This window comes from Trebonia kvetii (assembly GCF_007827045.1).
Lineage (GTDB): Bacteria > Actinomycetota > Actinomycetes > Streptosporangiales > Streptosporangiaceae > Trebonia > Trebonia kvetii.
The window spans coordinates 1,471,163-1,701,848 of record NZ_RPFW01000001.1 but is presented as its reverse complement, the minus strand read 5'-3'; the positions used below and the strand labels follow the sequence as shown (position 1 = coordinate 1,701,848).

Genomic DNA, 230,686 nt, shown 5'->3' with positions numbered 1-230,686 from the left:
CCGTACGCCGCCGCGCTGCTGTGGACGGTCGGCGCGGCTATCGGCGCCTCGGTCGTGGCCGAGACGGCACTGGGGGTCGTGAACCGCGGTGACTCCCGCCTCAGCGATGAGCGCGACCGGCAGATCGGCACGCTCGGCGACCGCGTCGGTTCGTCCTTCGTGGTGATCGGCGCGGTCGCGGCGATGCTCATGGCGATCGCCGGATGGGACCGGTTCTGGATCGCCAACGTGATCTACCTGTGCTTTTTCCTCTCGGCGATCCTGGGTTCCGTCACCAAGGTCATCGCCTACCGGACGGGCGTCCCGCAGTGGTGAAGCCGACAAGGGTCACGAACTCCCTCCGGGCCCTGCGGTTCGCCAGCGGTGAGATGACGCAGGCCGAGCTCGCCGACCGCATCGGCGTGACCAGGCAGACCATCATCGCCATCGAGCAGGGCCGGTATTCGCCGTCGCTTGAGATGGCCTTCCTTATCGCCCGCGTGTTCAAGGTGCCGCTCGATGACGTCTTCCATTACCCCGACACCTCCGAGGAGGACTCTCAATGAAAGCGATCGTCCAGGACGTGTACGGCTCCGCCGACGTCCTCAAGCTCCGTGAAATCGGCCGGCCGTCGCCCGGCGACGGTGAGGTCCTCGTCCAGGTCCGCGCCGCGAGCGCCGATCCCGGCGTGTGGCACATGATGACCGGCGTCCCCTATCTGATGCGGGTGATCGGGTTCGGCTTCCGGCGGCCGAAGGTGTCCGTGCGCGGCCTGGCCCTATCCGGGGTGGTCATCGCGGCAGGCCCGGGCGCTACCCGGTTCCAGCCGGGCGACGAGGTATTCGGCACCTGCAGGACCGGATCGTTCGCGGAGTACGCGGTGGCCAGGGAGGACCGGCTGGCGGCCAAGCCGGCGACCGTGACCTTCGAGCAGGCGGCCGCGCTGCCCGTCTCCGCGCTCACCGCGCTCCAGGCCGTGCGGGACCAGGCGAAGGTGCAGTCCGGACAGCGCGTCCTGATTACCGGCGCGGGAGGCGGCGTCGGGACATTCGCCGTGCAGCTCGCAACGGCGCGCGGCGCGAGCGTGACCGGCGTCTGCGGCCCGGCGAAGGCGGACCTGGTGCGGTCGGTCGGAGCCGACAGCGTGATCGACTACACCCGGCAGGAGATCGACGGCGACGGCAACCGCTACGACGTGATCATCGACATATCCGGCAGCCGCCCGCTGTCCGCGCTCCGCCGCGCCCTGGCGCCGCGCGGCGTTCTCGTCCTGACCGGCGGTGACCGCTACGACCGCCCCGTCATCGCGGGCATGGGCCGTCAACTGCGCGCTCCGTTCCTCTCCTTGTTCACCGGCCAGCGGCTGCGAGCCTTTATCGCCAGGGAGAGCGCCACCGACTACCAGGCCCTTGCGCAGCTCGCCGAGTCCGGCGCGATCACGCCTGTCATCGACCGCACCTACGCTCTCGCCGACGCCGCCGAGGCCATCAGGCAAATCGCGGCCGGCCATGCCACCGGCAAGGGCATCATCACCATCTGACGTTTCCCCGATCACCCGGCCCACTGGGCCGGCCACCTGGCCCCGGCAGGTGATGCGAGTGCCTGACTACCGGGCCCAGGCCTCGCCGAGCAGCGCGAGCCGAGGCTGTGGAGCACGTTGCCCTCGGCGGTGCGCGTCCCAATCTCCAACAGGAACGCCGACATAGCCAACACCCCGGTAACCGTAGACGTCACCTGTTGACCCGCAGTTCCTGACCGACGCAGGCACCGGGTAGGCGCCATCCGCGTGGCAGCCAACTCAGGCTGGCTGTAGCGGATCGCGCCTACAGGCGTGCGGCGAGCGGCCTAAACCGCCGGCAGGTTCGCCAGCGCCGCGTCGATCCGCTCCTGCGGCAGGTCGAAGTCGGTCATCTCGCCCGACAGGTACCGCTCGTAGGCGACCATGTCGAAATGCCCGTGACCGCACAGCGCGGTCAGGATGACCTTCTCCTCACCGCTCTCCGCGCACCTCTTCGCCTCCTCCACCACTGCGGCGATCGCGTGCGACGGCTCGGGCGCCGGGATGATGCCCTCTGCCCGCGCGAACGTGATCGCGGCGGCGAAGCACTCCCGCTGCGGCTTGGCGACCGCCTCGAACAGCCCGAGTTCGTACATGTGGGACAGCAGCGGCGACATGCCGTGGTAGCGCAGCCCGCCCGCGTGCACTGGGTCGGGGATGAACTGGTGCCCGAGCGTGTGCATCTTCAGCAGCGGCGTGAATCCCGCCGTGTCGCCGAAGTCGTAGGCGTAGATACCGCGGGTGAACGACGGGCATGCGGACGGCTCGACGGCCCGGATCACCGGGTTTATCCGCCCCGCCAGCTTTTCCCGCAGGAACGGGAAGAACAGCCCGGCGAAGTTCGACCCGCCGCCGGTACACCCTACGATCAGGTCAGGACCGGTCTCGCCGGCCATCCCGAACTGCGCCACGGCCTCCTGGCCGATCACGGTCTGGTGCATGAGCACGTGGTTCAGCACAGAACCGAGTGCGTAGCGCGTCTCCGCGGACCCGGCCGCGGCCTCGACCGCCTCCGAGATCGCGATGCCGAGCGATCCGGGCGAGTCCGGGTCGGCGGCAAGGACGGACAGTCCCGCCTGGGTGGCCCGCGACGGTGACGGGTGCACGGTCGCGCCCCAGGTCTGCATCATCGTGCGGCGGTAGGGCTTCTGGTCGTAGGAGGCGCGGACCATCCAGATCTCGCAGTCAAGCCCGTACTGTGCCGTCGCGAACGCCAGCGCGCTGCCCCACTGTCCCGCTCCTGTCTCCGTGGTGAGCCGCTTGGTGCCCTCAACCGAGTTGTAGTAGGCCTGCGGGACAGCGGTGTTCGGCTTGTGCGACCCGGCGGGGGAGACGCCCTCGTACTTGTAGTAGATCCGGGCGGGCGTGTTGAGCAGCTTCTCCAGCCGGCGGGCCCGGAACAGCGGCGTCGGCCGCCACAGCTTGTAGACGTCGATGACCTCGCCGGGAATGTCGACATACGGATCGGCGGTGACCTCCTGGCCGATCAGCTCCATCGGGAACAGCGGCGCGAGGTCGTCAGGCCCGACCGGCTGGAGCGTACCCGGGTGCAGCGGCGGCGGTGGCGGCGCGGGCAGGTCGGGGATGACGTTGTACCACTGGGCCGGTATCTGCGACTCATCAAGGATGAACTTTGTCCGCTCAGTCACGGTCTGCTCCATCTCTCGTTTGCGGATGCAGCACCTGATGCCTGTCAGGACACCAGTGAAGGCTGCGGCGCACGTCTTCCTCCGCACCATACGCCAGCGATGCGAGCACCAATAGCCCCGTGGGAATGGCCGACTAGCCGGTTCTGGCGCCAATGACCGGTGAGTTCTGCCCTCCGCGGGGATCTGTACAGACGGGGGCAGGACCGCCCGCCTTTTCCTCGAGGACGACGCAAAACGGAGTGGCATATGCAGACGACGACGCAAGCCGATCCGGGCAATGGAGCCGGCCCGGACAGTGAGGAGTTCGCGCTGCTGACCGATCAGTTCCGGTCGGAGCTGCTCGTCCACTGCTACCGGATGCTCGGCTCCGTTCAGGACGCCGAGGATCAGGTGCAGGAGACGCTGCTGCGCGCCTGGCGCAGCTATGGCAGCTTCGAGGGCCGTTCCTCGCTGCGCACCTGGCTGTACCGGATCGCGACCAACGCCTGCCTACGGGCGATGGAGCAGCGGCAGCGGCGCCCGCTGCCATCGGGACTAGGCGCGCCGAACGACGACCCGACGGGGCCCATCGGGCCGCCGGCGCCGGAGGTGACCTGGCTCGAGCCGTTCCCCGACGCGCTGCTGCGGCCGGAGTCGGCCGATCCCGCGGCGGTCACGGCTGCGCGCTCTGGCCTGCGGCTCGCGATGATCGCCGCGTTGCAGCGGCTGCCCGTCAGGCAGCGAACGGTGCTGATCCTGCGCGATGTGCTCGGCTGGCGGTCCGCCGAGGTCGCCGAGTTGCTCGGCGTCAGCGTGACCGCGGTCAACAGCGCGCTGCAGCGGGCCAGGGACCAGCTCAAGCGGGAGGCTCCCGAGGCGGACGAGATCAGCGAGCCGCCCGGCCAGGCGGACCGGGCGCTTATCGGCCGGTACGCGGCTGCCATCGAGAACGCCGACGTCGCGGCCCTCATCGAGTTGCTGCATGAGGACGCCACCCTCGAGATGCCGCCGATGACCGACTGGTTCCGCGGCCAGGACAACGTTGGCCTTTTCCTCGGCACCGAAGTGCTCACCGCTCCTGGCGTATTCACCGCGGTTCCGGCCGTCGCAAACGGCCAGCCCGCGCTCGCCATCTACCGTCGGGCGCAGGACGGCGCCCGACGCGCCTACTGCGTCCAGGTCCTCACCCTGCGCGGATCGCGCGTGGAAGGCATTGTCGCCTTCCTCGATCCCGGCCTGTTCGCCGCGTTCGGCCTCCCCGCCGAACTGCCCGCCGCTGGCGCGAACCTGGTGACCGGCCAGTGACCGTGCCCGATGCCGTGCGCTGGCCTGGCCGGGAGCATCGCCGCCTCAGCGAGGCTGTCGAATATGCCGACGTCGTGCTTAGCGCTGTCAGCGCGCGACTGCTGTCGAGCCCGACACCGTGCCGTGCGTGGAACCTTCGCATGCTCCTGGAACACGGCGACGACTCGCTCGCGGTCCTGCTTGAGGGCCTCACCGCTCAGCGGATCGCCGAGCCGCCAGCCGCCGCGCCGCCGGATCCTGCCCGTTCCGCTGCGGACCTGGTCGGTGCCTTCCGGCGTCGCGCCGCCGAGCTGCTCGACGCCTCGGCTCAGGCGGACAGCGGCTGCCTGGTCAGCGTCGAAGGCTACCCGCTGCCGATTGACTGCCTGCGGACGGTTGGCGTGCTGGAGATCGCCGTGCATGCATGGGACATCTCTCAGGCGTGCGGCCAGCGCCTCCCGCTTCCCGAGGACCTGGCCGCCTACCTGCTGACACAGGTCGGCCTGCTTGTCCCGCGCCTCGGCAGGGAGCCGCTGTTCTCCGCGCCCGTCCAGGCGCCCGCACGGTCCAGTTCCGGCGAGCGCCTCATCGCCTATCTCGGCCGCCCGGTCCGTCCCGCGTAGCGAACCAGACGCTCAGCAGCGTGCAGGCAACGAGGCCGCACTCTGCGTCGAGTGCGGCCCCGCTGGGTCTTCCGCTATTCGCGCTGGAAGGACAGTCCGAGGTTGACGTTGTGGATCCGCTGCACGTAGGCGGGGGCGGCCACGATGTAGAAGGCGTCGGTGAGCTCCTTGTTCTGGCCCTCGTTGAACACCCTCCAGGCCGGCTTGGAGCGGAGGAAGTTGTGCATAGGCAGCGAGAGGAACCCGGTGATCACCGCGAGGAACGAGCGCATCCGGTCCGAGCCGACGAACACCCGCTTGGCCGCGTTGGTGGCCCACATCCGGTAGGCGCGCACCCTGTCCTCCGCCTCGGGCACTCCGTAGGAGCACTTCGTGGCCGATCCGGTTATGCCAGGGCCGCTCGACCTTGCCAAGGTTGGCAGCGCGCAACTCGCCGAGGCGCCGGACCGGCTGCTCGCGGTGGCCGCTGACCTGCTGCTCTTGGGGGACACTGGGCGGGCCGGCCAGTACCTAGACGTGCTGGAGCGGGTTCAGCCGCCCGATCAGGCCGATCCCAGGCTCGCGGCCCGGTTCACCGCGATCCGCGCCTTCCAGCATGCCATGACCGGGCAGCTCGAGCTTGCCATCGACGAGGCGCACGCCGCCAGGGAGCTGCAGGAGCGCGTGCGGCCCTCCGACGAGTGGAATCTCGCGGTGCCGATGCTCCTGATGACGGTCCACAACTGCCTGGAGGACTTCGCGGCCGTTGAACGCTCGCGGGCCTGACAGAGCCGGAGCCGGTTCCCTCGTTCCGGTAGCAGGTGTGTCCTCCGCAGCGAAAGATCACCCCGGGGAGATGACGCCCACACGCGACGGCCAGGCAAAAGATCAGTAATGAGGTCCTGGTGAGGGTTGGCCGTCACCGCGCGGGAGGAGGCTGGTATGCGCATCGTGCTCGCCCTTGGCGGCAACGCGCTGCTGCGTCGCAGCGACCCGATAACGACAGAGGTGCAACGGCGGAACGTCAGGATCGCGGCGCATGCGATCGCGCCGCTCGCCGCGGAGCACGACGTCGTGGTGGTGCACGGCAACGGTCCGCAAGTGGGCCTGCTCTCGCTGCAGGCCGAGGCGTACGACGGCGCCGAGCCCTACCCGCTTGACGTGCTCGACGCCGGCACCCAGGGCATGATCGGCTACCTCATCCAGCAGGAACTGCGTGCCATGCTGCCGCCGGGCAGCCCAGTGGTGACCCTGCTCACCATGGTCGCGGTCGACCCGGCAGACCCGGCATTCGGCAACCCGACGAAGTTCGTCGGCCCGGAGTACGAGAAGGCGGCGGCCGACACGCTCGCCGCCGCCAAGGGATGGAGCTTCCGCCAGGACGGGGCCTCCTGGCGGCGGGTGGTGCCTTCGCCGCGGCCGGTGCAGATCCTGGAGATCCAGCCGGTCACCTGGCTGCTCGAGCGCGGCGCGGTGGTCATCTGCGCCGGCGGCGGTGGCATTCCCACGGTGCTGCCGACCGCGGGCTCAGGTGAGCTGCTCGGCGTCGAGGCGGTAATCGACAAGGACTTCGCCAGCGAACTGCTCGCCGAGGACGTGGGCGCCGACCTGTTCGTGATGGCGACCGATGTGGACGGCGTCTATCTCGACTGGGGCACCCCGGGCCAGCGCCGCCTCTCCCGGGTGACCGTGGAGGAACTGGCCGGGCACGAGTTCCCCGCCGGGTCCATGGGCCCGAAGGTCGAGGCCGCGGCACGGTTCGCGACGAGGACGGGCAAGCGGGCCGCGATCGGCGCGCTCGACGACATCGCGGAGATCGTCAGCGGGACGGCGGGCACCAGCGTGGTCGCGTCCCCTGCCGCCGTGGCTGGCGGCTGACATGGCCACCGAGCCGGTGTGGCTCCCGACTTCGTGTGGAAACGGTCGCATACCGCCGCTCCCAGTCTGCAGGCCGGGCACTGAGGCCAGCGGCGAGACTCCAGCAACCGGCTAACGATCGGAGGCATCCGGATGGCAGTCCAGTCCAGGCCCGCGGGCCCGCCGGAAGCGGTGGTCCAGCCCTGGTACACGCGCACCGCGGATGAGGCGCTCGCCGCCATTGGCGTCGATCCCGCGGTGGGGCTGTCCGCCGCGCGCACGGCCGAACTGCTCGCCGCGAACGGCCCCAACGCGCTGCCCGAGGAGAAGCCGGTGCCCGGCTGGCAGCGCTTCCTCGCCCAGTACCGCACCTACATGCAGATCATCCTGATCGTGGCCGCCGTGGTGTCGTTCGCGATCAAGGAGTGGAGCACAGGGATCGTGCTGATCGCGCTGACCGTGCTCAACGCGGTGGTCGGCCTGCGTCAGGAGGGCAAGGCGGAGAGCGCGATGAACGCGCTCAAGTCGATGATGAAGGCGACCGCGCGGGTGCGGCGAGACGGTACCGAGTCGCAAATTCCCGCCACGGACGTGGTCGTCGGCGATGTCGTGCTGCTCTCCGCCGGTGACGAGGTTCCCGCCGACGGGCGGATCATCGAGGCGAGCGCGCTGACGATCGACGAGGCCGCGCTGACCGGGGAGAGCACGCCGGCCGCCAAGAACGTGATCACCCTGCACGACGACGGGCTTGCGCCCGGCGATCAAACCAACATGGCCTTCATGAACACGCCGGTCACGCACGGCAGCGGACTCCTGCTCGTCACCGCCGTCGGTGCGGGCACCGAGGTGGGGAGGATCTCCGGACTGCTGTCCGCGACAGCCAGGGAGGAATCGCCGCTCACCAGGGAGCTCAACAGGCTCACCCTGTGGATCGCCGCCGCGGCCGGCTTGACGATGATCGTCATGTTCGCGCTCGGCCGCGCGCGCGGCCAGGCCTGGGACCACCTGTTCACCGCCGCGGTCTCGCTGGCGATCGCGGCCATACCCGAGGCCCTGCCGACGGTGGCCCAGGTCATCCTGTCCGTCGGGGGGACGGACCTGGCCAAGCGCAACGCCATCGTGAAGGATCTTCCCTCGGTGGAGACGCTCGGGTTCACCTCGGCGATCAACTCCGACAAGACTGGCACCCTGACCATGAACCAGATGACCGCCGTGGAGGTGCTCGACCCCACCGACCGGTACACGATCTCCGGCACCGGCTACGGCCTGGAGGGCACGGTCATGCACGCCGCGGGCAGCACGGCGACGATCGAGGACGCGATCCTTCCCTACCTGGTCGCGAGCGACGCGAAGCTGGTGGACGGGCACGTGGTCGGCGACCCGACCGAGGGCGCGCTGCTCGTACTCGGCGCCAAGGCCGGCCTCGACATCGACGCGACCCGTGCGGAGCTGCCCAGGCTCGCCACCCTGCCGTTCGACCCGTCGTACAAGCTGATGGCCACGTTCAACACCGCGAAGGACGCGACGGGACGTCCGGTGGTGCGCTGCTTCATCAAGGGCGCAGCTCCCGCGGTGATGGCGCGGGCGGCCTCGGCGCTTTCCGCGGGCACCCTCGTCCCGTGGGACGCGGCGCTGAGCGAGCGGGCGACGGCGGCGATGGAGCGGATGGAGAGCGAGGGCCGCCGGGTGATGTCGGCCGCGATCCGCGACCTCGACCCTGCCGAGTTCGACCCGAAGGGCGACCTGCTCGCCCTCGTCACCGACGTGACGATCACCAGCCTTGTCGCGATGGTCGACCCGCCGCGCGAGGAGTCGAAGGACGCGGTGGCGAGCGCCCAGGCGGCGCACATCCGGGTCCGGATGGTGACCGGCGACGACATGCTCACCGGCGCGGCGATCGCCAAGCAGCTCGGCATCGAGGGCGAGGCCATCCTCGGCGCCGACTTCGCCGCGATGTCGGAGGCGGAGCGGCTGGAGCGCATCGACGACATCGGCGTCGTGGGGCGGGTGGCGCCCGAGCACAAGGTGCTGCTGGCCAACACGCTGAAGCAGAAGGGCCACGTGGTGGCCATGACCGGGGACGGCGTCAACGACGCGCCCGCGATCAAGGCGGCCGACATCGGCATCGCCATGGGCAGCGGCACCGAGGTGGCCAAGAATGCCGGGCGGATGATCCTGTCCGACGACAACTTCGCCACCATCGTCTTCGCCGTCGAACAGGGCCGCAAGATCTACGACAACCTGACCAAGTACATCAGGTTCGTCCTCGTGCTCCTCGTGGTATTCGTGCTGACGTTCCTCGGTGCGACCCTGTTCAACATCGCGGCAGGCGAGCCGTTCACGCCGGCCCAGGTGCTGTGGATTCACTTCTTCGTCAACGCGCCGTTCGGCTTCGCGCTCGGCTTCGACAACGAGAGCCCGGGGCTCATGCTGCGACGGCCGCGACCGCGCGGCGAGTCGGTGCTGACCCGGAGCGTCATGGTCACCGTCGGCCTCGCCGGGCTCGCCATCACCATCGGCCTGCTGTCGATGATCGCGGTCGGCCAGCACCGGTTCGGCAGCGTCGCGGTCGGCCAGTCCATCGCGTTCACCTCGTTCGCGCTCTGCCTGATCGTGGCCGCGGTCGAGTGCCGGCACGAAACCGGCACCGTCCTCACGACGGACACCTTCGACAGCAGGCAGCTGAACTGGGTGATGCTCGGCGAGTTCATCCTCGCTGTGCTCGTCACCCAGATGGACGTGTTCAATCGCCTGCTCGGCACGGTGCCGCTGAACCTGCGCCAGTTCGGCTGGGCCCTGCTGCCCGCCATCGCGCTACTCGCGCTGTGGGAACTCGGAAAGCTCATCGCGCGGCGATCAGCCGCGCGATGAGCTTTCAACCTTCGGCCGGGGCTGGCACACAGCCGCCTCACGCCGTCGAACGCGGAAGACCTGCTCTTCGACGGGGTCCTGTGGATGGCCAGAGCCCAGGAGGAGCACGACGGGGTCAGTACCCGCCGATCCCGAGCACGTGTAGCAGGATGATGATCGCGAGCGCCGCCGCCGCGGCGAGCCCGGCAATGACCGCCGAGCGGCTGACCACGGGCAGCTTGCCACCCTGGCCAGCGGCGGGCGGTGGCGGTGCGGGGCGCGAGACTGGACGCGCGGCGGCCGCTGCGGGGAACGCTGATGCCGGCGTGTCCAGTACGTGCGGCGGTCGCGACACCGCGGTTTCCGGTACATGCGGCGGTCGCGAGGACGGTGCCTGTGCCGATGATGGCTGCGCCGACGGTGGCGGGGTGTACTCCCGGCGGGTCTGCGGGGCTGGCCTGTCGACGCGCGTGCCGTCGGCGGACGCGTGACCGGCGCCGGCGACTACCTCCAGCAATGCGGCGGCGAACTCGCCGCACCGTACGTACCGGTCGCCTGGCTCCTTCGCGAGCCCGCGGGCGAGTACCGCGTCCATGCCGGGCGGCAGGCCGCCGCGGTACTGCGACAGCGGCGGCACCGGGTCGTTCAGGTGCGCGAATAGCGTCGCCATGGTCTCCTGCCTACGGAACGGCAAGTGGCCGCTGAGCAGCGCGAACGCCATGCAAGCCAGGGAGTACTCGTCGCCGCGGCCGTCCACGGGCAGGCCCCTGATCTGCTCGGGGGCGCAGTAGTCGGGAGTACCGAGGAACGTTCCCGTGGCGGTGAGCCCGGAGACCGCCATCGCACGCTTGCTCAGCCCGAAGTCCGACAGGTAGGCGTGCTCGCCGCGACCGGGCACCACGTCCACCAGGATGTTGCCCGGCTTAACGTCCCTGTGCACAAGTCCCGCCGCGTGCGCCGCGTCAAGCGCCGAGGCGACCTGGCCGATGAACATCGCCGCCCGTTCTTGCTCAAGCACCCCGCCCTCCCGCTGCAGCAGGTCGGCCAGGTCACCCCCGGAGACAAACTTCGTGGCGATGTACAGCACACCGTCCACCTCGCCGGCTCCGTATACCGGGATGATGTGCGGTTCCTCGACCGAGGCCACCGCCTGTGACTCGCGCAGGAACCTGGCACGGAACTCCTGGTCGGCCGCGAGAGCCGGGGACAGGACCTTCAGCGCGGCCAGCCGCCCGAGCACCGCGTCACGCGCGCGGAAGACCACGGCCATCCCGCCGGCCCCGACCTGTTCCTCGATCACGTACCCGGCCAGCTGGCTGCCCGGAACCAGCCGCGCCATCACGGCATACTGCTCTGCGCTGAATTCGCCGCTCACCCACGCCTCCTCGCGGCGCGCATGAACCGCATGCCCGCCGGGGAAAGTGTGGCATCAAATGACGGGATATTCCGGGCACTTCGCCGTGCCGTTTCACCCGTCGGGTGCTGGGTAACTGCAAGCGATGGTGTACACATCAGGCCCGCCCGAAGACGCGCGGACCACAGCCGCCGACAGGCTGCGGGACATCGAGGCCGTTACCGACGCGGCACTGTCCCGGCTTGACGAGCAGGCGCTGCTCGACACGCTGCTCGATCGCGTGAAGAAGACCCTTCAGGTGGACACCGCCGCGGTCCTGCTGCTCGACCGTTCGGCCAGGCAGCTGGTCGCGACGGCCGCGAGCGGCCTCGAGGAAGAGGTCGTCCAGGGCGTCCGGGTGCCGCTCGGCGCGGGGTTCGCCGGCCGGATCGCGGCGTCCCGCGAGCCGGTCATCCTGACCGAGCTGAACGCGAGTACCGTCAGCAACCCGCTGCTTGCCGAGCGGGGTATCAAGTCGCTGCTCGGCGTGCCGCTGTTCGCCGCCGGCCGGGTCATCGGCGTGCTGCACGTCGGCTCGCTGAGCGGACGGCGGTTCACGCAGGAGGACACCGAACTGCTGCAGCTCGCGGCGGACCGGGCGGCGCTCGCGCTGCGTTCCCTGATGGCGCAGGACGACCAGCTGGCCGCCGTGGCACTGCACCGGAGCCTGCATCCCGCGGCGCTGCCTGAGTTGCCTGGTCACGAGCTCGCCGCCAGGTACGTGACAGGCACCGGCAACGTCGGCGGCGACTGGTATGACGTGTTCAAGCTGCCCGACGGCAAGCTCGGCATCGTCGTCGGCGACGTCGCGGGTTCCGGGTTGCAGGCGGCGGTCATCATGGGCAGGATGCGCAGCGCACTGCGCGCCTACGTCCTGGAGACCGCCGACCCCGCGGTCGCGCTGCGCCTGCTAGACAGGAAGATCCAGTATTTCGAGGCCGACGCGATGGCCACCGTGCTTTACGGGTTGTACGACCCGGCATCTGGGGAACTGCGGATCTCGTCCGCCGGTCATCCGCCGCCGGTCATCGCGCTGCCCGCCGAGCTTTCCGCCTGCGCGCTGCCCGTCCGCCCCGACCCGCCGATCGGCACCGCCGATGACCCGCCACGCCAGTCCGCCGTGCTGACGATCCCGCCGGGCGGCCTGCTCTGCTGCTACACCGATGGTCTCGTGGAGCGCCGCGACCGGGCGATCGACGAGGGTATCGGCCTCCTGGCGGACACGATGCGCCGGCAGCTCGAGACGCGGGACAGCCGGGCCGGCCGGCCCGTCTCCCTCGCGGATGACACCTGCGCCGCGGTCATGCGCGACCTGGTGGGACACGCCCCCGCCAGGGACGATGTCGCGGTGCTCATCCTGCACCGCAAGCCGTCCGGCTGAGCCCCGGTGCGGCGGGCTCAGCCGGACGAACACTACGGCAGGGTCCAGTGCTGGTTGGCCGAGTTCTTGCACGTGGCCAGGGTGAGCTGCGTCCCGTTGGTCTTGCGCGACGAGGGGTCGGTGAGGCACCGCCCGGTGCTCTTGACCACGTACTCGCCGCCTGACGTGCGCTGCCACACCTGGCTTGCCGCCGCCGAGCACGGCTTGAGCAGCGCGGTCTGGGACGCGGTGACGCACTGACCGAGCAGCTTCAGTTCGCCGTTGGCGGCGAAGGTGATCTGCTGCTGGCTCTTGCCGTCACACGTCCACAGGTCGATCTTGCCGTTCCTGGTGTGGGCGAGGTAGTCGTCGACGCACTTGGAGGCGAATCCCTTGATCGCGCCGGGCTGGGAGCCGACCGACCACTTGAACTTGATCGAGACCGAGCCGGCGTAGTAGGAGACCTTCACCGTCGGGTGGTACGTCCCGGCGGTGATACCGGGCGTGCCGGTGATCTTGCCGGTGTGCTTGCCGACCGACAGGCCGTGCGGCAGGCCTGACGCCGTGAAGGTGAGCGCGGCGTGCCCGTTGCCCGCCGTGCTGACCGTCAGGCTGACCTTGCTGCCGAGAAGGCTGGACTGCGGTGCGGGCGGAGTGGCGGTGAGGTTGAGCTTGCCGCTCATCACGCATCCGCCTGCCGCGTTGGACCACAGGCTCTGCATGGCGAAGTTGCCCGTCGCGAGCTTAAGGTTGCCGGCCGGGGCGTGGCCGCCCCACGCGGAGCCGCCCCACGCGCACTTGTCGGCGATTTCGCCGCCGCTGATCCCGTCCTTGCTGTCAAACCAGGCCGACTCTTGCGGATCGGTGGCGGTCTCCGCGCTCTCGTGGCCGCCGACCACGCTGAACCCGTCATAGGTGCCCGGGTTGTTGATGTAGCCCATGCCGCAGTCCGTCTTGGCGTCGGGCTGGAACGGCAGGGTGATCCAGGGCAGGAAGAGGTTGGCATTCGCGGTGTCGTAGTTGTACGTGTGGTAAGCGCAGTAGTTGAGCGTCGCCGATGAGGCCGGCAGCGGCTTGCCGCAGTTGCCCTCGAACTGCCCGAGCGAGGTCGTCTTGTAGCAGGTGCCAGACTGGGGCGCGACGATCACCTGCGAGTTGTCCGGGTCCTTGATGCCGAAGTACTTGAACGCCTTGTTTGCCTCGTTGCCCAGGTCGTTGAGCGACACCGTCTTGGGCGGCGTGCCCGCGTCAACGTGCGTGCCCGCGTATTCCGCCTTGCCGACGGACAGGTGACCCTTGCCGTCCGGGTACTGCATCATGGCCACCGACCAGTTGTCCTGCGGGGACTTGCCGACCCCCTTGAAGAACTTCTGCAGGTAGCTCGCCGCGGCCTTCTCTGCGGCGGCGGTCTTCCACTTGGGTCCCCAGAACAGCAGGTAGACGTGCGGCGAGTGCTGGACGCGACCCCCGTGGTACGTCAGGTTGCAGGCGGGTTCCGCGCAGGACGCCGCGGCGGCGCTTGCTGGCGCTGTGCCGGACCGTGCGGCCGGGGCCGCCGCGCTCACCGGGCGCACCGCGCCGCCGAGCGAGGTCGCCGTCACCATGTGCGTCGCGGCCGTCGCGGCGGCCGGGCTGGCTGTCGCGCCGGCCATCGCCGGCACGGTCAAGGCCAACGCGGCCGCGCTAAGGGCCGCACCCGCGGCCAGCAGTATCCGAGTTTTCACCACGCGTCTCTCCTGTAAGCCGTCTGGTATCGGCCGGCGGGCGGCCCCCCGGAGAGGCTTCCATAGGTGATAAGGAAACCGCAATCAATTCGACTTACTTGAATAACTGGTACAGAACGGGTTCGGGTAACTCAGATGGCGAATCATCTCCAACGGTGAACGTGTCCTGATATCAGCCGCGATGATGTTGTGACCCACACTTTTAGCCTGAATGTAACCCAACGTCTGGGGCGGGACTGGACAATGTGACCAGTCCGAACTCGGGTTGGCGCCGGAGGCGGGCATGGGTCGGGAGCCCGGCATGGGAGAGCCGGAATACCGAGGGTGGGGGATCTTTGCTGGTGGCAGCGGTTTTTCGGGAGCGCGCGCCCCTCGGCTAGATCATGGAGCGGCTAGCTGGGGGGAAACCACATGCTGTACGCCATCAGGCGGTCCTATTTGCGTGCCCGGAGAGCGGTGATCCGGCACCGGGCGCGCGCCGTCCGCCGGCTGGCAGTGGCACTGGCAGTGGCGGCGGCCGCCGCCGGGCTCTGCGTGGCCTGGTACGCGATCGCGCCGCCGGCCGTGCCCGCATTCCTGCTCATCGCGACGGCGTTCAATCTTGTCATCGGCGGGACCGAGGCCCGCTGGCGGCTCTACGGCTGGCGCACGCCGGTCGCCAGCGCGGAGATCGCCTGGCCAGAGCCGGTGCAGCCTGGCTCGGAAAAGCTGTCCTTCGACATCATCGTGCCGCTGCGCGATGAGGCGAACGTCATCGGCGATACCCTGCGCGGCCTGCTGCGCCAGACGCACCCGCGCTATCACATCGTGGTGTCGCTGTGCGACGACGACACGTCGACGATCGACGCGGTCCGCGCGGTCGTCAGAGAGAACCTGCTAGCCAACAACATCACGATCATCACCGACCATTACGCCAACCCGACCAAGGCGCAGCAGCTCAACAGGGCGCTCGACGTCTGCATGGGGGACGTGATCGGCGTGATCGACGCCGAGGACGACGTCGCCGAGGATCTCCTGGTCCACGCGGAGGCGCTACTGGCGCGCAGCGGCGCCGACGTCGTCCAAGGGGGCGTGCAGCTGATGAACCTGGGTTCGGGCCTCGGCAAGTGGTTCCAGGTGCACAACGTGCTCGAGTACTTCTTCTGGTTCACCAGCCGGATGGCCTTCCACGCGAGCACCGGGTTCGTGCCGCTCGGCGGTAACACCGTCTTCGTCCGCCGGGAGATGCTCGAGCGGGCGGGCGGCTGGCCGCTGTCGATCACCGAGGACTGCGCGCTCGGGGTGCGGCTGTCCACCGAGTTTGGCGCGAAGGTGGCCACCGCCTACAGCGCGCGGCTGACCACGCGCGAGGAGGCGCCGCCGTCCATATTCAACAAGGAGGCCGGCTCGCTGTTCTGGCAGCGGGACCGCTGGGTCCGCGGGTTCATCGAGGAGTTCCTCGTCGGCCGCTGGCTGAAGATGCCGACGCTGCGGCAGAGGGTGCTGGCCGGCTACATCCTGGCGACACCCATCCTGCAGGCCATCTCGTTCGTCATGCTGCCCGCCGCCATCGTCATTGGCCTGCTCACGAGCACGCCCGTAGGGGTGGCGCTGCTGCTGTTCACGCCCTATATCCCGATCGGGCTCACCCTGGTCACCCAGCTCATCGGGCTGCACGACTTCTGCGTGAAGTACGGCAAGAAGGCGAGCCCGTGGCATTACGCCTCGCTGATGTTCCTTTCGCCGCTGTACCAGGTGGTCCTCTCCGGCGCTGCGACTGTCGCCGTCTACAAGTACGCCACCGGCGACAAGACCTGGTACAAGACCGGCCGCGTCGCCGAGCACCGCGGCGTTTCCGGTTCGATGACCACGGCCGCGTGAGCGCCCGCACCGCAGTACTGCCCGCACCGGGCCCGGTCGCCGGGCGGGCACGGTCCATCGCGAGCGCGCTGCGCCGCGCCGCGCAAACGCTTGCACGGCGGCTGCGTGCCTGGGTCACCTGGCACCGGGCGCCGCTGATCGCGCTCGGCATCCCCCTGGTCCTCGTCATCGTCGCGACTGCCTGGAATCTCCAGGGCTGGCCCGGGTGGGTCGACGAGGACGAGGGCACGTACGTGGCCGAGGCGTGGGCGATGATCGATCCGCATCACCTGGCCAACTACACCTACTGGTACGACCACCCGCCGCTGGGCTGGGCGCAGCTCGCCGGGTACCTCTGGCTGACCGACGGGCTCGCGCGGTACTCGAGCGCCGTAGACGCAGGGCGCGAGTTCATGGTGCTGGTCACGGTGGCGAGCTGCGTGCTGCTCTACGTACTGTGCTGCAGGCTTGGCTTCCGCCGCACCGCCAGCTCGGTGACGGTGGCGCTTTTCGGCCTTTCGCCGCTCGCCGTCTACTACCACCGGCTGGTCTCGCTCGACAACATCGGCACCCTGTGGCTGCTCGCCGCACTGGTCGCCGCCGCCTCGCGGCGGCGCAACCTGAGCGCCGCGTTCTGGGCCGGAGTGTGGTCATCGGTGGCCGTGCTGAGCAAGGAGACGACCGCGATCTTGCTGCCTGTCGTGTTCTGGGTGCTCTGGCAGCAGGCACAGCCGCACACCCGCAAGTGGCACCTGTCGATCTACACCGTCACCTTCGCGCTGTTCAGCGCGTTCTACCCGCTGTACGCCGCGCTGCGCGGCGAGCTCTTCCCCGGCAGCGGTCACGTGTCGCTGCTGTGGGCGCTGTGGTGGCAGCTCGGCGGCCGCCAGGGCAGCGGGTTCCTGCTCACCAACGGCACGCTCGCCAACAGCCTGCTCACGCTGTGGCTCGGCACCGACCGCTGGCTGCTGCTCGCCGCCCTGATGCTGGTGCCGACCGGGATGCTCACCGGGCGGCTGCGCCCGTTCGCCTTCGGGCTGCTAGTCCAGACGGCCATGGCGCTGACCGGCGGATACCTGCCGTTCTTCTACGTCACGGCGATGATCCCGTTCGCCGCGCTGCTGATCGGCGGCGTGGCCGACACGCTGTGGGAGCCCGCGAACTCGCGTCTTGTCGAGGCGGCCTGCAGGCTCATCGTGCTCGCCGCCGCGGCCACCGCGCTGATCGTGGTGATACCCCAGTGGTCCGGGACCCTGGTGCGGCAGGCCGGGCGCAGCGGTGCGGCGAGCACGCTTGCCGCGACCGCCTGGGTAGAGCGCAACGTGCCGAAGCGAGACGTCGTGGTGGTGGACGACTACCTCTGGCTCGACCTGAAGCGGGCGGGACTCAACCCGCTGTGGGTGCAGAAGACCAGCTCGAACGCCCAGAGCCAGGGGGAGCTGGCCGACGGCTGGCGGTCCATCGGCTATGTGGTGATAAGCGACCAGATCGCCGGGACGATCGCGGGCATTCCGCTGCTGCAGCAGGCGGTGAACCACTCCGTTCCGGTCGCGAGGTTCGGCGACGGCCTCGTGGTGCGCAGGGTCGTTCCCTGACCATAGGACACACTAGAGCCATGATGCGCACCGTCGAGATCGGCAGCGCCGGCGATGACCGGCTGGCGGACTACACCCGGCTCACCGACGCCGGACTGCGGACGCACCTGGAGGCCGAGCACGGCCTGTTCATCGCGGAGGGCACCAAGGTCATCACCCGCGCCGTCGCCGCCGGATACCCGGTGCGCTCGATGCTGCTCGGCCGCGCCCGGCTCGGCGACCTGCCCGCGCTCGGCGAGGCCTGCCAGAGCATGCGGCAGGACGTGCCGGTGTTTGTCGTTCCCGACGATGTCGCCGAGAGCCTCACCGGGTTCCGGGTGCACCGGGGAGCGCTCGCGTCACTGTCGCGGCGGCCGCTTCCCGCGGTCCGCGACGTGGTCGGTGCGGTACGCCGGGTGGTCGTCCTCGAGGACCTGGTGGATCACGGCAACGTCGGGGCGATCTTCCGGTGCGCTGCCGCGCTCGGCGTGGACGCGGTGGTCCTGTCGCCGCGCTGCGCCGACCCGCTCTACCGGCGCGCGGTGAAGGTCTCCATGGGCGCGGTGTTCGCAATCCCCTATGCCCGGATGACCGGCTGGTACGACGGCCTCGCGGAACTGAAGGCCAGCGGCTTCCGGTTGCTCGCGCTCACCCCGGACGACCGGGCCGCGCCGATCGCCGGCGCGCTGTGCGCGGCCTCGCGGGTCGCGCTGCTCCTCGGCACCGAGGGAGACGGGCTGTCGGCGCGCTGGCAGGACGAGGCCGACCTGACGGTGCGCATCCCGATGAACCCGGCCGCGCGTGCCGCGGGCGTCGACTCGCTCAACGTGGTGGCCGCCGCCGCCATCGCCTGTCACCTGCTCACGCAGCCGGACTGAGGCCGTACCGCAGTTAGCGGCCGGTCCGCTCCAGGCCGAGCCAGGCCGCGAGGCAGTCGATCTCCGCGTCGATCGCGGCGGTCATGTCAGCGGTAAACGGAACGTCCTGATGGACCGCGCTGATCGTCAGCACCCCCGCCTTGCGGTCGGCGGTGGCGTCCAGCTTGCCGACCAGCCGGTCGCCATACAGGATCGGCAGCGCGTAGTAGCCCCAGCGCCGCTTCGCAGCCGGCTTGTACATCTCCAGCTGGTACTCGAAGTCGAAGATCTCCTGCGCGCGGACCCGGTCGTGCACCAGCCGGTCGAATGGCGACAGCAGCGCCGCCCGCCCGTCGAACGGTCCGCCAAGCGCATCGAGGTACGCCGGGTCGACCCGCCACCTGCCACGAACGCCGTCAACCTCAGCCGGCTCGCCCGCCTCGCCGGTCCCGATGGGCTCGACCAGGGTTGCCTGCCCGGTGCTGCGTGCGATGCCAAGGGCGCGCAGCCGCCTGCGTTCCCGTTCCCGCTTGGCCTCCTCGTGGGGGAGGCCCGGGTGGTCCGGGTAGACCCGCTCGGCCAGGTCCCACAGCCGTTCCTTGCCCCGGCGCCCGGCGACCGCGACCTCGCCGCGCTGCGCCATGAGATCCAGCAGCTTGGTGATGTTCTTGTTGTTGGTCCAGCCGGTGGACTGCCACGGCCTGGCACAGCTGTCTGGCAGCTCGCGCGACGGCAGCGGGCCGCCCGCGCGTAGCCGGGCGAGGATGTCACGGCGGCAAGCGTCGTTCGCCGCCACCCACTCGGCGTAGAAGACCTGCCAGTCCCGCAGTTCACCAGGGCCAGGCCAGGCTGTCATCTCCGCGCGGTACGCCGCGATGTCCTCGGCGGGCCGCAGGAATGCCTGGAGTTCGATCAGGTCCCTGCGGTCGAGCGCCGACCGCAGGTGCTCCGGGCGGTAGCCGGCGCCGAGCCTGGACCACGCCACCAGGTCGGCGCTCGGCGCCACGGCGCTGACCGGGTCGAGCTGCAGCGCGGTCAGGCGGCGGACCGCCGTGACTAGGTCAGGCGGGCACTCCGCGGTCAGCAGCTGCGCGCGCACCGCGATCCGTCGGGCGTCCTGCCGGCTGAGGCGGTGCACCATGCTCATGGAGAGAGCGTACGCGGGGGCGGTGACATCGAACCGGTTTCGGCGCCCGGTGGCAAAGAGCGCCACCGTACCGGGCGCCAAAACCGGGATGTCTCCCGGTGGGACGACCCCCCGTTCCGAATACTCTCGCCTTTGACCTTGCCTTTAGCGAAGCCGCGTCACGATGGAGTCGGCCTGCGCCAGTGTGACCGGCTGCTTGAGCTCGCTGACAGGTACCGTCCGCTGGCCGCCGTCCAGGAAGATCACCTGGTCCTTCATGCAGCCGCGCAGCTCGGGGTAGCGCGCCACGATGGCGTCCTGCTCCGCCTTCGACTGCTCCCACTGCTGCTGCGTCTGGGCGGCCCTGGCCTGCATGGCGGGCACAACCTTGTCCTCGAAGGCCTTCTTCACGCGCTTGCCGATGGCCCGCCCGGCGAAGCCGAGCGCAACGCCGAAGACCGCGCCGCCGATGTCTTCCGCGATGTTGTCGCCGCCGAGGTCGAAGTCATTGTCGCGCCGGCCGCTGTTCCAGTTCCGGCCGCGGCGGAGCTGGCGGTCGGATCCCTCGACGTTGTAGTGGTCGTAGTCGCCGTCGTCGCTTGAGCCCTGCGGCTGCCCCTGGTTCCAGCCCTGGGGCTGAGCCTGACCGCCGAAACCGAGCTGTGCGGCGCGCTGCATGGCCTGCTCCCGCGCGCCGTTCATCATGTCGAAAAACTCGCGGGCTGTGCGGACCTGATCGCCGCTGCCGCATTGAGGGCACAAGGACTGCCCTTGCTGGTATGCCACGGTCCCATGATGCGTCTTTTCTGCCTTGGCTGACAGGCCTATTAGGGAACGGCGCACACAACAGTAACGTGTGCCGGAGTGCCTGCCCGCACGGTCAGCCGCACCGGGGATGAGCATGGCGGGTCGCTAACGGTCCCGTCGGCGTTCTGCTGCTCGAGGTGCTTGCTCCGCCCGGTGACCGTGTAGCTGCCAGGGGCGAGGTTCACGCTGAACGTCCCCGACGCGCCGACCGTGACGTTGAGTGCGTCACCGCCGCTGCCGCGGAAGGTGATCACGCCAGACAACGGCCTGACCGGCGTGCTTGTCTTGCCGGGCTGTATCGGGCCGCCGACCATCTCGAACTTTCCCCGCACGGCGAGCAGGGCGGGCATGTAGCGGTCGACGGGAGCCTTCGACGCGGTCCCGGTGGGCGTCGCCTTCGCCGTCCCTGTCGCCTTCGCTGTTCCGGTCGCCGTCGCCGCTGCTGTCGCCGTGGCGGGCGCCTGAGCCGCCGTGGCCGAACTGGACGCCGCTGAGCATCCGGTCAGCCCGGTGATGACGAGCCCCGTGACGCCAAGCACCGCTATTCCCAGTGCCCCGATTCGTGGCACCGCTGGCCGCTGTCGCATCCTGTCCTCCGTACTCATTGGCATCACTTAAGCCTTAGATGCGGGCGAGCCCGCGCCGGTTCCGCCGGCCGGGCGGGTTCCTGCTTCCTGGTTGATCGAGGCCGTGCCGCGCGGAGAAAATGGCACACCATGAGTGGACATACCGTCTGGCACGGCGCGCCGACGGGGAACATGATCTCCGCGTCCCTGCTCACGCTGGCGCTGCCCGCGGCGGTGTGCGGCTTCGTGCGGCGAGTGCGCCGCCTACGGCGGCGGCGTGACGGCATACTTCTCGACGACCTCGGCCCGGCCTGACTAGGTTGAAGACCCATGACCGACGATTACGTTCCCGCTGATGAGGACGCGGCGATCAGGCTTGCGGTGGACGGCTGCCGGCTGCTTGCCGCCGCGGGGCAGGCCGACATGGTGTGGGGGCACCCAAGCGTCAGGGACCCGGATGGCCGCGGCGTCTGGATGAAGGCCTCCGGCTGGGGCTTCGAGGAGATCGACGCCAGCCGGATCGTGCTCGTCTCGCCCACCGGTGACGTGCTGGCCGGAACCGGGCCGCGGCACATCGAGTACCCGATTCACACCGAGATCATGGCGGCGAGGCCGGACCTGGGCGCGGTGGTGCACACGCACTCCGCCGCCGCCTGCCAGTTCGCCGCGCTCGGCGTGCCGCTGCTTCCGCTCGACCATGCGGGATCGCTGTTCTGCTATCCGGAGATTCCCCGATTCGGCGTGACCGGCGGGCTGATCAAGAACCGGTCGCTCGGCGAGGCGCTCGCCGCCGCGCTCGGTGACGCGATCGCCATCCTGCTGCCGCAGCACGGGATTGTCACGGCGGGGCCCGACCTGCCCGCCGCCGTGATGACCGCGGTGCTGCTCGACCGGGCCTGCCGCACCCAGCTCGACGCGATGGCGGCGGGGCCGGTGCGGGTGTGGGGACAGGAAGCGGACACCGTCGCCAAGCGTGCCGACGTGTGGGCGCCGGGGCAGCTGCGGGCGGGGTATGAGTACCTGCTGCGCCAGGCTCCTCGCCTGCCTCGCGAGGGCATAGGCGGAAGTTAGCAGGACAAAACTGTCCATGCAAGGAAAGGATGAGCATGCGTCTTCGCCATGTAATGGCTGCGTTGTTCAGCCAGGACCTCAACGTGGAGGACACCACGTTCGGCCTTCCCGCGGCGAACCTCAACGTCATCTACCCGGACGGCCAGCCGGCCTTCGACACGAACAACGCCGACGAGGTCAACTGGTCCGGCGAGATCGCGCTCGACGTGGAGTCGGCGCACGCCGTCGCGCCCGCGGCGACCATCGACCTGGTGGTCTCCATGAGCGACCAGGACGCCGACATCCTCAGCGCGCTGAAGTACGTGGTGGGTCACCATCTCGGCTCGGTGCTTTCGCAGAGCTACGGCGAGGCCGAGATCTGCCAGGGCCCGTCGATCACCAAGGCGGATGAGCTGCTATTCGCCGCCGCCGCTCTCCAGGGCATGTCGGTGTTCGCCTCCTCCGGTGACGACGGCGGCGCCCTGCCGACCTGCGACGGCACCTCGTTCTTTCGGTGGCACCAGCGCGGGCTCACCGCAGTGGGCGGCGATCACCGCGCTCGCCGACCAGGCCGCGCACCACCGGCTCGGCTTCCTCAACCCCGCCCTCTACCTGCTCTCGCACGGACCGAAGGCCGGCTACATCTTCCACGACGTGACCACCGGCAACAACAGCGTCTCGCTGACCGACGCGAACAACAACCCGGTGAACATCACCGGCTACTCGGCGGGCAACGTCTGGGACCCGGTGACCGGCATCGGCACGCCGGACGTGGCGCACCTGCTCAAGTTCCTGCACTAGCTCATCGGTTGGGCAAAGGTCCCCCGGCGCACCGCTTCGGGGGACCTTTCGCTTCGTTTCTGAGCCTCAGCGCTGTCAGCGGCCTCAGCCTCGCGGCAGCAGCTCCGCGAGCAGGGAGCCGACCCTGGCCGCGGGCTCCCGCGCGGCGGCGAGCACGTCCTTGTGGTCGATCGGCTCCTGCGACAGCCCCGCGGCCGGGTTGGTGACCAGCGAAATGCCTAGCACCTCGGCGCCCAGGTGCCGCGCGGCGATCGCCTCCATCACGGTGGACATGCCGACCAGATCGGCGCCAGCGGTGCGAAGCATCCTGATCTCGGCTGGCGTCTCGAAGTGCGGCCCGGGGAGTCCGGCGTAGACACCCTCGGGCAGTGCCGGGTCGAGTTCCCGCGCCATCGCGCGCAGCCGCCCGGAGTACACCTCAGTAAGGTCGGTGAACCGGGATGGCACCTGCGGCGGCAGCGGTCCCGTGAGCGGGGAGCGGCCGGTGAGGTTGATGTGGTCGCTGACCAGGACCGGCTGGCCCACCCCAAAGGCAGGGTTGATGCCGCCCGCCGCGTTGGTCAGCACGATGGTCCGGCACCCCGCCGCGACGGCCGTACGCACGCCGTGGGTGACCGCGTTCGGGTCGTGCCCTTCGTATAGATGAATGCGCCCCAGGTAAGCCAGGATGTGCAGTTTTCCCATTCGGATATACCGGACGGATGGTGCATGACCCTTTACGCTCGGTTGCGCAAAGCCGCCCAGGTCTGCGAGGGATATCTCCGCCACGGTGGTGCCGAGCGCGTCCGCTGCGGCGAGCCAGCCCGAGCCGAGGACAACTGCGGCGTCGAAACTCTCGGCACCGGTTTGGCCACGCAGCGCCGCGGCGCTCGCCTCGGCCAGCGCGAAGGGATCGGTTGTCATGGGCCGATCATCCCGCAGTTGGCCAGCGGATGTCACGGTGCGTGTTATAGGCCGGTGATCAGCGTCACAGAATGGCAGGTAAGCCACGAAGCCTTTCTTTGTGAAGTCACGGGCGGCCCATGTTTCTTTCTGGCATCGTTGATCAACGGCGGTGGATGGGTGCGATATATGCACGACATGGACCGAAGGGACTGCGTTGTCACGACATCGGACAGCGATGCTGGCGGAGCGACCGCGAGCGTCGGACGACGACTCGCTGACTCCTGTCGCTGGCCCGGCTGGCACCGGCCCCGCGAGCACCATCCCGGCAGGATCGCGGAGCACGCGCAAGAAGAAGCGCGGGCTGCTGCGGCGGACTGGCATCGCGGTGCCCGCGGCGTGTCTCGCCCTGCTGCTCGTCGTGGTGGTGTGGGGAGCGGCCAAGGTCATGAACCCGAAGGGCACCGGCGCGAGCAGCCTCTTTGAGTCCATCGACGGCCTCGGCAACAGCGGCTCGGTCGCGTTGCTCGAGCAGGAGCGGCAGACGCTGATCGCGATGACCGCCGCGTCGAAGACCCTCACGGTCGCGGCCAAGCCGGTGACGGCCAATCCCTCGGAGATCCTGGCGGCGGAGAACTCGAGCACGTCGACCTCGACCCAGACCACCGGCGGCACCGGCGTCACTACGCTGGCGGTGCCCGCGGACCCCACAGCCGCCGAGCAGACCGGCAAGAGCATGCTCGCGAGCTTCGGCTTCGACACGGCGACGCAGTGGCCCTGCCTGTACCAGCTGTGGCAGCGCGAGAGCGGCTGGAACGTGTACGCGGAAAATCCCTACTCCGGCGCGTACGGCATCCCGCAGTCGCTGCCCGGCAACAAGATGGCCTCGTCCGGCTCGGACTGGCAGACGAACCCCGCTACGCAAATCAATTGGGGTCTTGGCTACATTAAGTCGACCTACGGCACGCCCTGCGGCGCGTGGCAGAACGAGGTTAATTACGGCTACTACTGACCTGCATTGGCGATGTGAGCCGAGCGGAGAAATCACCTTAAATGGCGGATGTGATCTTGGTCACGTCTGCCATTTAGTTTGCCCAATTTATACGTTTAATCAACGCTTTTCCTTGCCCCGCCTGGGTTGCAAGATGAACTGTGATCTGTATCACGTACCATGACAACGTTTAACCCGGCGATTCTTTGGGATTTGCATTTGCGGAAGCACCCTGGCCGCGTGATGGTTACCACCTGGGTGGCCTGGCACCCTGACCCGTGCCAAGTCCGCGGCCCAGCGCATGCGCTTTCTCCGAATGCTGATTGCCGGAGGGGGAATCGCGCCCGCTCGTCAAGGGTGACGGCAGACGTTGACCGCACGGTGCGGTAACGCGTCCAACTGAAGGCTCTCCTTTGGCACGGCAACTGCCACGCCTCGGTTCGATCAACCTTTCTCGCAGGGTCACCGTTCTCGTCGTTGGAGGCGTGCTCTGCCTCACGGCGACCGGGACCGTGGCCGCCCTTGGACGGGCATCGCCAGCGTCGCCGATCGCGGCCGCTGATGTCAGTTACGTTCACTCACAGACCAATGGCCGCGCGGCCCGGGCGGCTCAGGCCGTCCTCACCAGCCAGATCGTCATCATGCGGGCGGCGGGCCGGGCCGCGGCCGCGCGGGCCGCGGCGAACGCCGCACGCGCGGCGGCCCAGCGCGCCGTGGCGGAGCGCGCGGCGGCGGAGCGCGCGGCCAGGGCTCGTGCCGCGGCGGCGCGCGCCGCCGCAGCACGAGAGGCGGCCAGGCAGGCCGCCGCTCAGGCGGCGGCACAGCGGGCCGCGGCCGAGCAGGCGGCGGCACAGCCGCCAGCGGTGCAGCAAGTCTCAGTGCAGCAGGTTCCCTCGGGGACGCCACAGCAGATCGCCGAGCAGATGCTCGCCGAATACGGCTGGGCGGGCCAGTTCTCCTGCCTCGACTCGCTGTGGCAGCAGGAAAGCGGCTGGAACGTGTACGCGGAAAACCCGAGTTCGGGCGCGTACGGGATTCCGCAGGCGCTGCCCGGAGGGAAGATGGCGTCCGCCGGCTCGGACTGGCAGACGAACCCGGCTACGCAGATCCGCTGGGGTCTTGGCTACATCCAGGGCAGCTACGGCTCCCCGTGCGCCGCATGGGGGCACGAGGAAGCTTTCGGCTGGTATTAGGCACAAGCGGGGCCCGGATCATCATCCGGGCCCCGTTCGTCATCCCCGGACGGCCGGCCGGCAGCCCGGAGATCCCGTGCGCGACAGCGAATATACGAACACGTTATGAATTCATCCAGTTACTCATTGTGAGAAAACGAGATGGATTTGCCGAAGTGGCTCAGCTCACACAGGTTACCGGCAGGTAACGGTAATCCAGGCGAGAGCGGCGATTCGTGCCTGCAATGGCTCACCGACTGTCCTGAACAGGGGAAACGGCGGAATGCCAGCGCAACGGGGGCGTGTTATACGACGCGATTGCAAACAACAGCACCTCGCCCGCGAGATCAATGGCCGCCCTGAGCGGCCGGCGCCTTGCCCCCGCGCCAGATCCGCGTGCCGATGCCTGCCGCGCCTTTTCCCTCCGCGCGGATGGTGGCGTCAGAGGTGGAAAGCGATCGCGCATAGCGCGAATGACCAAAGGTTCTCTTTTGGCAAGGCATTTCCCCCTGCCCTCGTTCTTCTCCGGCAAGCGTGCCCGGGTGGCGACGGTGGCCGCCGCCGGCACCCTCACCGTCGCGACGGCCATTTCCGCTGCCGCCGCCGTGCTCCCCGCCACCACCGCCGCGGCCTCGTCGAGCACCGCCACCGCCTCGCCGACCGCGTTCGATCACCGCCAGGTGACGATGGCGGCGCACGCCGTGCGGACCACCGACGCTCTCGCGGGCAAGCAGGTGGCGGCCTTCGACCACATGCGCGCCGCGGCCGAGCACCACGCCAGGGAAGTCGCCTCGAGCAAGGCGGCCGCCGCCAAGGCCGCCGCGGCGAAGGCTGCCGCGGCGAAGGCCGCCGCGCATAAGGCCGCGCTGGCGAAGGCTGGCGCTGCCAAGGCTGCCGCTGCCAAGGCTGCCCACCCCACCGGCTCGCCGCGGCAGATCGCGCAGCAGATGCTTGGCCAGTTCGGCTGGAAGGCAAGCCAGTTCTCCTGCCTGGAGCCGCTCTGGTACCACGAGAGTGGCTGGAACCCGAGCGCCATGAACCCGAGCTCAGGCGCGTACGGCATCCCGCAGGCGCTGCACGGATCGCTGATGGCCAGCGCCGGTTCCGACTGGCAGACCAACCCCGCCACGCAGATCCGCTGGGGACTCGGCTACATCCACGACCGCTACGGCTCGCCGTGCGGCGCGTGGACGCACGAGCAGTCCGCCAACTGGTACTGATCGGACCGCGATAGCAACGCAGCAGGCCCGGTTCCCTAGGGGAACCGGGCTTGCTGGCTTGTCTTGCGAGCCGGTCAGCTCGTGACGATCTGGAAGGTAGACAGTATCTTCTCGGCCGTGGGCAGCGTCTCCTGGTCGAAGTTGCTTGACGGCGACCGGAAGTAGAACGCGTAGTCTTGCGCCCCGGCGGAGGTCGGCGCGTGGTAGAAGATGTCGTCCGCGGTGTACTGGACTCCCGCTCCCTTGAAGTTCCAGTGGAACTTCCAGATTGCGCCGTTGGTGTGCCTGACCGGAACCGGATCGATGGCCTCCAGCTTGTAACCGGGGTACGTCCCGTTGCCCACGGCCTGCTTCTCGACGCTATGCGCCGCGACGACCATGTCCGGGGTGGCCTGCGACGTCATGTCGACCTCGAACTTCATGTTGTCGGGGCCGAGGAAGTCGGTGACCGGGCCGCTGCGCTGCTCCTTCCAGCCCGACGGAATGTCGATCGTGAATCCGGCGACGGCGGGACTTCCCGCGTCTGCCGCGGTCACCGTGTACGAGGTGAAGCCCGACGGGAGCACCGTAGACGGGTCGTTCAGCGCGTTGACCGACTTGTACTTGACCGGCGTGTCCGCCACCGAGGGTGCCGGGGTGCCCGTGCCGCCGGCGGTGCTCGTGTTGCCCGCGTTGGCGGCGTTCTCGTTGGTCTTGTTCTTGTTCAGTGCCAGCGCCGTCCCCACGCCGATCGCGGCCGCGATGATGACGGCCACCGCGAGCCAGATGACCCAGCGTGCCCCGCCCCGGCGCCGGCCCGCCCGGCCGCCGCCTGAGCCCGGCGCGTACTGCTGCGCGAGGTCCGGGTACTGCTGCGAGGGACCTGCGTACTGGCCGCCCTGGGGAGCGTACGGACCGGCGCCCGGCGTGTAGGGTGCCGTGCTGCCCGCGTACGCGGCCGCCGCCGCGTTGCCGTGCCCGTAGCCGGATCGCGGGTCCTGAGCCTGGGGGGCCGGGCGGGATGGCTGCGCCGGGCTCGCGGGGCTTGCCGGGCTCGCCGCGGAGAACGTCGGTGTCATCCGGTCGGATGGCTTCGAGGCGGTGAACGACGGCGTGGGCCGGGGAGGCGCAGGATTGCGCTGTTGCCCGGAGCCCGGCGGGACGGGCCGTGGCTGCGGCGGCGCCGCCGTGTCCTCCCGCGCCACCGGGATCGCGACCTGGGTGGGACGGTAGCCGAGCGGGCCGTCGTCGGCGATCACGGTCTCCGCGCCGCGGTCGCTCTCCGTGACCGGACGGGCGTCGAGCAGCGTGGCCGCGGGCTTCGCCTCTCCGGCCACGGCATCGGCGGCCGCCGGCTCCGCAGCCGCACCGGCCTCGTCCTCGGTCTCCGCCTTCGCCTTCGGCGCGACCTTGGCCGGTGCCGGTTCCTGTTGCGCCGCCTGCTCCGCGTCGCTGCCGGAGCCCGCCGCGCCCGGCGCGGCCACCGCCTTGGCGGCGAGTTCAGCATCGGCCTCGGCGGCGGCCGCGGCCGCGGCAGGCTCCTGCACGCCGGCTGCTTCGGGCGCCTCATCCCGCGAGGGACTCTTCGGCGGGGTCACCGGGGCGGACACCCCTGGGGCGGCCGGTGGTGGCACGAACTCGGCGAGTGCCGTCGGCGGGTGCGCCACGGCGGGCTTCTCGGCGGGCGCTTCGGTGAGCCGCGGCAGCACCTGTGCGAACATCCGCGCCGCTGCCCCCGCGGACGGCCGGGTGGACGGATCGCGGCGCAGCAGCGCGGCGATCAGCGGCGCGAGCTCGCCGGCGTGCGGCGCCACGGGTGCGTCCTCGTTGATGATCGCGGACATCGTGGTGATCGCGCCGCCGCGCTGCTCGTACGGCCCGCGCCCCTCCACGGCCGCGTAGAGCGTGGCACCGAGCGACCACAGGTCGGAGCCGGACGTGGCGTCGCCGCCCCGGATCCGCTCGGGCGCGGTGAACCCGGGTGAGCCCATGACCATCCCGGTCTGCGTGAGCCGGGGGTCGCCCTCGAACTGGGCGATGCCGAAGTCGGTAAGCACCGCGCGCTCGTCCCAGCTGTCGCCGATTTTGTCGGTCGCGATCAGGACGTTGCTCGGCTTCACGTCGCGGTGCAGCACGCCTGCGGTGTGCGCGGCCGCGAGCGCGGACAGCAGCTGCTGGCCGATCCGGCAGGTGCGCGCCGCGGAGAGCCGGCCCTCGACGGTGAGCACCGCGTCGAGTGACCGCGAAGGGACGAGTTCCATGACGATCCAGGGACGGCCGTCTTCCTCGGCGACGTCGTACACCGCGACCACGCCGCGGTGCGACAGGCGCGCGGCGGTCCGTGCCTCGCGCAGCGTGCGCTGGTAGGCGTTGCGCTTCTCGTCCTCGCCGATCATGGCCGAGATCACGACCTCTTTGACCGCCACGTCACGGTCAAGAAGCTGATCGCGCGCACGCCACACCACGCCCATGGCTCCACGTCCGATGGGGTGCTGCAGGTTGTATCGCCCGGCGATGACCCGTCCTGTCATAGGGGGCATAGCCGGACCATATCAGCGATTAGGGGTGGCTGCCGATTGACAGCAACGGGCCGGCGGCCTCGGCAAAGAAATCGTTGCCCTTGTCGTCGACAATGATGAAGGCGGGAAAGTCCTTGACCTCGATTTTCCACACCGCCTCCATGCCAAGTTCCGGGTATTCCAGCACTTCAACCTTGGTAATGCAGTCCTGCGCGAGTCGCGCGGCAGCGCCGCCGATCGAGCCGAGGTAGAAGCCGCCGTAGCGCTTGCACGCCTCCGTCACGGCCGCGGACCGGTTCCCCTTGGCCAGCATAACGAACGACCCTCCGGCTGCCTGGAACCGCTCCACGTAGGAGTCCATCCGGCCCGCCGTGGTCGGCCCGAAGGACCCCGACGCATAGCCCGCGGGAGTCTTCGCGGGACCCGCGTAGTAGACGGGGTGATCGCGCAGGTAATCGGGCATCGGCTCACCCGCGTCGAGCCGCTCGGCGATCTTCGCGTGGGCGATGTCCCTGGCGACGATCACCGTCCCGGTCAGCGAAAGCCGCGTCTTTACCGGGTACTTGGTCAGCTCGGCGCGAATCTCGGACATTGGCCTGTTGAGGTCGATGGCGACGACCTCCGCCGCGTCGTCGGTGACCGACGCGGGGTCGGGCAGGTACTGCGCCGGGTCGGTCTCGAGCTGCTCAAGGAAGACGCCGTCGCGGGTGATCTTGCCGAGCGCCTGCCGGTCAGCGGAACACGAGACGGCGATCGCCACCGGGCAGGACGCCCCGTGCCGCGGCAGCCTGATCACCCGCACGTCGTGGCAGAAGTACTTGCCGCCGAACTGCGCGCCGATCCCGATCTTCCTGGTGATGTCAAGAACGGTCTGCTCGAGCTCCAGGTCCCTGAAACCGTTGGCGTCAAGCGATCCCGCGGTGGGCAGGGTGTCGAGATACCGGGCTGAAGCATATTTGGCGGTCTTGAGCGCGAACTCCGCACTGGTGCCGCCGACCACGATGGCCAGGTGGTACGGCGGGCAGGCCGAGGTACCGATGGTCCGGATCTTCTCCTCGAGGAATGAGGCCATCCGGGCCGGGTTCAGCACCGCCTTCGTCTCCTGGTACAGGTACGACTTGTTAGCCGAGCCGCCGCCCTTGGCCATGAACAGGAACTTGTACGCGTCGCCATCCGTCGCGTAAAGCTCAATCTGTGCGGGCAGGTTCGACCCGGTGTTCTTCTCGTCCCACATGGTCAGCGGCGCCATCTGCGAGTAGCGCAGGTTGAGCTGGGTGTAAGCGTCGTACACCCCGCGGGCCAGGTGCTCCTCGTCACGCCCGTCGGTGAGCACTCCCTGGCCGCGCTTGCCCATCACGATGGCCGTCCCGGTGTCCTGGCACATGGGCAGGATGCCGCCGGCCGCGATGTTGGCGTTCTGCAGCAGGTCGCGCGCGACGTAGCGGTCGTTGGGCGAGGCCTCGGGGTCGTCGAGGATGGACCGCAGCTGCCGCAGGTGCGACGGGCGAAGCAGGTGGGCGATGTCCCGGAAGGCGGTCCGGCTCAGCAGCGTGAGCGCCTCAGGATCAACTGACAGGAACGACCGCCCGAACGCCTGCGTCGCCTCGACGCCGGCTTCGGCGATCTTCCGGTAGGTGGTCTCGTCGTGCCCGAGCGGCAGCAGATCCGTGTAGGAGAACTCAGCCATAGCTCAAGCTTAGGACCGCACGGCAGCCCCAACGGGCGTGAGTTTCGTCGCTATGGTTCTGCATGGATATTTTGCGGGCGTATACCGAACTTCCCGACTTGTTTGGGTATCCGCAACCTTGTATCGTGACGGTGTGCGGCGGCGCTGCGCCACGCGGTGCCCCCGTCCGCTGTGGACTTGCTCGCCACGCAGTGCCCCCGTCTGCGGAGGCTGAGCGGCGGCGCCGTCGCACTCGAACAGGCTTCAGCCTGTTCGAGTACCTCCGGTGCTCTTCCAAGATCTGTTCTCGTCTTTTGCCGTGGGGGACGACCCCCCACACCCCCCGATGCGCGCTGCGCGCGCAAGGCTTGGGTGGTTAGACCGGAGTCAGGGATGCGAAGGCCTTGCGGATGCGGGCGATCACTTCTTCGGGATTCTGGAAGAGCTCTCCCCACGTGAAGTGGACCACCTTGTAGCCAAGATCGCGCAACTGCTGGTCTCGTTTCAGCTGCCGGATGGCGGCGCGCTGATCGGAATACTTGATCGCGCCGTCCGCCTCGGCGATCACCCGGTGCCTGGGCCAGTAGAAATCCACGCTGTACCGGAAGTCCGGCCCGGTCACCGAGAACTGCAGCTCCGGAGCCTCCAGGCCGTGCTCATCGAAGACCACCCGAGCACACGACTCAAGTACCGATTCCGCGCCCGGGTCGGCGAACTCGACGACGCGCCGTGCCTTCCGGATGCCCGGCCACCGGGGACAGTCGTGACAGGTCGCAAGAAGCGCCGCCTTGGTGGTGAGATCCTCCCGCAGCGCCGAGTCGGCCGTCACGACCGCCGGCATGAAGGGCGAAACGCGCGCCAGGTCAACCACCGTCCGTGCCACCGAGGTCACCCGCGCCCCGAGTTGCTTGGTTACATGCCCATCGGGCAGCTCCGCCCTATGGAAGAAGATGCCGTCAGATTTGCGTCGGCCACTGCTCCTCATCCGCGTCCTGGTCATAGTCACCATGTCCGGCGGGGCTGGAAAGAGGTCAAGGCCGTGAATCAACGCGGCGGACTGATGACTGGCAACGCTGTCACGGCCAACCGAAGCGGCCGCCGCAATAACCAGGAGTGCATGGCCTCGCGCGGGACTCACGTTCGACCACTCGATGGCGGATCGCGTCGCGTAGACCGAGTACCAGACCCGAATCAGTCCTCCCGACCGGACGAGCGACCGGATTCGTCCATCAGACAGTCCCGCCCGCCGCCATTCGGCCGCGCTGAGAACCCTCATGTTACGTATTGCATCCAAATCTGCACGTTGCGTCACCATCTCATAATGCGTTCATTTCATGACGAAGTAAACGAATACCGAACGCACACGGCAAACCGCCCAGCCCTCGTCTTTGCTTAGGCGGCGACCACACATTGCTTACTCGGCGGCCAAAATCATCCACTCCTCTTAACTGGCAGCCATGCTTGCGCCCGATTTGCGGCAAATGTCGCACGCTCGGCTAAGCAGAGTGGTGATCGGAGACATTCCGCTAAGCAGAGTGGCGGGCGGTCGGCCCGGAGAAGGGGGCGGGTGGTCGGCCCGGAGAGGCCTGGAAAGGTCAGCGGTTGGCTAGGCGGGGGAGGAGGAGGGCGGCGCAGGTGATGGACGCTACGGTGGCGCCCGCCAGGACCGTCGCGTCGAGCCAGAGGTTGGTCGCGGTGCCGATGAGCAGGCCGCGCAAGGCCTCGACCTCGTAGGTCAGCGGGTTGACCTTGGAGATCACCTGGAGCCAGCCGGGCATGATCGACGCCGGGTAGAGCGCGGATGAGCTGAAGAAGAGCGGCATGGTGATGGCTTGTCCGATGCCCATGAGCCGGTCCCGCGCCACCACAAGCCCGGCGATGGACATGGACAGGCAGGAGAAGAAGGCCGACCCCAGGGCCAGAACAAGAGCCGCCCCGATGAGCCGGAGCGGGTTGGCGGTCAGGGACACTCCCAGGAGCGCCGCGATGATCACGATCATCACGCCCTGGACTAGCGAGCGGACGCCGGACGCGAATGCTTTCCCTGTTATCAGGGCCGAGCGGGGTGTCGGCGTGACCATGAGCTTGGTCAGCACGCCTGCGTCGCGTTCCCAGATGATCTGGATGCCGTAGAAGATCGCGATGAACAGGGCGGACTGCGCCATGATGCCCGGCGCCAGGTAGGCGAGGTAGGGAATCCCCGCTGGCGTCGGGATCGCGTGCACGCGGGTGAAGACCTCGCCGTAGATGAGCAGCCACAGCGCCGGCTGGATCGCCCGGGTGTACAGCTCGGTCCTGTCGTGCCTGATCTTGCGCAGTTCGACCCAGCACAGCGTCACGATGCGGCTGGACAGCCGGCCGACGGAAGAGATGAACCCGTCAGCCAAGCCGGCGGGCGGTGCGCCGGGCGCGGCGTACGTCACGGATGCCTCCTTCTTCTGCGGTCTTGTCGAGGGTGTCGCCGGTGTAGTGGCGGAATACGTCGTCGAGCGTGGCGTCCTCTCCTAGTCCGCCGCGCAGCGTCGCCGGAGTACCGGTGACTCGGATCTTGCCCCGGTGCATCAGCGAGATCCGGTCGCAGTAGCTGTCAGCCTCGTCCATGTAGTGGGTGGTCATCAGCACGGTCATCTGGTGTTCCGAACGGAGGCGTGCGATGTACTCCCAGACCACGCCGCGAGCGATGGGGTCGAGGCCGACGGTCGGCTCGTCGAGCACCAGCAGCCGCGGCGCGCTGATCAGGGACTGCGCGAGTTCGAGCCGTCTGATCATGCCGCCTGAGTAGGTGCCTGCCAGCCGCCCGGCGGCCTCGGTGAGTCCCATGGCGTCGAGCGCCTCGGAGACCCGCTGCCGGCGGAAGCGCCGCGGCACGTCGAACAGCCTGGCGAACAGCTCCACGTTTTCCACGCCGGTCAGGTTGGCGTCGGCGGACAGTGCCTGAGGCACGTAGCCGATGGCCCGCCTGACCCGCATCGGGTGCGCGGTCGCGTCAATGCCGAAGACACGGACCGTGCCGGTAAATGGCTTGAGCAGCGTGGTGAGCATCCTGATGGTGGTGGTCTTGCCCGCGCCGTTCGGCCCGAGCAGGCCGTACATCTCCCCGGGCGCTATCGCCAGGTTCACGTGGTCGACGGCCAGGTGCGTGGCGAACTGGTAGCTCAGGTCCACGCAGTCGACGGCGTTGGTCAGGGTCTCGGCAGGGGTGATCGAGGCGGCGCTGACGCTCACAACTTCTCCATCTGCTCGGCGAGCCGGGTCAGTGCGGGGATGGCGGCCACGAGGGCGCGCCGGTCGGAGTCGGACAGGACCCCGATGGCGCGGCCCGCGAGATCTGTCCTGATGTCCTGCCACTGCTCGATTCGCGCGGCGCCCGCCTCGGTGAGGGTCAGCCGGACCGAACGCCCGTCCGTCTCCACTCGATCCCGGCTGAGCAGGCCGTCCTCGGCGAGCTTGCTGACCATCGTGCTGACGCTGTTGGGTGCGAGCCGCAGTTCCGCCGCCGCCTCGGCGACGCCAATGCCCGGCCGCCTCGCGGCAAGTCGCAGCAGCTCAGAACGGGCGGGCGGTAGCGCCTGCGCCTGCACGGAGGCCCGGACCGCGCGGCGGGCCACCCGGCGCACGGCGCCGATCGCGGCGAGGAGTTCGGCCGCCTCGGCTTTGGCCGGCTTGGCCGGCAACGCCTGCGATGTGGCACTTACATCGTTCACAGAGCTAACTATAAATGCATAGCCCGTCACCGCCAAGAGGGGCACAGTGGTTACAGACGAGATAGATGTTCGTGATACCAAATCTAGTCACGGACAGTCATCATGTGTGTACTGGGATCTTGCGGGTAGCGGGTGGCGAATTCCGAAAACCCCGTGCGAGCGGATGGGTCTGAGGGGTGGAAGTGACTCCTGTTCATCGCACCCCGCCTCAGAGATCCGACGTGCCCGCCACCGCCAGGGTTGCCAGTGTTCGAAGGAGCGCACATGGCGACTACGTCAGAGACCACGACTAGCAGTCCGTACATCCGGAGTCTCATACCGGCCCGCATCGACCGATTGCCGTGGTCCAAATTCCACACCCAGCTGGTCGTGGCGCTGGGTGTCGCGTGGATTCTCGACGGTCTCGAGATCACCATCGCGAGCAGCGTCGGTCCCGACCTGACGTTGCACAACACGCTCAACATGTCAGCGGGCGCGGTCAGCGACATCGCCTGGTGGTACCTGATCGGCGAGGTAATCGGCGCCCTGTTCTTCGGCCAGTTGTCTGACAAACTCGGTCGGCGGAACCTGTTCATGATCACGCTTGGCGTGTACCTGGTCGGTAGCGGCCTCACCGCGGTGACGCCGAACGGCGGCCACTGGTTCATCTTCCTCTACGCCACCCGCATCATCGCGGGCATGGGCATCGGCGGCGAGTACGCCGCGATCAACTCGGCGATCGACGAGATGATCCCCGCCAGGTTCCGCGGCCGCGTCGACCTGGCCGTCAACGGCACCTACTGGGCGGGTGCGATCCTCGGCACGATCATCACCCTGTGGGCGCTCAACCACATCACGCCCGAGTGGGGCTGGCGGGTCGCCTATCTGGCAGGACCGATCCTCGCGCTGGTCATCATCTACGTCAGGCGTAGCCTGCCCGAGTCGCCGCGCTGGCAGATCATGCACGGCAGGCAGCGGGAGGCGGAGGCGTCGATCAAGCAGATCGAGGACCACGTGGCGGCGACCACGGGCAAACTCCCGCCGGTCGACGAGAGCAAGGAACTGGAGATCCGGCCCACCGAGAACATCGGCTACCTGCACCTGCTGCGGGTGATCTTCCAGCACTACCCGACCCGCGGCGTGCTCGTCGCCGCGCTGATGATCACCCAGTCCTTCCTCTACAACGCGATCTTCTTCACCTACGGCCTGGTACTGGAGTTCTTCTTCCACGTCAGTGCCACCAGCACCGCATACTACTTCTTCGCGTTCGCCGCGGGTAACCTGCTCGGCCCGCTCACCCTCGGCCGGCTGTTCGATACGGTAGGCCGCCGGAAGATGATCTCGGGCACGTACATCCTGGCCGGCATCCTCCTCGCGATCACGGCGGAGCTGTTCAGGCAGGGAGCGCTGAACGCGACCACGCAGACGCTCTGCTGGGCGGTGATCTTCTTCTTTGCCTCGGCAGGCGCGAGCGCCGGCTACCTGACCGCGAGCGAGGTCTTCCCCCTGGAGGTCCGCGCGAAGGCCATCGCGGTGTTCTTCGCCATCGCGCAGCTCTTCGGCGCGTTCGGCTCGCACTGGTACGGCCACCTGATCGGCAACGGCACCGACAGGAACAGCCTGTTCGTCGGCTACCTGGTCGGCGCCGGTGCGATGATCATCGGCGGTATCGTCGCGATCTTCTTCGGCGTCGACGCGGAGGGCAAGGCGCTGGAGGACATCGCCAAGCCGCTGTCGGTCATCGGCAAGCCGGCCACGGCCATCTTCCGGTCCGGCGCCGACCGGGAGGGGATCGACGACATAGCGGGGCCGGCGCCGATTCCCGGCCAGCGTTACGCCGAGCACGACGGTCCCGCGACCACCCGGCCGGACGACGATCCCCTCGCCTAGCCAAGAAGGAATCACAACCGCAAAGCGATAAGCAGAGCGGGAACACGAGTGCCGCAAACACCGGGCTTAGAAATTCAGCCAGTGCTTGCGGCACTCGTATTCGACGTCCTTGCCGCTGAAATGCGCCGCCTCTGAGCGCTTCACCGCCAGGTACGCCGTCGACCGCAGCGCCCCAAGCACGGACATCAGATAGGAGTCTGCCTCGAGCGCGTCGAGTGCCGCACCCAGTGAAGACGGCAGGCGGAATACAGAAAGCCGATCCCGTTCCGATGGATCGAGGACAGCTGGGTCGACAAGCAGCGGCTCGCCGGGATCGAGCGACCGGCGGATACCGTCGATTCCCGCGTAGATGAACGCGCCGAGGGTGAGATACGGGTTACCCGTGGAGTCCACCGGCTTGAGCTCGAGATTGACCGAGCCTGCCGAACCGATCGGCGAGCAGATCCGCAGCGCGGCCTCGCGGTTGTCCGGGCCGTAGCAGGCGAACGCGCCGGACCACATCTGCGGCGCGAGCCGCCGGTAGCTGTTGACGGTGCCGCAGCTCAGCGCCACTAGGCCAGGCAGGTGCGCGAGCACGCCCGCGAGAAAGTGATAGCCGAGAGAGGAGAGCCCGTACTGACCGGAGGGATCCGCGAAGGCGTTGGTTCCTGAAGCCCACAACGACGCGTGCAGGTGGGCGCCGTTGCCCGCCTGCTCCGGCAGCGGCTTGGCCGCGAAGCTGGCCCACAGCCCGTGCCGGATCGCGATGGCCCGCGCGGTCTCGCGCAGCAGGACATGGTTGTCCGCGGCGCGTAGCGCCGTCGCGTGCCTGATGGGTACCTCTTGCTGGCCGTGGCCAAGCTCGGGGTAATAGTGTTCGACCTCTAGACCCTGTTTGATCAGCGCATCGACGAGGTCGATCGTATAGTCGTGCGCCAGGTGGAAACCGGTAGCAGAGTAACAGAGGCTTTCGTCAATGGGGGTAAACGATGCGCCTTCGTGACGTCCAAGGCTGAATTCCGGCTCGAAAGAGGCCTGGAGTTCGTATCCTTCCGCGGCCAGTTCCGCGATCGCCTGCTTGAGAAAGGTGCGCGCGCACCCGTCCCATGGGGTCCCGTCCGGGCTGACCTGGTCGGCGAGCATGGCGGCCGCGCCCGGCGCGTACGGCAGCGTGACGAACGTGTCCGGGTCGGGCTTGATCCGGACCTCACCGACCGGTCCCATTCCCTCGACCGGGGACAGTTCGTCGACCATCGACATCGCCATCATCGCCCGGGTGTGCCCGATGCCCGATTCGATCCGCTCGGCAAGGCGGGCGGCCGCGGCGGATTTCCCCCGGACAATTCCGCCGTGATCGACGTAGAGAAACCGGACCAGCCTGATGTTTTCCCCTGCGGTCCGCCGCAGCACTTCCGTCATGGCGGAAAGGTATCGTCCTATCATGCCTCCGCGCTTCGCGCCTCGTGATCTTCGGGCTTCCGACGGCGACCGGGAGCGTGTCGTCGCGTTGCTGGGCGACGCACTCTCCGACGGCCGGCTTTCGCATGAGGAGTATTCCGAACGGATGCCGCTGGCTCTGACCGCGCGGACGCTGGGCGATCTGGCCGGGCTGACCGCCGATCTGACGGCGCCGGAACATCAGCCGGTCCAGCTTGACGATGGCCGGCCGGTCACGGCGCTGTTCGGCCCCGCGGAGCGGCGCGGGCGCTGGGTGGTGCCCGGCGCGATGACGTGCGTCGCCTCCGGCGGCGAGGTGGTGCTCGACATGCGCGAGGCGCTGCTGCAGGAGCATCACGTCGTGCTCACCGTCTACGCGTTCTTCGGCCGGGTGCGGCTGATCGTGCCCGCCGGGGTCGAGGTCGTGATGAACGGCACCGACATCCTCGGCCGCCAGCGTGGCGGCACGTCGCGCCGGGTGCCCACGTCGTCGGACGTGCCGGTGATCGAGGTCCGCGGCTACCTGGTCGCGAGCGAGGTGCTCGCCCGCACCCCGCCGCGCCCCCGCAGGTTCCTGCCGCCCTGGAGGAGAACTCCTTAGCCCGCGCTCGCCGCCGCGCGCTCGGGACCCCTGCCCTTCCCTCGTCGCTCCTCCCTCGTTCCTCGGTCGTCGCTCCTCAGTCCAGGTCAGGGGCGCGCGCTTTGACTCGCGCTCGGATTGCTCGCGCTCAGTCGTACTTGACGGCGCTGTAGGCGCTGAGCTTCCACAGGGCGTGCTCGCTGACGATCGAGCGGATCGTGCCCGACCGGGAGCGCATGACAAGAGAGTGCGTGGTGGCGCCGCCCGGCTTGTAGCGCACGCCTGCCATCAGTTCGCCGTCGGTGATGCCGGTGGCGGCGAAGAAGCAGTCCTCGGAAGAGACGAGATCGTCGGTGGTGAGCACCCGGTCGAGGTTGTGACCGGCGTCCAGCGCCCGGCGCCGCTCGTCATCGTCGCGCGGCGCGAGTTTGCCCTGGATCACGCCCCCCATGCACTTGAGCGCGCAGGCCGCGACGATGCCCTCGGGGGTGCCGCCGATGCCGAGCATCAGGTCGATGCCGGTGTCCGCGCGGGCCGCCATGATCGCGCCTGCCACGTCGCCGTCGGTGATCAGGTGGATCCGGGCGCCGGCCGCGCGGACCGCATGGATCAGGTCTTCATGCCTGGGCCGGTCGAGGATGACCACCGTGATGTCTTGCGGCGTGACGCCCTTCGCCTTCGCGACCGCCGCGATGTTCGCGCCGGGCGGCGCGTCGATGTCCACCACGTCCGCGGCTTCGTGCCCGGTGGCGAGCTTCTTCATGTAGAACACCGCGGACGGGTCGTACATCGAGCCGCGCTCGGCCACGGCGAGCACCGACACCGCGTTCGGCATGCCGTTCGCGCACAGCCGGGTGCCGTCGATCGGGTCGACGGCGACGTCGACCGCGGGGCCGGTGCCGTCGCCGACTTCCTCGCCGTTGAACAGCATCGGGGCGTGGTCCTTTTCGCCCTCTCCGATGACCACGACGCCCCGCATGGAGACGGAGTTGATCAGCGTGCGCATCGCGTTGACCGCCGCGCCGTCGGCGCCGTTCTTGTCGCCGCGCCCCACCCAGCGGGCGGCGGCCATCGCCGCGGCCTCGGTCACCCGGGCAAGCTCGAGTGCCAGGTTCCTGTTCGGCGCGTGGTCGGCGGGCTCGGGAGTGCCTGGCACGCCGGTCAGGTTGTCATCAGTCATGTCTTGTTACCCGCTCCGATCCTCGAGCCCAGCGCTTTACCTGGGCCCAGACGCTTAGTTGGGCTCAGCGTTCCATGCCTGGTCCAGTGCCCTGGTGAACAGTTCAGTCGGCTGCGCCCCCGACACGCCGAGCGCCATGTCGAACACGAAGAACGGGACGCCGCTGATCCCGAGCTGGCGCGCCTGCGCCTCATCCTGGCGCACCTCGTACGTGTAGGCGTCACCGTCGAGCACCTCGCTGACGGCTGCCGGATCGAGCCCGGCTTCCGCGGCGACTTCGGTGATCACCGCTCGGTCGAACACCTGCCTGGCCTGTGCGAAGTAGGCCTCGTTGACCCCGTCGAGCAGGTCCCGCTGCACGCCCTTGGCCAGTCCGAGGTGAATCACCCGGTGGATGTCGAACGTGTTGCCGATCGGCCGCTCTGGGTCGAAGCCGAGGCCCTCGGCATGCGCGAGGCCCGCCACGCGTTCCTCCGCCTGCCTGGCCTGAGCAGGCGACATGCCGTACTTCGTGCCGAGCATTTGCAGGTTGGTCTCGCCGCGGGACTCCCTGGGAAAGTCCGGGTCGAGTTCGAACGAGTGGAAGACCACCTCGACCTGGTCGCGATGCTCGAACGTGCCCAGCGCCTTCTCGAACCGCGCCTTGCCGACGTAACACCACGGGCAGACGACGTCGCTCCAGATATCCACGCGCATGGCTACAGCCTAGAATGCGGGCGGCCGGCAAGGTATCCCGCCCAGGTGTGACTTAAAAGGGGGCTTCCCCGTTCTTGTCATCCGGCAGGCCGCGATCCCCGGCCCTGGCACTCGCCGGCCCCGCATCCTCGGCCTCGCGGGCGGCCATGGCCGCGGTCAGCCTGGCGCGGGCGCCGTCAAGCCACTCGGCACAGATCGCCGCCAGTTTCTCGCCACGCTCCCACAGATCGAGCGACTGCTCGAGGGTGAGCCCGCCCGCTTCGAGCCGCCGTACCACGTTGGCGAGCTCGTCGCGTGCCTGCTCGTAGGAGATGGTTTCACGATCTGTCACGGGAAAAATCCTACTCGTGATCCGCGTGGACGGTCAGTTCGTCTTCGGCGAACCGAATGGTCAGAAGCTCGCCGCCGGAGACCTCCGCCGCCGAGCGGACGACGCCGCCGTCGGCGTGCTGCGCGATGGCGTAGCCCCGGCGCAGCGTTGCCGCGGGGGACAGGGCGAGCAGCCTGGCCTTGGTGTGCGCGATGTCGTCGCCCGCCCGGGTCAGGCTCGCGTCGAGGCACTGCCTGGCCCGCCGCGCGAGTGCGTCCACCTGCTCGGCCTGGCGTTCGATCTCGCGGACGGGATCGGCGATGGCGGGGCGCGACCTGGTGGCGTCGAGCCACGCCTGCTCGCGGTCGAGCCAGCCGCGCATGCACCGGCGGGCCCGGTCGCGCAGCTGAGTGACCAGAGCGAGCTGCTCGGCTACGTCGGGCACGATCCGCTTCGCGGCGTCCGTGGGCGTGGAGACGCGCAGGTCCGCTACGTGGTCGAGGAGCGGTGAGTCCTGCTCGTGCCCGATGGCCGAGACCACCGGGGTCCGGCAGGCGGCGACCGCTCGCAGCAGCGACTCGTCGGAGAAGGGGAGTAGGTCTTCGAGTGAGCCGCCGCCCCTGGCGATCACGATTACGTCGACCTCGGGGTCCGCGTCTAGCTTCTTGACCGCTTCGATGACCTCGCCGGCCGCGTACGGGCCCTGCACGGCGGACTGCTCGATCCGGAACCTGACGGCCGGCCAGCGTCGCTGCGCGTTCTGCACCACGTCACGTTCCGCCGCCGATCCACGGCCGCAGACCAGCCCGATGACGCCGGGCAGGAAGGGCAGCGGGCGCTTGCGCTCCCTGGAGAACAGCCCCTCGGCCGCGAGCTCCCTGCGGAGCTTTTCCAGCCGGGCGAGCAACTCGCCGATGCCCACCGCACGGATCTCGAGTGCGGTGAGGGCGAAGGAGCCGCGGGTGGCGTTGAAGTCCGGCTTGACGAAGATCACCACGCGGGCGCCCTCGGCCGGGTTCACCACTTCGAAGATCTGCCTGCTGCAGATCACCTGTGCCGAGACGGCCGCGATCGGGTCGCGCAGGGTGAGGAAGACAGTGTTGCCGCGCTTCTTGCACTCGGCGATCTGCCCTTCGACCCAGACCCGGCCGAGCTTGCCGATCCAGCCGCCGACAGCCTGCAGCACGGTGCGAACCGGCACTGGTGCTTCCGCGGATGTCTCAAGGGCCATGACTCAATTGTCTCTCGGGGGTACGACACGGCGTACGCCCCGCCGTCCCGGCGTGTCGGCCTGCTAGTTCGGCACGCCGGGACGGAGGAACGGGATCAGGCCTCGGACTCGACCTTGGCGATGCGGCGCTCGAACATGGCGACGACGTCCTCGCGCGCCGCGTGGCCCTTCTCGTAGGAGATGAGCTCGGCGAGCTGCTCGATCGAGAGGTTGCGGAGCCTGGCGCGCAGCGACGCGATCGACAGCTCGTCATAGTTGGCGATGGGAAGCGCGGCCGGCTCGGCCTCGCTACCCGCGGACGCCTCAGGCCCGACGGAGGCCTGGGGCTCGGCGACCGCCGCGGGCTCGGCCTCGGCGGTCGCCTCAGGCTCGGCCTCGGCGACTGCCGCGGCCTCCGGCTCAGCGGGGGCCTCGGACTCCACCGTGACCTCAGGGCCGACGGAAGCCGCTGGCTCTGCCACGGTTTCGGCTGCCACGGTCGCTGCCGTCGCGGGGACCTCGGGTTCTGCCGCTGCCTGTGGCGCGGCGTGCTTCGGGCGGATCCTGTCGGTGACCGAAAGCAGGGAGCCAATGCCGGCGAACATCGCCCGCAGCGCCGAGGCCGGGACGTCCTTCACGCGCTCGTTGACCGGGACGCGCATATCACACACTCCTCGGGAGAAAAACGATAGAGCTCCAGTCTGCCCGAGGAACCGCCGCGCCGTTGTGTCTTAATAAAGGTGCGACCTTCGCTTTTCTACCTTGGTACCAAAAATCGTCACCAAACGGACGCCGCACGTCTGCATGGGGTCATCCGCTAACAGCCGGGCGTCTGGCGGAGCGGCCGGCACGCTCGCCTACCATGGGAGGCATGTCTGAGACCCACCGACGGGTCCTGCTGGCAAAGCCTCGTGGCTACTGCGCAGGGGTCGACCGGGCCGTGCAAGCCGTGGAGATCGCGCTCGGCAAGTTCGGCGCACCGGTATACGTGCGCAAGCAGATCGTGCATAACACGCATGTGGTGAGCGAGCTCGAGAAGCGCGGCGCCATCTTCGTCGAAGAGACCGATGAGGTTCCCGAGGGCAGCGTGGTCGTATTCTCGGCGCACGGCATCGCGCCGCAGGTCCGCGACGAGGCGCGCCGGCGGAACCTGGTAGCCATCGACGCGACCTGCCCGCTCGTCACCAAGGTGCACAACGAGGCGAAGCGGTTCGCGGCCGGCGACTACGACATCCTGCTCATCGGCCACGAGGGCCACGAGGAAGTCATCGGCACCACCGGCGAGGCCCCGGAGTTCATCCACCTGGTGGACGGTCCCGGGGGTGCGGACGACGTCCAGGTGCGTGACCCCGCAAAGGTGGTCTGGCTTTCGCAGACCACGCTGTCTGTCGACGAGACGGTGCAGACGGTCTCGGCCCTCAAGACGCGATTCCCGCAGCTCATCGACCCGCCGAGCGACGACATCTGCTACGCCACGCAGAACAGGCAGGCCGCGGTCAAGGCGATCGCGCCCGACTGCGACGTGGTGATCGTCGTAGGCTCGCGTAACTCCTCCAATTCCGTCCGGCTTGTCGAGGTGGCCAAGGACGCGGGCGCGCGCGCCGCCTACCTGGTCGACGACGCGGGCGAGATGGACGAAAGGTGGCTGGCCGGCGTCACCACCGTGGGCCTGACAAGCGGCGCCTCGGTGCCCGAGGAACTGATCGCAGGGGTGCTCGGCAAGCTGGCCGCGCTCGGCTTCGGCGACGTCGAAGAGGTCGAGGCGATCAAGGAGCGGATGTCCTTCCAGCTCCCGCGCGAGCTCCGCAAGTAACTCCAGGATCATTCCGAACGGGTTCGTGCTTCGCCTACGGCAACGGGTCCGCCGTGACGAGTTCCGGCGCCGACAGCGGCCGCGCCGTCTCGGCCACCGCGTCTGGTGCGGTCAGTTCGGCCTCCACGACGCCGAGGGCCGCGAGCTTTCTCGCGCTGACCAGAACCCGCGTTTCCAGGGTCCCCACTGTCTTGTTGTAGGCGCCGACGGCGGACGTCAGCTCCTTGCCGAGGCGTTCCAGGTGTCCGCCCATGCCGGACAGCCTGTCGTACAGCTCCCTGCCGAGCTCGAACACGGCCCGCGCGTTCTCCGATAGCGCCTGCTGCTGCCAGGCGTACTGGACGGTGCGCAGCATCGAAATGAGTGTGGTCGGCGTCGCGATGTGCACCCGGCGGGCGAGCGCGTGTTCGAGCAGCGCCGGATCGTACTCGAGTGCGGGCGCGAGGAACGCCTCGCCGGGAATGAACATGACCACGAACTCCGGCGTCTCGGCGAGCGCCGACCAGTATGACTTGGAGCCGAGCTGGTCCACGTGCGCCTTCAGGTGCCTGGCGTGCGCGGCGATGCGCGCCTCGCGGGTCGCCTCGTCCGCCGCGGACGCGGCCTCCAGGTAGGCGGCGAGCGACACCTTGGAGTCGACAACCACGTTCTTGCCGCCGGCCAGTCGCACCACCATGTCCGGCCGCAGCCCGCCGTCGATGATGACCTGCTCGTCGAAGTCCACATGCGCCGCCATGCCCGCGAGCTCGACCACCCGGCGCAATTGGAGCTCACCCCACCGGCCGCGAGCCTCCGGCCGCTGCAGCGCGCTGACCAGCGCCCTAGTCTGCTCCCGAAGCTGGTCCGTGCCCTCCCTGGTGAACTTCACCTGCTGCGCGAGCTCGGTGTGCGACCTGATGCGCGCGTCGTCGGACTCCCGCAGCTGCCGCTCCACGCGGGCGAGTGTCTCCCGCATCGGCCCGACGAGCTGCTCGACGTCGAATCGCTGCGCGAGCTGTCCCTCGGCGAGTGCGGATTTCTCCGCCGCGGCCCGCTCGAGGATCGCCGCCCGCTCCTGGGCCGCGCGGGCCCGCTCTGTCGCGGTGGCGGCGACGGTGCCGAGCCGGTTGCGGGCGAGCAGGTAGCCGAGCGCGACGCCGATCGCGATCCCGGCAAGCAAGGCGAAGACGGTCATGGGTTCAGTATTCGACAGGGCACTGACAACCCAGAGGGTAGACACGCGAGGTAGCCGGAGAGAATAGGGAGCGTGCAGGCGGCCATCGAGGCGCGCGCGATCGGGCAGCGCGGACGTGCAAGGAGCGTTACGTTGCGTGACGCGTCGTTGACTATCGGGTGTGGTGAGCTGGTCGCCATCGTCGGCGGCGCGGGATCGGGCAAGACGACGCTGCTCGATGCCCTTTCCGGGCTGCGGCCGCCGTCCTCCGGCGTCGTCGTCAGGCAGAGCGCCGCATCGCAGATCGGTTATGTCCCTGACGCTGACACCCTCCCCAACGTGCTGCCGCTCGGCCGCGCGCTGCATTACACGGCGGGGCTCCGCGGCATCCGGGCGCCAGGCGGCCTGATCGACGGCATGCTCCGCCTCGCGAACCTGACGCGGAGCGCCGCCGTTGCTGTCGCCGACCTCGACCCGGGGGAGCGCAGGCGGGCCGCCATCGCGGCCGAACTGCTCGCCGGGCCCGAGCTGATGTTCCTCGAAGAGCCGACGGCTGGCCTCGACCCGGCCCAGGGCGCCGAAATCATGCGGCTGCTCCGCGGCCGCTGTGACGAGGGCATGACCGTGGTGCTCACGACGAACCGGCCGCTCGACGCCGTACGCTGCGACAAGGTTGCGGTCCTGGCCACCGGGGGGCACCTGGCCTACTACGGCACGCCGGAGGGCGCCTGCGGCTACTTCGGCGCGGACAGCCTCGATGAGATCTACGAACGGCTGGCGGGGCTCGGCGATCCCGCGATGGCGTGGTCGCGGCGCTTCTTCCATTTCTCGCAGACCAGGGCCGGGTTCCTGCCCGCCCTTGCTACGCCGCCCGCCCCGGGGCCCGCGGTCCTGCTGCCCGATGCGGCGGGGCCGCACTCGGCTGGCAGCCCGAGCGTGACGCTCACCGCGACCGACCCGGACGACGACATGGCCGGCCTGGTGCCGCACGCCAGGGACGAAATGCCCGCCGATGAGTGGCCAGGCGACGAGCGGAACTGGGCGGCGGAGCAAGCCGGCCCGTCAGGACCGGCTCAGCGGGACCCGGGCTCGGCGGGTCCGGCCGCGGCCGCCCAGGCCGGTCAGGCTGCGGTTCCCGCGTGCGGTCGCGGGACGGCGCGCGCCGCTCGCGTGCTGCGGCCTGCCCGCCAGCTGCCACTGCTCGCCGGACGGAACGCCGCGGTGCTCGCCAGGTCCGTGGCCGCCCGCGTGGTGTTCACGGGCCTCCCCCTGGCGCTGCTCGTCGCCATTGCGCTGCTGATCGGCTTGGGCGCGCTCGACGGTCATCCGGCCGCCTCGGCCTGGCTTGTGGCCGGCGGGTTCGGTCTCGGCCTTGGCTACGGGCTACCCCAGGTCCGCGACGAGCTCGGCGTGCTGCGCGCCGAACGCTTCGTCGGACTCAGCTCGACCGCCTACGTGCTGGCGAAGGCCGCCATCGTGCTGCCTCTCCTTGCGGTCGCCGACGCGGTCGTACTCCTGGTGCCCGCGGCCTCCTCCCGGCTGCCCGCCGGGTACGGCGCGGTCTACCTGACGGTCCTGCTTTCCTCGGTGGTCGCGTACTTCCTCGCCCTGCTGATTTCCGTGTCTCTCCAGGCGCCCGCACGGGCGCCGACTCCGGCCGGCGCGGCATCGGTTCCGCTTACCCTGCTCGTCGCCGCGCTCATCATCGTGCTCGACCGGGCGGCCTGGGAGAACTGGGTGCTGCTCGCGGCGCTCGCGGTGCTGCTGGTGATGGCGGCGAGCATCGTCATCGACCGCCGCAACCCCTGTCCGCGCAACGCCGGCTAGGCACGTCCCGCTGACCGCCGTGGCCTGTGCGGACGGCTTGATTCCGGGTCGTGCCTGGTCCGCCACTAGACTCGCGGTTCGTGAGCCTGTCTATCGGAATCGTCGGCCTGCCCAATGTCGGTAAGTCCACCCTGTTCAACGCGCTGACCAAGGCGGGGGCGCTCGCCGCGAACTACCCGTTCGCCACGATCGAGCCGAACGTCGGCGTGGTTGGCGTACCCGACCCGCGGCTCGGTGCCCTTGGGAAGCTGTACAGCTCGGCTCGGCTAGTGCCGGCGTCGGTGCGGTTCACCGACATCGCCGGCCTGGTGAAGGGTGCGTCGCAGGGCCAGGGGCTCGGCAACCAGTTCCTCGGTCACATCCGGGAGACCGACGCGATCTGCCAGGTCGTCCGGGTCTTCAACGACCCTGACGTGACCCGGGTGGAGGGCTCGGCGGAGCCGGAGGGCGACATCGAGACGGTCGTCACCGAGCTGATCCTCGCCGACCTGCAGACCCTGGAGAAGGCGGCCCCCAGGCTCGCGAAGGAGACGAAGTTCACCAAGGACCCGGAGAAACTGGAGACGGCGGCCGCCGCGCAAGCGGCGGTGGCGGTGCTCGATTCCGGCAAGACGCTGTTCGCCGGCGCCGCGGGCGCCGGGATCTCGCTTTCCGCGCTGCGGGAACTGCACCTGCTGACGGCCAAGCCGTTCCTGTACGTGTTCAACATGGACGTGGGCGAACTGTCGGACGAGGGCCTGAAGAAGCAGCTCGAAGACCTGGTGGCGCCCGCCGAGGCGATCTTTCTCGACGCGAAGACCGAGGCCGACCTCGCCGAGCTCTCCGACGAGGAGGCGGCCGAGCTGCTCGCGGAGGCCGGCCTTGGCGAGCCCGGCCTGTCCCAGCTGGCCAAGGCCGGCTTCCGCGCCCTCGGCCTGCAGACCTTCCTCACCGCTGGACCCAAGGAGTCCCGCGCCTGGGAGATCCCGATCGGCGCGACCGCCCCGGAGGCGGCAGGCGTGATCCACACCGACTTCCAGAAGGGCTTCATCAAGGCCGAGATCGTCTCCTACGACGACCTGATGTCCGCGGGCTCGGTCACCGCGGCCCGCGCCGCGGGCAAGGCCCGCATCGAGGGCAAGGAGTACATCATGCAAGACGGCGACGTGGTCGAATTTCGTCACAGTTAACCATCACGTTCGCCGACGGCCCGCAAGCTCTGGTAGACCCGATAGAAGGGGCAGGGTGATGACCAGCCTGGGGGCCTACCCACGCTGGATCTTCGCCGCCGATCGCTAAAGGATCCTGGGCATGCTGCAGCGGCACGCGGTTGCGCTCTTAGTCAGGTGAAGTCGTCATGCGGGCTGCGGGGGCCGCGCGGGGTTTGGCCGTGTCGGTGTCGGCCATGGCCGTGAGGAGGTCCAGGAGCGGGCCTACCCGGAGTCCTTCCTGGGCGCTGTGCCGGAATGGCGTTTCGGGGTTCACGGTGTACTGGGTGCGCCGCCCGACGCGGGCGCGGGTGATGTAGCCCTCGGCTGCCAGGTCGGCCACGATGGCCTGCACGGTGCGCTCGGTGAGGCCGACGATGGAGCTGATGTCGCGGATACGGGCCTGGGGGTTACGGGCAATCTCCACGAGCACATGTCCGTGCCCGGTCAGCAGCGTCCACCGGCTGCCGTGTTGCCCGTCAGCTTCCATACCACGACCGTAGCAACGCGAGTCAGTTAACGCGAGTTGAAACACATGAATTTTTTCACGTGCTTCTATTGACAGGTTACGCGGTCCGGGTCAGGCTTGGAGGAGACCGACCGGCCTCTTGAGTGCAGAGAAGACGCCGATGACCATGGACTTTGACCAGGAGCTCCCTTCTCCGGGGCGGGGCAGGGAAACCCGCCAGAACCAGCCAGCCGCCGCGCGGGCGAAGACCATGCCGCGCGAGCCGCAGCCGGTCGCGGGCACGCGGCCCGGCGAGAATGGCGCGGCGGGGCGCGGCGCTGCTAAGAACAGCCTCGCGGGCACACTGCGCGTGTCCGTCGAGGCCGGGGAGTGCGGGCCATTGATCACCGTGGCCGGAGAGGCTGACGTCACCACCGCCGCGCAGCTCGCCGACGTGATTACCGCTCAGCTGGCTACCGGAACGCTGTACCTGACGGTCGATACGGCGGAACTGAGCTTCGCGGACTCGATGACGATATCGATCTTGACAGGAGCCGCAAGGAGCCTGAAAGAGCTTGGGGGCGGGCTGGTGCTGCTCCGCCCGCAGAGCCACCTGACCAGGATTCTGGCGATCCTGGGTGCAGACCAAGTGCTCACCATTCACGGAGCAACTGACCTCCCGCCCGGCCACGAAGGCGGCATCGAGGACAGCCCATGACATTCGGCCGCGCGTTCGCCACGTGGTCTGACCTCCGGTTGGGATCTTCGAATTCCATGATCGCCTCCGCGGCGAAGGCAGGGCCGGCGGTGTGGGCCTGAGGGAGTGTCGATACCGGGCCCGGCCACCATGACCGGGACCGGCACCCGCCAAGGCCTGCGGCGCCCGAATAGAGTGCTCGCGAAGGAGCTCCGCCATGCTCTAGTGCGGGCTGCCCGCCAGCGCACGATCGAGGGCGAGCCGCCCAGCACCGAGGATTAGCTCGGTTCGCCGCCGTGATCGGAGGCCGTCCAGTCCAGCGTGACTGCGGCCGTCCAGGACTGCTGCGGCGAGCCGAGCTGCTTGCCGGTGAACGGCTCGAAATACTCGCCGATCCCCCCGGCGGCGATCTGGCTGAGTGAGTCGCTGCGGATCTCGTCCGCGCGGGCGGAGCAGCCGAGCATGTTCAGCGCCTCCCACAACAGCCAGTTGATGACCGGCCAGACCGGGCCGCGCCAGTAGTCGTGCGGCTGGAACCCCGACTCGGCGGGGGACGCGCTCGGCAGCAGGCGCCAGCGCAGGCGCGGATGGCCGCAGAAGTCTTCGGAATCGAGAAGCCGCAGCTGGGCAGCGCGCTGACCGCTGTCCGCGCTGCGGGCGAACAGCGGCGCGAAACCAGCGAACGTTCGCAGCCGGATGTCTTCCCCGGCGCGAACGTCGTAGTCGATGCACAGGCCGGTCTGAGTGTCGAAGCGGCTGGCCAGTCCTGCGCGGCCGCGGTCGAGCCAGCGGGTCAGCTGCTCGCGGTCGTCGTCGCCTGCCCCGGCTACGTCGGCTAGGTCAAGCAGCGCGGCGTTCGCCGCGATGAGGATGGCGCTGAAGAACACGTCCTTGATCAGGAACGGGTACTCGCGGTAGATCTGCGCGTCGTCGTACCGGTATTTCCGGAGCTGTTCGACCAGCCAGAGGAACCGGTCGTAGTCCCAGTTGGTGGGCCGCTGTGACGGGTCTGGAACCTCACTGGTGTCCACGCGAGTGTACGGGCCGGGCTTGGCTACCGTGATGCGCTCAAGCGCGCGGTCCCAGCGCGGAGAGTTGTCCGTGCCCTCCCACGGGTGAAAGGTCGTGACCAGTCCGGATGCCTCGGGGTCGCGGTGGGTGGCGAGATAGCGATGCCAGTTGACCATCCGCGGGTACAGCACCTGAATGCGCGAGCGAATCTCAGGCTGCCGTGCCTCTGGTGTCAGCTGCCAGATTCGCTGCAGCGCCAGGGCGTGCACCGGTGGCTGGCAGATCCCGGTCGTCTTCACCGGCGGCGCAGGCGCCGCCGGTGAGGCGGAAGTGTCCCACCACTCCGGTCCGGGAAAGTAAGGATGGTCTGGGCCCGCCCGGAACACGAGGTGCGGCACCATGCCGGTCGCCCACTGCGCCGCGAACAGCTGCTCGAGCTCGGTCATGGCCCGCTGGACGTCCAGGTGCGCCCATCCGATTGCGATGAAGGCGCTGTCCCAGCTCCACTGGTGTGGGTACAGAACGGGTGACGCTTTGGTCCAGCTGCCTGCGTCGTTGCCGTGCAGCACAGCGGCTGCTCGGTCGCGCAGCATTGCGCGAGTGTTGGCAGTCACGCTCATAGCGGGTCTTCTCCAGACGGAGAAATATCGGACGAAAGCGGCATCTACCACATTGGCAAGCGACGCTCTGCCCTGCCCTTTCCCTCATCGATGCCACGCTCTACCCAGCGACATGGGAGAAGCAGACACGACAGGTCGGCCAGCTACGTTTGTTGCCTAGCTCGATGGCGACGCGGCGGCCCGCGCGTCAGCCCACGTGCGGGCGTCTACCGCATCGAGGACAGCCAGCTGTGCCTGGTCCACGGCCCACGAAGCGTAATCCAGCGCGTCGGCGGCGTTCATCTCCGCGTCCTGGGCCTGCCGTTCGGCCCGGTTCACGTCATGCTGGTCGCGCTGGCGGCCGATGCGGTCCTGCAGAGCCTGCATCTTCGCCGCCGCATCGGCTTGCATCGACTTCCACTGACTTTGCGTCTGCTCGGCAGCCTGACCGCCTTTCTCCTTGACGGCACTCTGACGGGCGGCGATGTCGGCCTTGGCCTGGCTGATGTGCGCCTGAATCTGCTCATTCGTCTCGCGCCGGGCCTGGTCAGCGGAACTCTTCAATTCCGCTGCCCGCGCTTGCACGGCGTCTACCTGCTCAGAAATGCTCATGATCCCCCCACGAGTCAGCTGAGAGCGGCAACCAGCTTTGCTGGCGCTTACCCTCGCCCCTGGCCTTCCTGTTACCGCAGCGGCCCTGGGTCAAACGTCGCGGATCAGCAGGGCCCGCCCACGAACCCGGCCGGCACGACGTGCCCCCTCACCGCATCGCTGCCCACGCCCGCCAAGGCTTCGGGGCACAGGGTGTTGAGCCGCGCGCGCAGGTCAGCGATGTATGCGTCATTCCGTGAATGACCGTGAATCCCTCGATGATCAGCTGGCCGGCATCGTAAGTCCCCGGGTCGCGGGCCTGGTACGCCAGCGCTGAACCCGTAGTCGCGCGGCACGTGACATCCAGCGGGCTGGGCCGAAGCCCCAGCCCTGGAAGCTCGCCACCGCCGCCAGCCTCGCCAGGGATCTCCCGAGCAGGGTCAGAAGTACCAGAAGGAGTACATGCGGTGGCCGTGGGCTGCCGCGTGGCGTGCGACGGTGGCGAGCCCGCGCACGGCGTACTCGCCGTGCGTCCACGTCTCCGCTACCGCGTCCAGCGTCGCGGTGTCCGCAGCAGCCAGCGCGCGGGTGAGCGTGTCGGTGATCGTCACCAGGCCACCCTCCGCGACGCCGGCGTCCTCGTTGAAGACCTCGGCGATCTGGGCGCCGTTCCTGGGGTCGGCCGCGATCTCCTGGCTGGCCCGGCCGGTGAGCAGCGCCTCCAGATCGGCCAGCACCTGGGGCCGGAGACCATCGTCACGGTGGACAGGTGGCCCCCATCCGTCCTCCAGCACTGCGATCGCGGTCTCATCGTCGGGGGCCGCGAAGACCTCGTTCATCTCTCCCATGACTCCCAGATCATCCTCGCAAACACAGCAAGCCGCCAGGCCCTGAGCCTTCAGCGTCTGTAAGTGCCGTTGCAGTATTTAAACGTCATGCCGTGGAGTTCCGCTTCAACGTCTAGGGGTGCTGCCGATTTACGGACGATTCGCGCGCTTCGAGGTCGCGGGCGCCTCCTAGCCTCAGGCCTGATTGCATTGTCAGTGCCTGCGCCTAGTCTCTTCGCATTCACGCAGAATGCCTGCATCGGTTGCCCGGCAACACGTGAAACGAAATGGCTTGATGGGAGGCGGACTGTGGTGCGCTGGAGCAAGGGCGAACGCACGGTTCGGTACTTGGTCGAGCGGGCTCGCCTTGAGAGCTTCGTGGCGGATGACCTCGGCGGGCTGGCCGATGCGCTGATCGGCCGGGCGGCCCGGCGGGTCGAGACAACGGCGGCCGCAGCGCTCGCGGGCGGGGACATCGATGGCGCGTATGTCGCCGCCTATGATGCCTACCGGATGGCCGCAGAGTCGCTGCTGGCTCGGCAGGGCTTGCGCGCAACCGGGGGCGACGGGTCGCACATGGCAGTGGAGGATGCTGTCGTGGCTCAGTTAGTCGGGGGCCCGAACGAGCTTGAGTAGTGGTCGGCTGGTCACGATGTCGTGGAAGGAGCCCGTTCCTGAGGCGAGCCAGGAGGGGTCGCGGATCGCCGTCTGGACAGGCCTTCCGAGGCGCTCCTCAACACCGCTGAGCGCAGCGTAGAGCTCGTCGCGATCGGGATCGCCGAGAATCAGCACGTCGATATCCCCGACGGGACGCTGCCCGGCTTGACCTTCATGACGGGCAGCCCAGGACCCGTAAATGTAGGCCGCGGCGATCCCTGTCAGGGGCGAGAGGGCTTCGGCCAGGACGGCAGGGACTCCGAAGGCCCGGGTCAGCACCTCCGCCAGCCCGGAATAGTAAGGGCGGCCGTGTTTGCGCGGACGAGTCGCGTGCCGCCCACCTTGCGGGTGGTGACCAGCCCGGCTTGCTCAGCGCGCTGAATTTCCCTGAAGACCGACGGATGTGGAGTCTTCGTCCGGGATGCGATCTCAGTCAGGCTAAGTTCCAGGGCGGGATCGCCGAGCATGAGCGCCAGGATCTCGCCCTGCTGCTGGGAACGCAGGATAGGCAAGAGCGACGGCGCAGGTCCTCTATCCACAAAATGAAGGATACTCTTCAGTTTGCGGACAATGCACGAGGTTCGGGACGCGACTCATGCTTATCCGTGGCGCAACAGTGTGGAGTTCCGATTCAACATGTGAGCGTCAGGAAAGCAGCTACTGGCCGAACGTGAATCTCAGGTTCGCGTTGATCAGCTGATTTAGTCGCTTGCGCATGTGTCCGACCAGAGATGCGTCCGGCATGGGTTCATCGACCAGCAGTGTCCAGCGCAGATCTGTTCCGTACCCGCTCGCGTCGGGAGGCAGATCGAACCGCACGATCGCATCAGGCCGCTTGATCCACAGGGACGACCACACAACGAGGCCTGGCTCGCTGGTCTCAACCAGACGAGGACGTTGCTCGTCGTCCAGCAGTTCTAGCCACGGCCGCGCGGGGTCTCGGTCGGGCTGGGTCAGTGCCTCGAACATGACGTGCGGCGGTGCCGGCTGATTTCGCTTGCGGCTCCCAGCTTCGAGCATGGCATCAGCTTATGAACACGGCACCGGCAGGCAACTCGCCCTGTAACGGCCGCCACTCCCGCCTGAGCAAGCCGAACACCCACGAGTCCGATACCTCGCCCTTCACGACGCAGTCTTCCCGCAACGTCCCTTCACGCACGAATCCGACCTTCTCAAGCACACGGGCAGATGCCAGGTTGCGCGTGTCGGTCTCGGCCTGGACGCGATTCAGGTCGAGTGTGTCGAACGCCCACCGCAGCAGAGCGCGTGCGGCCTCCGTCGCGTAGCCGTGCCCCCAGGCCGCATCGCTGAGGCAGTAGCCCAACGACGCGCTGCGGTAGTCCGGGTTCCATCGGGTCAGACCGCACCAGCCGATGAAGGCTCCGTCTGAAGAGCGGTCCATGGCCAGGCGTGCCCCGGTGCCTTCATCTGCCATCTGCCGGCAAGCCGCGATGAACCGCTCGGCGCGCGCGGGTTCGCTCCACGGCGGCGCGTCCCAGTAGCGCAGCACATAGGCGCTGCTGTGCAGTGCGAAGAGGGCATCCGCGTCCGCGTCGGTGAAGGGACGCAGTCGCAGGCGGTCGGTGTGCAGCGTGGGGGTGGGCAGGGACATGGATGCCATTATCAAGGTTGTGTTCCGACCTGGCTGTTGACGCAGGTATCGATGACCGACTGCGGATAGACGCCAGGACCTTCCGTGCTCTCGAATGACTGGAGGACAGTATGGCAGTCATAGCTCTTGCCGCCGTAGAGGACAGTTCCAGGCTGGCCGTGGCCGCGGAAGGCGTGCAGGAGGATCAGGGTGCTCGCGGCGATCACCGCGAGCACGACAGCGACGGAGAAGACGCGGCTCACGGAGCCATTATGAGTGCCGGTTACCCGAGGCGCCCTTGGAAGGCCGCGAGACCCATGTCTCCAACCTTTGCATCAGCCGAAGGCGCGTCGCCGGGTGAAATCGGTCGGAAGCATAGTGCGTTATGCCAGGATGGGCCCCATGCCTCTGATTGCCCCAGCGGCTCGGGTTCTGCCTACCGACAGGGGTTGATGGGTGAAGACCATCCTCTTGTCCGGCGCAATATCGATGATCGTCGCACTGGCCGGGACGCTGCCCGCGATCACGATCTTGCGCAGGCGGAAGCTTGGCCAGCAGGTCAGGACTGGTGAGCATGCGCCGGCGCACCAGAGCAAGAGCGGCACGCCCACGATGGGCGGCATTGTCATCATCATCGCCTCGCTGATCGGCTACATGCTCGGCCACTTGCTCACCGGCGACCCGATGACGGCTTCCGGGGTGCTGGTGCTGTCCCTGATGACCGGCCTGGGCTTCGTCGGCTTCGTCGATGACTTCCTCAAGCTGTTCATGCGCCGCAGCCTCGGCCTGCGCAGCAGAGCCAAGCTGCTCGGGCAGGTCATCGTAGGGGTGATCTTCGCGCTGCTGGCGATCCGCTTCCCCAACGCCTACGATCTCACCCCGGCCTCGGAGCATCTGTCGTTCAATGCCGACTTCGGTGTGTCCATCGGTGCTGTGCTGTTCGTGATCTGGGTGCTGATCATGATCACGGCAACCTCGAACGGAGTGAACCTAACTGACGGCCTGGACGGGCAGGCGACCGGCGCCTCGATCCTCGTACTCGCCGCCTACGTCCTGATCGGGAACTGGCAGCTGCGCAACGAGTGCACTCCCGACATCATGCAGAACTGTTACGCGGTCCGCGACCCCCTGGACGCGGCGGTGGTCGCCGCGGCTGTGCTTGGGGCCTGCATCGGGTTCCTTTGGTGGAACGCGCTGCCGGCCAAGATTTTCATGGGTGACACCGGAGCGCTGGCTCTCGGCGGGGTGCTGGCCGGCCTGGCCATCGTCACCCGCACGGAGCTACTGCTGCTGATCCTGGGCGGGCTGTTCGCGATCATCACCATGTCGGTGGTCATCCAGGTGGGCTCGTACAAGCTGCGTCGCAAGCGGGTGTTCAAGATGACGCCCCTGCACCACCATTTCGAGCTAGTCGGCTGGGAAGAGTCGACGATCGTCTTCCGCTTCTGGCTCATCGCCGCCATGTTCGTCGCCCTCGGCCTGGGCATCTTCTACATCAGCTGGTTCCCTAGCTGAGGTCCGCCCGCAGCTGTGGGCCCCCGTCTCCGCGTTCCCGCCGCTTGTTACGCTATGTAGTTAAACGAACGCATGATGAGATCGCATGGGGGTTAGCGATGGCTGAGGATGATGTTGCGGCTCAGGCCGACCTGCAGCTTTGGCAACGACTTCCTGCGCAGAACGCCCGTGATGTAGCGATCTGCAAGCTATGCGCCGCTCTCGTGTACAACAAGAAGCCGACGAGAGATCACCATCTTGCATGGCACGAGCAGCTCGTCCCCGGAAGCACATCGCGAGGCAATGCGGACTGAAGCGCTCGCCTCCCCGCGAGCATTGCCGAGTAGCCCAATCGAATGATCGAGGATTTGGGAGTTCATCAGTTATTTGCCTTGACGTCCGTCACGCTCAGCGTGCCCGATTGATTGAGCGCCTTTGCTCGGTCTGAGTGCCGTCGAGCGCTGTGAGAGGACTGAGGGCATGAACATGGACAAGGGCAGCAGGTCAGAGGATGACGCGGAGAGCGTGCCGCCGGGTACCGACTACCGGTCCGCGGCGCCTTTCAAGGCTTCCGTCAGCCGCAGGCGCTTCCTGCAGGTGGGCGGCGCGCTGGCGGGCGCGGCGGCGATCGGCGCCGGGGCCAGCCAGCTTCCCGGGCTAACGGGGAGGACACGAGCCGGGGCGGCGACGGGGACCATCGCGGATCTCAAGCACGTGGTGATCCTGATGCAGGAGAACCGCTCGTTCGACCACTACTACGGCACGCTCCAGGGCGTCAGGGGCTTCGCCGACAAGCAGGTGCTGAAGTACCAGAATGGCACCACGATTTTCCAGCAGCCCGATAAGTCGCGCACCGACCTCGGCTACCTGCTGCCCTTCCACATGGACTCCACAACTGTGGACGCGCAGAACGCGGGAGATCTTGACCATTCCTGGTCGGGCGACCACAGCGCGCGCAATGGCGGGCTGTGGAATGACTGGGTTCCGTCCAAGACCGAGCAGACCATGGGCTATTTCACCCGCAACGACCTGCCATTCAATTACGCGCTCGCCGATGCGTTCACCATCTGCGACGGCTATCACCAGTCGATACTCGGACCGACGAGCCCCAACCGGATGTACTTCTGGACGGGGACGTCAAGCGGCTGGACATCCAACCCGCCGGACTACACCGTGGAGTTCACGAACGTCACCACCTACCCGGAATTGCTTCTCAACGCGGGGATTTCGTGGCAGGTGTACACGAACCACGAGGTGGGCGACGGCAGCGGCGCCAACGGCTGGGTCGGCGACTACGGCGACAACCCGCTGTGGTTCTACCAGCAGTACCAGACCTCGATGAAGGCGACCACGACGGCCGGCCAGCAACTCGCCGTCCAAGGGGCGGTGCAGCCGTGGCAGGCCAACGCGGGCACGGCGCTCGGGCCGAACCACGTCAACCACGTGCTCGCCCAGTTCATTGCCGACTGCGCGGCGGGCACGATTCCGCAGGTTTCCTGGGTGGTCGCGCCCTACGAGTATTCGGAGCACCCAGCGGCGAGCCCGAGTTACGGCGCGCACTACACCAGGACCGTGCTCGAGGCACTGATGAGCAACCAGGCGCTGTGGGAGACCACGGCGCTGTTCATCACCTACGACGAGCACGACGGCTACTTCGACCACGTGCCGCCGCCCGCGCCGGAGACGAGCGTCACGAACGAGTTCATCGGCGGCCTGCCGATCGGCTTCGGGCCCCGGGTTCCGATGATCATCTGCTCGCCATGGACTCGCGGTGGCTTCGTCGACTCCAACACCTACGACCACACGTCCATGCTCAGGTTCCTCGAGACCTGGACGGGCGTGTCGGCGCCCAACATCACGGCCTGGCGCCGGTCGCTGACCGGCGACCTGACGGCGGCGTTCGACTTCACCAGCCCCGATTTCTCCATTCCGACGCTGCCCGACACGGTGCCGCTGATCACCCAGTCCGACGCCGAAAAGTCCTTCCCTGCCGTCAACCCGCCAGCGGAGGGCGCACAGACCGCCCCGGCGCAGGAGACGGGGACCCGGCCGCACCGGCCAAGCACCCACACTCCGCACGCCGACGTCGCGGTGAACCGCTCGGCCTTCACGGTGACCGCGACCATGTCGAGCACGGGCTACGTCGGCGTCTCGCTCGCCGTCTACCCCGACAAGTACCTGGCCGCCTCGGCGACCCCGTTCACCGTCGTCCAGGGCAGCAACAAGACCTACACCTGGACGGCGACCAAGAAGAACAAGTACGGGTACGCCTTCTCTGTCTACGGGCCCGACCGTTTCGTCCGCTCGTTCGCCGGTGCCATCGTCGCGGCGAGCACCACCACTGGTCAGGTCCCGCGCGTATCGGCAGGGCTGATCACCGGGACCGCGCCCTCGGTGCAGCTCACGCTCGCCAACGACGGCAGTACCGCGGTCGTCTACACGCTCACGGTCAACGCCTACGCGGGCACCACCCAACAGGTGACAGTGGGGGCGAACGGCTCGTCCACCGTCAACTGGCCGGTGGACTCCAACGGTTATTACGACGTGATCATCACCACGAATACGACCGACGGCTTCACCCGTCGCTATGCGGGCCGGATCGGCTAGCCGAATCGGCATCGAAATGCGCGAAAGTCCCGCCCGCGACCGCGCTCGCTGGGCGGGACTTCGCAGCCCTGGTCACAGACTGTAATGGGCGTTCCGTGGTGGTTGACATTGGTCCACGCTGATTACCTGCCACGATGGAAATTTTCGGCTCTTGTGATGAACCCCCGTGTTGGTCGTTGCGTATCAGTATGTAACGAGTTACCGTCGGTAGGGAGCTCCATAGCGGTGGCAGCAGGCGCCTGTAACGGATGTGACTGGATGTAACTCCAGTGCAGGCGGATGGCACTTCATTGAGCCAGATCGATGCGGTTTGTTCGGCTCTAATGCCGCGCGAGTGGTCGGTTTATGCCGCACAATGGAGCACGGGATCGGCAGTGCCTCGCCCCGCACCTGGGCTGCCAGGTAAGGGACGGGCGAAGGAGTGATGGTGCGAAGGCTCAGCGTTGCTAGCCCCGATAGCGGTGCGGAGTCACCCGTGTACGGTGACGAACCGGCGGATCGGGCCGGCCGCGGAGACTCGCTCTCCAGGGCGACCCGAGGCGCCCACTTTGCGACGCACCCGCCGTCCGTGGTCCGGGCCGGACGCGCCACCGCGGTGCTCGGCGCGCCGCCCGTCGCGGAGGCCCTGCTGCTAGTAGAATCGGCCGAGTCTGCCTGGCTTCCCGCGCCATCGTCGGCCGTGCCGCCCAGCGTGCACCAGCCGGGTTTCGACCTACCCGCGAAGACCGAGCTCGCCAGTCAGCTGCCCAGCTTCTTCCATGACAGCGGCGATCAGGCTTCCCACGTCGGCCCGCTCGTGTATAGGCTCGCGACTCCGGACAACTCGCGACATGTCGGTTGTCGACCAGCAAAACGGAAGATGGTATGTAAAGGACATCCGTGCATCCATGCAACCGATGGGGACCCCATGACCCGGCTCGCGTCATCGATGACTGCCCGTCGCGGCCGCAGGCTCCTCCGGAAGCGCACTGATGCCCACGGAAGGGAAGGATGATGTCCGTATCGCTCATCGTCGCGGCGGCACCGCAAGCGGCGATCAACACCAAGGGTCTCGTCGACTACCTACAGAGCCTTTTCGGCCCGCTATTTCTGGGCATCGTAGGTATCGTGGCACTGTTCTTCCTCTTCACCCGCGAGATCACCCGGTTCGTGCAGTTCATGGTGCTGGCAGTAGCGATCGCGGTGGTTTTCTACACACCGGGCATCGTGCAGACCCTGGCCAAAGGAATAGCGAACGCTCTTGGGGTTCACTGAGTTATTTCGCGCTGAGGAGTGCAGTCCTGTGGACCTGCCCACGTATACGAATATCTGGCGGATAGAAAAGCGGCTATACAAGCTTTATGACTTTAGGCTGCCCATGCCGCTGCCGATCAACTGGATCGCCGTATTCGCTGGGATCACGATCCCCTATATCGTCCTGCTCATCGCGATAGGACTGCCCTTCAACCACTCGCTGGTCTGGCTGTACGTGCTTCCGCCTGGGGTGCTCACCTGGCTCACCACCAGGCCGGTCATCGAGAACAAGCGACTGCCCGAACTGGTGGAGTCGCAGGCCAGGTATCTGGCCGAGCCGAGGACCTGGGTCAGGCTGACGCCGCTGAGCGAGAAGGACCGGATAGTCCTGACCGCCAGAGTCTGGCGGAAGGGCACGACCGCGGGCTCTCGCCCGGCAACTGCCGCCCGGCCCGCGGCGGCGGCCTTGCCGGCCGCTACGCAAGCCAGGCCGGAGCGCAACGGCGTCCTGCGGCCCACCTCGATCTTCCGGCCGGATTCCGCCTCAGCACAGGGCGTGGCCGCCGTGCGGCAAGCCGCACAGGGCGAGGCCGGCCGGCAGCGCCTGGCAGGCACAGACATCAGACCCAGAGTCCAGGAGCGTGCGCGCGCACAGGAGCGCGCACGGTCATCGGCGCGGGGGCACGGCCAGGTCAGGCTCGCGCCGGCGCTACCCACCAGTCGAGTCCCGGTGAGCCGTCCGGTCCCTCCCGGCCTACCTCCCGAGCCGCCGCAGTCATCCGGCCTGGCGGCACACGCGATGCCGGACGTCCTGCCATCCGCCGCGCAACGGCCCGCGTCCACGGTTCAGCCCGCCGCCCCGGCTCAGCCAGGGATCGCCCCGCGCCCGGCAAGCGCGCCGCCGCCCGCGGCCGCGCAGTGGCTGCTGAGCGCGCCGCAGGTTCAGGAATCCAGGCCCGCCGCGTCAGTTGTCCAGGCGGATGTAATTTCGCAATCGTTCGCACCGGCGTTGCCCCGAGTTCGGGCGGGTGCCAACGGAACGGCGGCTCCAGAGGTCTCGCACGATGGCCCAGGACGCCGCCGGCCCCCGGAGCAGCCCGCCGCGCACGACGCGCAGGGAGCCCGCTGGCCGGCCCAGCCGGCCGTCAAGGCTAAGCCGACGACGCAGGCCGAGCCACCCGTCCAGGCCACGCAGACCGTTCAGGCCGAGCCGGCAATGCCGGCTGAGCCAACCATCCAGGCCGGGCCGACAACGCAGGCCGAGCCAACCGTTCAGGCCGCGCAGTCCGTCAAAGCCGAGCCGTCTATGCCGGTCGAGCCAACTTCGTCGGGCCAGCCGACATCGCCGCCATCGCCCGTTTCGCCGGCCCCGTTTGCATCGCAAGCGGTGACAACGCCAGACTGGCCGGTTCCCGCGCGCCCGCTTCGTCCTGTCCAAGCCAATCCGGCCGACGCCGCCGCTGCCATCGCGATACCCGCGATGCCCCCGGCAGCGACGCCCCCGGCTGCGACGTCGCAGGCAGAGACGTCGCAGGCACCGCGGTTCGTCGCGCCGGTCCCCGCGCCTCCCGCGCCGCACGTCGCGCCGCCGGAGCAGCCCGCGGCCCTGATCCCGGAAGTCGTGCCGGCGCCGCTGGCCGCCGCGTCGGCTCCGGCTCCGCCCGTCGTCCGGCCTGCGCCGCAGGACCGGCCCATGACGGCTGCTCCCGCGCCCCCGGCTCCGTCCATCGCCCGGCCTGCGCCGCAGGACCGGCCCAGGCCGGCGGTACCGCAGGCTCCCACACCCCCGGCAACGCAGCCCGCCGGGCAGGCCAGTCTGCAGGCCACCGCTCCGGCCCCGCCCGGACAAGCACCAGCACCAGCACAAGAGCCAGCACCAGAGCCAGAACCGCTCTCGGCGCAGGCACAGGCGCCGGCGCCCCCGCCCACCGCGGTTCCCGCAGGTCCTGCTGTTCGGGTCCCGTCCATCGAACGGGCGCTCAGCGCGCCGTCAAGAGACCTGAACACGTCATGGCACGGCAAGGTCAAGGTCGTCACGGGCAACGGCGCGACTCCCGGCCCCGGCGCCCGCGACCAGGAGGCACTGGACAGGAACCGGGCGCGCCTCCCGATCGGCGAGCCGAAGCGGATCCTGGTACTCGGCTGCACCAGCGGTGCGGGCCAGTCGGTGACCGCGCTGATGACCGGTTCCATGCTGGCGAGCCTGCGCGAGCACCCGGTGGCCGCCGTTGACCTGCACGACGGCACGCTCGCCCGCTACCGCGCCCCGGCCGCCTGGCTCGAGGAACTGCTCGCCGGGAAGCCGCCGCAGCACATCGTGCCGACCAGGCCTGACGGATTGAACCCGACGCCGAAGCCGAGCGCCGCCCGGCTGGACGTGGTCGCCTCGCACGAGCCGCTGAAGGACGGCGACGAGATCAAGCTGCTCGTGCAGACGAACAGGCACTACCCGCTGAGCGTGCTCGACCCGGGCGCGGCGGGCCTGACCAGGCTGCTCAAGGTCACCGATCAGCTCGTGGTGGTGGTTCCGGCGAACGTGGACGCGGCGGGCGCGCTCGCCGACACCCGCGACTGGCTCGACAACAACGGACACGCAGACCTGGCCATGCAGTCGGTGACGGTGATCAACGGCGTGAGCCGCCGCTCGCTGCCGGACGTCGAGCACGCCGAGTCGGTCGCCCGCGGCCGCTCTCGCGCAATCGTCCGTGTCCCCTGGGATGACATGCTGCCGGTCGCGGCGACGGGCCCGGCCACGCTCCGCCCGCAGACGCGCGTCGCGTATACGGCTCTCGCCGGGGTGCTCGTTGCCGGATTGTCCGCCGCCCCGTCAAGGAAGAAGCAATGATCAGACGAACGGTTGCGGCGAACTCTCCCGCTCCCATGACCCAGCCAGCGGGCACCGCGGTAGCGCGGGAGACACCCCATGGGGAGATGAGCGCCTGGTGAGTGGGAAGAAGTCGAAGGGGCGCAGCCGCCTGGCGATCAGGTACTTCGATGATCGGGTGCTGCTTACCGACACGCACGCCTGGGCGTACTACCGCGTGCCGTCGGTGTCCTACGAGTTCACCACGCCTGACGAGCGCGAGACGCTCGCCACGAACATCACCGTGGCCCTCGCGGCGATCAGGATGCAGGACGCGGAGGTACACCTGCGGATCGCACACCGGCCGTACCCGGCGGTGGACTGGGCGACTGGGCTGGATGCCACGAGCGACGGCGGCCCTGGCTGGCGTGAGTACCTGGAGCAGATCTACCAGCACGTATGGGCGAAGGACTTCTGGTCCAAGGAGATCTACATCGGGGTCAGGCTCGGCCAGCGGTCGGTGCGCGCGCAGCTCACCGACGGCCTGTTCGGCAACTTCATGAATACTTACCGTGCCGCGGAGCGCGGCCGGGGCCCGGAAGAGGACGCGCTGCCGGCCGGCGAGGTCGGCAAGTGGACGGAGCAGGCGGAACGGCTCGGCCGTGCGCTCACCGCGTCGGCGCTCGCCGCCAGGCACGCGTCCGCACGCGAGGTCGCCTGGCTGTTCAGGCACACGCTGATGGGCTCGCTCGGCGACCCGCCGCCGTCCGCCACCCGCCGCCGGACGTGGAGCGCGGGCGAGATCGAGCAGCTCTACGAGGGCGTGGTGCACAACGGCCGCACGATGCTCAGGCTCGAGCAGGTCCAGGGGGATTCCTGGGCGGCGTTCCTCTCGTTCGCCAGGTTCCCCGACCTGATGGCGTTCCCCGACGGTGAGCCGTGGCTGCATTACGCCGACTCGCTACCGTTCCCGGTGGAGATCTCCTCCCGGATGCACCTGATCCCACCGGCCAAGGCGTCCAAGGACGTGTCGCGGCGGCTCGCGCACGCACGCGACATGGACGCGCACATCCGCGAGGCGGGCGCGGAGGCGCCGATCGCCCTGGCGGAGCAGATCGCCGCCGCCCGCATGCTGGAGCACGGCATCACGAAGGACCGGCTGCCGTTCGTCTACGGCTGGCACCGGCTGTTCGTGACCGCGCCGACCAGGGAGCTGTGCGTCCGCCGGGTGGAGGCGGTCACGGAGCACTACAGGGACATCGGCATTGACCTGGTGAACTCCACCGGCGACCAGTTCTCGCTGCTGTCGGAGTCGCTGCCCGGCGAGAAGGTCAGGCTCTCCTCGTACGTGCAGCGGCAGCCGCTTTACACCATCGCGGGCGGCATGCCGACCGCCACGGTGGAACTCGGCGACCGGATCGCCGAGGGCGTCGGCTGGATCGGCCCGTACATCGGCGAGACCCTCGGGCGCGCCCGCTCGGTCGTGCACTTCGACCCGATGGTCGCGGCGGCGCGGAACCGCCCGACGGCCGTCGCGATCACCGGCGAGCCCGGCGGCGGCAAGACCACGCTGGCGATGCTGCTCATCTACCAGCTCGCACTGCGCGGAGCCACGATCGCGGTCATCGACCCCAAGGGCGACGCGGAACCGCTTGCCGAGTTCCTGAGCAAGACCGGGCGCAAGGCGCGCGTGCTGCCGCTGTCGTCCGCGGCGGCCGGCCTGCTCGACCCGTTCTCCTTCGGCGACGACCCGGCAGTGAAGCGGACCATGGCGACGGAGACGCTGCGCCTGCTGCTGCCGAGGATGAGCGAGGAACGCGAGTCGGCCATGATCCAGGCGGTCGGCGCGGTGGCCACCGGGCCGCGGCCGAGCCTCGGCAAGGTCGTGCGGATGCTTGAGGAGTCCGACGATCCCGCCTGGAAGAACCTGGGTGCGGTGATGCGCTCCATTTCCGAGATGCGCCTTGCCCGGCTGTGCTTCTCGCCATCGGGCAGCCAGCAGATCGACGCCCAAGGCTGGACGACCGTGTTCACCCTCGGCGGGCTGACGCTGCCGGACACCACGACCGGCCGTGAGGACTACTCCTACGAGCAGCGGCTTTCCGTCGCGCTGCTCTACCTGGTCTCTCAGTTCGCCAGGCGGCTGATGAACAACATCGACCGCACCGCGCCGAAGGCGATCTTCCTCGACGAGGCGTGGGCCATCACATCGACTCCGGAGGGTGCCAAACTCGTCCCCGAGGTGTCCCGGATGGGACGCTCGCGGAACACCGCACTGATCCTCATCTCGCAGAACGCCGGTGACCTGCTCAGCGAGCAGGTGACCAACTGCATCTCCAGTGTTTTCGCGTTCCGTTCATCGGAGCGTGCCGAGGTGACGAACGTCTTGTCGCTCCTCGGTGTCGAGCCGTCCGAGGAGCACAAGGCCATCCTTCGTGCCCTCGGCAACGGCGAGTGCATCTTCCGTGACCTCGACGACCGCGCGGGCCGCATCGGCGTCGATCTCGTATCCGAACAACTACGGGACTGGATCGACACAAATCCGACACGAGCCCGTCGGCCACAGCCGGCGGCTTCAACCCCCCAGTAAGAACCGCCGAATACAGGAGCCTCCCGAGATGGCTGAACCCCACCCGCGAGCCGGCCGAACAAGGAGATGGCGGCCGGCACGTGCTCTACTGCTTGCTGCAGCGATCATCGCAATCGTGTTCAGCGGGCTTTTCCTCGGCCATGCCGCGAACGCCGCACCCCTCGCCAAGGCGGCACCCGCGGCGGCCGCTAGCACCGCGGAGCATGCCGCTCCGGCCACCACCACCGCCCGGCTGGCACCGGGTCAGCGCAACGCGCTCATCTCGCCGGCGCAGCCGGCTGGCGGCGTCTGCAGCGTCCCCGGCCTCGGCGACATCGGCGGCCTGATCGGACTGTGCAACGCCGGTAGTTCCGGCGTTTTCGGCGACGTGAACAACATCTGCACCCCGGGGTCGCCGCAGCCGGAACTTGCGACCTCGGGCATCGACTCCATGATCACCACACCCGGCAGCCAGACCATGGGCAAGACGCTGTACGACAACTACGGCGTCGCGGGGCAGTACTGGGCGGCGACCGGGCTGCACTGCTCCGACATGACCTCGCTGATCGGCAACAACGTCGCCGGCATGGTCTTCGACATGGCCAAATCGCTAGACCGGGTCACGATCACCATCTACCAGTCCGCCGCCGGAGCCGACATCCTGTCCTGGCTGAGCGGTTCGGTGGACCAGCTCATCACCGCGCTCGGCAGGGCGATCTACTTCCCGTTCCTGGCGCCCATGGTGATCATCGCGACCATCTGGCTGGCCTGGCAGGGCCTGGTACGCAAGCGGGCCACCAGGACCCTTGAGGGCACCATCTGGATGGTCATCGCCTGCGCCGCCGCGATCTGGCTGATCGGACGTCCCACCGACTTCACCAACGTCGGGACGACGGTATCGAACGGCGTCACCTCGGTGCTCAACACGGCATTCGCGAACCTGCCCGCGGAGAAGGCGAGCAACTGCCTGCCCGTGGCCAACGGCGACACCCAGTCGGTGACGGCGAACTACTCGTTCACCTCGGGCACCGGCCTGGTCGACAAGAACGCGAACGAGCTGTGGACGGTGCTTGTCTGCAAGCCGTGGCTGGACGGCGAACTGGGCAGCACGCAGTACGCGACGGGACCGGGCCAGCCGCAGACGGTCGTCAATCAGTACGGCAGGCAGTTGCTGTGGGCGCAGGCGGTCGCGGCCAACGAGGACGCCACAAGCACCGCCCTCGTAAAGGCGAAGCAGGCCACCTTCGACGGGATCGCGGCGCAACTGCAGCAGACCAACCCGGCGGTGTACTCGCTGTTCCAGGGTGATCAGTGGACCACCAGGCTGGAGATCGGGTTCGAGGCGCTGTTCGCGGCGGTGGCGGCTGGCCTGCTCGTCCTGCTGATAGCGCTCACGCTCATCATCTTGAAGCTCGGCTTCCTGCTGCTGCTCGTCGCCGGGCCGTTCTTCCTGATCGTCGGCATCCATCCAGGCTTCGGCCGGGTGATCGCGATCCGCTGGTTCGAGATGCTCGTCGGCGTGCTGATGAAACAGGTCGCGGTGGCGCTGACGCTCAGCGTCCTGCTGTACTGCTACTCCCTGATCATGAGCACCACCGACCAGGCGCTGCCCTGGGCGCTGAAGATCATGATGATCGCGCTGGTCACGGTCGCGGTGTTCATCTACCGCAAGCCGTTCCAGCACCTGTTCTCCTCAGTCGGCTACGGCATGCTCGGCGCCGATGAACGTGCCCAGGTGAGCTGGCGCGAGTCCGCCTTCGGCTTCCGCCGGGTCACCGCCAACGCGGCCGGCGCCGCCATGCCGAACGTCGGCGCCGCCCGTGCATCGCGCTGGGCGCGGCGCGGCGCGGCGGATGCGCCGTCGGCCGCCGAGGCGGCCGCCGGCGTCGGCGGTGTCGCCGCGGCCGGCGCCACGATCCCCGAGGGCATGCAGGTCGTGGCGGGGGCGGACAGTCACGGCACCGCCAGGCAGTGGCCCGAGGCCGGCGTCGGCACCGGCCGGACGGCGCCGCCGCTGCCGCTGCCGCCGCACGGCGGTCCGCCGGCCGGCAGTAGCAGCGGTCCGCCGGCCGGCTGGGCGCGCGGTGGCGCCGCGGGCACCGGCACGGCGCGCAGGCAGTCGCAGCCGCCGACGCGGCAGAACGGTACCGCGGCACCCGCGTCCCGCCCCTCGAACGGAACCAGCTGGCCGAATGGAGCCAGCCGAACCCGTTCGGGAGAGTCTTCCAATGGGGCGGGCGGGAGAGGGGCAAAGCCTCCCGCCGCGCCGTTCTGGTCACGATCGCGCCGGTCCAAGTAGCGGGGCAGGCCATGGAACTGACCACCGGGCAGCAGCGGCTGCTGTTCTTCGTCGTCGTGCTCGCGCTCGCCGGGCTCGGCTTCTACCTGCTCGACGGGCGGGGCTCCGGCGGTTCGCCCGGCGCCGCGTCGTCCCCGTCCGCCACGGCCTCATCGGCGCCGTCGGCGACGGGGACGGCGAGCGCGGGTGTGCCGCCCGCCACCGTTCCCGCGGCGACGCCCGTCTCGACGGCGGGCGGCGCGGAGATCTACCAGTGGCTGCCGTTCACGCCCGACGATCTCTCCGCCGCCGCGAAGACCACGCTCGAGTTCGCCACGGCCTACACCACCTGGAGCTACACGGAGGACACGACGGCCTATGCCGCGAAGCTGAACGGCCTGGTGACATCGGACGAGTTGCCGGTACTCGAGTCCGCGTACGCCACGCAGGGTGTGGCCGCGCAGCGGACGGGGCAAAAGCAGGTCTCGAAAGGCAGTGGCACCATCGACTCGATCCGCTCCTTCGCCGCCGGCACGATCACGTTCCTTGTGACGCTCAACCAGCAGGTGACATCCACGCAGCCGACGAGCACCCAGAGTGGCCAGTGGGCCGTCACGGTCCTCTCATCGGCTGGCGGCTGGCAGGTCAATGACATCGAGCTCGCCAAGCTGGGCAACTCATGAACAGGCGGGCACTCGGGCCGGCCATCGTCGGCCTCGCCGTCATGGCGCTTGTCGCCTTCCTCGTGGTGCCGATGCTGGTCGTCGGCGGTTCTGCGCTGCTGTTCGCCGGCGGTTCCGGTGTGAACTGCAATGCCACCGTGGCGAGCGCGCAGCAGCCAGCGGTGTCGGCCGAGGCGGCCAACTCGATCCCGTCGGACTACCTGAAGTGGTTCCAGCGGGTTGGCCTGCAGTACAGCGTGTCCTGGACGGTTCTGGCCGGCATCGGCAAGGTGGAAAGCGACGATGGGCGGACCAATCTGCCCGGCGTGAAGACCGGCTCGAACGCGTTCGGCGCGGCCGGGCCCATGCAGATCGGGATCCGCGGCGCGTCGGGCAACCAGTGGGGCGGCGCGGCGGTGCACAAGGCGTCCCTGGTGGTCAGCGGAGTCGCCACCGACGAGAACGGCGACGGCATCGCCTCGGTGTACGACGTGGCGGACGCCATCGCCGGAGCGGCCAAGTACCTGGTCGAGCACGGTGCGCAGCAGAACGTGCCCGCCGCGATCTTCGCCTACAACCACGCGACCTGGTACGTCCAGGAGGTGCTCAACTGGGCGTCGACCTACGCGTCCGGCGGGTTCACGGTCGCCGACGCCTCGCAGAACGGCGGCACCGCCAACGTGACCGGCGCCGGCAGCCAGTCGTGCACCCAGAACAGCGTGCTCGCCTCGTTCGTCGCGCCGAACACGATCGTGGCGACGGCCGTCAGCTACGCCGAGGAGCAGCTCGGCAAGCCGTACCTGTGGGGCGGCACCGGGCCGGCGGCCTATGACTGCTCAGGGCTGGTCATGATGGCCTACCGGGCGGCCGGGGTGAACATACCGCGCACCTCTCAGGACCAGTGGAAGGCTTTGCCGCACGTATCCGGGACCAAGGTGATCCCCGGTGACCTGGTGTTTTTCGCCGGTGCTGACGGCACGGTCAAGAAGCCTGGGCACGTCGGACTGGTGATCGGGAAGAACACGATGATCGAGGCCTATGCCACGGGCTTTCCGATCAGGATCTCCACCTTCGGCACGCCGCAGTCGCCGGGCGGCGAAGCCAAGGTCGTCGGTTTTGCCCAGCCCTGGCCGGGCAAGGCCAAATAAGCGGGCGGTTTCTGGCTGAACATCCGGATTCGGGGTACCGTCGCGCGCCGGTGTTACTCTGCCTGCTAGTAACGTTCCGCGCGAGGGAGATCACAGTGTGGAGTCGCGTGTGGGCTCTGCCGTCCGGTGCGGTGGGCCTCCTGGTGGCCGCCCTGTTCACGTCGGCATGTCACGGCGCGCCCGCGGCGCACCCGTCGTCCTCCGCTCCGGCGACGTCGGCGTCCGCGACGCCGTCGGTCACGCAAGCGGCGAATGCCGTATCCGGTCCGGTGGTGGCGCTCGGTGATTCCTACACCGCGGGCGCCATGCTGCCGATGGAACCGCACGCCACCCCGCCCGGCTGCCTGCGGTCGGCCAAGGCCTACCCAGTGCTCGTCGCCACGGCGCTGCACGCGCCGCTGACCGACGTGGCCTGCGCGAGCGCCGGGGTGAAGAACATGACCGCCGCGCAGCCGACCTACCTCGGCACGAACCCCGCGCAGTTCACCGCACTCGGCCCGGCCGACAGGGTGGTGCTGCTCACGCTCAGCGGAGACGACATGGGCTTCCTCAACGTGCTCAAGGAGTGCGTGAGCCTCTCGTTCGCCAACCCGATGGGGAGCCCGTGCCGGACGTACTACGGCGACACCTCGAACGCCCTGGTCGCGGCCGAGTCCGCGAAGATGACGCTCGTCCTGCAGGCCATCGCGCAACGGGCGCCGCGCGCGAGGATCGTCGTCGTGGGGTACCCGGACATGTTCCCGCAGTCCGGCGGCTGCTGGCCGCGCGTGCCCATCACCAGCGGCGACATCGCCTATCTGCGCGGGATTGAATTCCAGGTCAACGCGATGCTCGCCGCCGTGGCGCAGTCGGCGGGCGCGACGTTCGTCGACACCTACACGCCGACCATCGGGCACGACTTCTGCCAGCCCGAGTCGGTCAGGGATGTCGAGGGCCTGATCCCGGGCTCGCTTGCGCTGCCGTTCCACCCGAACGCCCGCGGCCAGGCGGCCATCGCCGCCGCAGTCCTCGGAGCCCTGTTACCCCCGTGACGCGTGGCGCCCACCGCGGCGCAGCGAGCGGCCGCGCTGGCGGGCCTCGGGGACCGCGCGTGACAGTTCCTCCGGCAGTTGCAGCAGCGGGTTGGCCGTGCTCGCCACCACGTCCTGCGCGAGCTCGGTGACCCGGGCGCCGCGCGCCCGCGACGCCCTGCGCAGCAGGTCGAATGCCTCGCGCGGGCGGAGCCTGTGCCGTTCGGCAAGCACGCCGATCGCCTGCTCCACCCGGACCCGGGCGGCGAGCGCGTGCTCGAGTTGTGCGACGGTGACAGCGAGACGCTCCGCCTCGCCTGCCTCGCCTGCCTCGCCCGCCTTGTCGTCGGTCCCCGGTGCGCCGCTCACGGCGGGTATCTTCCGCATCGGCCCGGTCCCGCGGTCGCGCGGCGCCGGCGCGGTGGGCGTCGGCGCGGTCCGCGCCGACTGCCTGCTGGCGCCACGCGGCGCGCCCCTCTCGTCGACGGCCTCCATGAGCCTGGTGTCGTCGTTGTCCGCCTGGTCGGCGGCGAACAGGTCGGCGAGCACCATGGCACTGGTCAGGTCGGCGACGTTCTCATCGCCGACGACCCAGCCACGCTCCGCCTTGCGGACGACCACATCGTCCTGCTGGTCGGCACCATGGTTACCGACACCGTGCGGACCGTTTGTGCTCATGCTTCTTACCTGCCTCCCCCTACCCAGCAACCTCGGGCTGCTCAGCAACCTCGAGGCTCCGCCAAGATTACCTGGTGTAACGTGGCGGGCCGAAAATGGGTAATGCCGGGACGGGGCAGAGGGTGCCGTGCTATCCGACCTGTGCGAGTTCCGCGAGCCTCTTCTGCACCTGCGCGGCCGACGGGTTGCACATCGTCGACCCGTCGGGGAACAGCAGGGTAGGAACGGTCTGGTTGCCGCCGTTGACGCTCTCCACGAACTTCGCGGCCTCCGGGTCGCGCTCGATGTCGACCTCGATGACCTCCACGCCGACCTTGCCGAGCTGCCGCTTGAGGTTCCTGCAGAACCCGCACCAGGTCGTCGTGTACATCGTCAGCGGCACTGTGGGCCTCCTCGTCGTTCCTGACCCAACCGCTGGAGTGGGGGGTCCGCTGGTCGTGCAACAACGGATCCGTGTCACTGTGTTCCCGCGGCTTCGGCGTCCCCGCGGATGCGGCACCATAGGACAGGTGGACGCCGATGCCCTGCTCGCCGCGCTCGACCCGGAGCAGCGGGCCGTGGCGCTGGCAGGCCAGGGTCCGGTCTGCGTGCTGGCGGGTGCGGGAACGGGCAAGACGCGGGCGATAACGCACCGCATTGCCTACGCGGTCGCGACCGGCACGGTCAACCCGGCGAACGTGCTCGCGCTGACGTTCACGGTCCGGGCCGCCGGTGAACTGCGCGGGCGGCTGCGCGCGCTCGGCGGCGGCGCCGAGGCGGTCAGGGCGGCCACGTTCCACTCGACGGCGCTGCGCCAGCTGACCTACTTCTGGCCGAAGGTGATCGGCGGCAGGCCGCCCCGGCTCGTGGAGTCGAAGCTGCCGCTGCTCCGCGAGGCGGCCTCCGGCCTCGGCCTGCGCGCGGACGGGGCGGCGCTATCCGAGGCGATCACCGAGATCGAGTGGGCGAAGGTCTGCCAGATTCATCCGGATTCCTACGTGTTCGCGGCGACCGAAGCGGGCCGCGCCCCGTCGATCGGCGTGCCAGACACCGGGCGGCTGTACGCGGCCTACGAGGCACTGCGCAGGGACCGGCAGCTGATCGATTTCGAGTCGGTCCTCGAGCTGACGGCGGCGATCCTGCTCACCGAGCCCGCCGTGGCCCGCGAGGTGCACGCCGCGTTCCGGTATTTCACCGTGGACGAGTTCCAGGACGTCAACCCGCTGCAGAAGCTGCTGCTCGACGCCTGGCTCGGCGGCAGGGACGAGCTGTGCGTGGTCGGCGACCCGCGGCAGACCATCTACTCGTTCACCGGTGCCACCTCCGAGTACCTGCGGTCGTTCGTGGCCGATTACCCGCAGGCGACGGTGGTCAGGCTGGTTCGCGACTACCGCTCGACGCCGCAAGTGGTGGTGGCGGCCAACCGGCTGGCCGCCGCTACTGGCGGGGACGACGCCCTGGTGGCGCAGCGGGCACACGGTCCCGAGCCGACGGTGACCAGGTATGCCGACGAGGAGGCGGAGGCGGCGGGCGTAGCGGCCGCCATCGCCGCCCTGACCGCACAGGGAGTCCCGCCCGAGGAGATCGCCGTCCTCGTCCGGATCAACGCCCACATGGAGCGGTTCGAGCGGGCGCTGGCGGAGGCGAAGCTGCCGTACGTGGTCCGCGGCGCCGAACGCTTCTACGAGCGGCCAGAGGTGCGCCAGGCCCTCGTGCTGCTGCGCGGTGCCGCCCGCGCGGCGGGCGCGGGCACCGACGCGACCGGGCTGCCTGGGGACCTGCCCGCGGCGGTGAGGCATGTGCTCGCCTCGGCGGGACTCACCGCCACCCCGCCCGCGGCGCGCGGGGCGGTGAGGGAACGCTGGGAATCCCTGGCCGCCATCGCCGGCCTCGCCGACACCCTGGCCGCATCGCGGCCGTCGGCGACCCTGGCCGAGTTCGCCGCGGAGATCGCCGAGCGCGCGGAGAGCGGGCACGCACCCACCGCGGCGGCGGTGACCCTGGCCACGATGCACGCGGCCAAGGGCCTTGAGTGGGACGCGGTTCTGCTGCCTGGACTGACGGAAGGCATAATGCCCATCGTGCATGCGCGAGGGGCCGAGGCCGTTGAGGAAGAGCGGCGACTGCTGTACGTCGCGGTCACCCGGGCGCGGGTCCACCTGGCGCTGTCCTGGGCGCCTGCCAGGACGCCGGGGGCGGAGGCGTCAAGGCAGCGCTCCCGCTTCCTCGCCGAGCTTCAGCCGGCGTCAAAGCCCGTGACGTCCAAGCCCGCGGCGTCAAAGTCCGCGACGGCCCGATCCTCGGTGGCACAGCCATGAGCGAGGCGCTCGACCAGCTGCTCGACCTGCTCGACCTGGAGCAGATCGAGGTCAACATCTTCCGCGGCCGCTCGCCGGACGAGACGGTGCAGCGGGTGTTCGGCGGCCAGGTCGCCGGGCAGGCGCTTGTCGCCGCCGGGCGGACCGTGCCCGAGGACCGTCCGGTCCACTCGCTGCACGCCTACTTCATCAGGCCTGGCGACCCGTCCGTTCCGCTCATCTACACCGTGGACCGGATGCGAGACGGGCGGACGTTCGCCACCAGGCGGGTGACCGCCATTCAGCACGGCAAGCCGATCTTCGCGCTCTCCGCCTCCTTCCATCACCCGGAAGCCGGCTTGGAGCACGCGGACCCGATGCCGGCGGTGCCGTCGCCCGAGGAACTGCGGCCCAACGCCGAGCGGCTCGCCGAGGCGCTCGGCACCCCGCTGCCGCCGTTCGTCCGCGACAGCCCGATCGACCTGCGTTCTGTCGGCCCGCTTTCCGCGGAGGTCTCCCGCGATCCGTCACTGCGCGGCCAGGGTAAGCACGGCAACTTCGTCTGGCTGCGCATGACGGAAAAGCTGCCCGACGACCCGCTGCTGCACGTGTGCCTGATGACCTACGTCTCGGACCTGACGCTGCTTGAGACCGTACTGCTCGAGCACGATGTGAGCTGGCTTGACGGCACGATCGCGAGTGCGAGCCTGGACCACGCGATGTGGTTTCACCGCCCGTTCCGCGCCGACTCGTGGCTGCTATACGCGCAGGAGAGCCCGATCGCGGCGGCCGGCCGCGGGCTGGCGCGCGGCCAGGTCTTCACCGCGGAGGGCGAACTGGTCGTTTCCGTCGTCCAGGAAGGCCTCATCCGCATCACGGGAAACCCGCACCCCTAAGAATGAAATCCCAGGTCAAAAATATGTTGCCCTCCCGTGAAGCCTTTCGTAGGCTTAGCGTCATGTTCGTGGGCACGAGCAGCCAACCCCTGGAAGGAGGTGCCTACGGTGGTTAACTTCACGCGAATCGACGCGGTCGCCGGCATGGGCGCCGCCTACACGGGTGTCCGCTCCCCGTGGGCCAACCTCGCCATCGCGGGGGCGACCCATGCCCGCATGCAGCACCTCGTCCTGTCAGTCGGTAACCCGGACGCGCGTGGCGTCTGGTTCCCGCCGGCCACGGCCACGACGATGCAGCGCACCCTCAGGGCTGCCCTGCTGCCGTCCGTCAGCGAAACCGTTAAGCAGACCGTCCAGAAGACCCGCATCAACGCTGGTGGTTACGGCGTATTGGGTCCGCATCCAGAACGGGAACCGGCCTAGAAAAGGCCGGCCAAGATCCCCGAAGGCCGCGGACCCGTAACCAGGGTCCGCGGCCCGATTTGTTTCAGGCCCGGTCCCGAGACCGACCAGTACAAACCGAGAGGGGATGGCACCGATGCAGTGGCCCGACGCCTCATCCGAGGCGGTCGCCGTGATCGAGCCGTACGTCGACAGGAACGCTGAGCAGGGCACGGCCGCGAGCGGGATCGCGGCACTCTTCAACCTCACCGATGTCCCCGTGGGTCTCGACCTGCCGTGCACGGACGACGCGGAGCTGTTCTTCGCCGAGGCGCCCGCGGACGTGGAGGCGGCAAAGGAACTCTGCCAGGGCTGCCGGATCCGGGTCGCGTGCCTGGAAGGCGCGCTGGACCGGCGCGAGCCGTGGGGTGTGTGGGGCGGGGAACTGCTCCTGCGCGGTGCGATCGTGCCGAGGAAGCGGCCGCGCGGCCGCCCGCGTAAGGCGGATGCCGAGCTTACCAAGACCGATGAGCGGGCAGCATAGCCGTCGCATCACTAGTGATGCGACGGATACGAACGGTCGATTCACCGGCGACGAGCGCGGTGTGCCCGCCGCCAGCCTGACGCTTGACCTTCCCGCAACGGAAGGCCGCAGGCTGGCGGCGCGGGCACTCGCCGTGTCACACGGTAACCAGTCGCACACGTGAAGCGACGATAACTATGAACACAAACACAAACAGACTAAAACGCACACAATGCGAGGTTGTAAGCCATGCACGTCCAGGAATATCTGGCGAGAGAACGACAGCAGGAGCGCCTCAAGCAGGCGCACGAGGAACGATCCGCCAATCAGGTCGCCGAGCTGCGGAAGCTGGAGCGCCGGCAGCGGCGCGCCGAGCGCCAACTGCTCTCCGCCTGGCAGCGCGTCGAGCGCCTGCGCTCGACCCTCGGGGCGGTCAGCTAACCCAGCGGTCAGCTAACACAACAGGAGTCACTCCGGGAGAACCCGGGACGCGCGAGGGCCGTCCCGGGTTCTCTGCTGTTTGCGGGGGACGAACCCCCGACACCCCCCATCAAAGCGTTCAAGGCGTCGGGGTGGGCGTCGCGTAGCCGGGAACCCAGCGGACCACCTCGGCGCGGAACGGGCCTTCGCACTCCAGCTGGCAGAGCACGCCGATGCCGGCGGTGGACACCCGGTGGATGAGCACGTACGAGGGCGGCAGGTTGAACTTGCGCGTGATGCCCGAGGTGCTCATGTCGGTGGCCCGCCCGGCCTGGTCGCGCATCCACTCCCTGGAGAACTTGAACGTCTCTACGGCTGACGGCTCGGCGAGCGGCCCGAGGAACCCACGCAGCGCATCCAGGTCCACCGCGATGCCTGGCCGCAGGAAGTTGTCTGCCCGCAGCACCCGCTCGACTTCGGCGATGTCCGGCGCCGGGTCGTGCATGATCCGCAGCAGCTTGCCGAAGATCGGCGGCAGCCCGTCGGGCAGCCGGTCCACCGCGCCGAAGTCGAGCACGCCGAGACGCCCGTCGGCGAGCAGCCGGAAGTTGCCCGGGTGCGGGTCGGCGTGCAGCAGCCCGGCCCGGGCGGGACCGGAGAACAGGAACCTGGTCAGCAGGATGCCTGCCCGGTCCCGTTCTTCCGTGGAACCGTTGCTGATGATCTTCGACAGCGGTGCGCCGTCCATCCACTCGGTCACCAGGACGTGATCGGTTTCTGTGACGACACCGGGCACATAGATGTCGGGGTCGCCGGCGTAGGCCGCCGCGAACGAGCGCTGCGCCGCCGCCTCCATGTGGTAGTCGAGCTCCTCGGCCACCCGGTCGCGCAGCTCGTCGAGCATCGGCTTGACCTCGAGCCCGGGCATCAGGATGCCGAAAAGCCGCCCCATCCTGGCGATCTGCGTGAAGTCGTTGATCAACGCACGGCCCGCGCCTGGGTACTGGATCTTGACGGCGACGGCGCGGCCGTCCTGCCAGACGGCCCGGTGCACCTGGCCGATCGAGGCCGCCGCGGCGGGCGTGTCATCGAAGGACTGGAACGAGTCCCGCCAGGCGTCTCCGAGGTCGGCGGAGAGCACCCGGTGCACTGTGGCCACGGGGAGCGGTGGCGCCGACTCCTGCAGCCTGGTCAGCGTCGCGCGGTACGGCCCGGCGAGTTCGGGCGGCAGTGCGGCCTCGAAGATCGACAGCGCCTGGCCGAGCTTCATCGCCCCGCCCTTGAGCTCGCCGAGCACCCGGAAGACCTGGTCGGCCGTCCGCTGCTGAATCTCCTGCGCGACGATCTCGGCGGATCTCCCCCCGATTCGCTTGCCGATGCCGAGCGCGGTCCGGCCGGCGAACCCGAGCGGCAGCCCAGCGAGCCTTGCTGTCCTGCCGACCGTGCCGCGCGGAATGTCGTCGCGACTGCTGGGCGGCACCTGGCTCTCGCCGTCATTCTCCGCCAATGAAAACCTCTTATCCCGAACGAGTGCGTGGTTCCAGCCTAATCGACCGGAATGTCAGTGGGAGGCGTCACGCTATGCCCATGAGACCTGCACTGAAGGTAGGGCTTCGGCCGCTGTGGCGGGACAGCGATACGCTCCAGATCGGCGTCGATCCGCGTCGCGCCCGGGCGCTGACCGGGCTCGGCAAGGCGGCGGCGGTCGTCAGCCTGCTTGACGGGTCGAGGGACACCGGGGAGGTGGTGCGGACCGCGGGCCGGTACGGCATCCGCGAGGAGGTCGCGCACCGGGTCATCGAGCTGCTTGCCTCGGCGGGCGTACTCGACGATTTCCCCGCGAGCACGCGGGCCGCGCTGCCCGACTACCTGCGCGCGCGGATCGGTCCCGAGCTGGCCTGCGCCGCGCTTGCCTACGGGCACGGCGACGGCGGCGCGGCGGTGCTCGCACGGCGCCGGGCGGCGTTCGCCAGGATCTACGGTGCGGGGCGGGTGGGCGCCTGTGTCGCTACGTTCCTCGCCGCGTCCGGTGTGGCCTGGGTCAGCTGCCTCGACACGGGGACGACGGAGCCTGCCGACGTGACGCCCGCGGGTCTCGGTGCGGCAGATATCGGGACAAGCCGGGCCGATGCGGTGGCCCGCGCGGTGCGCCGGGTGGCGCCCGAGGTACGCACCGCCGACGATCGCGGCAGGCTGCCCGATCTCGCGGTGATCTGCGGCCGGCCGGACCCGGTGCTGCTCGACGCGCTGATGCGCGACCGGGTGCCGCATCTGGTGGTGCGCGCGGAGGAGGCGATCGGGGTGGTGGGGCCGCTCGTGCTGCCCGGCCGGTGGACGTGCCTGCGCTGCGTGGACCTGAGTAAGGCGGCACACGACCCGGCCTGGCCGCGCATCCTCGCCCAGGCCAGCGGGGCCGACGCGCTCCCTGCCGGGATGGTGGCATGCGACACGGTGCTGGCCGCGGCGACGGCCGCGCTCGCGGCGGCGCAGGCGCTCACGTTCGTCGACCGGGTGTGCCACCCGGCCGCCGCCAACGGAACGCTCGAGGTGGTGCCGCCCGAATGGCAGTGGCAGCGGCGCGGCTGGCCACCGCACCCGGCCTGCAGCTGCGGCGCCTGAGGCAACGGCTGCCCGCGGGGCGGGCCGCCGTGCCCTAGGGCTCCTCGCCGTTCTCCAGGTCGGAGATGTCCAGGTCGGTGGCGCCGTTCAGGAACACGTCCGGGTTTTCCAGGTCCTCCGCGGTGGGCAGCAGGTCCGGGTGCGCCCAGATCGCGTCCCGCCCGTCCGCGCCGCGGGTGTCGGTCAGGCCGCTCCACAGCGCCGCGGCCTCACGCAGCATCCGTGGCCTGAGCTCGAGGCCGACGAGCGTGGCGAAGGTGCGCTCCGCGGGGCCGCCGGAGGCCCGGCGGCGCCTGATCGCCTCGGCGAGGGCGGCGGCATGCTCGAGCCGGTCGCCGGCCGCCGCGGACACAACCGTGGCGACCCAGCCCTCGACAAGCGCGAGCGCGGTTTCCAGGCGGGCCAGGGCAACCTTCTGCTGTGGGGTGTCTTCCGGCTGGAACAGGTTCCCGCCGGACAGCGCCTCACTCAGCGCCTGCTCCGGATTGGACATGTCCATCTCCGGCAAGGCGTCGCGCAGCCGGTTCATGTCCACGGAGATGCCCGCCGCATATGCCTCAACGGCGCCGAGCAGGTGCTGCCGCAGCCACGGCACGTGACCGAACAGCCGGTGGTGCGCCGCCTCGCGCAGGGCGAGGAACAGCCGCACTTCCCCGAGGTCGACGGACAGCCCCTCGCCGAACGCGGTGACGCCCGCCGGCAGCAGCGCCGCCGTTCCCTCGGGGGCAAGCGGCAGGCCGATGTCGGTGGAGGTGGCCATGTCGCCGGACAGCTCGCCGATGGCGTTGCCGATCTGGCCGCCGAGCATCGCGCCGCCGAGCTGCCGCAGCATCGGCGCGAGCGCGTTCATGCCGCCGATCCCGGAAAGCATGGCCCGCATCTCCGGTGGCACCTCGTCGAGTTGTGACGGGTCGACGGCCATCATCGAGCCCATCGCGTCGACCGCCTTGGCGGCGATCGGCTCGCACAGCGAGGACCAGACAGGGAAGGTGGCCTCGAGCCACTCAGACCGCGACCACGCCTCGATCTTCCTGATGCCGGACGGGAACGAGGTGACGCCGTCCAGCCACAGGTCGGCGAGCCTGATGGCGTCGGTCACCGCGGACCGCTCGTTGGCGAGCACGCTCGGATCGCCCTTGGCGGCGATCGCGTGCCTGGACAGGTTCTTGGCCAGCTCCCAGTTGACGGGGCCGCCGCTGTAGGACAGCATGTCCGCGAACTGGCGCAATGCGTCGGCGAACTGGTTCGGGTTCGCGCCGGGACCTCCAGGGCCCCCTTGGCCTGGCATACCGAAGCCGAACCCGCCGGGGCCCGGGTCACCAGGTCCGCCGCCTTGTCCCTTGCCGCCGGACGGGTCGTCGTCACCGGGCCTTCCGGGCGGCCCGAAGCCAAAGGGAGGACGCTCAGCCACGATGCACCCCCTTCGCTCTCGAATGGTCGGGCAGGATAGAAGGGTCTTGGGAAACACGCTATTCGGGAGCAGCCGATTTTGAGAAACCACGGACGGCAGGTTCGCCCTGAGCGCAGCGTTCGCCGTGAGCGTAGCACCGCCGCAGCGCTCCCTGCTGTGGCGGTGACCGGTGCCGCGCGGGGCGTCGGCCACGCGCTCGCGGTCAGGCTCGCCACTTCGCCGCTCGTCGGCCGGGTCGTGGCGATCGACGATCACCGCGGCGACGCCACCGGGGTGACCTGGCGGGTGGCTGACGTCAGGGATCCCACCATGTCCTCGCGGCTGTCCGGTGTCGACGTGGTTGTGCACACGGACGTGGACACGTCGGCGGACAGCGACCCGAGGCAGCGGCGGGCCCGCAATGTGCGCGGCGCGCAGACGGTGCTGACCGCCGCGGCGGCCGAGCGCGTCGGCCGGGTGGTCCTGGTGTCGAGCGCGATGGTGTACGGCGCACGGCCGGACAACCCGGTACCGCTGCCGGAGGACGCGCCGCTCCTCGCCGATTCCGGCGAGAGCCTGGCGGGGGACATGCTCGAGATCGAGGAGCTCGCCCGGCGCTCCCGCCGGGTCAACCCGGGTACCGCGGTGACCGTGGTCCGCCCTGCCGCGCTGGTCGGTGACGCCGTTGACACCTTGCTGACCAGGCATTTCGAGGCGCCGCGGCTGCTCGTGGTGCGCGGCTGCGCGCCGGGCTGGCAGTTCTGCCACGTCGATGACCTGGTGACCGCGCTCGAGTTGGCCGCGGCAGGCGCGGTTACCGGCGACTTCGCGGTGGGCTGCGACGGATCACTCACGCAGGCCGAGGTGGAGGCGCTCAGCGGCCTGAAGTCCCTTGAGCTGCCCGCCAGGCTGACCTTCAGCACCGCCCAGCGGCTGCACCGGCTCGGCGTGACCCCGGCGCCGTCGGCGGAGCTGCGGTACGTGGTGTACCCGTGGGTTGTCGACTGCGCGGCGCTCCGTGCGGCCGGCTGGCGCCCGTTCTACGACAACGCCGCCGCGCTGCAGGCGCTGCTCGCGGCGCGGGCCGGGCATCATGCCCTCGTCGGCCGCCGCATCGCGAGAAAGGACGCGGCCATCACCGCGGCAGGGGCCGCGGGCACCGCCGCCGCCGTCATCGGCACGGCCGCCATCGTGCGGCACGCGCGACGAAGGGCAGGTTCCAAGTAAGTCTCACGCAGGCTTCTCGCAGGAGGCGAATCGCCGGGAAAAGCGACGCGATGCCCAATGACTTTCACTCACATTCAGCCGCTGTCCAATTACAAATTGTGATCTACAGTAAAAAACAAGAAACCGGCGAAGGTCTAGACCGGCTGCTACACTAGCTCTCAGTTGCCTCTCAATGGCGATGGGGCGGTGGCAGCCTGAGCGATGGCGACTCACAGCATATTAGGCTGACGGTACGAACGGAGCTCGCACCCTCGCGCGTGCTTGTGATAATTCCTGGATGGGTTGACGAGATCGTGTTGGTAGAATTAGTTGGCGATTTGGGGGGAGATGTATGCGAGTAGTTGTTACCGGCGGCGCAGGCTTCATAGGGTCACACCTATGTGATGCGTTCCATGCTAATGGTGATGAAGTGTGGGTCATTGACGATCTTTCTTCTGGCCGCGCCAATCGGTTGCATGAAGGAGTTCGACTCTACCGGGAGAGCGTACGTAACGCATCTCGGCTATGCGAGTTGGTCACGGATATCCAACCAGAGTTGATTTGCCATCTGGCTGCGCAGGTGGATGTACGAGAATCCGTGGCGTCACCGGGTAAAGACGCCGAAGCCAATGTTCTTGGCACAATTAATGTTCTTGAAGCGGCGCGTGCCGTGGGCGCTCGTATGGTCTTTAGCTCGACCGGCGGGGCCATCTACGGTCAAGATGCGCCGGTCCCATCATCAGAAAGTACTTTCCCTGCACCCGGTTCTCCATATGGAGTAGCGAAGTACTGTTCCGAACAGTATGTCGGTCTTTACAACCGGCTATTCGGCTCGGAACATGCCGTGCTGCGCTTCTCAAACGTTTACGGTCCCCGGCAAGGATCCTTCGGCGAGGCGGGCGTGGTCTCGGTCTTTTGCGCCAACAGCATTCAGGGGAAGCCGATTACCATCTTTGGTGATGGAAAGCAGACAAGAGACTATGTCTATGTCGCTGACTGCGTGGCGGCCTTCATGGCGGCGGCAGACTACGGCAAGGCAGGCATCTGGAACATCGGGACCGGTACCGAGGTCGGTGTGCTGGAACTTGCCGAACTGGTAAACAGGTTTGCTAGGAGCGACAGCCAGCTGGTGTTCGCGCCGGCACGTGCCGGAGAGCTGACGCGCAGCGCGCTCGCCTGTGAGCTGGCCGCGCAGGATCTCGGCTGGCAGCCAGCCACCTCGCTTGCCGATGGAGTCCAGGCGGTGGTTAGGTGGTTTGAAGCTGGGGCGCCTGATCGGACTTCGCTTTAGGGGCGTACAGCCTGGCTCCTATGTAGCCAACCGCCGTCGTGCCTAGCCCTACGATGATCGCACCCGCCCGGCCGAGGCCAGCCGGATGACCACGGAACAGATCCGCGATACCGGTGAGAACGCCTAGCGGAAGCGTGCGTGTCACGTACCTGCGCTCGTTGGCCAGGCCATCGCCGGAGCCAACCCTTGCCGTTACTTGCGCCTTGGAAATTCCCTCCGCGTAGCAGCGGGAAAGGAAGTAGGAGAAGCGGCAGCGCTTATCGGAAACGAAGTGCCAGATCCTCACCCGATGATCCATCACGAGTACCGCATCTGGCGAGCGCTGAGCGAGCCGGATGCAGAACTCGGTCTCCTCACACCCGAGTGGGCGCTTGTTCGCGGTGCGGCCGATGCCTGTCTGAAAGCCGTCTACGATGTCAAACACTTCTCTGCGGAATGACATGTTGCCACCGAGGAGGTTACGGACCGCGGCGCCAGAAGGTGGCATCCCGAGATAATTGCAGCCGACAACCCAGTAGAACTCTTCCGGCATCCACCATGGGCGTGCGGTTTGCCAATTCGGTATTGTCAGGCCCCCCACGCCAGTGATAGCCGGGTCATTGTAAGTGTCCTCTATGATCTTCAGCCAGTCGGGGTGAGCCGTTGCATCGTCATCGAGAAAGGCAATAATATCGCCGCCTGCCAGAGCGACCCCGGTGTTGCGGGCGCCAGACAATCCCTTCGTGTCAGTGTTTTGCACCACTGTCACATCGGGCATCGCTGCCAAGAGCCTCTCGTAAAGCGGGCGGTTATAGTCAACCACAACGATGATCTCGGTACAGGGCAGGCGCTGGTCACGCAGTGATTGGATGGCGGCGCAGATCTGACTCCAGCGATCTTCCGTATAGACACAGATTACTACGGAGTAATCTCGTACCGACACAACGCTTCCCCCGAATCCACCGTCACGTGTAGTACCAGTAAGCACTGCAGGCCGATATAACACCCGTAGCTAGCGTAGGCCAAGCTGTTGTCCATGTGTGCCCTTATCCCAAGTTGTGACGAGAGACACTGGAAACGTGGCTCGCGGTAGTGCTACGCGGGCCGAGTGTGACCACGATCCTTGCTGGCGCCCGCTAGTGTGCCCCGCCGGAAATCTTCGACAAATATTCGGCCAGGGAGTGGAGTATCTCCTCGGCGGTCTTGGTCCAGGCGAAGGGACGCGGGTTCTCGTTCCACTGCCCGATCCAGTCGCGGATGTCGGCTTCCAGGGCCTGGACGGACTTGTGGACGCCGCGGCGGATTTTCTGGTCGGTGAGGTAGCCGAACCAGCGCTCGACCTGGTTGATCCAGCTGGACCCGGTCGGGGTGAAGTGGACGTGGAAGCGGGGATGGCGGGCGAGCCAGTCCTGGATGACCGGGGTCTTGTGGGTTCCGTAGTTGTCGCAGACCAGGTGGACGTCCAGGCCGGCCGGGACGTTCTTGTCGATCTTCTTGAGGAACTTCAGGAATTCCTGGTGGCGGTGGCGGCGGTGCAGCTCGCTGATCACGGTGCCGTCGGCGATGTCGAAGGCGGCGAACAGGCTGGTCACGCCGTGGCGGGCGTAGTCGTGGGTGCGCCGCTCGGGCATCCCGGGCATCATCGGCAGCACCGGCTGGGACCGGTCGAGGGCCTGGACCTGCGACTTCTCGTCCACGCAGAGCACCACGGCCTTCTCCGGCGGGTTGTGGTAGAGGCCGACGACGTCGACGACCTTCTCCACGAACAGCGGGTCGGTGCTCAGCTTGAACCCGTCGATGAGATGGGGCTTGAGGTCGAACTTCCGCCAGATCCGCCCGACGGTGGACTGCGACAGGCCGCTGCGGCGGGCCATCGAGGCCCGCGACCAGTGCGTGGCGTCCCGGGGGATCTCCTCCAGGGTGGCGGTGACGACCTCCTCGACCTTGTCCAGCAGGATGGACGGCGGCCGGCCGGGCCGCTTCTCATCGCCCAGCCCGTCCAGCCGGCCCGTGATGAACCGGCCCCGCCACCGGGCCACGTTGTGCTCGGTCGTCCGCAGCTCCGCGGCCACGGCCTTGTTCTCCCTGCCCTCCGCGCAGGCCAGCACGATACGCGCCCGCAGCGCCAGGACCTGCGACGTCTTCCCCCGCCGCGCCCAGCGGGCCAGCTGCTCCCGCTCGGCACCCGTAAGCACGAGCTCCGCCTTCCTGCGCCCGGGACGCGGGGTGTCCGCCAGTCCCGCCGTGCCGGACTTGGTGAACCGCGAGCGCCACTTCCGCACCGTCTCAACGGAAATCCCTAGCTCAGCTGCCACCCCGGAATTCCCCTCGGCCGAGCCCGAGCAGGCCAGCACGATCCCGGCACGCTCCTGCAGGCGGCGGTCACCGGAGCGCGCCAGCCGCTCAAGCTCAGCCCGGACCTCACCCGACAGCGCCAGCGGCGCAACAGGAAGCGACATAACAACAGTCTACGTATTTATGTCGCTAACCTCAGGCGGATCACACTAGCAAGGACCTTGACCGCCGAACGATTGATCAGCCGGCCGTAAGGGCACGGTCACGCGCCATGGTCAGGGTGAGCTGCCCCTCGACCAGACGCCGGAACTCTGCTGAGCCCGTCGAATGGTGAACGGTGAGCCGGGGCAGCCTGAAAAGATCTCCACCTGGCCTGGGCATCGTGTTCCTGACAGCGTATCCGTGGTGATAACCCAGCTCCCGAGCTACTCCTCTGACCCTTGCTGAGTAGCCGTATGGGTAAGCGAGCCCGGGAACCGCGATGCCGAGCCTGTCCTCTAGCCTCGCCTTGCTCGAGAGAAGTTCGTCGCGAAGGAGTGCCGCCGGAATTTGGTCGAGCTGGAAGTGCTGACAGCTGTGCCGCCAACCTCCATGTCAGCAGACACCACTTCGGCGACCTGGCTCCAGGAGAGCATGCGGCCCGGCCGCTTTGTGGCCGACTTGGAACCCGCGTCTTGCACCCACTCCGTGGTGACGAAAACTGTGGCAGTGCATCCATGTTCAACAAGGGCAGGAACAGCGTTTCCTATGGAAATCCTCGAAACCGTCGTCGAAAGTAAGTACGACTGTCCGGGGAGGAATCTCAGCACCGTCTCCGGCGTCGACGTGCGGGGATCCATCACATCACGGAGCAGGGACGCCGAGGTGAATGTACTTGGGACAGTCAAGGTTTCGGTCTTTTGTGCCAACAGCATTCAGGGGAATTCGCTCACCATCTAAGGTGAAGGCAAGGAAATACGCGACTATCTCTATGTTGAAGATTGCGTAACTGCCTTCATGGCGGCAGCAGGCTACGGCAAGGCAGGCATCTGGACCATCGGGACGGGGATCGAGGTCACCGTGCTGGAACTCGCTGCGCTGGTAAACAGGCTTACCGGGCGAGACAGTCAGCTGGTATTCAAACCAGCACGCAAGGGCGAATTGTCGCCTAGCGCGCTTGCCTGTAGGCTTGCCGCGCAGGATCTCGGCTGGCAGCGTGCCACATCGCTTTCCGATGGAGTACAGGCGGTGATCAGGTGGTTTGAAACTGGGGCGCCTGATCGGGCTTTGCGGTAGCCGTTTTCATCTTGACGCCCACGTAGCCGGCCGCGGTCATGCCCAGCCCCGCGATGATCGCACCGGCTCGGCCTAGACCTGATGGGTGACCGCGGAACACGTCCGTGACGCCTCTAAGCACACCAAGCGGAAGCGTACGCGTGGCGTACGCGCGTTCGTTGGACAGGCCATCGCCGCTGCCGACACTCGCGGTAACCTGGGACTTAGAGATCCCCTCCGCGTAGCAGCGGGAAAGGAAGTAGGAGAACCGGCAACGCTTGTCGGAGACAAAATGCCTGACCATCGCCCGATGGTCCATCACGAGAACAGTGCCAGGCGAACGCTGTGCGAGCCGAATACAGAAATCGGTTTCCTCGCAGCCGAGGGGTCGCTTGTCCGTAGTGCGCCCGATGCCCGCCTGGAAACCGTCGACGACATCGAACACCTCCCTGCGGAACGACATGTTTCCGCCGAGCAGGTTACGGACCGGGGCGCCTGAGGCCGGCATGCCGAGGTAATTGCAGCCGACGACCCAGTAGAACTCTTCCGGCATCCACCATGGACGCGCGGTCTGCCACTTCGGCAGGGTCAGGCCGCCGACTCCGATGATGGCCGGGTTGGCGAATGAGTCGTCTATGAACTTCAGCCAGTCGGGGTCAGCCGTTGCGTCATCATCGAGGAACACGATGATCTCGCCCCGCGCCAGGGCGGAGCCAGTGTTGCGGGCACCGGACAATCCCTTCGCGTCGGTGTTCTCCACTACCGTCACGTCAGGCATCGCAGCTGTGAGCCGCTCGTAAAGCGCACGGTTGTAATCGACGACCACGATGATTTCCGTACAGGCCAGGCTCTGCTCGCGAACTGATTGGATGGCGGCGCAGATTTGATCCCAACGGTCTTCTGTATAGACACAAATCAATACGGAGTAATCACGGGCAGGCATAACGGCGACCCCCAAGCACAGCCATCCCGATCAGTGCCAGAGGGCACTTCTCGCCGATCGAACGTCAGTTGCCAGGGTAGGCGACCTCTGGCTCATACGTGCGCGTATTTCCAGATTGAACCCAGAAGATCACAAGAAACGCTTGATGATGCTACAGGCACTAAGCGTGATCGCGACCTCTGTTTACGCCGGTCAATGTGGCCTTCGACCGGCGAACTACCGACCAGGCTGCCGTAAGCGCGCGATCACGCACCATGGTCAGGGCGATTTGCCCCTCGACGAGACGCTGGAACTCCGATAGGCCTGTGGAATGGTGAACCGTAAGCCGGGGCAGTCTGAAAAGGTCTGCACCCGGACTTGTCGTCGTATTACGGACAGCATAGCCGTGATCGTAACCGACCGCTCTGGCCATTTCCCTGACCCTTGAATTGGAGTAACCGTACGGGTAAGCGAGGCCAAGGACCGGGATGCCAAGTCTGTCCTCCAGCCTCGCCTTGCTCGTATAAAGCTCCTCACGGAGGAGTGCGGCCGGAATTTGGTCTAGCTGGGGGTGCTGGCAGCTGTGCGCTCCTGCCTCCATGCCGGCAGTCACCACCTCCGCGACCTGGCTCCAGGCGAGCATGCGGCCCGGCCGCTTCGCGGCTGACTCGGAGCCGGCGTCCTGGACCCAGCCTGTAGTGACGAAAACCGTCGCGGTGCAGCCGTGCTCGACAAGGGCAGGAACGGCATGCCTGTGAAAGTCCTCGAAACCGTCGTCAAAGGTAAGGACGACTGTCCGCGGCGGCGCTTGACCGCCCTCAGCAATCAGCGCCGCGAGCGCCCCCGCGGTCATGGTGGTGTAGCCGGCGTCGACGAGGTAGGACAGTTGCTCGCTGAATACGGCGGGAGACACCGCGAGGGAACCCCAAGCTTCCGCTGGCTCGTTGACCTCGTGGTACATGAGGACCGGTACTGACGATACCGAATCTGGGGTCACAGCGAGGTTTCTCCCTAGAGGGCTCTCTGGTCGGCATCCACCATGATGCGCGCCAGCTCCGGTGTGAGCACCTTTGGCCGCCATCCGAGAACCGACGCGGCCTTCGACGCGTCGCCGATGAGCGAATCGACTTCCGACGGGCGCAGGTACCGTTCGTCGAACTTCACGTACTTCTGCCAGTCAAGGCCGACATGCTCGAACGAGAACTGCAGGAAGTCCCTAATGGTATAGGCAGTGCCAGTGGCAAGAACGTAGTCGGCAGGCTCTGAGTGCTGGAGCATCGCCCACATGCCAGCGACATACTCCGGTGCATATCCCCAGTCACGCACGCTATCCAAGTTTCCGAGGAACAACTCTGACCGCTTGCCCGCCGCGATCTCGGCCACAGCCCGCGTGATCTTCCGCGTCACGAAAGTCTCCCCGCGTCTCGGGCTCTCGTGATTGAACAGTATGCCGTTTACCGCGAACATCCCGTATGCCTCGCGATAGTTGCGAGTCATCCAATGAGAGTAGACCTTCGCCACACCATAAGGGCTGCGTGGCCAAAATGGGGTTTGCTCGTTTTGCGGAGGCGGTGTAGCGCCGAACATCTCGGAGCTGCTCGCCTGGTAGAAGCGGCAATCGAGGCCGATCATCCGAATGGCTTCAAGAAGCCGGGTGGAACCTAGGCCTGTGGCCATTCCCGTGTATTCAGGTTCATCAAATGAGACCCGCACGTGACTTTGGGCGGCCAGGTTGTAGACCTCGGCAGGCCGGATGCTCTCCAGCAGAGTGACCAAGCGCGAACCGTCGGTTAGATCGGCGTAGTGCAGGAACAGGCGTCGATCGGGCTCGTGCTGGTCTTGATAGAGATGATCGATCCGGGCAGTATTGAAGCTACTCGTACGGCGCATAAAGCCATGCACCAGGTAGCCCTTCTCCAGGAGCAGCTCAGCAAGATACGAGCCATCTTGACCCGTGATCCCGGTTATGAGAGCAACCTTCGTCATCAGCCGATCATCCCTTCCCGCCCGGCGGGGAACCCCCTCCCCCGCCTCAAAGCGATCATAGCCTAGCTAGCAGCATGTGAAGGATCGTGAGGGCACAACCGCCTAGAAGGCGTCACGTCCACATCAAAAGTGATCATAAGGGCATTGGCCCGCGGCCGCCGTGACGCGGACTGCGACCGGGGCGGTGCAGGCGGCCAGCTACTGTCTGCCGCGTCATCCGCGAGGAGGTAGGATTAACATATGCGTCAGCGCGAAGAGATTCCCCGTGACTCGCTCATCTACGTGGCAGGCCACCAGGGCCTTGTCGGTTCTGCCATATGGCGACGGCTTAGCGATGCGGGTTGCGAACGCCTTGTGGGTTTCAGTTCCAGGGACGTTGACCTGCGCGAGCGTAGCGCGGTGGACCAGCTGTTCAGGGAGATCAAGCCAGACATCGTTATTGATGCCGCGGCGCGTGTCGGCGGAATTCTCGCTAACGCAAGCGAGCCCGCCGACTTTCTTGAAGACAACCTGAGAATTCAGGTTAACGTGCTGAGCGCCGCGCAACGCTTCGGCGTCCAACGACTGCTCTTCCTCGGCTCCAGCTGCATCTACCCGAAGTTCGCCGCGCAGCCGATCCGAGAAGACAGCCTGATGACTGGCGCACTCGAGCCGACCAATGATGCTTATGCCGTTGCAAAAATCGCGGGCATCATGCAAGTTCAGGCACTACGTCGGCAATATGGAGTGCGCTACATTTCCGCGATGCCAACGAACCTATATGGTCCGGGCGATAATTTCAGTCCGACCAAATCGCACGTACTTCCCGCGCTCATCCGGCGCATTCACGAGGCAAAGAACACCAATGCGGAAACAGTTACCATCTGGGGTACGGGAACCCCGCGTCGTGAATTTCTCTTCGTTGACGATCTGGCCGACGCGCTGGTGTTCTTGCTCGAGCACTACGATTCACCTGAGCCCATCAATGTCGGTGTCGGGATCGATGTCACCATCCGGGAGCTTGCGGAAACGATTGCTGACGTAGTGGGTTGGAACGGCAACCTGGTGTTCGACGAGACAAAACCCGATGGTACGCCTCGCAAGCTGCTTGATGTCTCTCGGCTTAATGAATTGGGGTGGCGAGCAAGCACGTCCATCCAGGTCGGCATTAAGCTTACTTACGATTGGTTTCTCTCGAACCAATCGAAAATGCGTGGAAAATGATGCGAATCTGAAGTCCACGCACATGCCGACCAAACGGCATGAACCTATATGTAGCCATCCCGGTCCAACGTGAGCCAGTGTGGCGGCACCAGATCACGGGACTTCATTTCTTCTTCCCTGTTGGAGAACCATGGCCGAGGAGCGATGACCGTGCGCGCTGCCCGCTCGCCAATGTAGCCTGCCCACCAGCTAAACGAACTGTTCGCGGTAACCAGCCCGTCTGCCCGAGAGAGAAGAAGCACTACCTCGAATGGGTTTGTCCCTGGTGGCGGATCGATCCAAAGCAGCTCGCCCATGCCGGCGAACTCTTCGCTCACCATGTCGGGCGAATCGGTCGACACATATGTGGGACCGTGAAAGCCCATCTGCCGCAGGTAGGACAAAGCCCGTTCGTAGTAAGCTCTGGTAGCGAGGCCATGGAAATCGCGTGTCCCGGGCCGCATGTAATCACCGCGGCGAACGTGCATCACGATAGCGCCGGTGCCCGGTTCGATCTTCTCGGACATCTCGCGGTACCAGTCGGAGGGCTTAGTCAATCGACTCATCCGAGCCCTGATCTCGGCTCCGTGATCATCGAAGTAGCGCCATGACTGGAAGTAGCCAATAAGTGTTGTGCCAGGTCCAACGTCGTGCAGCCGCCGATCGTAACCGAATGAATGTTCCATGAAGATTGATTTCCCTCGACCGGGGACAAGGGAAGGTACGTGATTGTGCCACAAGCGCGCCGAACGGGCCGGGTATCCAAGGAAGACTGGCAAATGGTACACATTCTCTGGCGGCGAGATAAGCCCATTGTCAAAAATGTCGAGTTCATACTCGTAATGAAAGCTACGTACCGGGTGCACATAATCGTAGTACGCCTTGTTCACATAGCAGGGCACCGATAGCCGACGAGCCTGTGCGAAGGCCGCGGCGTATGCGAACAACTGGTTACCAAGTCGCTCTACTGGGTAAAGCGTCAACCCGTCGGGCTTAACCTTTCTCCCGCGAGGCACCAACGCCCACATCTTCATTTCTGTCCCCATTCTCATCGTCTAATTTACAAAACACTACATTAAGACGGATCGGTTCGCCCTGCTCGGGGGCCTGCGTGCAGAATTAGGTCGCTCTTCAATGCCCTGCCGCCGACTGTGGAAGTGATTGGGTGTGATGTTAATCATTAATGAGATTCCCCCGCAGATGGGAGTCCGCCAAATGATGGTAGCGGTTCCCTTGCGCGACGCCTTGCTGAAGGGGCAAACTGTTGACCTGAGTTGGCTCAAACTAGTGCGCATCTTGGCTGCCGTGGCGAAGTGCCCGTCGGGCGCGGCGGCCAGGGCCACCGGGCCGCCTTGCTCGGCAATCGGCTGGCCCGGCCGGTTGAGCGAGGTGTCAAACGGGGTGACGCTGTCGGTGTCGCTGTTGGCGACGTACCCGCTCGTGGGTCTGGCCGCGGCGGCGGGTCGGGCCGTCGGGCCGCTGGCACCTGACGCGGCCGTGGCGCCGGTCAGGGCCAGCGCGGCCGCCGCAGCGGCCGGAACCGCCAGCGCACGGACAATACGCAGACGCATCGCGCACCTCCCAGCGCCTGTATTGCGCCAGCATCGCGGTCGCAGGGGAATAGAGGCTTAGTCCACCCAGCCGGGGGACGTCTGGCCCACCCGGAGCAGCCGATCGGCTGAGCCACGTCAGGCCAGGCCACTTTACGAGCCGCGCCTAGTACTACAACAGAGATCTGTGATGTCGTTCGGTGCGGCTGCGTGACTTGAGGCTTTCCGATGGCCAGGATTGCTGCATGCTTGGTGTCATGGAGGGCTCGCGGGCAGGTGCCGCAGATGCGCATGCCGCGTGGTCGGAGTCGTTTAACGAGCTGTTCGCGCAGGTTGCTGGTGTTTTCTCGAATGCGCATGTGCGCAGGCGCGGGCGGGCGTACGTGCTGGGCCTGCTGTCGCAGACGGAGCGGAAGAACTCCTGGCAGCTGGCGGAGTTCGCCGGGGAGCCGTCGCCGGACGGGCTGCAGCGGCTGCTGAACTTCTCGCCGTGGGACGAGGACGCCTGCCGGGACGCCATCGCGCGCTACGTGATGAGGGCTGTCGGGGATCCGGGCGCGGTCCTGGCGGTCGACGAGACGGGATTCCTTAAGAAAGGCCGGATGTCCGCCGGCGTGGCCAGGCAATATACCGGGACGGCGGGCCGGGTGGAGAACTGCCAGGTCGGCGTGTTCCTCGCGTACTGCGCGCCGGACGGGGCGCGGGCGCTGATCGACCGCGAGCTGTACATCCCGAGGAAATGGGCAGAGGACCGGGAGCGGTGCGCGGCGGCCGGGATCGGCGGCGACGTCACCTTCGCGACGAAGCCGAAGCTGGCGGAGGCCATGATCGGGCGCGCGGTGCAGGCGGGCGTCCCGTTTAAGTGGGTGGCGGGTGACGAGGCATACGGCGGCAACCCGGGCCTGCGGGAATGGCTGGAGGCAGAGAAGATCCCGTACGTGCTCGCGGTTGCGTGCAACGCCATGATCGAGACGAAGGCGGGCGCGAAGCGCGCCGATGAGCTGGCGGGGCTGGTCCCGGCGGGCGCATGGCAGCGGCTGAGCTGCGCCGACGGGTCCAAGGGGCCGCGGCTTTACGACTGGGCGCTGGTCGCGGCCGGCAGTGACGATCACTGGCTGCTGGCCCGCCGGTCCCTGCAACCCGGCGAGAAAGGCAACCTTGAGCTGGCCTTCTACCGCTGCTACTCGCCGCGGCCGGTCACGCTCGCCGAGCTCGCCGCGGTAGCGGGCGCGCGGTGGGGAGTGGAGGACTGCTTCGCCGAAGCCAAGGGGGAGGCCGGCCTGGACCACTACCAGGTCCGCCGCTACCGCGCCTGGTACCGGCACATCACCCTGTCCATGCTCGCGCACGCGTTCCTCGCCGTCGCCGCGCACGGCGCCCGCCCCGCCCCAGCACTCCCGCAGCCGCAGGAACCCGTCCCTGCCAGCGGAAACACTGACGGCGAGGGTACTGAAAAGGGGACCTGACCGCTGTGGACAACTTTTCGCCCCGCCAAGGACATACAGCCCGCCAGCCTTCATAACAGACGAAACCGGGCGTGACCTGATCCCGCTCACCGCCGCCGAGGCCCGCCGCCTGTTCAACCTCCAAACCCGCGTCGCCCGCCCTGCGGCATTCCACGAGCACTGGTCAGACTGGAGACGCCGCCGTCAGGCCGCCGCCCGCAAATCGCATTACGCCCGCCGAATCAGAGATCACGAGGCGCTGTTGTAGTACTAACGATCTTCAATTGCCTGGGTTACGGGTCTGGCGTGTGTCGCGGTGGTGGGTTATGCCGGTGTCATGAGGTATCCCGATGGCGGCGGGCTGACTGCTGCGGATCGTGCCCGCCGGGAGCAGGTGCGGCTGGCGGCGGCGGAGATGATCGAGGCCGGGGCGAGCGATGGTGAGGTCGCGCGGCGGTTGCGGGTGAGCCGGATGTCGGCGAACCGGTGGCGGCGGGCGCTGGCGGCCGGCGGCCGGGAGGCGCTGGCCTCCAAGGGGGCCGGCGGGGCGAAGTGCAAGCTGACGGAGGCCCAGGTCGCCGAGCTGGAAGCGGTGCTGGACGCGGGGCCCGCGGCGTGCGGTTATGAGGATCAGTGCTGGACCCTGGCCCGGATCGCCGATCAGGTGTGGCGGCGGTTCAGGGTGGAGTACACGCTGGGCGGGGTGCATGTGCTGCTGCACCGGATGGGGTGGAGCGTGCAGGTCCCGGCGCGGCGGGCGGCCGAGCGGGATGAGGCCGCGGTCGCCGCGTGGAAGCAGGAGACGTGGCCGGTCATAAAAGGGCGGCTGAGCAGCAGGGCGCCTGGCTGGTCTTCGAGGACGAGTCCGGGCAGGGTTTAAGGCCGCCGAAGGGCCGCACCTGGGGGCGGCGCGGCGCGACCCCGGTCGTCAAGGTGACCGGCGGCAGCAACAAGCGGGTGTCGCTGGCCGCGGTGATCGCCGTCAAGGCCGGGCAGCGGCCGCGGCTGATCTACCGCGTCCATTCCGGCCCCCGGCGCGGTGACAAGCGCAAGGGGTTCACCGAGACGGACTACGCCCGGCTGCTGGACGCCGCCCACCAGCAGCTCGGCGGGCCGCTCGTCCTGATCTGGGACAATCTCAATACGCACGTCAGCCGGGCGATGCGCGAGCTGATCGCGGCCCGGGACTGGCTCACCGTCTACCAGCTGCCGGCCTATGCCTCCGAGCTCAACCCGGTCGAGTCGGTGTGGTCGCACCTGAAAAGATCCCTGGCCAACCTGGTCAAGCATGACCTCGCCCAGCTCACCGCCCTGGCCAAGTCCCGGCTCCGCCGCATGCAGTACCAGCCCGGCCTGATCAACGGGTTCCTCACCGGAACCAGGCTTGATCTCACGTCCCTTGCGTAACCTCCGCAATTGAAGATCGTTAGTGCGCAAGGTCAGCTCTCACCAACTGCAAACCCAAAGGTCAGCGCAACCGGCTCCTACGAACCCGCGATCGTGAGCCCTCCTCAATGCGCTGCCGCCGGCTGTGGAAGTGAATGGTGTGATGTTCATCATTCATGAGATTCCCCCGCAGAGAGGAATCCGCCAGATGATAATAGCGGTTCTCTTGCGCGACGCCTTGCTGAAGGGGCAAACTAGTGAGACTGCAAGGAGGGTGGGTAAACGCCGTGGTCACCTTTGGCCCGACGTAACCCTTGGGGGGGGACGCGAAGCGTGGAAGCGCCGATTCTTATCGGTCAACTTGAGTTGACCGCGCCGATAACCGACATCCAATTGCCGCCCCGTGAGGATGGCCAAGTTTATACCGCTGTTCAACTGCTTGTCAGGATGGAGCACATACCTGTAGGTCACGTGCTTCTAACGATTCATGATCTTCGTGCTTCGGCTGTCTCGCATCAGATTTGGCAAACGCTTGGAAGTGTTATCAACGAAAGGCGGGGGCGTGTTGGACTGCCAGCCCTCCTTGAGATACCCCGCGACGGCATACCCGTAGAAAAACAACTTGGCGGCGAAGTGGTGAGCCGCCCCTTGGTCTCTGTCGTGGTTTGCACACGAGACAGACCGGGGAGCCTGATGAAGACGCTCAAGGATCTCGCTTCCCTCAACTACAGCTCGTTCGAGGTTGTTGTCGTCGACAATGCGCCTAGCTCTGACGCTACCCAGAATGCGGTACTTGATCGCTTCGGCGCTGACTCGCGGTTCCGGTATGTGTGCGAGCCGCGGCCCGGTCTTTCCCGGGCGCGCAACCGCGGCATCCTAGAGGCTGCTGGTGATTACGTTGCCTTTACTGACGACGATGTACGGGTCGACCAGTGGTGGCTCGATGGAATCATGAGAGGATTCCAAACGTCAGCTAACGTGGAGTGCGTAACGGGCATGATAGCGACCGCGGAGATCAACAACATGGTCCAGCTGTATTTCCACATCCGCGCAGGCTGGGGGACGAACTGCGAGCGGCGCCTGTTTGACCTATTCGAGCATTCTGATGCCTCACCGCTTTATCCGTACACGGTTGGCAGGTTCGGTGCAGGCGCCAATTTCGCGGTCACGCGTGCCGTGGTGAAGGAAATCGGCGGCTTCGACGAGGCACTCGGCGCGGGAGCACCCTCTGGGGGCGGCGAGGATCTCAACATGTTCATGCGGGTTATCCTGGGCGGCTACTGCCTGGTATATGAGCCATCGGCCGTCGTGTGGCACGAACACCGGGCCGACCTCCCCGCTTTGTCTAAGCAGATGCGAGCCTATGGGACAGGCCTCACTGCCGCGCTGACCGCCATCATGATCCAGAGCGCCAGGGCGCGGCGCGAACTTCCGACAAGAGTGCTGAAGGGCGTCGCCCACATGGCCAAGCTTCAGGGCGGGGTCCGGACGAATCAGAATTTGCCCCCAGGGCTGGTCGGACGAGAGATCATCGGCTATCTCATGGGTCCCTTGTTGTACATGAAAGGCTGGGGGAACCTAAGAAGGCTGAGGAAGTCACTTACCGTTATTGATTGAAACTAGAGGCCACTGAGACGAAGCGGGCTCCCATAAAAATGATGGATATTACCGTCAGCGTGATAGCGATACGCCGCGTCGTCAGTACATAGGCAATAAATCGACCGCTTCGGTCCATGCGGCTATAGTCCCAAGTCAGCCAGGCAATGCCTGCCAATATGGTAATCAAGCCGCCAAAGAGGGTGTGGCCGCCCAAGAGATTCACGATACTCATTTATTCGCCTCTCTGATGGTCGTCTTGCGTGCGACGGCGGGTAAGCAGTATCGCGAGCAGGCATGTGGCCGCCGGGATGATCAGCTCAATCATGGGATGCCAGAAATGAAGGACGACCGCCGTTAGCGCCAGCAACATCAGAGTGGAGAAGTTAAGAGCAACACCAACCATCAGGCACTCGCTCCACTTGGAGCCGGTCGCAAGGCGGTAGGCCAGGCTTCCCGGGCCAAGGAGTATCCCTCCGAGTGTCGCTACGAACTGAATGGGCTGGCCGATGCCGATGATCGGTGCCGCAATGGCAAGCACGGCCACTACCGTCGAGGCAGTGACGATCGTTACGCCGGTACGATCATTGGTCATCGCTTTACCTTGGCCTTTGAAGTCTTCGTGCTGACGACTTCTTAACCGTCGGATGCCGAATATACTGGAAAATTTCGGCATCACGGTTCTGGTACACGAGTTTGTAGTTCGATGAACGCGTGAGCATGTTATCCACCGTCCTGCCCCAGTTGGTGGGCAGTCCGCTAACCAACGAACCGAATGCTTGCTGGCCCGTCGTCATGATGACGTACCCGCCTTTCGGGTTGCCGGCGATAGCGGCGGTTATCTGGGTCAATGTTTGTGGTCCGATCGTGTCGACTCCCAAAGTATTGTAACTAAAAGTAGTTAGATCGACGTACTCCCATTCAATACCCCAGGTGAGGCTGACGAAATTGCTTCCCGGAGTTGCTATTCGGTAGAGCTCGTTGGTCGCGGTCAGTTCGTCGGGCCGCACCATCTCATAGAGCTCGTTCCCCCAGCGCGCGAAGAAGAACAACGGGGTCAATAGCAGCCCAAAGCAGGCGAGCGCCACTTGGCCGTGCCAGAACCGGGGAAGCTTGGAAATGAGAGCCGCTATCAGACAGATAGCTCCCGGCAGGCTGAAGAAGTAAACACGCAGGACTCCCTCGCCGCCGTAGTTCCCTCCGACGATTGTGGTGAAAGCGCCGAGGAACAAGAGTACGACGACTGCCCAGTCCCGGTCCCTGCTCCGCAGTCGCCAGACAAGCGCGCCGAGAGCGGCAAGTCCCCACACAGCCGCGGTCGTCAATAGCCGAATGTCGAGGATGAATCCGTGGGCCGCACTCCCAGTAACGCGCTGTGCTACCCCAGCGTTTACATTGCCACCCACGTTGCCCACGCCGCCGACAATCATGCTGATGTGCCCGGACCAGAAGGGCTCGGCGCCATAGCAGACCCAGCCAACGGCGATCAGCACCCCTACCATGACCATACCGCGGACTTGAGTCCGGCCAGCGATAACGAGGATTACGGAGGTGATGATGGCCATAATGGGCGTGAGCTGATGACCTGTGGCCATGGCAGCCATGAGGAGAACCAGCGCTCCCAGGTAGAAGCCACCGGCGGCTCGGCGTCTTCCCGGCTCGGGCCGAGGTGGTCTGCCCGACTGGGTTTGCCGATTAGGTCCGAAATCCTTGTTGGTTCGGCGCAGGAGTCGCCGCCAGGCCGGGCGGTCGTGCGCACGGAATGGCACGACGAGGATGAAGACGAAGGTTAGGTACAGGAGGTAGGTCAGTGCCTGGGGCGAGAAGTAGTCCTGGCCCACCCAGTTGGTCAGCGGGAACAGCCCTGCAGCGAGCCAGGCCTTCGGCGTCGACCGGAGCAACTCTTTAGCGATGCCGTAGATGGGCGGAAGGTAGAGCAAGTTGATGGCTACAGGCCACCACCGAATGAACGCCTCGGCCGAATTTACCCCGGCCACCTTGTCCAGCATTGCCACGCCTGCGAAAAATGATGGCCAGCTGAACCGAGCGTCGTAAGACTGCAACAGAGTACCAGTGTTGGCAATGTAGTTTGAGAATGCCGTGTGCAGATACGCTGACTGAAACCGTCCGTCTCCTTCAATTATTGAAGGGGCACCATTAACTAGGAATACCAGGATGGTCAAGTGAGTGCCGAGCAGAAGGGAACGGTACCGTTCCGCTCGCAAATTCCAAGCGAAGCTTATAATGAGCAAAGCGATAGCAAGCCAGTACAGCGGTGACAGAGCCTCAATGAGTCCATATGAGCCTATATCCACGACATTGCTGATTTTCAGCCCGGAAATCCCAACAGCTAGGGCGACAAAGCATACTGCGAAGCCGAGTAGCGTGCCGGTCTGCTTGGCTGGGCGATCTTCATTCCCTTGCAATGCGGACGGACGCGGCGGTGGCTTCCGCGTCGTGCTGGCCAATAGCTCAGGCCGGGTCAACGATGAACGTGGGTCCCAAGGAGGATTGGGCGAATTAGGGCGCATCGGATGTTGTGGGCGATTCGGCCTTTCGGGGGCGAAGGGCTCTGGCGAGCTATTTCCTCGCTCCTCGTATCGCATACAGATCCTTCGTTTCGCTTGGGCTCGACTTCTCGTCAGGCATTTCGTAGTGGGGGGCGCCGAAGCTGCGCGTGACGAACCGGGCACGTTGCGCGAAGGGCGCGGCCTTGACAAACGCACGACAGTCTACCGAGGTGCGCGTTGGGTAAGTCCAGCATAAGAACTATGTCTCACTCTACCCGCTTGCGATGCGATGATGGCGGGTTTGCGATTGCCATGATCTGATGATGGCTCCTGACGGGGCAAGCCGGGGCGGGGTCGACGCTCGGTCGCGCCGCGGGTTGATTGGAGATGCCGCCGTCCGAAGGATTGTGAAGCTTCATGTGCGGACGATAGAACCCCCGGCTCGGTATGCCCCGCGATCCCGCCGCGACGAGGACACCACCTGCACCGCCGTCGCACCCGACCCGGTTCCCACCCTGGTCCGCGCGTACGGAGGCATCAGGCCGCTCTACGGCCCAACTTACCGGAATTACGACTTCTCACGCGCCACCCCCGTTTGCATGATATAGTTTTTCTAATGATATGTAGATAAATGCGCGTATTGAAATGCTAAAGGATCGCAGATTGGTCGATATGCAGCAATCGCGACTGATGGCGATTCGTGGAATATTGCAGCAGAACCAAGATTTGCTGCGTAATGCGGGTAGTCTCGCAGCCACCACCGGCCTCACCTCTGTCTTCGGTTTCGCCTACTGGATTTACGCTGCGCATGTATTCCCACAGCAGGCGGTCGGTTACGGGTCCGCCGCGATATCTACGATGACTTTGCTAGGTACGATCGGCATGTTCGGCATCGGCACAATGCTCATTGGCGAGCTGCCGCGACGGGAGTCGCGGGGCGGACTCATTATGGCCGGGCTTGTCGTCTCTTTCGCTGGATCGCTCATACTTGGGGTCGGTTTCGCCATCGTTTCGCTGGCATTCGGCAACCGTTTCGCAGAGATTGGTGGAACGTTCGGCCGGATGGCGATTTTCTGCTTTGGAGTGGCCATAACCGGTGCCACTGTTGTCTTCGACGAAGCCACCATCGGGCTAATGCGGGGCGGCATCCAGTTGACCAGGAACGTGGTGGTCTCGATCGCAAAGATGGCGGCCCTGCCCTGCTGCGCGCTGATCCTGCACGACCTGTTCGGCGTCGGAATCGAGCTGTCCTGGGTACTGGGCACGCTGGTCTCAATAGTTCCTATCATCATCATAATCAGGCGTGATGGTACATCGATCCTTTACCGGCCAGACTGGGGGTCGTTCAGGCGACTCGGCAAGGTAACCCTGGCCCATAATTGGCTGAATCTCGCCATCAACATCCCGCCCAAGCTCATTCCTGTGCTTGTGGTCATCGTCGTTTCACCCTCATCCAACGCGGTCTACTACGTCGCCGCGATGTTGGTGGGCTTTCTCGGCATGGTGCCGACCCACCTATCGACAGTGCTCTTCGCCATCGCGTCCGCCGCACCAGAGAGGATCTCGGAGAAGCTTCGCTTCGTACTCCGCGCGTCGTTGATGATAGGGGTTCCCGGCGGATTGATTCTGGGGCTCAGCGGCCACTTCGTGCTGTCCATCTTCGGTTCCAGCTATGCGCGCCTGGGCACAGGGCCGTTGTGGCTGCTCATTGTCTGTCTCATTCCCGGGATACCCAACATCGTGTACATCGCGGTCTGCCGCGCTACCGGGCGGGTCAGCCAGGCGGCAGTCTTCCTCAGCATCGCCTCGGCCATACAGATGTCGGCCGTCGTGGTGGGCGGTCGGCTCGATGGTCTGTACGGGTTGTGCTACGGGATGCTGGCGGTCGCGACCCTGCAAGCGCTAGTGACGACCCCTGCTGTTCTCAGGGCCGCCTATGGCAGCGGCGCGTGGGTCCACTCCGCAAGTGTCTCGGCGACCGAGGGCGATCGGCTGTCGCATATCCGGGCCCTGGACGACGGACGGCGGCTCAGGCAGGAGGCCGGAATTGCCGCGCTCCTCGCACTCGCGACGACCGTGACACCCGACCAGCGCCGCCCTCATGGAGCGGTCGATGTCCGTAGCGCAACCGTCGCCCGCATGACACCAACCACACGAACTACACGTCAGGCATCGACCGATCACAACCGCGGTCGCCATCGGCATTCTGTCGTCCCCGTCACGGCGGCTAACCCTGCACCTACGGATACATCGTGGTCGCCAGGGGATGATGAGGCAGCCTTCCGCGCCCGGCAGCGGGCCGGCATGGCGGCACTCCTCGCGATCGCAACTCACGCTGCGCGGGTCTGAGCCAGCCCGACTTCGGACTTTTGTCAATGCCAACTCACTGTTATGACATTATTTATGGCTAACGTGTGAGTCGGACTCTGTCCAATGAGGTGCCCAGTGTCAGACGAGGATCCATGGGAGACGAGGCCGGAGGAGAATGATCCGACCGATGAGCGGGATGTGTGGCTGCCGCCGAGCCGTCCTGCCAGCCGCAGCACGAGGGCCACATCTTCTCGGTCGAACTTGCCGTTCCGGAGGAGACGAGGGTTCTGGTTCGGCATCGTCTGCTTGGTGGCTGCACTAGTCTTCGCCCCCGAAGCATGGCTGGCAGGGGGGTCTAAGCCCGCGAGTGCTACTTTGCAGCCCGTTCCCGCCGAGGCGCTCCAGGGCATCGAAGGCCAGGTGATTGCCGCTCAGTCGAGCCAAGGGGTCACTGGTCAGGTAGTTGGGATCGCAGGGCTGTGCCTTGCCGGCAGCAAGGGAGGGGGCCTCAACGGGACTCCTGCCATCCTCTCTACCTGCACTGGAACGGAGGATCAGCAACAGTGGACGCTTCTCGCGAACAAGGAAGTCGTGCTAGACGGCCGCTGCCTTGGGGTCAACCCCAAAAGCTCGAGGGCCGTGAGTCTGGTCGGGTTGTATACCTGCGGTAAGACCGCGTCAGAAATGTGGAAGGTGCAGGACAAGCACACGATCCGGAGCGTGAGTTCGGGCCTCTGCCTCGGCAGCTGGAAGAACAAGGACACCAACGGCAGTCTAGTCGGGGTTACTGAATGCCAGCCATCCGCGAAAGCCCAGATCTGGACTGTGCCTAGCTACGCTGCCGACCCATCCGGGTTGGCGATGCCCTTGGGTAATATCCCCGGCTGGCGGCAGGTCTTCATGGACAATTTCAATGAGAATGTGCCTCTCGGTAAGTTCCCGGCAGCGGTATCTAGCAAATGGGGCGACTACCTAGACGGCTGGCCAGATACAACCCACCATGGGACCTACGAGCCGACGCGGGTCGTAAGCATCCACAATGGCAGGATGAACCTGTTCCTGCATACGGTGGACGGGATCCATATGGTGGCTGCACCGTATCCGAGAATCCCCGGAGCGCCCGGCGCAGACGGAGGCCTGCTCTACGGGATGTACGAGGTCCGGTTCACGGCACAGCAGGTGAAAGGGTATAAGACCGCCTGGTTGCTGTGGCCGGATAGCGAAAACCAGCGGGATGGCGAGATTGACTTTCCGGAAGGAGACCTGCAGAAGAACATTCTCGCGTTCCTCCACCACGGGAACTCTGACCCGAAGTTGCAAGACAGTTTCGCGACTCCTTACACGTACGCTAATTGGCACACCGCGACCACCATATGGACCGCTGACGCGGTGATTTTTATGCTGGACGGGAAAGTCATCGGCGAGTCGACGGACAAGGCAATCATTCCACATAAGCCGATGCACTGGGTGCTGCAAACCGAGACGCGCACAGGTGGCGGCCCTCCGAGTGATACCGCGACTGCAAATGTCAAGATCGACTGGGTATCGGTCTGGCTCCCGCACAAGAATTGAGTTGCGCTAACCTCGATCTGACCCGAAAAATGGAGAGTTAGCGGGCGTGCGGCAGCAGCCGGCGGCGGTTCGTGCCGTCGGCTTCGAGGGGTGCTGGTGGCTAGGCGGGCTGGCTGGGGCCGGTCTGGTCTGGTTCGGGGCGTTTGCAGAGGGTGACCTCGTAGCCGAGGCTGGCGAGCTTGCCGACGTGGTGGCTGACCTGGCGGGCGGTGTCGCGCTGGCGTTCGTAGTAGTCCGGGCCGAGGTCCTGGTAGCGGCTGCCGGGCCTGGACAGCAGGGCGTGGTAGACGCGCATCTGGGTGTTGCCGGTGGCGACGCAGGCCTCGGCCTTGCCTCGCTTGGGAGAGTCGCCGGTGGCGGGCGCCCTCGCGGGTCTGGGTCTTGTCGGCGGCGACTGCGGTCTCGCCGGTGACGGCGCCGAGGTAGCGGTTGCCGTGCTTGTGCCGGGCGGGCGCGGCGCGCTTGCCGGACTGCTTGTCCAGCGGGGTGCGGCCGGCCCAGGAGGCCAGGTGGCCGGGGGTGGGGAACCTGCTCATGTCGGTGCCGGTCTCCGCGATGGCGTCCTAGGCGGCGCGCCTGCCCCAGCCGGGCATCGACTCCACTTGCTGGAGCTGAACTCATGCGGGGCCAGCAGCCGCTCGATGACCAGGGACAGCTTGCCGATCTCGGCGTTGATCGAGTCGATGCGCTCCAGCATGGCCTGCAGCAGCGCGGCGAGCTCGGGGGTGAAGAACTCCGCGCCCTCCAGGGCCTGCTCCAGCTGGGGGATCTTGCGGCGGGCGCGGGCCCGGGCCAGCTGGGCCAGCGCCCTCGGGCTGCGCTCGCTGGCGATGAGGTGGTCCATGATGTCCCGGCCGGTGACCCCGTGCAGGTCGCTGATCACCGACGACAGCTTCAGGTGGGCGTCTTCCAGCAGCTTCTCGCAGCGTTCCTTCTCCGCGGCGCGGGCCTGGACCAGCCGCCGCCGGTGTTGCTGTGTTGCGCATGAGCAAGACGCGGCCGGGCAGGGTGCCTCCTTAATCCCGGGGGCGGTGGTGCGCTCCCGGGCGGCGACTACCCTCCGCCCGGCACCCGCCGCTCTTCCGCGCCAGCCCCTTCGGCCCCGCTGGAACGTCCCACCTGCGGGGGTCACCTTCACGAGACGTCATCAGAGGTTCACTTGCGTTCACCCATCACCCGCGCGACGACCGGGTGCCACCGCCGGGCCGGGAAGCAGCAGCTTCCCGCCGGTCTTCTCCTCGCCCGCGCCCCCGGGTGGAACGGGCAGCGCTTCGGCTTTTACCCTGGGCTCCGCACCCCGCGGTTACCCGCAGCGCACGCCAGGGCGGAGACGGGCCAGCGCGCACTGACCCGGGTACTGCGCCTGAGGCCTAAACCGACCTCCAGCAGCGCCTCCCACTTGAACCCATGCACCATCACATCGCACGTAATCCGACGTCGACTCCATCCCGGCCCGCTCCACGCCCCAGACCCGCAGCCAGTCCGCCAGCTCCAGCAGCTGACGGCGAGTGGTGCCGAACCCCCGGGTCTCCTGCGCCCGGCCGCCCCGGCGGATGTCGCTGGGCCGGATCGTGACCATGACCAGTTGCTTGCCGATATCGATCCCCGCGGCCCGCTCACAGAACAGCGGCTCTTCCCCTGCCTCTTCCATCACCTTCTCCTAACATGGGGATGCGGAAAGGTGACGGCCGCCCGCGGGAGCGAAGGGCACGCGGAAATCTGGTGATCAGCCCCGTCATGTGCAATGTCTACCTGCACCGGCTGGAGCCTGAATGGGATGAGCGCGACGGGTTCTGTGCCCCTATGCCGATGACCTGGGTCGTGATGTGCTGGTCCGCAGCCGGGCTGAGGCCGCCCTGGAGCGGCTGACGGTCCTGCTGGCTGGCCTGGGCCAGGAGCCCAAGGCGGCCAAGACCACATCGTGCACCTGGAGGAAGAAGGCGAGGGCTTTAACTTCCTGGGCTTGTGCCACTGGCTGGTGCGCTCGCGGGGGCTGAACGGGAAGGAACCGGTGACGCTCCTTGCCCGCTGGCCCGCGGACAAGGCCATGCAGCATGCCCGCGACCGGATCAGGGAACTGACCGGCCGGTCCCGGCTGCTGCTGGACCCGAAGCAGATCGTGGAGGACCTGAGCCGGTTCCTGGGCGGCTGGGCCGCCTACTTCCGGTTCAGCAACTCCGCCGCCCGCTTCGAGAAGATCAGGAGCTATTCGCGGATGCGCATGGCGCTGTTCACCAGCAAGCGCAAACGCCGGTCATGGGAGTTCGGCTGGTCAGTTGTTGCCTACCAGTGCCCTGACCAACTCCGGGCCTTGCTACCCCAGCAGGCGGCCATCGCGAACAGGTTGACTGGTCCGGGAGGGGACACGCGGTATCTTTGTCGAGTGAGCCAGATCAGGCTGATCGCCATCAGGGATACCCCGCTGTCGGTGGACGAGGTGCGTAACGCGATCGCCGACCCCGCTGCCGGCGGAGAGGTGCTGTTCGTCGGCACCGTGCGGGACAAGGACGCGGACAAAGGCGTGACCGCACTCGCTTACTCTGCTCACCCCTCCGCCGAGGCGGAACTGCGCAAGGTCGCCGAGTCGATCGCGGCCAAGTACCCGGAAGCGATCGCGGTCGCAGCAGTGCACCGCATCGGTGAGCTTGCCATTGGCGACCTCGCGGTCGTCGTAGGCGTCTCCTGCGCGCACCGGGCGGAGGCCTTTCACGCCTGTCACGCTCTGATCGACGAGCTCAAGGTCACGGTTCCGGTCTGGAAGCACCAGCGGTTCACCGACGGCACCGATGAATGGGTTGGCAGCGCGTAATACCTTTCTCTCCGGCTGGTCATGAACTCTCTGCTATAGCGCGTAGTCTTCCGAGCATGTCCCGACGATCCCTGACGCTGGCCATCGCTGGCCTGGCCACCGTGATCGGCATCGTGATCACGGTGCTTGTCCCCGTTCCCTACGTGATCCTGGGTGCGGGGCCGACGCTCAACACGCTCGGCAAGGACTCCAAGGGTGCACCGCTCATCACAATCTCGGGACACCAGACGTATCCGGCCGCTGGGCACCTTAACATGGTGACGGTCAGCTATGAGGGCGGACCCGGCTCGAACCTCAACATCTTCCAGGCGCTGCGTTCCTGGCTCGACCCGTCGCAGGCCGTGGTCCCGGAGAGCGAGCTGTTCCCGCCCGGGCAGACCGCGCAGCAGACGCAGGCGCAGGACACCGCGCAGATGGCCTCGTCGCAGCAGCTGGCCACCGCCGCCGCGTTCACCCAGCTGCATATCAAGTACGAGACGCAGGTCGTGGTGCTGTCGACCGTCGCGGGATACCCGGCGAGCAAGGCGCTGAAGCCGGGCGACGTCATCCAGGAGGTCGATGGCAAGCCGGTGACCGGCCAGACCTCGCTGAGCTCGCTGATCACGTCGCGCCCGGCCGGCTCCACCCTGCAGCTCACGGTGCTGCGCGGCGGCAAGACGCTGACCGTTCCCGTGCAGAGCAAGTCCTCCGGGGGCACCCCGGTGATCGGCGTGCAGGTGCAGGAGCACTACAAGTTCCCCTTCACAGTGCAGATCAGCGTGGGTGACATCGGCGGGCCGAGCGCCGGGATGATGTTCGCGCTCGGCATTATCGACAAGCTCACCCCGGACAACCTGACAGGCGGCAAGTTCATCGCGGGCACCGGCGAGATCACCGCGGCGGGGCAGGTGCAGCCGATCGGCGGCATCCAGCAGAAGATGGTGGGGGCCAGGGACGCCGGCGCGACCGTCTTCCTCGCGCCGGCGGCCAACTGCGCCGACACCAAGGGCGCGGTGCCCGCCGGGCTGCGCGTCGTGAAGGTGGCGACGCTGTCGCAGGCCGTTTCCGACTTGGAGGCGATCAAGGCCGGCAAGTCCGTGCCGTCCTGCTGACCCGGCGGTGACGTTGCGCGGTTCCGTCGCACCGGGCCGCATTCATTTGCTTCACCAGCACAGGCGTAGGCTTCCGCTAACGGAGGCGAAGGGAGCACGTGGGGCTGTGGCACTGCGGGTACTCGTCGACGCGACCGACGTTCCCACCGACAGGGGCGCGCTCGGGCGCTACGTCGACGGGCTGATGGGCGCCTTGGCCTCGACCGGGGTGGATCTCGCCGTCGCCTGTCAGCGCTCCGACGAGGAGCGGTACGGACGGCTAGCGCCGGGCGCCACGATCGTGGCGGGGCCGGTGGCGCTCGGGCACCGCACGGAGCGGCTCGCCTGGGAGCAGAGCGGTCTGCCGGTGGTGGCCGAGCTGGTCGGTGCCGACGTCATCCATATGCCGAACTACACGATGCCGCTGCGTCCCGGGCTGCCGACCGTCGTGACCATTCATGACCTCGCGTTCTTCACTGACCCCGAGCGGTACACGCCGATCAGCGGCATGTCGCTGAAGTCCGCGACCAAGACGGCGGCCGTGCAGGCGACGCGGCTGATCGTGCCGTCCAACGCGACAAGGGACGAACTGGTCCGGGTGCTCGGCATCGATCCGGCCAAGATCGATGTCGCCTACCACGGAGTGGATCACCGGCTGTTCCACCGGCCGGACGAGATCCAGGTCAGCCGGGTCACCGCGCGGCTCGGGCTGCACGGCAAGCCCTACGTGGCATTCCTCGGCTCGCTGACGCCGCGCAAGAATGCCCTGGCGCTCGTCAGCGGCTGGGCGGCGGCGGTGGCCGATCTGCCCGCACCGCCGGCGCTCGTGCTCGGCGGCGGTGGCGGCTGGAGCCCGGAGCTTGACGAGGCCGTCGCGCAGGTGCCGCCGCACCTGCGGCTGATCCGTCCCGGCTACCTGCCCTTTGCCGACCTGCCCGGCTTCCTCGGCGGCGCGCTCGTGGTGGCTGCGCCGTCGCGCGGCGAGGGGTTCGGCCTGCAGGTGCTTGAGGCGATGGCCTGCGGTGCTCCGGTGCTGACGACCTACCGCACCGCGCTGCCTGAGGTCGGCGGGAACGCCGTGGCTTACACCGAGCCCGATGCTGACTCCATCGCCGTCGCGCTGCGCGCCCTGCTTGACGACCCGGAACGGCTAATGAGCCTCGGCGAGGCCGGCTATGCCAGGGCGCAGGAGTTCAGCTGGGAGGCATCGGCGGCTGCCCACGTGGCGTGCTACAAGAAAGCCGCGGACCAGCGGGTCCCGCGGCCCGCCTCCTGATCACGAAAACCGCCGCGCTTGGGTAACACGATTGCGAACTCGCGCATGTCGCGGAGCGTCACTCAGGTCCGGTAAGTATGCTGCACGAGTTGCCGGGGCGATCCGGCGGCTCCCGCTGTCCATGGAAACCAACCGCTTAAGGTGACACTACCTATGCCGCGTGAACCGCTAGAAGCGATAATGCTCGTCGGGGGCAAGGGCACCCGGCTGCGCCCGCTTACCTTGTCCGCGCCGAAGCCGCTGCTGCCCACCGCCGGAGTACCGTTCCTCGCCCATCAGCTGACCAGGGCGGCGGAGTGCGGTATCACGCATGTGGTGCTGGCGACTTCCTACCGCGCCGAGATGTTCACCGAGGCCTTCGGTACCGGCGAGGATTTCGGGCTGTCGATCGATTACGTCCATGAGTCCGAGCCGCTTGGCACCGGTGGCGGCATCCGCAACGCGGCCGCACTGCTCCGCGGTGGCCCTGACGATCCGATCGTTGTGCTGAACGGCGACGTCCTGACAGGACATGACCTTCCCGCGCAGGTTGACCTGCACAGGAAGAAGGACGCGGCGGTGACGCTGCACCTCGTTCCCGTCGAGGACCCCAGCCGGTACGGCTGCGTGCCCACCGACTCAAGCGGCCGGGTCACCGCGTTTCTGGAGAAGACACCGAACCCGGTGACCAACCAGATCAACGCCGGCTGCTACGTCTTCCGCCGGTCGGTGATCGACACGATCCCCGCTGGTCAGGTCGTGTCGGTAGAGCGCGAGACGTTCCCCGGTCTGATCGCCTCCGGCGCGGTTGTCATGGGCTACGCCGAGGCCGCCTACTGGCTGGACGTCGGCACTCCCGAGGCGTTCGTGCGCGGCTCGTGCGACGTCGTGCTAGGGGCGCTGCACTCGCCGGCCCTCGGCGGCACGCCGGGCGTGTGCCTAGTGCTCGGTGACGCCCGGGTGGCCCCGGACGCGCAGCTTTCCGGCGGGACGACCGTGGGGTACGGGGCCGTCATCCAGGCCGGCGCAATCGTCTCAGGCAGCGTGGTCTTCGACGGCGCCTCCATCGGCGCCGGGGCGGTCGTCCGCGACAGCATCATCGGACGCGACGCGACGATCGTCGGCGGTGCCTTGCTTGACGGCGTCGTCATCGGCGACGGCGCCTATGTTGGGCCGGGCAACGAGCTCACCAGGGGACTTCGGCTGTGGCCTGGGGCGCGCCTGGAAGATACGTCAGTGCGGTTCTCCTCCGACGCGTGATCATGCCGCCGCCCAGCCGGACGGCGGCGCGGCGACTGGTGGCCCGATTCGACGCGGGGCGCCACGTTAAGTCTGTACTGTGGCAGAAATCGGCGGCCAGCCATGCACTCCGCGAGGGCTCGCTGGCCGATGCGAGCAGCTTTGCGCACAATGTCAGACGACTGGTCGACTGAAGCGTCAGTGGGATAGAAAGGTCCTTACCTTCGATGAAGATCGAGACCCGTGCGAAGGCGGTAGCTAATGCTATCCTCCGCCTGGCGGGCGTTCAGCTAACTCGCCTCGATTCGTGTGCAGACCGTGAGTGGTTCTACCCGGCGGTAGAATCGTGCCAGATTCCTACGCTGCCTTTCCTCCTTGAACTTTTCTTCGGCAAGCGGAATACTGGCACATTTGTCGAAGTCGGCGCTTTTGACGGCATCACGTACAGCAATACGTGGGGGCTGGCGGAGCGAGGCTGGACGGGCGTGATGGCCGAGCCGGTTCCTGCGCTAGCCGCCAAGTGCCGCAAGAATCACCAAATTCATTCCAGTGTGAAAGTCATTCAAACGGCGGTCGGTTCCGAGCCCGGGGTTACCTCCCTGATCGTGGCCGGCGAGTTGACCACCGCGAATCACGCGCAAGCGACTGAGTACCGGGACATTGACTGGGCTCGGAAGTTGGTCACAGACACTTCAATCGAAGTGCCTGTGACCACGCTTGATGCCCTCTTGGAAGAGCAGAAGGCGCCAGCCGAGTTCGATCTCCTCGTGGTTGACGTTGAGGGGTCTGAAGCGGCGGTCTTCGCGGGCTTCGCCCTTTCGCGCTGGCTACCGAAAATGATTATCGTGGAGCTTGCGGACACGCACCCCGACCTGTCGACCACGGCGAACGCTGATGCCCGGCTTTCGACGCAAATCCTGACGGAGTGCTACCGGATCGTCTACAAGGATTCGATAAACACGATCTTTGTTTCTGAGCGCCTCTTCAGCGCAACGTACGAGCCGACGCAGGCCTAGCATGGACGACCTTGTGGCCCGTGGCCGCTGTCAGATTTCGGCGGGGCAGTCATGGCCGCGGTGCACCTCACCGGCGAGGCCGTGCAGTTGGCCGGGGCCGAGCGGCATGCCGGACTGGCCCTGTGGCCGGGAACCCGTCTTGAGGCGACCTCGGTGCGGTTCTCCTCGGACGCATAGCGGGGCCCAGTCATGGCAAGCCCAGCCGGGCCTTGCCTGACTGGGCCTTAAGATCGTGGCCGTGGCTGGTCGCGGGTTGCTGCTTGACTTCGGCGGCGTGATGACGTCATTCCTGTCCGGGCGGATGGCGGAGTTCTGCATCCAGGTGGGCCTGCCCGTCGGCGCGATCGTCACGGCGCTGACGCGGACGCCTGAGGGACGCTCCGTCACCGCGCTCGCGGAGGCCGGGATGGTCCCGCAACGGGATTTCGAGACGATGCTCGCGCCGCAGCTCGGGCTGCCAGCCGACGGGCTGATCGCACTTGACGGCGTCGGCGTGCCGCCGCGGGCCGAGACGGCTGACCTGGCGCAGCGGGCCCGGGCGTCGGGGAATCCCGTCGGCCTGCTCTCCAACTCGTGGGGCGGCGGCGGGCACGACGTCTACACCGGATACGACCTCGCGGCACTGTTCGACGTGGTGGTGATCTCCCACGTGGTCGGCCTGCGGAAGCCGGAGCCGCCGATCTTCGAGCGGGCCGCCGCGAAAGTCGGGGTCGCGCCGCGGGACTGCGTGTTCGTGGACGACACGCTCGCCAACGTGGCCACCGGACGGGAACTCGGCATGGCGGCGGTGCACTTCACCGGCCAGCCGGGGCAGGTCGCCGAGGTCGAGCAGCTGATCGGGCTGCGGGAATCCGGCGCCAGAGTAGCCGATGCCGGAGTGACCGATGCCGGACAGTGAGTGGGTGGCGCCCTTCGCCGTTGACGTCAGGGTCACGCTGTCGGTACAGGGCCGGGGCAGGGGCGACCCGACGTTCCAGGTCGACGAGGCGGGCGCGATCTGGCGGACCTCGCTGACCCCGGACGGACCTGGCACCATCCGCGTACTGCCCGGCCGGGTGAGCCCGGATACCTCACTGGCGGCCACCTCCGTGCGCGCGCAGGCCTGGGGTCCGGGGGCGGACTGGCTGCTCGGCGCGCTGCCCGGGTCTCTCGGCTTCTATGACGACATTTCCGGATTCGAGGCGGACGCGCATCCGGTGATCCGCGACGCGGCGCGCCGCAACCCGGGGCTGCGGATCGGCCGCTCCGGCCGCCTGATGGAGGCGCTCGTCCCGGCGATCCTCGAGCAAAAGGTGGTCGTCCTCGAGGCCCACCGCGCCTGGCGCATCCTGCTCGCCAAGTACGGCACGCCGCCGCCCGGGCCCGCGCCACGCGGCATGCGCGTCTTCCCCGCCCCCGAGATCTGGCGGCGCATCCCGTCATGGGACTGGCACCGGGCCGGGGTGGAGGGCGTCAGGTCCCAGACCATCATCAGGGCGGCGATGGTGGCCGACAGCCTGGAGCGGCTGCTCACGCTGTCCCATGAGGAGGCCGACCGCAAGCTCAGGACGATTCCGGGCATCGGCGTGTGGACCTCGGCAGAGGCGAGGCAGCGCGCGGCGGGTGACCCTGACGCCGTCTCCGTCGGCGACTACCACCTGAAGAACGTCGTCGGCTGGGCCCTGGCGGGCAAGGACCGGTCCTCCGACGAGGAGATGCTCGTGCTCCTGGAGCCGTTCAAGGGCCACCGGCACCGCGCCACGCGGCTGATCGGCCTCAGCCGCGGCACCGGAACCGGCGTCAAGGCCGCGGGCTCCGCTGGCAGCGGCGGCAGGGCAGGCATCGCCAGGTACGGCGCGGGCGGCCCGCAGCGCCGCGGCCCGCGGATGTCCGTCCGCGACTACCGCAACTTCTAGCGGGGCGGCACGCGCCCGTCGCCGTGCCACCGGAACGCTGGCCTTGGCTAGTTTCTAATCGGCATTACGTGTGCCTTATGGTTCAACATATGAGCGCTTCGAGCATCGATCCGGGTGAAAGCAACGGTGTCAGCGAGGCTGCCACGCGCCGAGCGCTGGCCCGGGCACGCGACGGCAAGTCGCTTGACCAATCTGAGTCGACGATCCTGCTCCACGCGAGAGGCGACGACCTGCGGGTGCTGCTCGGCTACGCGGCACGCACGCGCGACGCGGGACTCGAAGCGGCCGGCCGGCCGGGTGTCATCACCTACTCCAAGAAGGTGTTCATCCCGCTGACCCGGCTGTGCCGGGACCGCTGCGGCTACTGCACGTTCGCGACCGTGCCCGGCAAGCTCGACAGCCTCTTCCTCAGCCCGGACGAGGTCCTCCAGATCGCCAGGCAGGGCGCTGCCCTCGGCTGCAAGGAGGCGCTCTTCACCCTGGGAGACCGCCCGGAGGCCCGCTGGAAGCAGGCCAGGCAGTGGCTTGACGCGCACGGCTACGACGACACGCTCTCCTACGTCAGGGAAATGGCGATCCGCGTCCTCGAGGAGACGGGCCTGCTGCCGCACCTCAACCCCGGCGTGCTCAGCTGGGAGGACTTTCAGCGGCTGAAGCCGGTCGCACCGTCCATGGGGATGATGCTGGAAACCACGGCCGAGCGCCTGTTCACAGAGAAGGGCGCACCGCACTTTGGCTCGCCCGACAAGGACCCGGCGGTCCGGCTGCGCGTCCTTCGGGACGCCGGCCGCAGCAACGTGGCGTTCACCACTGGAATCCTCATCGGGATTGGCGAAACCCCGGCCGAGCGCGTGGATGCGATCTTCGCGCTGCAGGCGGTGGCCCGCGAGTACGGCGGGATCCAGGAAGTCATCGTCCAGAACTTCCGCGCCAAGCCAGACACGAAGATGCGCAGCACGCCCGACGCGGAACTCACCGACCTGGCCGCGACCATCGCCGTTACCCGGCTGGTCCTCGGGCCCGAGGCGCGTATCCAGGCGCCGCCGAACCTCGTGGGCCACGAGCACCGGCTCATTCTCGAGGCGGGCATCGACGACTGGGGCGGTGTCTCCCCTCTCACCCCGGACCATGTGAACCCGGAACGCCCCTGGCCGCAGCTGGACACGCTTGCCGAACTCACCGCGGCGGCAGGCTTCACGCTCCGGGAGCGGCTCACGGTGTACCCGCCCTACCTGCGCGAGCCATGGCTCCACCCGCAGGTCTCGGCCCACGTCGCGGCGCTCGCCGACCCGGTGACCGGCCTGGCCGATGAGTCCGCCGTGCTGCGGGGCAGGCCCTGGCAGGAGCCTGCCGGCGCCGCGGCCAGCGGCGGGCAGTTTCCCGCCCGCTTATGCTGAATCGATGAGCCAGGGCGTGACCGATACAGGACTTCCGTCGCCCAGCCGGGTGCGTGAATGGCTGCAGGCAGCGGACGCGAACCCGGCATCCGTGCCGGATGAGGGGTATGCGGTGCTGCTCGGCGCGGCGGGCGAGCAGCTGGAAGAACTGGCCCGGCTCGCCGACTCGCTACGTCAGCAGGCGGTGGGCGGCGCGCTCACCTATGTCGTGAACCGGAACCTTGACACGGCCGCGGTAGCCGGGGCGGACCAGGGGTCACGCGAGCGGCTTTCGGCCCTGGTGGCCGAGGCGCGCGAACTGGGCGCGACCGAGATCTGCATGCAGGGGCCGCTTGGCGACTCGAACGACGACTATCTTGACTTGATCGCCGCCGTCAAGGCATCCGCGCCGGAGATTCACCTGCACGCGTTCCGGCCCGCTGAGCTGCTCGACGGTGCTGACCGTCGCGGGATACCAGTTGAGAAGTTCCTGCTCGCCGCGCGGCAGGCGGGTCTGGGTTCGGTCCCAGGTACCGCCGCGCGCATCCTCGATGACGACGTCCGGGTGCGCATGCGGGGTGGTCCCGACCTCCCGGTGTCCCGCTGGGTCGAGGTGATTGAGGCCGCTCACCGGGCTGGTCTCCCTTCCACTTCCACGATGATCTTCGGGCACGTTGAGACCCCCGATCAGCAGGTGGCGCACCTGCGCCTGCTGGCGGACATCCAGGACCGAACCGGAGGGTTCACCGAGTTCATCGCGATGCCGTTCGTGCCCGCCGCTGCCGCGGCCACCGCTCCCGGCCTGGTTGGCGCGCATCTCCCGGGCCCGTCGTGGCGGCAGTCGCGGGCCCTGCACGCGGTGGCACGGCTGATGCTGCACGGGCGGATCGGCAACATCCAGGCCGCCTGGCCGAAGTTCGGCCTCGACGCGTCGGCTGAGTTGCTGCGCGGTGGTGCCAACGATCTTGGCGGGCTGCTGCTCGACGGCCGTCTTGCGCCGGACGCGGGAGCCGAGGCCGGCCTCGTGCTGACACTCGGCGACGTCGAACGTGTCGCGCGAGATCTCGGTCGCCCGCTGCGACAGCGATCCACAGGGTACGGCCGGGGCCATGCCGGTGCGTGACGCACCGGCTGCCGAATCGGTCGACGTGCTGATCGTGGGCGCGGGCTTCGCCGGGATCGGCATGGGGATCCAGCTCGCGCGGCGTGGCCGGGAGTCGTTCGTCATCATCGAGCAGGCGCACGATGTCGGCGGAACATGGCGGGACAACCGCTATCCCGGCGTGTCCTGCGATATCCCGTCGCACCTGTACTCGTTCTCCTTCCGCCAGAACCCCGGCTGGTCCCGCGTCTTCGCCGAGGGGCGCGAGATCCAGGAGTACCTTCGCGCGTGCGTTCGCGAAGAGGGGCTCCTTGACCACCTGCGGCTGAACTGCACCCTGTCGCACGCTCAGTGGAGCGACGATGACGGGCGCTGGCTCGTCCGCACGACGCAGGGTGAGTTCTGGGCCGCCAGCCTGGTCATCGCGACGGGCCGGCTGACCGAGCCGAAAATCCCCCTGATCAAGAACCTGGACGGCTTCGGCGGGCGCTGGTGGCACTCCGCCCGCTGGAACGCAAAGGTGTCCCTTGTCGGGAAGCGAGTCGGCCTGGTAGGCACCGGCGCTTCGGCGATCCAGATCTTGCCCCGGCTAGCGGGGGAGGCGAGCGAGATCGTGGTCTTCCAGCGTTCCGCCCCATACATCCTGCCGCGCGGCGACCGGGAATATAGCCGGGAGGAGATCGAGCGCTTCGCCGCTGACCCGCGAACGGTCACCGCCCTGCGCGACGAGCTTTTCGCCGAGGCCGAACGTGGCATCGGGGCGCGGCAGCGGCGGCACCCGGATATCGACCTGCTACGCCGGCGGGCCCTGGACCACCTCGCCGCCTCTGTCGGTGATGCGGGCCTGCGCCGCCTGCTGACCCCGGGCTACGAAATCGGTTGCAAGCGGATCCTGTTCTCCGACGACTACTACGCCGCTCTGCAGCTCGGCCATGTCCGGCAGGAGTCCTCTCCGCTGATCCGGATCGCGGACAGCAGCGGGGCAAGCGCCGGCCACGGCAACCGCACAGCCATCGCGGCCAGCGGGAACGCCTATGAGCTGGATGTGCTCGTGCTCGCCACCGGCTTCAACGTCGCCCGGCCGCACATTGCCGGGCACATCCGCGGGCGGCGCGACCGGCTGCTTGCCGATGAGTGGAGCACCGGCATGGTCGCGCACGCCTCCACGACCGTGCACGGCTTCCCGAATATGTACGTGCTCGACGGGCCGAACGCGGCGCTCGGCCACAACTCGGCCATCTACATGATCGAAACGCAGGTCGGCTACGTCCTGCGCGCTCTCGATCACCTCGCGGCCAGCGGCGCTGACGCGCTCGATGTCACCGCCGAGGCGGTGCAGTCCTACATGCGCGACATCGACGCGATGGCCCAGGACACGGTCTGGGTACAGGGCGGGTGCACCAGCTGGTACCGCGACGAGCGCACCGGCCGGGTGACGCTGCTGTGGCCGGACTCGGCGACGTCCTTCCGCGACCGCCTCGCCACCTTCGTGCCGGGGCAGTACGAGCACCTTTCCCGAGGGGGGCACTAAGATCCCCGCCGTCCCGCTCGCGGCGCGGGACGGGGCCGCGTCCGGCCTTGAGCGGGTCGCCGCGGCGATCGCGAGCAACGGCGTGTGCACCTTAGTCCGACAGGGCCTGCCCATCCTCGCTCGTTAGCCGGTGACGCGAAAACCAAGCGGATCCGGCTAACGAGCCGGTGATCACGGAAACTCTTATCCTGGCGGAAACAAAAACCCCGATCAGGGGGAAAAGTTTCCGTGATAATCCGAATTTCCGTGATCATCTCCGCCTGTGCCCGATGGATGTGACCTGCGGTGCTAGCGATGCGGTCGGCGAAACCTTATCGTGCGCGAATCGCGGAAAACTTAGAGTTACCAGTCTTGTCTCCGCTGAGGACGCGGCACGCGCATTACTTCTGCGACCATTCATCCCGGTGCGGCGAAAGACAAGAGATTGGGATGAAAGAATGCGTCTTGTATCCGGGATTCTGTTGATGATCGCGGGACCCGTCGTTGTCTGGTCCGGGTACCTGCGGGAGCCGGCCGCCAGCGCGTGCGCCAGGGCCAACAGCATCAACCTCGATCTCGGCAAGCCGGCCTCGTGCTCGACCACACCCTCGTTGCTCTGGTTCGCCGCGGGCGCCGTGCTCCTCGTGGCCGGCCTGCTGCTCGTGCTGGCCGGCCGGCGCCGCCCGGCCGGGCATGCCGACTATCACATTGCTCCCATTCAACGGGGAGAGTAGACAGGCTGTCGTGACGGAGTCGCAGATCGTTCCGCCGGGAAAGGGCAAGGTCGTCTCCGCGCGGGGAAGCGTAATGGCGTTCAAGGCGATCGCCGTGCAGACCGGCGGGGATTTCTCCTTGATGGAGCGGACCGTGCCCCCTCGCGGCCGCCGCCCGTTGCCGCACCGGCATGTGAACTGCTCCGAGGCATTCTGGGTGCTCGACGGGACGATCACGTTCGTGCTCGACGGCGCGGAACAGCGGGGTAGCCGCGACGACTTCCTCCTGGTGCCGCGCGGTGCGTCGCACACGTTCGGCAACGACGGCGACGAGCCCGCACGGCTGCTCGTCATGCACGCCCCGGCCATGGACGCCTACTTCGCCGAGCTCGAGGCGTTGTGGTCGAGGCCGGAACCGCCGGCCCCGGAGGAGGAGCGCGCCCTGATGGCTCGCTACGGCATGGAGCCCGGCTGACGGTCGTGCACGGTTGACGTGCACGTTTCACATACGGGCAGTTATGCGGCCTTTCACCGTGCTAGCTTCCCTGCCGTGATCGACGGGCCGGCCGGCACGATCGCGGCTCAAGCTTGCCCGGCTCAAGCTGGCCCGGCTAAGGCTGACCCGGCCCTATCGGATCAGGGTGAAGGCGGCCGGGTCGCGCGGCGGCCGCGCGGGCGCGGGCGCCGCCGGGTGACCGACGGCGACCGCCCCCATGGGCAGCCAGCCGTCGGGCAGCCGCAGCGCGCCGGCCGCGACGTCCTGGCAGAACAGGGTCGAGGAGATCCACGCGGAGCCGAGGTTCTCCACCGCCAGGGCGACGAGCAGGTTCTGCACCGCCGCGCCTGTCGATACGACGAACATGTCGCGCTCCGCCCGGGTCCTGCGGTCGTCCGGGTAGGCGTTCATGGCCGACAGCTCAAGGCACGGAACCACGATCAGCGGCGCGTGCCGCAGCGGCTCGCCGCGCCGTAGCCTGCGGGCGATCTGCTCCTCGGTGAACCCGTCGCCGCGCAGGTCGGCGACCCAGGCGTCCTGCATCGCGTCGAGCAGAGCGAGCCGGGCGGTCAGCGAGGACACGATCACGAACCGCCATGGCTGGCTGTGGTGCGGCGCCGGAGCGGTCACCGCGGCGGCGATCGCCCGGTTGACGGCGGCGAGGTCGACCGGCTGCCCGGTAAAGGCCCGGACGGTCCGCCTGGCGGGCAGCACGTCGGCCGCGCCGAGCCGGAACATGTCCTCGGCCGAGGGCCGGACAAGCGCCCGTGCCCCGGGCCCGTCGGCGTCAGTGACGAGCGCGCTAAGCCCGCGCACGATCGCGACGGGCACCTGCAGCGACTTGCCCTTGACCAGGTCTCCCGCGGCCGCGATCTCATCGGCGACCGCGGCCATCGTGACATCGAGTGTGTTGCCCCACGCGTCCGCCTCGCCCCGGTGATCGCGGATCGGCAGCACGCCCGCCGCGCCGATCGCCGTGTCGGTCTGCCCGGCCCGCCACGGCCTGCCGAAGGTGTCCGTGACGACCACGCCCACGTTCACCCCTGGCCGGGCGCGCAGCGCCTTGCGCAGCCGCCGCGCCGACTCGTCGGGATCCTCGGGCAGCAGCACCACAGTGCCTGGCGCGGTGTTGGACTCGTCCACGCCGGCCGCGGCCATCACGAACCCGTGCCTGGTCTGCGCGATCGTCGTCGGTCCGCGCCTGGCCACCACGCGCACGGTCTCGGCCGCGATCGCCTCATCGCGGCTCATCGCGGCGACCCTGCCCTCCGCCTTGCTGACCACCTTCGAGGTGACCACGAGGATGTCGCCGTCGAGCAGCCCGGGGCCGCCGGCGGCAGCCGCCGCGCGGGCGATCAGGCCCGCCAGGTCGGCCCCGGCCGCGATCTCCGGCATCCCGGGTACGCCGAGTATCTGCACCGCGTCCGGTGCGCCGCCGCGCGGCAGCGGACCCGACTGCGATCCTTGCGCAGGCGCCTTGGTCATGGGGTCAGTTCCTTCGCTAGGTCGATGGCCGCCTGGGCGATCGCGGCGGAGGACGGCACGTCGCGCATGTAAAGCGGCAGCGCGCGGACCGCGATGCCGAACAGCGCCGGGTCGTCGTCAAGCGCCTTTTCCACGGCGGCCTTGTCCTGCTCGTCGATCAGCCAGCCGTCGATGAGCCCCGCACCGTAATGAGCTGCGACCGCGGCGGCGGTGGTCTCCACGCCGATGGCGGTCAGGCAGGCGTCGGCCATGCCGCGGACCGGCGCGCCGCCGATGATCCCGGACACGCCCACCACGGTCTTCGCCTCGACCGCGGCCCTGATGCCGGGCACGGCGAGGATCGGGCCGATGGAGACCACCGGGTTGGACGGCGGGAACAGCACGAAGTCCGCCTCCGCGATCGCCTCGAGCACGCCTGGCCCGGGCGCGGCGGCGTCGGCGCCGACCGGGATGATCGCCTCCGCGGGGACGGCCGCGTGCAGCCTGACCCACCACTCCTGGAAGTGAATCAGCCCGGAATCGATCTTGACCTGCGTCTCGACCCGGTCGTCGGACATCGGAAGCAGCCGGATGCCCGGCTGCCAGCGGTCGCACAGGATGCGGGTCACCTCCGACAGCGGCCGGCCTTCAGCGAGCAGCTGGCTGCGCAGGATGTGCGTGGCGAAGTCCAGGTCACCGAGCGCGAACCAGGACGGTCCCGCGCCGTAGGCGGCGAGCTCGTCCCTGATGCGGAAGCTCTCGCCTGCCCGGCCCCAGCCCTGCTCCTCGTTGCTGCCGCCGCCGAGCGTGTACATCACGGAGTCCAGGTCGGGGCAGACGCGCAGGCCGGACAGGGTGATGTCGTCGGCGGTGTTGCCGATGACGGTGATCGTTGCCTCGGGGGCGGCCGCGAGCAGGCCGCGCAGGAAGCGCGCGGCGCCGATGCCGCCGGCAAGCACGGTTATCCGCATGGCTGTAAGTCTGTCAGGTCCGCCCGCCCGGCGGGGTGCGCGGGGCCGAGGCAATCACGGATCGCGACCGCCTCGGTGCACTGTGAAGTTTTTTGGAGAACTTACCGCACATCTTGGACAAGCAGGGGGCCACTATCACCTTTCTCGCTTGACTTAAAGCAAGACACGCGGGTGTAATTTCATTGGTGTGATTCTCACCGCCACGGGAATGGCGGTGGGCGTCAAAGGGGGCTCCGAGAGGGAGGATGCGCATGACTGAGGTCATCGTCCCGCTGGCGCAGGTTGAGATCCGTCCTGAGGACATGGATGACCTGGGCTGGCAGGACCGGGCGCTGTGCGCGCAGACGGACCCGGAGGCGTTCTTCCCAGAGAAGGGCGGCTCCACCCGGGAGGCCAAGCGGGTCTGCCGGAGTTGCGAGGTTCGTGCAGAGTGCCTTGAGTATGCGCTTGAGAACGATGAGAGATTCGGCATCTGGGGCGGGTTGTCCGAGCGTGAGCGCCGCCGCATCAAGCGGGAAGTCGGGTAGCCGGGCAACGGGACATCTGACCGTAATCCTGCCGGGGTCCTGCGGGCGCTGTAAAGTTCACAACGTCCCTGTGGGGAGGGCTAACCGGTACGTCTGCCGTCTCCCTGGGCGGCCCTCACCCCCGACCTGCGCTGGACCTCTTGTCAACTAATGCACCGCAAACCAGGCATGCCGTTACCGCGATCGTCATCGCGCACGACGGCGCTCGCTGGCTGCCCGGCCTGGTCCAGGCGCTCCGCGCGCAGACCTACCCGGTCGAGCAGACCGTCGCCGTGGACACGGGGAGCCGCGATCGCAGCGGGGCCGTCCTGGCCGAACTGATCGGCCAGGACTCGGTGTTCGGCATGGACCGGTCCACCGGCTACGGCGAAGCGGTCGAGGTCGCTCTCCGGCACGCGGCCAAGCGCCGTTCCGGACGGACCGACCCGAACATCAACCGGGTCGACTGGATCTGGCTGCTGCACGACGACTGCGAGCCCGCCCCCGACGCCCTGGAGCGGCTGCTGCGGGCGGCGAGCAGGGACCGCTCCGTCGCGGTACTCGGGCCGAAGGTGCTCGACGGCCAGGATCGCAGGACCCTCCGTGAGGCGGGCATCTCGATCGACCGCGCAGGGCGCCGGATCACCGGCATCGAACCGGGGGAGATCGACCAGGGTCAGCACGACCACAGGAAGGCCGTGCTCGCCGTCGGCTCCGCGGGCATGCTCGTCAGGCGCGACGTCTGGGAGCAAGTCGGCGGGTTCGACACCAGGCTCAAGCTGTTCCGCGACGACGTTGACTTCTGCTGGCGTGTCCAGGGGGCTGGCTACCGCGTGCAGGTGGTCACCGACGCGGTGCTGTACCACCGTGAGCTGTCCGCGCGGCGGCGCAGGCCGGTGGAGTACGGCAACGCGCGCCGGATCGACCGGCGCAACGCGCTGTTCGTGCTCGCCGTGAACCTTCCGCTGCTGCCCATGCTGCGGATCGTCGGCGGCAGCGTCGCCGGGTCCCTGGTCCGCGCCGCCTACTTCCTGCTCACCAAGCAGCTTGACCTGGCAGCCGCCCACGCTTTCGCGGTCGCCGGGCTGTTCGGGCACCCGGTCAGGCTCTTCCAGGGCCGCCGCCGCCGTGCCAGGGGACGCGCGGAGGGGTACGCCGCGGTCCGCCAGTTCATCCTGCCTGCGCGCACCCTGTTCCGGCTGGCGGAGAACATCGCCGGGCTGGTGTCGAACGGCCCGCCGCAGGCATCGGACGGCAGGCATCAGGCGAGCGCGGAAGAGTCGGAAGAGGACGAGCAGTTCGTCGACACGCAGTCAGTCGTGCGCCGGATCATCGGCCATCCCGGCGTGCAGCTCTTCGTCTCGCTGCTGATCGTCTCGCTGGCCGCCGAGCGCAGGCTGCTCGGCACCAGCCCGCTCGGCGGCGGTGCCCTGGTGCCCGCCTGGGGCGGCGCGTCGGCCCTGTGGCACGAGTACCTCGCGGGCTTCCACGCGGTCGGCGTGGGCTCCACCGCGTCCGCACCGCCCTACCTTGCAGTGGTCGCGGCGCTCGGCACCGTGCTCGGCGGCCAGGCATGGCTGGCGGTCGACGTCCTGCTGCTCGGCTGCGTGCCGCTGGCCGGCCTGACCGCGTACCTGGCCAGCCGCTTGCTGGTCACCGCCACCCCGGCCCGGGTGCTGCTCGCCGCCTCGTATGCGCTGCTCCCCGTCGCCTCCGGCGCCGTCGCCGCAGGCCGCCTCGGCACCGCGGTTGCCTTCATCGTGCTGCCGCTCGCCGCGGTCAGCGCCGGCCGGATGCTCACCGCGGCGCCCCGCCAGGCGCGCCGCGCGGCGTGGGCGACCGGATTGCTCGTCGCGCTCGCGGCCGCGTTCGCGCCGCTCGCCTGGGTTCTCGGGGTGGCGTTCGCGGTGGCCGCGGTGGCCGTGCGGCGCTGGCTCGTCGCCGGCGACCCAGTCAACGCGCTGATCGTCGCGGTCGTCCCGTTCCTGCTGCTCTTCCCCTGGTCGCTGCACCTGCTCGGCAGCCCGTCCGCCTTCCTCTCCGAGGCGGGCCTGTCCGCCCAGGGGCTGACCACGGCCAGGCTGTCACCCGCGGCGCTGCTGGCGCTCAGCCCCGGCGGCCCCGGCTTGCCGCCGCTGTGGGTCACGGCAGGGTTCGCGCTCGCCCTGCTCGCGACCGTGCTGCCCGCCCGGCGCACGGGGATGATCATCGCGGGCTGGGCCACGGCCATCGCGGGCCTGCTCACCGCGGTGCTCGTCAGCCGGGCCAGCGTGACGCCGGCGGCCGGCGGCCAGCCCGCCGCGGGCTGGCCTGGTGTCGCCCTCGCGGTCGCGGCTCTCGGGCTGCTCGTCGCGTCCGCGCCCGCCGCTCAGTGGCTCGCCATGATCATCCCGAACGGCAGCGGCAACCTCCCGCCCGCACCAGGCGACCCTCAGCCGCAGGCAGGCCCCGCGGGCGGCTACGGCCGGTCACGCAGGCTGCTCGCCTGCGTCGCGCTGGCCGCCGCCGCTACCGCGCCGCTGCTCGTCGCCGTCTACTGGGTCAAGGACGGCGTTCGCGGCCCGGTCGGCAGCATCAGCGCGCCGCTGCTGCCCGCCTTCGTGTCGGCCTCATCGACCGCCGCGTCCGGCCCGCAGTACCGGACGGTGATCCTGCGGCCCGCCGACGGTACATCTTCCGGCGGGGGCAGCGGCCTCGTCCGCGGCGGCCTCGACTACCTGGTCGTCCGGCAGGGCGACCCGACGCTCGGTGAGCCGGAACTGGCCGTCGCCCCGGCGGCCCAGGCGGCGCTGAGCCGGGAGGTCGCGGCCCTGGCCGCACCGGACGGCGCGGACGCAGGCGATCCCGGGCTCGTGCTCGGCGACTTTGGCATCAGGTACGTGCTGCTGCCTGGCCCGGTAGATCCCGTGCTCGCCCAGCGGCTCGACGCGGCGCTCGGCCTCGTGGCGTTGAGCAAGGCGCCGACCTATGACCTGTGGCAGGTGACAGGCCCGGTGGCGCGGGCGCGCGTGGTCGCGGCTGATGGCACGACGACGGCGCTGGCATCCGGCACGGTAAGCATGAGCGGCGCGAGTGCCCCGGCCAGCGGCGGCACCCTGGTGCTGGCCGAGCCGTACGGCGGCTGGACCGCGAAGCTGAACGGGCGGGCGCTCACGCCTGTCAAGACGCCCGTCGACGGGTGGGCTCAGGGCTTCGTGCTGCCGGCCGGCGGCGGCAAGCTCTCGCTGGCAAGGAACGATCTCGCGCGCGTCGCCTCACTGGTCGCCGAACTGCTCGCGCTGCTCGTCATCTGCGTGCTCGCCCTGCCCGGCAAGCGGGCCGATCCGGTGGAAGAGGCCGAGGCCCTGGCCGCCCTGCGGGAGGCCAGGCAGGGCAGGCGCGCGGCGGGCACGGCGGGGCGCGGCGAGCGGACACCGCGTTCTGCCGGCACGGGCCGCCGTGCGGCGCTCGCCAGTGCGGCTGCGGGCGCGGGCAGGCTCGGCCTTGCCCGCAAGCGCCTGCCGGGCCGGCGGGCCGTCGGCGCCGACGACGAGACGTTCGACACAGACAACGAAACCGGCACCCTGACGACGGCGGCAGACGACGCGATGGCAGTCACAGCCAGCGCCGCTGGCCTTGACCCCGCGGGTGGCGGTTCCCGGCGCGGGACAGGCACATCTCGCGAGCCGTGGGACATGACGGGCGACTGGGTGGCACGCTCCGCCGAGCAGGCGGACGCGAGGGCCTCCGAGTCCAGAAGCACCGGCTCTCGCGCCGCGGGCTCCTGGGACCCAGGCGACCCGTGGACGGATGACGATCTCGGTGCCACGACCCAGTGGGCGCGGCGCGACAGCGGATCTCAGCCGCAGGCGCAGGACGGCGAAACCGGCGCCACGACGGGCCGGAGACGCCAAGACGGCTGGGGGACCAGCCCGCGGCGCGCGCCAGGGGAGCCGGAGACGGAGTCCCCGCTCTCCTCGAACGGCACACAGCCGCACAGGGCCTGGGAAAACAGCGCGTGGGACAGTGGCCCGCAGCAGCCCGTCTCCGCGACGGGCTCGCGGCCAGCCGCCTCCAGCGACGGCCAGCCGCGCTACGCCTGGGACAGCGGCCCGCAGCGCCGCGTCTCGCCGACCGGCTCGCAGCCCGGCGTGCCGGGCGGCGACCAGTCGCGCGACTCATGGCCGAGCGGTCCGCAGCGGTCTCTCCCAGGGACCGGCCCGCAGCCAGCCACGTCGACGGGCGGTCAGCCGCGTTACCCGTGGCGGAGCGGCCCGCAGCGGTCCGTTCCCGAGACTGGCTCGCAGCCGGCCGCGCCGAACGGCGGTCAGCCGCGTGACCGGTGGCAGAGCGGCCCGCAGCGCTCCTTTCCTGGGACTGGCTCGCAGCCTGCCGCGCCCACGGGCGACGAGGCTGCGCAACGCGCGCCGTGGGAGTCTCCCGACTGGGGCGCGGACTCGGGCTGGGGGGCGACCACGGACCGCGGTGCCGCAGCGGACCGGGACGCGAGCAATGACTGGGGCGCCAGTCCCGAGCGTGAGGACAGCGCACCCTCCGTTCCCGAACCGGGGACTGGATCAGGGCCCTGGCCCGTCGCGTCGCGGCCCGCCAGGTCGGAGCGCGGTTCGCACCGGGCGTCCAAGCACGGCAAGCCGAGCCGCTGGCGCGGTGCAGGCGACCGATCGGGCGGTGAGTCCTGATGCGGCGCCTCGCCCTGCTCGGCGCGGTGCTGCTCGCCCTGGCCGCCGTGACCGGGGTCGCTTGGGCGACCCGGTCGGACGGGACGGGAACCAGCGCCAAGACGAGCGCACAGGCTGCCGCGGTGACCTCCGTCACCAGGTCCTGCCCGCCGCCCGCGTCCGGAACGGCGCGCATCGCGATGATCGCGATGCCGTCCCAGACGAAGGCCGCAAAGTCCTCGTCCGCAACGCCGGCCGGCAGCGCCACGCTCAGCATGGTCCTCGCCGAGCCGTCGGCCGGCGCCACCGCGCCGGCGACCAAGACCGCCAAGCCGTCGGCCAGCAAGGCGTCAGGCACCGCGACTTCCGGCACCGCGACTTCCGGCACCACGGCATCCCACGGCGGCAAGTCGAAGAGCAAGCCCTCGGCGAGCGCACGGCCAAGCGCGACGGGTCCGGTCTCGGTGTCCGCGCCTGGGACGGTGGCGCTGCTCAGCGAGCCGGGCACCGGCGGCTCGACGGTCGCGGCTACCGGCCAGATGGCGGAAGGCCTTGAGGCCGAGCAGTCGGACGCGTCCGGCATGGGCCTGGTGAGCTGCACCCACCCGGGCTCCGACATGTGGTTCGCGGGCACTGGTACGTCAGCGGGCGCCTCCGCCGTCCGGCTCTACCTGATGAACACCGCCACAGTCACGGCGAGCGTCGACGTGACCATCCTCACCGACACCGGCGAGCAGGAAGGCCTGAACAGCGCCGTCACGGTACCGCCGGGCCAGTCCGCGACCGTGGACATCACGCCATACGTGCACGGCTCGCAGGCGCTCGCGCTGCACGTGCAGGCGGCCATCGGCCAGGTGGCCGCGGCGGTCTGGGAGGGCGCCAAGGGCGGCGGGGCCTGGCTGCCGCAGGCGGCCGCGCCCGCGACGACCCTGGTCATCCCGGGACTGACCGTGGCGAGCAGCGCGGCACGACTCTTCGTGACCGTGCCCGGTTCGACCGACGCGCAGCTGACGGTAGTGGCCTACACGCCGGCGGGCAAGGCCGTTCAGTTCCCCGGCGCGCCGGTGGACGCGTCGGCTGGCGCGACGACCCCGCTCGCTCTCAGCTCCCTCGGCGCCTCGGTGGCCGGGCTGAAGCTCACCTCCAACGTGCCGATCGTGGCCGGAGTGCTTATTCCCGGTGCCGGGATCGGCTCGTTCACCAGCGCGGCCGCTCCGGTCGTCGAGCAAGGGGTGGTCGCGGGCAACCCGGCCGTCAAGGGCGACACGGTGGGCTTGCTGCTCACCGCGCCGTCCGCCGCCGCCCAGGTCAGCATCTCGGTGATCAGCTCCGACGGCACGGTCACGGCGCCGGCGGCCGATCAGTCGGTGACGGTGAAGGCCGGCCATTCCCTGGCAGTGGCGGTGCCCCGCCCGCCGGGCAGCAGAAAGCCGTTCGCGATCGTGATCAAGCCGCAGGCAGGATCGGGTCCGCTCTACGCGGTCCGGGTGGTGACCACGGGCACCGGAGGCCTGTCCGCGCCCGTGGCGTCGCTGCTGACGGTGCCGAGCGCGCTGACGTCGATCACCCTGCCCCCGGTGGGGAGCTCCTATCGCGCGGTGCTGCCCTAGGACGTGTGGTCAGTCGAGACCGCCGCGATAGCCAGGATCCACGGTTTCGGGGTCGAGGCCGAGGAAGCTGGCGAACTCCTCAACGACCACGTCGAATACCAGGTCGCTGAGCTCGCCGTCGCTGTCCGACCTGGCCATCAGGGGACGCCGGTAGACCACGATGCGCGCAGGCGTGGCCGGGCGTCCTGGGTCGCCCGAGTCCGGTGTCCCTGGCACTGTCCTGGCGAGCGGCAGCGGGCCGCTGTCGTCGACGAGTTCCTCGGCCTCGGGAACCTCTTGGACCGCGAACTCCACCCCGGCGAGCTCGGCCTCCCAGCGCGACTCGAGACGTGCCACGGCGTCGAGAACCATGTCATCGAACTGTTGTGACCTGGTTCTGTACAGCGGCACTGCCGGCGGTACGAGGCGGCCGCGCACGCCGCGACCATGCCGGTCCCGCCGCCGGAGCCGGGGCGGCTGAGCAGCGTCGTTCTCACCGCGGTGCATAGTTACCGAGAGTATCGCCGCCGCGTAGCCGGCTGGTAGCGCCGAGCCAGACAAAACGACACGATCGCGAACCATGCCCGGGTGGTGGCATAACAGCCTCCGGGTAGGTACCGTCAGCCGTTGTGAGCGATAGCGAATACCTGCGGGGGGTCCAGGGGGCTATCGTGACCTCAACGGATCTGGTGAGCGAGGTGGGCTGGTGAATTCCCGTTGCTGCTCACGTACCGCCTGTAAGCAGACTCCCGTCTACACGCTCACATACGTGTACAAGGACTCGACGGCCGTGCTCGGCCCGCTTGCGGCCTACGTTGACCCGCATTCGTGGGATCTGTGCGAGATGCACGCGGCCCGGCTCGTGGTCCCGCGCGGCTGGGACGTGGTCCGGCTGCCGCCAGACCCGGCCCAGGAGCGGGCCGATGACCTCGAGGCGCTCGCCAACATCGTGCGCGACGTGAGCCGCGCCGAGCGTGCCGCCGCGCCCCGTCCCGCGGCACAGCAGTATCCGGCGGCCCAGCCGTATCCAGGGGCGCAGCCGAGACAGGCGGCCTCCGCCCGCCAGGCGTCACCCGCGCCGCGCCAGGGGTCCCAGCAGCGGCCTGCCGCCGCGGAGCCGGTCGGCCAGGGTGTCGAAGTGGGCCGCCGCGGCCACCTGCGCGTGGTGCGGTCCGCGCCGGCGCCGCAGCCCGAGACCTAGCGCCGGGTCCGCTGCCCGGGTCCCTGCCGCCCCGGTCCTAGCCGCCCCACGGATCCCCAACCGATAGGTTTGGTCCTGGAAGGTTGAAGGGCTCACCAGGAGGCGGGGCGAAAGTGTCGGATCTGGACAAGATCTTCAAGGCTTATGACGTTCGGGGGCTGGCTCCCGACGAGCTTGACGAGGCCGTGGCCGAAGCGGTCGGCGCGGCGTTCGTGCGGCTGACCGGGGCCACGACCATTGTCACCCTGCACGACATGCGCACAAGCAGCGAGCCGCTTGCCGCCGCGGTCGGCCGCGGCGCGGTGTCGCAGGGGGCCGACGTGATCTCTGGCGGGCTCGGCTCGACAGACATGGTGTACTACGCGAGCGGGTTCCTCGACATTCCCGGCGTAATGATCACCGCGAGCCACAATCCGGCCAAGTACAACGGGATGAAGCTCTGCAAGGCGGGCGCCAAGCCGGTCGGCATCGAGACCGGGCTCGCCGAGATCAAGAAGATGGTCGCCGACGGCGTGCCCGGCTACCCGGGTGAGCCGGGCACGGTGACGAGCAAGGACCTGCTTCCCGGCTACGCCGAGTACCTCAAGAAGCTGGTGGACATCTCGAGCATCCGCCCGCTGAAGGTCGTGGTGGACGCGGGCAACGGGATGGGCGGCTACACGGTGCCGACCGTATTCGAGGGACTGCCGATCACGACGATCCCGCTGTACTTCGAGCTCGACGGCACGTTCCCCAATCACGAGGCGAACCCGATCGACCCGGAGAACCTGCGCGACCTGCAGGCGGCGGTCAGAGAGCACAGGGCCGACATCGGCCTGGCCTTCGACGGCGACGCCGACCGCTGCTTCGTCGTGGACGAGCGCGGCGAGATCGTCAGCCCGTCGGTGCTCACCGCGATGATCGCGAGCAGGGAACTGGCCAGGGAGCCGGGCGCGACCGTGATCCACAACCTGATCACCTCACAGGCGGTGCCCGAGGTGATCAGCGAGCACGGCGGCATCCCCGTGCGCACCAGGGTCGGCCACTCGTTCATCAAGGCGAAGATGGCCGAGACCAACGCGATCTTCGGCGGCGAGCACTCGGGCCACTTCTACTTCAGGGACTTCTGGTTCGCCGACTCGGGGATGCTGGCCGCGCTGCACACGCTGGCCGCACTTGGCCACGGCGACCGGCCGCTTTCCGCCATCCTCAGCGAGTTCGACCGCTACTCGGCCAGCGGCGAGATCAACAGCGAGGTCACCGACCAGGCGGGCACCACGCGGCGGGTCAAGGAGATCTACGCGCAGCAGCCGGGCGTGACCACCGACGAACTCGACGGCCTCACGGTCTCCGGCGACGGCTGGTGGTTCAACCTTCGCCCGTCCAACACCGAGCCACTGCTGCGGCTGAACGTCGAGGCGGCCAGCGAGGTCGAGACGGCGGCCATCCGTGACGAGGTGCTTGGCATCGTGCGTGGAACAGGAACCCGTTCGGAGTAAATGCTTCGCTACCGCGGCCCGGCGGCGGATCGCGGTAGCCTGCACGCCGTCACCGGCGGGCCTTGTGAGATGAATAAACGCAGCCGATGGACCAAAGAGGATTGATCATGGAACTCGAAGACTGGCTGATCGACATCATCGTCTGCCCGAAGTGCCGGGCCAGCCTGCGGGCCGATGACGCCGCGAGCGAGCTTGTGTGCACCGGATGCGCCCTCGCCTATCCTGTTCGCGACAACATCCCTGTCCTGCTCGTCGACGAGGCGCGCCAGTCGTGACCTGCTCATGAACACGCCGCACGGCGGTGCGTCGCTCGCCGCCTTCCGCCTCGATGACCTCGAGCTCGTGGAGGCGGGCGATCCGGGCGGGATGCTCCGCCAGGTCGCCTCGTCCGCCGCGCAGGTTCGCACCGCGCTCCGCGCGTGCGCCGAGGCCGACCTGTCCGCGGTGCATCCCGACACCCGGCCGCGCGCGATCGTGGTGGCCGGCTCCGGCGGTGCCGGCGGCGCGACGTTCGCCTGCGACGCGGTCGCGGCCATCTGCGGGACAGGAGCGCCGGTGCAGGTCACCGGCGTTTCCGGGTATCAGCTCCCCGGCTGGATCGGCGCGGCGGACCTGGTGATCGCCGTGTCGAGGTCCGGGCACACCGCCGAGGCGCTGGCGCTCGCCACCGAGGCGGCCAGGCGCGGCTGCGACCTGGTGGGCGTCGGCGCACCCGGTTCACCGCTCGCGGATCTCGCCGCACGGGCCAGGGGTACGTTCATCCCGGTGACCACGGTGGGCCCCGCTCGCGCGATGCCCTGGGCGCTCACCGTGCCGCTGCTGGTCATCGCGGCCAGGCTTGGCGTGGCACGGATGGACGACGCGGCATACGAGGCGGCGGCCGTGGCGATGGAGGACGTGTCGCACCAGTGCCGCCCGTCGAGTGAGTCCTTTGTCAACCCCGCCAAGTCGCTCGCGCTCGACCTGGTAGGGCGACTCCCGATGATCTGGGGCGGTTCGCCGCTTAGCGCGGCGGCGGCCCGCAGGTTCGCGTCGCAGCTCGCAGCGAACGCCAAGCACCCGGCGCTGATCGGCCTGCTGCCCGAGGCCGGGCACGACCAGGCCGCGGTGTTCGACGGGCCGTACGCGCCGGTGCCAGAGCCGGCCTTTCCCGAGGCGGAGGACATCGGCTCCTTCGGCGGCGGGGATTTCGCCGATTTCACGGACCCTGGCGGCTCGGACCTGGACGGTCCCTCGCTCGACGAGGCATCGCTGCGGCTTGTCCTGCTCGCGGACCCGGCGGGTGAGCATCCGACTGTGGCGCGCACCAGGGCGGCGGCGGCCGGGCTCGCCGAGGCCAGGGGGATCGACGTTTCCGAGATCACGATGGACGGCGGCGAGCCGCTGCGGCGGCTGGCGGTGACGGTCCAGTTGCTCGACTACGCGTCGGTGTACCTCGGGATCGCGGGCGGCATCGACCCGCTGGCGATCGCCGCGATCAAGGACCTGAGGGAGCTGGCGGGTCGCGAGTGATAAAAGCCGACAAAGCTTCGGAAGTCGTTAAGAGACCGGCGTCGCGGCTGGGTATGCTACGCCGGTGAAGTCCGTCGTCGCCGCGCTCGCGGCCAACCTGGGCATCGCGATCGCGAAGTTCGCGGCGTTCCTCATCACCGGGTCGGCGTCGATGCTCGCCGAGGCGGTGCACTCGGTGGCCGACACAGGCAACGAGGTGCTGCTGCTCGTCGGCCACGGCCGGTCGCGGCGCGCCAGGACGACGGAGCACCCGTTCGGCTTCGGCCGGGAGCGGTACTTCTATGCCTTCGTGGTCGCGGTGATGCTCTTCACCGTCGGCGCGGTCTTCTCCCTGTACGACGGCATCCACAAGATCATCAATCCGGGTCACCTGGAATCGCCGATCGTCGCGTACGTGGTGCTCGGTTTTTCCGCGGTGCTCGAGTCACTGTCGCTGCGCACCGCGATCGGAGAGGCGAACACTGCGCGGCAGGCCGGACACGGCTGGCGGCAGTTTGTGCACCTGACCAAGGTGCCGGAACTCCCCGTCGTGCTGCTCGAGGACAGCGCCGCGCTGACCGGACTCGGCTTCGCCTTCCTCGGCGTGCTGCTGTCCCAGCTGACCGGGGACACCCGCTGGGACGGCGCGGGCTCCGTCGCGGTGGGCCTGCTGCTCGGCTGCGCCGCGTTCATCGTCGGCTACGAGACCAAGAGCCTGCTGATCGGGGAGTCGGCCTCGCCGGAGACGTCGGCGCAGATCGTCGCCGCGGTGGAGAGCGGGCCAGAGAAGTTCCGGGTCATCCACCTGCGGACCTCGCACATCGGCCCGGAGACGCTGCTGGTCACGGCGAAGATCGGGGTACCCGCCGAGATCACGGCCAGGGAACTCACGGCGGGCATCAACGCGACGGAGGAGCGAATCCGCGCCGCGGTGCCGATCGCAGAGCTGATCTACCTGGAGCCCGACCTCTACCATCCGGAAGAGGCCGACGCCTCCGACCCGTCCGTCGCCATCGTCAGCGAAAGCCGCCGCCGCTTCCGGCTCAGGGCGTCCCGCCGTTCCTGAGATTGCTGGCGTTCCTGAGATTGCTGCCGCTCCTGAGGTTGCTGGCGCTCCTGAGGTTGCCGAGCGCGCGCAGCGCCCGCTCCTTCTCGAAGTCGAGCGCGCGGCCCGCACCCGGCCCCGCGGGAACGTGACCGGTGCGCCTGCCGAGGTCGGCGACGGCCGCGCGGGCCGCGGGGTCAGTCAGCACCCGCAGGCCGAAAGCGAGCGCGGCGGGCGTGATGTCGAACCGGCGCTCGATCGCCAGGGCGGCGGTGATTGCCGCCAGGTCCTCCTCGGTGAACTGGCGGTGCGCGGGCCCGCGTCCGGTGGGCCGGTCCCGCAGCGGCGGAAGCAGCCCGAGATCCTCCCGGTAGCGGAGCATCCGGGGGGACATGCCGAGCCGCGCGGCGGCCTCAGTGATGCGCATGAGTAACAATCTAACATTCTGCCGTCAAGAAAGCCGACCCCGGCGTGCGCGGCACCGCCCGGATACCGTACCGTCGGATTGGTCGCACGCCGCATTCCGAGGTCGTCTTCCGGGGGGACGACCCCCCGTAACCCCCCGGTGCGCGCCCGATGGCAAATCCCGCCATCGTATCGGGCGCGCGAGCGCCGGGGTGAATCCGTGACGATGGCAAACCCGAAGATCCAGAAGGAGTGAGCGCATGAGCGCCGAGCCGTACAAGGTGGCCGACATCTCGCTGGCCGCTTTCGGCCGTAAGGAAATCCAGCTTGCCGAGCACGAGATGCCCGGCCTGATGGCGACCCGTGCCGAGTACGCGGCGTCCCAGCCGCTGCGCGGCGCCCGGATCACCGGCTCGCTGCACATGACGATCCAGACCGCTGTGCTCATCGAGACCCTGGTCGCGCTCGGCGCGCAGGTCCGCTGGGCGTCGTGCAACATCTTCTCCACCCAGGACCACGCGGCGGCCGCTGTCGCGGTCGGCCCGGACGGCACGCCGGATGACCCCAAGGGCATCCCGGTGTTCGCCTGGAAGGGCGAGACGCTCGAAGAGTACTGGTGGTGCACCGACCAGGCGCTGACCTGGCCGGGCGGGCAGTCGCCGAACATGATCCTGGACGACGGCGGCGACGCGACGCTCTTCGTGCACAAGGGCGCCGAGTACGAGGCAGCGGGTGCGGTCCCGTCGGCGGCCGAGGGCGACTCCGAGGAGTGGCTGGTTATCCTCGACCGGCTGCGCAACTCGCTCGCCGACAAGCCGGGCAAGTGGACCAAGGCCGTCGCCGAGATCAAGGGCGTCACTGAGGAGACCACCACCGGCGTGCACCGCCTCTACGAGATGCACAAGGCCGGCTCGCTGGCGTTCCCGGCGATCAACGTCAACGACTCGGTGACCAAGTCGAAGTTCGACAACAAGTACGGCTGCCGTCACTCGCTGATCGACGGCATCAACCGCGGCACCGACGTGCTCATCGGCGGCAAGGTCGCGCTGGTCTGCGGCTACGGCGACGTGGGCAAGGGCTGCGCGGAGTCGCTGCGCGGCCAGGGTGCCCGGGTGATCATCACCGAGATCGACCCGATCTGCGCGCTGCAGGCGGCGATGGACGGCTACCAGGTCGCCACGATCGAGGACGTCATCGGCCAGGTCGACATCTTCGTCACCACGACCGGTAACAAGGACATCATCACCGCCGACCACATGGCGCAGATGAAGCACCAGGCCATCGTCGGCAACATCGGCCACTTCGACAACGAGATCGACATGACCGGCCTGGCCGCGACCCCCGGCGTCAAGCGGATCAACGTGAAGCCGCAGGTCGACGAGTGGACCTTCGCCGACGGCCACACGATCATCGTGCTGTCCGAGGGCCGCCTGCTCAACCTGGGCAACGCGACCGGCCACCCGTCGTTCGTGATGTCCAACTCGTTCACCAACCAGGTCATGGCGCAGATCGAGCTGTTCACCAAGCCCGAGGAGTACCCGGTCGGCGTCTACACGCTGCCAAAGCACCTGGACGAGAAGGTGGCCCGGCTCCACCTGGACGCGCTCGGCGTCAAGCTGACTGTCCTGACCAAGGAGCAGGCCGACTACATCGGCGTCCCGGTCGAGGGCCCGTACAAGCCGGACCACTACCGGTATTAATCCGCCGGCTAGCGCGACGATGAGCGCGACCGCAGCCTCCCGGGGGAGCGATTCCCCGGGAGGCCCGCGCGGGTACCGGCCCGTCCCCGGGCTCGCCGAGCTCGGGGACGGGCGTATCACCTATGCCGAACGGATGATGCCGCTCCTTGCCGCGCTCCGTTCCCGCTTCAGCGCGGACCGGCCGTTCGACGGGCTGACCGTGGCCGCCTGCCTGCACGTGACGGCGGAGACCGCGGTCTTCCTTCGTGCGCTGCGCGCGGGCGGCGCGACCATTCGGCTCGCCGCGTCCAACCCGCTGTCCACCCAGGACGACATCGCAGCGGCGCTCGCCGCCGACGACGGCGTCGAGGTGTTCGCCAAGTCAGGGGTGGACAGGGACGCGTACTACGAGCACATCGCGCTCGCCATCGGCGCAGGCACGGATGACGGCGCTGGCGGGTGGCAGGGGCCGGACCTGGTGCTCGACGACGGCGGCGACCTGATGTCCACGCTGCACACCATCGCGCCGCCTGCCGTGCTCGACCGGGTGCGCGGCGGGTGCGAGGGGACGACGACAGGCGTGCTACGGCTGCGCCGGATGGCCGCGGACGGCACGCTTGGCTTCCCCGTGGTCGCCGCGAGCGACACCCCGGTGACCAGGATCGTGGACAACACGCACGGCACCGCGCAGTCGGTCATCGACGGCCTGCTGCGCGCGAGCGGCGTGCTGCTCGCGGGCAAGACCGTCGTGGTCGCCGGGTTCGGCGCGTGCGGGTCAGGCATCGCCGAGTCCGCCAGGGCGCTCGGCGCCCGGGTCGTGATCACCGAGGTGGACGCGGTGCGCGCGCTCGACGCGGTGCTGCGCGGATTCCAGGTGCTGCCGATCGCCGACGCGGCGCCGATCGGCGAGATCTTCATCACCGCCACCGGGTCGGCCGAGGTGATCACCGCCGAGCACCTGGCGGTCATGCCGGACGGCGCGATCCTCGCCAATGCCGGCCACTTCGACGTGGAGATCGACGTCAGGGCGCTGGTCACGATGGCGGTCGCGGTGGAAACCGACGTGCGCCCGCACGCCGACGCCTATCACCTGCCCGACGGCCGCCGCCTCCTGCTGCTCGCGGAGGGCCGCGTCGTCAACCTCGTCGCCGCCGACGGGCACCCGCCGCAGGTGATGGACCTCGCGTTCGGCATCGAGGCGCTCACCCTAGCCCGTCTTGCGAGCGCGGAGCAGCGCCTGGCCCCCGGCGTCCACCAGGTCCCCGGCGACATCGACGCCGATGCGGCCCGCCTCGTCCTGACCGCCCTCGGCGCCAGGCTGGACACCCTGACCGAGGCCCAGCGCGCCTACCTAGCCAACTGGCACCTAGGCTCCTAGCCCCCCGGACGCCAGGCCCTCGGACTCGACGTCACCGTCACCCCCGCCGCCGCCTAACCCCGGAACCGCCCCTGACCAGGCCCGTGACCCAAGCCGCCACGGGCCCTTAAACCATGTCCGCGTTCGGTTGCTGATTCTCTCGGTCAGGCGAAGGCGGGACGAGCGCACGACACACGCGCGCGGACTGGCCAGGGAAAACGGTGGGGTGGGTACCGTGATGCGCGCGGCATGCCGAGGCACGCAGCATCCAGGCATGGACGATGGGCATGCACTGATACTGCAGCTGCGAGTGGTGGGCGGGGGTGAGCCGGTGGCTGGTGTGGTGTCGGCGCCCGACGGCAGGGAGCTTGACTTCACTGGATGGTCAGAGCTTTTCGCGGCGCTGCAGCTGCTCCTCGCGGAGCATCGGACAGCGCGGCAGCCGACCGCCAGGCGATCGCGGCGGGGTTGACGATGCCCCAGCGGGCGGCCTCGGCGCCGAGTGAGAGCAGGTCGCCGAGCGCGGTCCGGTAATCGCCGCAGGCGGCGTGCAGGCAGCCGCGCGCGTACTTGGCGACGTTGAAGGGGAAGACGGGAAGCAGGTCGCCGGTGAGCAGCCCGCGCTTCGCGAGCATCTCCCTGGCCTGCTCCGGTTCCCCGGCATCCAGTAGCGGTGGCACGAGGAACGCCGCGGCGAGGATCGCGACCCAGGTGTCCTCGGCGGCCAGGGCCTGCTCGCCGAAGGCGAGCGACTGCCTGATGTCGCCGTCGCGCGCGGCGAGGTGCGACGCGATGGACGCCGCGATCGCGGCCGCGACGGGCCGGCCGCGGCGCCGTGCGATGTCCTGCCACTCCGCCACTCCGGCCCACGCCTCGCGGCCGGCGTCGGCGAGCGAGAGCACGAGCACCGCCTCGGGCAGCGCCGTCGAGGTCAGCGACATGAGCCGGGACGCCGCGCGGACCGCGCCGCGGGCGTGGAGCAGCGCCCGTTCCCTGTCCGTGCCTGCCACCGTGAGCTCGATCGCCAGGTTGGCGTGGAGCTGCGGGTCGAGCGCGGTGCCCTGTTCCGCGCTCGCGAGCAGTTCCTCGACGAGCGGCCTGGTGACCGTGCGGGTGGACAGGTCCCAGCGCGCGATGTTCAGCAGCACCGCCTGCATGGAGGCGAGCACGCCGCTCGTCTCGCCGGGCTCTTCTCCGTCTGCGGTGCCTGGCAGCTCGGCGCTTGTCCGCTGGATCATCGCCACGGCCTGCGCGAACCTTCCGCACAGCGCCAGGGCCTCGCCGAGCGCGACCGCGATCTGGCCGCGAAGCGGCCAGCCGTCGGCCAGCGCCAGTGCCTCGCTGAGCTGGTCGATCGCGGTTGCCGGAGCGAGGAAGGTGCGCGCCGAGCCGAGCTCGTAGAGCACCTCTGCCCTGGCGCAGGCGGCGGGCGGCTCGGCGAGCGCCCGATCCAGGCACTGCGCGGCCACGTCGGGGGCGCCACGTCCCCTGGCGTCGGCGGCCGCGGCACGCAACCGGTCCACCACCCACGGGTCGCCCTCCGCGGCCGCGGCGAGCAGGTGCGTGGTGAGCTCGCCGACCGAGGCGCCCTCGGCGGCAAGCAGCCGGGCCGTGGCCTTGTGCCGCTGCTGCCGCACCGGCGCCGACAGGTCCTGGTAGACCGCCGACCGCACCAGGGGATGCGTGAACCGCAGCGACATCTCCCCGGTGACGAGCTGCTCGGCCATCAGCACGCCGACCGCGTCCGCGCATGCCCTCTCGTCAAGGCCGGCCAGCCGGCCGGCCCGTGCCGTGGTGGCCGAGGTGCCGAGCACGGCGATCGCCCGGGCGGCGGCCAGCACCGGCTCGGGCAGCCTGCCAAGACGCAGCAGCACGTGCCGTGACACCGACTCCGGCGTCAGCCGTCGCAGGTGCGGCACGTCCGCGTCGCCGCCGACCACGCCCTCGGCCCGCAGCGTCGTGAGCAGCCCGTGCAGCAACAGCGGATTGCCGCCGGTGAGCTCCTGGCAGGCGCCGGAGAAGGCGGGCGATGGCGGCTGGCCGAGCGTGCCTGCCACCAGGCGGGCACAGCCCTCGGCACTGAGCGGTCCCGGGCGCAACGTGCGCGCGCCGGGCTCGGCGCCGATCCCCGACGTCAGCGCCTTGTCCTGGGCGGTCGCCGATCGCGGCTCGCGGATCGTGACCGCGAGGAGCAACGGCAGCCCCTCTATCCGCCGCGCTAGGTAGGCGGCGAAGCGCTGCGACGGACCGTCGGCCCACTGCAGGTCATCGATCGCGAGCAGCAGCGGCACGCGCTGCGCGATGTCTGCGGCCAGCCAGTACAGGCCGTGCAGCACCGCGTACGAGTCCTCGTCGCCGGGCCCGGCGGGCTTGGTGAGCACCCGGATGGCGAACGCCGCGGCGTCGCCCTCGCCGCGGCCTGCTCGCCCGGCGCTGCCAGGCCGGCCCGCAGTTCGGCCTCGAAGAGCTGGCGGACTACGCCCCAGGCGTAGCCGTCCTCGTACTCGGCCGCACGCGCGGAAAGCATCGTCATCCCCGCGGCGGTGGCCAGGTCGCACCCGTGCCCGAGCAGCCTGCTCTTCCCGATGCCCGCGGCGCCCTCGATCAGCAGCACCGAACCGGAGCCGGCCCGCGCGGCGTCGACCGCCTGCTCGATCGCGGCGATCTCGCTTCCCCGGTCAAGCAGCAGCCCTCGTTGCGAGCTCCTGTGCTCCATGGCGACGAGCGTAAATGTGCCTGGCCCGCGGCGCCATGGCCTAGGAGGGCCGATGAATGTAACGCGAGGCGCGTTATTCAGAGGCGGGACACAGGGGAGTCAGAGGCGGGGTCGCAACCCGGTCGGTGGGTGGGGCCGCAATCGAGTCAGCGGCAGGTGCGGCAAAGCCGGTAACCGGGCTTGCAGCCCGGGGGAGCCGACGGGCCGGGGAGGAGCATCGGGCACTCGTTCGGTATCGGCCGTCCGTGCCGTGCCCCTGGTGAGCGCCAGCCAGCCGAGCAGGGCGAGCGGGTACGCGTAATAGCCGTACCTGGTCGACGGCGCGAGCGTGAAAAGGACTGTGTACAGCACAATGAGCCGGACCGTGGCGTCTCGCATGTCGCGCGGCGGGCGCAGCAGCAGCCAGCAGGCGAAGGCGATCACCGCGAGCAGCAGCAGCGCGTCCACGGTGAGGTGCCCGGCATGGCCGAGCTGGCTGATGAGATGACCGGGCAGCGGGCTCGACGCCACCGTCTTGTAGGTCGAGGTGCCGAGCGGGTAGTCGATCAGGTTCTGCCTGATCGCGTCCGGGGTGGCGAGGGCGTTCGGCGCCGCGGCCAGCGCGAGCAGGACAGCCGCGCCGACGACGGTGCCGGTGAACCTGGCCGCGGCCCGCAGCGATTCCCTGGGCCAGATCATCACCGCGAGCACCGGGACCACGGCCCACGCGGTGGACTTCATCGCGCAGGCGACGGCAAGCACAAGCGCGGCGCGCAGGAACCGGCCGCGCGCGGCAAGCGCGAGCGCCAGGCAGGTCAGCGCGATGATGGGGGGATCGGTGACCCCCACGGTCAGCGGGAACGCCACAAGCGGCGAGGCGACGGCGATCGCGGTGAGCCGGGCCACCGCCGTCCGGCTGACGGGGCGGGGCGCGATGGTCGCGAAAGCCAGGGCGAGCGCGGCGACGGTGACCAGCGAGGTCCAGATCCTTGGGTCGCCGAGCAGCAGGGGCAGTCCCGCCTTGCGGGGCAGCCCGAACAGCTCCATCAGCGGCAGGTATGGGTTGTAGTGCTGCCAGTCCGTGATCAGACTGGCGGGCAGGTACGGGGTGCCGTGGCTGACCAGGTAGTCCGCCGACCGGTTGATGACCACGACCTCGGCGGTGGAGGTGTCAGGCACCTTGAGCACCATCCAGACCAGCGGCGCCAGGAATGCGCCGAGCACGGCGGCGGCGAGCGGGAACAGCCACGTCCTCGTGAGGAGCAGCAGCATGGTCGCCACGGCGTAGCCGCCGCAGGCCCAGGCACCCCAGGTGCCGTCGGCGTGCCTGGTGAAGATCTCGGCGCCCGCGTACACCGTGAAGATCGCGAACCACGCAGTCATGGCCCGTCGGCTGGGCAGTGCGTGCTGCTCCCGGCCTGCCGGCTGCCCGGCAGGCGCCTCGCCAAGCTGCTCACCGGACGTCGTCTCCACGGCCTAGAGGATACGCGGGATATCCCACGTCGCCGCAGCTCTTGCCACGCCGCGGCGCTTGCCATCACCCCTCTTGCCGCAGCGCGGAGGCCCGATGGCGGTTCTTGCCATCGAGCCGCCGCGCGAGGACCTCGGGGGGTAGGGGGGCGTCCCCCCGGGAGATATTCGTGTGTTAGGCGCCCGATACGATGGCGGTTTTTGCCATCGGGCGCGCAACCCTGCGCGCCCAGCTCACGGCAGCTTCCAGTCGACGGGTTCTGCTCCTTGGCGCTCGAGCAGGGTGTTGGCGCGGCTGAACGGGCGGGTGCCGAAGAATCCGCTGTGCGCCGACATGGGACTCGGGTGGGCCGACTCGATGCGCGGCGTGTCGCCGAGCAGCGGGGCGAGGTTCCGCGCGTCGCGGCCCCACAGGATGGCGGCAAGCGGCAGGCCGCGCGCGGTGAGGGCACGGATCGCCTGCTCGGTCACCTCTTCCCAGCCCTGCCCCCGGTGGCTGCCCGGTTTGCCAGGCTCGACGGTGAGCACCCGGTTGAGCAGCAGGACGCCGCGCTCGGTCCAGGGCGTCAGGTCGCCATTCGATGGCGCGGGATAGCCGAGGTCCGCGGAGTACTCGCGGAAGATGTTGACGAGAGAGCCTGGCAGTCGCCGGACGCCAGGATCGACGGAAAAGCTCAGCCCGACCGGATGGCCGGGCGTGGGGTACGGGTCCTGGCCGACTATAAGCACCCGAACGTCGCCGAACGGCTGCTTGAAGGCGCGCAGCACCTGCTCGCCCGCGGGCAGGTAGCGCTTGCCCGCGGCGATCTGCTCGCGCAGGAAGCTCCCCATTCGGGTGATCTGACCCTCGACCGGTGCGAGCGCTTCCGCCCAGCCCGGTTCAACGACATTCGCCAACGGTTCGGCCACGTCGGCACTCTAGCGCGCAAACGCCGTCACGGCCATGCCCTCTGCCTCTGCATTGACCTTGTCGAAAATCCCCATAATTCCCTCGTTCAATGCATTCTCGTAATGCCGACGATTGGCGACATTTCATCCTTCTCGTCCGGTGGGCCGGACGCTGCAGGCGTACCCGGCGGCGTCCGCGGCTACCCGTGCCGACATGGAGACCCGCTGTGGATTTCGGTGGCGATCAGGCCGGATTCAACCGCCGCGGCGCCCGTGTCCCGGCACCGCTATGAGCGGGCATTCTGCGTGTTACCCCAATTATCCGCACGTTTATGATTGACTAAGAATTCGTCGGATACTGGCGATCGGCAAACACGCTTAAGGTGCTAATGCCGAGAAATGGGGAAATACCTGGATGAATTGCCTGGCGGCCAGATAAGCCGCCCGCCTGCAGGCCGGGTCCGGTGAGAGCGTCACCGTCGCTGGTCGGACGCGCCGTGGCCGAATGCCTGCTAAACGGGCTCCTGGGTGGTGCGGACCTGGTAAAAAGGGGTAACCTGCGCATGCGAGCGCGGGTTTACGCGGCGGGCGTCACCGTCTGCCGCCGAGGTCGCTCTGCTTAGAGCCAGACACATGGAACGATGTGGCCCATGAAAGGACGCGTGCTGGTCGTCGATGACGACGCGGCGCTCGCGGAGATGCTTGGCATCGTGCTCCGCGGTGAGGGGTTTGAGCCGACTTTCGTCGCCGACGGAGACAAGGCGCTTGAGGCCTTCCGCGACACCCGGCCTGACCTGGTGCTGCTTGACCTGATGCTGCCCGGTTCCGACGGCATCGACGTGTGCCGTCAGATCAGGGGCGAGTCAGGCGTGCCGATCGTGATGCTGACCGCGAAGACCGACACGGTGGACGTGGTGCTCGGCCTTGAGTCGGGGGCCGACGACTACATCATGAAGCCGTTTAAGTCCAAGGAGCTTGTCGCGCGGATCAGGGCGCGGCTGCGGCGCACGGACGAGCCGGCCCCGGAGATGCTGCAGATCGGCGACGTGTCGATCGACGTGGCTGGCCACTCGGTGAAGCGCAACGGCGAGACGCTGAGCCTGACGCCGCTCGAGTTCGACCTGCTGGTCGCGCTCGCACGCAAGCCGCGGCAGGTCTTCACCCGCGAGGTGCTGCTCGAGCAGGTCTGGGGTTACCGGCACGCTGCGGACACACGCCTGGTGAACGTCCACGTGCAGCGGCTGCGGGCGAAGATCGAGCGGGACCCCGAGCACCCGGAGATCGTGGTGACGGTGCGCGGTGTTGGCTACAAGGCGGGACCTGGCTGATCGGAGAATGGAGCGGTATTCGGTTAATCCCGACGCGGTCGGCACGCCCACCGCGCAAGTCCCGCCCATGCCCGCACACCCCGCGCCTGCCAAGCCACCGCCCGTTACCGCGTCGCAGCGCGACCGGCGTGACGTGCGCGAGGCCTGGGAAATGGCGCTGCGCCGTAAGAAGTGGGTGCGCTGGATCGTCAGCTGGCTTCCGCACCGGCTGACGATCGCCATCCGTTCGCTGCTGCGCCTCGAGCACCTGGTCATCGCGAAGGTCAGGCACCGCTGGCACCGTTCGCTGCAGTTGCGGGTGGTCGGCACCACGCTGGTGATCTCCGCCACGATGATCGCTATCCTCGGCTTCTTCCTGACCGAGCAGATCAACGACGGCCTGCTTGTCAACGCGGAGACCTCGGCGCGGGCGCAGGTGCTGACCGCGCTGAACACGGCGCGGTCACTTCCCGACCTGAACCAGCAGCCGGCCAGCGGCCAGAGCGCGATGCAGTTCATGCGCAAAACCGGACAGCTGCTACAGCCGACCAACGGCACCGCCAGCTACACCGTGGTGGTCGCGCCAAGCGCCAACCTGGCGGAGCAGGCGGGCGTCCCGCAGTGGGCGACGAGCATCGCCGCGGGAGCCTCCCTGCCAGCCGCCCTTCTCGACGAGGTGCAGCAGGAGCAGACGGAAGTCAGGAACGGCAAGGTGGAGAACCTGCTGTTCTACACGCCGACCGCGCTCACCTTCGACGGCCAGCGCTCCGGCACCCCGGCGATCGCGTTCGGCGTGCCGCTCGGCAACTGGTACCAGCTCTACTTCGTGTTCCCGCTCAACGACGAACAGCAGACACTCCAGCTCGTGCAGACGACGCTCATCGGGGTGGGCATCGCGCTCGTGGCGCTGCTCGCGGCGATCGCCTCGCTGGTGACCAGGTGGGTGGTGCTGCCGGTCCGGCACGCGGCCCGGGCCGCGCAACGGCTGTCAGACGGACATCTCGAGGAACGGATGACCGTCGGCGGCGCGGACGACCTCGCCGCGCTCGCCACTTCGTTCAACGACATGGCCATCAGCCTGCAGGAGAAGCTGTTCCAGCTCGAGGAGCTGTCCAAGGCGCAGCGGCAGTTCGTCTCCGACGTCTCGCACGAGCTGCGGACCCCGATGACCACGATCAGGATGGCCGCGGAGATCCTCTTCGAATCGCGGGAGGACCTCGACGCGGCCGCCGCGCGCAGCGCCGAGCTGCTGCAGAGCCAGATCGAGCGGTTCGAGGTGCTGCTCACTGACCTGCTCGAGATCAGCAGACACGACTCCAACGTCGCGACGCTTGACCCTGAGCCGGCCGACGTGTCCGACATCGTGCGCCGCAGCGCCGACGACGCGCAGCAGCTCGCGGAGCGCCGGGGCTGCCGCATCGAGTTCCGGCTGCCCGCCGCGGCCTGCATGGCCGAGGTTGACCGGCGCCGGGTGGAGCGGATCCTGCGCAACCTACTCGTCAACGCCGTGGAGCACGGCGAGGGACGAGACGTCGTCGTCACGGTGGCGGCCGACATGAACGCCGTCGCGATCGCGGTTCGCGACCACGGTGTCGGGCTCGCCGCCGGTGAGGAGCAGCTGGTGTTCGAGCGCTTCTGGCGCGCTGACCCGGCGCGCGCCAGGACGACGGGAGGCACCGGACTCGGCCTGGCCATCGCGCTCGAGGACGCGCGACTGCACGGCGGCTGGCTCCAGGCCTGGGGTGAGAAGGGCCGCGGCTCGGTGTTCCGGCTGACCCTGCCGCGGACGGCGGGTGAACCCCTGGCGGGCTCACCGCTGCCGCTCGGCCCCGACGAGGCGGAGGTCATCCCAACCGCCGTCACCAGGCTGGAAGCGGACCTGGCAGGGGGTGCCCGTGGCTAGGACCAAGCCGGTGCTCGCCGCGGTCGCCGCGCTCGCCGCGGCCGCGCTGACTGTGTCCGGGTGCGTGTCGATGCCCACCGCGGGCCCCGTGCAGTCCTACCCGGTCACCCAGGCGGCAGAGGCGCAGAACCAGCTGTACGTCCAGATCCAGCCGCAGCCCCCCCGCGCGGACTGGAATCCGCAGCAGATCGTCCAGGGCTTCCTCACGGCCTCAGCCAGCTTCGGCAGCTACAGCGACATCGCCAAGGAGTACCTGACGCCGGAGGAGCGGGCGGTATGGAACCCGTTCTGGTCGGCGATCGTGTACAAGAGTGGTCCCAACGTCAAGGACCCGGTGTATACCTCGCCGAAGGGCAAGGCCAAAGAGACCGCGACGGTGCAGGTCACCGGCAAGGTCCAGGCGTACCTGACGGGGAAGGGCGGCAGCTACTCGGTCCCCTCCGCCTCCGCCCCCGACCAGGCGGCGATTCCGCAGACGAGTTTCAGCCTGGTGAAGCTGAACAACCAGTGGCGAATCAAGGACGCGCCGCAGGAACTGCTGCTTACCAGCGACTCCTTCCAGAACGACTACCAGCCGACCAAGCTGTACTTCTTCGATCCCGCGGGCAAGATCCTCGTTCCCGACCCGGTATACGTGCCGCTGCAGGCCGGCGGCCCCCGCCTGCTGATCACCGGGCTCGTGAACGACCTCATCTCGCCGCCCAAGGACTGGCTCTCCGGCGGCGCGACCAAGACGGCATTCCCGGCGGGCACCAAGATCAGACGCGTCACGATCGACGGCCCGACCGCGATCATCAACCTTGGCGGCACCATCGCCAAGACGAGCAAGTCGTCGCTCACCGAGGTAATGCAGCAGGTCTCGTCGCAGCTTCTGTGGACGCTGCTCAGTGCCACGCAGAGCGGGCAGGCGGTGCAGTCGGTCGCGGTCGAAGTTGACGGCAAGCCGTGGACTCCGCCCAAGGCCCAGGGCAACCCGGTGCAGCAACTCCAGGTTTCCCCCACGTACAACCCCGCGAACGGCCCGAGCCTCCCGGTGTTCTACGCCATCGACAAGGCGGGCTACCTGACCAGGCGCGCGAGCACGCACGACAGGCCGGTTCCGCTCGTGCACATCGGCACCAACTTCGACCAGATCGCCGTCTCCCCGTCGGGCAAGTACATCGCCGCGCTGCGTAATAGCGTCCTGTACACCGCACCCACGGGTGACCCGCTGGTCAAGCGCGGCTCCGGGTACCTAGCGATCAGCTGGGACAACAGCGATCAGCTATGGGCGTCGACACAGACCCAGATCTTCATGCTCCGGGGTGCGGCGAACCCGCGGCAGCCGTTCGGGCAGCCGGTTCCCGTGACCATACGCGACCCATACGAGCTTCAGACGGGCCCCCCGTACACCGAGCTGAGGGTCGCACCGGACGGCGTCCGGGTCGCCCTCATCAGCGGAGGCCTCGCGCTCCGGTTCGGCGCGATCGACATGCAGGAGGAGGGCCAGCGGGCCGGCCAGGTGAGCATCACGATCACGCTCTCACAGGTCAAGGACGTCCCGGCCAGCGGCTTCTTTGCCCCGTCCGGGCTGACCTGGTACGGGTCCGATTCTGTGATCACGCTTACCGATGCGGCGGGACCCGCGGTGACTGAATATCCGGTCAGCGGTGCTTCCGCCACGCCCATCCCGGCAGACACGGACCTCCAGTCGATCACGGCGAGCTACAACCACCCGCTGATTGCCAGCCTGCCGCACGGCCAGCTGGTGGAGCTGGTCGGTGCCAAGCTGAACGGCGCCTGGATGCCGATCCACGACGGCGGCTATGCGCCGGCTTACCCCGGCTGACCAGCCAATCTCTGGAACCGCTGAGAACCTGCTCAGTAAAACATCGTTATGCATCCGTTATACAGGGGTTCAGCACTAATGTCCCACCTGACAATTTGGCTCGGGAGGACTAGCGTTCACTCATGGCACTCGCCCGGGTCCGTGGTTGCGCCGGGCAGGCTCTCCTCGCCGCGCTGGTGGCAGGAGGGTCTATTCAGCAAGCCGATGCCAGCCGCAGGCAAAACGGCCCACGTAAGGCGACTTCTCGTCGACCGATCACGGTGCGGCTTAGAAGTAAGTCCTGCCTCGCCGGGAGACACAAGGCGTCTTCCGATACCGAGAGAAGGGCAGTAGTGGCCATGGAAGGCCGCGAACCCCTCAGCAGGCGGATGTGGGGTCGAAGACCAGGTCGGCCGGGCGAGTGTCCATCGAGCCCTTCCTATTCTGGCGGATTGGGAAGTTTCAGACCTCCCCTGTACGGACAGGACACAAGGGTTCTCTCAGGTCACATACGCCGAAGGGGGATCGAGATGGAAATCACCTTCAAAGGCAGGCACACCAGCGTTCCGGAGCGTTTCCGCAGGCATGCGGGCGCCAAGCTGGCCAAGCTAGAGAAGCTCGATCACAACGCAATCCGAATCGACGTCGAGGTTTCAACGGAGCGCAACCCTAGGCAGGCAGACCGAAGCGAACGCGTCGAGCTCACGGTCAGGTCCAGGGGGCCCGCCATCCGGGCTGAGGCGGCCGCGGACGACCGGTATGCGGCCCTCGACCTGGCGTTCACCAAGCTCGAGGGCCGGCTGCGCAAGGCGGCAGAACGGCGCAAGGTCCGCAGCGGCGGCCTCAGTGTCCGCTCCACCGACGCGCTCACCGCGGTGACTGCGGCGCCCGCCGCGGCCGCCGCCATGGCGGCCGACGCTGCCGCGCTCGCGGACATCCCCATCCCGGCGATCCCCGCGCCGGACGACGCGGCCATGCTCAAGGGCATGCCGGTCGGCCGCAAGGCCAGCGGGAAGCTCGCCACCCGCCCGAACGGGCGGCCGGGACGGCCCGGCGGCCGGCGCCCGGAGGCCGTGGTGCCGCTGCCGGCGATGCCCGAAGACGATGCCGGGCTGGACTTCGACGGCTTCCGCGACGGGGCCGAGGCCCAGGAATCCGTATCAGGCGTGCTGCCGATGGACATGGTGGGCGATGGTCCGCTGATCGTCAGGGAGAAGTTCCACGCCTCGCACCCGATGACGATCGATGACGCGCTCCTGCAGATGGAGCTCGTCGGCCACGACTTCTTCGCCTACCACGACAGCGGTTGCGGCAAGTTCAGCGTGGTGTACCGGCGCCGTGGCTACGACTACGGAGTCATCCGCCTCGTGGAGGAGTAGCGCACAGCCACTGGTTAAGTGCCCCCCTGACAAGTAACCTCAAGCAGAGGGAAACTAACCTTAAGTGGCTGCAAGCTAACCCAAGCCACAACACCCAGAGCAATGACAAAGCACAACAAGGCTCTAACCTCAGCCACAGCACCAAAGGCGCTGCGGTCTGTGCAGCGCCTGCTAGGCAACCACAGGGCCTTAACCCCAGCCACCACACGGGGGGGGTACCGCGCCTTTCGCGGCACCCCCCCTGCGGGGGGCTATGGGGGCGGCGCCCCCCATGCGCGGGGGGCGCAGGGGGGTCGTCCCCCCGCAAAGTGAGAGGAGTTCCAGTGACGGGCACACCCGCGTACGCGAAGCCTGGGGTTGGCTCGCTGCCCAAGCAGCCGTCCGTGGACGCGCCCGCCACCGCGGAGCAGCCGGCTCAAGCCGGTGACGCGATCCGCGTGCTGATCGCAGACGACCACGCGTTCTTCCGCCGTGGCCTGGAAGTGGTCCTGCAGGGCGAAGCAGGTCTTGATCTGGTCGGCGAGGCCTCCGATGGCGCGGAAGCGGTACAGCTGGCCGGCGAGGTCGTACCCGATGTGGTGCTTATGGACATCCGGATGCCGAAGATCACCGGCATCGAGGCCGCCCGCCAGATGAAGGAGGTCGCCCCGTCGGCCAAGATCGTGATGCTCACGATCAGCGACGAGGAGGAGGACCTGTTCGAGGCGATCCGCGCGGGCGCGAGCGGCTACCTGCTCAAGGACATACCGCTTGACGAGCTCGCCGACTCGGTGCGCGCCGTGTACGGCGGCCAGTCCCTGATCAACCCGTCGATGGCGGGCAAGCTGCTCACCGAGTTCGCGACCCTGGCCAGGCGGGACGCCGAGGAGGAGCCGGCCAAGCACGCGCCGGCACCGAAGCTGACCGAGCGCGAGATGGAGGTGCTCCGGCTGGTGGCGCGCGGCATGAACAACCGCGACATCGCCAAGGAGCTGTTCATCTCCGAGAACACGGTCAAGAACCACGTGCGCAACATCCTGGAGAAGCTGCAGATCCACTCCCGGATGGAAGCCGTGATGATCGCGGTCCGCGAGAAGCTGATCGAGATTAGCTGAACCCGAGCCTTGCCAGCTCACTGGCAAGCGGCTGGGCGAACGGAGTCGGCTGAACCCGTTCGGCGATGACGTTGTCGCATCCCGTCCACTGGGCGGCCTCGGCGAGCGCACGGGCCATGGGCACGACGGCTGCGGGCTTTTCGACGAACACGTTTCGCGCGATCAGCGTCTTGCCGCTGCGTGCCGGGTCCACCCAGCCGGCGATCTGGCCGCCGGCCAGCAGCGGCATCGTGAAGTAGCCGCGCTCGCGCTTCTCCTTGGGCACGTACGGCTCGAACAGGTGCCGGTAGCCGAACATCCGCAGCGTCCGCTTCCTGTCCCAGACCAGCGAGTCGAACGGGGAGAGCAGGGTGGTGCGGTGGGTGCCCCGCCCGCCGGCGGCCAGCCAGGCAAGCGCCGCGGGGTCAGCCCAGGCGCGGAGAGACCGCTTGGCGCCGGGGACAGTCACCGGGACGAGACCGGCGGCGGCCGCCGCCTCGTCCAGCCGCTCGCTGTCCCGCAGCTGCAGCCCGTACCCGTTCAGCCGCTGGTATTCCATGAAGTCCGCGTGCGTGGCGACACCGAGCGCCCGGGAGACCGTGCTGAGGAGATGCGACAGGCACTCAGCGTCGGTCGGCTCGAGTCCGAGCAGCTCCGCGGGGATGACCCGGTCCGGCAGGTCGTAGATCCGCCGCCAGCCGGTGCGGCGCACGCAGACCGCCCGGCCGGTGTCGAGCAGCCACTCGGCGGCGATCTTCACTTCCGACCAGTCCCACCACGGGCCGCCCGCCTTCGCGCCGCCGAGCTGCGTCGCCGTCAGCGGCCCCTCGTCCCGCAGCCGGCCGAGCACCTGCTCGCAGGCATCCTCCGACACCTTGTGCCACCGCTGACCGCGCGCGGCGATCGACCGCCGCCGCCAGGCGTAGTAGGGCCAGTCCGCGACCGGCAGAATGCAGGCCGCGTGGGCCCAGTACTCGAACGTCGTCGGGTTCCTGGCCGGCCAGTACGCCCGCTCCACCGCGTCCCTGCCGACCGCCCCGAGCCGCGCGTACGCGACAAGCTCGTGCGACCGCGCCAGCACGCTGATCGTGTCGAGCTGGACCGCGCTCACCCGCCGCAGCATCCCGGTCACGCCGCCGCGCCGGGCGACGGCACCGAGGAAACCCTGAGCGTAAAGGGTGATCCGCCGCACCTCGTCGGCGCTCAGCTGAAGGTCAGCGCCGGTAGCTCTCGCATCATCATCCAGAACGGTTGCGGCTGTCTCTCCCACGTCCATGACTCTAGACGCGGGGTAGGACATTTTGTCCTTAGTGACGGTCGCCCGACCCTCCCGCGTGATCGCCGCGGGGCAGGTCCACCCTTCACTAAGGAATGATTCAGAGGCTCGCCTTGTTGGGACGACCCTGGACTGGAAGGTCCTAGTACCAGTCGGTGTGCATCGCCTTGGAGAACAGGAGGATGAGGCAGCCGACGATCGCGATGGCGGTGCCTACCCAGAACACGATCCAGTTCGGCCCGGGGACGAACGCGATGCCGCCGATGATGAACCCGACGATGACAACGGTGGTACCGACCCAGGAGATGGGCCTGCCCGAGTTGTGCGGCATGTGGCCGGCACTGTGGGCAACCGCGCCCGTGGTACCCGTGCCCTCCACGATGCCTACTGTCGCCTGCTCGGCCACGACTCCTCCTCAACCCGATGCCCTGCCTATGCTGGGGTTGTCACGAAAATACCCCAACGGGTCTCGGGACTCGGTAGCGGGCCCCCATCTCGCCTACGATGGCAGGCGGGGACTTGTCGCGCCCCGGGAACGGCGGACCTGCGCCCGGCCGTTGACCAAGTAATCCGTTTACGTCCAGTTGAGTACTGCCGCAAGGAGCACGAACCGAAGTGCCTTCGATCCTAGACAGCATCCTCCGCGCCGGCGAGGGCAAGACCCTGCGTCAGCTGAAGCGGATCAGCGAGCAGATCAACTCCGTTGAGGACGACTTCGTCGCGATGAGCGACGCCGATCTGCGCGGGATGACGGAAGAGTTCAAGCAGCGGCTCGCCGACGGCGAGACGCTCGACGAGATCCTGCCCGAGGCGTTCGCCACGGTGCGTGAGGCGGCCCGCAGGACGCTGGGCCAGCGCGCCTTCGACGTGCAGCTCATGGGCGGCGCCGCGCTGCACCTCGGCAACATCGCCGAGATGCGCACTGGTGAGGGCAAGACGCTCACCGGCGTGTTCCCCGCCTACCTGAACGCCCTGGCCGGCAAGGGCGTGCACGTCGTCACGACCAACGACTACCTGGCCAAGCGCGACTCCGAGTGGATGGGCCGGGTGCACCGCTTCCTCGGCCTCGAGGTCGGGGTGATTCTCGCCGACATGACGCCCGCCGAGCGGGTCAAGGCGTACGCAGCCGACGTCACCTACGGGACGAACAACGAGTTCGGCTTCGACTATCTGCGCGACAACATGTCCTGGTCACTTGAGGAGTGCGTGCAGCGCGGCCACAATTTCGCGATCGTCGACGAAGTGGACTCGATCCTGGTCGACGAGGCTCGCACGCCGCTGATCATCTCCGGTCCCGCTGAGCAGAACTCGCGCTGGTACACCGAGTTCGCCAAGATCGCGCCGCGGCTGCGCCGCGGCGAGGATGGCGAGGGCGACTACGAGGTCGACGAGAAGAAGCGGACCGTCGGCATCATGGAGTCCGGGGTGGAGAAGGTCGAGGACTGGCTCGGCATCGACAACCTGTACGACCCTGTCAACACGCCGCTGGTGTCCTTCCTGAACAACGCGCTCAAGGCCAAGGAGCTGTTCAAGAAGGACAAGGACTACGTCGTGATGAACGGCGAGGTCCTCATCGTGGACGAGTTCACCGGCCGCATCCTGCACGGCCGCCGCTACAACGAGGGCATGCACCAGGCCATCGAGGCCAAGGAGAGCGTGCAGATCAAGGACGAGAACCAGACGTTCGCGACGATCACGCTGCAGAACTACTTCCGGCTCTACGGCAAGCTCGCGGGCATGACCGGTACGGCCATGACCGAGGCCGCCGAGTTCATGCAGATCTACAAGCTCGGCGTGATCCCGATCCCGACCAACAAGCCGATGATCCGCGCCGACGAGACCGACGTGATCTACCAGACCGCGCAGGCCAAGTACGACTCGGTGGTGGAGGACATCGCGGAGCGGCACGCCGAGGGGCAGCCGGTCCTCGTCGGCACGGTAAGCGTCGAGAAGTCGGAGATCCTCTCGGTGCTGCTCAAGCGGCGTGGCATCCAGCACCACGTGCTGAACGCGAAGTACCACGAGCAGGAGGCGATGATCGTCGCCCAGTCCGGGCGGCTCGGCGCCGTCACGGTGGCGACGAACATGGCGGGCCGCGGCACCGACATCATGCTCGGCGGCAACCCCGAGTTCATCGCCGACCTGGAACTGCACCAGCGCGGCCTGTCGCCGGTCGACACCCCGGAGGATTACGAGGCCGCATGGCCGGAGGCGGTCGCCAAGGCGAAGGCGGCCGTGGTGGCCGAGCACGAGCAGGTGGTGGCGGCCGGCGGGCTGTACGTCCTCGGCACCGAGCGGCACGAGTCGCGCCGGATCGACAACCAGCTCCGCGGCCGGTCCGGCCGGCAGGGCGACCCGGGCAAGTCCCGGTTCTACCTGTCGCTCGAGGACGACCTGATGCGGATGTTCAACTCCGACCGGGTCGGCGCGATCATGGACCGGCTGAACATCCCGGCCGACGTCCCGGTTGAGAACTCGGTGGTCTCGCGCGCGATCAGGTCCGCGCAGAGCCAGGTCGAGTCGCAGAACTTCGAGATCCGTAAGGACGTGCTGAAGTACGACGACGTGCTCAACAGGCAGCGCACGGTGATCTATGGCGAGCGGCGCAAGGTCCTGGAGGGCGCGGACCTGCACGAGCAGGTCCGGTCGATGATCGACGAGGTCATCGCCTCCTACGCGGCCGCGGCCACCGCCGACGGGTACCCGGAGGAGTGGGACCTGGAGAAGATGTGGCGCGCGTTCAAGCAGCTCTTCCCGATCACGCTGAAGATCGACACGCTGCTCGAGGAGGCCGGCGGTGACAAGTCGGGCCTGAACACCGAGCTCATCACCGAAATGGTGCAGGAGAACGCGCAGGAGGCCTACGACCGCCGCGAGGCCGAGCTCACGCCCGACCTCATGCGCGAGATCGAGCGGCGCGTGGTGCTCTCGGTTCTCGACCGCAAGTGGCGCGAGCACCTGTACGAGATGGACTACCTCCGCGAGGGCATCGGCCTGCGCGCGATGGCGCAGCGCGACCCGCTGGTCGAGTACCAGCGGGAGGGCTTCGACATGTTCAACGCGATGATGGACGGCATCAGGGAAGAGTCGGTCGGCAACCTCTTCAACCTCCAGTTCGAGATTCAGGAGAACCCGATCGTCGAGGAGGTCGGCGCCGGCGCCCAGCTCGCGTTCGGCGGCGCGCTCCCCGGCCTGACCGCCCCGGCTCCCGCCGCGCAGGCTCCGGGGGCTCCCGCGCGTCCGGCTCCCGTCATCCCGCCCGAGCCGGCCGCGCCGGCCGCGCCGCCGGCGGCGTTCGGCCGCAGCAGGGGCAGGCATGCCGCCGACGGGCGCGGTCACGCCACCGCGGCCGGCCGGGGCGAGGCCGCGGCCAAGAGTGGCGTCGGCGCACATGCCGCCCCGGACGTCACGGCGCAGGACGAGACCGATGTGGCGGAAGTGACAGACAGCCGGCCGGAGCCGGTGCTCCCCGTCGGCCTCGCGCCGCGCCGCCCGCGCAACCTCCAGTACTCGGCGCCGTCGGAGGACGGCAGCGTGGAGCGGCACGGTGACGCCGCCGCCGACCCGTACGCCAGTGTCGGCCGCAACGACCTGTGCCCGTGCGGTTCCGGCCGCAAGTACAAGCGCTGCCACGGCGGCCGTCAGGGCTAGCCTTACGCCGCCTCAATGGCGGTGCACAGCCACCGCGTGGCGGGCGCGTCCCGCCGTGCGGTGGCCGCCTGTGCGGCGCGTTCCAGGCGGACGGCGAGCGCCCGCGTGCGCGGGCCCGTCTCGACGATCAGCGTCATCTCCACGACGCCGGCGGCGGGCGTGCTCGTCAGCACTCTCCGGATCCGTGGCCGCCTGCTGGCGGTGAACAGCGGGAACAGGCGGTGCAGGTGAATGCTCGCCCGCTTGGACAGCAGCGGCGCGAGCTGACGGGCGGGCCTGGCCCCGGCTAGCGTCTCCACGATGAGCAGCGCGAACTGGTGCGGCGCCGGCTGGCACTGCGCGGCCGGGGCGGAGCGTCCTGCGTCGCCGCGAGGCGGGGGTGAGCACGGCGACAGGCCGGGGCCGGCCACGTAGTCAGGCGACCAGTCGCTTGGCACCTCCACCGGTTGCAGCGCCGCGAGCTCTTGGTCGGGCGGCGCGGCGGGCGCCAAGACTTGCTCACCGAGCATGATTCCCCCATGAGACGAACGAGGCCGTGGCAACTGCCTGCCACAACTTCTACTCCCCGCCACCGACATTCCGCGTCCGGCGGCACCGGACGCCCGCCTGCCCTGTCCGCGATCACCCTGTCCGCCAATCGCCGCATTACCCCGATCGCAACGCTGTGCCGATCGCTAGGCTTTGCCCGTGGACGCGGCAAAGCTATATCCCTTCCCGGCCAACGCGGGCCGGTCCGCGAACATGAAGGCAAACCGCAGGACCGACACCAAGCCCGAGCTGGCGCTGCGTGCCGCATTGCACGCGAAGGGTTACCGCTACCGCAAGGACTTCCGGCTCGACCTGCCGCTGCGCCGAGTACGCCCGGACATCGCGTTCACCCGCCGCAAGGTCGCCGTGTTCGTGGACGGCTGCTTCTGGCACGCCTGCCCCGATCACGGCAGCAGGCCGAAGAACAACGACTGGTACTGGTCGCCGAAGCTGGCGAGGAACGTGGAACGCGACCGCGCCGCCGACGACGCCCTCGCGCACGCCGGCTGGACGGTGGTCCGGCTGTGGGAACACGTGCCAGTCGAGGACGCCGTGGCCGCTGTGATCGCCGCAGTCGGCACGCCGCGGGATGCGCCCTCTTTGCCGTGCCCGCCCACGGCGGGCACGGCGCTGTAGATAGCATTCCGCCATGCGGGTCTACCTGCCCTCCACCCTGCCGGGGCTGGCCGTGATCCTCGCCAGGGGCGAGGCGGAGGCGGGGCCGCTGCGCGCGTTCGCGGTGACGCCCGCGCTGCGCGAGGCCTACGCGAGCGGCGACGAAGAGGAACTCGAGTACGTGGCGATGGTGGCCGCCGCCAGGGAATCGCTGCGGATGCTCAACGTCGACCAAAAGGCGCCGCGCCGCCGCGTGGTCTTGGCCGCCGATGTTCCCGACGTGCACGTCAGCTGGCAGCCCTACGATGACGAGGCGGCCGCGGTGCTTGTCGGCGCCGCCATTCCGCTCGCGGACATCGCCTCCGGCCATGTAGACGAGCTTGCGGCCGTCTCCGACGTGGCCGCGGCGGCCGACGCGATCAGCGCCGCCGATGCCGGCGACGACGACGCCTCCTTCACTGTCGACTCGGCCGAGGCGCACGAGCTCGCCTGGTACGCCACCCAGGAGCTCGAGTATCTGACAGCCGAGTAGTCCGCCGCTGATTCGCCGCCTCCGCGCGGGGAAAGTGCCGGACATGGATGCTGTGACTCGGGTTCCGCTGCCGGTCAACGAGCCGGTGCGGCAGTACCAGCCGGGCAGCGCGGACCGCTCCGCGCTCGAGGCGCGAATCAAGGATCTGGCCGGGCAGCGGGCGGAGCTGACGATGACCATCGGCGGCCGCACCGTCATGGGTTCCGGTGAGCGGATCGCGGTGGTCCAGCCGCACAATCACCGCCGGGTCCTTGGCGAGCTCGGTAACGCGACTGACGCGGAGGTGGCGGAGGCGATCGCGGCCGCGGCGGCGGCCGCGAAGCCGTGGCGGGCGCTGTCCTTCGACGACCGCGCGGCCGTCTTCCTGCGCGCGGCCGACCTGCTCGCCGGGCCGTGGCGCGCGACGCTGAACGCGGCGACCGTCCTCGGCCAGTCCAAGTCGGTCTTCCAGGCCGAGATCGACGCCGCCTGCGAGCTGATCGACTTCCTGCGGTACAACGTCGCGTTCGCCAGGCAGTTGCTCGCCGAGCAGCCCGCATCGAGCCCGGGCACCTGGAACCGGATGGAGTACCGGCCGCTCGAGGGGTTCGTGCTCGCGATCACGCCGTTCAACTTCACCGCGATCGCCGGGAACCTGCCGACCGCGCCCGCCCTGCTCGGCAACGTGGTGGTGTGGAAGCCGTCGCCGACTCAGCAGCTCGCGGCGCACTACACCATGGCACTGCTGACGGCGGCCGGCTTGCCGCCCGGCGTGATCAACATGGTGACCGGTGACGGCCAGGCGGTCTCCCGGGTCGCGCTGTCCCACCCCGGCCTGGCCGGGATTCACTTCACCGGCTCGACCGGCACCTTCCAGCACCTGTGGCGCACGGTGGGGGAGAACATCGCGAGCTTCCGCGACTATCCGCGGCTCGTCGGCGAGACCGGCGGCAAGGACTTCGTGATCGTGCATCCCTCGGCCGATCCCGCCTCGATCGTGACCACGCTGGTCCGCGGCGCCTTCGAGTACCAGGGCCAGAAGTGCTCCGCCGCCTCGCGCGCCTACCTGCCGCGGTCGCTGTGGGACGGGGTCAGGGACGAGCTCGTCTCCGCCGCGCAAGCGATCCGCTATGGCGACGTGGCCGAGGACCTGTCGCTGTTCGGCGGCGCGGTGATCGACGCACGCGCGTTCGGCAAGCACCGCGACGCGTTCGACCGGGCCCGCTCCCGCCCGTCGGTCTCCTTCCTCACCGGCGGCCAGTCCAGCGATGAGACCGGCTACTTCGTCGCCCCGACCGTGCTTGACTGCTCCGATCCCGCCGACGAGGTGTTCACCATCGAATACTTCGGCCCGATACTCGCGGTGCACGTCTACGACGACGCGAACTACCCTGCGATGCTCACCCAGGCCGCGGACGTGGCGCAGTATGCGCTCACCGGCTCCATCCTCGCCACCGACCGCCACGCGATCGCGGAGGCAGCGGAGGCGCTGCGGTACAGCGCGGGCAACTTCTACATCAACGACAAGCCCACGGGCGCGGTGGTCGGCCAGCAGCCGTTCGGCGGTGCCAGGGCAAGCGGCACCGACGACAAGGCCGGCTCGGTGTTCAATCTCATCCGCTGGGTCTCCGCCCGGTCCATCAAGGAGACGTTTGTCCCGCCCACCGACTACCGTTATCCGCACATGGGGTAGTTCAGGGCGGAGGTCGTCATTCACCGGCTGGTGCTGTGGAACATCGACCTGACGCTGCTCGACGTGACCAGGGTCACCAGGGCGGCGTACGCCGAGGCGTTCGCGGCCGTGACCGGCCGGCCGCTTGTGCAGCTGCCGCAGATGGTGGGGCAGACCGAGCCGGAGATATTCTTCGACGCGCTCGGCAGGAACGGCGTCAGCCTGCGCGCGGACGGCGAGTCGGAGCGGCTGCTCGTGCCGTTCGGCGCGGAGTTCGCGACCCGGCTTGCCGCGCGGAAGCCGGAACTGTCGCAGCAGGGCCATCTCATGCCTGGCGCGCAGGAGGCACTGACGGCCGTGGCGGGGATCGGCGGTGTGGTCCAGTCGGTGCTCACCGGCTCCAGCCGCCCGAACGCCACGCTCAAGCTGCGCGCCTTCCGCCTCGACCGGCACCTGGACCTTGGGATCGGCGGGTTCGCGGGCTCCGAGCCCTACCCGAAGGGCGCCTTGCTGCGCGCGACGCGGCTGCGCGCCGAGGAGAAGTACGGGGTTAGCTTCGCAGAGCGGGCGACGATCTACATCGCGGACTCGCCGCGTGACGTCGAGGCGGCGAAGGTCGGCGGCGCCACCTCGGTGGCCGTCGCCAGCGGGCGCGCCTCCACAGCCGAGCTTCGCGAAGCGGGCGCGGACCTCGTGCTCCCCGATCTCACCAGCCCCATGCCGCTCATCACCCTCATCAGGGCCCTGCCCTGAGCGGGAAATCGTCACGAGTGCGATGAAAGCGGACATTTAGCCGTATCGGATTGTGCCTGAATGTGCGCTATCCGTGCTCTGTGACGTGGCGATGTTGGTCCGGTCACATTGCGCCCCCGGTTGCGATGGCATGATGCTGGATCCATGACTGAGACCGACACCGATGGTGCCGCCGCAGGCAAGGGATACGGCGCGACGCTCTGGGTGCCCGACGCCCAGACCGTAAGGAACGCCAGGATCAGCCATTACCTCGGCTGGCTCGCTCAGCGCGGCGCCGGCCTGGACACCGCCTGGTCGGCCGACGCCGACCCCATGGATCCCGAGCACGCTCCCGCGGCCTACCGGCGGCTATGGCAGTGGTCGGTCGACAATCCCGGCGAGTTCTGGACCTCGATCTGGGACTACTTCGAGGTCCTCGGCGACCGCCCGCAGGCCGGCCCCGCCCTGACCGGCACCACGATGCCCGACGTGCACTGGTTCCCGGGAGCCACGCTGAACTACGCGCGCAACGCGCTCCGCACCGCGGCAAGCAACCCGGATCAGGCGGCGATCATCTACTCCTCGGAACGGGGGCGCGATGGCTCACTCAGCTACCGTGAACTCGCTGACGAGGTGGGCCGCGTCGCGGCGGGGCTGCGCGGTCTCGGCGTCGGCAAGGGCGACCGGGTGGTAGCGCTGCTGCCCAACATTCCCGAAGCGGTCATCGGCCTGCTCGCGGCGGCGTCCATCGGCGCGATCTGGTCGTCCTGCTCCCCGGACTTCGGCATCCGCAGCGTGGTCGACCGCTGGTCGCAGATCGAGCCTGCCGTGCTGATCGCCGTGGACGGCTACGCGTACAACGGCAAGCAGTACCCGCGGTCGGACGTGGTGGCGGACATCGCGGCCCAGCTGCCGAGCCTGCGTGCGGTTGTCATGGTCGGCCTGCTCGGCCCCGCCGCAGAAAACCCCGCCGCAGAAAACCCAGCCGAGGCCAGCCCGCCCGCGCTGCCGCGGGGCGTTGCCCTTGTCGACTGGCGGGGTTTCGGCGAGGCGGCAGAGCCGGAATTCGCGGAACTGCCCTTCGAGCACCCGCTCTGGGTCGTCTATTCCTCCGGAACCACCGGCCTGCCCAAGCCGATCGTGCACGGTCAGGGCGGGATCGTGCTTGAGCACCTGAAATCCCTCGCCTTCCACCTGAACCTGGGGCCGGGCGACCGCTTCTCCTGGTACACCACCACCGGCTGGATGATGTGGAACTTCCAGGTCGGAGGGCTGCTCGCGGGCACGACCATCGTGCTCTACGACGGCGCGGCTGCCTACCCGGCCGCGGACCGGCTGTGGCGGCTCGCCGCCGACACCGGGCTCAGCTATCTCGGTGTCGGCGCCCCGTACCTGATGGCGGGCCTGAAGGCCGGGCTCGTGCCGCGGGAGGACTGCGACCTGACGAGCCTCCGGGGTATCGGCTCCACCGGCTCGCCGCTGCCCCCGGAGGGCTTCGACTGGGTCTACCGGCAGGTCAAGCCGGATGTTCAGCTCGGCTCCCTGTCCGGGGGAACGGACGTGTGCACCGGGTTCGTCGGGCACGCGCCGCTGCTGCCGATCCGCACGGGAATCATCTCCGGGCCGGCGCTCGGCGCCAAGGTCGAGGCCTTCGACGACCATGGCAAGCCGGTCATCGGCGAGGTCGGCGAGCTGGTGATCACCGAGCCGATGCCGTCGATGCCGGTCTTCTTCTGGAACGACCCCGACGGGACGCGATACCGGGAGAGCTATTTCGCCGACTACCCCGGCGTCTGGCGGCACGGTGACTGGATCGAGATGCGCGCCGACGGCTCGTGCGTGATCTACGGCCGGTCGGACGCCACGCTCAACCGGGGCGGCGTCCGCATGGGCACCAGCGAGTTCTACCGGGTCGTCGAGGCTTTCCCCGAGGTCGCCGACTCGCTCGTGGTGGACACGGGGCGCCTGGGCGCAGACGGCAGGCTGATCCTGTTCGTGCAGCTCGCGCAGGGCCAGGAGCTCACCGACGAACTCGCCGGGCGGATCAAGAGCGCGCTGCGTCAGCAGCTTTCTCCCCGGCACGTCCCCGATGAGCTGCACGTGGTCCCCGGTGTGCCGAGAACGCTGTCCGGCAAGAAGCTCGAGGTCCCGGTGCGGAAGATCCTGCTCGGCACCCCCGTGGAGCGGGCAGCCGATCCGAGCGCCCTGGCAAATCCGGATGTGCTCGCTTCGTACATTCCTGGGCCTAGGCTGTAAGCAAGGAGGGCATCAGGGCGCCTCGGGTCGCGCCCCAGCTTGCGATGCGAATGTGATCCTCATCTCACACAGCGACGGTCACGCGAACGAGCCGTTTTCATCCCCATCGCGCAGGCCTGGCGGTTTTCCAGGTCAACGACGAGGATGAGAGGGGTTTGCAGCGGGCCTTCGCATGCCCGTGCACACGGCCGGCACAACGAGGTGCCGGCTGGCCATCACAAAGGAGTGAAAGGCAATGCCGGAACGCGCGGCCGAGGCCAGGCTGGCCTTGGACGACACCAGGGAGGAACTGATCGCCAAGGCGGTCGCGCTGTGGACCTCGGTGCACAGCGTCGCCAAGGAGAGTGCTGCCGCGCATGGCGCGGCGGACGAGGCTGCCGACCCGCCCGGCGACCCAGGACTGGCGGTGGGCGGCAACCTTCCCGGCTTCCTTGCCGCGTATTACCGGCGCGTCGCCGTCGAGGACCTGATCGTGGCCGGCCCGGCGCGGCTTGCCCTGACGGCGCATTGGCATGCGGCGCTCGGCGCCAACCGGCCCCAGGGCCGCGCGGTCGTCAGGGTCCGCCCCGAGGCCGGCGCCTCGCTCACCGGAGCGGGGACCGTGGTCGACATCGTCACCGACGACATGCCGTACCTGGTCGACTCCGTCACAATGGAACTGAACAGGCACGGCGTCGACATCCGGCTCATCGTGCACCCGCTGCTCACCGTGCACAGGGACGTGACCGGGGCGGCGCACGGGACGGCGCCGACGAGCGCCGACGCCGAAGCGGATGCCGTACCCGAGTCCTGGATCCACGTCGAGCTCGGCCCGGTCAGCGATCACGAGGTCCTCGGCGCCGACCTGCGCCGGGTACTCGACGACCTGCGGGTCGCGATGGAGGACCAGCGCCGCATGCGCTCGGCCGCCCGCGACCTGGTCGAGATGCTCGCCGACACCGGAGGCACCGAGGGGACAGAGGCGAGCGAACTGCTCGCCTGGCTGTCCGCGGGCCACTTCACCTTCCTCGGCTACCGCCGGTACGACCTGGTCGGCGGCGAGCAGCCGGAGCTCAAAGCCGTGCCAGGCACCGGCCTCGGCATCCTCAGGCATGACACCCTCGACTCCTTCGCGGTCACCCCGCAGGGCGAGCGCCAGGAGCGAGTGCTCGTGCTCGCGAAGTCGTCGACCATGTCGACCGTCTACCGGCCCAGCTACCTGGATTACGTGGCGGTCCGCAGGTTCAGCCAGACGGGCGAGGTGATCGGCGAATACCGGTTCCTCGGCCTCTACTCCCAGGCCGCCTACACCGAGTCGGTCACTCGCATCCCGGTGCTCAGGCGCCGGGTCGACCGGATGCTTGACATCGCCGGCGTCCCCGCGGACAGCCATGACGGCAAGGCGCTGATCGAGATACTCGAGGGCTACCCGCGTGAGGAACTGTTCGAGATCAGCGCGGAGCAGCTCGCCCCCATCGCCTTGGCGGTGCTCAGTCTCGGCGAGCGCAAGCAGGTTCGCCTGTTTGTGCGCCCCGACCCCTACGGCCGCTACGTCTCCTGCCTGGTGTACCTGCCGCGTGACCGGTACACCACCCAGGTCAGGCTGCGCGCGCAGGAGATCCTGCGCGCCGCCTTCGGCGGATCCTCCGTCGACTACAGCGCCATGGTGGGCAACTCCGCACTCGCCCGGCTGCACGTCGTGGTGCACGCCGAGCCGGGCAAGCCGCTCGCCACGGTCGACCAGGCCGAGCTGCAGGTGAAGGTAGCCGCGGCGGTCCGTTCCTGGGACGAGGACCTGGCCGCGGAGGCGGAGCGCAGGCTAGGACCGGAACGCGCCGCCACCATGCTGTGGACCTGCGCGGACGGCATCCCCGAGACCTACAAGGCGGACACCGCCCCCGCCCCGGCGGTCGCGGACCTCGACGTGGTGCGCCAGCTGCGCGAGGACGGCGCGCCGTTCGCGATCCGCCTGTCGGTCGGGCACGGCGGCGAGCCGGCCAGCGTCGCGGACGGCGACTGCTGGCGGCTGCGCATCATCCGGCTCTCCCCGATGACGCTGTCGGACGTGCTTCCGCAGCTGCAGCACATGGGGCTGGAGGTGCTCGACGAGCACCCGTACGAGTTCAGTGCCGACACGCACCCGTTCTGGATCTACGACTTCGGCCTTCGCCCGCGCGGACGGGTTGCTCGCGCGGACACCGATGCCGACGCGGTCCGCTCCGGCTTCGAGACGGCGCTGACCGCGCTGTGGCAGGGGCTGACCGAGGACGACGAGTTCAACGGCCTGGTCCTGGACGCCGAGCTGACCTGGCGGCAGATCGTGGTGCTGCGCGCGTATGCGCGATACCTGCGGCAGGCGGGCACCCAGTTCAGCCAGAACTACCTGCAGCGAGTGCTGCGCGCCAACCCGGGCATCACCCGGCTGCTGGTGCGGCTCTTTGAGTCCCGGTTCGATCCGGCGCTGCAGGAAGGCGCAGAGGAGCGCTGCACGGCGATCACCGAGGAGCTGCGCGGTGCGCTCGATGAGGTGGTCAGCCTCGACCACGACCGCATACTCCGCTCCTACCTGGCTCTCATCGAGGCCACGCTGCGCACGAACTACTTCGCCGCGGACGACAAGCCGTACCTGGTGTTCAAGCTCGCCTCCAGGCAGCTGAACCTGCTGCCGGTGCCGCGGCCGAGGTTCGAGATCTTCGTGTACTCGCCGCGGCTCGAGGCGGTCCACCTGCGGTTCGGCGCGGTCGCCCGTGGCGGCCTGCGCTGGTCGGAGCGGCCAGAGGACTTCCGCACCGAGGTGCTCGGCCTGGTCAAGGCGCAGGAGGTGAAGAACTCGGTCATCGTGCCGTCCGGCGCGAAGGGCGGGTTCGTCTGCAAGCGGCTGCCCGATCCCGCCGACAGGGATGCCTTCCAGGCCGAGGTGCTCGGCTGCTACCAGGCGTTTATCGGCGCGATGCTCGAAATCACCGACAACATCGTTGGCGACGCCGTGGCACCGCCGCCGCGCGTGGTCCGTCTCGACGGCGACGACCCCTACCTGGTGGTCGCCGCCGACAAGGGGACCGCGACGTTCTCCGACGTGGCGAACGAGATCGCGGGCAGGTACGGCTACTGGCTCGGCGACGCATTCGCCTCCGGCGGCTCCGAGGGCTACGACCACAAGAAGATGGGCATCACCGCCCGCGGCGCTTGGGAGTCGGTCCGCTGGCACTTCGCGGCGCTGCACCTGGACCCGGATGCCGACGACTTCACGGCCGTCGGCGTGGGCGACATGTCGGGCGACGTGTTCGGCAACGGGATGCTGCTATCGCGGCACCTGAAGCTGGTCGCGGCGTTCGACCACCGGCACCTGTTCCTCGACCCGGACCCGGACCCGGCGACGAGCTTCGCGGAACGGCAGCGGCTCTTCGACCTGCCGCGCTCGTCGTGGGCGGACTACGACACGTCGCTGATCTCGGCCGGTGGGGGCGTCTGGCCCCGCTCGGCTAAGTCGGTGCCCGTCTCCGCGCAGGCACGCGCGGCGCTCGGCCTCGACGGCTCGGTCACGGCGCTGTCGCCAGACGAGCTGATCTCGGCGATCCTGCGCGCGCCGGTCGACCTGCTGTGGAACGGCGGCATCGGGACCTACGTGAAGGCGTCGCACGAGACGCACGCCGACGCGGGCGACCGGTCCAACGACGCCGTGCGGGTGGACGGCGCGGCCCTGCGGGCGCGGGTGGTGGCCGAGGGCGGCAACCTCGGGCTCACCCAGGCCGGGCGGATCGAGTACGCGCTCGGCGGCGGCCTGGTGAACACCGACTTCATCGACAACTCCGCGGGCGTGGACACCTCCGACCACGAGGTGAACATCAAGATCCTGCTGGCCGGCGCGATCGCCGCCGGGGAGATCCGCACCGACGAGCGCGGCGGGCTGCTGCACGGCATGACCGACGAGGTCGCCGCGCACGTGCTGCGGCACAACGACGGGCAGAACATGGCGCTCGCCGTGGCCAGGCACCAGGCATCCTCGATGCTCAGTGTGCACGGCAGGTACCTGCGCCAGCTCGTCAGGGACGGCCGGGTCTCGCTGGAGACCGACGGCCTGCCCGGCGAGAAGGAGGTCGCCGCCCGGCGGTCCGCCGGCGGCGGGCTGACCACGCCGGAACTCGCGGTGCTGCTCGCCCAGACCAAGATAGGGGCGGGGCAGGAGGTGCTTGCCTCCGACCTGCCCGACGACCCGTACCTGCGATCCGCGCTGTCCGGCTACTTCCCGGTACCGCTGCGCGAGCGGTTCGCCGATCAGCTCGGCGGTCACCGGCTGCGCCGCGAGATCATCACGACCGAGGTGATCAACGAGATGGTCGACACCGGCGGGTCGACCTTCCTGTTCCGGCTCGGCGAGGAGACGGGCCTCCCGGTGCCGGACATCACCCGGGCCTGGCTGGTGGCCAGGGAGGTCTTCGGCATGCCGGCGTTCTGGCGGCAGGTGAGGGGGCTGGCCGGGACGGTGGACGTAGACGCGCGGGTCGCGGCGATCCTTGAGGGGCGCAAGCTAGTGGAACGGGCAGCTCGCTGGCTGCTCATGAACAGGCGGTCGTCGTTCGGCATCGCCGAGACAGTGAGCTTCTTCGCGGCCGGGGTCGATGCGGTCCGCTCCGCGATTCCCAAGCTGCTGTCGGGCCGGGATCTCTCCGGGTTCGAGGAGCGGCGGGCCTCTTTCGCCGAGCGCGGCGTGCCGGCCGGGCTCGCGGACGAGGTCGCGGCCATGGTGCCGTCGTACTCCGCCTTCGACATCGTCACCGCGGCCGCCGCGACCTCGCACGGCATCGACGAGACCGCGGCGGTGTACTTCCTGCTCGCTGACCGGCTGCAGCTCGGCAGGCTCCGCGACCTGGTGGTCGCGCTGCCGCGCGACGACCGCTGGACGACCGCCGCCCGCTCCGCGCTGCGCGACGAGCTGTACGGCGTGCACGCCGGGCTGACCAGGGACGTGCTGGCGGTCGGCGGGGGGTCCGCGGCGGAACGCGTGGCGGCGTGGGAGTCGCTCAACGCGGCCGCGGTGTCCCGGGCCGCGGCGACACTCGCCGAGATCTGGGAGAGCGACCGGTTCACCTTCGCCACCCTGTCGGTGGGCGTCCGGGTGATCCGCGCGCTGGTGGCGCCCGACTCCTGACGGGCAGTGGTTTCGCGGGCTGGCTGCGCAAGCCAGCCCGCGAGGCCTGCCGGCTCGAATGCGCCGCCTGACGGGTATTCGCGTAGGCTTTCCGGCATGGCAGCTACCGATCCCACCGATGAGATATCGGAACTGTCGTCCAAGCTCGACACCATCGAAGCCGTGGTCGATCCTGAGGCGATGCGTACCGAGGCCGCCGACCTGCGCGAGCAGGCCGCCGACCCCTCGCTCTGGGAGGACCAGTCGCGCGCCCAGGAGGTCACCAGGCGGCTCTCCTACCTTGAGGGGGAACTCGGCCGTCTCGAGGCGCTGCGCCAGCGGCTCGATGACACCCGCGTCCTGTTCGAGCTTGCCGACGACGAGCACGACCAGGACACCAAGGACGAGGCGGCCGCCGAACTCGCCGCGGTGCGCAAGGACATCGACACTCTCGAGGTCCGCACCCTGCTGAACGGCGAGTACGACGCCCGCGAGGCGCTCATCACGATCAATTCCCAGGCGGGCGGTGCCGACGCGGAGGACTTCGCGGGCAACCTGCAGCGCATGTACCTGCGCTGGGCGGAGCGGCACAAGTACCCGACGGAGATCTACGACGTCTCCTACGGCGAGGCGGGCATCAAGTCCACCACGTTCGCGGTGAAGGCGCCCTACGCCTACGGGACGCTCCGCGGCGAGCAGGGCACGCACCGCATGGTCCGCATCTCCAAGTACGACAACCAGGGCCGCCGCCAGACCAGCTTCGCCGGCGTGGACGTGCTTCCCGTGGTGGGGCAGACCGACCACGTGGACATCCCGGACGACGAGATCCGGGTCGACGTCTTCCGCTCCTCCGGCCCCGGCGGCCAGGGCGTCAACACGACCGACTCGGCGGTCCGGATCACCCACCTGCCGACCGGCATCGTGGTCTCCTGCCAGAACGAGCGGTCGCAGATCCAGAACAGGGCCTCCGCGATGGCCGTTCTGGCGTCCAAGCTGCTTGAGCGCCGCCGCGAGGAGGAGGCGCAGGAGATGGCGGCGCTGAAGGGCGACGGCGGCCGGGCCTGGGGTTCGCAGATCCGCAACTACGTCCTCTACCCGTACCAGATGGTCAAGGACCAGCGGACGGGCCAGGAGACCTCGCAGGCGGAGACTGTGCTCGACGGTGAGATTGATGACTTCATCGACGCCGAGATCCGCTGGCTGCGCAAGTCGGAGCGGGAAGAGCAGTAGTCCGGCGCGGCTGCTGGACGCTATGGGAGCACGTGCGTCGCGATCAGCAGGCCGAGCAGGAGCAGCAGGGCCGCGGCGACGAGGAGTTGCGGCGTCAGGGCAGGGCCGTGGTGGTGGATCTCGGCGCGCGCCGCACGGCATACCGGACAGCGGCCCTCGACTACCGGGTTGGTGCAGTGAGCGCAGATCAGGTGCTCGCAGCTCATCTCATACCCCTTCCGGAAGCGGTGCCCCGGGCGCACTTGGCGTGATCTGGAGCCTTAGCTGCCAGTTTCCCCCTAGACTGTTCCCTGGCTAAGCCAGGTTACCCGCAAGTTGCCCGGCTAAGCCGGAAATACCCGTGTGGCGGTCGGACCGGCGCAAACGCGTCGTCTGACCAGGCATTGCCGGCCCCCCATTGAGGCAGGCATTAAGGCGTCGAGAGATCCTGTGATGGTCCCGTGATTGAGTTTCAAAACGTCACCAAGATCTACCCGAACCAGAATCGGGCCGCCCTGGAGAGCGTCGACATGACGATCAACAAGGGAGAGTTCGTCTTCCTCGTCGGCCCGTCAGGGTCGGGCAAGTCCTCGTTCCTGCGGCTCATCCTCCGCGAGGAGCGGCCGAACGACGGACGCATCATGGTGGCCGGCAACGACCTGGCAAAACTGACCAACTGGAAGGTCCCCGCGCTGCGCCGCAAGATCGGCTGCGTCTTCCAGGACTTCCGGCTGCTGCCGAGCAAGACCGTCGAGCAGAACGTCGCGTTCGCGCTCGAGGTGATCGGCAAGCCGCGGCGGTTCATCAAGCGCGTGGTGCCCGAGGTGCTCGACCTCGTGGGCCTGGAGGGCAAGCACGACCGGATGCCCGACGAACTCTCCGGTGGCGAGCAGCAGCGGGTCGCGATGGCCAGGGCGTTCGTCAACCGGCCGATGATCCTGCTGGCCGACGAGCCCACGGGAAACATCGACCCGGCGACCTCAATCGGCATCATGAAGGTGCTCGACCGGATCAACCGGACGGGGACGACGGTCGTCATGGCGACGCACGACGCCGCGATCGTCGACTCGATGCGCAAGCGCGTCATCGAGCTCGAGTACGGCAAGGTGGTCCGCGACCAGAACCGCGGTGTCTACGGGCAGAACTACTAGCGGCGCCTGAACCGGCGTGTCTGGCCGGTTTCATTACCGCCTGCTTACCGAGTGCCGCGCCAGACGGCACATGACTTACCAGGGATGAGATAAGGCCAGTATGCGTTCAAACTTCGTGTTCCAGGAGATCTGGGTCGGGCTGCGCCGTAACCTCACCATGACCGTCGCGCTGATCGTCGTGGTGGCGATCAGCCTGTCGCTGCTCGGCACCGGCCTGCTGTTCGTCAAGCAGGTCGACAGCACGCGCACGTACTGGCAGAGCAAGGTCGAGATCTCGGTTTACCTGTGCTACGCGGACAGCGCCAACCCGAACTGCCACGGCGCGGTGACGGACGCCCAGACGACGGCCCTCCAGCAGCGGCTGCACTCGATGCCGCAGGTGCAGAGCGTCACCTACGTGTCGCAGGCACAAGCGTGGGCCCTGTACAAGCAGGCGTTCTCCAACGACCAGTCGTACGTGACCATGATCAAGGAGACGGACATGCCGCCGTCGCTTGAGGTCAAGCTGGTCAACCCGTCGGCGGATTACAACGTCGTCTCCAGCGCGGTCACCGGGGCGGCGGGCGTGGACTCGGTGATCGACGAGATGAACATCCTGGACAAGTTCTACCGGCTGCTTGACGGCCTGCGGAACGCGGTCGTCATCGTGGCGCTGATCCTGGTCGTCGCCGCCGTCCTGCTTGTCGCCAACACCATCCGGTTGTCGGCCTTCAACAGGCGGCGGGAAACCGGCATCATGCGGTTGGTCGGCGCGTCCAACTTCTACATCCAGCTGCCGTTCCTGCTCGAGGGCGTGATCGCCGGCCTGCTCGGCTGGGTGCTTGCGGCCGCCCTGCTCATCGGGGTGAAGTCGCTGCTGCTCAACAACCTCCAGCAGTACTTCAATTACAACGTCGGCCTCTCGACCGCCGACCTGATCGAGGTCATCGTGCTTGCGATGGTCGTCGGGATTGCGCTCTGCGGCGTGACGTCGTTCGTTACGCTCCGCCGCTATCTGCGGGTCTAACCGCGGCCGCCATGGCGGTCCGGCAGGAGCGCACCCAGCGCCCTCGGCGGGCGGCCACCGGCGTACGGTAGCCGCAGGAAGTCCGACAGGAGAGACGTGGCACGCGAGCAGGGAAACAAGATCATCGCCTCGAACCGGCGCGCCAGGCACGATTACGCCATCGAGGACACGCTGGAGGCCGGCGTCGCGCTCACCGGCACCGAGGTCAAATCCCTGCGCGCCGGCCGCGCTTCACTTGCCGATGGGTTCGCACTGGTCTCAGACGGGGAAGTCTGGCTGCATAACGTTCACATTCCTGAGTACACCCAGGGCACGTGGACGAACCACTTGCCGAAGCGGACCAGGAAGCTGTTGCTTCACCGGGGGGAGATCGAGCGGCTGGTCCGTAAGACGTCAGAGCAGGGCCTGACGCTGGTCCCGCTGTCGCTTTACTTCAAGGACGGCAAAGTCAAGGTGGAGCTCGCACTTGCCCGCGGTAAACGGACATACGATAAGAGACAGGACCTGGCCAAGCGTGACGCGGCCAGGGAGGTTGAGCGTGCCTGGCGGCGACGACGGTGATTCCGGAGGCGGACGGTGACTGCGCGCTCTCATGAGCAAGGGAGCCACTCCGGCCGTCCCCGCGGTAGTGGCTTCCCCTTTACCGTCCCCGGCCTGTCTGGCCTCCCTGGACGTCGCAGCAGGACTGCCAACGCCGCGGATACCCGCGCCTGGCCCGATGAGGCGGGGGCGGCTCCAGGGGAGGACCAGCTTCCCGCGGACGCCCGGCAACTTCCCGCTCCAGGTTTCACGCCGGACTCCGGCGCTGCGCCCACTGCGCCCACTGCGCCCACTGCGCCCAGTACGGGGTTCGCGCCGGGCGAGGCGACTCCGCCGGGCCAGGGCACGCAGGTGCCGGATCAGGGCACGCTGCCGGATCAGGCTCCGCCGCGTCCGCCCGGCGCGCCCGCGCCGGGCCGCGCATCCGGCGGCCGCCGTGGGCACCGGCATCGCAAGCCCGTCGGCCGTGGGTCTTTCCTGTCGCGCAAGCAGCGTCTCGCGGCGATCTCCCTGCTTGTCGTCGCCACGTTCTGCGTCGGCTTCACCAATGGCTTCGGCAGTGAGGCGTCCGCGGAGCCGACCGTGCAGGCGTTCCTGTTCGACTGGCAGTCGGGGCATTACGCGGAGGCCGCCGCCCTCACCACCGGGGGCGCCGCGCTGGTGTCCACCCAGCTCGCGGCGGCGTACAGCAACCTCGACGCGAGCAACCGGTTCTTCGCGATGGGCAAGGTCACGCAGCACGGTGACAAAGCTATCGCCAGCTTCCGTGCCACCGTGGACCTCGCGCAGGCCGGGCAGCAGTGGGTCTACACCGGGCAGTTCAAGCTGATCTCGCGTGACGGTCACTGGCTCGTCGACTGGGCGCCGTCGGTCATCAACCCGGGGCTCGGTGCCGGTGACCGGCTCGCCGTGGTGACCGCGTACCCGCAGCGGGCCGGGATCCAGGACATGGGCGGCCGGCCGCTGATCGTCAAGTCGGCCGACTACCGGATCGGCGTCCGCCCCGGCGAGCTGAAGAACGCCACGGCGACGGCCCAGGATTTCAGCGACGTCACCGGACTTAGCGAGCAGCAGGTGGTCGGCCAGATTAAGGCCGCGCCGCCGAGCGACTTCCTGTCCCTGCTCACACTGAGCCCGGCCGAGTTCACCGCGCTGTGGCCCAGGTTGTCCAAGGTGCCAGGTCTCAGCCATCAGCTGCGGAACGAACGGCTGTTCTCCTCGCCCGCGCAGGAGGCTGTCGGCCAGGTCGGCACGGAAGACTCCGCCGAGCTGCGTGCCGAGGGCGCGGCCTACCAGCCGGGCATGACCGTTGGCCTGGGCGGCCTGCAGCAGCTCTACCAGGACGAGCTGACCGGCACGCCGACGACTTCGGTCGTGGTGGTGAACGCGGCAGGCCACACGGTCGCCACCCTGTGGAATTCACCCGGCGGTCACGCGGGCACACCGGTGCGGACCACGCTCGACAGCAAGCAGCAGACCGCCGCCATGACGGCGCTCGCCGCGCAATCGAATTCCGCCGAGATCGTCGCGCTCGACGCGCGCACCGGGGCCATCAGGGTCCTCGCCTCCCGTCAGGGGAGCCAGGGGACGCTGCCGTCGGGCGGCACGCTCGACGCGAAGGTAGAGCCGGGCATGGCGTTCAGCATCGTGTCCGCGGCGGCGCTGCTGTCTAAGGGCATCGGCATGAAGCACCCGCTGCCCTGCGAGCCGGTCGCCAACGTCGGCGGTCAGACCTTTACCTATCAGCTGGTGACGTCGACCACCGCGACGCTCGCCTCGGACTTCGCCGACGGGTGCGGCACCGCCTTCGCGAACATGTCGCGGACCCTGACACCGCAGCAGCTCACGGCCGCGGAGCGGGCCTTCGGCATCGGCGCCAAGTGGCAGCTGCCGCTGTCGGCGTTCTCCGGGTCCGCCCCCGTGGTATCGGGCGCGGCGGACGTGGCGGCGCAGGCGACGGGGGCCGGGGGCGTGCTGATGAGCCCGCTCGGCATGGCCACCGTGGCGGCCGAGGTCGCGGCGGGCACCGGGCACTCGCCGGTGCTGCTTTCCACCGACCAGTCCACCACCTGGCAGGCACCGCTGTCCGGCAAGCAGCTCACCGAACTCAGGGCGCTGATGCGGCTGGCGGTCAAGAAGGGCTCGGCGCACGCGGCCAACATCTCTGGTGCGCCGGTGTACGGCCAGGCCGGAGTGGTCAAGGCGGGCAAGCACTCGTACCTGAGCTGGTTCGTCGGCTACCGGGGCGGCCTGGCCATCTCCGTGCTCGAGACCGGCAGCACACCGCACCAGGCGGCGGCCGCCCTGGCGGGCGCCTTCCTCAAGGCGATCGGCTGAATCGCACTCGACGCCACCCCGGGTTGGCGCACAGCCACCCCGGTGTGGCACACTAGCTCCCGTGACGTCCGGCCTGATTATTATCGGCAGGCGCGTCGGCAGCTAGGGCAGAGCCCTAGTCGCGGCCAGCGGTAAAGGAACGCTGATCTCGATGCCGACGCGCAGACCTCTCGCGTATTCGCGAGGGGTCTTTTTGTTTGCCAGGAAACGCGCCGGCCCACCACAACAACACCGAAGAAACGGACAGAGACGATGCTCGACGACCAGTTTCACGTCTACGACACCACCCTGCGCGACGGCGCGCAGCAGGAGGGCCTGAACCTCACCGTCGCCGACAAACTGGTGATCGCGCGGCACCTGGACCGTCTCGGCGTCGGGTTCATCGAGGGCGGCTGGCCGGGCGCGATCCCGAAGGACACCGAGTTCTTCCGCCGTGCGCAGACCGAGCTCGACCTCAGGCACGCCACGCTCGCGGCGTTCGGTGCCACCCGCAAGGCCGGCGTTGCCGCCGCGCACGACCCCCAGGTGGCCGCGCTCCGCGAGTCCCGGGCACCCGTCGTGACGCTGGTCGCCAAGAGTCACGACCGCCACGTGGAGCTCGCGCTGCGGACCACGCTCGAGGAGAACCTCGCGATGATCGCGGACACGGTCCGGCACCTGCGGGCGGAGGGGCAGCGGGTCTTCCTCGACGCCGAGCACTTCTTCGACGGCTACCGGTCCAACCCGGCCTACGCGATCGAGTGCCTCAGGGCCGCCGCCGAGGCCGGCGCGGATGTCATCGCCCTGTGCGACACCAACGGCGGCATGATGCCCACCGAGCTCGGCGACATCGTGCACGCGGTCGCGGAACGCAGCGGCGCGCGGCTCGGCATCCACTGCCACGACGACACCGGCTGCGGCGTCGCCAACACCCTGGTCGCGGTCGAGGCCGGCGTCACGCACGTGCAGGGCACCGCGAACGGCTACGGCGAGCGGTCGGGCAACGCGAACCTGTTCAGCGTGGTCGCAGGCCTCCAGCTCAAGAAGGGCAAGCGGGTACTCGACGGCGAGGGCATCAGGGAGATGACCAGGATCGCGCACGCGATCAGCGAGGTCACGAACGTCACGCCGCACACCCACCAGCCCTACGTCGGCCTATCCGCGTTCGCGCACAAGGCGGGGCTGCACGCCAGCGCGATCCGCGTCGACCCGATGCTCTACCAGCACATCGACCCGGCCCTGGTCGGCAACGACATGCGCATGCTCGTCTCGGACATGGCGGGCCGGGCGTCCATTGAGCTGAAGGGGCGCGAGCTTGGCTTCGACCTGTCCGGTGACAAGGAGGTCATCGGCCGGGTGACCGACAAGGTCAAGGAGCTTGAGGCGCACGGCTACTCCTTCGAGGCCGCGGACGCCAGCTTCGAGCTGCTGCTCCGCGACGAGCTCGCCGGCGAGCGCAAGCGCCACTTCACCGTCGAGTCCTGGCGGGTCATCGTGGAGCGGCGCGAGGACGGTGCCGTGACCAGCGAGGCCACCGTCAGGCTGACGGCGAAGGGCGAGCGCGTCGTTGCCGTCGGCGAGGGCAACGGCCCGGTGAACGCGCTGGACCGGGCGCTGCGCGCCGCCCTTGAGCAGACCTTCCCCGAGCTGGCCACCCTGGAGCTGACCGACTTCAAGGTCCGCATCCTGGAGGGCTCGTCGGGCACCGGCGCGATCACCCGGGTGCTGATCGAGTCGAGCAACGCCGAGGGCGAGACCTGGTCCACGGTCGGTGTCGACGAGAACGTCATCTCCGCCTCCTGGCACGCCCTGGAGGAGGCCGTCAGCTACGGCCTGCTCCGCGCCGGCCGCGTGCCCGATTAGAGCCCTGAGGCGCGCCCGGAGCGGCACCCACCAGTGCATTCTCCGGGCCGTCCCGCCTCGGCTGGCTCACGAGGCACAGCCGGGCGGCGACGGTCGCCGCGGTCGTGACTTACCCACAAGACAAACACGAAACGGCATCAGTCGCGCGTCTCAGCATCATGCGGATGGTGGATAGTTCTCCACACTCCGGTGTGGAGAACTATCCACCATCTTTCGCCGACGCCTGCTGGGCACGGAACCGCTTTTGGTTGAGTGCGAAGTTCGCGACTATTGTTGCGTAGTGCGTAATTCGGGGCGGCGCGGGGCGGTGGGCCCCGCGCGATGGGCGGTATCGGCGCACTTCCTGATCATGGGCTGGTGTTCCGGCGTGTGGCTGGCCCGCGTCCCGGCCGCCAAGACGCAGGCGCACCTGTCGGACGGCACCCTGGGCATCGCGCTGTTCGCGGTCCCCGTCGGCCTCGTGCTCGGCGCGGCGCTCGCCGAGCGGCTTGTCGACCGGGCGGGCAGCTCCGTCCTGGTCCGCGTCACCGGCCTGGCAAGCTGCGTGGGAACGACGCTCCCCGGCTTCGCGCATAACCTGCCCGTGCTGATGGCGGCCCTGTTTGTCATCGGCGTGGCCGTCGGGACCCTCGACGTCTCGCAGAACGCCCAGGGCGTCCGCGTCGAGGCCGCCTACGGCCGTCCGGTGATGACGTCGATGCACGCCTTCTACAGCCTCGGGGCGATCCTCGGCTCGCTGGCGGGCGGCGGCTTCGCCCTGGCGGGTATCGGCCTGCTGCCCTCTCTGGCCGCGGCGGGGATCACCGGGCTGATCGTCGACGCCACCGCCGGATTCTGGCTGCTCCCCGAGACCCCGGAGCCACCAAACGAGCCGCGTGGCACACAAGGCCAGCTCTATTGGCCCGATGGCACACAAGGCCAGAACGATTCTGGCCTTGCGGCACCCAGGGCCAGTTCGGAAGCGCTGGCAACTGTCCCTTCAAGCACGCAAGTCACTCCAGCAGTCGTGGACCGCCGGCAGGTGCGGCGCTTGGTCCTCGCGCTCGGCGTGCTCGGCATCTGCGGCCTGATCTGCGAGGGCGCGGCGGGCGACTGGTCGGCCGTCTATCTTAGGGACAACCTGGGCACCAGTGCCGGCCTCGCGGCCTTCGGCTTCGCTGCCTTCTCCGTCACCATGACCGTCGGCAGGGCGGTCGGCGACCGGCTCATCCACCGCTTCGGGGTTGTCACGGTGATCAGGACGAGCGGCGTGATCGCCACCGCGGGCATCGCCTTGGCGCTCTCTACCCGGGTTCCCGCCGTGACCATCGCCGGGTTCACCGCATTCGGGGCCGGCCTGTCCATCGTCGTTCCGCAGGTGTTCGCGGCAGGCGGTCGCGCCGACCCGGAGCGTCCAGGCTCGGGCCTGGCCCGGGTGGTCGGCCTCGGCTACACGGGCATGGCGGCGGGCCCGGCCATCATCGGCGTGGTCGCGAACCAGATCGGCCTCCACCTGGCGCTGGTCGTCCTGGTCGTGCTCGCCGCCTGGATCGCGGTAGCTGCCTCCGCCCTAGGGGAACCACGGAACCGTTCGGGAAAACTCATATCCCCGATCGCGGACCAGAAGGCCGCGGGCATACCTTAAGCACATGGATGACAGGGAGATCATGTCGCAGATCAGTGAGCTGATCACCACGGAGCATGACCTGCGCGGCCAGCTCGCGCGCGGCGAGCTCACCTCGGAACAGGAGCGGGAGCGCCTTCGTTCTGCTGAGGAGGCGCTCGATCAGTGCTGGGATCTGCTGCGCCAGCGCCGGGCGAAGCGCGAGTTCGGGGAGAGTCCCGAGGGTGCGGCGGTCCGGTCGGTGTCCGAGGTGGAGGGATATCAGCAGTAGCAGCCCCGGGTCAGGATCGGCGCTCCCCGCGAGAGCCACGGGCAAGTAGGCTCGAAGCGACAAGCGAAGCGAAGGAGCATCGTGCGTATCGCGAGGTTCGCCAAGGGCGACGGCGTCGCTTACGGCGTCGTTGAGGGTGAGTCCGGCCAGCAGCAAACGATCGCGGAGCTGTACGGCCACCCGTTCGGTGTCGATCCGGCAGGAGTGCGGCTCACCGGCGAGCGCTATCCGCTGGCCGAGGTGCGGCTGCTCGCGCCCGTCCTGCCGTCCAAGGTGGTGGCCGTCGGCAAGAACTATGCCGAGCACGTCAAGGAGATGGGAGGAAACGAGCTCCCCGCCGAGCCGGTCCTGTTCCTCAAGCCGTCCACGTCGGTCACCGGTCCAGGCGACAGGATCGCGTATCCGGTGAAGATCACCGAGCGGGTGGACTACGAGGGCGAGCTCGCCGTGATCATCGGCAGGCTCTGCAGGGACGTGCCGCGGGAGCGGGCAGCCGAGGTCATCTTCGGCTACACCTGCGCGAACGACGTGACCGCGCGGGATCTGCAGGCCAAGGACGGCCAGTGGACCAGGGCGAAGGGCTTCGACACGTTCTGCCCGCTCGGGCCGTGGATGGAGACCGGGGCCGACCCCGCCGACCTCGGCATCACCACGACGGTCAACGGCGCGGTCAAGCAGCACGCCAGGACGTCCGAGCTGCTGTGGGACGTGCCGTCGCTCATCCAGTTCGTGTCGTCGGTGATGACGCTGCTGCCCGGTGACGTGCTGCTGACCGGCACGCCCGAGGGTGTCGGCCCGCTGGTCGACGGTGACGAGGTGTCGGTGACGATCGAGTCGGTCGGCACCCTGACCAACCGCGTGGTCATCCGCGACTGAGCCCGGTTGGCCGGGGCCGGCGTCTGAACCTGGCCCCGGCTAGCGCTCACCTGGCCGGGAAGTGCTTGCCCAGGTGCGCGAGCTGCCGCTCGGTGTGCCCCCTGGGGCAACTGTGGTCGCTGTATGGGTAGACCGCGATCTCCTTGTCCGCCGTGATCTCGTTGTACGCGGCGAAGACGGTCGACGGCGGGCAGATGTCGTCCATCAGGCCCACGCTCACCAGCGTGGTGGCCGTGATCCTGCGCGCGAGCAGTGCGCAGTCCACGTACCGCAGCGTGTTCAGGGCCGGCTCGATGAGCTTGGTGTTCTCGGCGAGGAACTCGGGGATCTCGGTGTACGGCGCGTGCGGCGCGAGCGTGATCGCCCGCTGGATGTCGCAGAGGAACGGCACGTCGGCGTGGCAGACCCGGACCACGTCCGGGCGCAGCGCCGCGGCGGCGAGCGCGAGCGCCCCGCCCTGGCTGCCGCCGGTCACCGCGATGCCGGGACCGGCGCCGGAGCCTGCCAGCTTGATCGCGGTGTCGATCGCTAGCGCGGCGTCGGTGAACAGCCGGGTGTAGTAGTAATCCTCGGGGCGCGTGATACCCCTGGTCATCACGAGCGAGTTCTCCGGCCCGGTCCCGGTGCCGCCGTCCGGCGTCGCACCGCTGGTCCACCGGCCGCCCTGGCCGCGCGTGTCCATGACGAGCAGCGCGTAGCCGAGCGCGGGCAGCAGCACGTGCTCGGCGGGCACGCCGCGCCCGCCGCCGTACCCGATGAACTTGACGACCATGGGCGCCGCGGCGTTGCCGCGCGGACGGAAGTGCCAGGCCCTGATCCGGTCGCCGCCGCCCCCGGAGAACTCGACGTCGTCCACCTGGAACGGGTCGTACAGCCCGGGCTGGTGCGGCGTGCGAGTGAGCGGCTCGGCGAGTGCTCGTGCCTCTGCGATACGCCCGGCCCACCAGTCGTCGAGCCCGTCGGGCTCCTGTGTGCTCGTGCGGTACTCGCGCAGCCGCTCGAGCGGCATGTCATACCAGGGCATAAGAGAACCTTAGCTCTCGGCGATCTTGAACACCTTGATCCCGAACGGTTGCAGCGTGACCCTGTTCACGATCTCGGTCTCGCCGAGCGCGGTCAGCCCCGCGGGGAGCACCCTGTCGCCGGTCGTGCCGAGCACCGGCTTGACCGTCAGCTCCTCGTCGGCGTGGCTGGAGATGACCGCGAACCGCGTGCCGTCGCGGTGCACGAGCACGTCACAGGCGACGTCCGGGTCCTCGACCGTCACCGACCTGCGGACGCCCGCGTGCGTGGCGAGCGCGCCGTACAGCGCGACCGTGGCGTCCGGGTTGACCCGGGCGACGGCGGCGGCCATGTACTCGAGCGGGTAGGTGCACAGGATCAGCGAGCCGCGGCCGACCTGCCGCCGCAGCAGCGCGGGGCGGCCGTGCGCGTCGGTGGCGATGACCTCCGCCGTGGTGGGCGTGACGGGCAGGTAGGCGCGCACGTGCTCGTTGCCCCCGACGGGGAAGGTGAGCGAGGTGCCCCTGGTCAGGCCGCCGAAGTCCCTGGTGAAGGTGAGCTCAACGAGGTCGTCGGTGATCGGGTCCACCATGCCCACGTCGAGCTGGTGCTTCACGCCGAACAGGTCGTTCATCGACCCGTAGGACGGGCCGCGGTGCCAGGACACGTCGCCGGCGCTGTAGGACACGTAGACCGTCGCGCCGTCGTTCGCCAGCTTCTCAAGCGCCGCGGCGGTGGGGGCGAGGATCTGCTTGGCGGACGGGACGAGGTACAGCCGCGCTCCCGGCTCGATGCCGGCCGTCTCGCGGGTCAGCTGCGGTGGCAGGTCGGCAAGCCGGGCGGAGATGTACGCCTGGTGCAGCGACTTGGCGACCGCGACGTGGCTGTCCGGCGAGGTGAAGGGGTACTGGTTGTCCAGGTAGCTGGACACGACGAGCGCGGTGTCGGTGTCCGCGCGCTCGCAGTTCGCGAAGTCGATGGCGTCGAGCGTCCGCGCGAAGGCTTTCATCTCGGTGAGCGTGGCCTTGGGCGTGCCGTGGGCATCGGTGAGCCCGAAGTTCTGCTCGAACGCGTGGTGCCGGTACGGGTCCTGCTGCGGGAGCGCGAAGTCGGTGTTGTTCCAGGCGATCCAGCCGGTGGCGCCGGCCAGCAGGGTGCTGTGCATCAGGTGCCTGTAGTACACGGCGGCGTTGGCGTCGGAGGCGAAGTCGGAGCTGACGCCGAACTCCTCCATGATCACCGGCTTGCCGAAGGTGCCGGAGAGCTCGCAGGCGACGGCGGCGGCGTAGCGCTGCCGCACCGGGTCGTCGCCGACCGGGTAGATGTGCGGCCCGAGGAAGTCGACGAGCTGCGAAACCTCGGCGAGCCTGAAGCCGTTGTCGTTGCCGGTGACCTCGATGCCCCAGGCGCCGTCGCCGAGCGAGAAGGGCTGGTGCCCGCCGGCCGCGCGCACCGCGTCCTTGATGATCCGCGCCCAGGTGTCGACGATCTTGTGGTCGGTGCTCGCGCCGCCGTACAACGGCATCTCGTTGGACACCAGCCAGCCCGCGACGGCCGGGTGGTCCGCGAAGCGGCGCACCATCTCCGCCGCGAACCAGGCCTGCCGGCCGACCAGCCATATGTCCTCGTACAGGTCTCTGCCGCCGCGCCAGGCCGGGTCCCAGTTCTCGCCGGACATGTGGCCGACGATGAAGGTGGGGATGGTCTGCAGGCCCTGGTCGCTGTGCCGGTCCAGGAAGTCGGCGTAGCGCGCCGTCATCGTCTCGTCGATCTCGTACGGGCCTGGCATGAAGTCGGGCCAGTAGAAGAACGACCTGGTCATGGTCAGGCCGTGCCGCCTGAGCACGGCCAGCTCCGCGCCGATGACCGACGGGTCGTAGCTGCGCCACATCAGCGGACCGCCGGTCCGCGACCAGAAGTTCGCGCCAAGCCAGTTCACGGGCGTATCGCCAGTGCTGACCTTCGATGTGTTCCTGCGCACGCTCGGCCTCCTCGCCGGGTAGTTGACGCCTCTTCCGCCGGGTAGGCCTGTCGGCCTGGACTATACCGGTTTAGCGGGCCATCGTCCACGGTAAGCACTTCCCCGGGACGCGTCCCGGATTTACCCTTGGACTTTCCGCGGAGTTTCCGGGACGCGTCCCGGAAACATCCCGGTTATGCTTAACCGGGATAGTGAACGCGTGAGGGGACCGGATGAAACGGCCGACGATCACCGACATCGCCCAGCGGGCCGGCGTTACCAAGGCCGCCGTGTCGTTTGCGCTCAATGGCCAGCCGGGTGTGTCCGCGGCGACCAGGGAGCGCATCCTCGCGATCGCCGAGGAGATCGGCTTCCAGCCGAGCAGCGCCGCCCGTGCGCTGACCGTGGGCAAGGCCGGAGTGCTCGGCCTGGTTATCGACCGGCCGGCCAGGACGCTCGGTATCGAGCCGTTCTTCATGCAGCTGATCTCCGGCATCCAGGCCGATCTCGCCGCGCACCAGGTCACCCTCCAGTTCACCATGACCGAGGACCCCGACGCGGAGATCGAGCTCTACCGGCAGTGGTGGGCGCAGCGCCGGGTGGACGGCGTGTTCATCGTCGACCTGCAGGTTGACGACCGCCGGATCCCGGTCATCGAGAAGATGCGCATGCCCGCGGTCGTGGTCGGCACGCCGCGCGGCGCCGGCTCGCTGCCCGCGATCTGGCAGGACGACCGCGCCGCCGTCGAGGTCGTGGTCCGCTACCTCGCCGAGCAGGGGCACCGGCGCATCGCCCGGGTGGGCGGCCGGTCCACGTACTGGCACTCGGTGCTCCGCCGCGACGCGTTCGAGGCGGCCGCGGCCATCGCCGGGCTCACCGCCTTCTCCGTCGAGGCCGACTACACCGCGGAGCACGCCGCGCATGCCACGGTCAGCCTGCTCGGCAGCGCCGAGCCGCCGACCGCGATCCTGTACGACAGCGACGTGATGGCCGCCGCAGGTCTCGGCATGGCACAGCGCATGGGCGCGAGCGTGCCCGGCGGTGTGTCGATTATCTCGTGGGATGACTCCGCTCTGTGTGAGCTCATGCACCCAGCGCTTACCGCGTTGCAGCGGGACATCGCCGGTACCGGTACGACCGCGGCGCGGGTGCTGCGCGAAATGGTGGCCGGCGGTCACCCGGAGAGCGTGGCGGAAGCCCTGCCAGCACTGCAGGCTAGGGCGAGCTCCGGATCGGCGGTGCCGTCGGAGCTTCCGCTGCCCGGCCGCACCCGCAGGACCGCGTAGCCGGCGCGCCAGACTCGCACGTTTTTCCTCATCTCTGATCACGGTTTGCACCAGTTTGGACAACGTTCGTCCTGACCTGCGGGTATCCTCAGCGCGACCTCGTCGGAACGTGGCCGAAACCCGATTGCGATCCGAGCGATACAAAGACGGCCCTTTACGTGGATGCCACTTTGGGTTAACACTTAACCGGTATAGCCCACCTGTTCAACGGCGACACCGAGGCAGACGGGGCGGAGTGATCTCCGCCCGCCGCGGCGCCGTCGCATCAAGAACGGACAAAAGTCCCGGATTCGGGAGCCATCCGGCAGTGGTTGGCACGCGCCTTAACCGGCACGCTACGGCTAACTGCCTCAGGTGACCCCGCGAATCCAGGGTCAAAGCAGGACTTGCTAGTGAGGAGGAATGAGCAGGTGAGACCTACAACAAGTAGGACGGCCAAGCGGGTGCGTTACGGCTCCGCCGCCATCGCCGTGCTCGCGCTGGGAACGGCCAGCGCTTGCAGCAGCAGCACGTCAACGAACAGCACCGCCCCGTCGGCCTCGACCTCGGCTTCGGCCTCGGCGAGTGGCTCGGCGTCGGCGACGACCGGGGGTACCCTTAGCTTCCCGAGGAACGAGACCCTCTACACCAGCGGCACCGCCTACGGGCCGCCGGTGAACTGGAACCCGCTCGACACCGGTGCCTTCGCGACCGGTACGCAGGGGCTCATCTACGAACCGCTGTACCTGTACGACCCGATCAAGGGTAAGTACCTCCCGTGGCTCGCCACCGGCGACGAAGCAGCCGGCTGGCAGGGCAGCAAGTACGTCATCAACGTGCGTTCCGGCGTCAATTGGAGCGACGGTCAGCCGATGACCGCCGCGGACGTCGCCTACTCGATCAACCTGGCGCGTAACAACACGGCCGACCCGTACTCGGCCAACGTCGCCACGGTCGCGAGCGCGGTCGCCAGCGGCAGCACGGTCACCGTGACCTTCAAGGGCACGCCCGGCTACACCGAGTTCACGGACTACCTGTGGAAGGCCCCCGTTCTCCCGCAGCACATCTGGTCCAAGATCCCGGCAAGCAAGATCGCGACCGACGCCAACACCAGCCCTGTTGGCACCGGCCCGATGACGCTGAACACCGCCAACACCCAGGAAGTGGCGTACCAGACCAAGTCGGACTGGTGGGGCACCGCCGCCCTCGGCTACTCGTTCAAGTTCAAGTACCTCGTCGACATGGTCAACAGCTCCAACAGCCAGGAGCTCGGCCAGCTCACCGCGGGCAACGTCGACTGGTCGAACAACTACCTGCCTGGCATCAACATGCTCACCCAGGCGCAGGGCGGCAACGGCGGTTACACGCTCAAGTTCTACGGGAACGCCGCGTCGCACTACATGCTGTCGGGCAACACGGTGTGGCTCGAGCCGAACACCACCAAGGCCCCGTTCAACAACGTCAACTTCCGCAAGGCGATGGCCGCCGCGCTGAACCCGTCGGCGATCGCCCAGGCGGTCTATGGCGGCATCGCGTCCCCGTCCACCCCGACGGGTCTGCTGCCCACGCTGAACGGCTTCATCGATCAGTCCGTGGTCAGCCAGAACGCCACCACCTACGACCCGAACAAGGCCAAGTCGCTGCTGGCGTCGTCCGGCTACAACGGGCGCACCCTCACCCTCGAGGCCCCGCAGGGCTGGTCCGACTGGAACAGCGCGCAGACGGTCATCGCGCAGGAGCTGAACGCGGTCGGCATCAAGGTGCAGGTCACCCAGCCGTCGTTCAACCAGCGCACGGCTGACATCACCAATGGCACCTACGACCTGGCGCTTGACAACAACGCTGGCCTGGACTCCTCCCCGTGGTCCTACTTCCAGCGCGTCTTCCAGCTTCCGATCCAGAAGGAGCAGTCCGCCCAGCTCAACTGGGAGCGGATCAACTCGCCGGCGGACTGGAACCTGGTGCAGCAGGCGGCCGCAACCGCGCCGTCTGACACCGCCAAGCTGAACCAGATCTACTCCACGCTGGAGAAGGACTTCCTGCAGCAGCAGCCGGAGATCCCGCTCTGGTACAACGGCATCTGGTTCCAGGGCAACACCCAGTACTGGTCCAACTTCCCGTCAAGCACGAGCAGCGACAACCAGAACATCCCGGCCATGTGGAACGGTTACATCGGTGCCATGACCACAGTGCCCGCCCTTGCTCAGCTCAAGCCGACTCCGCAGACGGCGAGCTGACACTGGCAATAGATCGCGATAATCACTAGCGGTCCGCTCGGCGACCCGTTCGCCAGCCCTCCGGGTTCCCTCACCCGGGCACAAGGGCCGGCGAGCGGGTCGCAGGGCCGTTGATTCGTAACCCCCGGGAGACTGCCAGTGCGGCGCTATCTCAGTAGGAAAATCATTACGTACCTGGTGGCGTTCTTCATCGGCGTCACCGTTGACTGGGCGCTCCCGCACTTCATGCCGGGCGACCCGATCCAGGGAATGCTCGCCAAGTACAACGTGGCGAACACCGCGGGGTACCAGGCGCTCTACGCGCAGTTCCAGGCGTCCTACGGACTCAACGTGTCGCTGTGGCAGCAGTACCTGAACTTCTGGCACGGCGTGCTGACCGGCGACTTCGGGCAGAGCATCTTCGCTCAGGGGGCCACGGTCGCCTCGCTTGTCTTCTCGGCGATGCCGTACACGCTCGCCTTGCTCGTCCCGGCCGTGCTGCTGTCTTACGTCCTGGGGAACCGGCTGGGCGCCGCGGCCGCACGCCGCAAGGTGCTCGACAACTCCGTCCTGCCGCTCGGCTACGTGCTGCAGGCGCTCCCCTACCCGTGGTTCGCCCTGGTGGTCGTCTACCTGTTCGGCCCGCTGTGGCACCTGTTCCCGACGTCCCTTGGCTACGACCAGGGGCTCATTCCGCACTTCGACTGGACGTTCATCGCCTCCGCGCTCGACCACTGGTTCCTGCCGTTCCTCACGGTGTTCCTGGTGAGCCTCGGCGGCTGGGCGATCGGCATGCGGAACCTGGTCATCTACGAGCTTGAGAACGACTCCTCCCGCTACCTGCGCGCCCTTGGCTCAAGCGAGCGGGTGGTCCGCAGATACGCGTACCGGAACGCGTCGCTGCCGCAGCTTTCCGGGCTCGCGCTCTCTCTCGGTGTGGTCATCGGCGGCAACATCGTCACCGAGGTCGCCTTCCAGTACCCCGGCCTCGGCAACCTGATATTCAAGGCGATCGGTGCCCAGGACTACTTCCTGCTGCAGGGCATCTTCATCTTCATCGTCATCGGCGTCCTGCTCGCGAACTTCATCATTGACCTTGTGTTCATCTCGGTCGACCCGAGGACGCGGCTGAGCATGCAGGGGGCAACGGCATGAGCGAGTCCATCAGCCAAGCTCCGGCTCCGGAGATCGCTGCCACCGGCCTGCCGGCCGGGCCGGCCGGGGCGACCGCGCTCCCCAAGCGCAACGAGTTCATTCACTACGGGCTGCGGAACCCGAAGCTGCTCTTCGGTCTCATTGTGGAGGTCCTCCTCGTCCTGGCGGCGATCATCGCACCGTTCTTCGCCAAGTACGCGCCGCTGGCAACCACCAACATGGCTGTGCAGCACCCCGGCGGGGCCTTCTGGCTGGGCACCGACCTCAACGGCTATGACATGTACTCGCAGCTCACCAACGGCCTGCGGGAGTCCTATCTGATCGGCGCGCTCGGCGCGGCGTTCGCCACGGCCGTCGGCCTGGTGATCGGCTTCCTCGCCGGCTGGCGCGGCGGCTGGCTGGACGAGATCCTGCAGCTGATCACCAACGTCCTGGTGATGATCCCCAGCCTCGTGCTGCTCATCGTGATCGGTTCCTACCTGACCTCGCGGAGCATCCTGTTCGAGGGCGCGTTCATCGGCCTGACGACCTGGCCGTGGGTGGCCAGGGCGGTCAGGGCGCAGACGTTCACGCTGCGCAGCCGCGAGTACGTCGACCTGGCCCGGCTGTCCGGGAAGCGGCCGGTGTCGATCATCGTCAAGGAAATCGCGCCGAACATGGCGTCCTACCTGTTCCTCGTCGTCATCCTGCTGTTCGGCAGCTCCATGCTGATCGCGGCCAGCTACGACTTCCTCGGGCTCGGCCCGAGCCAGACCGTCTCGCTCGGCTACATGATGAACCAGGCAGCCAACAACTCGGCGCTCTTTTATCACATGTGGTGGGTGTTCATCCCGCCGGGCGCGGTGCTGGCCCTGATGGTCGTCGCGCTGCTGATCGCGAACGTCGGCCTCGATGAGGTCTTCAACCCGAAGCTGAGGGAGTCATGAGCGTTAACGTTGAGAACCTCTCGGTGGCTTACCGCAGCCGCCGGGGCGACGTGACCGCCGTCGACAACGTCAGCTTCTCCCTAGCCGACGGGGAGATCATGGGCCTGGCGGGTGAGTCGGGTAGCGGCAAGTCCACCCTCGGGAACGCGCTGGTCTACCTGGACCCGCGAATGAAGACGACCGGCGGCAAGGTCTCCGTGGATCGCAGGGAGCTGCCGATCGCGGACAACGGCGCCATGCGCCACCGGCGGATGACCGAGGTATCGCTGGTACCGCAGTACGCGATGTCCGCGCTCACCCCGACGCGGAAGATCGGCAGGATGATCAGCGACCTGCTCAAGTCCCATCACGTGAAGGACCGGGCAGCCGTCATGACAGAGCTCTGGCGCCGCCTAGAGCTGATCGGACTGAAGGAGGACGTGCTGAGCAAGTACTCCTTCGAGCTGTCGGGCGGCATGCGGCAGCGCGTGACGATCATCATGTCCACGCTGCTCAACCCGTCACTGCTGGTCGCCGATGAGGTGACGTCCGCGCTCGACGTGTCCAGCCAGCGTGCGGTGGGCGAGATGCTGACCGAGTTCCGCGATCGCGGCTACATCAAGTCGGCCATCACGATCACCCACGACCTGGCGATCCTGGCGCAGATCGCCGACTCCATCGCGATCATGTACGCGGGCCGGCTGGCGGAGCGGGCGCCGACCTCGGTGCTCGTGGACAGTCCGCTGCACCCCTACACCCAGGCGCTGCTCAACTCGCTGCCCGCGGTGGGGGTGCGGCACGACCAGGTGACGCTGACCGGCATCCCCGGCCGCCCGCCGTCGCTGGTGAACCCGCCGACCGGCTGCCGCTTCCGTGAGCGCTGCCCGTTCGCGTTCGCCAAGTGCACGGAGACTCCGCCGTTCGAGGAGATCAAGCCGGGTCACCTGGTCGCGTGCTGGAAGGTCAGCCAGGAGAACGCCGACCTGGCCGGCGCGGGACAGGGACTGCCCGTGAGGGAGAAGGTATGACGACGCTCAAGCTCGACCAGGTTTCCAAGCTCTACCGGTCGACCTCCAGGGACGGCGGGCTCACTCCGGCGCTGCGTAAGGTCAGCTTCGAGATGAAACCGGGCGAGGTCATCTCGCTCATCGGCGAGTCTGGCAGCGGCAAGACCACGATCGGCAAGGTCCTGCTCCGCCTGGCCAAGCCCACCTCGGGCACGGTGACCTTCGACGGAAAGAACATCGCGTCCTACTCCGGGCGTGGGCTAAAGGACTACTACCGGCAGGTGCAGGGCGTCTTCCAGGACCCGTTCAGCTCTTACAACCCGATCTACCGGGCGGACCGGGTCTTCGACCTGGTGCGGTCGTCGTACTTCCCGAACGTCGGCGACAAGGAATGGTCGGACAAGATCGACGCCGCGCTTGACGCGGTCGCGCTGAACCCGGGTGACGTTCTCGGCAAGTACCCGCACCAGCTGTCGGGCGGGCAGCAGCAGCGGCTGCTTATCGCCCGCGCGCTGCTGCTCGACGTCAAGGTGCTGATCGCCGACGAGATCATCTCGATGCTCGACGCGTCGACCCGGGTGGACGTGCTGAACCTGCTTGTCAAGCTCAAGCAGAAGGGCCTGGCAATCCTCTTCATCACCCACGACCTGTCGCTCGGCAACTACGTCTCCGACCGCACGATCATCCTGCGGCACGGGGCGATCGTGGAGATGGGCGCGACGGAGAAGGTCTACGGCAACCCGCAGCACGAGTACACGAAGATGCTGCTCACGGCGGTCCCCGAGCTGCACAAGAAGTGGGCGCACGAACCGCTCGGTGCTGTCCCGGTCTCTGCGAACGGCGCTACCGTGACCGGGCTGAACGGGAGCGTGGCGGACGTCATCGCCACCGACGTGCCGGCGAGTGCCCTGGCGCACGCCAGCATCCTCGACGAGATCACGCACGCGGAGCAGGTGGTCAAGCGCGACCTGCGCGCGATCTTCGGCGGCAGCCGTGCGGTGGCGAGCGGCAAGTCCCAGGTGGCGGTGGCTCTCGAGCCTCCGGCCCTGCACGAGTTCGAGCCCGACCACCTCGTGGCGGAACCCGAGTAACCCATACCGGGGCCGGGTTCTTCGGTGACAGCCACTGGGGTCGGCATGAAGGGTTGACTGATGACTGAGCCCGGCGGGGTATCCCCGCCGGGCTCAGTCGTTTCGCGGGGATTTAGCTGCGTGCGCCCGTTGCCTGACGGGACCGCCCGGCGGTGAGCGCTCCCGGCGGGGAAACACGCCGAGAAAACGCGAGACGGCCCCGTGCTGTGCACGTGGGCCGTCTTATCTCGCTGGGGTACCAGGACTCGAACCTAGACTAACAGAGCCAGAATCTGTCGGGCTGCCAATTACCCTATACCCCATAGGCAACGCGGCCGGGCTTCCGTACCGCGCTGACGTAGTGTATCGAATCCCGGCGCACATCGCCAAAGCGAAGCCGGGCCTCCCGCCGGGCGGGCGTTCCGCCACCCGGGGCCATGCGGCAATGACCGGTGTTCCGGCCGCCGGCTAGGGGGATGCTGCTGGCGGAGTGTCCGGGTCTAGGGAGGAATGCGTGCTCATCCAGGCGGCTCTGAACGGCGGCACGACGCGGGCGACGCACCCGGGGGTACCCCTTACCCCGGCCGAGCTCGCGGCCGAGGCGGAGGCCGCGATGCGGGCCGGGGCGGGTGCGTTCCACCTGCACCCGCGCGATGCCGCGGGGGACCAGACGCTTGAGCCGGAACACGTGCTCGCCGCGGTGGCGGCGGTGCGCGCGGCGACCGGACTGCCTGTCGGCGTCACCACGGGAATCTGGACCGTCCAAGGCGACGTCAGGCGAAGGCTCGCCCTGGTGGCCGGCTGGACGGGCGACCGTCGCCCCGACTACGCCTCTATCAACATGAACGAGCCGGGCATCGAGGATCTCGCCGACCTGCTCACCAGCCTCGGCATCGGCATCGAGGCTGGCGTATGGACGGCTGAGGACGCGCGGGTGCTCGCCGCGACCGGTTTCCGTGACCGGCTCCGCTGGGTGCTGATGGAGCCGGAGGAGACCGATCCGGCCGCCGCCGTGGCCACGGCCGCCGCGGCGGCCGCCGAGCTGGCCCGGCAGGGCATCACCGTCCGCCAGGTGCGCCACGGCTACGAGATGGCCACCTGGGACGTGCTGCGCGCCTCGCTCGCCGACGGCCAGGACATCCGCATCGGCCTCGAGGACACCACCCTCCTCCCCGACGGCTCAACCGCGAAGAGCAACGCCGCCCTGGTAGCCGCCGCCGCCCGCCTCGCCGGCTGAAACCCCGCTTTGATAGCCCCGCCAGCAACACCGCACCCAGCCGCCTCGTTTCTCGAACATGATCACGGAACTTCCGGTCACAACGGAACTTTTCTACCCGAATCGGGTAGAAAAGCTCCGTCAGGATAAGAGTTTCCGTGATCATGCCCCGTTGCCGCCAACCCGGAGGTTCCGGGCACTTTGGGTGCGCGGGTGGCTCGTTTTGGCTCTCGTCGCCGGAGGCGGTATCGTGTACCTCGCCGGGGATGCGGAACCCTCGGCGCCATCTCGGCCCCGTCGTCTAGAGGCCTAGGACGTCGCCCTCTCAAGGCGGTAACGCCGGTTCGAATCCGGTCGGGGCTACTCGGTACGAGGCCGCTGCACGCAGAAAGCGCGTGCAGCGGCCTCGTAGCATTTACACCGGGGGACGACCCCCGGACCCCCGAGTGCGGGGCTACGCCCCGCGAAGGGGCGGTGTTACGCGTATCGCCCCGGGAACGCCACCGGGATCCTTTGAGGGCGGGCTTCGCCCCACGAAGGGGTGGTGTTACGCGTATTGGCGCCGGGGACGCTCCCCAGGCTCTTGGGCCGCCCCTCTCATCGCCCTGCCAGCTCTGGCTTAGTGGTTGCTGGCGTGGAGTACGCCCAGCGTGGTCAGGCCGCCGAGGAAGAGTTCCACCCCGACGGCGGCGAGCAGGACGCTGAGCAGCCGGGAGAGGGCATCGAGCACAACCTCGTGCGCGCGGCCAAGCAGCGGGGCGAACAGCAGCGCGCAGCCCGCGTCGATGATCGCCACCAGGGTGAACGCGCCGGCGACCAGCCAGCGGCCGGTCCAGTCGGCGGAGGACAGTGAGATCTCGAGCGCGGCGGCGACCGCGAGCGGGCTCACCACGAAGGGCAGCAGCATGGCGCGGAACCCGCTGGTGACCGGGTGCGTCGGGTCGGCCTCCGTGCCGCCGGCGCCGGTACCGCCAGTACCGGCGCCGGCGCCTGGCTCGGTGACGTCGAAGTGGATGCCGAGCACCATGCACAGGGCGTACACGAAGAAGATGAGACCGCCCGCTAGTTGCACGCCTGCGTTGCTGATGTGGAAGAACGTCGCCAGCCAGGGGGCGGTCAGGTCGCAGACGACGCCGATGCAGATGGCCGCTGCCGCGGTGGTCACGATGACCACGTGCAGCGAATGGCGGTCGAGCGTCCTGGCGATCCGCCCGAACGCGAGCAGCACCTTCTGCGGCCCGAGCAGCGCCAGGAAGGTGACCACCATGTCCGCGAAGTTGAGGCTGCTCATGCCCACGATCATGACAGAGCGTCGCGAAGCAATCGCTGATGCGTATCTGGTGATGCGTGTCCGGAGGTGTGCCAGGCATCAAGGGGCGTGTATGATCGACAGCGTGTCACGGTGGTATTGGCGCTTTACGACGGCTCCGGGTGGAGCCGTGCGTAGTCACGCGCGCTAATAGACACCCGGAGCCAGCCGAGGGCGGGGCCGCTTGCCTCGTCCCAATCAATGGGCGTAGCTGGCTCGCGGAAGGCCCCGGGCACGGCGCGCCCGGGAGGAGAAAAAGCCCCGATGCCACGCGTCAGCGATACCAGGATTGCCGGCTACGAGCCGTTGTTGTCCCCTGCTGCCCTGCATGATGAGCTGCCGCTCACCGATGCGGAGCAGGAGACGGTTGAACGAACGAGAACCGAGGTTCGTGCAGTGCTTGACGGCACCGACGACCGGTTGCTCGTTGTCACCGGACCGTGCTCGGTCCATGATCCGAAGGCCGCGCTCGATTACGCCGGGCGCCTTGCGGAGCTGCGCGAACGGCACTCCGACGACCTACTGATCGTGATGCGGGTCTACTTCGAGAAGCCGCGCACCGTGACTGGCTGGAAGGGCCTCATTAACGACCCGGCCATGGACGGCTCCTTCGACGTGCACCGCGGCCTGCGGACCGCGCGCCACCTGCTCCTCGATATCGTCGGCTCCGGGATGCCAGTCGGGTGCGAATGGCTTGACCCGATCACGCCGCAGTACATCGCCGACACCGTGACCTGGGGCGCGATCGGCGCCCGCACCACCGAGAGCCAGGTGCACCGCCAGCTCGCCTCCGGCCTGTCGATGCCGGTGGGCTTCAAGAACGGTACCGATGGCGACGTGCAGGTTGCGGTTGACGCGTGCCGCGCCTCGGCGGCCAGCCACACGTTCTTCGGTGTCACCCGCGCCGGCGCGGCCGCCGTGGTGACGACGACGGGCAACGCCGACACGCACGTGATCCTGCGGGGCGGCCGCACCGGCCCCAACTACTCCTCCTCGCACGTGACCAAGGCGCTCGACCTGATCTCGGCGGCCGGGCTGCCCCGGCGCATCATGATCGACGCCAGCCACGGCAACAGCGGCAAGGACCACACGAAGCAGCTTGGCGTCGCCGAGTCGCTCGCGGGGCAGCTGGCCGGCGGCCAGCACGGCATCGCCGGCGTAATGCTCGAGTCCTTCCTGGTGGCGGGCAACCAGAAGCCCGGCGACCCGGCGACGCTGACCTACGGCCAGTCGGTCACCGACGCCTGCATGGACATCCAGATGACGTCCGATGCGCTGGACACGCTCGCCGCGTCGGTGCAGGTCCGTCGCACCGCGAAGGAGTTATCCCCAACGGTTCCGGCTGAGACCAACGGAACTTGGGTAATGCCACTGAGGTGCCCGGCTCAGCCGCGCTCAACGTGGGCGGCGATGCGACGGTCAACTCCATGTCGTGCACCGCGGTGGGCGATTGCACCGTCGGCGGGTATTACGCAGCGAGCGTCGGGGGCCGCTACACCGTTGACCGGCAGGCGTTCGTCGCGGACGAGACCGGCGGCACCTGGAAGGACGCGCGGGAAGTGCCAGGTACCGCCACCCTGAATGCCGGTGACAATGCCCAGGTCCTTTCCGTGTCGTGCGCCTCGCCCGGCGACTGCGTCGCGGGCGGTGATGGCGGCAACATTCTCCATGGCCAGGAAAAGGCGCTCGTCGTGGACGAGACCCATTTCACCTACGGGCACGAGCAGTCGGAGAGGCTCTCGGTCACCGTCACACCGAAGTACGCGGGCAACCCCGGCAGGCAAGGTCACCGTCAAGGCGGGCAGGACCGCCGTCTGCGTCATCACCCTCAAGTCAGGCAAGGGCACCTGCACCCTCACCGCCAGGAAACTCCCAGCAGGCACCTACACCCTGACCGCGGCGTACCCAGGCAGCACGGACTACGCCGGCTCGGCAGCCGCGAAGAAGACCCTCACCATCGTCAAGTGACTCGTCATCGCCAGGGCTCGCCGCTCAGCCGCGGCGAGCCTTGGCGGACTGCAGCAGGTAGCGGCCCGCGATCTCGTAGTTCTCCTCGGACAGCGCTAGGTGCTGGCGCGCGGCGAGCACGTTGCGCAGGTGGCGCTGCATCGGGTTGGCGAGCGCAAGCACGCGTCCGCCCCCGTACCTGAATAGGTCCGTAACCACCTCGGCGCAGGTCTCGACCGCGTAGACCGAGGCGGTCGTGACCGCGAGCTGCAGCTCCTCACCGGGAACCGCGCCGGCGACGGCGGCATCCCAAGCCGCGGCCATCGCCTCGCGGTGGACCGCCTTTGCCGCCCGGATCCTGGTCTCCGCGCGGCCGAGCTCCTTGTGGAAGACGGCTCGCTCGCTGACGGTGGGGCCTCCGGGGAAGCGGGCCGTGTGGGTAGCGAGGTCGGTCATGTCGTCAAGCGCGCGGCGCGCGAGGCCGATCGCCAGCGGCGGCACCTCGTTGGAGACGAAGGCCGGCATGCCAAGGCGGAACAGGTCACCGCCGCGTACCGCCGGACTGCCGAGGTCGTAAGTGAACTCTGCTGGCACGAAGATCCCGTCCACCGAGAAGTCGAGGCTCCCCGTCCCCTGCAGCCCCGCCACATGCCAGTTGTCGATGACCTCCGCCTGAGCCTTGGGGACGAGGAAGACGACCATCCGCCCGAACCCGGTGCCCGCGGCGCCATCCTCGCCGTCACCGTCACCCGCCGCTGAGCTGCCTGGCCGAAACGCACCGATCAGCCAGTCGGCGTGCACGATCCCGCTGGAGAAGCCCCACCGTCCGGTAACCAGGTAGCCGCCGGCTACCGGATGCCCGACGCCGCGCGGTGCCAGCTGGCCTGCGACCACCGGCCGCGCCGCGCCAGCGACGCCAGGCGCGCTGTCGCCGTCGGCGCCGCCGAAGATCCGCCGCGCGCCCGCCTCGGGCAGCCAGCCGCCGGTGAGCCCGTTGCAGCCAGCCCCGATCATCGCCGCCCACGCCGTCGAGGTGTCGACGTAGGCGAGTTCCTCGATCACGTCGCAGAACTCGACGGGCGGCAGGGGCGTCCCGCCCAGCTCCGCCGGGGTCTTCAGCCAGAACAGCCCGAGCGACCGCAGGGTCCCGACCGCGTCATGCGGCAGCGTGCGAAGCTCCTCGGCACGGTCGCCCGCGGACTCGAACCGCTCCCTGCTCGCCCGGATCCCGGCGATCAGCTCATCGCGCAGCGCGCTCATGCACCGGCCTCCTGCGGGACATCCGCCCTAACACCAAGAGGACGGAGCACTGGCATCACCTCGGTTGCGAACAGTTCGGCGCTCCGCCTGACCTGTTCATGCGTGCTCGGGCCGATCGCGAACAGCCCGATAAGCTGACCGAAACCGCCAAGTTCCGCGTAGAGATCGCCGAGCCGCTCGGCGACCGAGGCGGGCGAGCCCACGACCGCCTGTCCCGAGGCGAGCAGGTCCTCGTACGTTGACACGCCGAATCCGCGCAGGCCGGAGGCGAGCACGCCGCGCAGCGATCCCGGTGACATGTAGCCGGGCGGTGTCACCATCTCGGGAGTCTGCTTCAGCCCCTTGTGGTAAAGCCACTCGACGACCGGCCGCGCTTCCGCATGCGCCTTCTCGTCGGTGTCGGCGACGTAGATGGGCACGGAGAACGCGATCCGTTCCGGGTCTGGCACGTAGCCGAGATCGGCCGCCGCCTGCCGGTACCCGTCGAACCAGCGCCGCACGATCCGGGTCGGCGCGTACACCGACATGTAGGTGTACTTGCGCTCGGCGCAGAACTTCATCGTCTCCGTCGACCCGGCGCCAGGGATGTAGATGGCCGGGTGCGGCTGCTGCAGCGGCCGCGGCCAGAGGTTCACGTACCGGTACTCGTAGTTCTCCCCGTACCAGGAGAACAGCTCGGGCGACGTCCACGCCTTGATGATCAGGTCGTGCGCCTCGTTGAACCGCGACCGTGACTTGGTGGGGTTGATCGAGTGCCCGAAGTACTCCCAGCCGATGCCGCGGACGAAGCCGGAATCGACCCGCCCGCCGGACATCAGGTCGAGCATCGCGATCTCCTCGGCGACCCGCAGCGGATTGCCGCGGATGCCGATCGCGTTGCCGAGCACCATGATCCGCGCCCGCGAGGTGCGCCTGGTGAGCGCGGCGGCCATCAGGTTGGGCGACGGCATCAGCCCGTAGGCCGACTGGTGATGCTCGTTGACCGCGATCCCGTCGAAGCCGAGCTGGTCCGCGTACTCGAGCTCGTCCAGGTACCGCGCGTACAGCGCGGACCCGAGCGCGGGATCGAAGTTCGCGTTCGGGTACGTCAGCGCCGTCGAGTCATAGGCGGTGTCGAAGTCGTCCGGCAGGTAGGGGTAGGGCATGAGGTGGAAGAAGCTGAACTTCACCGGCTCGCTCCGCTCTCGGCCGCGGCAAGGGGATGGGCGCTCAGGCTGTGCTCGCTGAGATGGCGAGTGACCTCGGCCGCGAACTCGGCCGGCCGCTCGAAGTACATCGCGTGGCCGCAGTCGGGTACCTCGGCGTACGCTGCGCCGGGGATTCGCGCCACGTACCGCCTGGCGTGCTCGACGGGGATCAGCCGGTCGTCCGACGGCGCCACGACCAAAGTGGGCGCGGTGATCCTGCCAAGCCGGCGTTCCAGCTTCGGGTTGGATAGGTACGGCACCCAGGAGAACCGGGCAAGCGAGGTCGCCTCGCGGTAGGCCGCGATCACCGCGTCCAGGTCGGGCGGTGCGTCGGGCGACGCGGTGAGCGGCGCGACCGGCGGATCGTGATAGAGCGTCGCAATCAGCTTGGCGGGCGGCAGCAGGAAAATGTCGGTCACCGGGTGCTCCGGTATCCGCAGCCCCGCCGCGGACAGCAGGGTCAGCGACCCGATCCGGTGCGGCGAGTGCACGGCGAGCTCCGCCGCGATCCACCCGCCGAACGACGCGCCGACGACGTGCGGGCGTGCCAGGCCTAGCGCGTCCATGACGTCGAGGTAGTGGTAGACAAGATCGTCGATCGCCTCGGTCTCGGGGAACTCATCGGACTTGCCGAAGCCGGGATGGTCGGGGGCTAGCACCTCGAACCCGGCGTCCGCTATGCCTTGATGAAATGGATGCCAGACTCCGGCTCCGCCTGCCGCGTGCAAGAACAGCACCGGTTCTCCCGTGCCGGCGCGCAGCAGGTGCACCCTCCCTCCGGTTAGCTCGACGAACTCCTCGGTCGGTGCGGCGTCTGCCACGCTGCCTCCTCCGTTGCACGCGTGAGGCCAGAATCGTTTCCCGGCGTGTGCCGCGTCAAGGCGTCCGGCGGCTGTCTGTGGACGGCAACGATCTTCGACTTGGGGGTTGGTTCCGGTAAGTCAAAGACTCAAGTCAAAAGCTTCAAGTCAAAGGCCTCAGGTCAAGAGCTGGGGGACAGGCTTGGGACACCGGGGATTACCGCCGGCGCTCCTTCGGAAGGCCGGCGGCTAATCCCCGGCGTCCCGCGCCTCTTCGATGGCCGGTAAACCAAAAGTCAAAACCAGGCTGCCTGGCTGGCTGGCTTCTTACTGCTCAGGGCGGGTGGAGAGCCAGCGGGCTATGGCTGTGTGGTCGGCGCCGGGGGGGAGGTCGGCTAGGGCGGACTCCCAGGCGGTTGCTACTGCCTCGCTGGCGGTCGCGGGGACTCCGGTGGCGTGTTCTATGGCCAGGGCCAGCTTGATGTCCTTGACCATGAGGCGCAGGGCGAAGCCGTCGTCGTACGTGCCGGTGAGGATGTAGTTGGGCCACTTGTTTTCTGTGTTGGCGGAGCGGCCGCTTGAGCCGTTGATGATTTCCAGCATGACGGCGGGGTCCAGGCCGAAGCGCTGGCCGGCTGTCAGGGCCTCGCAGGAGATGAGCAGGTTGGCGGCGGACATCAGGTTGTTCAGGGCCTTGACGGCGTGGCCGGCGCCGACATCGCCGGCGTGCACGACGCGCTTGCCGATGGCGGAGAGCATGGGCTTGAAACGCTCGAATGACTCGGCGGAGCCGCCGACCATGACGGCGAGGGTTCCGGCCTTGGCGCCGGCGACGCCGCCGGAGACCGGCGCGTCGATCAGGGTGACGCCGGTCTGGGCGGTCAGTCGCGCGAGGATCTTGGTGCGGGCCGGGTCGGAGGATGACATGTCGATGAGGGTGGTGCCTGGGGGCAGGGTGGCTAGCAGGCCGCCGGGAGCGGACGGGGGCTCGCTGGCTAGGCGGCCGAGGATGACGCGTTCGACTATGTCGGAGTCGGGCAGCATCACGATGACCGCGTCCGCGCCTTCGCCGGCCGAGCCGAGCGAGTCGACAGGGACCGCCGCGCCACCGGATTCGGTGGGGGCGATCGCGGTGAAGTTGGCCATGGCGGCGGGCGATGAGTCGAACCCCCGTACCTGGTAGCCCGCGGCGACTAGGCGCGTGGTCATCGGGATGCCCATGTTGCCTAGGCCGATGAACCCCACGACCTTCCCGGTTGCCGTCGTCATGAGGCGTCCGCCCTTTCCGATGATCCAGTGGCGTCAGAGAGCCGGATGCCGCCGGCCAGGTCGCCGATCGCGTCGACGACGCGATTGCTTATCTGCTCCCCGTAGCCTAGGTTGGCCGCCGCGCCGAACGAGGCGAGGGGGCCCGCCGCGTTCAGGCAGGGGACACCGAGTTCCCTGACATGGTCGACGTAGGCGACCACGTCTTTGGTCATCAGGTTGCTCGTGAGCCCACCCTCCAGGTAGTCGCCCCTGATGATGTGCGGGAACCTGTTCAGAGACGCGAAGCTCACGCCGCTGGAGGAGTTGATCACGTCGAGCACCGCGGCCAGGTCGAGGCCCGCGGCCCGCGCGGCGACCATCACCTCGGCGGTCGCGGCGAGGGTCACCGCGTTCAGGAAGTTGTTGAGCAGCTTCACCGAGTGCCCGGCACCGCTCGCGCCCATGAACACGAGCTTCGCGGCGATCGGCTCGAACACCCAGCGCACCGAGTCGAGCACGGCCGATGAGCCGCCGGCCATGATCGTCAGCGTGCCCTTCTCCGCCGCCGCCGCGCCGCCGGAGATTCCCGCGTCCAGGTACCCGACTCCGCGCTCGGCGGCTAGGTCGTGCAGTCGCCGGGTGGAGGACGGCGCGGACGTGGACAGGTCGATGAGCACCTGGCCGGGCCGCGCGAAGTCGAGCAGCCCGTCGGAAGACGGCCGGTCGCCGAGCACCACCGCCTCGACTGCTCTGCTGTCCGGCAGTGAAAGCAGCACGGCCGACGTCCCGTCGCATACCTCGCCGAGCGCCGCGGCGGCCGCCGCGCCCACCGACTCCGCCTGCCCGGGACGCAGGTCATACCCGGTGACGCTCACCCCGGCGGCGACGAGGCGCCGGGTCATCCGGCCGCCCATGTTGCCGAGCCCGACAAACCCCACGCTCCGCCCGGCGGTGTTCCCGCTCACCCCTGCTCCTCTCGCCGCAGGTAGGTCCGCTCGTCAAGCGCACCGAAGTCCCACGCGCCCGCGCCGCCCGAGTCCCGCACCGTGGACACCACGGACGACCCGCCGTCGACCGACACCGTCTCGCCCGTCATGTAGGCGGCCTCGTCGGACAGCAGGAACGCGACGACCGAGGCGATCTCGTCCGGCGTCCCGGCCCGGCGCAGCGGCGCGGTCGCGGCCCGCCGCACCATGTCCGCACGACCCGCGGAGGTGAACAGCGCGGTCGGCACGATGCCCGGCGCCACCGCGTTGACCCGGATGCCAAGCGGCCCGCCGTACATCGCCGCGCCGTGCAGCAGGCCGAGCACGGCGCGCTTGGACGTCTGGTAGGCGATCAGGTCGGCGCTGCCGCGCAGGGACGCGATCGACGCGGTGAGCACCACGCTGCCGGCCGCCTCGGCGGCGCGGCAGCGGCGGAACGCGCCGCGCAGCCCGAGGAAGATACCGCGCACGTTCACCGCCATGACCCGGTCGAATTCCGCGGCGGAAAGATCTGGGAATCCGCCGGCCGAGCCGGGAATCCCCGCGTTCAGGTGATGAAAATTGATCATTCCGAACGAGTTCGTGGCTTCGTCCAGATACCGCTCGACGTCTTCCTCGAGCGCGACATCGGCCGTGATGGCGACTGCCTCGCCGGGCAGCGAGTCCGCTACCTTCCGTGCCGCATCTCCGTCGATGTCCACGACGGCGACCCGGCAGCCCTCCCGCGACAGCCGGAGCGCCGAGGCGGCCCCAAGTCCGCCCCCGCCTCCGGTCACGACGGCAGCCTTACCTTCAAGCCCTCGCATCATGACCGGGATCGCAGAGTACCGCTGATCATGATCGCGATCGTCTCTCTTGCATCGAGGCGCTGTCCATTGTGGGCGGCCACAGGCCGGTATGGGCCTGCCGCGGTAGCCCGCGGTAGCGGGCGGCGGTTATCGTCGAATCACGTGCGGTTCGCGGGATGGAGACGTGATGGAGGACGGCAGCACCGCAGGGGAGGGGGACGGGCGGTCCCGGCCGACCGGCCCCGGCTACGACCGTGTCGACGCCACCGTCTTCCGCGACACGCTCGCCCGGGTGCCCACCCCGGTGACCGTGGTGACCTCGCACATCGACCGCAAGCCGCACGGGACGACGGTGAGCGCCTTCACCTCGCTGTCGCTCGACCCGCCGATGATCCTGGTCTCCCTCGATCAGACTTCGTCGCTGCTCAAGATCATCACCGAGTCCGGCCGGTTCGGCGTCAATGTCCTCGCGTCCGGCCAGGCGTCGCTCGCGACGACGTTCGCCAGGAAGGGCGACGACAAGTTCGACGGCGTGGCCTGGTACATGGACCACGACGCGCCCCGGCTGGCCGGCAAGGGCCAGTGGCTGGTCTGCCACGCCGACCAGCAGATCACCGCGGGCGACCACGTGATCATCATCGGCCTTGTCGTGCACGCCGACACGCACTCCTTCGAGCCGCTGCTCTACCGCCAGCGCGCCTTCGGCACCGTCACGCACATCCGCGGCTAGCACGTGCGATGGCCAGCGACACCGGGACAGCCTCCGATAGCGGGAGAGCCAGCGCGGAACTGATCGCCGCCATCCGGGCCAGGCGGGCGGAGTTCACCGCCGCGGGCGACCGGGCCGAGGCGGAGCGGAACCTGCCAGCGGACACCATGGAAACGCTGCGCGACCTGGGCGCGTTCTGGCTCAAGACGCCCGCCGAGCTTGGCGGCACGCCGCTCGACCCGCTGGACTTCTGCGACGTGCTCGAGGAGTTCGCGCTGACCGATACCGCGACCGCCTGGGCGGTCATGGTCGGCAACGGGGGCACGGGAACGGCCGGCGACTGGCTGCCTGACGCGGGCGACCTGGGCGGCCGCCCTGGCCGGCGAGGTGCCGCCGCACATGCACACCGACCTGACCGTCGCCTCGGTGTTCGCCGCCGAGACCTGCGCGGAAGTGATCAGCAGCCTGTTCAGGTACGGCGGCGGCCGTTTCCTCGCGCTGTCGGGGCTTATGCAGCGCCTGCTGCGTGACGTGCTCGCCGCCAGGCAGCACATCGGCCTCAGCGAGGAGGCCTACGAACGGGCAGGCCGCGAGCGCATCGCGTCCCGCTCCTAGCGCCCGCGGGGAATACCTGGACGGCGGTTGTGTTAGAGATCCATGCAAACGCATACAACTGAGTGACGCTAGGGCCACCGCTGCGGATGCCAGGGAGGCTTAGACATGCAGTTCGGAATCTTCTCGGTCAGCGACATCACGCGCGACCCGACCAATGACCACACGCCGAGTGAGGCGGAGCGGATCGACGCGGTCGTAAAGATCGCGCAGAAGACCGAGGAAGTCGGCATGGACGTGTTCGCCATCGGCGAGCACCACAACCCGCCGTTCTTCTCCAGCGCGCCCACCGCGCTGCTCGCCTACATCGCGGCGACCACCAAGCGGCTGGTCGTCACCACGTCAACGACGCTGATCACCACCAACGACCCGGTGCGCATCGCCGAGGAGTACGCGATGCTGCAGCACCTGTCCAAGGGCCGGATGGACCTGATGCTCGGCCGGGGCAACACCGCGCCGGTGTACCCGTGGTTCGGCCAGGACATCCGGGAGAGCCTGCCGCTCGCGCTGGAGAATTACAACCTGCTGCACCGGCTGTGGCGCGAGGACGTGGTGGACTGGAAGGGCAAGTTCCGCGGTCCGCTGCAGGGCTTCACCTCGGTCCCGCGCCCGCTCGACGACGTGCCGCCGTTCGTCTGGCACGGCTCGATCCGCACGCCGGAAATCGCCGAGCAGGCCGCGTACTACGGTGACGGCTTCTTCGCCAACAACATCTTCTGGCCGAAGGAGCACTACATGCGGCTGATCAGCTTCTACCGGAAGCGGTTCGCGCACTACGGCCACGGCACGGAGAAGGAGGCCATCGTCGGCCTCGGCGGCCAGGCATACCTGGCGAAGAACTCCCAGGAGGCCAAGAAGGAGTTCCGCCCGTACTTCAACGAGGCGCCCGTCTACGGCCACGGCCCGTCCATGGAGGACTTCATGGAGATGACGCCGCTGTCCGTCGGCTCGCCGCAGGAGGTCATCGACAAGACGCTGACCTTCCGCGAGCACTTCGGCGACTACCAGCGCCAGCTCTTCCTGATGGACCACTCGGGCCTGCCGCTGAAGACCGTGCTCAACCAGCTCGAGCTGCTCGGCGGGGAGGTTATCCCGGTGCTGCGCAAGGAGATCGCGGCCAGGCAGGACCCGGAGACCCCGGCGGCGCCGACCCACGAGTCGCTGATCAAGGCCAAGTACGGTGACCTGCCGCCGCGCCAGCCGCGCCCGAACGCGAACCGCGGCGACAACGTGACCGGCGCCTCCCCGTACCAGGACACCGAGGACAAGTTCCAGGCCGAATACCCGTCGGTGTTCTAAGGCGGCCGCGATGACAGTCACGCAGATTTCTCCCGGGGGGGCGACTGCTTCCCGGCGTGGGGGGCACCTGCCCCCCATCCCCCCTGGCCGCACCTCCCGGGAGACGCAAGTTGCGCACCCCGCCAACGACGCGTGGGAGGCGCTGCTGTCCGCCCACGCGTCGCTGATGCGGCGCTTCGGCGCCCAGGACGTGTGGGAGGACCTGTCGGTCAAGGAGTACGACGTCCTCTACACGCTGTCCAAGTGCCCGGAGCCGGTCCGTCTCACCGAGCTCAACAGGCACGTGCTGCTCAGCCAGCCGGCTCTGTCCCGGATGGTCGACCGGCTGGCGGACCGCGGCCTGGTCAGCCGGACCACCGACCCGAGCGACGGCCGCGGCGTCCGCCTGGCGCTGACCGGGCAGGGCAGCGAGGTGCAGCGCAGGATCGGCCGCCGGCACGGCCGCTCGGTGGCGCAGGCGATGCTCGCGGAGCTCACCCCGGCGGAACTACGCCAGCTCGAGGAGCTGTGCGCGCGGCTGGCGAAGGCCGGAACCCGTTCGGAATAAGGATCTTGAATATCAGTGAAGGAAGCACAATGAGCGAGACGTTCAACCTTGTCGTGGTCAGTGCGGGCACGTCAGACCCGTCATCGACCAGGATGCTGGCCGACCGGACGGCGCAGCGCGTCGCCGCGGTGGCCGCGGAGCGCGGCTCCGCGGTGCGCACCAGGGTGATCGACCTGCGCGAGCTCGCCAGTGACATCACGACCGCGCTGACCAGCCAGCTGGTCACGCCGCGGCTGCAGCAGGCGGTGGACGCGCTCGGCGCGGCCGACGGCCTCATCGCCGCCGCCCCCGTCTACAAGGCGGGCGCCAGCGGGCTGTTCACCTCGTTTTTCCACGTGCTCGACAACGACCTGCTGATCGGCAAGCCGACGGTGCTCGCCGCCACGGCGGGCACGTCGCGGCACGCTCTGGTGGTCGATGACCAGATGCGGTCGCTGTTCGCCTACCTGCGCACGCTGCCCGTGCCGACGTCGCTGTTCGCCGCGCCGGAGGAATGGGGCGATGCGGCGCTCAACAAGCGGATCGACCGCGCCGCCTTCGAGCTTGTGCTGCTGATGGAGTCGGGCTTCGCGCGTCAGCTTCGCGACGAGACGTGGCAGAGTTACCAGCACGAACTCGGCTCGGACGGCGGCCGGGAACTCGACATCGACGTGGACAGCGACCTGATGCGCCTGGCGACGGGCGGCAGCGCTTTCTGACGTTGAAAGCACGGGAACGAGGGAGCATGGCGCGACCGGTGACGCAGCCACTCAGCGGGCGCGGCCGGTGAGCTCGCTCCCCGCGCAGGTCGGCACGGCGGTGGCCCTGTTCGCCGGCACGAACGTCGATGACCTGGTGATTCTCTCTCTGCTCAGCGCGGCGTCGCTGAGTGGCGGCAGGCCAAGGCGGTGGGAGATCTGGGCCGGGCAGTACCTCGGGCTCGCGTCCGTGACCGGCGTGTCCCTCGCGGCGGGCCGCGGCCTCGCGCACATCCCCGAGCAGTGGCTGTGGCTGCTGGCGCTCATCCCGATCGGACTCGGCGTCGTCAGCCTGATCGGCGCGAACAGGGCGCTGCGCCGCGGTGAGCGACCCGAGCAGCCCTCGGCCGGCGGCGCACTGGGCGTGGCCGGCCTCACCATCGCCAACGGCGCCGACAACCTGGCCGCCTATACCCCGTTCTTCGCCACCGCCGGGTGGGGCCAGATCACCGTCACGCTGGCGGTCTTCGCGGCCGGCGTCGCCGCCTGGTGCCTGGCGGGCGGTCTGCTCGCGCGGCACGGCGCGGTGACCGCGGCCGTCGCCCGCTACGGTCACTGGATCCTGCCGGCGGTTTTCATCCTCATCGGCCTCTACGTCCTGCATAAGACGGGCGGGCCCATCCGCCTCTAAGCTCACCGCTGAGAAACCCGCGTGCAGCCCGTCTGATTACTCGAGTGACCGAATTGGCCGGTTGCCAGGCGCGGGAAAGGGCATTTCCGTCGTTAGCGTGCGATACCCGGAAAAACCGGCCCGGCCCCGGGCCGGCTGGCACCGGTGTGCCGATGGCCACGCGGCGCTGGAATCGGCGAGGATGGGCCCATGAGTGAGGCTGCCGCGGTCGACCGTCATCCTGCGTGGCGGATCCGGCCGGATGAGGAGACGCGGACCCCCGCGGTCCGGATCGACGCGCGGCGCGCTCTCCAGCTGGCACTCGCCGGCCTGTGGCTGCTCGACGGCGTGCTGCAGTACCAGCCGGCCATGTTCACTCAGGCGTTCCCCCGGATGCTCGCGGAGGGCGCGGTGGGCAACCCGGCGGTGATCGCCCGGCCGATCATCTGGGACGCCACCTTCGTCGGGCATCACCTGGTGCTGCTCAACACGGTCTTCGCCGCGATCCAGCTGCTGCTCGGCCTCGGCATCGCGTTCCGTCCGACGGTGCGGCTCGCACTCGCCGCCTCTGTCGCCTGGGCGCTCGCCGTGTGGTGGCTAGGCGAGGGGCTTGGCGGGGTGCTGAGCGGCGCGGCCGACCCGCGCGACAGCGGGCCGGGAGCGGTGCTCATCTACGCGCTGATCGCGATGCTGCTCTGGCCCGCCGACTGGCCCTTCGCGGCGCCGTTCACCGCGGCGCGGGCGGTCGGGCTGCGTGCGGCGAGGGTGCTGTGGGTCGTGTTCTGGCTAAGTCAGGCGTACTTCGTGCTGACACCGGAGAACCGGGCGCCGCAGGCGGCGAGCGCGCTGATCGCCGGCATGGAGAGCGGTGAGCCGGGCTGGCTGGCCGGCCTCATGCGCGGCGCCGCATCGCTCGTCGCCGGTCAGGGCCTTGCCGTCTCGATTGTGCTCGCCGCGGCCTTCTTGCTAATCGCCGCTGGTGTCTTCCTGCCCGTGCGTGCCGCCCGGGCGACGCTGGTACTCGCGATCGTGCTCGCCGCCACGACCTGGCTCTTTTTCCAGGCGCTCGGCGGCCTGCTCGCCGCCGGCGCCACCGACCCGGAGTCCGGCCCGCTGCTCGCACTGCTCGCCCTGACCTACTGGCCCGCCGCCCCAGCCCGTGATGCCGACACGGCCGCCGATGCCGGCACGCCCGCCGATGCCGGGACGCCCGGCATCGCCGGGCCGTCATTCCTGGCCGGGCCCGATCCATCCGCCGTCGCTGAAGGGAGCGCGGCCCGATGACGCCCGCCTGGATTCTTGACGCGCTCGCCGCTCTGATGCTCGTGGTCGCGGCGGTCAGCGCGGCCCGGATCGTGCTGGCGCGGCCATGGCGGTGCGGCGCGTTCGTGGCCGATACCGACGTGGCGCACCTGCTGATGGCGATCGCGATGGCCGGCATGCTCACGCCACGCCTCGGCACGCTGCCCGACACGGCCTGGGAGGCCGTCTTCAGCCTGCTTGCCGTCTGGTTCGCCAGCCGGGTCGCGCGCGAGGCCAGAACGAACGGCCGCGGTGCCCTGGCCGGCGCGCACTGCGCGCCGCACCTGGTGCACAGCGTCTCGATGCTTTACATGTTCCTCGCCGCCACGGCGCCCCCCGCCAGGACCGGCACCGGCGAGGGCATGGGCGGCATGTCCGCCGGGGCGGGCTCGGCCGCGATGACGCTGAGCCTTCCCACGCTCGCCTTCGTGTTCGCGTTCATCCTCGTCGGCTACGCCGTCTGGGACCTGGATCAGCTATCCGGCCGCCGCTACAGCACCGGCCGGCACGACGCCGGCTTGCGCGTGTCGCTTGCCGGGGTAGCGCCGGTCGGGGCAGCCCAGGTCGGGGTGGGACAGGTCGGGGTGGGACAGGTCGCCGCGTCGGAGACCGGTGCTCGGGCTGCCGCAAGGACCTACGACGCGCGGCACGCTGACCAGGCAGGAGCCGCTTCTAGCGGAGGCACAGTCGGCGCCGTGGATGGGTGCGGTCGCGACGGCGCCCCCCGGACGGGAGGCGCCGCCGCGTTCCTGCTTTCGCCCGCGGTCACCGTCGGCTGCCGGATCGCGATGGGCGTCACGATGGCCTTCATGCTGCTCATCGCGCTCTGAACACTGCGTCCCGAGACGACCGCTACTCCGCTGGCCCCACAATCCCGCGTGACCTCGCGACCCTGCGCGGCCCTGCGCAGCCGCGCAGGGCCCCCATGGTCCCCGCGTGTCAGGGGAGCAGGATGATCTTTCCGCGGTTGCGGCCGGCCTCCAGGTCGGCGTGCGCCGTGGCGGCCTCCTGCAGGGGGTAGCTGCGCCACACCGGCAGTGTCACCTCGCCACTGGCCAGCAGCCCGGCCAGCTCGGGCAGCGCCTCGGGTGCGCGGTCGGCCGGGTCCTGGCCGGTGAACCGCACGCCGTGCTCGGGTGCGCTCGGATCGGCGATGGTGATGACGCGTGACGCGTCGCCGGCCAGCGCGATCGCGTCGCCGAGCAGTCCCGCCCCCGCGGTCTGAGCTCCACGGAGACCTTCGACGCGGTCTAGTTAGAGAAGTCCTGGGTGAGCCAGACAGTGCCCGAGCCGTCGCGGTAGACCGCGATACCGATGTGGGTGAACGTGCTGCTCAGGATGTTCTGCCGGTGCCCGTCGTTGGGCGGCTTCTCGTCGAGCATGGACTGCGTGAGGCCGACCGCCATTTGCGCGATGGCAGCGGAAGTGTCAGCCACCGGGCCGCCCTCGCCGATGTTCTCCCCGGCGGCGGTCCAGTGGACCCCGGCGGCGGTCTCCCGGTCGCCGAGCGCCGGCTCGCCTGGACACTGGTGGGACAGCCCGCAGCCGCCGGCCATCGTTATGTTATGCGCGGACGAACTGGTCTCGAGGCCCGAGGTGATGGTCAGCGCGGGCAGCCCCGCCGACGCACGGGCCTGGTTGATCAGCGCGAGCACCTGTCCGGCGGCGGCGCTGTCCTTGGTGGTGACGGCCGGGGCCGACGTGGACGCGGAGGCGGACGGCTGCGCGGCGGGTGTCCCGGTAGCGGACTGGGTCGACTGCACCGACGGCGAGGTCGCCGGCGCCGATGCGGACGGCGACGCGGATGCCGATGACGAGGACTTGGCCCGGTGCGCGTGGCTCGCTGCCACGTGCGGCGAAATCGTCACCACGACAGGCGAGGCGGCGATAGCGATCGCGGACTGGCTCCCTGCGCAGGAACCGGCACCCGCCGTCCCGCAGCCGTCCGCCGTGCTCTCCGTGCGTCCGGCCACCTGCCCGGCCGCCGGCCCGGAGGAGAGGGCCCCGCGAGTCAGGTAGAAGCTGCCGCCGGCCAGCAGGCCAACGGCGATAACCCCGGGCAGCAGGAACCTGGCCCATCGGGTCCGCGTCCAGTTCATGTCATCACCGCCTACAGGCGCTGAGACTAGGCCACCGACGCCACCTTCGTAACGGTATGGACAAATATCAACATTGCGACGGCGGTCGCGGGCAATCGGAAGGACCGGCTACCACCAGGTGCTTTCCAGGGCGCGGTCGGTGCCGTGCGTCTTGTCGAGCGCGTCGAGGGCGGCCATGTCCTCCCCGGACAAGGTGAAGTCGAAGATCTGGGCGTTCTCCTCGATCCGCTCCCGGTGCGTCGACTTGGGAATGACAGGGACGCCGTGCTGCAGGCACCAGCGCAGCAGCACCTGTGCCGGGGTGCGACCCGCGCGTTCCGCGATCTCGGCCACCCGCGCGTTGCCCAGGTGGCGGCCGGTGCCGAGCGGGCTGTAGGCCTCAAGCACGATGTCGTGCCGCAGGCAGGCGTCGAGCAGCCCGCGCCGGTACTCGACCGCGCTGAAGTTGATCTGGTTGACGGCGGGCGTGACGCTGCCCGCCGCGATCACTTGCTCCAGGTCGTCCGCGCCGAAATTGGACACGCCGATGGACCTGGCGAGCCCGCGCTCCCGCGCCCGCTCCATGCCCGGCCATGCCCAGGCCGGGCCGCCCTGCGGCCAGTGGATCAGGTACAGGTCCACCTGGTCGACGCCGAGCTTGCGCAGGCTCTGCTCCGCCTCGGCGACCGGGTCCTTGCGGCCTGCATAGAACTTGGTGGTGACGAACACCTCGTCCCGTGGCACTCCGCTGTCCCGTAGCGCCTTGCCCACGCTGGCCTCGTTGCCGTAGGCCTGCGCGGTGTCGATGTGCCTGTAGCCGAGTTCGAGCGCCGTGCGCACCGCATCGACGCAGGCCCGGCCGTCGGGGACCTGCCACACGCCAAGTCCGAGCATAGGCAGCTGGTTTCCGTCAACAAGCTTCGCGAACTCCATGGCCATCCTTTGGAGGAGTCGGTGTCAAGGGCGTGACCGAGATCCCCGCAGCGCTTGCCGCAGTGCGGCGGCCCGATACGATGGCGCCTCTTTGCCATCGGGCCGCCGCACGAGGACCTCGGGGGATACCGGGGGTCGTCCCCCCGGGCTACAAGAGCGTGGCTTCGAGGGTGATCTCCGGGACGGCGGCGAGCGCGCGGCTCACGATACAGCCGGCCTTGGCGGTCTGGGCGTGCTCGGTGAACGCGGCCTGGTCGATGCCGGGCACCCGGCCCGTGGTGACCAGCGCGATCTTGGTGATCGTGGGCGCGCCGTCGACGAACCTGAGCGTCACGGTGGCGTCGGTCTGCACCGACTCAGGCGGGCTCCCCGCCTGCGCGAGGGAGTTCGACAGGGCCATCGAGAAGCACGCCGCGTGCGCGGCGGCGATGAGCTGTTCCGGGTTGGAGCCCGGGCCGTCCTCGAACCGGGACTTGAACGTGTATCCGCCGCTGATCGTGTCGCCGGCGGTGAAGGTGCCGCTCCCGCTCGGGAGGTCACCCTTCCATTCAGCAGTGCCCTTGGCAGCCATGCTTTCTCCATCCGTAACGTCGAGCGATCCCTGGTGCCGGTACCTCCGGGTCGGGCGGCTAAGCACAGAACGCCGAAGCAGCCGGGTACCTAGCGCGAGCCTATCGTCACCCGTGCGGGTGGCCGCCGAGGGCCGCCACCCGCACGAACACTCCACCCCAGAAGGGATGAACTCCCAACCCCCCGGGACCGAGGCCAGTCAGGTCAGCGCCGCCAGGCACGGCCGCGAACTCTCCCCAACGGAACCGCTCGCCGAGCGCCCGCTGCGCAACGCGACGGCGAACTCCGGCTGGGCCCTGACCGTTACGACGACGCCCCGCACCGTTTCTTCGCCCTGGCGGAACGCCGCTAGCAGCCCGGCCGCGACATCCGCCCCCGTCCGGCTCGGCCCGGCACCAAGCTATGTTCCCCTTTGCTTAGACCGGCCGTGTTTGCTTAGCCGGCCGTGGGACATTTGCCGCAAATCGGGCGTGAAAGTGGTCGCCGATTAAGCGAAGACGGAAATTGTGGACGCCGGCTAAGCAAAGTGGTCGTTGGGGTGAGCCTGGCGGGAGACGGGAAGTGTGTCCCGCTACAGCGACCGGGACTCGGCGGGGGTTACCGCGTCGAGGAAGTCGAGGGCGGCGACCGCGGTCGCGCGGCGCCAGGCGAGCAGGGTCGAATCGAAGCCGGTGCTGACCGCGCAGCGCGCCTCGATCGCCTGGGCGATCGGCTCGAGTACCGCGCGCTGCGCGGCGAGCAGGCCGGCCGGATTCTCGCCCGCCCTGTCGAGCAGTGCCAGCTTGAGCAGCAGTTCCGAGCGGATCTGCCTGACGTGCTCGACGGGCGAGTGCAGCCAGCGGTCCGCGGCCTGGCGGCCATCGGCCGTGACGGTATAGACGGTGCGCTGCGGGCCGAGACCGGGCTCGGTGCCCTCGGGGACGATGAGCCCGGCGTCGAGCAGCCTGCCGATCGCGCGGTAGACGACCGCCTTCGGTATCTGCCAGATGCGCCCGAGGTCACCCGCCGGCGCGGTGCGCTGCGCGACCGCGAAGCCGTGCGCAGGCTGCTGGCCGATGATGGCGAGCACCAGCCATTCCGGCAACGACATGACCGTCGCTCGTTCCGGTTCCTCGGCGTCCATGCCACATGAGGGTAGCGCCCGCGAGCGATCGACATGCCAGTCAACTCCTGGCAGGCTTTACGGCAGGTGCGGGCAAGCCCGCGCCCGCGGGCACATCAGACAGGGAGGCCTGATCGGTGGACGTCTCCTTCGGCACGATCTGGGAGGCGATCGCCGCTGGCCTGCCGGACGCCGTGGCGATCTCCGAACCAGGCAGGGACTACACCTTCGCCGAGTTCGACGACCGCGCCGCCCGCCTCGCCGCCGCACTTGAGTCGGCAGGAGTCGGCCCGGGCGACAAGGTCGCCTGCTACCTCTACAACAGCGCCGCCTACCTGGAGGCCGTCTTCGCCGCGGTCAAGATCGGCGCCGTCCCTGTCAACGCCAACTACCGCTACACGAGGGACGAGCTGACGGCGCTGCTGGCGGACGCCGACGCCGCCGCGCTGCTGTTCAGCGGCGACCTGGCGGCGAACGTTGCCCATGCCGGGCAAACCCTTCCGTCGCTGCGCCTCCTCGTCCGTGTGGGCCCGGTTCCCGAGTCGTCCGGGCTGCCCCCGGTAGTCCGTGACGCCCCCGAGCTGTCCGGCATCTACGCCACGACCGCGCCGCGGCCACCGCGGCCCCGCCCCGGCTCCGACCAGCTCTTCATGTACACCGGCGGCACCACCGGCAAGCCGAAGGGCGTGATCTGGCGCATGTCGGACCTGCTCGGCTCGATGTCGGCGGGCCTGTTCGGCCGCCTTGGCATCGCCGCGCCGCCTGCCACGCTTGACGAACTGGTGGCGGTCGCCCGCGACGCCGCGGCCGCGGGGGAGTCGCCTGTGGTGCTCTCCGTGGTGCCGCTGATGCACGCGACGGGGCTGTTCAACATCATGGGCACGCTCGCCATCGGGGGCCGGGCGGTGCTGACCCGGCCGGGCGGCCTCGACCCGCGGCACGTCTGGGAGACCGTGGCAGCCCAGCGGGTCCGGACGCTGCTCGTGGCGGGCAACGCGGTCTGCCAGCCGCTCGTCGACGAACTGCTCGCCGCGGAAGCCGGCGGCCGGCCGCATGATCTCGGCTCGCTCACCTCCATCACCAGCTCGGGGACCGTGCTGAGCGACCGGCTGAAGCGGGCACTGCACGAGCGAGCCGCGATCACGATCACCGACGCGATCGCCTCGAGCGAGGGCGGCCCGTTCGCCTTCGCCGTCACGTCGTCGGTGGCCGACCTGCCGTCCCGGTTCTACCCGGCGGCGGCGACGCGGGTGCTCGCCGCCGACGGCTCGCCGGTGATTCCCGGCAGCGGCGAGGTCGGCACGCTCGCCTTCAGCGGGCCTATCCCGTCCGGTTACTACAAGGACGCGGCGAAGACGTCCGCCACGTTCCGCGTCGTCGGCGAGGTCAGGTACACCATGCCTGGCGATCTCGCCACGGTAGAGGCGGACGGCGCGATCCGCTTCCTCGGCCGCGGTGCGGGCGTGATCAACACCGGCGGTGAGAAGGTTCACCCGCAGGAGGTGGAGGACGTGCTGCTCGCCCAGCCGGGCGTGACGGACGCGTCGGTCGTCGGCATACCCGACGACACATGGGGTGAGCGCGTGGTGGCGGTCGTCGCCACGCAGAACGGTTCGCCGACCGAACAGGAACTGCGGGCCGCGGTCCGGGGCCGGCTGGCCGGCTACAAGGTGCCGAGGGCCATCGTGCTGCTCCCGGCCCTGCCCCGCACGCCGACGGGAAAGCTGGAGCTTGCCCGGGTGCGCCGCATCGCCGCCGATGCCCTGGAGCCGCCGGCCTGACGGGGCAGCGCCCGGCGGCGCTAGCGCTTGCGGCCGAGGCCCGCCCAGCTGGAGATCTCGATGCCCGGGTCCACGTCGCCCGGATCGGGACGCCACCGGTTGAGCTGCACGACGCCAGGCGGGAGCAGTTCGAGGCCGTCGAAGAACCGGGTCACCTGTGCCCTGCTCCTGTTGGTCTGCGTGGTGGGCAGCGACTGGTCGTACTGTCGCGCGGCCGCCGCGGCGGCCTCGGCGTCTATGTCGCTCGCCGGATGCGAGATCGCCAGATAGCTGCCGGGGACGATCGCGTCCACGTACGCGGCGACGTTGGCATAGGGCAGGTCGGCGTCCGGGATCATGTAGAGCACCCCGAGCAGGATCACCGCGACCGGCTTGCTGAAGTCGATGGTTAGCGCGGCCTGCTCGAGGATCGTGTCCGGGTCGCGTATGTCCGCGTGCAGGAAGGCCGTCGCGCCCTGCCTGCTGCCGACGAGCAGTGCCCTGGCGTGCGCGAGCACGATCGGGTCGTTGTCCACGTAGACGATCCGCGATTCCGGTGCCACCCGCTGCGCGACCTCGTGCGTGTTATCGAAAGAGGGAAGTCCCGTGCCGAGATCGAGGAACTGGCGGATGCCGGCGTCCGCTGCCAGGTGCCTGACGGCCCGGCCCAGGTAGGCGCGGTTGGCGCGGACATTCGCCCGCAGGGACGGCTTGGCGGCGGCGAGTTTGTCGGCGACCGCCCGGTCGGCGGCGTAATTGTCCTTGCCGCCGAGCAGCGCGTCGTACACGCGGGCCGGATTCGGGATGGTCGGGTTGCCCGCCGCGCCCGGCGCAGGGGGATCCGCTTCCTCGATGGCCGTGCCCAGGCCGCCTGCCTGATTCATGCCTGATCTCCGCTATCCGGGGGGTGCGGTTCCGCCATGCTGGCCTACCGGCTCCGAATTTATACCAGTATCCCGTTAACGAACTGTAAAAAATTAGCGACATATTCCGTTAATAAAGTAAAAGTCCGCATTGAGCATTTGCGAAAGCCTCTATTTCGAAAGATTTCGCTGGTCAGAACGGTTGTCGTGGGCCTCAGAAAGTTGAAAATGCAACGACCTGTTGCCTTCGGCCGGGTCAGCGAAGTGAGGCCAGGATCGCCTCGGCCTGGCGGATCAGCGGCGCGTCGATCATCTGGCCATCGACCTTGACGGCGCCGCCCGCGCCCTCCCCGCCCGCCCCGCCCGCAGCCGCCGCATCGAGGACCCGGCGCGCCCACGCGACCTGCGCCTCGTCGGCCCGGAAGGCGCGGCGGACGACGGGGACCTGGCTCGGGTGGACGCAGGCCTTGAGCGCGAACCCGGAGGCCGCCGCGTCCTCCGCCTCGGCGGCGAGCCCGTCCAGGTCGGGAATGTTCACGTACACGGCGTCGATCGCTGGCCGCCCGCGGGCGGCGGCGGCGAGCAGCACCGCGGACCTGGCGTGCAGTGCGACGTCACGGTACTGACCGCCGGGCAGCCGGCTCGACCGCCCGTGCATCGCGGCGATCAGGTCCTCGGCGCCCCACATCAGCGCGATGACGTTCGGCGCGGCGGCGATCTCCGCGGCGTTGACGATGCCGAGCGGCGTCTCGCACAGCGCCGTCACCCGCCAGTCGCCGCCGAGGCCGTCCAGCTGCGCGCGCGACTCGGACTTGGGCAGCATGATCAGCCGGTACCCGGTTCCCCGCAGGGCCGCCATGTCGGCTGCGTGCTCCGCGGTCCCCGTGGCGTTGACCCGGACGATGACCCGCGCGGGGTCCAGGTCCGTGGCGGCGAGCGCGGCCCGCGCCGCGTCCTTGCCGTCGGGTCCCACGCCGTCCTCGAGGTCGAGGATGACCCCGTCGGCGGCGGCGAGCGCCTTCGCGTACCGGTCGGGCCGGTCGGCTGGGCAGAAGAGCAGCGCGGGCCCGGGCAGCGCGGCCGGCGTCACTGCGCGGCCCCCGGTCCGTCCGCATGATCTGGCTGGCCTCCGTGGTCTGGCTGGCCCCCGTGGTCTGGCTGGCCCCCGTGGTCTGGCTGGCCCCCGTGGTCTGGCTGGCACAGCATCAGCGTCGTGCGGGTGACCACGGCCACCACCTCGCCGTGCTGGTTGCGCGCGGTGTGCTCGAACGTCACGATGCCCTGGCCCGGCCGGCTCGCCGACAGGCGCTTGCCCGTCACGACCGTTTCGCCGTAAATCGTGTCGCCGTGCCTCACCGGAACGGGAAACCGGGCGTCGCTGAAGCCGAGGTTCGCCACGATCGTGCCCTGGGTCAGGTGCCCCACGGAGAGTCCCACCAGCACCGACATCGTGAGCAGGCTGTTCACCAGCCGCTCGCCGAATTCGGTGTCCGCGCTGAACGCCGCGTCGAGGTGCAGCGACTGCGGGTTCATGGTCAGCGTGGAGAACAGCGTGTTGTCCGCCTCGCCGATCGTCCGTCCCGGCGCGTGCTTGTACACGGTGCCGGTCCGTAGCTCCTCGAACCACAAACCGCGCTGCCGAACCACGTCGCCCGGCGCCTCGCTCATGCGCACCTCCTGCTTGCCCGCTCAAATCTCAAGGACGACCTTACCGACTGCCCTCGCTGCGGTGACCTGGTGCGGGGCGGTCCCTGGCGGATAGTCAACCGTGGATGCGGTTACCGGAAACGGCTGCCGCCCCTTGACGAGCGCGCGGAACGGCGAGAGGCTCAGCGCGGGCACTGGTTCCGGACTGTCAGGTGTTTCCTACCAACCGTAGTCAAGACGATGGGGTCTAGCCATGGTGCGTGGACGGATGCTCGGCCTGTTGGTTGCTGGCGCGGCTGTGCTGGCCAGCGTGGGTGTCGCCGCCGCTCCCGCGGCGCCGGCCGCCGCGACGGCGGCAGCGCCGGCGGACACAGCACCCGGCACGCCGGGCGCTGCCTCCTACTTCGACCTGGCGCGGAAGGACTGCGTAGGCACCGCGGCGGCCAGGGGCTCCAAGGTCTGGTACACCGTGGCCGGCGGCGTGCTGTCCGACGTCTACGAGCCGACGATCGACAACACCGACGTGAGCACGCTGCAGTACGTGGTGACCGACGGCGCCACGTTCACCGACCTGCAGACCCGTGACATGACCTATACGGTCGCCGCCGACCAGACCGGGATGTCCTGCACGGTGACGTCGACCGACGCCGCGCACGGCTTCCGGCTCGTCAGCACCTACCTCACCGACCCGGCGAGCGACACGGTGCTGATGCACACCCGGCTGCAGACGCTGCCGGGGTCCACGACGAGCCTGTCCGCGCTGCACCTGTACGCCAGGCTCGACGCGCACGTGAACGGCAACGGCGGGGGAGGCGCGCAGAACGCCGGCGCCAACTCCGGCGTGGTGGACACCTCCGCGGGTACGCCGGTCCCGGTGGTCTTCAGCACCAACACCGTCACCAACGCGACGAACCGCGACTACGCGGTCCCCACCTACATGGCCCTGGCGGCCAGTGCCCCCGAAAGCGCGGCGAGCGTCGGCTACGCAGGGACCGCAAGCGACGGGCTGACCCAGCTCGACGCCTCGCACACGCTGACGCCGTACACGTCCGCGCCCGACGGGCACATCGTGGCCACCGCGGACGTCACACCCGGCCGCGGCGGCACGGTGACTCTGGCGCTCGGCTTCGGCCGGACCCAGGCTCAGTCCGTCGCGGTGGCCACTGGGTCGCTGCGCACCTCGTTTACCCAGGTCGCGGCCGCGTATCAGAGCGGCTGGTCGGCCTACGACGCTGGCCTGCGCAAGCCGCCCGCGCACTTCCCCGGGCTGACGCCCGCCCAGGCAGCCAGCCTGAAGAGCCACTACTACCTGTCCGCCAACGTCTTGAAGGCCAGCGAGGACAAGACCTACCCGGGCGCGATCGTCGCGTCGCTCGCCAGCCCGTGGGGCCAGGCGGTTCCCGCCGGGACGCTCGCCAACGGCCAGCCATCCTACTTCGGCTCCTACCGCGAGGTGTTCGCTCGCGACCTCTACGAGGCGGTAACCGGCCTGCTGGCCGACGGTGACGTCGCCACCGCCAGGGCCGCCACGCTCTTTCTGTTCGACCGCCAGCAACTGCCGAACGGGTCGATGCCGCGCAACTCGCTGCTCAACGGCGAGGCCGCACCGGATACCGGCGGCACCCAGCTCGACGAGGCGGCGTATCCCATCCTGCTCGCCTACCTGACCGGGCTCGGCGGCAACGCGTCGCTGTACACCGGCCACATCCGGCCGGCCGCCGATTTCCTCGTGGCCAACGGCCCGTCGTTCGGCGTGGAACGGTGGGAGGAGCAGTCCGGCTTCTCGCCGTCCACAATCGCCGCCGAGATCGCGGGGCTGACCGCCGCGTCCGCCATCGCGCAGCAGCAAGGCGACAAGGCGCGGGCCGACCTGTACCAGGCGACCGCGGATGACTTCCAGCGGAACATCAAGAACTGGACGGTGACGGCCACCGGCCCTGACGGCCCGAGTTACTTCATCCGGCTGTCCAAGACCGGCGACCCGAACGCCGCGATCACTTACGGCCTCGGCAACGGCGGTCCCACCCTGGACCAGCGAAGCGTGCTCGACGGCGGCTTCCAGGAGCTGGTCAGGCTGGGCGAGCTGCCGGTCAGCGACACTGACGTGCAGGCGTCGCTCGGCATCATCGACTCGAACATCGCGGTGACCACGCCGAGCGGCACCGGCTACTACCGCTACGGCGACAACGCGGCAGCGGGGAGCGCGGACGGGTACGGCGACTGCTCACAGCCGAGCCAGACCTCGTGCAGCACGACAGGCGCGCCATGGCCGCCGACCGACACCGGGACCGGCCACCTGTGGCCGGTCCTGTCCGGCGAGCGCGCCGAGTCCGACGTGGCCGAGGGGAACATCGCAGGCGCGGAGTCGCTGCTCCAGTCGATCATCAACTTCTCGTCCGGGGTTGGACTCGTATCCGAGCAGGCATGGGAAAACCGCAGCCTGGCCGCCTCGCCCTACGGCAGCGACCCGGCGACCGCGTCGATCGGCTTCACCGACGGCAAGGCGGCAGGCTCGGCGTCACCGCTGACCTGGGCGCAGGCGCAGGAGCTGCGGCTGATCCTGTCGGTGGGCACCGGCAGCAACGTCGACACGCCGGCGCTCACCACCAAGCGCTACGTCAAGGGCGGCGCGCCTGGCGCGCTGCCGGTGTCGATCGCCACGCCGGCGAACGGCGCCCTCCTCGCTAGCGCGTCCACCACTCTGACCGGCACGACCACGCCGAAGGCGAAGGTGACGATCGCAGCCGCCGACACCACGACCGGCGCGACCGCCACGGTGATCAGCACGACCGCGGGGAAGGACGGCACGTATTCCGCGACGGTGCCCGTCAGCTTCGGCAGCAACGCGATCACCGTCGTCGCCAGCACGAGCGGCGGACACAACACCGGCTACGCGCAGATCACGGTCACCAACGAGGGCGGCGGCACCAGCGTGCTCGACGTGACCGACCCCGCCGGTGACGACAACGGTCCGGGCACGTACCAGTACCCGACGTCGTCCGCCTTCACGCCGGGGTCGTTCGACCTGACCAGGTACCAGGTGCTGAGCGACGGCAGCTTCGCGTACCTGCGGGTCACGCTGGCGACGCTGGTGCCGACGTTCGGCAACCTCGACGGTGCGCAGCTGCTCGACGTGTACGTGCACGTGCCTGGCGCGTCGCCGACCTCGACAGCGGCGGCCTTCGCCTCGCGCAACTACCAGATCGCGGCGGCCGGCGCCTGGAGCCAGCGGGTCGAGGTGCAGGGGTTCGCGGCCCCGGTGTGGGTCGACGCCAGCGGCGGCTCCGTCGGCAGCGCGTCCGTGCTCGCCGAGCAGTCGGACCGGACGATCACGATCGCGCTGCCCGAGGCGCAGTTCGGCACGCCCACCTCGGGCTGGGGCTTCAGCGTGGTGCTGACCGGCCAGGACGGGTTCAGCGGCGACAAGGCGCGCGCCTTCGCCGCGACGCCGCAGGACTTCGCGTTCGGTGTCTGCGCCGTGGGCGGCACCCAGGCGATCTGCAACGTCAACCCGACGACGGTGCCCAAGGCGATGGACGTGATCACGCCGGCCGACGTCTCGCAGGCCGACGAGCTCGACCCGACCCTCGGCACGGTGGCCATCCAGCCCGTCGTCGTCCCCTAAGGGACCGCGGGTGCCAGGGAGCAGCCCCGGGGGAGATGGTGACGCGCCGGGCGAGTCTGCGGCGGACGCGTTCGCCGGCTCGTGGGTGATCGTACGCTGGGTCGGCCCGGCGTTCATCGCCTGCTCCGTCGTGCTGGTCCCGTGGACCGTCTACCTGGGGCTGTCGCTGCCCTCGCGTCAGCTCTCGCCGCACTACAACATCGCGTGGGTGGGATTCGACGTGCTGCTGATCGCGGCGCTCGGCGGCACCGGGTACTTCGCCGTGCGCGGCTCCAGGTACCTGGCGATAACCGCCGCCGCGGCATCGGCGCTCCTCATTGTCGACGCCTGGTTCGACATCATGACCTCGCCCCGGCGGCAGATACTCGGGGCGATCATCCTCGCCGCCTTCGTCGAGCTGCCGCTTGCCGGGGTCTGCGCCTGGCTCAGCCATCACACGGAACATCTGGCGGAGCGCGGTATCACTCCTCTCTTCGCGGGCCGTAAGCGAGGCTGAAGTCCCGCCGCTCGGCCGGCCCCGGCCGTACCGCCCGCGAGCGCTCAAGGAAGATGGAGCGGTGACAGACCTGCCCTCCATCCTCGACCTGCTCGACCTCAAGCAACTCGACGACAACCGCTACCAGTCCCAGGCCCTCTTCGAGGCTGACTGGGACATGTTCGGCGGTCAGGTCGCGGCGCAGGCCCTGTATGCGGCGGGCCTGACCGTCGCCGATGGCAGGCCGCCGCATTCGCTGCACGCCTACTTCGTGCGGCGCGGTGACACCAGCAGGCCGACCGTGTTCCAGGTGGAAAGGGACAGGGACGGCTTCTCGTTCTCCGCCCGCCGCGTCGTGGCGAGCCAGGACGGCGAGGTCATCTTCACGCTCGCCGCGTCGTTCACGAAGCCCGGCGGACGGGGCGGGTCCATGCCCGACCAGGACGCCGAGCCGGCCCCCGTCCTGCCCGCGCCGGACACGCTGCGGCCGTGGGCACACCCCAAGTACCCGTCGTTCGAGTTCCGCGTCCCCGACGAGGAACTCGAACGACGCCTGCCCGTCCGCTTCTGGATCAGGTGCACGACCGTGCTGCCCGACGACCCGCTGGTGCACGCGGCCGTCATCGCCTTCACCTCGGACATCTCGTCGGCGCTGGTCCCCTTCGAGAACGAACGGACGGTCACCGGCCCCAGCCTCGACCACGCCGTCTGGTTCCACCGGCCCGCACGGATGGACGGCTGGACCTGGCAGGAACTGACGCCGCACGTCGTGGCGGGCGGGCGCGGCTGGTACACCGTGACCGTGCGCACCGCCGACGGGACGCTCGTGTCAAGCGTGACGCAGGAGCAGCTGCTCGCCAGGCGTCGCTAGCCGCCAGCGGCTAGCCAGGCGCAAGGCTAGCCGCCCAAGCAGGCGCTGCCCGGCTCAGGCGGGCACGATCCGCAGAGGCAGCTTCTCGTGCCCGTGCACCGCCATGTTGGTGGTCACCTCGGGCTCGCCGGCCAGCTCGATGGACCGGACGTGGCGCGCCAGAGCAGAAAGCAGCGACACGCCCTCGAGCCTGGCGACGCGCGCGCCCACGCAGGCGTGCACGCCGAACCCGAGCCCGAGGTGCTTGCCCACGACGTCCCTGGTGATGTCGTACGTCCCCGGGTCCTCCCAGCGCCGCGGGTCGCGCCCGGCGGGCATGTGCAGCAGCAGCAGCTTGGCATCCTCAGGCAGCGTCACCCCGTCCACCTCGATCTCGGCGGTCGCGCGGCGGCGGGTGAACCGGGCCGGGTTGTCGTAGCGGATGCCTTCCTCGAACGCGCGCACCGCGAACTCGTCGATGTCGGAGCGGAGCAGTTCGTACTGCGACGGGTTTTCTGCCAGCGCGCGCAGCGTGTTGCCGAGCGAGTAGATCGTGGTGTCGGACCCCGCCGAGTACAGCGTCCGCACCAGGATCTCCGCCTCCTCCTGGGTGACCGCCCCGGTGTCCGCCGCCTCGTACATCGCCATGCAGACGCCGCCGGGCGCCACGGCGTCCCGCTTGCAGTTGGTGGCGACCCACTCGAAGACCTCGCCCGCCGCCTCCATCGACGCACGGTAGATGTCGTTCTTCGGCCCGAACATGTTGAACTGCGCGTGCCCGAACTTGATCAGCATCTCCCTGTTGGCGTCGCCGAGCCCGATCGCGTCCGGGAACACCTTGAGCACGTATCTCTTCGCGAGGTCGGTGTGCCCGTCGATCAGCCCGTCCGGCGCGTCGAGCAGTGACAGCACCAGCCGCTCCGCCTCGGCCGCGAAGTCCTCCTGCCAGCGCCGCAGCACGGCCGCCGACATGCCCTTGGAGATCACCGTGCGCACCCGCTGGTGGTCGGGCGGGTCGTCGGACAGCAGGATCATCGGCTGCCCGATCTCCTCGAACGCCGGCCGGGTGGAGCTGAAGGCTTTCCAGTCGCGCATCATCAGCTCGATCTGCTCATGGCGTCCGGTCGCCCACACGTCGTACTCCGGTGAGTACACGACGGGACCGGCCTCGCGGATCAGCCCGTCGTAGAGCTGCGGATCGCGGCAGACCTCCGGGCTGAACCAGTCGAAGTCCACGGAGGGTTCGGTTAGGGGCATCGGTGCCCTCCCGCCTTTTCGAAATGCCAGGGGCATCATTCCAATGCCCGTCATTGGCCGGGCTTGCCCGGAGCGTAAGCCGGCCGCATAGAGGGGTCAAGGCGGCGAGCGGGTTACCAGGGCTCATCCCCTGCCACGTCACAAATGTCGCTCCCCGTGCCTGTCTTCCAGCACAACCCATCTAGTAACTGAAGGCTGGGTGGACCTACTATCCGCGCTATGAAGGTCATCGTCGATCCGGTCGCGTGCGAGGCCAACGCCGTCTGCGCTCGCCTGGTCCCGCAGGTCTTCTCCATTCACGAAGACGAAGACGGCGAAGACGTCCTCGCCATTGCCGACGACGGCGAGTTCCCCCCGGAACTGGCCGACGGCATCCGCGACGCGGTATCGCGTTGCCCCAAGATGGCGCTCAATCTCCAGGACTAATGCCCGACAAGCGAAAACAAAAGTCAACAACAGAGAGAGATCCCGAACGGGTGCGGCTGTCTCTCGCCGCGCCACAATAGTTCACGCTTATCCGGGCTATTAATAGGTCCTATCTATGCCTCTCCGCAGAGAATAACGAGCCTTAATCGTGATCTTCACAGGCGGAAATAGCGGTGTACGCTCACCGCAGGGGCGTCTGGCAGAAATGCTTTTAGGTACGGTGCGCGATTGCAAGGGAGCAACGCACATGGCAGGACTCGTTCGCTCATGGGATGCCGCGAAAGCGGCCGCCCGAATGACCAGGCTCAGACGCGCGCGCATCGCGGCGGGGGGCATAACAATAGCCGCGGCGGCGGCACTGATCGCCGGATGCTCGTCGAGCCCGTCGACCTCAAGCCCGCCGGCCGCGACGTCGAGCGCGCCAGCCGCATCATCGAGCGCGCCGGCCGCCGCCTCGAGCACGCCGGCGGCGAGCGGGCCGGTCCGGATGGCGATCTTCTACTACAACCCGAGCCCGTACGGCGTCGCGTCACTCGCCGGCGCGAAGGCGGAGGCCGCGAAGCTGGGCATCCAGCTCGACGCCTTCGACGGCAACAACAACCCGCAGTTGCAGACCACGCAGATCCAGGACGCGATCACCACTGGCAAGTACAAGGCCTTCTGGGTCTGGGGCCTGGACGACGTCGCTCTTACGCCTGTCATCAACAAGGCGATCAGCGCTGGCATCAAGGTCGCGTGCGCCGACTACACGTGGGGCACGCTGGCGCAGCAGAACACCCTGGCCGCCACGCAGACCTGCGCGACGACGATCGGGCAGTCGATCGCCCCTGAGGCGACGAACCTGGAGACCACGATGAACGGGGCCTGCACCAAGGCCGTTGGCACTGGCCACTGCAACATCGCCTTCCTGCCGGGACTCGCCAACTACCCCACTGACACCAACCGCATCAACCAGATGACGGCGTACTACAAGTCGAAGTCGAATTACACCTTCACGGTGATGCCGCCTGGTCAGTACGACCAGACGCAGTCGCAGTCGGTGGCCCAGACCTTCTTCACCGCGCACAAGAACATCAACGTGTTCGCGACGTTCGGCGACCAGATGGCGCAGGGCGCGCTGACCGCGCTGAAGCTGGTCGGCGGCTACACGCCGGGCCAGAACATCCTGATCATCGGCTACGGCGGTGCGCAGGAGATCGTCAACGAGGTCAAGACCGGCCTCGTCTACGCCACCCTTGGCCTGTATCCGGCGGGCGAGTCGAAGCTCGGTATCCAGTACCTGGACGACGCGGTGCAGGGGAAGTCGATCCCGAACCTGGTCAACATCATCGACCCGGCCAGCCGTCCGGCGGTCATCAACAAGGCGTTCCTTGACGCGCACCCGAGTTACGTGCCGGACTGGAACCTCGAGGGCGGGCTTGGCACCGCCGGCTGAGTGCTGAGGGAAACGAGGTAGTGCTTAGCGCGATGAACGAAGGGCGAGCCGGATGAGCATGACGGCAGTCTCGCAAGTCCGGCTCGACTCGATCGGCAAGCGGTACTCCGGCACCAAGGCGCTTGACAACGTCAGCGTCGAGGTCGCCGGAGGTACCGTGCATGCCCTCGTCGGGGCGAACGGTGCCGGGAAGTCAACCCTGGGGAAGATCATCGGCGGCGTGATCCGCCCCGACGACGGGCAGATGTTCGTCAACGACCTGCCGGTGCGCTACTCCAGCCCGCGTGAGGCGCGCATCGACGGCATCGTGACGATCTCGCAGGAACTGTCGCCGATGCCGCACATGACGGTGATCGAAAACGTCTACTTCGGCATCGAGCCGCGCCGCGCCGGCATCGTGCAGTTCCGGCAGATGCGCAGGCAGTACGCGGAACTTGTCGGCCAGTGGGGCTTCGAGCTCGATGGCAACGCGCGCGTCGAGTCGCTGCGCACCGCCGACCTGCAGAAGGCCGAGATCCTGCGCGCGGTCGCGACCGACGCGCAGGTGATCGTGATGGACGAGCCGACCTCGTCGCTGACCAGCGTCGAGACCAAGAAGCTGCACCGGATGATCGACGTGCTCCGCGAGCGCGGCAAGACGATCATCTATGTGAGCCACTTCCTCGACGAGGTACTCGGCCTCGCCGACACGATCACCGTGCTGCGCAGCGGCCGTCTGGTGCGGACGGCACCCGTTTCCGCGGAAACCGAGGAGAGCCTGGTCGCCGGGATGTTCGGCGCCGCCGCGGCGGCGGAGCATTTCGAGAAGCAGAAGCACGTGACGTCACCGGTGGTCTTGGAGGTATCGGACCTGCACCGGAAGGGCGTACTGAGCGACATCTCGTTGCAGATCCGGGCGGGCGAGATCGTCGGCCTGGCCGGCCTGGTGGGCAGCGGCCGCTCGGAGCTGGCCCGCGCGATAGCGGGCGCCGATGCGGTCGACAGTGGCACGATCGCCGTCGACGGCACCGTGCGCCATATCCGGTCGCCCGCGGACGCGATGGCGGCCGGGGTGGCGTTCCTGCCGGAGAGCCGCAAGGACGACGGGCTGTTCCTCGGGCTCTCCATCGCGGCGAACACCACCTTCGCGGACCTGCGCTCGGTCGCCGGCAGGCTGGGGGTGCTGAGCCTAGTCCGCGAGCGGTTGAGGACAAGGGAACTGCTTGACCTGACATCGGTGCAGCCGCCTAATCCGTCGGCGAAGGTAGGCAACCTGTCCGGCGGCAACCAGCAGAAGGTGCTGTTCGCCCGCTGGCTATTCCGTAACCCGCGCGTGCTGATCCTCGACGAGCCGACGCGTGGCGTCGACGTCGCCGCGCGCGCGGCGATTCACCGCCTGATCAACAAGCTCGCGGCCGAGGGCACCGCCGTGCTGCTGATCTCATCGGAGATCGAGGAGGTGCTCGGGCTCGCACACCGCGTGCTCGTGATGCGCCGCGGCTCGATCACCAGGGAGTTCAGCGCCGACCCGCCGATGGAGGCCGTGATGGAGGCCGCGTTCGGCCTCGGAGGGAGGACAGTCGCATGACCGCGCCAACTGACCCAGTGGCGTCCGAGTCCCTGGCAACCGCTGCGGAGCCGGGGAACACGGCGACCGGGGACACGGGCGCTCCCAGCGCCCCCGTTCGGATCGGCGGGGTCGCCATCCCTGGCCTGCGGTTCCGGATCACGCCGCAGCACATCCGCGATTACGGCATCCTCGTCTTCGCCGCCGCGCTGTTCATCTACTTCACCGTCGCCTCGTCCACCTTCCTGACCTCGGCCAACCTGCTCAACATCGTCTACCAGAACGCCACGATCGGCATCGCGGCGGTCGCGGTGACGTTCACCATCATCGCGGGCAACTTCGACCTGTCGCTCGGGTCGATCTTCGCGCTGAGCGAGGTGCTCGGGGCGTGGGCCGCGGTCCACTGGGGCGTCGCGTGGTGCTTCCCCGTCGCGATCGGCTCCGGGGCGATCATGGGTCTCATCAACGGGCTGCTGGTGACGAAGCTGCGGGTCAACGCGTTCCTCGCCACGCTCGCGAGCGGCCTCTCGTTCGGCGGCATCGCGGTCGGCGTGACCCACGGCGGCCTGCTGATCACGCCGACGAGCAGCGCGTTCACGTTCATCGGGCAGCACAAGGCGGCCGGCATCTGGGATTCTGCCATCATCTTCATCGTGCTCGCCGTCGTCTTGCAGCTCGTGCTTGCCTATACCGTCTTCGGACGGCACCTGTACGGCGTCGGTGATAACCGCAACGCGGCGCGGCTGTCGGGCCTCAAGGTCGACCGGATCACGATCCAGACGTTCGTGATCACCGGTGCCGCCTGCGGGCTGGCCGGCCTGATCGACTCGTCGACGACGGGGTCGGGCACCAGTTCCCAGGCAGGCCTCGCCGGGCAGCTCGCGCTGCTCGCGATCGCCGGCGTCGCCCTCGGCGGCACCAGCATCTTCGGCGGAGTCGGCTCGGTCTGGCGCACGGTACTCGGCGTGCTGATGCTCGGCATGATCACAAACGGCTTCGACCTGATCGCCGTCGCCGACTACTGGCAGAACATCGTCCGCGGCATCCTGATCATCATCGCGGTCGCGATCGGCTTCGTCGTCGACCGCCGCTGAGGCCCAATTGCCGGTGGAGCACAGCCGCGGGTGAGGTACCGCCGCACCGCGACGGTACGCTTGCCGCGTGGCAGCCCCCGATATGCGGCCTGACCTGCGTCGCCGTGGCGCGCTCGACGTGCTGGCCTGGCCCGCCTTTGACGAGCACCTGGTTGACGTCCTGGTGACGGGCAGGCAGGGCGGCGTCTCTGCCGGGCCGTATGAGTCGCTCAACCTCGGCCTGCACGTGGGCGACAGCACCGCGGCGGTGCTGGAGAACCGGCGGCGCACCGCCGCCGCCCTCGGCGCGGACCTGGGCGACCTGGTCTTCTGCAACCAGTCGCACGGCCGCAACGTGCACGTCGTGACGGCCGCCGACCGGGGCAGGGGCACCCTCAGCCAGGACGACGCGATCGCGGCGACGGACGCGCTGGTGACCACGGAGCCCGGCATCGGCCTCGTGGTCATGGTGGCTGACTGCGTGCCCATCGTGCTGTTCGATCCGGTGGCGCGGGTGCTGAGCTGCGTGCACGCCGGGTGGCGCGGCACGGTCGCCCGGGTGTGCCAGGCGGCGGTCGAGGCGATGGCCGCGCTCGGCAGCGACCCGGCGGGCATCATCGCCGGGATCGGCCCGGCGATCTCACCGGACCGTTACCAGGTGGGCAACGAGGTCGCCGAGGCGGCACGCCAATGCTTCGGCGCGCGCGGCGCGCAGGACGTGCTACGACCTGACGGAACCGGCAAGTGGCTGTTCGACCTGTGGAGCGCCAACGCGATCGTGCTGCGCGACGCGGGCCTCCGCGACGGCAGCATCCACCTCGCGGCGGTGCCCACCGGGCCAGCGGGCGCCAGCCCGTTCTTCAGCGACCGCGCGGCCAGGCCGTGCGGCCGCTTCGCGGCGGTCGCCAGGCTGCTCCCGTAACCCCCCGACCACGTCGTGGCTGAGCCAGGGATCGCCAGACCGGAAGGCCCTGATGTCGGAGATTTTGTGGTCGGTCATCTTCGCAATCCACTCCGGGTCGCCGATCTGGCTGCGGCCGACGGCTACCAGGTCGAAGTCGCCGCGGTTGAAGCGGCGCATCAGCTCGTCAATGCGGCTGGCCCCGGTCTGCTCCGCTTCCTCGCCGTTCAGCGAGGCCATCACGTCCTTGTCGAGTCCGATGCTGCCGATGGCGATGACCGGCGCGTCGGTGAACGACTTCGCCCAGCCTGCGAGGCTGAGATCGGAGCCGTCCCACTCCGGCTTCCAGAACCGTCGCGCGGACACGTGGAAGATGTCCGCCCCGGCCGCGCGCAGCATGGTGACGAGGTCACCGAGCTCGTCGGGCTTCTCGACGATCTTGGCGTCGTAGTCCGACTCCTTCCACTGCGAGATGCGCACCGAGATGACGAAGTCGGGCCCGGTGGCCGCGCGCACCGCCGCGGCCACCTCGGCGACGAACGCCGCCCGGTCGGTGATCGCGGGCCCCCCGTACCCGTCGGTGCGCAGGTTGGTGCCCGGCCACAGGAACTGGTCGAGCAGGAAGCCATGGGCGGCGTGCAGTTCCACGCCGTCGGCGCCGATCTCCTCGGCGTCGAGCGCACCCTGGACGAAGGACTGCTTGATGCTGTCAAGCTCGGCCACGGTCGCCGCGCGGCCGAACGACTCGCCGGGGTGCGACAGGCCAGACGGGCTCAGCGCGACGAAGTCCGGGTTGCTTTCCGCGTCACCGCCGTAGTTGACCGCGCCCTGGTGCCAGAGCTGCAGGAACATGGCGCCGCCCGCCTCGTGGACGCCCGCCACGCAGGAGCGCCACGCCTCGCGCGTGTCCGGTGAGATCCGCGCGAACGTCGGGTTCTTCGTGGCGCTCGGATGGTCGACGGCGCACGACTCGGAGATGATCAGCGACGCGCCGCCGAGCACCCGGCGCCGGTAGTACTCGCGCAGCCGGAGATCAGGGGCGCCATCGGCGCACCAGTAACGCTGCATGCCGGGCATGACAAACCGGTTCCGCAGCCGCAAGCCGCGAATCGCCAGCGGTTGAAGAAGCGGTGTGATGTCATAGTCGGCTGCCGGCGCCGCCGTCTCTTCAATGTCGGTCACGCGCATACTCCCTCTGCCGCGCCGGCAACGCTTTCAGCCATTTGCTGCCGATCACCTTCCCGCGAGCGTACCTCGGGGCCTTTATCGGGCAACATGCCTGAAGACACAATTACCGTGCCCAGGGAATTCAATTGCCGCACAGTGCCGCCCGCATCCGTTCGGATAATTCATTCTTATGTCGGGAATTGACGTGGCTGCTCAGGAGGCGCGGACGCCGCCGCAATGTCCGGCACGGCCGCGACTGGCGTTGTGCCGGCCCGGCGGGCCGCGAGATGATCGCGAGAGGGGCTAATCCGCGCAGAGTTAAACAGACTGGGGGAGCGGCGGGTGAAGGTGGTCATCGCTGGCGGTGGCGGGACGGGCTGCTTCGCCGCCCTGCTGCTCGCACGAGCTGGACACGAGGTCCTCGTCCTTGAACGCGACGAGCTCACGGTACATGCCGACGTGGAGGCGGCGGCGGCCGCCGCCTTCCGTCCGACGGCGCCGCAGATCGTCCAGCCGCACCTCATCATGGCCCGCGCCAGGGAACTGTTGTGGGACCAGCTGCCCGACGTTTACAAGGGCCTGCTGCGGGCGGGTGCGGTTGCGGCTCCGCTCAGCACGCAGATGCCCCCGTCGCTGCCGGACAAGACGCCACGGCCCGGTGACGAGCGCCTAGCGGTCATGGCGACGAGAAGATCGACACTCGACTGGGTGCTGCTCCGCGCGGTCACCGCGCAGCCGGAGATCACGCTCAGGACGAACGTCAAGGTCACGGGCCTGCTGACGGCACCGTCAAGGCAGCCAGGACCGCCGCACGTCACGGGCGTCCGCACCGATGACGGCGACGTCCTGGCCGACGTCGTGGTCGACGCGACCGGCAGGCGTTCCGCCATCGACGGCTGGCTCACCGCGGCCGGCGCCAGGGCGACCGCTTTCCAGCAAGCCGAATGCGGCATCGCGTACTACAGCCGCCACTACCGGCTCCGCCCCGGCGTCACGCCGCCCGGGGAACCGCTGCTCCGGATGGTGGCGGCACTCGACGAGTTCGCCGTCGGTCTCTGGCCTGGCGACAACGACGCGATGCAGCTCGCCGTCTTCCCGCTGGCGGCCGACCACCGCTTCCGCGCCGTCCGGGACCCTGACGTCTTCACCCGGGTCGTCCGCACTGTCCCCGCCTACCGGGCCTGGCTGGACGCGCTCGACCCGATCACCGGCGTGTTCGCGATGGGCGGCCTGCACAACACGCTGCGCCGCCTCGTGGCGGGCGGGGTCCCCGTCGCGACGGGACTGCACGCGATCGGCGACTGCGTCTGCACCACCAACCCGACCCTGGGCCGCGGCCTGGCGTTCGCGCTGACCGGTGCCGCCGGCCTGGCAAGCACGCTCGCGGCATTCCCTGCCGACCCGGCCGCCCAGGCCCTCGCCATGGACGACCTGGTCACCGCGCACATCGAGCCGCATTACCTGGAGCAGGTCATCGTGGACGGCGCCCGCCTCAGCCAGACGCGCCACCTGGTGTTCGGCGGCCCGGCGCCGCAGCAGCCGCCGCAGGCGCTAGATCGCGTCGGGTACGGGGAACTCCGCGTCGCGATGCCGTACGACCCGGTAACCTTCCGCGCCTTCTGGCGGATCATGGGCATGCAGGCACTCCCCGCGCAGATCTACACCGACCCCCAGGTCGTCGCAAGCACCCGCAGGCTCCTCGCGACACCCGGTGCGGTTCCGGCGCAGGCCCAGCCATCCCGTGCCGAGCTCGCGGCAGCGTTGTCCGTGGCCGTCACGCGGTGAGTCCGGTCACCCGTGAGCTGTTCCTGCTCGCCGCCGGCGCGCTCGCCGGGCTTGTCGGGACGGCGGGCGGCATCACCTCCCTGGTCTCGTACCCGGCGCTGCTGCTTGCCGGGGTGGCGCCACTGCAGGCCAATGTGGCGAACCTGGTCGCGCTCGTCGCCTGCTGGCCGGGCGCGGCGGCAGCGTCGCAGCCAGAACTGCGCGGCCGCGGGCCGTGGCTGCTGCGCTGGGGGATCGTCGCCGCGTTCGGCGGCGCGGCCGGCTCGGTGCTGCTGCTCGTGACGCCGCCCGGCGTGTTCGGCCGGGTGGTGCCCTTCCTGGTGGCGGCGGGCTCGCTGGCGCTGCTGTGCCAGCCATGGCTCGCGGCACGGCCCTCCTGGCGGGCGGACGCAGGCCGGGGCAGGCTGCTGCTCCCGTGCGGCCTCGCGGCCCTGTCCTGCTACAACGGCTACTTCGGCGCGGGCTCTGGCGTGCTGCTGCTCGCACTGCTGCTGCTGACCACCGACCCGCGCCTGGCTAGCGCGAACGCCCTCAAGAACATGGTGGTCGGCGCGGCGACGATCACCTCGGCCATGCTGTTCGTGCTGCTCACCAGAGCCGACTGGGGCGCCGTCGCGCCGCTGGCGCTCGGCCTGTTCGCCGGCAGCCTGGCCGGACCCTGGGTCGCCAGGCGGCTTCCGCCGCGCGTGCTGCGCTGGCTGGTCGCGCTTTCTGGCCTCGCCCTGGCGATCCGGCTGTGGTTCAGCCCGGCCGGCTGACCGCCGGACTGAGCGCGAAGCAGTCCGGCTACGGCCTCGAGTTCGGCGTCGAGGGACTCAAGTCAGCCGCCGTCCCCCAGGTCATCAGCGGCTGACCAGGGTAATCAGCATGAGGCAGCCAGCCGGACCCGTTCTGGCGAAAAAAGAAAGGCCATACGGAACGGTTGCGGCTGACTCCGGTCGCCACGCGGTCACCGTCCTGGGCGAGGATAGCGGCGTGGAGTTCGATTACGTCGTCGTGGGGGCGGGCGCCGCCGGGTGCGTGGTGGCGGGCCGGCTCGCGATGAGCGAGCGGCGGCCGAGCGTGCTGCTTATCGAGTACGGCGGCCGGGCCCGCAGCCCCTTGCTGCGCGTGCCGAAGGGCTTCTACTACACGCTGCGCGGCGACCGTTACCTGTACCGCTACCCGGTGCACCCGGTCGGCCCCGCGGGAAATCACGAGGTGTGGCTGCGCGGCCGGCTGCTCGGCGGGTCTGCGGCGATCAACGGGATGATCTGGATGCGCGGTGCGGCCGCCGACTGGGACGGCCTTGCCGCGCTCGGCAATCCCGGCTGGTCGTGGTCGCAGGTGCTGCCCGCCTACCTGGCCATGGAGGACCACAGTCTCGGCGCGAGCGAGACCCGCGGCGCGGGCGGGCCGCTCGGCGTCACGGTCGCCGGGGCCGGCGACAGTGTGACGGCGGCGATCCTCGCCTCGGCGGTGCGCTACGGCTGGCGGTACGTCGCCGATGCCAACGCCGACGACACCGAGCGGATCGGCTTCACCCCGTCGACGATCAGCCGCGGCCGCCGGACCACGTCCTACGACGCGTTCGTCCGCCCCGCGCTGGCCCGCCCCCCGCTGGCCGGCTCCGCATTCACCGGCACTGGCGGGGGCCGTAGGCCCGCTGGCCGCACGCCTGGCGAGCTCACCGTCGTCACCCGCACCAGGGCCGCCTCGCTGATCTTCGACGGCCGCCGCGTCGCCGGCGTCGCGACGGTCGACGCCGCGGGCACGATCCGCGACGTGACGGCCCGCCGCGAGGTCATCCTCTGCGCGGGCTCCGTGGAGACGCCGCTGCTGCTCGAGCGCTCCGGCATCGGCCGTCCTGACCTGCTCCGTCGGCACGGCATCGCGGTGCGGGCGGAGTCGCCGAACGTCGGCGAGCGCGTCATCGAGCAGCGCGGCGCCGCCCTGCAGGTGACGCTCGGGCGCATCGCGGGCCAGGCCCGCAGGCTCAGCCGCGGTACCGGACAGGTGGCGGAGGCGCTGCGGTACCTGGCGACCGGCGGCGGCCCGCTGTCGACCGGCGGCTACGACCTGGTGTGCCAGTTCAAGTCGGACCAAGCCCTGGCACGCCCCGACGTGCAGGGCCTGTTCGTCCCCATGGCCATCGACATGGGAAGCGAGGACCTGAGGCTGGCCAGGCACGGCGGCATCCTGTTCATGGCCTACCCGATCCGCCCGGAGACCGCGAGTTCCGTGCACATCTCGGGCAGCGCGCCGGAAGATCTCCCGATAATCGACGCCCGTTTCCTGGAGACCGAGCGGGACAGGGACGCGATGGCGCCGGTCATCGAGGTGGCGCGCGCCGTTCTCGCCGAAACGCCGGCCGCCGCGCTGATCGCCGCCGAGGAGTTTCCCGGCCCGTCCGTCAGCACCAGGCAGGAGACCGTGGACTACGCGCTCGCCACCGGCACCGGCATCTACCACGCCGTCGGGTCTGCGGCGATGGGCCCGGCGGACGACGATGTGGTCGACGCGCGGCTGCGGGTGCGCGGCGTCACCGGGCTGCGCGTCGCCGACGCATCCGTCCTGCCGGTCCAGGTGAGCGGCAACACCGCGGCGCCCGCCATGCTCGTCGGCTACCGCGCCGCCGACCTGCTGCTGAGCGAGCTTTAAGGCCGTGCTCAAGGCGGCTGACCAGGCGGGTTATGCCTGCTGTGACGTGCGGGAACTTGAGCTTCCCGGCCGCTGATTCGATATCCGTCAGCTGACCGATGTCTGTCAATGCAACTTGCATGAGCATTTGTCATGCAAGAGACAAATGCCCGGCCTGCTAAGGAAAGCCCATGACGCAGATGGCGCCGACCCGTCCGTACCGCTCCCCCGTCCTGCCGCTCCCGGTTGCCTGGCACGCGTTCCGCATGCCGCTGCTGGCGGATCTCACCGCCGCCGCGTCGGCCCGTGCCGTCATCGAGGACGTCATCCGCGCGTGGCGCGTCCCTGTGGACGCGGACGTGGCCGTTCTGCTCACCAGCGAGCTGGTGACCAATGCCGTCACACACGGCACCAAGGAGACGGACGAGTTCGTGCTCCTCGCCGTCGCCTGCGACGCGGCCGTGCTGCGGGTGGATGTCCATGACGGGTCGGGTTACCTCCCGGTACTCGACATCGCCCCGGCTGACGCGGAGACCGGCCGGGGGCTCCTGCTCGTGACGTCGCTGTCAGCCGAGTGGGGTTCTTACCGTACCTCCGCTGGCAAGGCCGTGTACTTCACTCTGGAGCTTCAGCCAGGGCTGACATCAAGATCGGTCAGCTGACCGATGTCTCGCACTGCAATTTTCAGCAGCATTTGTTTCGCAACCGGCGCCGCTATCGATGACCAGATCGGAACGCCTGCTCCGCCCCCTACGCGGGAGCCGCTTCCCCGGGAGCAGGCAGGTGCGGCCGCCGGTGCGCAACGCTTTGCGATCAGCCACTGTTCGACAGATCAGCCCAGCGGATCAACACGGTCATGGAGAGGACCCTCGCGATGGACACGATAGCGCCGGCCCTGCCGGTCCTGCCGGCCGAACTGCGGCAACGCCGCGTTCGGCTGACGATGGGGCCGGCGATGGCGGCGCACGCGTGCGGGCACGTCAGGAAGGCGATCGACGCTTGGTCGGTTCCGGTCAACCCCGCGGTCGCCATCCTGCTGACGAGCGATCTCGTCATCAACGCCGCGACCAATGGCGCCGACGACTACATCATGCTCGGCATGGGGTGGTCCGGCGGCCAGTTCCGTGTCGAGGTCCATGACCCCTCGGTGAGCAGGGATACCTGGGAGGCCGCCGACTCCAGCGCGAACGCCGAGCGTGGCCTGCTACTCGCCGCCGCCCTTGCGGCAGATTGGGGCCACTACAGAACCCCCGCGGGACGAGCCGTCTACTTCGTGCTCGCTCCCGAGTCCGCACCCTTCGCCCCGGCGGGTGACGGACGTGCCCCGGGGGTAGCCGCGAGCGGGGACGGTGAGCCATGAGCCCCCGTAGGTTCACCGCCCCCGCTTTCGGCGCCGGAGGCTGCCGGTCCGCGGACATGCGCGGCATCGGCTTCCATGGCCGCGGCGTCAGCGGAGCGGCCTGGGCGGGCGCCCGCTGCCGCGGTGTGCCCGACCGTCCCGTCCGCTGCGGACTCGCCTTCTGGTCCGGAATCAAAAAGGCCTCCTCAGACACCACCGGGGATGGCAGCGTGAGCCGCACACGCTAGCCATCCCGAAGTCCGGGATGATGTGCGCGGGTCGCAGACGCGCGTCATCCCCGGCGCCCCGACGCCCGGCCGGCCGCAGCCGGGCGTAGGGGATCCTCCCGAGGGCGGCCGCCGCGAGCGATGGCGCGCGGCGGCCGCCCCCGGGAAAACCAGACCCCGCTGGCCGGATCCTTTGGCCGGGCCGGCCAGCGGCTAGACGCGGGGGTGGCGTGTCATGAGCCGCACATGGCACGTCATCCCCTCGGTTAGCCGATGAACCGGTCCGCTTGTGCCGGAGCCGATGAGCGTGATGGTGGCGGGCGACGAGCCGCCGCGGGTCCGCCACCACCGCGGCAACGCGTCCGAGCCCCCTTGGGCCAGGGACGGACGCGTCAATGCGGGCGGCGCGCCGGCCCCTCACCCGGCGCGCCGCCCGCGTCCCCGTCCCGGCGGGGGTGGCGGCAGGACGGGGACTCCCGCGGGGGGAGCAAGATCTTAGCGAGCCGCGACGGCGCGCAGCGCCGACTCCCGCGCGATGTCGGTCCTTGTCGTCACGTCAAGCTTCTTCAGAATGTGCGACACGTGCGTGGCCACGGTCCGCCGCGACAGCATCAGCCGTCCCGCGATCTCCGGGTTGGACAGCCCCTCCTCGACGAAGGCGGCGATCTTCAGCTCCGTGTCGGTGAGCGAGTCCCACCCGCAAACTGCCCGCCGGTGCTTGCTGTGCGGCCCGCGCCTGATGCCATGGGTACGGAATTCCGCCTGCACGCGGTTGAGGTCGGCCTCGGCGCCGAGGAACTCGTAGACCTCGACGGCCTGCTCGAACGCCTGCCGCGCGGCGGTCCGCTCATCGGCTCGTACCAGGCACTCGGCGGCTGCCTCCAGTGCCTTGGCCCTGGGCAGCGGGCGCCCGCCGTCGGCATACCGCTGCGCGGCCGCGAGCAGCATGCCCGAGTCCTGGTCAACCATCCCGCGGCAGTACAGCGCGTTCGCCTGGCGGGACGGAGTCTCCGACCCGTCGGCCAGAGTGGCCACCTGGCCGGTTAGCCCCTGCGCGGTCGTCTTGTCGCCTGTCTTCAGCGCGAGCCGCACCGCGTCCCCGAGCACATCCTCGATCTCGCCGACGTCGCTTCCCCCGTCGAGGGCCGACACCAGGACGGCAAGTGCCCGGTCCGGCGCCCCGGCCTGCTCATGGTCGAGCGACCGTGCGAGCAGCAGCGGGCCGAGCGAACGCTGCTTGATCCGCTCCGCGAGCGCCTCGGCCTCGGCCAGGTAGCGGCGCGCCGAGGCGGGCTCGTTCCTGTGGAAGAAAATGACGGCGATGATGCCGAGCTCGCCGCAGGCCGCCGAGGGCTCCTTCAGGTCCGTGGGGACGGCGCGGAGTTCGGCAGCGGCGTCGTCCCACCGCCCGGTTTCCCATAGCCCCTGGCCGAGTACCCCGTGCGCCTGCGCGAGGCGCATTGCCGTACCAACCTGGTTGGCCAGGTGCCTGGCGCGCTCGGCCGTGGCAAGCGCCTCCTCGCCCCGGTCGACGTTGAGCAGTGTCACGGACTTGTTGACAAGTAGCAGCAGGCCCAGGTCGGTGAGCGCGGGATCGGTCTCCGTGACGCCGAGCGCCCGGTCGTAGAGCGGCAGCGCGTCGGTCAGGTCACCGCGGATGGTGGCGGATACGGCCCGCACATGCAGTGCCCACCCGGTGGCCCAGGTGTCGCCGGCCTCC

At 68.8% G+C, this 230,686-nt stretch carries 197 protein-coding genes, 2 tRNA genes and 6 pseudogenes (2 of these 205 cut by a window edge); 125 read left to right on the top strand and 80 right to left on the bottom strand.

Annotated features, from left to right (window positions below):
- The 3 genes in view from EAS64_RS07730 to EAS64_RS07720 are tightly spaced (each overlapping or abutting the next) and all read left to right on the top strand, a layout consistent with a single transcriptional unit that may run on beyond the window.
- A protein-coding gene (locus EAS64_RS07730) for a hypothetical protein (RefSeq protein ID WP_145851937.1) crosses the window boundary here: on the top strand, positions 1-315 show its 3' portion. The gene continues 114 nt to the left of window position 1, outside the view; only the last 315 of its 429 coding nucleotides appear in the window; its start codon lies beyond the left edge, outside the window; the stop codon is at positions 313-315.
- Positions 309-545 (top strand): helix-turn-helix transcriptional regulator, encoded by a 237-nt coding sequence (locus EAS64_RS07725; RefSeq protein WP_145851936.1) that lies wholly within the window; start codon positions 309-311, stop codon positions 543-545. Before EAS64_RS07730 ends, EAS64_RS07725 begins: the two co-directional genes overlap by 7 nt.
- Entirely contained in the window at positions 542-1,519 is a 978-nt protein-coding gene (locus EAS64_RS07720; RefSeq protein ID WP_145851935.1) for an NAD(P)-dependent alcohol dehydrogenase, read from the top strand. Before EAS64_RS07725 ends, EAS64_RS07720 begins: the two co-directional genes overlap by 4 nt.
- Positions 1,520-1,824: 305 nt before the next feature.
- On the opposite strand, the gene EAS64_RS07715 is transcribed toward EAS64_RS07720, so the two are convergent.
- Positions 1,825-3,186 carry a TrpB-like pyridoxal phosphate-dependent enzyme gene (locus EAS64_RS07715; protein WP_145851934.1) on the bottom strand — a complete coding sequence of 454 codons (1,362 nt, stop codon included), beginning with the start codon at positions 3,184-3,186 and terminating at the stop codon, positions 1,825-1,827.
- Positions 3,187-3,432: 246 nt separating this feature from the next.
- On the opposite strand from EAS64_RS07715, the gene EAS64_RS07710 reads away from it, so the two are divergent.
- Both EAS64_RS07710 and EAS64_RS07705 read left to right on the top strand, forming a co-directional pair.
- Complete coding sequence (locus EAS64_RS07710; protein ID WP_145851933.1) at positions 3,433-4,470, top strand: sigma-70 family RNA polymerase sigma factor; 1,038 nt, start codon at positions 3,433-3,435, stop codon at positions 4,468-4,470.
- Positions 4,467-5,072 (top strand): TIGR03086 family metal-binding protein, encoded by a 606-nt coding sequence (locus tag EAS64_RS07705; RefSeq protein ID WP_187365750.1) that lies wholly within the window; start codon positions 4,467-4,469, stop codon positions 5,070-5,072. The genes EAS64_RS07710 and EAS64_RS07705 overlap by 4 nt, the downstream gene beginning before the upstream one ends.
- 74 nt (positions 5,073-5,146) lie before the next feature.
- Here the strand turns inward: EAS64_RS07705 and EAS64_RS07700 are convergent, their stop codons facing one another.
- Positions 5,147-5,428, bottom strand: a complete 282-nt coding sequence (locus tag EAS64_RS07700) for a hypothetical protein (RefSeq protein WP_145851931.1) — start codon at positions 5,426-5,428, stop codon at positions 5,147-5,149.
- 16 nt (positions 5,429-5,444) lie between these two features.
- Here EAS64_RS07700 and EAS64_RS07695 point away from each other — a divergent pair, with 16 nt between their 5' ends.
- The 3 genes from EAS64_RS07695 to EAS64_RS07685 all read left to right on the top strand — a co-directional run bounded on the left by EAS64_RS07695 (position 5,445) and on the right by EAS64_RS07685 (position 9,779).
- Entirely contained in the window at positions 5,445-5,837 is a 393-nt protein-coding gene (locus EAS64_RS07695; protein WP_145851930.1) for a hypothetical protein, read from the top strand.
- A 156-nt stretch (positions 5,838-5,993) separates the two neighbouring features.
- Complete coding sequence (gene arcC, locus EAS64_RS07690) at positions 5,994-6,929, top strand: carbamate kinase (protein ID WP_145851929.1); 936 nt, start codon at positions 5,994-5,996, stop codon at positions 6,927-6,929.
- 132 nt (positions 6,930-7,061) lie between these two features.
- The gene (locus EAS64_RS07685; RefSeq protein ID WP_145851928.1) at positions 7,062-9,779 is read left to right on the top strand and encodes a cation-translocating P-type ATPase; all 2,718 of its coding nucleotides are present in this window, start codon (positions 7,062-7,064) and stop codon (positions 9,777-9,779) included.
- A 115-nt stretch (positions 9,780-9,894) separates the two neighbouring features.
- Here EAS64_RS07685 and EAS64_RS07675 read toward each other — a convergent pair whose 3' ends face one another.
- On the bottom strand, positions 9,895-11,133 hold the full coding sequence (locus EAS64_RS07675) for a serine/threonine-protein kinase (RefSeq protein ID WP_222849067.1): 1,239 nt from the start codon (positions 11,131-11,133) through the stop codon (positions 9,895-9,897).
- Between the two features lie 124 nt (positions 11,134-11,257).
- Here EAS64_RS07675 and EAS64_RS07670 point away from each other — a divergent pair, with 124 nt between their 5' ends.
- Positions 11,258-12,532, top strand: a complete 1,275-nt coding sequence (locus EAS64_RS07670) for a PP2C family protein-serine/threonine phosphatase (RefSeq protein WP_145851927.1) — start codon at positions 11,258-11,260, stop codon at positions 12,530-12,532.
- A 32-nt stretch (positions 12,533-12,564) separates the two neighbouring features.
- Here the strand turns inward: EAS64_RS07670 and EAS64_RS07665 are convergent, their stop codons facing one another.
- Entirely contained in the window at positions 12,565-14,235 is a 1,671-nt protein-coding gene (locus EAS64_RS07665) for a ricin-type beta-trefoil lectin domain protein (RefSeq protein ID WP_145851926.1), read from the bottom strand.
- 411 nt (positions 14,236-14,646) lie between these two features.
- Between EAS64_RS07665 and EAS64_RS07660 the strand changes: the two genes are divergently transcribed.
- The 3 genes from EAS64_RS07660 to EAS64_RS07650 are packed head-to-tail and all read left to right on the top strand — an operon-like array spanning position 14,647 to position 18,526.
- Positions 14,647-16,095: a glycosyltransferase gene (locus EAS64_RS07660; protein WP_145851925.1), complete on the top strand. Its 1,449-nt coding sequence runs from the start codon at positions 14,647-14,649 to the stop codon at positions 16,093-16,095.
- Positions 16,092-17,669, top strand: coding sequence for an ArnT family glycosyltransferase (locus EAS64_RS07655; RefSeq protein ID WP_145851924.1), 1,578 nt, complete (start codon positions 16,092-16,094; stop codon positions 17,667-17,669). Before EAS64_RS07660 ends, EAS64_RS07655 begins: the two co-directional genes overlap by 4 nt.
- Before the next feature lie 23 nt (positions 17,670-17,692).
- The gene (locus EAS64_RS07650; protein WP_145852415.1) at positions 17,693-18,526 is read left to right on the top strand and encodes a TrmH family RNA methyltransferase; all 834 of its coding nucleotides are present in this window, start codon (positions 17,693-17,695) and stop codon (positions 18,524-18,526) included.
- A 13-nt stretch (positions 18,527-18,539) separates the two neighbouring features.
- On the opposite strand, the gene EAS64_RS07645 is transcribed toward EAS64_RS07650, so the two are convergent.
- From EAS64_RS07645 to EAS64_RS07635, 3 genes are all read right to left on the bottom strand, one after another.
- On the bottom strand, positions 18,540-19,652 hold the full coding sequence (locus EAS64_RS07645) for a DNA glycosylase AlkZ-like family protein (protein ID WP_145851923.1): 1,113 nt from the start codon (positions 19,650-19,652) through the stop codon (positions 18,540-18,542).
- 144 nt (positions 19,653-19,796) lie between these two features.
- Positions 19,797-20,417 carry a hypothetical protein gene (locus tag EAS64_RS07640; RefSeq protein ID WP_145851922.1) on the bottom strand — a complete coding sequence of 207 codons (621 nt, stop codon included), beginning with the start codon at positions 20,415-20,417 and terminating at the stop codon, positions 19,797-19,799.
- A 41-nt stretch (positions 20,418-20,458) separates the two neighbouring features.
- Complete coding sequence (locus EAS64_RS07635) at positions 20,459-21,025, bottom strand: hypothetical protein (protein WP_145851921.1); 567 nt, start codon at positions 21,023-21,025, stop codon at positions 20,459-20,461.
- 129 nt (positions 21,026-21,154) lie between these two features.
- On the opposite strand from EAS64_RS07635, the gene EAS64_RS43400 reads away from it, so the two are divergent.
- Positions 21,155-21,319 carry a hypothetical protein gene (locus tag EAS64_RS43400; protein ID WP_187365749.1) on the top strand — a complete coding sequence of 55 codons (165 nt, stop codon included), beginning with the start codon at positions 21,155-21,157 and terminating at the stop codon, positions 21,317-21,319.
- Positions 21,320-21,334: 15 nt separating this feature from the next.
- Complete coding sequence (locus tag EAS64_RS07630; protein WP_145851920.1) at positions 21,335-22,075, top strand: class II aldolase/adducin family protein; 741 nt, start codon at positions 21,335-21,337, stop codon at positions 22,073-22,075.
- 130 nt (positions 22,076-22,205) lie between these two features.
- Here EAS64_RS07630 and EAS64_RS43395 read toward each other — a convergent pair whose 3' ends face one another.
- Positions 22,206-22,358 carry a hypothetical protein gene (locus EAS64_RS43395; protein ID WP_187365748.1) on the bottom strand — a complete coding sequence of 51 codons (153 nt, stop codon included), beginning with the start codon at positions 22,356-22,358 and terminating at the stop codon, positions 22,206-22,208.
- A gap of 161 nt (positions 22,359-22,519) precedes the next feature.
- Here EAS64_RS43395 and EAS64_RS07625 point away from each other — a divergent pair, with 161 nt between their 5' ends.
- Positions 22,520-22,855: a hypothetical protein gene (locus tag EAS64_RS07625; RefSeq protein ID WP_145851919.1), complete on the top strand. Its 336-nt coding sequence runs from the start codon at positions 22,520-22,522 to the stop codon at positions 22,853-22,855.
- A gap of 84 nt (positions 22,856-22,939) precedes the next feature.
- Here EAS64_RS07625 and EAS64_RS07620 read toward each other — a convergent pair whose 3' ends face one another.
- Entirely contained in the window at positions 22,940-23,758 is an 819-nt protein-coding gene (locus EAS64_RS07620; protein ID WP_145851918.1) for a purine-nucleoside phosphorylase, read from the bottom strand.
- Between the two features lie 217 nt (positions 23,759-23,975).
- Between EAS64_RS07620 and EAS64_RS07615 the strand changes: the two genes are divergently transcribed.
- The 3 genes from EAS64_RS07615 (at position 23,976) to EAS64_RS07605 (ending at position 27,120) form a co-directional block, all read left to right on the top strand.
- Positions 23,976-24,749 (top strand): aggregation-promoting factor C-terminal-like domain-containing protein, encoded by a 774-nt coding sequence (locus EAS64_RS07615; RefSeq protein ID WP_246115562.1) that lies wholly within the window; start codon positions 23,976-23,978, stop codon positions 24,747-24,749.
- A 464-nt stretch (positions 24,750-25,213) separates the two neighbouring features.
- On the top strand, positions 25,214-25,921 hold the full coding sequence (locus EAS64_RS44595; RefSeq protein ID WP_246115561.1) for an aggregation-promoting factor C-terminal-like domain-containing protein: 708 nt from the start codon (positions 25,214-25,216) through the stop codon (positions 25,919-25,921).
- A gap of 470 nt (positions 25,922-26,391) precedes the next feature.
- Entirely contained in the window at positions 26,392-27,120 is a 729-nt protein-coding gene (locus tag EAS64_RS07605) for an aggregation-promoting factor C-terminal-like domain-containing protein (RefSeq protein WP_246115560.1), read from the top strand.
- Positions 27,121-27,194: 74 nt separating this feature from the next.
- Here the strand turns inward: EAS64_RS07605 and EAS64_RS07600 are convergent, their stop codons facing one another.
- The 6 genes from EAS64_RS07600 to EAS64_RS07575 form a co-directional block, all read right to left on the bottom strand.
- A complete protein-coding gene (locus tag EAS64_RS07600) occupies positions 27,195-29,639 on the bottom strand; it encodes a serine/threonine-protein kinase (RefSeq protein ID WP_145851917.1) in 2,445 nt (814 codons plus the stop codon).
- 19 nt (positions 29,640-29,658) lie between these two features.
- Positions 29,659-31,305: a fumarate hydratase gene (locus EAS64_RS07595; protein WP_145851916.1), complete on the bottom strand. Its 1,647-nt coding sequence runs from the start codon at positions 31,303-31,305 to the stop codon at positions 29,659-29,661.
- A gap of 355 nt (positions 31,306-31,660) precedes the next feature.
- Entirely contained in the window at positions 31,661-32,599 is a 939-nt protein-coding gene (locus tag EAS64_RS07590; RefSeq protein ID WP_145851915.1) for a DUF559 domain-containing protein, read from the bottom strand.
- A gap of 280 nt (positions 32,600-32,879) precedes the next feature.
- Positions 32,880-33,707, bottom strand: a complete 828-nt coding sequence (locus EAS64_RS07585) for an ABC transporter permease (RefSeq protein WP_145851914.1) — start codon at positions 33,705-33,707, stop codon at positions 32,880-32,882.
- Entirely contained in the window at positions 33,664-34,509 is an 846-nt protein-coding gene (locus tag EAS64_RS07580; protein ID WP_246115559.1) for an ABC transporter ATP-binding protein, read from the bottom strand. The genes EAS64_RS07585 and EAS64_RS07580 overlap by 44 nt, the downstream gene beginning before the upstream one ends.
- Entirely contained in the window at positions 34,506-34,988 is a 483-nt protein-coding gene (locus tag EAS64_RS07575) for a MarR family winged helix-turn-helix transcriptional regulator (protein WP_222849066.1), read from the bottom strand. Before EAS64_RS07575 ends, EAS64_RS07580 begins: the two co-directional genes overlap by 4 nt.
- Before the next feature lie 264 nt (positions 34,989-35,252).
- Here EAS64_RS07575 and EAS64_RS07570 point away from each other — a divergent pair, with 264 nt between their 5' ends.
- Complete coding sequence (locus tag EAS64_RS07570) at positions 35,253-36,857, top strand: MFS transporter (RefSeq protein WP_145851913.1); 1,605 nt, start codon at positions 35,253-35,255, stop codon at positions 36,855-36,857.
- Positions 36,858-36,923: 66 nt separating this feature from the next.
- Here the strand turns inward: EAS64_RS07570 and EAS64_RS07565 are convergent, their stop codons facing one another.
- Positions 36,924-38,255, bottom strand: coding sequence for a glutamine synthetase family protein (locus EAS64_RS07565; protein WP_246115558.1), 1,332 nt, complete (start codon positions 38,253-38,255; stop codon positions 36,924-36,926).
- A gap of 22 nt (positions 38,256-38,277) precedes the next feature.
- Here EAS64_RS07565 and EAS64_RS07560 point away from each other — a divergent pair, with 22 nt between their 5' ends.
- On the top strand, positions 38,278-38,874 hold the full coding sequence (locus EAS64_RS07560; RefSeq protein ID WP_246115557.1) for a DUF1707 SHOCT-like domain-containing protein: 597 nt from the start codon (positions 38,278-38,280) through the stop codon (positions 38,872-38,874).
- Positions 38,875-39,001: 127 nt separating this feature from the next.
- On the opposite strand, the gene glpX is transcribed toward EAS64_RS07560, so the two are convergent.
- The 5 genes from glpX to EAS64_RS07535 all read right to left on the bottom strand — a co-directional run bounded on the left by glpX (position 39,002) and on the right by EAS64_RS07535 (position 42,911).
- Positions 39,002-40,033, bottom strand: coding sequence for a class II fructose-bisphosphatase (glpX, locus tag EAS64_RS07555; RefSeq protein ID WP_145851910.1), 1,032 nt, complete (start codon positions 40,031-40,033; stop codon positions 39,002-39,004).
- A gap of 54 nt (positions 40,034-40,087) precedes the next feature.
- Complete coding sequence (locus EAS64_RS07550) at positions 40,088-40,729, bottom strand: DsbA family oxidoreductase (protein ID WP_145851909.1); 642 nt, start codon at positions 40,727-40,729, stop codon at positions 40,088-40,090.
- Positions 40,730-40,781: 52 nt separating this feature from the next.
- A complete protein-coding gene (locus tag EAS64_RS07545) occupies positions 40,782-41,069 on the bottom strand; it encodes an exodeoxyribonuclease VII small subunit (RefSeq protein WP_246115586.1) in 288 nt (95 codons plus the stop codon).
- 1 nt (position 41,070) lies between these two features.
- The gene (gene xseA / locus EAS64_RS07540) at positions 41,071-42,270 is read right to left on the bottom strand and encodes an exodeoxyribonuclease VII large subunit (protein ID WP_145851907.1); all 1,200 of its coding nucleotides are present in this window, start codon (positions 42,268-42,270) and stop codon (positions 41,071-41,073) included.
- Positions 42,271-42,365: 95 nt separating this feature from the next.
- A complete protein-coding gene (locus EAS64_RS07535; protein WP_145851906.1) occupies positions 42,366-42,911 on the bottom strand; it encodes a DUF8129 domain-containing protein in 546 nt (181 codons plus the stop codon).
- A 209-nt stretch (positions 42,912-43,120) separates the two neighbouring features.
- On the opposite strand from EAS64_RS07535, the gene EAS64_RS07530 reads away from it, so the two are divergent.
- The gene (locus tag EAS64_RS07530; protein ID WP_145851905.1) at positions 43,121-44,062 is read left to right on the top strand and encodes a 4-hydroxy-3-methylbut-2-enyl diphosphate reductase; all 942 of its coding nucleotides are present in this window, start codon (positions 43,121-43,123) and stop codon (positions 44,060-44,062) included.
- Positions 44,063-44,096: 34 nt separating this feature from the next.
- Here EAS64_RS07530 and EAS64_RS07525 read toward each other — a convergent pair whose 3' ends face one another.
- Positions 44,097-45,236, bottom strand: coding sequence for a DNA recombination protein RmuC (locus EAS64_RS07525; protein ID WP_145851904.1), 1,140 nt, complete (start codon positions 45,234-45,236; stop codon positions 44,097-44,099).
- A gap of 132 nt (positions 45,237-45,368) precedes the next feature.
- On the opposite strand from EAS64_RS07525, the gene EAS64_RS07520 reads away from it, so the two are divergent.
- Both EAS64_RS07520 and ychF read left to right on the top strand, forming a co-directional pair.
- Positions 45,369-47,042, top strand: a complete 1,674-nt coding sequence (locus EAS64_RS07520; protein ID WP_145851903.1) for an ATP-binding cassette domain-containing protein — start codon at positions 45,369-45,371, stop codon at positions 47,040-47,042.
- Positions 47,043-47,122: 80 nt separating this feature from the next.
- Positions 47,123-48,211, top strand: coding sequence for a redox-regulated ATPase YchF (gene ychF / locus EAS64_RS07515; RefSeq protein ID WP_145851902.1), 1,089 nt, complete (start codon positions 47,123-47,125; stop codon positions 48,209-48,211).
- Positions 48,212-48,359: 148 nt separating this feature from the next.
- Here ychF and EAS64_RS07510 read toward each other — a convergent pair whose 3' ends face one another.
- Positions 48,360-48,719 carry a helix-turn-helix transcriptional regulator gene (locus EAS64_RS07510; protein WP_145851901.1) on the bottom strand — a complete coding sequence of 120 codons (360 nt, stop codon included), beginning with the start codon at positions 48,717-48,719 and terminating at the stop codon, positions 48,360-48,362.
- 139 nt (positions 48,720-48,858) lie between these two features.
- On the opposite strand from EAS64_RS07510, the gene EAS64_RS07505 reads away from it, so the two are divergent.
- Positions 48,859-49,395 (top strand): STAS domain-containing protein, encoded by a 537-nt coding sequence (locus EAS64_RS07505; protein ID WP_222849064.1) that lies wholly within the window; start codon positions 48,859-48,861, stop codon positions 49,393-49,395.
- A gap of 257 nt (positions 49,396-49,652) precedes the next feature.
- Here EAS64_RS07505 and ggh read toward each other — a convergent pair whose 3' ends face one another.
- The 3 genes from ggh to EAS64_RS07490 all read right to left on the bottom strand — a co-directional run bounded on the left by ggh (position 49,653) and on the right by EAS64_RS07490 (position 52,423).
- Complete coding sequence (gene ggh / locus EAS64_RS07500; RefSeq protein WP_145851899.1) at positions 49,653-51,005, bottom strand: glucosylglycerate hydrolase; 1,353 nt, start codon at positions 51,003-51,005, stop codon at positions 49,653-49,655.
- Between the two features lie 156 nt (positions 51,006-51,161).
- Positions 51,162-51,596: a hypothetical protein gene (locus tag EAS64_RS07495; protein ID WP_145851898.1), complete on the bottom strand. Its 435-nt coding sequence runs from the start codon at positions 51,594-51,596 to the stop codon at positions 51,162-51,164.
- 419 nt (positions 51,597-52,015) lie between these two features.
- Positions 52,016-52,423: a hypothetical protein gene (locus EAS64_RS07490; protein WP_145851897.1), complete on the bottom strand. Its 408-nt coding sequence runs from the start codon at positions 52,421-52,423 to the stop codon at positions 52,016-52,018.
- Positions 52,424-52,711: 288 nt separating this feature from the next.
- Between EAS64_RS07490 and EAS64_RS07485 the strand changes: the two genes are divergently transcribed.
- Entirely contained in the window at positions 52,712-53,038 is a 327-nt protein-coding gene (locus EAS64_RS07485; protein WP_145851896.1) for a hypothetical protein, read from the top strand.
- Here the strand turns inward: EAS64_RS07485 and EAS64_RS07480 are convergent.
- The 5 genes from EAS64_RS07480 to EAS64_RS07460 all read right to left on the bottom strand — a co-directional run bounded on the left by EAS64_RS07480 (position 53,009) and on the right by EAS64_RS07460 (position 54,913).
- Entirely contained in the window at positions 53,009-53,338 is a 330-nt protein-coding gene (locus tag EAS64_RS07480; protein ID WP_145851895.1) for a nucleotidyltransferase domain-containing protein, read from the bottom strand. The two genes, EAS64_RS07485 and EAS64_RS07480, sit on opposite strands and share 30 nt — an antisense overlap.
- Complete coding sequence (locus EAS64_RS47355; RefSeq protein ID WP_187365746.1) at positions 53,332-53,598, bottom strand: MarR family transcriptional regulator; 267 nt, start codon at positions 53,596-53,598, stop codon at positions 53,332-53,334. Before EAS64_RS47355 ends, EAS64_RS07480 begins: the two co-directional genes overlap by 7 nt.
- Positions 53,599-53,716: 118 nt before the next feature.
- A complete protein-coding gene (locus EAS64_RS07470; RefSeq protein WP_145851894.1) occupies positions 53,717-54,079 on the bottom strand; it encodes a hypothetical protein in 363 nt (120 codons plus the stop codon).
- Between the two features lie 4 nt (positions 54,080-54,083).
- Complete coding sequence (locus EAS64_RS07465) at positions 54,084-54,671, bottom strand: GNAT family N-acetyltransferase (protein ID WP_187365745.1); 588 nt, start codon at positions 54,669-54,671, stop codon at positions 54,084-54,086.
- Positions 54,672-54,682: 11 nt separating this feature from the next.
- Complete coding sequence (locus EAS64_RS07460; RefSeq protein WP_145851892.1) at positions 54,683-54,913, bottom strand: hypothetical protein; 231 nt, start codon at positions 54,911-54,913, stop codon at positions 54,683-54,685.
- Positions 54,914-55,106: 193 nt separating this feature from the next.
- On the opposite strand from EAS64_RS07460, the gene mraY reads away from it, so the two are divergent.
- From mraY to EAS64_RS07415, 9 genes are all read left to right on the top strand, one after another.
- Entirely contained in the window at positions 55,107-56,165 is a 1,059-nt protein-coding gene (mraY, locus tag EAS64_RS07455) for a phospho-N-acetylmuramoyl-pentapeptide-transferase (protein ID WP_145851891.1), read from the top strand.
- A 459-nt stretch (positions 56,166-56,624) separates the two neighbouring features.
- Entirely contained in the window at positions 56,625-58,751 is a 2,127-nt protein-coding gene (locus tag EAS64_RS07450) for a phosphocholine-specific phospholipase C (RefSeq protein WP_222849063.1), read from the top strand.
- Between the two features lie 990 nt (positions 58,752-59,741).
- The gene (locus tag EAS64_RS07445; protein WP_145851890.1) at positions 59,742-60,005 is read left to right on the top strand and encodes a hypothetical protein; all 264 of its coding nucleotides are present in this window, start codon (positions 59,742-59,744) and stop codon (positions 60,003-60,005) included.
- A 28-nt stretch (positions 60,006-60,033) separates the two neighbouring features.
- A complete protein-coding gene (locus EAS64_RS46665; protein WP_281283204.1) occupies positions 60,034-62,829 on the top strand; it encodes a TcpE family conjugal transfer membrane protein in 2,796 nt (931 codons plus the stop codon).
- 97 nt (positions 62,830-62,926) lie between these two features.
- Positions 62,927-65,377: an ATP-binding protein gene (locus EAS64_RS07435; protein ID WP_246115556.1), complete on the top strand. Its 2,451-nt coding sequence runs from the start codon at positions 62,927-62,929 to the stop codon at positions 65,375-65,377.
- Between the two features lie 115 nt (positions 65,378-65,492).
- The gene (locus EAS64_RS07430; RefSeq protein WP_187365744.1) at positions 65,493-67,655 is read left to right on the top strand and encodes a type IV secretion system protein; all 2,163 of its coding nucleotides are present in this window, start codon (positions 65,493-65,495) and stop codon (positions 67,653-67,655) included.
- Between the two features lie 11 nt (positions 67,656-67,666).
- Complete coding sequence (locus tag EAS64_RS07425) at positions 67,667-68,317, top strand: hypothetical protein (RefSeq protein WP_145851886.1); 651 nt, start codon at positions 67,667-67,669, stop codon at positions 68,315-68,317.
- Positions 68,314-69,444, top strand: a complete 1,131-nt coding sequence (locus EAS64_RS07420; RefSeq protein WP_145851885.1) for a C40 family peptidase — start codon at positions 68,314-68,316, stop codon at positions 69,442-69,444. Before EAS64_RS07425 ends, EAS64_RS07420 begins: the two co-directional genes overlap by 4 nt.
- Positions 69,445-69,539: 95 nt before the next feature.
- Entirely contained in the window at positions 69,540-70,475 is a 936-nt protein-coding gene (locus tag EAS64_RS07415) for an SGNH/GDSL hydrolase family protein (RefSeq protein WP_145851884.1), read from the top strand.
- Here EAS64_RS07415 and EAS64_RS47115 read toward each other — a convergent pair.
- A complete protein-coding gene (locus EAS64_RS47115; protein ID WP_342782021.1) occupies positions 70,464-71,132 on the bottom strand; it encodes an ANTAR domain-containing protein in 669 nt (222 codons plus the stop codon). The genes EAS64_RS07415 and EAS64_RS47115 overlap by 12 nt on opposite strands.
- A gap of 130 nt (positions 71,133-71,262) precedes the next feature.
- A complete protein-coding gene (locus EAS64_RS07405) occupies positions 71,263-71,502 on the bottom strand; it encodes a mycoredoxin (protein ID WP_145851883.1) in 240 nt (79 codons plus the stop codon).
- A 139-nt stretch (positions 71,503-71,641) separates the two neighbouring features.
- Here EAS64_RS07405 and EAS64_RS07400 point away from each other — a divergent pair, with 139 nt between their 5' ends.
- The 5 genes from EAS64_RS07400 to EAS64_RS07380 all read left to right on the top strand — a co-directional run bounded on the left by EAS64_RS07400 (position 71,642) and on the right by EAS64_RS07380 (position 75,649).
- Positions 71,642-73,429, top strand: a complete 1,788-nt coding sequence (locus tag EAS64_RS07400; protein ID WP_222849062.1) for an ATP-dependent helicase — start codon at positions 71,642-71,644, stop codon at positions 73,427-73,429.
- Complete coding sequence (gene tesB / locus EAS64_RS07395) at positions 73,426-74,304, top strand: acyl-CoA thioesterase II (RefSeq protein ID WP_145851881.1); 879 nt, start codon at positions 73,426-73,428, stop codon at positions 74,302-74,304. The genes EAS64_RS07400 and tesB overlap by 4 nt, the downstream gene beginning before the upstream one ends.
- A 108-nt stretch (positions 74,305-74,412) precedes the next feature.
- On the top strand, positions 74,413-74,727 hold the full coding sequence (locus tag EAS64_RS07390) for a hypothetical protein (protein ID WP_187365743.1): 315 nt from the start codon (positions 74,413-74,415) through the stop codon (positions 74,725-74,727).
- Between the two features lie 238 nt (positions 74,728-74,965).
- Entirely contained in the window at positions 74,966-75,229 is a 264-nt protein-coding gene (locus tag EAS64_RS07385; protein WP_439333588.1) for a WhiB family transcriptional regulator, read from the top strand.
- A 228-nt stretch (positions 75,230-75,457) separates the two neighbouring features.
- Positions 75,458-75,649, top strand: coding sequence for a hypothetical protein (locus EAS64_RS07380; protein ID WP_145851878.1), 192 nt, complete (start codon positions 75,458-75,460; stop codon positions 75,647-75,649).
- A 118-nt stretch (positions 75,650-75,767) separates the two neighbouring features.
- Here the strand turns inward: EAS64_RS07380 and EAS64_RS07375 are convergent, their stop codons facing one another.
- A complete protein-coding gene (locus tag EAS64_RS07375) occupies positions 75,768-77,135 on the bottom strand; it encodes an ABC1 kinase family protein (protein ID WP_246115555.1) in 1,368 nt (455 codons plus the stop codon).
- An 80-nt stretch (positions 77,136-77,215) separates the two neighbouring features.
- Between EAS64_RS07375 and EAS64_RS07370 the strand changes: the two genes are divergently transcribed.
- Entirely contained in the window at positions 77,216-78,247 is a 1,032-nt protein-coding gene (locus EAS64_RS07370; RefSeq protein WP_145851877.1) for a ThiF family adenylyltransferase, read from the top strand.
- 34 nt (positions 78,248-78,281) lie between these two features.
- On the opposite strand, the gene EAS64_RS07365 is transcribed toward EAS64_RS07370, so the two are convergent.
- A complete protein-coding gene (locus EAS64_RS07365) occupies positions 78,282-79,658 on the bottom strand; it encodes a zinc-dependent metalloprotease (RefSeq protein WP_246115554.1) in 1,377 nt (458 codons plus the stop codon).
- 156 nt (positions 79,659-79,814) lie between these two features.
- Here EAS64_RS07365 and EAS64_RS07360 point away from each other — a divergent pair, with 156 nt between their 5' ends.
- Positions 79,815-80,864, top strand: coding sequence for an NAD-dependent epimerase/dehydratase family protein (locus EAS64_RS07360; protein WP_145851876.1), 1,050 nt, complete (start codon positions 79,815-79,817; stop codon positions 80,862-80,864).
- Positions 80,865-81,195: 331 nt separating this feature from the next.
- Complete coding sequence (locus EAS64_RS07355) at positions 81,196-82,134, top strand: NAD-dependent epimerase/dehydratase family protein (RefSeq protein ID WP_145851875.1); 939 nt, start codon at positions 81,196-81,198, stop codon at positions 82,132-82,134.
- Here EAS64_RS07355 and EAS64_RS07350 read toward each other — a convergent pair.
- The 5 genes from EAS64_RS07350 to gmd all read right to left on the bottom strand — a co-directional run bounded on the left by EAS64_RS07350 (position 82,091) and on the right by gmd (position 88,570).
- Complete coding sequence (locus EAS64_RS07350) at positions 82,091-83,056, bottom strand: glycosyltransferase family 2 protein (RefSeq protein ID WP_145851874.1); 966 nt, start codon at positions 83,054-83,056, stop codon at positions 82,091-82,093. The genes EAS64_RS07355 and EAS64_RS07350 overlap by 44 nt on opposite strands.
- Before the next feature lie 193 nt (positions 83,057-83,249).
- Positions 83,250-84,572, bottom strand: a complete 1,323-nt coding sequence (locus EAS64_RS07345; protein ID WP_222849061.1) for an IS630 family transposase — start codon at positions 84,570-84,572, stop codon at positions 83,250-83,252.
- A 1,067-nt stretch (positions 84,573-85,639) separates the two neighbouring features.
- Positions 85,640-86,620, bottom strand: coding sequence for a glycosyltransferase family 2 protein (locus tag EAS64_RS07330; RefSeq protein WP_246115553.1), 981 nt, complete (start codon positions 86,618-86,620; stop codon positions 85,640-85,642).
- A 145-nt stretch (positions 86,621-86,765) separates the two neighbouring features.
- A complete protein-coding gene (locus EAS64_RS07325; protein ID WP_222849060.1) occupies positions 86,766-87,545 on the bottom strand; it encodes a polysaccharide deacetylase family protein in 780 nt (259 codons plus the stop codon).
- A gap of 50 nt (positions 87,546-87,595) precedes the next feature.
- Positions 87,596-88,570: a GDP-mannose 4,6-dehydratase gene (gene gmd, locus EAS64_RS07320; RefSeq protein WP_145851870.1), complete on the bottom strand. Its 975-nt coding sequence runs from the start codon at positions 88,568-88,570 to the stop codon at positions 87,596-87,598.
- Between the two features lie 240 nt (positions 88,571-88,810).
- Between gmd and EAS64_RS07315 the strand changes: the two genes are divergently transcribed.
- Positions 88,811-89,773: a GDP-L-fucose synthase family protein gene (locus EAS64_RS07315; RefSeq protein WP_145851869.1), complete on the top strand. Its 963-nt coding sequence runs from the start codon at positions 88,811-88,813 to the stop codon at positions 89,771-89,773.
- A 44-nt stretch (positions 89,774-89,817) separates the two neighbouring features.
- Here EAS64_RS07315 and EAS64_RS07310 read toward each other — a convergent pair whose 3' ends face one another.
- Positions 89,818-90,642 carry an alpha-1,2-fucosyltransferase gene (locus tag EAS64_RS07310; RefSeq protein WP_187365741.1) on the bottom strand — a complete coding sequence of 275 codons (825 nt, stop codon included), beginning with the start codon at positions 90,640-90,642 and terminating at the stop codon, positions 89,818-89,820.
- A gap of 917 nt (positions 90,643-91,559) precedes the next feature.
- Between EAS64_RS07310 and EAS64_RS07305 the strand changes: the two genes are divergently transcribed.
- The 3 genes from EAS64_RS07305 to EAS64_RS07290 all read left to right on the top strand — a co-directional run bounded on the left by EAS64_RS07305 (position 91,560) and on the right by EAS64_RS07290 (position 95,750).
- A complete protein-coding gene (locus EAS64_RS07305; protein WP_246115575.1) occupies positions 91,560-92,768 on the top strand; it encodes an IS701 family transposase in 1,209 nt (402 codons plus the stop codon).
- A gap of 316 nt (positions 92,769-93,084) precedes the next feature.
- Positions 93,085-94,154, top strand: a protein-coding gene (locus tag EAS64_RS47935) for an IS630 family transposase (protein WP_439333581.1) whose coding sequence is annotated in 2 segments (ribosomal slippage) — positions 93,085-93,562 and positions 93,562-94,154 — 1,071 coding nt in all. Because the reading frame shifts where the segments join, the coding sequence is not laid out codon by codon here.
- Between the two features lie 312 nt (positions 94,155-94,466).
- Positions 94,467-95,750, top strand: a complete 1,284-nt coding sequence (locus EAS64_RS07290) for a glycosyltransferase family 2 protein (protein ID WP_145851865.1) — start codon at positions 94,467-94,469, stop codon at positions 95,748-95,750.
- Here the strand turns inward: EAS64_RS07290 and EAS64_RS07285 are convergent.
- Genes EAS64_RS07285 through EAS64_RS07275 form a run of 3 tightly spaced genes read right to left on the bottom strand, consistent with a single transcriptional unit; the run spans position 95,740 to position 98,197 of the window.
- A complete protein-coding gene (locus EAS64_RS07285) occupies positions 95,740-95,964 on the bottom strand; it encodes a hypothetical protein (RefSeq protein ID WP_145851864.1) in 225 nt (74 codons plus the stop codon). The two genes, EAS64_RS07290 and EAS64_RS07285, sit on opposite strands and share 11 nt — an antisense overlap.
- Positions 95,965-96,324, bottom strand: coding sequence for a hypothetical protein (locus EAS64_RS07280; RefSeq protein WP_145851863.1), 360 nt, complete (start codon positions 96,322-96,324; stop codon positions 95,965-95,967).
- Between the two features lie 4 nt (positions 96,325-96,328).
- Complete coding sequence (locus tag EAS64_RS07275; RefSeq protein ID WP_145851862.1) at positions 96,329-98,197, bottom strand: hypothetical protein; 1,869 nt, start codon at positions 98,195-98,197, stop codon at positions 96,329-96,331.
- A 705-nt stretch (positions 98,198-98,902) separates the two neighbouring features.
- Here EAS64_RS07275 and EAS64_RS07270 point away from each other — a divergent pair.
- Positions 98,903-100,588: a lipopolysaccharide biosynthesis protein gene (locus EAS64_RS07270; RefSeq protein WP_145851861.1), complete on the top strand. Its 1,686-nt coding sequence runs from the start codon at positions 98,903-98,905 to the stop codon at positions 100,586-100,588.
- 96 nt (positions 100,589-100,684) lie between these two features.
- Positions 100,685-102,121: a ricin-type beta-trefoil lectin domain protein gene (locus EAS64_RS07265; RefSeq protein WP_187365740.1), complete on the top strand. Its 1,437-nt coding sequence runs from the start codon at positions 100,685-100,687 to the stop codon at positions 102,119-102,121.
- 100 nt (positions 102,122-102,221) lie between these two features.
- Here EAS64_RS07265 and EAS64_RS07260 read toward each other — a convergent pair whose 3' ends face one another.
- The 4 genes and pseudogenes from EAS64_RS07260 to EAS64_RS07245 all read right to left on the bottom strand — a co-directional run bounded on the left by EAS64_RS07260 (position 102,222) and on the right by EAS64_RS07245 (position 103,772).
- Entirely contained in the window at positions 102,222-102,416 is a 195-nt protein-coding gene (locus tag EAS64_RS07260; RefSeq protein WP_145851859.1) for a hypothetical protein, read from the bottom strand.
- A gap of 145 nt (positions 102,417-102,561) precedes the next feature.
- A pseudogene (locus tag EAS64_RS47345) lies at positions 102,562-102,657 on the bottom strand (transposase); the annotation flags it as partial.
- Positions 102,654-103,004 carry a hypothetical protein gene (locus tag EAS64_RS07250; RefSeq protein WP_145851858.1) on the bottom strand — a complete coding sequence of 117 codons (351 nt, stop codon included), beginning with the start codon at positions 103,002-103,004 and terminating at the stop codon, positions 102,654-102,656. The pseudogene EAS64_RS47345 and the gene EAS64_RS07250, both read right to left, overlap by 4 nt.
- Positions 103,005-103,424: 420 nt before the next feature.
- Complete coding sequence (locus tag EAS64_RS07245) at positions 103,425-103,772, bottom strand: hypothetical protein (protein ID WP_145851857.1); 348 nt, start codon at positions 103,770-103,772, stop codon at positions 103,425-103,427.
- A gap of 270 nt (positions 103,773-104,042) precedes the next feature.
- Here EAS64_RS07245 and EAS64_RS47110 point away from each other — a divergent pair, with 270 nt between their 5' ends.
- From EAS64_RS47110 to EAS64_RS07190, 12 genes and pseudogenes are all read left to right on the top strand, one after another.
- Positions 104,043-104,930: a molybdenum cofactor biosynthesis protein MoaE gene (locus EAS64_RS47110; protein ID WP_187365739.1), complete on the top strand. Its 888-nt coding sequence runs from the start codon at positions 104,043-104,045 to the stop codon at positions 104,928-104,930.
- A 56-nt stretch (positions 104,931-104,986) separates the two neighbouring features.
- A complete protein-coding gene (locus EAS64_RS07235; protein ID WP_145851856.1) occupies positions 104,987-106,021 on the top strand; it encodes a YlbL family protein in 1,035 nt (344 codons plus the stop codon).
- A 106-nt stretch (positions 106,022-106,127) separates the two neighbouring features.
- Positions 106,128-107,276: a glycosyltransferase family 4 protein gene (locus EAS64_RS07230; RefSeq protein ID WP_145851855.1), complete on the top strand. Its 1,149-nt coding sequence runs from the start codon at positions 106,128-106,130 to the stop codon at positions 107,274-107,276.
- Between the two features lie 153 nt (positions 107,277-107,429).
- A complete protein-coding gene (gene manB / locus EAS64_RS07225) occupies positions 107,430-108,515 on the top strand; it encodes a mannose-1-phosphate guanylyltransferase (RefSeq protein ID WP_222849058.1) in 1,086 nt (361 codons plus the stop codon).
- A 206-nt stretch (positions 108,516-108,721) separates the two neighbouring features.
- Positions 108,722-109,510 (top strand): FkbM family methyltransferase, encoded by a 789-nt coding sequence (locus EAS64_RS07220; RefSeq protein WP_145851854.1) that lies wholly within the window; start codon positions 108,722-108,724, stop codon positions 109,508-109,510.
- Positions 109,511-109,561: 51 nt separating this feature from the next.
- Positions 109,562-109,687, top strand: coding sequence for a hypothetical protein (locus EAS64_RS46660; protein ID WP_281283201.1), 126 nt, complete (start codon positions 109,562-109,564; stop codon positions 109,685-109,687).
- A gap of 61 nt (positions 109,688-109,748) precedes the next feature.
- Positions 109,749-110,408 carry an HAD family hydrolase gene (locus EAS64_RS07215; RefSeq protein ID WP_145851853.1) on the top strand — a complete coding sequence of 220 codons (660 nt, stop codon included), beginning with the start codon at positions 109,749-109,751 and terminating at the stop codon, positions 110,406-110,408.
- Positions 110,395-111,405, top strand: a complete 1,011-nt coding sequence (locus EAS64_RS07210) for a DNA-3-methyladenine glycosylase family protein (RefSeq protein ID WP_145851852.1) — start codon at positions 110,395-110,397, stop codon at positions 111,403-111,405. Before EAS64_RS07215 ends, EAS64_RS07210 begins: the two co-directional genes overlap by 14 nt.
- Before the next feature lie 89 nt (positions 111,406-111,494).
- Positions 111,495-113,883 (top strand): annotated as a pseudogene (gene cofG, locus EAS64_RS47930) (7,8-didemethyl-8-hydroxy-5-deazariboflavin synthase CofG); the annotation flags it as partial.
- Positions 113,884-113,890: 7 nt separating this feature from the next.
- On the top strand, positions 113,891-115,414 hold the full coding sequence (locus EAS64_RS07200) for a flavin-containing monooxygenase (RefSeq protein ID WP_145851851.1): 1,524 nt from the start codon (positions 113,891-113,893) through the stop codon (positions 115,412-115,414).
- 269 nt (positions 115,415-115,683) lie between these two features.
- Positions 115,684-116,127 carry a Trp biosynthesis-associated membrane protein gene (locus tag EAS64_RS48060; protein WP_500691515.1) on the top strand — a complete coding sequence of 148 codons (444 nt, stop codon included), beginning with the start codon at positions 115,684-115,686 and terminating at the stop codon, positions 116,125-116,127.
- A 10-nt stretch (positions 116,128-116,137) separates the two neighbouring features.
- On the top strand, positions 116,138-116,581 hold the full coding sequence (locus EAS64_RS07190; protein WP_187365737.1) for a cupin domain-containing protein: 444 nt from the start codon (positions 116,138-116,140) through the stop codon (positions 116,579-116,581).
- A 153-nt stretch (positions 116,582-116,734) separates the two neighbouring features.
- Here the strand turns inward: EAS64_RS07190 and EAS64_RS07185 are convergent, their stop codons facing one another.
- Positions 116,735-118,087: a coenzyme F420-0:L-glutamate ligase gene (locus EAS64_RS07185; protein WP_145851848.1), complete on the bottom strand. Its 1,353-nt coding sequence runs from the start codon at positions 118,085-118,087 to the stop codon at positions 116,735-116,737.
- Positions 118,084-119,037, bottom strand: coding sequence for a 2-phospho-L-lactate transferase (gene cofD / locus EAS64_RS07180; RefSeq protein ID WP_145851847.1), 954 nt, complete (start codon positions 119,035-119,037; stop codon positions 118,084-118,086). Before cofD ends, EAS64_RS07185 begins: the two co-directional genes overlap by 4 nt.
- 302 nt (positions 119,038-119,339) lie before the next feature.
- Here cofD and EAS64_RS07175 point away from each other — a divergent pair, with 302 nt between their 5' ends.
- From EAS64_RS07175 to EAS64_RS07165, 3 genes are all read left to right on the top strand, one after another.
- Positions 119,340-119,564: a WhiB family transcriptional regulator gene (locus EAS64_RS07175; RefSeq protein ID WP_187365788.1), complete on the top strand. Its 225-nt coding sequence runs from the start codon at positions 119,340-119,342 to the stop codon at positions 119,562-119,564.
- 140 nt (positions 119,565-119,704) lie between these two features.
- Positions 119,705-124,222, top strand: coding sequence for a glycosyltransferase family 2 protein (locus tag EAS64_RS07170; RefSeq protein WP_145851845.1), 4,518 nt, complete (start codon positions 119,705-119,707; stop codon positions 124,220-124,222).
- Positions 124,222-125,811, top strand: coding sequence for a DUF5719 family protein (locus EAS64_RS07165; protein WP_145851844.1), 1,590 nt, complete (start codon positions 124,222-124,224; stop codon positions 125,809-125,811). Before EAS64_RS07170 ends, EAS64_RS07165 begins: the two co-directional genes overlap by 1 nt.
- A 9-nt stretch (positions 125,812-125,820) precedes the next feature.
- Here EAS64_RS07165 and EAS64_RS07160 read toward each other — a convergent pair whose 3' ends face one another.
- A complete protein-coding gene (locus EAS64_RS07160; RefSeq protein WP_342782019.1) occupies positions 125,821-126,228 on the bottom strand; it encodes a metallopeptidase family protein in 408 nt (135 codons plus the stop codon).
- Between the two features lie 265 nt (positions 126,229-126,493).
- On the opposite strand from EAS64_RS07160, the gene EAS64_RS07155 reads away from it, so the two are divergent.
- From EAS64_RS07155 to EAS64_RS07135, 5 genes are all read left to right on the top strand, one after another.
- Positions 126,494-126,991, top strand: a complete 498-nt coding sequence (locus EAS64_RS07155) for a DUF3499 domain-containing protein (protein ID WP_145851842.1) — start codon at positions 126,494-126,496, stop codon at positions 126,989-126,991.
- Positions 126,992-127,104: 113 nt separating this feature from the next.
- The gene (locus tag EAS64_RS07150) at positions 127,105-128,469 is read left to right on the top strand and encodes a phosphomannomutase/phosphoglucomutase (protein WP_145851841.1); all 1,365 of its coding nucleotides are present in this window, start codon (positions 127,105-127,107) and stop codon (positions 128,467-128,469) included.
- A gap of 107 nt (positions 128,470-128,576) precedes the next feature.
- Positions 128,577-128,744 carry a Trm112 family protein gene (locus tag EAS64_RS07145; RefSeq protein WP_187365736.1) on the top strand — a complete coding sequence of 56 codons (168 nt, stop codon included), beginning with the start codon at positions 128,577-128,579 and terminating at the stop codon, positions 128,742-128,744.
- A 7-nt stretch (positions 128,745-128,751) separates the two neighbouring features.
- Positions 128,752-129,981 carry an SIS domain-containing protein gene (locus EAS64_RS07140; RefSeq protein WP_145851840.1) on the top strand — a complete coding sequence of 410 codons (1,230 nt, stop codon included), beginning with the start codon at positions 128,752-128,754 and terminating at the stop codon, positions 129,979-129,981.
- A 64-nt stretch (positions 129,982-130,045) separates the two neighbouring features.
- A complete protein-coding gene (locus EAS64_RS07135) occupies positions 130,046-131,026 on the top strand; it encodes a cation diffusion facilitator family transporter (RefSeq protein ID WP_145851839.1) in 981 nt (326 codons plus the stop codon).
- On the opposite strand, the gene EAS64_RS07130 is transcribed toward EAS64_RS07135, so the two are convergent.
- Positions 131,004-131,432 (bottom strand): MerR family transcriptional regulator, encoded by a 429-nt coding sequence (locus EAS64_RS07130; protein ID WP_145851838.1) that lies wholly within the window; start codon positions 131,430-131,432, stop codon positions 131,004-131,006. The genes EAS64_RS07135 and EAS64_RS07130 overlap by 23 nt on opposite strands.
- A gap of 238 nt (positions 131,433-131,670) precedes the next feature.
- On the opposite strand from EAS64_RS07130, the gene ahcY reads away from it, so the two are divergent.
- Together ahcY and EAS64_RS07120 are read left to right on the top strand one after the other, a co-directional pair.
- Entirely contained in the window at positions 131,671-133,110 is a 1,440-nt protein-coding gene (gene ahcY / locus EAS64_RS07125) for an adenosylhomocysteinase (RefSeq protein ID WP_145851837.1), read from the top strand.
- 19 nt (positions 133,111-133,129) lie between these two features.
- Positions 133,130-134,467 carry an adenosylhomocysteinase gene (locus EAS64_RS07120; protein ID WP_145851836.1) on the top strand — a complete coding sequence of 446 codons (1,338 nt, stop codon included), beginning with the start codon at positions 133,130-133,132 and terminating at the stop codon, positions 134,465-134,467.
- A 2,197-nt stretch (positions 134,468-136,664) separates the two neighbouring features.
- On the opposite strand, the gene EAS64_RS07115 is transcribed toward EAS64_RS07120, so the two are convergent.
- The 3 genes from EAS64_RS07115 to EAS64_RS07105 form a co-directional block, all read right to left on the bottom strand.
- Positions 136,665-137,162, bottom strand: a complete 498-nt coding sequence (locus EAS64_RS07115) for an ATP-binding protein (RefSeq protein ID WP_145851835.1) — start codon at positions 137,160-137,162, stop codon at positions 136,665-136,667.
- Positions 137,163-137,261: 99 nt separating this feature from the next.
- A complete protein-coding gene (locus tag EAS64_RS07110; protein ID WP_145851834.1) occupies positions 137,262-138,614 on the bottom strand; it encodes a glycosyltransferase 87 family protein in 1,353 nt (450 codons plus the stop codon).
- 231 nt (positions 138,615-138,845) lie between these two features.
- Complete coding sequence (locus EAS64_RS07105) at positions 138,846-139,520, bottom strand: uracil-DNA glycosylase (RefSeq protein WP_222849057.1); 675 nt, start codon at positions 139,518-139,520, stop codon at positions 138,846-138,848.
- A 629-nt stretch (positions 139,521-140,149) separates the two neighbouring features.
- Here EAS64_RS07105 and mtrA point away from each other — a divergent pair.
- From mtrA to EAS64_RS07075, 5 genes are all read left to right on the top strand, one after another.
- Complete coding sequence (gene mtrA / locus EAS64_RS07100; RefSeq protein ID WP_145851833.1) at positions 140,150-140,827, top strand: MtrAB system response regulator MtrA; 678 nt, start codon at positions 140,150-140,152, stop codon at positions 140,825-140,827.
- A 7-nt stretch (positions 140,828-140,834) separates the two neighbouring features.
- Positions 140,835-142,709, top strand: a complete 1,875-nt coding sequence (gene mtrB / locus EAS64_RS07095) for an MtrAB system histidine kinase MtrB (protein ID WP_145851832.1) — start codon at positions 140,835-140,837, stop codon at positions 142,707-142,709.
- A complete protein-coding gene (locus tag EAS64_RS07090; protein ID WP_145851831.1) occupies positions 142,702-144,537 on the top strand; it encodes an LpqB family beta-propeller domain-containing protein in 1,836 nt (611 codons plus the stop codon). The genes mtrB and EAS64_RS07090 overlap by 8 nt, the downstream gene beginning before the upstream one ends.
- Positions 144,538-145,046: 509 nt before the next feature.
- Positions 145,047-145,895, top strand: coding sequence for a ribosome hibernation-promoting factor, HPF/YfiA family (hpf, locus tag EAS64_RS45630; protein ID WP_246115550.1), 849 nt, complete (start codon positions 145,047-145,049; stop codon positions 145,893-145,895).
- Between the two features lie 383 nt (positions 145,896-146,278).
- A complete protein-coding gene (locus EAS64_RS07075; RefSeq protein WP_439333587.1) occupies positions 146,279-146,989 on the top strand; it encodes a response regulator in 711 nt (236 codons plus the stop codon).
- Here EAS64_RS07075 and EAS64_RS07070 read toward each other — a convergent pair.
- Both EAS64_RS07070 and EAS64_RS07065 read right to left on the bottom strand, forming a co-directional pair.
- Positions 146,982-148,238 carry a winged helix-turn-helix domain-containing protein gene (locus EAS64_RS07070; RefSeq protein ID WP_246115549.1) on the bottom strand — a complete coding sequence of 419 codons (1,257 nt, stop codon included), beginning with the start codon at positions 148,236-148,238 and terminating at the stop codon, positions 146,982-146,984. The genes EAS64_RS07075 and EAS64_RS07070 overlap by 8 nt on opposite strands.
- A 148-nt stretch (positions 148,239-148,386) precedes the next feature.
- Positions 148,387-148,650 (bottom strand): HGxxPAAW family protein, encoded by a 264-nt coding sequence (locus EAS64_RS07065; protein ID WP_145851829.1) that lies wholly within the window; start codon positions 148,648-148,650, stop codon positions 148,387-148,389.
- 209 nt (positions 148,651-148,859) lie between these two features.
- On the opposite strand from EAS64_RS07065, the pseudogene secA reads away from it, so the two are divergent.
- Positions 148,860-151,356: pseudogene (gene secA, locus EAS64_RS07060) on the top strand (preprotein translocase subunit SecA); the annotation flags it as partial.
- A 317-nt stretch (positions 151,357-151,673) separates the two neighbouring features.
- The gene (locus EAS64_RS47105; protein ID WP_342782029.1) at positions 151,674-151,895 is read left to right on the top strand and encodes an SEC-C metal-binding domain-containing protein; all 222 of its coding nucleotides are present in this window, start codon (positions 151,674-151,676) and stop codon (positions 151,893-151,895) included.
- A gap of 2 nt (positions 151,896-151,897) precedes the next feature.
- On the opposite strand, the gene EAS64_RS07055 is transcribed toward EAS64_RS47105, so the two are convergent.
- On the bottom strand, positions 151,898-152,404 hold the full coding sequence (locus EAS64_RS07055) for an Rv3235 family protein (protein ID WP_145851827.1): 507 nt from the start codon (positions 152,402-152,404) through the stop codon (positions 151,898-151,900).
- Positions 152,405-152,582: 178 nt separating this feature from the next.
- Here EAS64_RS07055 and EAS64_RS07050 point away from each other — a divergent pair, with 178 nt between their 5' ends.
- The 7 genes from EAS64_RS07050 to prfB all read left to right on the top strand — a co-directional run bounded on the left by EAS64_RS07050 (position 152,583) and on the right by prfB (position 164,546).
- Positions 152,583-153,059, top strand: a complete 477-nt coding sequence (locus EAS64_RS07050) for a very short patch repair endonuclease (RefSeq protein ID WP_246115548.1) — start codon at positions 152,583-152,585, stop codon at positions 153,057-153,059.
- A gap of 13 nt (positions 153,060-153,072) precedes the next feature.
- Entirely contained in the window at positions 153,073-153,570 is a 498-nt protein-coding gene (locus EAS64_RS07045) for a DUF6912 family protein (protein ID WP_145851826.1), read from the top strand.
- A gap of 43 nt (positions 153,571-153,613) precedes the next feature.
- A complete protein-coding gene (pruA, locus tag EAS64_RS07040) occupies positions 153,614-155,242 on the top strand; it encodes an L-glutamate gamma-semialdehyde dehydrogenase (RefSeq protein WP_145851825.1) in 1,629 nt (542 codons plus the stop codon).
- Positions 155,243-155,272: 30 nt separating this feature from the next.
- Positions 155,273-155,974 (top strand): HAD family hydrolase, encoded by a 702-nt coding sequence (locus EAS64_RS07035; protein WP_145851824.1) that lies wholly within the window; start codon positions 155,273-155,275, stop codon positions 155,972-155,974.
- Positions 155,975-156,118: 144 nt separating this feature from the next.
- Positions 156,119-158,209: an acetoacetate--CoA ligase gene (locus EAS64_RS07030; protein WP_145851823.1), complete on the top strand. Its 2,091-nt coding sequence runs from the start codon at positions 156,119-156,121 to the stop codon at positions 158,207-158,209.
- Positions 158,210-158,444: 235 nt separating this feature from the next.
- Positions 158,445-163,337: an NAD-glutamate dehydrogenase gene (locus EAS64_RS07025; protein ID WP_145851822.1), complete on the top strand. Its 4,893-nt coding sequence runs from the start codon at positions 158,445-158,447 to the stop codon at positions 163,335-163,337.
- A 96-nt stretch (positions 163,338-163,433) separates the two neighbouring features.
- A complete protein-coding gene (gene prfB, locus EAS64_RS07020) occupies positions 163,434-164,546 on the top strand; it encodes a peptide chain release factor 2 (RefSeq protein WP_145851821.1) in 1,113 nt (370 codons plus the stop codon).
- 20 nt (positions 164,547-164,566) lie between these two features.
- Here prfB and EAS64_RS07015 read toward each other — a convergent pair whose 3' ends face one another.
- A complete protein-coding gene (locus EAS64_RS07015; protein ID WP_145851820.1) occupies positions 164,567-164,752 on the bottom strand; it encodes a hypothetical protein in 186 nt (61 codons plus the stop codon).
- Positions 164,753-164,986: 234 nt separating this feature from the next.
- Here EAS64_RS07015 and ftsE point away from each other — a divergent pair, with 234 nt between their 5' ends.
- The 8 genes from ftsE (at position 164,987) to EAS64_RS06975 (ending at position 174,151) form a co-directional block, all read left to right on the top strand.
- Positions 164,987-165,676: a cell division ATP-binding protein FtsE gene (gene ftsE, locus EAS64_RS07010; protein WP_145851819.1), complete on the top strand. Its 690-nt coding sequence runs from the start codon at positions 164,987-164,989 to the stop codon at positions 165,674-165,676.
- 100 nt (positions 165,677-165,776) lie between these two features.
- On the top strand, positions 165,777-166,682 hold the full coding sequence (gene ftsX, locus EAS64_RS07005) for a permease-like cell division protein FtsX (protein ID WP_145851818.1): 906 nt from the start codon (positions 165,777-165,779) through the stop codon (positions 166,680-166,682).
- 96 nt (positions 166,683-166,778) lie between these two features.
- Positions 166,779-167,243, top strand: a complete 465-nt coding sequence (smpB, locus tag EAS64_RS07000; RefSeq protein WP_145851817.1) for an SsrA-binding protein SmpB — start codon at positions 166,779-166,781, stop codon at positions 167,241-167,243.
- A gap of 330 nt (positions 167,244-167,573) precedes the next feature.
- Positions 167,574-169,559 (top strand): penicillin-binding transpeptidase domain-containing protein, encoded by a 1,986-nt coding sequence (locus EAS64_RS06995; RefSeq protein ID WP_145851816.1) that lies wholly within the window; start codon positions 167,574-167,576, stop codon positions 169,557-169,559.
- A 252-nt stretch (positions 169,560-169,811) separates the two neighbouring features.
- A complete protein-coding gene (gene cimA, locus EAS64_RS06990; protein ID WP_145851815.1) occupies positions 169,812-171,401 on the top strand; it encodes a citramalate synthase in 1,590 nt (529 codons plus the stop codon).
- A gap of 280 nt (positions 171,402-171,681) precedes the next feature.
- On the top strand, positions 171,682-173,025 hold the full coding sequence (locus EAS64_RS06985) for an MFS transporter (protein WP_145851814.1): 1,344 nt from the start codon (positions 171,682-171,684) through the stop codon (positions 173,023-173,025).
- A 4-nt stretch (positions 173,026-173,029) separates the two neighbouring features.
- Positions 173,030-173,275: a DUF2630 family protein gene (locus tag EAS64_RS06980; protein WP_145851813.1), complete on the top strand. Its 246-nt coding sequence runs from the start codon at positions 173,030-173,032 to the stop codon at positions 173,273-173,275.
- Positions 173,276-173,356: 81 nt separating this feature from the next.
- On the top strand, positions 173,357-174,151 hold the full coding sequence (locus EAS64_RS06975; RefSeq protein WP_145851812.1) for a fumarylacetoacetate hydrolase family protein: 795 nt from the start codon (positions 173,357-173,359) through the stop codon (positions 174,149-174,151).
- A 46-nt stretch (positions 174,152-174,197) separates the two neighbouring features.
- Here the strand turns inward: EAS64_RS06975 and EAS64_RS06970 are convergent, their stop codons facing one another.
- Together EAS64_RS06970 and EAS64_RS06965 are read right to left on the bottom strand one after the other, a co-directional pair.
- Positions 174,198-175,175 carry an acetylxylan esterase gene (locus EAS64_RS06970; RefSeq protein ID WP_145851811.1) on the bottom strand — a complete coding sequence of 326 codons (978 nt, stop codon included), beginning with the start codon at positions 175,173-175,175 and terminating at the stop codon, positions 174,198-174,200.
- 9 nt (positions 175,176-175,184) lie between these two features.
- Positions 175,185-177,134 (bottom strand): cellulase family glycosylhydrolase, encoded by a 1,950-nt coding sequence (locus EAS64_RS06965; protein WP_145851810.1) that lies wholly within the window; start codon positions 177,132-177,134, stop codon positions 175,185-175,187.
- Between the two features lie 212 nt (positions 177,135-177,346).
- Here EAS64_RS06965 and EAS64_RS06960 point away from each other — a divergent pair, with 212 nt between their 5' ends.
- The 6 genes from EAS64_RS06960 (at position 177,347) to EAS64_RS06935 (ending at position 184,752) form a co-directional block, all read left to right on the top strand.
- Complete coding sequence (locus EAS64_RS06960; RefSeq protein WP_145851809.1) at positions 177,347-178,399, top strand: LacI family DNA-binding transcriptional regulator; 1,053 nt, start codon at positions 177,347-177,349, stop codon at positions 178,397-178,399.
- 410 nt (positions 178,400-178,809) lie between these two features.
- Complete coding sequence (locus EAS64_RS06955) at positions 178,810-180,615, top strand: ABC transporter substrate-binding protein (protein ID WP_145851808.1); 1,806 nt, start codon at positions 178,810-178,812, stop codon at positions 180,613-180,615.
- Between the two features lie 138 nt (positions 180,616-180,753).
- Positions 180,754-181,749: an ABC transporter permease gene (locus tag EAS64_RS06950; RefSeq protein WP_145851807.1), complete on the top strand. Its 996-nt coding sequence runs from the start codon at positions 180,754-180,756 to the stop codon at positions 181,747-181,749.
- Entirely contained in the window at positions 181,746-182,675 is a 930-nt protein-coding gene (locus EAS64_RS06945; RefSeq protein ID WP_145851806.1) for an ABC transporter permease, read from the top strand. The genes EAS64_RS06950 and EAS64_RS06945 overlap by 4 nt, the downstream gene beginning before the upstream one ends.
- Positions 182,672-183,682: an ABC transporter ATP-binding protein gene (locus EAS64_RS06940; RefSeq protein ID WP_145851805.1), complete on the top strand. Its 1,011-nt coding sequence runs from the start codon at positions 182,672-182,674 to the stop codon at positions 183,680-183,682. The genes EAS64_RS06945 and EAS64_RS06940 overlap by 4 nt, the downstream gene beginning before the upstream one ends.
- Positions 183,679-184,752 (top strand): ABC transporter ATP-binding protein, encoded by a 1,074-nt coding sequence (locus EAS64_RS06935; protein WP_145851804.1) that lies wholly within the window; start codon positions 183,679-183,681, stop codon positions 184,750-184,752. The genes EAS64_RS06940 and EAS64_RS06935 overlap by 4 nt, the downstream gene beginning before the upstream one ends.
- A 230-nt stretch (positions 184,753-184,982) precedes the next feature.
- Here the strand turns inward: EAS64_RS06935 and EAS64_RS06930 are convergent.
- Positions 184,983-185,054: transfer RNA gene (locus tag EAS64_RS06930), tRNA-Gln, on the bottom strand.
- A 191-nt stretch (positions 185,055-185,245) separates the two neighbouring features.
- Here EAS64_RS06930 and EAS64_RS06925 point away from each other — a divergent pair.
- Together EAS64_RS06925 and EAS64_RS06920 are read left to right on the top strand one after the other, a co-directional pair.
- Positions 185,246-185,968 carry a 3-keto-5-aminohexanoate cleavage protein gene (locus EAS64_RS06925; RefSeq protein ID WP_187365734.1) on the top strand — a complete coding sequence of 241 codons (723 nt, stop codon included), beginning with the start codon at positions 185,246-185,248 and terminating at the stop codon, positions 185,966-185,968.
- Between the two features lie 269 nt (positions 185,969-186,237).
- A tRNA-Glu gene (locus EAS64_RS06920) sits at positions 186,238-186,310 on the top strand.
- A 256-nt stretch (positions 186,311-186,566) separates the two neighbouring features.
- Here the strand turns inward: EAS64_RS06920 and EAS64_RS06915 are convergent.
- Positions 186,567-187,238, bottom strand: coding sequence for a MarC family protein (locus EAS64_RS06915; RefSeq protein WP_187365733.1), 672 nt, complete (start codon positions 187,236-187,238; stop codon positions 186,567-186,569).
- Between the two features lie 282 nt (positions 187,239-187,520).
- On the opposite strand from EAS64_RS06915, the pseudogene EAS64_RS06910 reads away from it, so the two are divergent.
- A pseudogene (locus EAS64_RS06910) lies at positions 187,521-188,573 on the top strand (3-deoxy-7-phosphoheptulonate synthase); the annotation flags it as partial.
- A gap of 333 nt (positions 188,574-188,906) precedes the next feature.
- Positions 188,907-189,224 carry an Ig-like domain-containing protein gene (locus EAS64_RS06905; RefSeq protein ID WP_187365732.1) on the top strand — a complete coding sequence of 106 codons (318 nt, stop codon included), beginning with the start codon at positions 188,907-188,909 and terminating at the stop codon, positions 189,222-189,224.
- A gap of 24 nt (positions 189,225-189,248) precedes the next feature.
- Here EAS64_RS06905 and EAS64_RS06900 read toward each other — a convergent pair whose 3' ends face one another.
- The 6 genes from EAS64_RS06900 to EAS64_RS06875 form a co-directional block, all read right to left on the bottom strand.
- Positions 189,249-190,463 carry an acyl-CoA dehydrogenase family protein gene (locus EAS64_RS06900; protein WP_145851799.1) on the bottom strand — a complete coding sequence of 405 codons (1,215 nt, stop codon included), beginning with the start codon at positions 190,461-190,463 and terminating at the stop codon, positions 189,249-189,251.
- Positions 190,460-191,632 (bottom strand): LLM class flavin-dependent oxidoreductase, encoded by a 1,173-nt coding sequence (locus EAS64_RS06895; protein WP_145851798.1) that lies wholly within the window; start codon positions 191,630-191,632, stop codon positions 190,460-190,462. Before EAS64_RS06895 ends, EAS64_RS06900 begins: the two co-directional genes overlap by 4 nt.
- Positions 191,629-192,471, bottom strand: coding sequence for an alpha/beta fold hydrolase (locus EAS64_RS06890; RefSeq protein ID WP_145851797.1), 843 nt, complete (start codon positions 192,469-192,471; stop codon positions 191,629-191,631). Before EAS64_RS06890 ends, EAS64_RS06895 begins: the two co-directional genes overlap by 4 nt.
- 306 nt (positions 192,472-192,777) lie before the next feature.
- Positions 192,778-193,719, bottom strand: a complete 942-nt coding sequence (locus EAS64_RS06885) for an NAD(P)-dependent oxidoreductase (RefSeq protein ID WP_145851796.1) — start codon at positions 193,717-193,719, stop codon at positions 192,778-192,780.
- Complete coding sequence (locus EAS64_RS06880) at positions 193,716-194,663, bottom strand: NAD(P)-dependent oxidoreductase (protein ID WP_222849056.1); 948 nt, start codon at positions 194,661-194,663, stop codon at positions 193,716-193,718. Before EAS64_RS06880 ends, EAS64_RS06885 begins: the two co-directional genes overlap by 4 nt.
- A complete protein-coding gene (locus EAS64_RS06875; RefSeq protein ID WP_222849055.1) occupies positions 194,660-195,460 on the bottom strand; it encodes an SDR family NAD(P)-dependent oxidoreductase in 801 nt (266 codons plus the stop codon). The genes EAS64_RS06880 and EAS64_RS06875 overlap by 4 nt, the downstream gene beginning before the upstream one ends.
- 199 nt (positions 195,461-195,659) lie before the next feature.
- Here EAS64_RS06875 and EAS64_RS06870 point away from each other — a divergent pair, with 199 nt between their 5' ends.
- From EAS64_RS06870 to EAS64_RS06830, 9 genes and pseudogenes are all read left to right on the top strand, one after another.
- Positions 195,660-196,202 (top strand): flavin reductase family protein, encoded by a 543-nt coding sequence (locus EAS64_RS06870; RefSeq protein WP_145851795.1) that lies wholly within the window; start codon positions 195,660-195,662, stop codon positions 196,200-196,202.
- 8 nt (positions 196,203-196,210) lie between these two features.
- Positions 196,211-196,441 (top strand): annotated as a pseudogene (locus EAS64_RS47340) (hypothetical protein); the annotation flags it as partial.
- Positions 196,442-196,463: 22 nt separating this feature from the next.
- Complete coding sequence (locus EAS64_RS06860) at positions 196,464-196,796, top strand: acyl-CoA dehydrogenase family protein (RefSeq protein WP_145851793.1); 333 nt, start codon at positions 196,464-196,466, stop codon at positions 196,794-196,796.
- 105 nt (positions 196,797-196,901) lie between these two features.
- Complete coding sequence (locus tag EAS64_RS06855) at positions 196,902-198,092, top strand: LLM class flavin-dependent oxidoreductase (protein WP_145851792.1); 1,191 nt, start codon at positions 196,902-196,904, stop codon at positions 198,090-198,092.
- Between the two features lie 10 nt (positions 198,093-198,102).
- Positions 198,103-198,639 carry a MarR family winged helix-turn-helix transcriptional regulator gene (locus tag EAS64_RS06850; RefSeq protein WP_145851791.1) on the top strand — a complete coding sequence of 179 codons (537 nt, stop codon included), beginning with the start codon at positions 198,103-198,105 and terminating at the stop codon, positions 198,637-198,639.
- 29 nt (positions 198,640-198,668) lie between these two features.
- Positions 198,669-199,337, top strand: a complete 669-nt coding sequence (locus EAS64_RS06845; RefSeq protein ID WP_145851790.1) for a CE1759 family FMN reductase — start codon at positions 198,669-198,671, stop codon at positions 199,335-199,337.
- A 67-nt stretch (positions 199,338-199,404) separates the two neighbouring features.
- A complete protein-coding gene (locus EAS64_RS06840) occupies positions 199,405-200,007 on the top strand; it encodes a cadmium resistance transporter (RefSeq protein ID WP_145851789.1) in 603 nt (200 codons plus the stop codon).
- 189 nt (positions 200,008-200,196) lie between these two features.
- Positions 200,197-201,270, top strand: a complete 1,074-nt coding sequence (locus EAS64_RS06835; protein ID WP_145851788.1) for a hypothetical protein — start codon at positions 200,197-200,199, stop codon at positions 201,268-201,270.
- Complete coding sequence (locus tag EAS64_RS06830) at positions 201,267-202,118, top strand: DUF5134 domain-containing protein (protein ID WP_145851787.1); 852 nt, start codon at positions 201,267-201,269, stop codon at positions 202,116-202,118. Before EAS64_RS06835 ends, EAS64_RS06830 begins: the two co-directional genes overlap by 4 nt.
- Positions 202,119-202,227: 109 nt before the next feature.
- On the opposite strand, the gene EAS64_RS06825 is transcribed toward EAS64_RS06830, so the two are convergent.
- The 5 genes from EAS64_RS06825 to EAS64_RS06805 form a co-directional block, all read right to left on the bottom strand.
- On the bottom strand, positions 202,228-202,413 hold the full coding sequence (locus EAS64_RS06825) for a zinc-binding dehydrogenase (RefSeq protein WP_222849054.1): 186 nt from the start codon (positions 202,411-202,413) through the stop codon (positions 202,228-202,230).
- A 125-nt stretch (positions 202,414-202,538) separates the two neighbouring features.
- Positions 202,539-203,387: a CAP domain-containing protein gene (locus EAS64_RS06820; RefSeq protein ID WP_145851785.1), complete on the bottom strand. Its 849-nt coding sequence runs from the start codon at positions 203,385-203,387 to the stop codon at positions 202,539-202,541.
- 108 nt (positions 203,388-203,495) lie between these two features.
- Positions 203,496-204,299 carry an aldo/keto reductase gene (locus EAS64_RS06815; RefSeq protein ID WP_222849053.1) on the bottom strand — a complete coding sequence of 268 codons (804 nt, stop codon included), beginning with the start codon at positions 204,297-204,299 and terminating at the stop codon, positions 203,496-203,498.
- A 148-nt stretch (positions 204,300-204,447) separates the two neighbouring features.
- The gene (locus EAS64_RS06810; protein WP_145851783.1) at positions 204,448-204,870 is read right to left on the bottom strand and encodes an OsmC family protein; all 423 of its coding nucleotides are present in this window, start codon (positions 204,868-204,870) and stop codon (positions 204,448-204,450) included.
- 570 nt (positions 204,871-205,440) lie between these two features.
- Positions 205,441-205,992 carry a PadR family transcriptional regulator gene (locus EAS64_RS06805; RefSeq protein ID WP_145851782.1) on the bottom strand — a complete coding sequence of 184 codons (552 nt, stop codon included), beginning with the start codon at positions 205,990-205,992 and terminating at the stop codon, positions 205,441-205,443.
- A 116-nt stretch (positions 205,993-206,108) separates the two neighbouring features.
- Between EAS64_RS06805 and EAS64_RS06800 the strand changes: the two genes are divergently transcribed.
- Complete coding sequence (locus EAS64_RS06800) at positions 206,109-207,752, top strand: AMP-binding protein (RefSeq protein WP_145851781.1); 1,644 nt, start codon at positions 206,109-206,111, stop codon at positions 207,750-207,752.
- A gap of 20 nt (positions 207,753-207,772) precedes the next feature.
- Here EAS64_RS06800 and EAS64_RS06795 read toward each other — a convergent pair whose 3' ends face one another.
- From EAS64_RS06795 to EAS64_RS06785, 3 genes are all read right to left on the bottom strand, one after another.
- A complete protein-coding gene (locus EAS64_RS06795; protein ID WP_145851780.1) occupies positions 207,773-208,615 on the bottom strand; it encodes an SAM-dependent methyltransferase in 843 nt (280 codons plus the stop codon).
- 235 nt (positions 208,616-208,850) lie between these two features.
- Complete coding sequence (locus tag EAS64_RS06790; protein WP_145851779.1) at positions 208,851-209,684, bottom strand: HpcH/HpaI aldolase/citrate lyase family protein; 834 nt, start codon at positions 209,682-209,684, stop codon at positions 208,851-208,853.
- Entirely contained in the window at positions 209,681-210,262 is a 582-nt protein-coding gene (locus tag EAS64_RS06785; protein WP_145851778.1) for a MaoC family dehydratase, read from the bottom strand. Before EAS64_RS06785 ends, EAS64_RS06790 begins: the two co-directional genes overlap by 4 nt.
- A gap of 232 nt (positions 210,263-210,494) precedes the next feature.
- Here EAS64_RS06785 and EAS64_RS06780 point away from each other — a divergent pair, with 232 nt between their 5' ends.
- The 3 genes from EAS64_RS06780 to EAS64_RS06770 all read left to right on the top strand — a co-directional run bounded on the left by EAS64_RS06780 (position 210,495) and on the right by EAS64_RS06770 (position 215,212).
- The gene (locus EAS64_RS06780; RefSeq protein ID WP_222849052.1) at positions 210,495-213,866 is read left to right on the top strand and encodes a glucodextranase DOMON-like domain-containing protein; all 3,372 of its coding nucleotides are present in this window, start codon (positions 210,495-210,497) and stop codon (positions 213,864-213,866) included.
- A 10-nt stretch (positions 213,867-213,876) separates the two neighbouring features.
- Entirely contained in the window at positions 213,877-214,362 is a 486-nt protein-coding gene (locus tag EAS64_RS06775; protein WP_145851777.1) for a hypothetical protein, read from the top strand.
- Positions 214,363-214,423: 61 nt separating this feature from the next.
- Entirely contained in the window at positions 214,424-215,212 is a 789-nt protein-coding gene (locus tag EAS64_RS06770) for an acyl-CoA thioesterase (RefSeq protein ID WP_246115546.1), read from the top strand.
- A gap of 54 nt (positions 215,213-215,266) precedes the next feature.
- Here the strand turns inward: EAS64_RS06770 and EAS64_RS06765 are convergent, their stop codons facing one another.
- Complete coding sequence (locus EAS64_RS06765; protein WP_187365730.1) at positions 215,267-216,448, bottom strand: cytochrome P450; 1,182 nt, start codon at positions 216,446-216,448, stop codon at positions 215,267-215,269.
- Positions 216,449-216,667: 219 nt separating this feature from the next.
- Between EAS64_RS06765 and EAS64_RS06760 the strand changes: the two genes are divergently transcribed.
- The 5 genes from EAS64_RS06760 to pgeF all read left to right on the top strand — a co-directional run bounded on the left by EAS64_RS06760 (position 216,668) and on the right by pgeF (position 221,850).
- Positions 216,668-216,874, top strand: a complete 207-nt coding sequence (locus EAS64_RS06760) for a ferredoxin (protein ID WP_145851775.1) — start codon at positions 216,668-216,670, stop codon at positions 216,872-216,874.
- Positions 216,875-217,121: 247 nt separating this feature from the next.
- Positions 217,122-218,309 carry a sugar ABC transporter substrate-binding protein gene (locus EAS64_RS06755; protein WP_187365729.1) on the top strand — a complete coding sequence of 396 codons (1,188 nt, stop codon included), beginning with the start codon at positions 217,122-217,124 and terminating at the stop codon, positions 218,307-218,309.
- Positions 218,310-218,361: 52 nt separating this feature from the next.
- The gene (locus EAS64_RS06750) at positions 218,362-219,876 is read left to right on the top strand and encodes a sugar ABC transporter ATP-binding protein (RefSeq protein WP_145851773.1); all 1,515 of its coding nucleotides are present in this window, start codon (positions 218,362-218,364) and stop codon (positions 219,874-219,876) included.
- Positions 219,873-220,949, top strand: a complete 1,077-nt coding sequence (locus EAS64_RS06745; protein WP_145851772.1) for an ABC transporter permease — start codon at positions 219,873-219,875, stop codon at positions 220,947-220,949. Before EAS64_RS06750 ends, EAS64_RS06745 begins: the two co-directional genes overlap by 4 nt.
- Before the next feature lie 67 nt (positions 220,950-221,016).
- Positions 221,017-221,850 carry a peptidoglycan editing factor PgeF gene (gene pgeF / locus EAS64_RS45625; RefSeq protein ID WP_145851771.1) on the top strand — a complete coding sequence of 278 codons (834 nt, stop codon included), beginning with the start codon at positions 221,017-221,019 and terminating at the stop codon, positions 221,848-221,850.
- A gap of 78 nt (positions 221,851-221,928) precedes the next feature.
- Here pgeF and EAS64_RS06735 read toward each other — a convergent pair.
- Positions 221,929-223,017: pseudogene (locus tag EAS64_RS06735) on the bottom strand (oxidoreductase); the annotation flags it as partial.
- Positions 223,018-223,338: 321 nt separating this feature from the next.
- Here EAS64_RS06735 and EAS64_RS06730 point away from each other — a divergent pair.
- The 5 genes from EAS64_RS06730 (at position 223,339) to EAS64_RS06705 (ending at position 228,760) form a co-directional block, all read left to right on the top strand.
- Positions 223,339-224,781, top strand: coding sequence for an FAD-dependent oxidoreductase (locus EAS64_RS06730; RefSeq protein WP_145851769.1), 1,443 nt, complete (start codon positions 223,339-223,341; stop codon positions 224,779-224,781).
- Positions 224,778-225,539 carry a sulfite exporter TauE/SafE family protein gene (locus EAS64_RS06725; protein ID WP_145851768.1) on the top strand — a complete coding sequence of 254 codons (762 nt, stop codon included), beginning with the start codon at positions 224,778-224,780 and terminating at the stop codon, positions 225,537-225,539. Before EAS64_RS06730 ends, EAS64_RS06725 begins: the two co-directional genes overlap by 4 nt.
- A 217-nt stretch (positions 225,540-225,756) precedes the next feature.
- A complete protein-coding gene (locus tag EAS64_RS06715) occupies positions 225,757-227,421 on the top strand; it encodes a GMC family oxidoreductase (protein ID WP_222849051.1) in 1,665 nt (554 codons plus the stop codon).
- 170 nt (positions 227,422-227,591) lie between these two features.
- Positions 227,592-228,062 carry an ATP-binding protein gene (locus EAS64_RS06710; protein ID WP_145851766.1) on the top strand — a complete coding sequence of 157 codons (471 nt, stop codon included), beginning with the start codon at positions 227,592-227,594 and terminating at the stop codon, positions 228,060-228,062.
- A gap of 194 nt (positions 228,063-228,256) precedes the next feature.
- Complete coding sequence (locus EAS64_RS06705) at positions 228,257-228,760, top strand: hypothetical protein (protein WP_145851765.1); 504 nt, start codon at positions 228,257-228,259, stop codon at positions 228,758-228,760.
- Between the two features lie 701 nt (positions 228,761-229,461).
- On the opposite strand, the gene EAS64_RS06700 is transcribed toward EAS64_RS06705, so the two are convergent.
- Positions 229,462-230,686, bottom strand: partial view of a helix-turn-helix transcriptional regulator gene (locus tag EAS64_RS06700; protein WP_145851764.1) — the 3' portion only. The gene runs 1,805 nt beyond the window's last position; the window shows 1,225 of its 3,030 coding nt (coding positions 1,806-3,030); the start codon falls outside the window, past its right edge; it ends in the stop codon at positions 229,462-229,464.

Coding starts and splice junctions, on each gene's coding strand:
- EAS64_RS07720 (WP_145851935.1), top strand. CDS start 542: ATGAAAGCGATCGTCCAGGACGTGTACGGCTCCGCCGACGTCCTCAAG.
- EAS64_RS07710 (WP_145851933.1), top strand. CDS start 3,433: ATGCAGACGACGACGCAAGCCGATCCGGGCAATGGAGCCGGCCCGGAC.
- arcC (WP_145851929.1), top strand. CDS start 5,994: ATGCGCATCGTGCTCGCCCTTGGCGGCAACGCGCTGCTGCGTCGCAGC.
- EAS64_RS07685 (WP_145851928.1), top strand. CDS start 7,062: ATGGCAGTCCAGTCCAGGCCCGCGGGCCCGCCGGAAGCGGTGGTCCAG.
- EAS64_RS07670 (WP_145851927.1), top strand. CDS start 11,258: ATGGTGTACACATCAGGCCCGCCCGAAGACGCGCGGACCACAGCCGCC.
- EAS64_RS07660 (WP_145851925.1), top strand. CDS start 14,647: ATGCTGTACGCCATCAGGCGGTCCTATTTGCGTGCCCGGAGAGCGGTG.
- EAS64_RS07650 (WP_145852415.1), top strand. CDS start 17,693: ATGCGCACCGTCGAGATCGGCAGCGCCGGCGATGACCGGCTGGCGGAC.
- EAS64_RS07645 (WP_145851923.1), bottom strand. CDS start 19,652: ATGAGCATGGTGCACCGCCTCAGCCGGCAGGACGCCCGACGGATCGCG.
- EAS64_RS07635 (WP_145851921.1), bottom strand. CDS start 21,025: ATGCGACAGCGGCCAGCGGTGCCACGAATCGGGGCACTGGGAATAGCG.
- EAS64_RS43400 (WP_187365749.1), top strand. CDS start 21,155: ATGAGTGGACATACCGTCTGGCACGGCGCGCCGACGGGGAACATGATC.
- EAS64_RS07630 (WP_145851920.1), top strand. CDS start 21,335: ATGACCGACGATTACGTTCCCGCTGATGAGGACGCGGCGATCAGGCTT.
- EAS64_RS43395 (WP_187365748.1), bottom strand. CDS start 22,358: ATGTCGGCGTCCTGGTCGCTCATGGAGACCACCAGGTCGATGGTCGCC.
- EAS64_RS07620 (WP_145851918.1), bottom strand. CDS start 23,758: ATGACAACCGATCCCTTCGCGCTGGCCGAGGCGAGCGCCGCGGCGCTG.
- EAS64_RS07615 (WP_246115562.1), top strand. CDS start 23,976: ATGCTGGCGGAGCGACCGCGAGCGTCGGACGACGACTCGCTGACTCCT.
- EAS64_RS07600 (WP_145851917.1), bottom strand. CDS start 29,639: ATGCCCCCTATGACAGGACGGGTCATCGCCGGGCGATACAACCTGCAG.
- EAS64_RS07595 (WP_145851916.1), bottom strand. CDS start 31,305: ATGGCTGAGTTCTCCTACACGGATCTGCTGCCGCTCGGGCACGACGAG.
- EAS64_RS07590 (WP_145851915.1), bottom strand. CDS start 32,599: ATGGTGACGCAACGTGCAGATTTGGATGCAATACGTAACATGAGGGTT.
- EAS64_RS07570 (WP_145851913.1), top strand. CDS start 35,253: ATGGCGACTACGTCAGAGACCACGACTAGCAGTCCGTACATCCGGAGT.
- EAS64_RS07565 (WP_246115558.1), bottom strand. CDS start 38,255: ATGACGGAAGTGCTGCGGCGGACCGCAGGGGAAAACATCAGGCTGGTC.
- EAS64_RS07560 (WP_246115557.1), top strand. CDS start 38,278: ATGCCTCCGCGCTTCGCGCCTCGTGATCTTCGGGCTTCCGACGGCGAC.
- glpX (WP_145851910.1), bottom strand. CDS start 40,033: ATGACTGATGACAACCTGACCGGCGTGCCAGGCACTCCCGAGCCCGCC.
- EAS64_RS07550 (WP_145851909.1), bottom strand. CDS start 40,729: ATGCGCGTGGATATCTGGAGCGACGTCGTCTGCCCGTGGTGTTACGTC.
- xseA (WP_145851907.1), bottom strand. CDS start 42,270: ATGGCCCTTGAGACATCCGCGGAAGCACCAGTGCCGGTTCGCACCGTG.
- EAS64_RS07535 (WP_145851906.1), bottom strand. CDS start 42,911: ATGCGCGTCCCGGTCAACGAGCGCGTGAAGGACGTCCCGGCCTCGGCG.
- EAS64_RS07530 (WP_145851905.1), top strand. CDS start 43,121: ATGTCTGAGACCCACCGACGGGTCCTGCTGGCAAAGCCTCGTGGCTAC.
- EAS64_RS07525 (WP_145851904.1), bottom strand. CDS start 45,236: ATGACCGTCTTCGCCTTGCTTGCCGGGATCGCGATCGGCGTCGCGCTC.
- EAS64_RS07510 (WP_145851901.1), bottom strand. CDS start 48,719: ATGGAAGCTGACGGGCAACACGGCAGCCGGTGGACGCTGCTGACCGGG.
- EAS64_RS07505 (WP_222849064.1), top strand. CDS start 48,859: ATGACCATGGACTTTGACCAGGAGCTCCCTTCTCCGGGGCGGGGCAGG.
- ggh (WP_145851899.1), bottom strand. CDS start 51,005: ATGAGCGTGACTGCCAACACTCGCGCAATGCTGCGCGACCGAGCAGCC.
- EAS64_RS07495 (WP_145851898.1), bottom strand. CDS start 51,596: ATGAGCATTTCTGAGCAGGTAGACGCCGTGCAAGCGCGGGCAGCGGAA.
- EAS64_RS07490 (WP_145851897.1), bottom strand. CDS start 52,423: ATGGGAGAGATGAACGAGGTCTTCGCGGCCCCCGACGATGAGACCGCG.
- EAS64_RS07470 (WP_145851894.1), bottom strand. CDS start 54,079: ATGCTCGAAGCTGGGAGCCGCAAGCGAAATCAGCCGGCACCGCCGCAC.
- EAS64_RS07465 (WP_187365745.1), bottom strand. CDS start 54,671: ATGTCCCTGCCCACCCCCACGCTGCACACCGACCGCCTGCGACTGCGT.
- EAS64_RS07450 (WP_222849063.1), top strand. CDS start 56,625: ATGAACATGGACAAGGGCAGCAGGTCAGAGGATGACGCGGAGAGCGTG.
- EAS64_RS07445 (WP_145851890.1), top strand. CDS start 59,742: ATGATGTCCGTATCGCTCATCGTCGCGGCGGCACCGCAAGCGGCGATC.
- EAS64_RS07425 (WP_145851886.1), top strand. CDS start 67,667: ATGGAACTGACCACCGGGCAGCAGCGGCTGCTGTTCTTCGTCGTCGTG.
- EAS64_RS07420 (WP_145851885.1), top strand. CDS start 68,314: ATGAACAGGCGGGCACTCGGGCCGGCCATCGTCGGCCTCGCCGTCATG.
- EAS64_RS47115 (WP_342782021.1), bottom strand. CDS start 71,132: ATGAGCACAAACGGTCCGCACGGTGTCGGTAACCATGGTGCCGACCAG.
- EAS64_RS07405 (WP_145851883.1), bottom strand. CDS start 71,502: ATGTACACGACGACCTGGTGCGGGTTCTGCAGGAACCTCAAGCGGCAG.
- tesB (WP_145851881.1), top strand. CDS start 73,426: ATGAGCGAGGCGCTCGACCAGCTGCTCGACCTGCTCGACCTGGAGCAG.
- EAS64_RS07380 (WP_145851878.1), top strand. CDS start 75,458: ATGCACGTCCAGGAATATCTGGCGAGAGAACGACAGCAGGAGCGCCTC.
- EAS64_RS07370 (WP_145851877.1), top strand. CDS start 77,216: ATGAGACCTGCACTGAAGGTAGGGCTTCGGCCGCTGTGGCGGGACAGC.
- EAS64_RS07355 (WP_145851875.1), top strand. CDS start 81,196: ATGCGAGTAGTTGTTACCGGCGGCGCAGGCTTCATAGGGTCACACCTA.
- EAS64_RS07345 (WP_222849061.1), bottom strand. CDS start 84,572: ATGTCGCTTCCTGTTGCGCCGCTGGCGCTGTCGGGTGAGGTCCGGGCT.
- EAS64_RS07325 (WP_222849060.1), bottom strand. CDS start 87,545: ATGTACCACGAGGTCAACGAGCCAGCGGAAGCTTGGGGTTCCCTCGCG.
- gmd (WP_145851870.1), bottom strand. CDS start 88,570: ATGACGAAGGTTGCTCTCATAACCGGGATCACGGGTCAAGATGGCTCG.
- EAS64_RS07315 (WP_145851869.1), top strand. CDS start 88,811: ATGCGTCAGCGCGAAGAGATTCCCCGTGACTCGCTCATCTACGTGGCA.
- EAS64_RS07305 (WP_246115575.1), top strand. CDS start 91,560: ATGGAGGGCTCGCGGGCAGGTGCCGCAGATGCGCATGCCGCGTGGTCG.
- EAS64_RS07285 (WP_145851864.1), bottom strand. CDS start 95,964: ATGAGTATCGTGAATCTCTTGGGCGGCCACACCCTCTTTGGCGGCTTG.
- EAS64_RS07280 (WP_145851863.1), bottom strand. CDS start 96,324: ATGACCAATGATCGTACCGGCGTAACGATCGTCACTGCCTCGACGGTA.
- EAS64_RS07260 (WP_145851859.1), bottom strand. CDS start 102,416: ATGCGCGTCTACCACGCCCTGCTGTCCAGGCCCGGCAGCCGCTACCAG.
- EAS64_RS07245 (WP_145851857.1), bottom strand. CDS start 103,772: ATGGAAGAGGCAGGGGAAGAGCCGCTGTTCTGTGAGCGGGCCGCGGGG.
- EAS64_RS07235 (WP_145851856.1), top strand. CDS start 104,987: ATGTCCCGACGATCCCTGACGCTGGCCATCGCTGGCCTGGCCACCGTG.
- manB (WP_222849058.1), top strand. CDS start 107,430: ATGCCGCGTGAACCGCTAGAAGCGATAATGCTCGTCGGGGGCAAGGGC.
- EAS64_RS07220 (WP_145851854.1), top strand. CDS start 108,722: ATGAAGATCGAGACCCGTGCGAAGGCGGTAGCTAATGCTATCCTCCGC.
- EAS64_RS46660 (WP_281283201.1), top strand. CDS start 109,562: ATGGCCGCGGTGCACCTCACCGGCGAGGCCGTGCAGTTGGCCGGGGCC.
- EAS64_RS07210 (WP_145851852.1), top strand. CDS start 110,395: ATGCCGGACAGTGAGTGGGTGGCGCCCTTCGCCGTTGACGTCAGGGTC.
- EAS64_RS07200 (WP_145851851.1), top strand. CDS start 113,891: ATGCCGGTGCGTGACGCACCGGCTGCCGAATCGGTCGACGTGCTGATC.
- EAS64_RS48060 (WP_500691515.1), top strand. CDS start 115,684: ATGGATGTGACCTGCGGTGCTAGCGATGCGGTCGGCGAAACCTTATCG.
- EAS64_RS07185 (WP_145851848.1), bottom strand. CDS start 118,087: ATGACCAAGGCGCCTGCGCAAGGATCGCAGTCGGGTCCGCTGCCGCGC.
- cofD (WP_145851847.1), bottom strand. CDS start 119,037: ATGCGGATAACCGTGCTTGCCGGCGGCATCGGCGCCGCGCGCTTCCTG.
- EAS64_RS07175 (WP_187365788.1), top strand. CDS start 119,340: ATGGATGACCTGGGCTGGCAGGACCGGGCGCTGTGCGCGCAGACGGAC.
- EAS64_RS07165 (WP_145851844.1), top strand. CDS start 124,222: ATGCGGCGCCTCGCCCTGCTCGGCGCGGTGCTGCTCGCCCTGGCCGCC.
- EAS64_RS07145 (WP_187365736.1), top strand. CDS start 128,577: ATGGAACTCGAAGACTGGCTGATCGACATCATCGTCTGCCCGAAGTGC.
- EAS64_RS07140 (WP_145851840.1), top strand. CDS start 128,752: ATGAACACGCCGCACGGCGGTGCGTCGCTCGCCGCCTTCCGCCTCGAT.
- EAS64_RS07130 (WP_145851838.1), bottom strand. CDS start 131,432: ATGCGCATCACTGAGGCCGCCGCGCGGCTCGGCATGTCCCCCCGGATG.
- ahcY (WP_145851837.1), top strand. CDS start 131,671: ATGAGCGCCGAGCCGTACAAGGTGGCCGACATCTCGCTGGCCGCTTTC.
- EAS64_RS07120 (WP_145851836.1), top strand. CDS start 133,130: ATGAGCGCGACCGCAGCCTCCCGGGGGAGCGATTCCCCGGGAGGCCCG.
- EAS64_RS07115 (WP_145851835.1), bottom strand. CDS start 137,162: ATGGAGCACAGGAGCTCGCAACGAGGGCTGCTGCTTGACCGGGGAAGC.
- mtrA (WP_145851833.1), top strand. CDS start 140,150: ATGAAAGGACGCGTGCTGGTCGTCGATGACGACGCGGCGCTCGCGGAG.
- mtrB (WP_145851832.1), top strand. CDS start 140,835: ATGGAGCGGTATTCGGTTAATCCCGACGCGGTCGGCACGCCCACCGCG.
- hpf (WP_246115550.1), top strand. CDS start 145,047: ATGGAAATCACCTTCAAAGGCAGGCACACCAGCGTTCCGGAGCGTTTC.
- EAS64_RS07055 (WP_145851827.1), bottom strand. CDS start 152,404: ATGCTCGGTGAGCAAGTCTTGGCGCCCGCCGCGCCGCCCGACCAAGAG.
- EAS64_RS07045 (WP_145851826.1), top strand. CDS start 153,073: ATGCGGGTCTACCTGCCCTCCACCCTGCCGGGGCTGGCCGTGATCCTC.
- pruA (WP_145851825.1), top strand. CDS start 153,614: ATGGATGCTGTGACTCGGGTTCCGCTGCCGGTCAACGAGCCGGTGCGG.
- EAS64_RS07030 (WP_145851823.1), top strand. CDS start 156,119: ATGACTGAGACCGACACCGATGGTGCCGCCGCAGGCAAGGGATACGGC.
- EAS64_RS07025 (WP_145851822.1), top strand. CDS start 158,445: ATGCCGGAACGCGCGGCCGAGGCCAGGCTGGCCTTGGACGACACCAGG.
- prfB (WP_145851821.1), top strand. CDS start 163,434: ATGGCAGCTACCGATCCCACCGATGAGATATCGGAACTGTCGTCCAAG.
- EAS64_RS07015 (WP_145851820.1), bottom strand. CDS start 164,752: ATGAGCTGCGAGCACCTGATCTGCGCTCACTGCACCAACCCGGTAGTC.
- ftsX (WP_145851818.1), top strand. CDS start 165,777: ATGCGTTCAAACTTCGTGTTCCAGGAGATCTGGGTCGGGCTGCGCCGT.
- cimA (WP_145851815.1), top strand. CDS start 169,812: ATGCTCGACGACCAGTTTCACGTCTACGACACCACCCTGCGCGACGGC.
- EAS64_RS06980 (WP_145851813.1), top strand. CDS start 173,030: ATGGATGACAGGGAGATCATGTCGCAGATCAGTGAGCTGATCACCACG.
- EAS64_RS06970 (WP_145851811.1), bottom strand. CDS start 175,175: ATGCCCTGGTATGACATGCCGCTCGAGCGGCTGCGCGAGTACCGCACG.
- EAS64_RS06960 (WP_145851809.1), top strand. CDS start 177,347: ATGAAACGGCCGACGATCACCGACATCGCCCAGCGGGCCGGCGTTACC.
- EAS64_RS06945 (WP_145851806.1), top strand. CDS start 181,746: ATGAGCGAGTCCATCAGCCAAGCTCCGGCTCCGGAGATCGCTGCCACC.
- EAS64_RS06940 (WP_145851805.1), top strand. CDS start 182,672: ATGAGCGTTAACGTTGAGAACCTCTCGGTGGCTTACCGCAGCCGCCGG.
- EAS64_RS06935 (WP_145851804.1), top strand. CDS start 183,679: ATGACGACGCTCAAGCTCGACCAGGTTTCCAAGCTCTACCGGTCGACC.
- EAS64_RS06915 (WP_187365733.1), bottom strand. CDS start 187,238: ATGAGCAGCCTCAACTTCGCGGACATGGTGGTCACCTTCCTGGCGCTG.
- EAS64_RS06905 (WP_187365732.1), top strand. CDS start 188,907: ATGGCGGCAACATTCTCCATGGCCAGGAAAAGGCGCTCGTCGTGGACG.
- EAS64_RS06900 (WP_145851799.1), bottom strand. CDS start 190,463: ATGAGCGCGCTGCGCGATGAGCTGATCGCCGGGATCCGGGCGAGCAGG.
- EAS64_RS06885 (WP_145851796.1), bottom strand. CDS start 193,719: ATGACGACGGCAACCGGGAAGGTCGTGGGGTTCATCGGCCTAGGCAAC.
- EAS64_RS06870 (WP_145851795.1), top strand. CDS start 195,660: ATGGAGGACGGCAGCACCGCAGGGGAGGGGGACGGGCGGTCCCGGCCG.
- EAS64_RS06855 (WP_145851792.1), top strand. CDS start 196,902: ATGCAGTTCGGAATCTTCTCGGTCAGCGACATCACGCGCGACCCGACC.
- EAS64_RS06850 (WP_145851791.1), top strand. CDS start 198,103: ATGACAGTCACGCAGATTTCTCCCGGGGGGGCGACTGCTTCCCGGCGT.
- EAS64_RS06845 (WP_145851790.1), top strand. CDS start 198,669: ATGAGCGAGACGTTCAACCTTGTCGTGGTCAGTGCGGGCACGTCAGAC.
- EAS64_RS06835 (WP_145851788.1), top strand. CDS start 200,197: ATGAGTGAGGCTGCCGCGGTCGACCGTCATCCTGCGTGGCGGATCCGG.
- EAS64_RS06830 (WP_145851787.1), top strand. CDS start 201,267: ATGACGCCCGCCTGGATTCTTGACGCGCTCGCCGCTCTGATGCTCGTG.
- EAS64_RS06820 (WP_145851785.1), bottom strand. CDS start 203,387: ATGAACTGGACGCGGACCCGATGGGCCAGGTTCCTGCTGCCCGGGGTT.
- EAS64_RS06815 (WP_222849053.1), bottom strand. CDS start 204,299: ATGGAGTTCGCGAAGCTTGTTGACGGAAACCAGCTGCCTATGCTCGGA.
- EAS64_RS06810 (WP_145851783.1), bottom strand. CDS start 204,870: ATGGCTGCCAAGGGCACTGCTGAATGGAAGGGTGACCTCCCGAGCGGG.
- EAS64_RS06805 (WP_145851782.1), bottom strand. CDS start 205,992: ATGGACGCCGAGGAACCGGAACGAGCGACGGTCATGTCGTTGCCGGAA.
- EAS64_RS06795 (WP_145851780.1), bottom strand. CDS start 208,615: ATGAATCAGGCAGGCGGCCTGGGCACGGCCATCGAGGAAGCGGATCCC.
- EAS64_RS06785 (WP_145851778.1), bottom strand. CDS start 210,262: ATGAGCGAGGCGCCGGGCGACGTGGTTCGGCAGCGCGGTTTGTGGTTC.
- EAS64_RS06780 (WP_222849052.1), top strand. CDS start 210,495: ATGGTGCGTGGACGGATGCTCGGCCTGTTGGTTGCTGGCGCGGCTGTG.
- EAS64_RS06765 (WP_187365730.1), bottom strand. CDS start 216,448: ATGCCCCTAACCGAACCCTCCGTGGACTTCGACTGGTTCAGCCCGGAG.
- EAS64_RS06760 (WP_145851775.1), top strand. CDS start 216,668: ATGAAGGTCATCGTCGATCCGGTCGCGTGCGAGGCCAACGCCGTCTGC.
- EAS64_RS06755 (WP_187365729.1), top strand. CDS start 217,122: ATGGCAGGACTCGTTCGCTCATGGGATGCCGCGAAAGCGGCCGCCCGA.
- EAS64_RS06750 (WP_145851773.1), top strand. CDS start 218,362: ATGAGCATGACGGCAGTCTCGCAAGTCCGGCTCGACTCGATCGGCAAG.
- EAS64_RS06745 (WP_145851772.1), top strand. CDS start 219,873: ATGACCGCGCCAACTGACCCAGTGGCGTCCGAGTCCCTGGCAACCGCT.
- EAS64_RS06710 (WP_145851766.1), top strand. CDS start 227,592: ATGACGCAGATGGCGCCGACCCGTCCGTACCGCTCCCCCGTCCTGCCG.
- EAS64_RS06705 (WP_145851765.1), top strand. CDS start 228,257: ATGGAGAGGACCCTCGCGATGGACACGATAGCGCCGGCCCTGCCGGTC.